Below are 230,686 nucleotides of genomic sequence, written 5' to 3' on the forward strand. Positions count from 1 at the left end.
CTTAATTGCATAATTGAGGCTAAAAAATAACACCGCCATAACGTCAACTCTTACTAAAAATGATTGATTATTGTAGTCTTATCAAATATTACTGTCACTTTATTGATTAATAATCATAATATGCGCCATATTAATCAACTGTTAAGACTTCTTTAGACTGAAAATCTAATTTTATAATGAATCCTAATACATCACTCTAATTATTATATGAAATGAATTTATTTTTTCAGGAATTAAAAAACTACTTACTAAGTGTTTTTGTAGTATTCATTATCTGCTATCCTATAGAGGGCTACTCTCAAGGAAGTAATTTGGTCATTGAAGCTACATTACATAATAATTTAGACAATAAAAGTCTTCAACCTGTAAAAGGACCTCATGAGGTTGCTTCCATAAAAGGCAAAGGTGCATGGAAGATTAACAAGGAAGAAAATAAATCTTTAGCTCATTTATATTTTGATGTCAATGAGAAGCAATTCAATTTAAAAGGACAGACACTAACTATTACTTTAGAGTATCTTTCTAAAGGACCCGGGTTTGTTCAATTTAAATATGATAGCTATGACCAAAAGGTCAAAGTAAACAACCAAGCGAAAGGTGCTTGGAAATTAGGAAAACAGTTCAACTTCCAAAAAAATAATAAATGGATCACCACAACCTTTACTATTAACGATGCCCGTTTCAATAAGAAATGTGACAATCATGATATTGCAATCCTTATAGGTTCAGATGAAGAAGTTTATGTTAGGTCATTAAAAATTTCTCGCGATCCTAATTCTGCTCCAAAGGTGATTAAATCTATTTCCGCTACTTTGGGAAGCAACCCAACATTTAATAAAGTAATCGCAGTAAGAGGAAATGGAGAAACAGCTACTCAACCGATCAACATTGATGGTATCGATGCTTGGGAGGTAAAATCAAAAGGCAATAAAAATGTCAAGATGATTTATTTTGATGTGAATGCTAAAGAATTTATTGCCGAGAGTGACAAACTTTATGCTTATTTAGAATACCTTGATAAAGGTAACGGTAATATTATCATCACCTATGATAGTAAAGATGTAGGTGTTCAAGTAAACCCTAAAGCAAAACCAGGCTCTTGGAAAAAAGCACATGCATGTAAACTGACAAATTCCGGAAAGTGGAAGAAAGCCTATTTCGAAATCGATGATGCCCGTTTCCAGAAGAATTGTAATGGACATGACATTAGAATCAATTTCAATACAGGTGAACAAGCCATCGTCAAAAAACTGAAATTTGCTAAAAGTAAAGAAGAACTTAATAAAGATAGTGAGACAGGTGCTAGCGCTGGTGCAAGTAACTCTATCTCTGCTTCTTTAGGTAAAAGCCCATCATTTAATAGTCTTGTAGCTATTAAAGCAAACAGTGAAACTGCCAATAAACCTATTGAATTGGACGGAAAGGCTGCCTGGGAAGTTCAACCAGTGAAAAATGAAGGTGTTAAGATGATCTATTTCGATGTGAAGTCGAAAGAATACATCAATTCAGATGATCAGATTTTTGGTTATATCGAATACCTAGACAAAGGCAATGGTAGTGTAACCATTTTCTATGATAGTAAAGACGAAAGTTTTCAAAAAAATCCAAAAGCAAAACCTGGTGCTTGGAAAAAAGCGCATGCTTTTAAACTGACAAATTCTGGAAAATGGAAGAAAGTCTATTTCGAAATCGATGATGCCCGTTTCCAAAAAAACTGTAATGGACATGATTTAAGAATCAATTTCAATACAGGTGAAAATCCTATTATCAGCAAACTGAAATTTGCTAAAAGTAAAGAAGATTTAAATAAAGAAAAAGAGACGAATGCTGTAACAATTGCAAGTAATACTATCTCAGCTTCTTTAGGTAAAAGCCCATCATTTAATAGTCTTGTAGCTATTAAAGCAAACAGTGAAACTGCCAATAAGCCTATTGAATTGGATGGCAGAACTGCTTGGGAAGTTCAAGCTGTGAAGAATGAAGATGTTAAGATGATCTATTTCGATGTGAAGTCGAAAGAATACATTAATTCAAACGATCAGATTTTTGGTTACATCGAATACCTAGACAAAGGCAATGGTAATGTGACCGTTTTCTATGATAGTAAAGACGAAAGCTTTCAGAAAAATCCAAAAGCAAAACCTGGTGCTTGGAAAAAAGCACATTCATTTAAACTGACAAATTCTGGAAAGTGGAAGAAAGCCTATTTCGAAATCGCAGATGCCCGTTTCCAAAAAAACTGTAATGGACATGATTTAAGAATCAATTTCAATACGGGTGAAAATCCTATTATCAGTAAACTGAAATTTGCCAAAAGTAAAGCGGCTTTAAACCAAGGTGATGCAGTAACAAATTCTATTGTAATTGCTTCTCGTTTAGAGAAAAAGCCAACTTTTGTAGGTATAGTTGCCATTAAAGGTGGTAAAGAAACGTTAAATGAAACGGTGACTATTGATGGAGTGGAAGCTTGGGATATCAAGTCTAAAGCGAACAATAATGTCAAAATGCTTTACTTTGATATTCTATCTAAAGAAATTGTTTCAGAAAGTCCTAAGATTTTTGGTTACCTAGAATACCTTGACAAGGGAACAGGTAATGCTGCAATTTTCTATGATAGTAAAGACAAAAATTTCAAGAAAAATCCAAAAACAACGCCTGGTGCTTGGAAAACAGCACATGCTTTTAAATTAAAGGATTCTGGAAAATGGAAGAAAGCTTATTTTGAAATTGCTGATGCTCGTTTCGAGAAAAATTGTAATGGACATGATATAAGAGTTAATATTAATTCGAATGATAAAGCGATAATCAGAGAACTTAAATTGGCAAACACCAAAGAAGGGTTAGAGAAAGAAGTAAAGAGGGCGGCTGTTTATGTCAAGAAGAATGTAAAAATGAACACCAAACACAGTAAAACATTCAAGTTCTCTACTGCAGATATGAAGGTTTATACTGGGTACCAAGGTTGGTTTAACGCACCAAAAGACGGTTCTGGTTTACATTGGAAACACTACCAAAAGAACTTTATTAAAAAGCAGCCTTTATCAGTTGACAATATTCGAGTAGATGCATGGCCTGACCTAAGTGAATTCCCTGAATCTGCAAAATATGATACTCCTTTTAAACACAAGGATGGTTCAACGGCACAGCTATTCTCTTCTGTAAATCCAGTGACACAGGATATTCATTTCCGTTGGATGAAAGAGTATAATATTGATGCTGCCTTTGTACAGCGTTTTGTAACTTCAGCTGCTTCTCCATTGATCAATCCAAATTTAAATAAGGTATTGGTTAATAGCCTTGAGGCTGCGAAAAAGCACAACAGAGGTGTGGCCATTATGTATGACTTGTCTGGTATGAAAGGCGATAAAGGTGTTGAAGATTTTATTAAAGACTGGAAAGAGTTAGTGGATAAAATCAAGCTAACTACTAAATATAAAGATGTCTATTTATCGACGAACGGCAAGCCATTAGTAGCGATATGGGGTGTCGGTTTCGACCCCAAGAAAAAGACAAGAAAATATTACCTAGAGCACTGTGAGAAGATCATCGATTTTCTTCAAAATGATCCCGATTATGGTGGTTGCTCTATTCTTTTGGGCGTTCCTACGCGTTGGAGAGATGGTGTCTTTGATGCCACAAATGATCCTCTATTCCATGATTTGGTACGCAGAAGTGATATTGTTTTACCTTGGTACACAGGTAGAATCAAAGAAGGAAAATACCCTGACTTCTACCCTATCATTGAAGACGATATTGTTTGGTGTAAGGAAGAAAAGCTTGATTTTATGCCTGTACTATTCCCTGGTTTCAGTTGGTACAATATGCACAGAGATTCTAAATTAAATCAGATTCCAAGGCTGAAAGGAGAATTCTTCTGGGAGCAAATGCATGGTGCTGCAAAAGCTGGTGCAAAGATGGTATATATCGGCATGTTTGATGAAATTGATGAAGCTACTTGTTTCTTCAAAATCACCAATGACATTCCAATGGGATTACAAATGGTAGACAATGAGGGGTTACCTACTGACCACTATTTATGGTTAGTTAAAGAAGGAAGAAAAATGTTAGACAATCCTTCAAAATTAAGAAAGGAAATTCCTACTCGAAAAATGGAAAAATAATCTAATACTACATCACCACTGCAAGGTATTTAATCAATATCTTACAGTGGTGAATTCTTTTTTATTTTATTACTAACCAAGCTCATCAACAAACCCTATTTCCTGATGACATAATATTTTTTAATCATGAAGTTAAATAAGGAAATTATATTTGTATTATTTTTTATAATTACAAAATCAACCTCTGTTTTTAGTCAAGATACATGGCAATCTGATCTAGTTAATATCGATGATGATGGAAATTTGACCTACTTCGTTGATCCTACATCTGGTATTAAACTTCCAGATTTTTCAAGTGCAGGATATAAAAGTGGTAATGAAGAAATTCCTGATGTCCCAGTAAAATTAACCATTGATCCTATTGATGGTGATAATACAGCCCATATTCAGGCAGCGATCGATCAAGTAGGACAAATGGAAGCTGACGAAAATGGAATTAGAGGGGCAGTATTACTCAATCCAGGTCAATATGATGTCCATGGTATTATCAGGTTAAAATATTCTGGAGTGATATTAAAAGGTTCTGGCGATAAAGAGGACGTTACAGAAAATACAATTCTATATGGTGTTGGAAACGATCCCTCTGGCAGACCTGTTATCCACATTGGAGGTGGTCAAAACACTGTATTCAGTACGGAAATTGCCAATACAAGATCAAATATAGTAGATGATACAGTAAAAGTTGGGCAAAAGCACTTTCAGGTAGAAGATGCAAGTAAATATAAGATAGGTGATGAAATTATTATTTACCATCCTTGTACTGCAGAATGGATAGAAAGTGTTGACTACGGCGGGACTGCTGGAGATGCCCCTTGGGTTGTAGATGAACAACCAATTATTTATCACACAACTATTACAGCTATAAATTGTAATACAATATATACCAACAGCCCTGTTTTTAATGATCTAGTTCGTAGCTTATCACAATCCTACATTTATGTGCATGACAATACTGGATTTATAGAAAATGCTGGACTAGAAGATTTACGTATTGATATTGAATACGACACTTCAAACCCAGATGATAAAGACCATGCTAGTTCGGCAGTTAAGTGTACACAATTGCAGGATTCATGGATTAAAAATTGTGAGTTCTTACACTTTTATTATGCTGGTGTTGATATATATTCATCAAGAAACCTAACCATTTCAGATTGTGAAGCAAATGATCCTATTGGTCCATCTAGTGGTGGTTATAAGTATAACTATTGTACAAATACCGCTACTCAGAATGTATTATTCACAAATTGTATAGCAAGGAAAGGTCGCCATAATTTTGTATCGAATGGTACGAGTTCTGTAGCTGGAATTGTATTTTATAATTGTACTTCTATAGATCCTCTTACAGCCTCTGAAGGGCATAGGAGATGGACAACAGGTATGTTGTTTGATAATTTTAGAGATTATGGTGAAAATCCTGGTCGAGTACTCGGTCTTTTTAATAGAGGAAATTGGGGTACAGGTCATGGATGGTCATCAGCAAATTCTGTAGCATGGAATTGTGATGTTACAAGAGAAGGTGCAGATGATGGACAAATTGTAATTCAGAAACCACCAACAGGACAAAATTTTGCCATTGGATGTAAAGGTATCGTCGATAACCTTGGACCTTTTTCAAATCCTGAAGGGTACATTGAAGGAACCAATAACGAGGCCCAACTTATTCCCTCATCATTATATGAAGCACAACTAAATAGTCGTTTAGAGAAACTTAACGATGATGTCTTAGTGACTATAGATGAGCAAAATTCTTGTGAAGGATTTACTTGGATAGATGGAAACACCTATTATGAAAGTACAAATGAACCAACATTTACACTTCAGAACATACACGGATGTGATTCTGTAGTTCAATTGAATCTTACAATAACAAATACTGTTGCTGTGAGAAAGGTATCCGTAAATGGCAACGTTCTTACAGCCAACAACCCAAATGCCACTTATGTTTGGGTAGATTGTGATAATGACTACAGTATTATTGAAGGGGAAACTGATCAATCTTTTGTGGTTACAGAAAAAGGAAATTATGCTGTAATGTTAACTGAAGAAGGTTGCACAGTAATTTCTGATTGTATTAATATGACCACGGTTGGCATTATTGATAATCAATTGGGTGTTCAGGTGAAAGTTTTCCCGAATCCTATCGCACAAAATTTTAAAGTTGATTTGGGTAAACAATTCAATCAAGCTAGAATAGAACTACGCAATGTTAACGGTAGATTAGTATTTTCAAATGAATACAATCACCAACAAATTCTTGATATTGAAGTTGATCAACCTAAAGGTGTATACTTTCTTACTATTTACGGAGATGGTAAAAAGGCTTCGATACGAATAGTCAAAAATTAATAAAAATGCCGTTTTAATATATAGTTTAAGACGGCATTTTTGTTTCTATCTATCAAGTAGATATTCCTTATTTGAATTCTGTAATTATACCGGGCCAAATTTCAATATTTCCTTCCCATTTGATAGTGCAAACAAGGGTGTTATCTTTAAAATTGACCACTTGGGTAATAGGTCCCATTTCTTCGTCTTCCCAAGCAATAACATATATACTATCGGGGTATTCCTTAATTGTCACCTTTTCTCTTAAAGTACCCCTCGCTCCAACATCTGATATTCTGATCTCTCCATCAAAATAGTTTGTGAAGCTCCAATCATTATTGGTATAAGTGTAACTAAAAGTCTTTTTATCAAATTTTGATAATGCATCTTTCATAGATATAAGTTTTATTTAGGGTTATTGATTTCCTACAATTTGATAATTAATCATTTGAAGTCTTTAACTTAAAAAACAAGTTTCTGTAAGTAGGAATAAATAGAAGTATTAGAAATATAAAATCTAAAACAGTTTGAATTATGGGAACCAACAATGGATCCATTCCTTCCTCAACTATCGAAGGTGGACCAACAAAAGTAGTCGTTGTAAAATTCCCAAAGTGATCTACTATTGAAATTGATAAATATATAATAGACATGGACCACACAGAAAGTCCTCTATTTATACAGAGGGCAGCGATCAATGGAAAAGCAAGGACTGCTGCAAAAATATCTAGAAAAGCAGGGTACATCCAGGCTAAAGATTCCCCACCATTATTAATTTCATCTATTAATGAAAATGCAATAAAACGAGTGGTTTGAAGAAAGATCCAAATAATTAAACCAATAAAAAATGCCTTTTCATGTGTTTTAAAATCTTTATACTTAATCGAATTCATTATAAAAGTTATTACTTTAATTTTTACATATGAAGTTACTATAAAACAGAAAAATTAGTTCATTTTGAGTGAACATCAACAGTATTTTAGACAAAAAACTAGTTACTTTTAGGTAACCTTTAAACTACTATGAGCGAAAAAAATCATCAAAACTGTCCTTTAACACAAGCATTAGTTGTAGTCGGAGGAAAATGGAAGCCCATTATTATTTCACACCTTAAAAATTCTCCTAAGAGATTTGGTCAACTTCATGTATTAATCCCTAATATATCCAGAAAAGTTCTAACCACTCAATTACAAGAACTTGTCAGAGATAAACTGATTACGAGACATGAATATGCTGAATCTCCACCGAAAGTAGAATATAGACTCACAAAAAAAACTGAAGAACTTGTGCCTATTTTTAGATCATTAGCAGAATGGGGTATGTACCTTGTTGAGGATGAAAATAAACATGATTCCTAGCTCCAAGCAGTTATTCTATACAATACAAGTAGCCATTTTTGCATTGTATAAACGCATTGCTACCATATATTGCTGGAACAACTTCCAACATGGTTCCTCCAAGTAGTAATCTCCATTTTACTGATCCATCTTCGGGATTAAGACATGTAACAAAAGCATCTCCTGATGAACCAAAGATCAGTTTTTCTTTAGTAAGAGCTGCAGCTGTCAAACCTCCCCCACCTCGGTATTGCCATAGTTCGTTTCCACCATTTTCAAAATCATTAAAAGCAATAATTCTGGTATCATATGGAAGGGTGGTCACCTCTCGAATGATGGAAGCATAAATCTTATTTTCAGCTACTGTAATGGTTCCGTTTTGGAGATACCCTGGTGGAGCTGTCCATACCCATTCAATATCTCCATTGTATTTATTAAGTGCTGCTAATTGATACCCTCCTTTCTGCACATAAAGATGGTTTTTGTATAGGACAGGTGCCGCAGAATCAGGTAGTCCACCATCATGATGATCTGTACTAGTTTTTGTTCTCCATTTCAATTGACCTGTTTCTGCATTAATGGCAAAATAGTAACCAGACCATGAACCAGTATAAATCACACCTTCTGAAATTACGGGATTACAATAAACTCCAGGGGGAAACCCATGACGAGGTTTTACATCTAATGGTAGGGTTTCGAAAGGCATATTTTTCGATGTGTTATAACTCCATATTTTCTTTCCATTTTCAGCATCAATACAATAAATATATCCATCCATATTGCCCAAGTAAAGATAACCTTTATCAAACGTTGCATTGACCCAAGCAGCTCCGTATTCTTTAGTAGACCAAATCAATTTTCCTGTTTTGGCATTTACAGCGTAATAGGTGTTTGTTCCTTCATATGCTTCCCCAAAATATACCTTACCATAAGCTACAGTAGGTGAGGATGCCATTACTCCCACTGTTTCAAATTTCCATATCGCATGTGCTGTCTGCGTATCTATTGCATTAACAATACCATCAGTGCCTCCAATATACAACGTATTATCAACTACAACAGGGGAGCTTTGTTGCCCTCCTTTCTCTTCAGAAGTATATAATCGGTCACCAATAAAAATCCCATCCAATAAACTATGTTTCCATTCTTCATCTCCATTACTATTTATTTTATACAAAATAAAATTTTTGGAAACAGCATATACTCCATTATTCATTGCTTTTAGATCGGCCTCAAAACCATGATCAGAAATTTTTCTTTTCCACTTTAGTACTGCTTTATGTTTACTTGTTTTTAAAGCATACAAAACACCATCTAAAGTAGCTATATATAGCATGTTTTTATGGAACATAGGTTTCGACCGAACCCAATCAGTTGTTTTATATTTCCATAGTAGATTGCCAGTATTTTTGTTTAGGCAATAAATATTCTTATTACTTGAACCAACAAATAACTGGTTATTGTGAACTTCAATTTTTGAGAAAAGTTGTCTTGAGCGTTCCTCTGAGTGCTTCACTTTAAATTCCCACAATTGTTTCTGGACGTAGGGATCGTATGCAATTATGGCTCCTGAATTACTAGAGATATAGAGCACCCCACTATCATATATGGGTGAACCGTAAAGTTGGTTATCTTCAAAAGGTAATGATCTTTTTGATCCATCATCTAAATTTACCACTTTTAGGTGCCCTTTGTGGGATATGTAATAAAGTTGATTTTTGACTATTTTGGCCTGTCCTGTTATTCCGTCTTTTTCTGTAAAATAGTTTAATACATTTCCATTACCATCAATAATCACTAGGGTTTTAAGGTCAATTTTTCTACAAATCAATTTCTGCTTTTTGCCACCAGAATGTTCTTTTTTCTTCAGCAGCTGAAAACCATCTTTTTTATTGAATTTGTAGGTTTTATGTCCTGCTATAAACTGAACAGAATTTTCCAATACAATGGCATCTTGTCTTCTATCTGAATTGGAATAGTAATTCGCTTTGTTGATCATTGCTTTCCACTCTACTTTTCCACTTTCTTCATCTAAACAATAACCAATAATATCGCTCCCTTCTCCTGTAATATATATCTTCCCATTTTCTATTATTGGGGAAATTTGACAACCATATGATTTCGGAAATTTCCAAGCGATGTTACCCCTATAGGGACCAACATCAGGCGAAAATCCTGTTTGTAAAGTATTTGTCCCATGATATTGTGGCCAATTCGTATTACTGGTGTGGATTAATGAATCTACTTGTTCAATAGCGATTTCATTTACTCTTTTTTTATTATTAAAAATTCCTTCTAAACATTGAAATCCTTCATCGATCGTTTTACTTGCTTCTTGGTGATGGTTTGAATAAATAACAAGGTTATTCCCGAGGGAATCAAAATCTGATAATTCATACCCTTGTTTCATTAATAATCTCCACCATCTATATAAAGTAGCTCTACGTTTCTCGATATTTTCTGACGATGTTTTAGTTATCCTTACTTCTTTTCTTACCCGGTCAATATCAGATAAACCAGAGGGTAAAAAAAGTTTATCCTTTTGCGAATAACTATAATTAGCAAACAATAATAGTAAAAGACATAATTGGAAATTTTTCATCAATTCTGGTCAGTTTTAAAACAAAAAAGCATCAACTTATATTTATTGATGCTTTTTCAGTCGTCCTTATTAAATTGTCATTACTAAATCACAAAAAGTAAGTGTCTATGAAATAGTACTCTATGAAGAAATTTGTTTCCTTCAGATTATTTAAAGAAGAGAATGCATTCTTAAAAATGAGCATCCTTCCTCTTCAGTTGATAAACAGAATTTATCAAAGTCTTTATTTTACGGACTTACATCCGAATAAATTTTAAACTGGTTAGAAAAGAGAGAGTAGAACACACGTTCCACCCTCACACACAATGATAATTTGAAATTATCCGTTATTCGCATATTTTGATTCAAGATACATCTTCAATAATCTTTGATCTATCTCTGAATTGTCTTTATATTTTACTCTTAGATCAGCAAGATCTTTTTTCATTTTAGCTACCACCTCTTTGTATTCTGGATCATTGTAAACATTTTTCATCTCATGTGGATCCTTTTTTCTGTCGAATAATTCCCACTCATCTACATCATAGTAATAATGAATAAGTTTGTATTCTTTTGTGATGATAGCATAATGACGTTTTACCATATGAATAGATGGATATTCATAATAATGGTAATACACTGCTTCTCTATCCCACTCCGCATCATTTCCAGTTAATAGAGGCATTAAGCTTTCTCCTTGCATATCTGATGGTGCTTCTATACCTGCAGCCGCTAAGAAAGTTTGTGCAAAGTCCAGGTTCTGTACCATCTCTTCATTGGTCATTCCTCCCTTAATTTTATTTGGCCAACGGATTAATAATGGTGTTTTAAAAGATTCATTATAGGCAAATCTTTTATCGAACCAACCATGTTCTCCCAAATAGAAACCTTGATCAGAAGTATAAACCACTAGCGTATTATCTGCTAATTTATTTTCATCAAGGTAATCTAATACTCTACCTACGTTGTCATCTACTGAAGCAATTGTCCCTAGATAATCTTGCATATACCTTTGGTATCTCCATTGCATCAATTCTTTTTCATTCATTGATGCAAATTTTTTGGCAAAATCTTCATTTACTGGTTTATACACTTTATCCCATGCTTCTCTTTGCTCATTGGTCATTCTGTCTCTTTCTTTATTAAAAGCTTCGTAATCCCAATGTGACCCCTCTTTTATACCTAAAGCTTCCATCGTTGCAGGATATAATTTAGAATCACCTGCCCAATTCATGTGCTTAAGAATATTCATTTCTGCAGTGTGGGCAGCAGTAGCTCTACCTGCATAGTCATCGAATAAAGTTTCTGGTTCTTTGAAAGTCTTTGTAGTAAATTCTTTGTAATGTTTTTCATCTGGCAACCACTCTCTATGAGGTGCTTTATGCAAATACATCAACATAAATGGTTTTTCTTTATCTCTTTCTTTATCTAACCAGTCTAAAGTCATGTCCGTTACAATATCTGTCACATAACCTTTGTAATCTTTCTTACCTTCTTCTTTGGTAATAAAAGTAGGATTATAATAATGTCCCTGTCCTATTAAGATTTTAAACTGATCGAATCCTTTTGGGTTGTTTCCAAAGTGGAGCTTACCAAACATTGCTGTTTGATATCCTGCCTCTTGAAAGATCTGAGGAAAAGTGACATTATCTTTATTGAATGGAAAATGATTATCTGTTTTACCATTAATATGTGAATGTTTACCTGTTAAAATCACTGCTCTAGATGGTGAACAAATAGAATTCGTGACACAAGCATTATTAAACTTCATTCCTTCATCGGCAATTCTATCAATGTTCGGAGTAGAAGTTAAGGTCTTATCATATGCACTGATCGCTTGGTAAGCATGATCGTCAGACATAATAAATAAGATATTAGGTCGCTTAGCTGTTTCTTTAGCTTGTTGTTGTGGCTGAACAACACAACTGAAAAATGTACCTGTAAAAAGGAAGATAAGTAAATTCGTAAATTTCATACTAAAAAATGCTGCTCGTCTTTTCTTAAAATAAAAGTCAGTTTACACATATCTAAAATATGTACTAATCAAATATCAGAAATTAGGTTAATTGATTTCTAACGCCCGATTAATGGACCATTAATAACACAAAAAGGCCTCTTTTTAATCAGAAAAAGGCATAAATAAATTCCATTGTTGTTCTGCTTACTTTCTATTCTATATCATAATATCTTCTATTAATAGAATTTTAATACCCCATTATTCTCTTGATTCTAAATTGAAATTATACCATACATAATTAAAATTTGAAATGAAGAAAATCTACTATCAAACAGTTACTTTAGCATTCTGTTGTTTTTTTATATCGCTGTCTCTATTCGCACAAGAAGATAAAGAGAAAACAAACCTACTCTTTATCATGACAGATCAACAACGATTCGATGCATTAGGTAAAGCCGGGAAATTTGATTTCTTAAAAACACCAACTCTCGATAAACTTGCGGACGAAGGTGCTTATTTTACAAATGCCTACACACCATGTTCTGTATGCGGACCCGCTAGAACGGTAATTCTTACTGGTCAAACCGTAGAGAATAACGGTGTAAGAAGAAATGATGATGCATATACTAACCCTAATGAGGGGAACTATTGTGATTTACCTTCTTTCGATCAAGTACTTATTGATAATGGTTATTATGGAGAATATATTGGTAAGTATCACTCTCCAATTCACTTATCAGAAGGATATTCAGAATTTAAATATTCCACCAACACTCAAAATGTTTATACTCTTCAGGATAAAAAGGAGTACAATGATTTGCTTAAGCAATATGCTAATGATCATGGAATAAAAATCAACGAAGATGATTTGATGAGTAGTTTCTTTAAAAACTTCTATACCCCTGACCCAATTGATTCAAGATATAAAAAAGGTGAAGATTATCTAAGACCTGATTTAAATGGAAATCCGATGCCTAAAACTCAACCGGATGAACATGGTAAGCTAAATTTACCTCAAGAAATGAGTTTAACTTATCACCAAACTCAGAAAGTTAAAGAGGCATTGGCTAGAGCGTCAAAACAAGAGAAACCTTTTAATATTACCATTTCTTATTTCTTTCCACATGCTCCGATGTTACCAACTGATCCTTGGTACCAAATGTACCCTCTTGAAGACATGCCTATATCGGAAAGTATCAACGACAACATGGAAAACTCTCCGTATATCAAATCAAATAAGAGATTGAATATGCCTGAGTATTCCGATCCAGAAATGGTTAAATATATGATGTCGAACTACTTTGGTCTGATTACAGAAGTGGATTATTTCATTAATGAAATCCTAAAAGACTTAGAAGAATATGGTATGGATGAAAACACATTAATTATTTTCACTAGTGATCATGGGGAGATGTTGGGAAGCCATGGTATGAGGGAGAAAAATGTGTTTTATGAAGAGTCTGCTCATATTCCACTAATTATTTGGTATCCAAATAAGATAAAACCTACAAAAATTGATAGCCCTGTTTCTTTAATTGATCTCTATCCAACGATCATGGATTACTTAAAAGTGGATGATGAACTAAGAGATGGTGCATCTCTTAAGGATGTCATCGAGGAAAAAGAAAAAAGAACATATGCTGTAACAGAATGGGATTACCATGGTGATACACAACCAAATTATATGGTAATTACCGACGACGGTTGGAAATTGATCACTTCATATGCAGCAAACAAGCCTGAACTTAATGCTTTATACAATCTAAATGATGACCCACTAGAAATGAAAAACTTGTTGGGTACTAACCCGAATCGTTTTTCGTATAAATCACAAGTGGACAGGTTACAAGGATATCTAGTCGAATGGTTAGAAAATACAGGTTCTTCTAGAGCGAATATTATCAAAAATAAAGAAATACTATCTTCTAATTCGGCTACTTTTATTTCACAGTCTGTACCGCATACACTGTCATTAGATACTACATTAAACGTTCATATCTCTTTTCAAAATAATACAGGGCAGACTTGGAAGAAAGGTAATGAAATTCAGCTGAAAAACATGACTAATACCTATTGGACAGACCTTACTTCCATCCAATTAGAAGAAGACGTTGAACCATTGCAGGGGTATACCTTTACTTTAGAAATAACTACTCCAACTAAAAGTGGCGAATATGATTTCCAATGGAAGTTAACGAATAAAACATCGAATTGGAATGATGTTTTAACACCAAAAATGAAACTTTCGGTTGGTGAAAATACGATAGATGAAAATCAACTGACCTATAAAATGATGATGGGTTATCAAGGTTGGTTTTTGGCTAAAGAAGATAACTCTGGGTTCAATAAGTGGAAGCATTGGTTTACTTCAAATGAACTGAGCTCTGCCGATCATCTAGGTTTTGATTACTATCCAGACATGTCAGAGTATACAGATACTTATGAAGTGGACATGACTATGAAAAATGGAGAAAGTGCTACTTTATTTTCATCACATGATTTGAGTACTACCATGAAACATTTTGAGTGGATGAAAACATACGATATTTATGGTGTTTACCTTCAACGTTTTCTCAATCCATTGTCAGATCCCAAAATGTTTAAAGTAAGGAATGATATTTTAGAAAATGTAAAAGAGGCTTCTAAGACACATCAGAGACATTTCGCTGTAATGTACGATATTTCAGGAACGGCAGATGACGGTCAATTATTTGACAAGCTGATTGCCGATTGGGAATATATTGTGGACCAACACGAAATTTTAGAACAAGAATCATATGTACGACAAGAAGGAAAACCAGTCATCGGTATTTGGGGAATTGGTTTTAAAGATAGAGGCTTAAAAGTAGAAACCTTCCAGAAAATCATTGATTACTTCCATAAAGATGCAGATCCAAAATATCAGGCCTATATACTAGGTGGTGTTCCAGATGGTTGGAGAAACTTATCCCGTTCTTCAGCTCAAGAAGAAGGATGGGCAGATATTTATAGACAGTTAGATATGATTTCTCCTTGGTCAGTTGGACGTTATAATAATGACGCAAGTATAGACAAATGGAATACAGAGTATATTCAGCCAGATCTAACTGAATGTAACAAAGAAGAAATAGACTATATGCCTGTAGTGTGGCCAGGGTTCTCTTGGCTAAATATAAAGCAGGGTGAACTGAATCAAATTCCTAGAAATGGCGGTCAATTTTATTGGAAACAAGTATATAATGCTTTAAACTCTGGTAGTAGATTTTTATATGTTGCAATGTTTGATGAGGTAGATGAAGGTACTGCAATGTTTAAAATGGTGACCAATCGTGAGGACCTTCCTGTTGAAGCAAAAGACCGTATAGTTACTCTCGATATGGATGGTTATCCTTGTGAGAATGATTGGTATCTAAGGTTAGCAGGAGCTTCGCAAGATATGTTAGAAGGTAAAGTTGGACTTTCCGAAAATATCCCCATTTCATTTGCTTCTCCTTATTATCAAGCTGAATTTATTAGCCAAGATGTAAATTCGACAATTCAAATTGGGAAAAGTAATGCTATACAAGTCAAGATGAAAAATACTGGAACTACTACTTGGACCTCTGGAGAAGTACACCTTGGCAATGTCGGAGATCATTTCTGGACAGAGAATAAGGTATATCTTAAAGAAGGAGAAGTTGTTGCTCCCAATCAGGTTCAAAGCTTTGAGTTCGACTTAGAAGTTTCAGAAGGAATAAAAGAAGGAGAGGCTAATTTTCAATGGCAAATGTACCAAAGTGATTCTGCTTTTGGTGATTTAAGTGAAAATATCATTGTGAATTTACAACACAGTGACCTTCTAAGTATTGATGAGGACCATACTATTCATTTGAACGCGTACCCTAATCCTACCAATGGTAATGTACTCTATATTGAGCACAATATTACCTCATCAGAAAAACAACTTCCGATAGCTATATATAATACCCAAGGCAAGTTGCTTTATCATTCAAGTATAGCCAATACTTCTAAGATTACACTTCCAATTCCTTCAACTCTACCGCATGGTATGTATCTTTTAAGAATTAAAGGGTTAATTATTAGATTCGTTTATTCATAATTGATAGTAAGGTGCTTTATATAGCATAGAATACAAAAGAGAAGATCAAGTTTTACCTATGATCTTCTCTTTTTTTTATACTATTCCTAAATATACACCACTTATAGCTGGCTTCTTTTTAAAAGTATATTTTAATTCTTGATTAACTTTCTTTGGATAAAGTCACCATTACCATGTTTTACATAAAGAAAATATATCCCTTTCTTTAATTCACTTAGGTTTAGAGTCATTGAATTTTCTCCTACCCCAAAGCTTTCAATTTGTTTTCTACCTAGCTGATCACAAATTTGGATACTATATATTGCACCTGATGAAATAATATTCACTTGATCTCTAACAGGGTTTGGATATACCTTCACAGAAGCATTAATATTATTGACAAATACCTGAATTGGGGAAATAATACTGTATAATCCATCAAGATCATATTGAAGTAAACGGTAAAAAGAAGCCATATTTAGACTAGGTGCTTCGTCTATGAATAAATAACTATTTGTTACTAATGAGTTCCCTTGACCTTTCTTTTTTCCTAGCGTTTTCCACTGGCGACCATCTGTAGAGCTCTGAACTTCGAAGTAGTCATTATTTAATTCACTTGCTGTAGTCCAATTTAATTCTACTGTATTCGAAGTAGTTTTTGCTGTAAAACTAACTAACTCTACAGGCAAATCACTTCCAGTGGCTAAAACCGTAGAAACATTAACTTGTACTGGAGCAGGCATACTAGAACAAATACCGTCCAAAATCACCAGCTGCCAAGTGCCATTTTTGTCACTTACCAACTCCGTTGTCCAAACAGGGTCTGTATTCATAAGCATTTGACTACCATTAGGTTCAATCCAGTAATAATCATTTGACAAGCCCTCTTTTGGCATAAGTTTAAGTTCCTGTTTTTCCGTCACTTCAATATCATTACCTTCTTGGTTGTGATCACTGTTAATAGAATAGTTTACGGTAGAAAATTTATCTTCAAATAGATCTGGTGCTATTAATTCTATTGTAATCGGATTAAGTCTTCCAAAATCTGGTGTAAAAATCATATCTCCATAATCTTCATCCTTTGTGATTTGAAAATCGAAGCTGATTTTTTTACTATTTAGTGTATTGGTTTCACCATTAGGATATTGGATATCAAAGGCTAGTGGTGAATCATACAAGAACGGACTTGTAGAAGAAAGGATATCTTTCATTCCCCATTTATGGGCTAAATACCCTTCAATAATTATCTGTTCTTCATCAGAAATTTTTCTATCAAAAATGATTACCTCAGCAATCATCCCTTTATGATGTCTCGTTTGGCTATTATAACCAAATTGGCCCAATGTAAGGTCATTATCATTTGTCAAAACAGCGTCTTCTGGAAGAGTCAATTCAAAATCTAAATCTCCATTATGAAAAGTCTCTACCAATTGGTCGTCTCTTCTTATCATATTAACCGCAGTTAATGGTATACCATGAGCTGACCCTGAACCATTTTGGTCGTCGCAAGAAATAGACACTTTTCCTGTTGTTGAAACCCTAAAAAACATCCCATCTTCACTTAAACCATTTTTATTGGCGATGGTATTTGTTTGGGCAGTTACAGGATCTAATTGATGTACAATAAATAAGGTAAAATCATCATCCAGAATATTTGTCTTATCCTGTTCCAGTAACCTTAATGCCGAACTATTACTTTCTCCAAAGACTAATGCTGGCATTCCATTAAATCCGTCACTGGTAAATGTAGGTGCGTAATCCTCATTGGATGTAATCGCATCATAACCATTGCCAGAAACGTCTGCCCAAGTGGTCACTTTATCATTATCTTCGTATTCTTCACTACTCGCCAATTCATATGCATCCAACCAGACCATAGGGTCAATATCTAAACCTAACTTTACAGAGATATTATCGTCCATACAGGCTACAATCGCTTCAGTATCTTGCCATGTCCCATCATTTAACTTCATCAGAAATTTAAGGTCTGTAGGTATCCCAATTGTATCTATAGCAACATTGGTATCATAACAGCTATCATCCAAGTTTACTTGGCAGGTCACCTCATCCCCAGGTTCAAGTGCCCCTGTAGATAATTTATTTTCAGTAACATCTGATACTACACCATTAATTGTCCATTCGTAAGTTGGGTTTTCTCCTGGAGAACTAATAATAGCTTCTATATATTCTAAATCTCTGTATAAATTGGCATTATCATTAAATTTAAGATTTACTTTTGGAGTAATATCAAACGACCAATCAATATTAGGCCACGCCTCATCACTCCAGGTAATAAGTTCATTAATCACCTCACAATCGAGACCAAAATCTATCGCCTGTTCGATAACCCAATACATATGGTCTGCCCAAAGTGGTTCAAAATCATCACCATCTGTATTCTGATCTGAAACACTAGAAGTGGTCACATCTATCACTGAAGACTTACTAACAGGGTCTAGAAAATTAGATGCCGATAATCCCGATGACCATCTCGTCCAATCGTCAATTTCATGTTTTCTAACTGCTTTAATAAATTCTCGACATTGTGCTTCTAACACCAATTTGGTCATTCCAGGTTGAATTTTATCCAATAAACTTGGCCAATATCCTGGTTCAAAACCATGTAATTTTGTTGCTAATCCTTCTCCTTCTTTACCAAAAAAATACCAAGGGCCTTGTACTCTGATTCTAAAACCCATACCATCATTTGTCGTTAAATCACCAGACCATGTTTTGGTCTTATACATTGTACTCAACGAATGATAGTATCGTAATGGTTGGTACAGACCTGAATACCTAGAACTTTTTAATATATAAGCTGGCTGATAATTATAATCCACAGGGCCATTCCACCATTGGTACCCTTCTCCTCCGGCTAAAATGGTTTGAAGTTGGTACCAAAGTGAAGATTCAAATGTACCTAAAGCATCTGACTGACCATCAAATGATAAACAATTATCATCCTGACAACCTGTAAAATGAGGTGGTACTTCAAAAACATGCATTGATAAACCATGAAACCATTGGCGATTTGTTGGGTGGTCTTGCTCATGGTCAGGAATATAATCCAAAGCTTGATCCTGAAGATTAAATTCTTGCATAATCTCAAAGTTCTTTACTGCCATTAGTCTAGCCAAACTGGTATTGGCAAACTCTAGAGGTACATCATCTGCTAAAGCCTCTAAACCTCTACCAGACCTTGCTCTCCAATGTTGTTTATCAGAACTACCTTGTGCTAAAAACCACCTGAAATTATATCTAAATTCTTCGTGTGCTTCTCTAAATTCAGCCAACATGGTTGGATCTGCAGCCACTTGTACCATATCAACAGTTACACCATCACTCTTTTTTGGTAGACTTTCAAGCTCTTCTCTGATTATCTCGATCCCTTTTTCAGGGTTTAGTTTACTGTTTTCTGGATTTGTCCAAGACACTCTATCATTATAAGTCTCTTCGTAAATACCATCCTTTGTAAATGCATCTTTTGGATGAATCATAGGAAGCCAATGTTTCCAATCTGGAAACTGTAAAGGCATGGGTATGATTGTTCTGTCCTCACCTCCATCTTGATTAAAAAGGTTCGCTACAGATTCCTCATTGACACCGCCTGGAAATAAATAAGGAAGTAAGTCTTCGTCTTTCTCCAGTACTGCATCAAGACCTGCTCCAGCTGCCCAGTAGTCGATTGATTTCCCTTCTAACTCTGGACCCGGTTGATATGGAGGGTTCCATGGTCTTCCATGACGGTTTACATTATCATGAGTATCTTTTAATGAACGAATATAAGAGGCTATTTTTCTACCTTCGTCTTCTGTAAGTTGGTGAAATTTAGCTCTTTCGATAATTGATTTATTGGAGTAAGAAAATAACTCTAGGTCTCTGCCATCTTGGGTATGACAATCAGAACATTTTGCCTGAATGTTTACATTGGAAACTATTTCATGATTATACCAAAATCCATTATCTCCATCCGCTAAATAATTTGACCATAAATCTCCATTTCTCCACAAGTCCTCTCCTTCGTTAATCGATGTATTATCTGTATATGGTCCTATCCATAGATCAGGATCTTCTTCATAAAAAAACGTATCTGGAAGAATATTTTCATCATATTCATCTAATAGGTTAAAACGAACAACTCTAAAGCCATTTGAAATTCCATCAGAGTCATTAAACCTAAAATAAACCGTATTTTCACCTTCAATAAAATCATCAGAGTTATAACTCAATCTTATTGTATTATATCCTCCATGAGCCATTCCTCCTCTATTTTCTTCTTGTATTGGTATATCTACAGACTCATGGTTTAAGTTGTACCACTCTCCTTCATTGACCTTAACTGATGCTTTATTTTCATAACTCAAGTTATTTATTTGCATCCATATTTTTTTTGTAGCATTTGCCTCCTCCTCAGTAAGTGTCAGAGTTCTTGGTTCAATGACACCCTCTTCTCCTAATACCTCTACAGGAAGCATAAATTTCAACCAGTTATCTCTCATCTTACTACATTCATAGAAAAACTCTTCATCGGATAACACTTGGTTAAATACTTTCACTTCTCCCACCATTCCGTCTAAATAATTTGAACCATTCGAAGTGGAACCAATACGAAATTTAAAATAATTGAAATTTGCTTTAGGAACATTTATGGTATGAGTTAAAGCATTCTGAGAGTCCCAAAATGTAAAATCGCCTGTACTTGCATTATAATTACAAGCCATTACTATAGAATGATCTTGGGTTGTTTTAGCTCCTGGTACTGAAAGTGATTGCCCTCCTAAATAAAACTGATATTGTCCATCAGAAAGGTGTTTCATTCCAAACCCAGAGTTAGATGTTGCCGATGTATTTCCAACAATATCGCCTCTATTCCCTTGAAAATTATCTATTTGAAAAGCTATTAATACACTGAAACCTGTATTACTTGCGGCATCTCCTGTAAAATCGAAGATAGAAGCTGCATCAGCTTGGTTCATTAGTAGTAGACTGTTTCGGGATGTTCCCATATCTACCCCATTAATACCAGAAAATGAAGTGGATGATGAAGGGTATTCAACGGTTCCCAAATCAGAAGTGGCATGATGGTTATTTCCGGAAATATCGTTCCAACTCAATACCTTACCGTCACTATTGGTAGTGATATTAGAAGGATCATAAGCAGATAGATGTATATAAGGTTCCTGTGCATAAGTATCAAATATAATGCAGAGGAAAACGGGTAACATTATTTTTGGTAGAAAGTGCCCGAGAGTGGTAAAAATTCTTTTCATACTTTGTGCAGTTCTTGATGTATCGCTGGTAATAATTCATTCATAATGATTGTAATCCTAAAGTATGCTTTGATTATTAATGGCATATTAATCAGACATTAAAGCAATTAATAGAAACTTAACAGGAACTACTTTTCATAGCAAAAAGAGTATAAAAATGGGTAAAATGGGCTGTTTTTATCCTTTTCTTGGTCTAGTATTGACTAATTTTTTTTCGTTGATTTCTCAATTACACTTAACCATTGAGTATTATACTATTTTAAGTATTCTTTACAACTAAGGGTAAAACAAAAAAATACCTCTAAAAAATTAATTAAAGAGGTATTAATTAGAACTGTTAAATTGGATGAACTAGAGCCATTTCTAATTTTCACTTAACATTATCATCAACAAATATTTAAACTCTCCATCAATATCTTCTATAGTAAATGGATATTGATGGAAAGTTCTATAATTATTTTCCTTCGACTTCAATAAGTGCCGCTTCTTTGATCTTCTTTTGATAGATTGATCTCATTTCTTTGAGCACTTCAGAATATAATGGATCATAAATAAGATTTTTATATTCCTTCGGGTCTTTTTTATAATCATAAAGTTCTGATACTTTCTCATCTTCTCCCCACTGCGTATATCTGTAACGATCTGTTCGTACTGATTTACCTGTTAATTCTCCTCTTCTTGCATAAGTCAGAGCCACTTTTTCGAAGTTTTTATCTTTTGTGTTTTTCAGTAATGGTGCAAGGCTTTTTCCTTGAACAGTTTCTGGAGTTGATAGACCTACTAAATCTGTTACAGTAGGGAAAACATCCAATAACTCCACTGTTTTGCTTACTTCTTCACCATTATTCTTATTACCTGGTACTCTTATTATAAGCGGTGATTTAGCACTTTCTTCATACAACGATACTTTACCATAAAGAAAATGATTACCCATATGGTATCCATGATCACTGAAGAAAACGATAATCGTGTCTTCGTATAAGTTTTTCTCCTTCAGTTTAGAAATTAATTGACCTAATAAATCGTCGATGTAAGTAATACAAGCATAGTATCCTTGCATATACCTTTTTCTAGCATCCATCTGAGATAATCCAAAATATACATCCTCAAATGCTTCATACCTTTTCCAATTGGCAATCAATGGTTTTTCATTCCAATCATCAAAAGGAACTTTCTCTGGTTTAATATCTTCTAAAGGATACATATCAAAGAAACGTTGAGGAGCAGTATACTGAACGTGGGGTTTATGAAACCCATAAGCAATAAAGAAAGGCTTATCACCATATGCTGCATTATCGATCCACTCATTAAAAGTAGTTACATTTAAATCGTCTTCTAAAGGCACACCATCCTTTATCGGTAAAGGAAGAGCATGTTCTCCCTGACGGTCATCATTTTTATATTGAGCCCTTAACACTTCCCAAGCTTTTTGCTTTTCTGGTGTATCAATTGGACCATATTGTGCTTCAAATTTCCCTTTTAAATGAAGAACTAAATCATTATCCTTCATTTTTAATTTTCGAGTAGCATCCCATTTAAAATCTTCTGATCTTGGGTGATACACTTTACCTGTATTGGCTACCCAATAATCATTGTCCTTAAATACTTTACCAATACTTACAGCATCAGGTCTTGTATCTATTACATGTGGACCGTTAGTGAAAATCTTAGTTTGGTCAGGGTACATACCTGTTAAAAAAGATGCTCTTGATGGGCCACATACTGGATACTGACAAAACGCTTGTCTAAATAATACACCATCACCTGCCAGTTTATCTATATTTGGCGTCATTACATCTTTATAACCAAAAAGTGGTATATGAGTATTTAAATCATCTACTGTAATGAATAATACATTTGGCTTTTTCTTATTCTTTGGTTTTTTATCACCATATGCCAATGCTGTAGAGAATAGTGCTATTAGTAATATTAATCTTTTCATTGTTGAGTTTTTCAAAATCTTTAATGTAAGTCACTTGTTGGTGTATGAAATGAATAGATACTTTCTGAAAAAAGTTTTCAAATACAGCGTTCTTGTTGGGGATACCTTCAACGCTTTTCAAAATTCATTTCATACTATTTAAGCTTGATTAAATTCTTCCTTTACTATTTGATCACTACAATTTTAATAGAGACCAATTAATGTAGGTATCAACGGTGGATTAATAGATTCTTAATTTAGAGATACATATAAAAAATACACAAACAACACAATCGTAAATCACTGTATTACTGTTATTTAACATAAATCGAAATCATACATAAAAATACCTAGAAAGGATTCGATAATCTTGCATTATACACCAACGAAAGTTTATGTAAGAGTAAGGTTTAATACATAAAAGCAAAAAATTAAGACTTTTCTAATGCAATCATCCACAAAATAATTACTTAAAAAGGTCTTTTTTGAAGTGGAGGTTTTTTAATGATATGCTTTTATTCGTTCCCCCCATGAATGAGTCAAAAAACAAAAAAGCTTTAAGTATTACTTAAAGCTTTTCTTTTAGATTTCATCATAAATACAACTTGAATTGGTCTGTTTATCCAGCTTTTCACTTCGCTTCTTTTTAATATTTTAAAACAAGGAGCATCTCCAACATGGATATACCAAATAGTTGAAATCCTGTTTATTCTGATTTAGGATCAATACCTAAACGTTGATATACTTTACCTCCTCTTCCAAGGTGTTGTCCTATACCAAAATAACCACTCCCTTGCCCTGTCATGACAGGTCTTAATTTATAGATATCGACTAAATTCTTATTGTCTGCTTTTAATATTGCCGTGTCTACTTTAACGTCCATAATTTCTCCAACAAAATGAGTGTGTTTTCCTAAGTTTGTTATTTCTACTACTTTACATTCCAATACAACAGGAAACTCATGAACATAAGGAGCATCGACTAGTTTCGATCTAACGGGAGTTAAAGACAATTCTTCAAACTTATTCATTTCTTTACCCGTATAATGTCCAACCCAATCGACGTAAGAAATGAGTTTTTCGTTTGCTATATTAACAGTAAACGATTTTGTTCTCATCACATTTTTATAGGTGTAGGTAGCAGGTCGTAAAGAAACACCTATGCTTAATGGCTTTGAGTTAACAATACCAACCCAAGATGCGGCCATAACGTTGGGAGTTCCACTACTATCATATGAACCAATAATCCCAATGGGCATAGGAAAAAGAAAAGGTCTTTTACCCACTGATTTCTTTACATGTAGAGAATCCATAACAGCTTCTGATGTAATTAAATCATTAGCAATTTTCTTCTCTTTACTTTCATCGTAATTAAACTTAATAATTACACCAATCAGTATTAATACTAATACAATATTTAATAGTTCACTAAGTTTCATAATACTTTATATTCTTTAGTATCTCTAGAGTTTTTCTTTTTAAAATTATCGATCACAAAACCTGTTGGGCATACTTTACACCACGGCTTTGAGTAGAATAATGAAAGGCCAATAAATAAAGCACCGAAACCTAACATCCAACCAGATACAACTCGTACAGAAAATGAGGGAAAGGGTTCAACATAGGATAATTCGGGATAATAGCCAATGAGTATACTACCAATGAGGAGTATAGAAACCACCGTTTGTAAGGGTAGGCTTCTTACTTTAAGCCAATTCATATTTCTCTTTTGAAAGGGAGAAACTTTTCCTGCTAACTCTTGAGCCGCTCCAAAAGGACACATATAATGACAATAGAATTGTTTTTTCGTTGTTAACGGTAATACCAATGACAAGACGATCAATACTAATGAAATAAAATTTGAACTTATAGAGATACCATGAATCACCCAACCATGTAATAATGATATTGAGATCATCTTTTGATACATAAAACCAAGAACTATTACTACCATGACCAATAATGTCGTACGGTAACTTTTCATTGGTTTATAATAACACACAATCAGCCCAAAGATGATCGTAGCCATTGATAAGACAAATTGAGTGATTTCTAACCAAGACATCTCTTTTTTATGGAGTTTTTTACCAGTCAATTCAGATAGAGTTACCTGCACTGTTTCTATGATTCCATCACTGGTTTCTGTTGCTGAAGTTATGCCATCTACATCCAGATACATTGCTCTGTCAAAAGGCAAACCGTTCCAGGAATCTAATAATTTATCATCAACGATATACTCCATATATTCGTCAGATTCATTGTGCTGTAACAATGTCATTCTATGAATGATAGAATCATTATTGTAACTAATCAACAATGGAACTTCTCCTGCAAACCCTTTTACATCACTAGCATAACTATGTGTAGAAAGTGCATATCCGATGATATCTTTATGTTTATTGTAAATGATAAGCTTACCCTCATTTTCACTGGTAAAATACCTTGCATCAGCATACAAATTCGTTACATCTTGCATACTGATTGTGATTTCTTTTTTAGGAGTATTGTCCAATAATTCAGAAATATTCCAACCTCCTGAAAAACCTACCGCTACAACTAATAGCATAATCAATGTCACTCTATAGATGTTATAAACTTTCAGGGTTGGTTTCTTTTTCTTTGCAGTAATCTTTTTACGACTGCTTTTATTCGCAACCCTTTTTGGTACTTTCTTTACTTCTACTTTATTCATCATTTATTGTTTTCCAAAATCAAGTCAAATAGCTAATAGTTGAATTAAAAAAGTACATTCACTATAGAATAATGAATGTACCTGACTACATTTTTCAATTACTGTTTGATTTCGTCACACGTTATAACTTTATTACTATGAAAGTTATATATATACTTATTTTTCTTACTATATAATTGATATACTTAGCTTTAGCATCGTACTTTAGGTGAACATATTTTATTAACGTATTGACGTTGCCTGTTTAATTTTTCTACTTGCCTGTCCAATTATCTTTAAGTAATGGTCAGAAGGTAACCCTTCGTAATCAGCAAATACACCATTTACTGGAGGCTTATTGGTTACTTTCATGATTGCTGTTCCTTCATCTATTTCATCAAACATTGCTACATATAACATCTCAGATCCTTTATTGATCGTTATATCTATTTGTTTGTTCAGAAATTCTCCTTTTAACCTTGGAATAGCATTTAATGATGCATTTATACCATAGCCTCTATCCCCTTTCACATTTTGAAGGTTATACCAACTAAAACCTGGATAAATGGTAGGTACATAATCTACTCCCATTTGCTTACACCATGCGATATCTTTTGAAACCTGTTCTTTATAGACATCATTTTGTAGATGTTTCATTTTAAAACGACCAACAAACCATGGCTGAACAATGTCTACCTTTTTAATAACATCATGTAGAGCAGGATCAGGAAGACAATCTCCTTCTAGGCTTCTAAATTTAGTAGGTACACCCAGCATTACTGAGAAACCACCATATTTAGGATCATTTTTTAAGAAATTGATAAATCTTTCAATCTCACTACTTTGTATTGAGTATTTTCTATCTACAAAACCAACCCCCCAAATAGAAACCAAAGGTTTTCCATTATGATGTAAGTAGTTCTTTTTATTTTTCCCTTTATTAAAGTGGAATTCACCAATTAAAGATTTCCAATCAGCTACTAACGTTTCATAACAGCTTTCTTCTTTCTTTAATCCCGAAAGGTCATACATCACAGCTATTGCTCTGTCATATTTGTTGGCTGCATCAAAAGCATTAGAAAGAATTTGTGTTATTTCTTTCCTTTTCTCTTTATGATTAGTGTTTTGGTAAAAACGTTGCATAAATACACCATCAATACCATACTCTTTCATCCACTTAAAATGTAAGTCTACTGTTGAAGCATCTAATGAACTAAATACTTTAGCTTTAGAACCATCTTCATTTTTAAACTTAGTAGAGTATTGCTTTTTATATTCCCTCATATCTGGCCACATATCGATGGTGATTTGATCAGGCCCAAATTTATTGCCTCGACCAAAGTGCCCCCAGCCCTGATGTCCACCATCGCCAGGGGCTCTAAACCATCCTTGATAACCACACATCACAAGACCCTTGTAAGAAGGGTAGTTTAATTTCTCTTTTTTCTCCTTATTAAAACTGAATAATAATGTAAGACAAGTAATACTTATTATTAGAATAGAAGAGAGTTTATATAATTTCATTTCATCTATAATTTATATACAAAATATGTTTCTGTAGAAATAGATGTTTATTTTTCATTTCTATGCTTACAAACTTAGGCTAGATAACAAATGATAAATTAATCAATACTTAATTAAATTTTTTTGTAAGACAAAACAGTACAAAAAACTACCGTAATCGGCGAAAAAAAAAATTACAGGTACAAGAGCAAATACTTGATTAATCACTTAATAAGGTATTAATGTGGTTTTAATAAGTAACAAACTCGCTTTTTTAGCTAAAATCAACACCAAAATTCATCTACCCTCTATATGCTTCTCAAAAAACTTAAGATTGAATTTAAAATAACAGAAAATTGTAAAATTTGGGTGTTTTGTCTTTCAAATCTACCTTTTTCCACGGATAAAAGAATACTGATTTCCTCAAGAATTGATGAAAAGTAGTTTCATAGATAGAACGCTAATAACATAAAAACAAAGGAAACAAGCAGCAATTAACACTGAATAACAACGACTTACATTTCATTATTAATTCATTATATGATAATTAATCTTCAATTAATACCAAGAAATAACTTTGAGATGTAATATTTAACAATGATGACATGAAAAGAATTATAACTGTACTTGCACTCTTATTTGTTTCTGCAAATGTTTTTTGTGCTAATCCGCCTAAGAAAAGTAAGAAGACTAACCTCTTATTTATTGTTACTGATCAACAACAGTATAAAGCTCTTGGCTTAGCGGGTAATAAAGTATTAAAAACTCCAAACCTTGATAGGTTAGGAGAAAGTGGTGCTTACTTTGTTAATGCATATTCTTCATGTGCAGTATGTGGTCCTGCTCGATCTTCCATCTTAACGGGTAGAACAGTAGAAAATACTGGGGTAAATACCAATGACAAAACCTATTTTTATACTAAAGAAAAGGTGATGCAATACCCTACGTTTGATGAGATCTTAAAGGCCAATGGTTATACTTGTGAATATTATGGCAAGTGGCATGCTATGTCAAACAAGGCAAAAATATATAGCAACCCTGAAAAGTATGCTAAAAATGGAAAGTACGCTTTTGATCATGGAGGACAAAGTTTCTTTTACCAAGATTGGTTAAAAGCAAGTCTAAAGAAAAGAGCTTTAGAAAATGGAGAACATCTAGATAAATTTACTAAAAGACCCTATACTCCCGATCCAATAGATACATTCTTTGGTCAGGAATATAAAGATATCAAGCATATCAAGAAGTCTCAGCCAAACTTTCATGGACGATTAAATATTCCAAAAGAATATACAATGACTGCCTTCCAAGCTCAACAAACTATAGATGCTTTGAAGAGGTTAAAAAATAAACCATTCAGTTTAACATGTTCTTTCCATTATCCTCATGCACCAATGATTGTTCCTGAACCTTTCTACAGCATGTACAAGCCAGAAGACATGACTCCTCCTGAAAGTATTAGTGACGATATGCTGAATTCACCATATATTAGAGCCAATGGTCGTAAGGCATTACCTGAATATTCAGACCCTGAAAAGATTAAATACATGATCTCAAATTACTATGGTCTTATTACTGAAGTGGATTATTGGATTGGTGAAATTATAGATACTGTAGATAAATTAGGTCTTACAGAAAATACTTTAATCGTATTCACAAGTGACCATGGTGAAATGTTGGGTGCACATGGCTTAAGAGAAAAGAATGTATTCTACGAAGAATCTGCTCATATTCCATTACTAATGAAATTACCTAACGTAATAGAAGAAAAATCTACAGTTGATGGTTATGTTTCACATATTGACATCTTCCCTACTATCTTGGATTATTTAGGTGTAAAAGCACCAGAAAGTGATGGTAAGAGTTTAAGAGACATGATTAACGGTGACGAACATGAGTACGGTGAGTATGTAGTAACAGAATGGAACTATAGAGGAGATGTTTCTCCTAACTATATGATCGTAAAAGATGGATGGAAACTTATGGTCCCTTATTCTGTTGAGTCAAAGGTTATCAATGTACTTTATAACTTAAATGAAGATCCACATGAAATGAATAACCTTTTAGGAACGAATCCTGAACAAGCAAAATATGCCGATAAAGCAGAGGAACTAAGAGCAACTCTCCTAGAATGGCTTCAAAAAAATAATTCACAGTTTTATGAGGGAGTTAAAAACAGAACTCTTGTAAAAAATATGTAAGCTATTCATCTCTATAAAGGATAGTTTTAAAGATAAATCTCATACTTCTCTTTTCATGTCAAACACTATTATTGGGCAAAACAATCTTTGTATTGTCTTTATAATAGTGGGTGATATGGAGTCAAAAAATAGAGTAGTTAAAATACTGACCTTTTGGTTTATGTAGTGAATTTCATGCCTTTACCCCTATTGTAGAAAAGCTTGCTACCAACGGGGATGGTTAAAAACTATACATATGTTTCTTCTTGAGGAATATACTTGAATTATAGAATTAACTCCCGTTGGTACATCTACTTGTTTATATCTACAAATATGAAGGGTATTAGAATGAACTACAAAAAAAGAAAATAATCAGATACATATAATTGTTATCACATTATTGAAATAATAAAAATGAATTGACAGATAGGTAACATTAGATTAGACATTAGGGTATTACTCTTGCTCAAGAACTCCCAATACATTAAAAAGAGCAACTCTTTAATTTAGTAATAAATCTGCAACAAGGATGAAATACATATCCAATGAACCAGCTATTGCAGAAGAAACTTTCAACGAAATAGATTTCTTATTACAACGCAATAAACAAATAATATTATGAAACAATTACTATTACGATCATTATTCATGGTACACATGATAATGCTTGGCATAGCATGGAATACTTATGCCTCGACAGACAAATACCGTCTGACTTTTAGGGATGATCCAGCAACTACCATCAATATTATTTGGAATCAAATTTCGGGTGAGAATCCTGTTGTACACTATGGTGTGGTAGATCATGGAACAAATGCCGATGCATATGCTATGACAAAAAACGTAGACCGTTCTGTAGAATATAAAGGAATGAGCAATCAAATTGTTCGATTAACTGGTTTACAACCCAATACCGCCTATTATTTCGTAATCAAAGATAGTGAAGGAACAAGCCAACGTTTTTGGTTTAAAACAGCTCCTTCTTCTTCTTCAGAGCGTCTATCATTTATTGCTGGTGGCGATTCTCGTAACAACAGAGAACCTCGTCAGAACGGTAACCGTATCGTGGCAAGACTTCGTCCACATGCTGTATTTTTTGGTGGCGACATGACTTCATCAGGTACTGACGAACAGTGGCAAAATTGGTTTGACGATTGGCAATTGACAATTGGTGAAGATGGCCGTATGATTCCGATTGTTGCCGCAAGAGGTAACCATGAAAGTTCAAATGGAATGATCTATGACCTGTTTGATACGCCTTCTACTGATGTTTATTACGGAATTACTTTTGGTACAGATCTACTGAGAGTATATACACTTAATACAGAGATGTCTATCACAGGTGATCAAACAACTTGGTTGGCAAACGATTTAGCAGCGAATGCAAATGTTCATTGGAAATCTGCTCAATACCATAAGCCTATGCGACCACATGTAAGTAGTAAGTCAGAAGGAAATACACATTACAGCAGTTGGGCAGACCTTTTCTACCAAAATAATGTCAAGTTGGTTGTAGAATGTGATGCACACACAGTAAAAACAACTTGGCCAGTAAGACCTTCTACCAATACAGGACATGATGAAGGTTTTGTTAGAGATGATATTAGTGGAACAGTATATACTGGTGAAGGTTGTTGGGGAGCTCCATTACGTTCTAACAATGACAATAAAGAATGGACAAGAGACAGCGGAATGTTCAACCAAGTTAAATGGATTTTCGTTGATCAATCAAAAATTGAACTAAGAACAATTAAAGTAGATAATGCAGAAAGTGTTGGTACAGTCGATGATAGCAATATTTTCTCTACTCCTGCTAACTTAGATATATGGACTCCTACAAACGGTGCTGTGGTAACGATCCATAACCAAGAAGGTATTCCAGAAGTGTCGTTAGTTTCTCCAGAAAACGACCAATTCTATAGTGAACCAACAACTATTACATTAAGTGCTTCTGCTACTGATTCAGACGGAAGCGTAAAAGATGTTGAGTTCTTCGTTAATGGTGCTTCTGTAGGTACAGATGATACTGCTCCGTATGAAGTAGAGTACACTATTCCTGAAATTGGGGAGTATTCTTTCTCTGCTTTGGTAGAAGATAATGAGGGCAATACGATGGCAACTTCAACAAGAAATTTCAAAGTTGGTATTGTTAAAAACTTTATCGATGTACGCGTAATTACTGATGAAGATGATGCGGAAGAAGCCGAGGACGGGTCTGTAGATCTTAGCAGTTCGGATTTGGAATTAGTTTACGATCCTCATGAAGATGCAGGGAATCAAATCGTAGGTATACGTTTCCAAGCATTGGATATTCCTAAGGGTGCAATAATTAAAGAGGCCTATATACAATTTACGGCAGATGAAGATAAAAATGATGAAGGTTCGATGAATATCTACGCTCAAAACGATAATTCTCCAGTAGCCTTTACTACAACTATCAATGATATATCATCAAGACCTAAAACCACTGCATTTGTAGTATGGACTCCTGTAGATTGGGATGTTGTTGGAGACGCAGGTGATACTCAGAAAACGCCGGATTTAAGTACACTTGTTCAAGAAGTAATCGATAGAGATGGATGGACTTCAGGAAATAATATGGCATTTATCATCGAAGGTACAGGCCGAAGAGTTGCAGAGTCTTACAAAGGTTCAAGTACAGAAGCACCACAACTTATCATTGAGTTTAAAAACACTTATACTTTATCATTTGAGGCGACCAACGGTACTATTACCTCTTCTGCTCCTGATCAGGAATTATTTGAGGAAGGTCAAGAAGTAACATTAACAGCCAACCCTACTTCTGGCTATGAATTTAACGGATGGTCTGGCGACATCACAAGCGATGAAAACCCTGTGACAGTACTTATGGATCAGAACAAAAACATTACTGCCAATTTCGTTGTGGAAGGTACAAGCAATGAAAATGAAGAGGAAGGTACTGACGATGAAGATACCGGAAATGAAACAGAGGAAGAAGATCCATCTGATAATGATGATGAAGATGATACTTCAAATCCAGTATTAGGAGTTGACTTTGAAAAAACCAATCCATTTAAAGTGTACCCCAACCCTATTACAGATATTGTAAATCTAGAATTTAACGCAAGTTCAACTCAACAAATTAGTATTACTTTCTATGATATTTCAGGGAAGATAGTGTTAACTAAAAATGTTCGAGCAAACAGCGGAAGCAATAAAATTGAAATAAAAACATCAACATTACTTCCAGGTAAATATGCTGTTAGAATTATGGGAGAAAACCTATATAAAACAGTAAACCTTCTGAAGTAAACGTTGGAAATTCCCCTTAAACTATCATCTACTTCAAGTAAGCCAAGGCTTACTTGAAGTTTACAGAAAATAAGAATAAGAAACGTATTAACAGAAAAGAAAGATGAAATCGAAATTATACTTATTACTTGCTACAAGTACATTTTGTGTTTTTATAGGTAGAGCAATTCAACATTTAGTTTGGGATGCTCCATTTAGAACTTTATTATGGGACGAAGGGCTACTAAGAGGCTTTGTCGAAAACGTATTAGGTTATAATTGGTTTGATTACGTAACTAGTCCTACTACAGACAAAATGATCAATCTTAGCATCGATCTATTTGGTGTTTTATATCTATTAGCGGCTATCTCGGTTTTCTTTTTAAACAAAGAAGGTATCCTAAAGAAAATTGGTATGAAGCTTCAGATCATTGGCGCATTAGGATTGATGTTTTTGGCTTTCCTCTATTCAAAAGAAAAATTTATGCAGTTGGGCCAATTTTTAGAATATTCAGCTCAATTCTCTGCACCCTTTCTATTATGGTATGTGGTTACTTATAAAGAAGAAAAATTTCCAATACTTTTTGCAAAATGTGTGATCGCCCTAACATTTATCTGCCATGGTTTATATGCAGTAGGTTTCTACCCTGTACCTGGTAAGTTTGTAGACATGACAATTTCTACGTTGGGCGTTACTGAAAGCGTTGCGAAAGATTTATTACTAACTGCTGGTATTCTGGACTTTATTGTTGCCGTTGGTATTTTTATCCCAAGAATTCAAAAGCCAATGTTGGCTTACATGGTACTTTGGGGAACGCTTACATCAATGGCTAGATTAACAGGACATTTCCACATTGATTTCTTAGGAAATACATTATTACAATGGTTACCTGCCGTAATTTATAGAGCACCACATGCTTTACTTCCATTAATCATCCTGACACAGATTAATAATGCTAAGGATACTGCAAAAATGGAATCGCCAAACTTCTCTCAGAAATTATTGAGTAATATCGGTTTAGCTAATTAATATAAATCACATGATATGCTACTGCACATTCCATTAAGATGTCGGTAGCATATCTTTTTTATACTGATATGTATTGCTCCTCAAATTACAGATAATTTGGGGAATTTTTTCAATAAGAAATTTAAATACTTTCAACGAATCAGATTTCTTATAACTACTATTTTTAACAAGTGAAATGATGAAACAATTACTATTACGATCATTATTCATGGTACACATGATAATGCTTGGAATGGCATGGAATACCTATGCCTCAACAGACAAATATCGTCTTACGTTCAGAGATGATCCAGCAACTACCATCAATATTATTTGGAACCAAATTTCGGGTGTGAATCCTGTTGTACACTATGATGTGGTAGATCATGGTACGAATGCCAATGCGTACGCTTTCACTAAAAGCGTAGACCGTTCTGTAGAGTACAAAGGAATGAGCAACCAGATTGCTCGATTGACAGGCTTACAACCGAATACTGCTTATTATTTTGTGATCAAAGATAGCGACGGAACAAGCCAACGTTTCTGGTTTAAGACCGCTCCTTCTTCTTCTTCAGAACGTCTATCATTTATTTCAGGTGGCGATTCTCGTAACAACAGAGAACCTCGTCAGAACGGTAACCGTATCGTGGCGAGACTTCGTCCACATGCTGTATTTTTTGGTGGCGACATGACCTCTGCAGGTACAGACGAACAATGGCAAAACTGGTTTGACGATTGGCAATTGACAATAGGTACAGACGGCCGTATGATTCCGATTGTTGCCGCAAGAGGTAACCATGAAAGTTCTAACGGAATGATCTATGATCTGTTTGATACACCCTCTACTGATGTGTACTACGGAATTACTTTTGGTACAGATTTACTGAGAGTATATACACTTAATACAGAGATGTCTATCACAGGTGATCAAACAACTTGGTTGGCCAATGATTTGGCTGCCAATGCAAATGTATATTGGAAATCTGCTCAATACCATAAACCTATGCGACCACATGTAAGTGGCAAAACGGAAGGAAACACACATTACAGCAGTTGGGCAGACCTTTTCTACCAAAATAATGTCAAGTTAGTTGTAGAATGTGATGCACATACAGTAAAAACGACTTGGCCAGTAAGACCTTCTACCGATACTGGAAATGAAGAAGGTTTTGTCAGAGATGATGTAAGTGGAACAGTATATACTGGTGAAGGTTGTTGGGGAGCTCCATTACGTTCTAACAACGACAATAAATCTTGGACAAGAGATAGCGGAATGTTCAACCAAGTAAAATGGATTTTCGTTGATCGATCTAAAGTTGAGCTTAGAACAATTAAGGTAGATAATGCAGAAAGTGTTGGTACTGTTAATGATAGCAATATTTTCTCTGCTCCTGCAAACTTAGATATCTGGGCTCCTTCAAACGGTGCAGTGGTTACCATCCAAAACCAAGGAGGTATTCCAGAAGTGTCGCTAGTTTCTCCAGAAAACGACCAATTCTACAGTGAACCAACAACAATCACATTAAGTGCTTCTGCTACTGATTCAGACGGAAGTGTAAAAGATGTTGAGTTTTTTGTTAATGGTGTTTCAGTAGGTTCAGATAATACGGCTCCGTATGAAGTAGAATACACAATTCCTGCAAATGGTCAATATTCTTACTCTGCATTGGTGGAAGATAACGATGGTAATACGATGTCATCATCATCGAGAAATTTCAAAGTGGGTATTACACAAAATTCTATCAATGTACGCGTAAGTACTGATGAAGATGATGCGGAAGAAGCCGAGGACGGGTCTATAGATCTTAGTAGTTCTGATTTAGAATTAGTTTACGATCCTCATGAGGCTGCAGGTAATCAGTCAGTTGGTATTCGTTTCCAAGCATTGGATATTCCACAAGGTGCAATAATCACAGAAGCCTATATTCAATTTACGGCAGATGAAGATAAGAATAATGAAGGTTCGATGAACATCTACGCTCAGGACGTTAATTCTGCAGCAGCCTTTTCTTCAACTGTTAATGATATTTCATCAAGAGCTAAAACCAATGCATCTGTAGCATGGACACCAACTACATGGAGTACTATTGGTGAGGCAGGTGATGCTCAGAAAACTCCTAACTTAAGTGCACTTGTTCAGGAAGTGATTGATAGAGATGGATGGACTTCAGGAAATAATATGGCATTTATCATTGAAGGAACAGGCCGTAGAGTTGCAGAGTCTTACAAAGGTTCAAGTACAGCCGCGCCACAACTTATCGTTGAGTATAAGAATACCTATTCTTTATCATTAGCAGCAACCAATGGTACTATCACTTCTTCAGTTCCTAATCAGAATAGTATTGAAGAAGGTCAAGAAGTAACATTAACAGCTAACCCTGCTTCTGGCTATGAATTTAGTGGTTGGTCTGGCGACATCACAAGTAATGAAAACCCTGTGACGGTGCTTATGGATCAGAACAAAAACATCACTGCGAATTTTACAGAGAAACCATCTGGTACTACAATTACAGTTAGTGTGATTAAAGGAAATGATGATGCCGAAGAAGCAGAAAGCGGGTTGGTAAGCACAAGTAGCACTGATCTTGAATTGGTATACGATGATCTTGAAAATGCTGGCAATCAAATGGTCGGTATTCGTTTTAGAGATATTAATATACCGCAAGGGGCTACAATCACCAATGCCTTTATACAGTTTACAGCAGATGAAAATAAAAATGATAATGGTTCTTTGACTATACATGCACAGTTTGCGAATAGACCAAGTACGTTTACTACAAATACAAATGATATCTCTTTACGACCAAAAACCACTGCATCTGTAGCATGGACTCCAGCAGCTTGGAATACAGTGGGTGAAGCAGGTAGTGCACAAAGAACTCCTGATCTTAAAAATATTGTTCAGGAAATTGTAAACAGATCTGGCTGGGCTCAAGGGCATTTAGTATTTATTATTCAAGGTACAGGCAGAAGAGTGGCGAAAGCTTACACTAATTCTTCTCCAGCAGATGCTCCAAAACTTACTATTACTTATGAAGATAATGGCTCAAGTAGTAGAACAATGAGTACTGAATCTGTATTTGGAGGTAGCTATGATGAAATAAATCAATTTAAAGTCTACCCGAATCCGATCACAGACATCGTAAACCTAGAATTTGAAGCGAGTACATCTGAACAAATCGGTATCACTTTCTATGATATTTTAGGTAAGGTAGTCTTAACTACAAACGCTGTCACAAACAGTGGGCGAAATAAGATTGAAATCAAAACATCGTCCCTACTTCCGGGTAAATATACGGTTAGAATCGTAGGACAAAACCTACAGAAAACTGTCAATCTAGTGAAGTAATTATCATAATAACTTCAGATTATTGGCACTTATTAATATTAAGTTAGCCAATTAATATAAACCCATGATATGCTACCGTACATGCTATTAATGATGTCGGTAGCATATTTTTTTAAATATTTTTTGACTGAGTTCTGAAAAGAAGCCCACATTAATTATTCATTAATATCGCATTAAGCGTTCTAAATACATTTGATGATCATAAAGTCGAAGTGAAAATTTTTAGATTAATCAGCTATTAGAATAAGTTTCTACTCATTGAACTCAAATTTCACTCTATTATAATTTAACTTTTTAAGTATTACGAAATGAATTTTACAAAACTATCATTATTATTTTCTTCTCTAATTGTGCTTTTTTCAGCTTGTAACAAGGAAGTACTTCCTGAAGTCGAATCAAGTCAAACTGAAAGCTCTTCAGCAAGAACACTTGCTGCAGGAGAAGTGGTTGCAATTGCAAACCCTTTGAACGGATCGAATGTGATTCTAGGGTCAACAATCAGTGTCGAAACAATCACTGATACAAATGTTGATCTTATTGCTTGTCGTTTATGGATCGATGATGTTTTTCACAGTGTGGTAAAAACGGCTCCTTATAATTTTGATGTAAGTGGACTTGCCTTAGGTACGCATACTTTAATGGTTAGGGCCAATGGAGCAGACGGTGTAAACCATGACAGTGAAATTATATCAATCACAGTAGTTGATGGTAACTTACCAGGTTCTGTTGAAATTACTTCTTTATCTAATGGAGATACTTTCACAGAAGGAGAAGATATCCTTATCACTTCTGCTAGCTCTGATGGAGATGGCGTGAAGAATATGAGACTTTGGATTGATAACACTTACATTGATTTAGATCAAGAGGCTCCTTTCCAATTTACGGTAAATAACCTTACTCCAGGATCACATACTATTGTTTTAAAGATGAAAGATCAAAAAGACAATGTAACATCAAGTGCTCCTGTAACCATCGAAGTAGAAGCAGCACAGTCTCAAGATATTGTTTGGGATGATTTCAGTTTAAACATCCTTCCATACACGCGTATGAGTGGATACCAAGACATTATTTTCAATAATAGTGTTGTTGGAACTACAGAATTCCTAATTCTTTCAGCAAGTCATGGTAACCCTGATCCAGGTCAGTATCAAAAAGAATCAAAAGTAGAAGGTGGTGATTGGACGAAAATTGGTTACGGTGGTGATGACGATAAGAGTGCTGAAGTATGGGTACGCCAAGTAACATCTAGTAATAAAGATGATCATGGTCAAATCAATACAAAAAATGCAGCAGCTAAATTGACTATCCTTTCTTATGATGGTTTGATTAGTACTGGTGCAACTCAAGATTTATACTTCTTCAATAAAAAAGCAAGTATTGATCACAAAGGTGCTAAAGGTCCTTTCTTAGTAGTGATTGCTACAGATAATGGTAAAGAATCTACTATGTCTGACTTAAACTACGGATATAATTCTAACGGTACAGCTGGTGATGATATGACAATGTTATATCTAACTCATGATGATCAATTCTACGATAACACTTTCACTGTAAGAGGTGGTGCGGTAAGTATACAACTATTACCATAATAATTTAGATGATGAAGAATTGGCTTCCTTTGAGTTTCTCGAAGGGGGCCATACTTTATATAAAATGGTTAATTTTATTAATCCTAAACACCAACAAACAAAATAATAGACTATAAAAGCTTATGAATGTTCTTGTTAATTATCAGGTGAAAATGTGTAGCCTTGTGTTGTTCTTCCTTAGTTTATCGGGATCAGCACAAACCTTTGACATTAATTATAATAGCCCAACCACTTTAGGGACGATAACAGACCCTTTGATTGATGAGGCGAGTGGACTTGCAGCCTCATACAATACTGAAAATGCATTTTGGCTACACAATGATTCTGGCGATGGCCCCAACCTTTGGCTTATTGACAAATCTGGTGCTGTATTGACTCATGGTATTGTAAAAAATAAGAATGGAAGTAATGCTAGTTCAAGAGACTGGGAAGACATCTCTTCTTTTGTGATGAACGGAACTTCTTACTTGATTATTGGTAATTTTGGCGACAACCCAATCAATAAATCAGAATATTATTTATATATCATTGAAGAGCCAGAGTATGATCCTCAAAGTACTTCCAATAATAGCTATGAAATTCTAAAAACTATTACCTATCAATATGAAAATGGATCACAGAATTGTGAATCAATTGGTGTTGATGTCGAAAACGAAAAAATTATATTAGTGAGTAAATCTAGTGTCGGTGGAAATAAAATTGCTTATGAAATTCCCCTATCGATTACATCAGAAGATATTACTACTACAGCAAAAATTATTGGACAATTTCCAATGGATGGTACAACGGCTATGGACATTTCTAACGATGGTCAACATGCAATTGTATTAACTTATACGGATGCTTACGAGTTTACTCGATATGATGGTACGTCATGGGAAGATGCTTTTGGAATAGCTCCAAGAAAAATAACTATGCCACAAAGAAATGGTGGAGAGGCCATTGCCTATGGGGTAAATGGTATTGATCTATATCTTGTTAGAGAGGGTAAATCATCTCCAGTTTGGGAATTAAAAGGAAACATCGAAACTGGTACATTGTTCCAAGTTGATATGGCTGAAAAAAATGATATTTACAATAAGCAGGTTTGGGTAAATATACAAGGTCAAGGTCAACCAATATTAATGACAGATACTGATGAAGACGGCATTTATGCTTGCAAAGTCGATTTAGCAGTAGATAAAAATTATCAATATTCTTTCAGCTATCAAAACGGAACGGATGCAACAAATGATATAATCTACGAGTCTACAGGAGCTACTTGTATTAATGATGACGGTAACCGTGAAGTCTTCGTTTCCAAACAAAATCTCCTACTCAGAAAGGTGCTATTTAGCAATTGCGAAGAACGTCCTAATTATTATATTATTGATGAATGTGAATCATTAACAGGATGGAATACAAATGGGTTGAGTTTAAAAAATACTGATCAGAAGCAAGGTTTAAGTTGTATCGAATTTAAGGGATCATCGAACGTTGAATTTGAGAAAATATTAACAACTCCAACACATGCCAATGGTACAGAAGAAGGAACTGTATTGGAATTTTGGTACTATGTATCTGACCCTTCTTTGTTTGAAGATAGTAATCAAGTTGAAATTACTAGTTCGGGCACATCTGATGTCGATGAATATAGTTGGAGTCTCGATAAAGCCAATCTAGTATCGGGGTGGAATTTCTTACAATTATCAACGAAAGACGCTAATAAAAGAGGAAATCCTGACTTAACTGCCATCAATTACTTTAGACTTTACAGAAGCAAAACTTCAGAAGTAACTACTCGTATTGATGATATTCAACTTATTGGTGAAAATAACTCGTTTGCAAGCGATGCCAGTCTTTCTTTATTAACTATAGAAGCCGGCACTTTAGATCCTTCGTTTAGTCCTGGAATTTTGGAATATTCCGTAGAACTACCCTTTGGTTTTAACACAATCCCATCAGTAACAGCAACAGCTAATCAAGATGGAAAAGCTACAGTTACTATTACAGAAGCAGAGACAATGGATGAGACAACTACGGTTGTGGTTACCGCTGAGGACGGGGTAACTCAACGTACTTATACCATAAGTTTTTATGCAGCTTTAGGGAAATATTTAGATGAATGTGAAGTGAAGGATGGATGGAATCCGAGCATATTAGCCATAAACACTGTTGATCAGAAACAAGGAGAAGGTTGTTTAGAATTTTCAGGGACAGACGACGTAGAATTTGTAAAAAATTTCACTGAAGCTTTCGATTCCAATGGTTCAGAATCTAATGTGAAATTGTCTTTTTGGTATTACGTTTCTAACGTTACTGCATTAGAAGACAAGAACCAAGTAGAAATTAGTAGTTCTGGACAAGCTGATGTGGATGAATACAGTTGGAGTCTTGATAAAAACAATTTAAAAGTAGGTTGGAACTACATCGAACTGGAAACTAGTTTAGCAGCGAAAAGAGGCACACCTGATTTAAGTGCTATTAACTTCTTCAGACTATATCGTGGGAAAACAACAAACATTACAACTCGTATAGATGCAATAAACCTGTACGGCGGTATTGCATTATCTACAGATAACAGTTTATCATCTTTAACGGTTGATAATGGTACCTTATCTCCTACTTTCTCCGCTGAGGAACTTAATTATACTGTAATTTTACCATCTGGTACTTCTGATATTCCACAAGTTTCTGCAACAGCAACAGATCAAAATTCTTCTGTTCAAATCACTCAAGCTGCTACATTGGATGATTTAGCATCAGTGACTGTTTCTGCAGAAGATGGGTCTGTTAGAACCTACAGAATCAGTTTTGAAATAGGTGATCCTACTTCAATTGATGACAAAGACATGTCTATTCAGATTTTTCCAAACCCTGTAACAGACCTCTTATCCATTCAATCGAATACGGTGATACAGTCTATTTTAGTACTGAATGTCAATGGTTATCTAAAGTATTCTCAAGAGATCTACGATCAAGCAATTCAAATCAATACAGATCAATGGGAAAAGGGTCTTTATTGCTTAAAAGTTACATTACAAAATGGACAAACCATTGTGAGAAAAATTATCAAATAGTAAAGCCATTTCTATCGGATTTTAGGTTCTCACTTCTCAGTAAGAAATATATTTAAAAGAGTTAGAAAGGAATGAAAACTTTCAACTTCTTTATCACAAAAAGGGTCAAACTTCGAAAAGTCTGACCCTTTTATTTCACTTATATAATTCTACTAAAATGTTTCTTATTCGACAATTACTTTTATCGGCAGATGATTATTGATGGATAATAAGTATAACCCATTTTCAAGATGATGTACATCGATCGCACCATTTGTAGTTTCAGACTGAATCAATCTACCTTGGAAATCATAAAGTTGATAAGGTACTGATTTATCTAACCCATTAATATAGAATTTATCATTAGATGGATTGGGATAGACGACAAACTGAATAGGAAGTTCGTCTGTACTTGTAACCACCTTTTCTTTTAACAGAATACTAAATACAGCATGATCTAAATCGTTTGTATAAATTTTTAAAGTGCCATCTGCAGCGTTTTTATCTGCTACATTATAGTTCACTTTCACTTCTACTGTTTCATCCGGACGTAAGAAAGTGACATCCGTATCAAAGGTTAATGTAAATTCACTGTTGTCTTCGATCTCTAATTTATCTAATTCAAGGATTTCAGTTCCTGTATTCTTTAGCTCAATCGTATATTCATTGGTAGCTCCGAAATCCAATACTCCCCCATTCTCTATACTCTGACCAAATACCACTTCTAACTGTGGTACCTTATTATCAAAAGCCAAATCGAAAGCAAATATGTTAGCATTGGTTTCGTCAGAATTAATAATAAATTTTGATTGGAAAGTCCCAGGTTGGATCGCTTCAACTTCCAAAACTAAAGTCGCAGAAGTATTGGGTTGTAATGTGATCGGGAAGTTAACTCCAGAAAAACTCACTTTATGTCCTTCGGCACTTTCTGCAGTCAAAGAATTTAGCGTTAATGGTGCTCTACCTGTATTTTTTAATGTATAATCACTAGAAAACTTATTATCGTAAGTTAAACTACCCTGATCAATAACTGCTCCGTCCCAAACACTGAACCTGTCATTATAGTACGTTACAACTAAATCTCCTTTAATCATCGATACCTCAATTTGTACTTTCTGTACTGGAGTATCATGATCATTCGTCGTCACTACAAGTGTTTCTTGGATAAAGTGTGCTTTCTCTTTTTCTTTCACATAAATCTTTACCTTACCACTAGTGCTCGGTAGGATTTTATCTTTAGGTGAAGAAATAATTTCAAACGTAGTCTGGTCTACATTTTCGAATTTCAAGTCTTGCACAGTGATTGGAAGATTACCCGTATTTTTTACTTCCATATCAAACTCAAGACCGTCATTCATAATTACTTCTCCCAGGATAATTGGGAAAGACTCCGTAACATGCTTCCGTTTGTACACCAACTGAGACTCATTGAAGAAATGTTGCGTATGAATTTGTAAAAGAATGTCCTTATTCTCTCTATTGTTGGATTTGATTTCAACAGGAAACTGAGTTTGTGATACTCTATTTACTTTTGGAGTATAGGTCACTTCTATCTTTTGTTGCTCATTAGGTCGGATTACACCACCAGCATAACTTAGTTCTAATTCATGGTTAGAATCATAAACCTCCGTAAAAGAAGTAATATCTAAATCCATATTGCCAATGTTTTCAATATAGAGTTCATCATTTACTACTTCCCCATTGTAGTTTTTCTTTAGAAAGAAGCCCGCTGAATTAGATACTTCATTGTTATCTTTATTGACTAACCTTAGAATAGCCGCTTCAACCACTGTTGATAATTTCACCTTAACATGGTTTAAAGGTGAACCATCTGTATAAAAATTAAGTGTTACATCTTTCTGACCAATGCTTTGTGGTGATAAACGTACTTTGAATGTTTTTGACGCTGCAGGTTGTAATGTTTCATGATTTCCACCATTAAGTAGTGAAAATGCACCATTCAGCTCCGTTATATTAACACTTGTGATTTTTAACGGTGCATTACCTGTATTCACTAAATCAAATTCAAACTCTGTAGTTGCATAGCTTATTCTGCCTGCATCTATCGTAGCATTATTTGCAACAACTACATCATTATACTTTACCTCTGCTTTCCCGGACACCACTCTACCTATAATGGTATATTTAATTATGTCTTTATTGGCATTTTCTAATTTTTGTTCAAAGGTCGTATTGATGTCTCCTAATGTCGTTGCTTTAAAAGTTAGGTTATCATTAAACGAGTATCCATTACCGTAAATATGTTTTTTAGTAATCGATGCACTGATTTCATTGTTTGTAGAGAAATTAGACAAAGGAGATACGTACATAAACCCTTTTCCAATGTTTTCATTCTTTAACGTAAAGTATATAGTCTCCCCAAGCTTTACGTCGCCTAAATCGATAGTGTAATTTGTAATGACATAATCATCAGAAGTAACTTCTAATTCCCCTTTATCTTGGTTTGCCTCTGCATTAATAGTGAATGAAGGAACATTGGTATCTGATGTATTAAATGTCATCGTTCCTCTTTGAGCACTGATATCCTCACTTGGCGAGTAATAAATAGCTAAATCTGCCTCATCATTAGCTGGGATCGTAAAATCATCCGCATTTGGATAGAAGAAAAAGGAAGAACTGCCACTTGTTGCCAATGATGATATTGTCAATGTTTCAGTTGTTGATGTATTTCTTAGTTTGATGATTTTGAAAACAAAAGACCCTGAGTTTCCAAAATTTCCAAATGGTATCGTTTCATTGTTAGATAAAGGAGTTGAACTTCCATCGTCATTAGAAAGTGCAATAGACAAAGCTCCCTGACCAAAAGTATAGGATACAATAAGTAGGTTCAAAAGTAATATCCTAATGAGAGATAATGAGTATTTTTTCGACATAGCAGGTTAATGATTATTTAAGTCTGATTGATGATATAGATTTTGAAATAATATGTTCGAGTATTCAAAAGTATGTGGAATGTTATCATAATAAAAATCATACTTCAACCGATTGCATTCAAAATAATTCTACCATTCAACTTAATTCACTTCATTAATTTTTACTATTTAGATTACCACAGAATATTATTTCACAGATACTCAATTTATATAGTTGATTGTGTTTTTTAGAATTTTTCACAATGTTAGGGTACGTTAACTTAATGGATTTATATACACCAATCAGTTGAAAATATTCAAAATCTATTTTTTTAGTGGTCATTGAAAAAACCATGGTTTGTGAAGAATAATGCTATAAATAGTGCTTTTTTGGCGGCTAATTATGGATTTTAATTCAAATTAATCCGTTATTAACCCTAAACTATTCTTAAATTAAGAGTTGTTCCTACGTTTGTTATCAGTTACAACGGCACTACTATCAATATTTTTTAGTGGAACAAAAGTGACGATTTACTCAGTTTTCTATTTTTTAAAAATTTCAATTAAATGAAATATACCAACTTATTATACCTTCTATTTTTTGGAACATTATTCAGTTGTGGTACAAAACCTCAATCGAACCAAGCAAAGGTAAACGAGCGCCCTAATATTTTATTTATTATGTCTGATGATCATGCTTACCAAGCCATCAGTGCATACGACAAGACCCTAACAACAACTCCTAACATTGACCGTATAGCCAATGAAGGAATAAAATTTAATAATGCATGTGTAACCAATTCAATTTGCTCTCCTTCTAGAGCAGTGATTTTAACGGGTAAACACTCACATATTAACGGTAAAACAGATAACAACTTCCCGTTTAATCGAGATAATGTTACCTTCCCACAGATATTTCAAAAAGAAGGATATCAAACGGCAATGTTTGGTAAACTACACTTTGGAAATAATCCAAAAGGCTTCGACCAATTTAAAATCTTAATTGGGCAGGGACATTATTACAACCCGACATTTATTACTAAGGAAGAAGGTAAGAAAACATACCCAGGTTATGTCACTGATATTGTTACTGATATGACACTGGATTGGTTGGAGAAAGAAAGAGATAAAGAAAAGCCATTTATGTTGATGTATCTTCATAAAGCACCTCATAGAGAATGGTTACCAAAAGCAAAACACTACCAAGAATATACAAAGAAGACTTTCAAAGAACCTTCTACTTTATTTGATGATTACGCTGGAAGAGGTACTGCTGCCCATACTGCAGAAATGAATATCCTTAAGCACATGAACTGGGCCGGAGATTCTAAATTATATCCAGAAACAATGGAAGCTTTGGGTATTCCTGAAGGGTCACATTGGGATTATGATGCTTTCAACAAAGAAAGAGATCGTATGACCGAAGAGCAAAAGAAACAATGGGATGCCGTTTATCAACCTGTTAATGAAGAGTTCAAAAAGAACTACGCATCAATGGACAAAAAGGATTTGATGAAATGGAGATACCAACGATATATGCAAGATTACCTAGGTACAATTGCTTCTGTAGATGAAAATGTAGGTAGAGTATTAGACTATTTAGATGACAATGATTTATCAGACAACACTTTAGTGGTGTATACTTCTGATCAAGGGTTCTATCTTGGTGAACATGGTTGGTTTGACAAGCGTTTTGCTTACAACGAGTCGTTTAAAACACCATTATTAATCCGTTGGCCAAATAAAATTAAAGCCGGAATTACCAACGAAGAAATGGTTCAAAACCTAGATTTCGCACAAACATTTTTAGCTGCAGCAGGTATTGCTGCTCCAAATGATATGCAAGGTGAAAGCTTAATGCCATTATTAACTGGAAATGATGCGGAGTGGGATAGAGATGCTGTATACTATCACTATTACGAATACCCATCAATCCATATGGTAAAACGTCACTATGCAATAATTACTAAGGAGTACAAGCTAATCCACTATTATTATGATGTAGACGAGTGGGAATTATTCGATAGAAAGAAAGATCCTAATGAGTTAAGAAATGTCTATGATGATCCTGCTTATGCAGCTACAGTTACACAACTGAAAAAAGATCTAGCCGACCTTAGAGTAAAATACAAAGACAGTTCAGAAATTGATCAAAGATTATTGAACATGTACTTAGAATCAAAATATGCGAAAAACAGATAAATAAGTGAATTTCTATATAATAGCTTAGAATTAGATGATGGAAGATAAGGCTCAATTTTTGAGCCTTATTTTTTTAGATGATTATCAAACCCAACCTTTTATTTTATTGATTATTAATCAATTGAAGAAGAAAGTTGGAAGAATGAATTATAATAATACTCCTTACCGTTATTATCTATATCATAAAGTTCTATTAGTTTAGATTCTGGAACAATTGAATTAATTATTTCAATCAATTCACCCTCATCGGATGTGGAGTATAAATCAGTATTATAATCTAATATATATCCATTTTCTTTCGACCAATTTAAAAATATAAACCCACATTCTGCATAGACTTCTACTCTCATATTTGTGAACCTCGAAGATTTAGATTTATTGTCTTGAATCAAGTTAACTAAATCTAATAATGCTTCTCTTGAATTTGAATTAGTATCATATTTACCTCTTACAACTTTATAGAAAAAATCTCCTTGTAAGTTCGTAACTTCATATTTATTAGGAATGACATTTAACTCCTCATACTCTATAAAGAAATTATTAGTATTGTGTTCTCTTTTAAGGACAATATTAAATAATCCATTATGGTTCTTTTTTAATCTAATAGCCCAAGTTTCTTCATCATTATAATGACCATTTAAATCAAGTTTTAGCTGAGAGCCAGATTCTGTAATTACAGTTTCATCACCAGTTCCTAAAATATTTGATTCCCAGTTATATCCATCATAAATTTTAAAATACACATCATCATATTGTAAGTCCTGAAAAGTATAATCGATATAATCATAGTTTTTATCAGAGTAATTTGAATGACTAAGAAGTTTATGATCAAAACTCCAGCCATTAAAATCTCCTACAATTCCCCATTCTCCAAAATTAACTGGTATTTCAGGGTTCAACTCAATTGGATCGGAATGAAATCCAGGATTTATATCAAGATGAATTCCTTTACTTGGCTCATTTGGATCATTACCTTCTTTTACTGTATATGTATAAGTGTAGTTTGTATTTAGATCGTTAACATTTAAATATTGATCGCCATCTACAGTTTCGATAGTGATATTGTAATTATTATAAGAATATAGAAATGCATAAAATGATTGTCCATTTTCGCATTTTTCAAAATCCACTCCATTCGAGTGTACATTTTTTATATAATTTTCAACAACGCTGTCTCCACTTATTTTTAGGTAAGTAAATTCTATGTTATGCATAGGAATAGAGATATCATTATCTGATGCTCCCCCTGTTCCATGTCCTTGTAATGTATAGTAAGAATTTACATAATTTGAATAATTTTGATATATATCAATTGTGAAATCTCCGGAAACACTGTCAATTAATAATTCTTCTCTGATATCAAAATTGTCTGAAATAAGCTTTGAACCATTAAAATCATTTAAAAAAACAGAGTATCCTGTATATTTTAATTCATCTTGTGGGTTATGTTTAGCGTTCATTGGAGATATATCCATGTCATAAGATGTACTGACAAGTAAAGTCCTCAACTCTTCATGAGGAACAAGATTTTCATCTTGGTTCGTACATGAAAAAATAAACAAAGCAGGAATTATTAAAAGTATAAAATGTTTCATTAGCTATTTTTGTAATTAGAATTACACACAATGTAACGATGTTTCTTTTTAGATGTTCTAATAGTATTGATAACGAATCATAAGTAACTTTTCACCTATTTTGTTACCACAAAAAAAGAGGCTACCTCCAATAAAAGGTAGCCTCAATGCTCTCTGTAATATAAACTTACTTTTTCTAATCGAATATTATCTTCTTTGAAATACTATGCTCTCCAGAAGTGATCTGAATAATATATAGACCTTGTGGTAGGGACAATTCAAATGTATTTCCAAAAACTTCACTTTTTGCCACAACAGTTCCTGTTAAGTCGTACACAACATACTCCGATTGAGAGGCATTCACCTCAAAGTTCATAGTATGTGATGTAGGATTAGGGAAAGCGTTAAGTTGGATTGCATGATTACCTAATGAAAGAACCTCATCGCCAGTAGTGAAACTAAATAACTCACTATACTCTGATAGTTGATTACTTTCTTTTGTTCTTGTTCTAATGACAACGATATATTCCTTGTTTGGAATCAGGTCTGTTAATTCAAAAGATAGATCTTCTGTTTCATACCAACGTCCATACACATCTAACTCATAGATAAGCCCTTTATGTCTTTCGACCTCCCAAGTAATTGTTGCTGAATTGCCTGAGACCTCAACAGCTGCGAGGTTATATGGAATTAGTGGAACAATCGGCTTATCAGTAAATTGATAGAATTCTAATGGTTCCGATGATTTTCCTGAGAAATCGTAAGCTACTATGGTAAACTTATATTCAGTATCCATATCCAATTCAGTATATCTCATCGACATTTCATTCGTGATCACTGGATCTTCATCATTAATAGCTATTGTATAATATTCTGTAGCTACATCATCAATAGCTTCATCCCATTCTAATTCTAAAGCAGTATCTAATATTTCTGTAAAATTCACATTTTCTGGTTGTTCAGGTGCAGTTTCATCTTGTATTAGATCTTCAACGGCTACCCTACCATTTCTTTGATAAGCACCAACATCAATAGATCCTGATAGTTTTGATCGAATCATTCCTAACTGATCTACTAAATAAGGATGATCGTTATCTGCTTTGACAATTGAAGGATCACCATAATTAGCTGCCACACTATGATCTGGGAAAGATACGATACCATTGTCATCAATAGGCAACAGCTCAATCACTGGTCTAGTCTCCTCGTTACCAAATAAAACTCTTCCATCGTTCACTATATCTTCTGTTAATCCACTAACAAAATTTCCAATAATTGATGAATTAATCTCTATTGATTTATACTCTACAAAATTGACATCTGATGGATCTCCAGTACCATCATTTTGAACTTTACTTAAGTTTCCATGAATAATGGAGTTATTAATGATGAATTCGTGATTGGCATTACTACTTCTAAGCCCTCCACAGTTTTTCACACTATTAGCATTACCATTAAAAGTCATCGTCACATTATCAAAACGTGTGGATGCCTCAGAGTTAGATACAACGTTGATGGTTCCTCCTTGAGTGCTTGATCTATTTCCGTAGAAAGTACTATTTCTAATATGAGTAAATACTGCACCGTAAATGTACATCGCCCCACCTTGACGGTTCGACTTATTATCTTGTACTAACGTTTCATATATATTTAAATTGACAGTATTTCCACCTATCCCTGCAACGATTGCTCCTCCGTTTCCTAATGCATCATCAACGAAAGTAGTATTATTCGTAATTTTACATGATAAAAGATTCAAAGTTCCTTCAATTTCTGCAGCAATCGCTCCACCGTCATGGACAGTAGAGTTATTTGTGAAATTACATTTTTGAAAAGTCACTTCACCACTACCGCTTACCCAAATAGCTCCACCTGTTTCTTGAGTGGTATTAAACATTCCATTACCATTGGTAAACGTCACATTTTTAACGATTAAGTAAGCACCATCTTGAATGTTGGTGTAGTTAAAAAACTTAGTCGCACTACCTCCATCCAAGGTCGCATTATTTTGACCTATGATTGTAATATTTTTTTCTACAGAAAAAGCTTGAGCGTGTGTGATTGTTCCATTCAGATAAATCACATCTCCATTTTCTGCTAACGTGTATGCTGTGTTTAGAGTAGCAACTGCCGTATTAGAAGTTAAGCCATCATTGGAATTATTTCCGCTATTACTTACGTAAATATCTTTTGCAAATAGACTTGAGATTGAAAGGCAGCTCAAGAAAAGTAATAGTACATTTCGTTTCATATAGCAAAATTTGTTTTTAAAGTTCATTCATTTCGGATAAAGCAAATATGGGTGTAAGTCCAAAATTTTTGCTAATTAGACATTAATTTGGAATTAATTTGCTGGTTAATCGGGATAATAACGTAAAAAATACATTTAAATTTATCGAATATTTTTCATAACTACTCAATACTTAAATACAATTCTTACTCTTAATGTAGCGTAAGCGTACGGCTCCCATCAGTTCCCCATTCCTTGTTCGGTAATTCGCCCATAATTAATTCGAGTTTTCCACCTTTCATAATATCATCATGTTTAATAAAAGGTTCATTAATTTCCTCCCCATTTAAGAAGGCTTGTTGAATATATTTTTTCTCTTTTGATGATCCCTTTGCATGGATTTCAAAAATTCTACCATTCTGCAATTCAATAGAAGATTTTTCAAAAATTGGGCTAGTGATATCATAATAAGGTAGACCAGGAGTTACCGGATAAATACCTAAAGAAGTCATCACCACAAAGGCAGTCATTCCCCCACCATCTTCATCTCCAGGGATACCAAAAATATTGTCTTTAAACCAAGTGTCTAACAAAAATCTTGTTCTCTTTTGCGTCTTCCATGGAGCACCAAAATGATTGTATAAGTATGGGATGTGAAATGAAGGTTCATTACCCATAGAAAATTGACCTACCATTCCTGTAGAATTTGCACCATTTACATAAAATGCTGCTTTTCTCATTCCTAACGGTTCTCTAAAAAGTTGGTCCAAGCGTTGTTCTGCTTTTTCTTTACCTCCTAACAATTGTATAAGTCCTGAAATATCTTGTTGAACATCCCAAGCATACGTCCAAGCGTTATTTTCATCAAAGTAATTTCTATATCCAAGGCCTCCCCCATTTTTAGGGTCGATATTAATCCAGTTCCCTTCACTATCCTTCGGCATAAATAATTGTAGTTTATCATTCCAAAGGTTTTTGTAATTCTTTGAGTAAACGTAATATTCCTTGCTATTCTTTATATCTCCAAGAGATTCTGCAATTCCACCTAACGCCCAAAAATCAAATGAGATCCCTAAAGTCACGGCAACAGGTTGTCTCCTTTCGAAGTTGTCCACATTCTTAATGGTATCTTTCTCTCCAAGTTTTAGTGCTGGATAGTAACCTTCTTTAAGGAAAAAGTCATCGATATATCCTTTTTTGTGACCTTGTCTCCAAGGTAAGAACGTTCCTTCTGTAAGGTTTTTCTGAATACCTTCGTAAGCAAGTTGATGATCAAAATTTGTGATGCCTTTATTTAATGCATCTAGAATAATTGAAGAAGTATGGTATGAATTCATACACATATGGTTACCAAACACTTGAGGGAATGTCGGCATCCATCCACTGTGTTGATACATTTGAACATAAGACTGCACCATGTCTCCTTGTTGTTCAGGATTTAAGATCGTTCTGAGAGGATGAGTAGCTCTATAGGTATCCCAAACCCAATCATCTACATAATAAGGTCGGTCGGATGAATATACTTTTCCATCATAGATATTATAATATTTCCCATATTCATTGATATCTACCATTCTTTCATAAGTACGGTATAAAGAAGTATAGAAAGTTCTCTTTTGTGCGGTAGAGCCACCTTCCACTTTTACTTGGTTAATTGCCTTTTGCCAAGCTTTCTTCGCCTGTGAACGTACAATATCAAAGGTCTTACCTTTTAGCTCTCTCTTAAAGTTGTCACGCGCTTGCTCTTTACTCACATAAGAAACTGCATATTTTACATAAACAGTTTCAGGAGCTTCATTAGTTGATGAAAGAGAAAGAACAGGTGTATTTTTTGAGTTTTGCTTTAGCTTTACTGGTTGAGCATCCTCATCTACTAATTCCATATAAGCATAGACTTCCATAGAAAGAGTATCAGCGTCCACTCCTCGTTCTTCGTTATAGATGGTTTCAGTGAAAACAAATGTATTGGCATTGATTACCTCTACATCCATTTTGCCTTTACCCCTCACCATTAATTCGCTTTCTCCTTTTGGGAACTCTATTTTATAAATACCACTCTTATCTGAAGGAGTAAAACTGACTCTGATATTGTCTTCGATAAGAAAAGTAGTAAAATGCCAAGGTTGATATTTTTCTAGATCATGATCTATAATCATCGACTGATTATGTAATGAAGCTTTATTATTTGCTGCCACTTTTAAATGAAACAATCCTGTATTACGGTGCATGTAAACATGTAGTGGGAAAGCTTTAATTTCATCAGATAAGTAATCTTTTCTAACGGGAAAAGTTCTTAACATCTGATTTGGCAAATGCGTTGTTGGATAAGTGGGTACAAGAAATGGAGCAACATTACCTATTGTTGGATCTATATAATCTACAAAGTCTACTTCTTCATCTGGTTGAATCTGCAAACTCAACAAACTTAATAATGACAATATTGCTATTCCTGATATTATAATTTTTTTATCGATTCTCATTCTTAGTTTTTCTTTCATCACACATTGTTTACTTCAAAGGTATCTTGTGATGCAAATAGATGATTAATGCATCGTTAAATAGTACTTAATTAATGGTATCTGCTTTCCTATCATTAATTTTTAGTCGTTACAGCAGTTGGTATAATAGTGTAGATAAGCCACTACTCTAATCATAGAATAGCAGCTTATCGTACCTATTGTTAAAGAGTGAAAGTTTTCTATTGGAAGCTGATTTTCTTCACAATAGCCTTTTCATTTGTGATAATGTTCAAGATGTACATACCACTAGGTAATGATAAATTGAATTGGTTAGTATCTAAATTTCCTACTTCAACTTTACGGCCATTAAGATCACTCACATAGTAAGTTCCTTGTAAATGAGAAGGAAGTTGAATAGTCATTTTTGATACAGAAGGATTCGGGAATGCCTTCACAAGAGCACTTAAATCATCTACTAAACTTAAAGGTTCAGCAGATAAAGTAGAGAATGTTACGGCATCGCTATTTTCTGATGCTTCCTCTTTTTCGTTCACCGTTTTAATTGTAAATGAATAATCTGTTGCTTCAGTTAGTTCTTCAAAAGTAAATGACGTTGCTGAAGTTTCGTACTCTTGCTCTCCCATTGTAATCACATAAGAGATTTCAAAAGCATGTAGTGGTGCAGTCCAAGAAATTGTAGCTGAATTTACTTTAATCTCTGTTACTTTAATTTCCGATGGACTTACCGGAGCAAAGTAAGTAGTTAACACACTTTGTACTTCGCTTACCTCAGACTTGAAGTTATATTCATCTTCAACATGTAATGTGAAGTCATAAGATGTATTTTCATCCAAATCAGTTACTGTATATGATGTTCCTTCTACCGTCATTTCTGTCTCACCAAACGTCAGAACATAATCAAAATCTGAAGAGTGAGTGATGGCATCCCAAGAGATAGTCACTGAAGTCTCGTTTACTTCAGAAACAGTAATATTCGCTGGTGTAGAAGGGTAATCAATCATCGTTGTGAAAGCTACTGATGCACTTGTCTCAGAAACAATATCGTTTCCATCAACAGCTTGTACCGTTACATCATATTCTGTTCCTTGTGCTAATCCTGTAACATCCAATGACGTCTCAGCTGTAGTATATTCCATTTCGCCTACTGTCACCGTATAAGTAACATCTAGGATATGAGTTGAAGCTGTCCAGGATACTGAAGCAGTTGTATAAGATACATTCGAAACAGCTACGTCTGCTGGAGTAGTTGGTGCAGAATATAATGTTGTGAAAGATACTGATTCGCTAAATTCAGAACTTACATCATTTGTGTCTACTGCTTTTACTTTTACAGTATACTCTGTATTTTCTGTTAATTCAGTTAGTGAAAGAGACGTTTCTGACGTTTCCACTTCTTCTCCATCGATATCGACTACATAAGTTACATCCATGATGTGTGTTGAAGCACTCCAAGAAATCTCAGCCGTTGTTTTATCAGCTACTATTGTAAGGTCTTCTGGCACTGTTGGAATAGGAATAATAGTTTGGAATGATAGTTCCTCACTTTCCTCCGATACGTTACCTACTGCATCTACAGCCACGATAGTTACTGTATAATCCGTTGAATGCGTTAATTCCTCTAAAGTATATTCCGTTACTGCCGTCATTGTGTTCAATTCAACATCACCTACTTTTAGGATATAGTGATCTACTACATCATTATCCGTTGAAGCCGTCCATTTGATTACTGCAGAATAAGATTGAACATCTGAAGCTGATAAACTTGTCGGTGCTGTTGGCGCCGTTTCGTCTTTAGTTGTCACATCAATCGAAGAGAAATCTGTAGCATTATCAGCATTATCTACCGCTTTAATTGCTATTGCATATTCTGTGTTGGTTGTTAATTCTGAGAAATCATAAGAAGTGACCTCTGCACCAATTTCCATTTCTTCATCATCGATCGATAGAATATATCCTTTTAACCCCGATTCATCGTCTGTAGCAGCTGACCAAGTTACAGTAAAACCTGTTTCAGTAATAGCTGATGATGTTAACGCTGGCGTAAAAGAAGGTAAGGTTTCATCTAAAGTCATAATGCTTGATGTTCCTTGACTTGATTTACCAAATACATCATAAGCAATTACCTTAACATCATACGAAGTATATTCTTCTAATGAAGTTAATTGATAAGTAAGTGATGTTGTTTCATCGATCAATTCCTCATCTACATAAATCTCATATTTCGAGACGAATGCATTTGCTGCTGTCCATGACAAATCAGCTGTAGTACCTGTTACATTTGAAGCTGTAATTGTTGGTGATACCGGATCTGTTACTTCTTGAGCATCCATTTGGTAAGCACCAGCATCGATCATACCATTTGTATTTGGTCTAATATTTCCCAGCTGATCAAATACAAAGTCATTCGGTTCATCTTGTAAGTACTCTCCTTTACCTAGACCAACAGCTACTGCATCACCAGAAAATGTCATCACTTCTTTTTCTGCATCTAAAGTAAGTGTAAGTTCAGCCTTGTCAATAATATTATTTCCACTATTATTTTTTCCTACAAGAGAGAATTCATCGATGGTAAACAACCCTTCTGTTTCTACTTCACTCTTATCAGCAGCACCAATAATTGAAGTATAAACATTTACTGGAGAAGTTACCTGAAGATCTGATTCAACTATTGTTTCACCTGATGAGTATACATTTTCAAAAAGAATCGTATTGTATAGGTTCGTAATGTAGTTGGCATTATTTACTCTTAAACCACCTGCTTGTCCAAAACTATTTGTTGTAATGTTTCCGTAAACAGTTGCGTTGATTAGCTCTAATGAACCTGTGCCTGTAGAAGCAATACTTACAGCACCACCGTTATTATCTGCGCTATTGTTATACAATGTTGAATTTATAATCTTAACAGATGATGGATTTTTTTTGTTTGCAATTACACCAATCGCACCACCGTTATTTACCGCAGTATTTGAAGCAAAATAAGATTGAGAGATCGTAAGTTTTATCTCACCGTTATTAGAGTTAAAGAAGATAGCACCACCATCGTAAGAACTTGTATTACTTACAAATCTTGAGTTTTTGATCACCACCTGGGCATCCTGGCTTAACGCCATTGCACCACCCATATTACTGTCTTCTGCAGGACCCGTCGTAGAGTTATTGGTAAATGTACAACCATCAAAAGATACCATACCACCATCAACTGCTACTGCACCACCGTTGTTGGCCGTTGTATTTTGATCAAAAGTACAATTGATCACTTCAATAACTGGACTTGCACTACCAGCGAAAGTTACGGCTCCACCGATGTTATACGATCCTTCTGTGTTGTACTCCCCATTACCATTTCTTAATGTAAGATCAATCAGTTTGAAGTAAGGCATTTCATCCTCTTCAGATAAACTTACATTGAAAAATTTAGTTACACCACCTGCATCCAAAGTACCATTGTTTATGCCTTGTACAGTGATACTTTTGGCAATGGCTAAAGATGCTGTAAAATCAACTGTTCCGTTGATGTAAATAATATCACCAGATTCAGCCAGTGAATAGGCTTTGTTAAATGTCTTGAATGATGTTTCTGGAGTTACTCCGTCATTTAAATCATCATCGCCTGCACTACTAACATAAATGTCTTTTGCCCATAATGAACTTGTTATGGCAAAGAAAATAAAAATTAGTGTATTGAGTTTTTTCATAACTTTTATTATTTGCTTGCTATCGGATTGTCTTTGTTAGCTTTTAAAATTGTTATCCCTATTGTGTCTTGATGTCGGTCATTTCACTCATTTCTACCAATTTTTGGGCATAACAAAGAGGCAATACAGTAGCATGTATTTTAAATAGTTGAAGAAAAATAAAGGGAGTAGTAGAAGTAGTTTTCTACTACCCCCTTTCTAAAAATATATCGTTTGATTTTTTATTGAATAGAGCCTAATTCAACAGATTGTACCTGTACCGTTTTAAAGATATTCTCCTTACGGTTCTTCATAAACGGTTTCTCTTTATATCTTTTGATGGTATCTTTTCCACTAGACCATAAGGTAATTACTGTACCATCGGCCTTTCGAGCAATCAGATTATCAATATAGAAGTGATACGTTCCTGGCTTTCTAGATTGGAATGACATCATATTGTAAGAAAGTTTTTGTGGAGTTGCTTCTCCAATACCAATCACCCTATGTTCCCATTTGCCTTTACCTGCTTTTACTCCAGGACCTTTTTTCTGATATCTTCCGTATTGGTCATAACCAGACTTAGCAAACAATACTTTCCATGTACTAGTTGGAGAATAAAAGAAGCCTTCATTCATACCATCTTCAGCCACCATGATATCGTATTCCACAACATCGCCAGGTTCGATAGTATATTTCATTTTATCGTATCCTTCTGCAAAAGCAAACCTCATAATATCTTTTCCACTTTTAACGGCAGCAGTTTGTTCGATAAAAAATTCTAAGACTTCACCATCAGGCTTTGCCTCGGCCGTTGCACTTGGTAAATGATCCGTCGGTAAATAAGAAGGGTTAATGGTATTTGCTCTAAGGAAATCGATATGCAATTTTTTCATTGCTTCTACCTTTTCAGGATATTGACTTGCTAAGTTATTTTCTTCTTTTAAATCTTTACTAAGATCGTAAAGTTGAATTTCCTGTGGATTATAGATCAATTTCCAATTTCCCTCTTTTACTGCACCTTCACCAGTCCAAACCCATTGTTGAACTGTAGCTGCATTTTCTGTATTTGAAAGAATCGATTTTGATAAATCTCTACCATCTATTGCAATTGTTTCATCTCTTTTTGCACCAACCATTGATGTTAATGTTGGATAGATATCTAAGAAATTGAAGTCTCCTTCATATTTATTTCCTTTATTCAATCCTCCATTTTTCCACATCATCGCCATAGGAACATGTATACCGCCTTCATAGATAGTATGTTTATGTCCTTTAAATGGTAAGTTGTTTCCTTCTGGAGTAGCACCATTGTCTGATGTGAACATCACAATGGTATTATCTAACAGATTTTCTTTCTTTAGGTATTCCAATACTTCTCCTACGGCATCATCCAAACTTAAAAGCATCGCTGAGCGTACAATTTGCTTTTGTTCTTCAGACATTTTCATCCATGCCTTATTCCCTTTAAAGTACTTTTTATATTCTTCTTCTGATAATATTTCTGTACCCTGCTTTACCGCCTCAGGAACTCTCTGAATATCCTTATATTTTGCTTGAAGAGGATTGTGCATCGCTTCATGTGGAATGTAAGCTAGGAACCTCTCCTCTTTATTTTTCTCAATAAATTCTAGTGCATACTTTGTGATTAAATCTGTCGTGTACCCTTTTTCATTTGGCTTATTGGTTTTGTCATGATACCATGATACTTGACCATAAACATTAGAATAACGAGTGAAATAATTTCCGCCACCACCATAGTAGCCCACAAATCGATCAAAGCCATGTGCGTTTACACCTGCACCTAATTGATACCTTTTGCTATTCTTCTTTTCATTTTCTCCATAAGAAGTGGGAGCTCCATTATGCCATTTACCAAATGCACCCGTTACAAATCCATTCTCTTGTAAAGTCTCTGGAAATGTCTTTTCATCTGTCGATAGTTCACCGCCAGTTTTCGGCCCTGAGTTGGTTTTCACATAATGCTTACCTGTTAACATTCCTGCTCTAGAAGGAGAACATACACAGTGTGTATTATAATTATTAAAAGTAAGGCCCGTTGTAAATATTTTATCAATGTTAGGTGTAGGCGTTAATCCACCATTTACTGATAGGTCACCGTATCCTAAATCGTCTGTATAAAAAATGACAATATTGGGTTTACCTTTCTTTCCTTTATTCGGATCATCCCCTGTTCCTGATGTTGCATTTACAGTGGTAATACCTGCTAGGTAAATGAATAATGTTATGAATAAGTTTCTTTTCATCAGTAATAATTCTATTAAAAAATCTAGATGGTTGATCATTGACTTACACAAAATTGTACAGACTACACTAATTATACATTAATTAATCCTTAACTCCTTGACAATTAAGTGATTTTTTTATCAAAAATTCAACTATTAACTACTGTATATCAATACTTTACATCATTAATACTTAATGATTTTCCTGTAAATTATATCGTTATTATCACACTGAATTTTTAGTAAATAAACCCCTGGATTTAGTGTTTGTATATCCAATAATATTGATTTTTTATCAACATAAATACTTTTCAAGGGTAAACCTAAATAATTACTGATGACAATAGTTGAAATACTATTGGAATTGCATGATACTCTGAACTTTCCATGAGATGGATTCGGATAAATCTTAACGTAATTCTCTTCTGTATCTAAAGCGGTTACATCACCATCTTTTGGGTCTTCAGGGTCCGGATCTTTATCGTCATCATCACCATCTCCAGGTGTTGGTTCTTCAGGATCTTTGTCTTCATCCTCATCAGGGTTTGGTTCCTTATCCTCCTCTTCATCATCTACTATCTTTTCTATTGCTTTTACTTCAAATGAAATTGATTGAGAGGCTTCAAAACAATTCTCATCTTCAATGTTTAGCACCCAAATCCCCTCTTCTTCATCATTAAAAGAAGAGGTCCAAGAAGGATTCTCATTTCGTGAATATTCTTTACCGCTTGGTGAGGTCCAATAGAAAGCATTAGGGAAATCTATATCTGATCTAAAGGTGATGATATCTCCTTCTTCTACTTCAACATCATTCCCTTTTAAGTATTCCCCATGATTCACTTGATATGACAACTGTTCAAAGGTTTCATAAAAAGCATTGGGATCAATCACTTGCATACGAATATCTGATGAAGTACTGAATTGAGGAGATATAATTAACTCTCCATATTTTTCTTCTGCATCAACGATATAACTAAAACTCCTTTTGGAATTATTCATGTTATACTTTTCTGTAGTCGGTAATGTAATTTCAATATCTAAAGGATCATGGAATTTATATCTGTTGGTTGAACTTAATGAATAATCCAAATTCCATTTATGTGCCAAATACCCTTCGATCATTTCTTGTTCTGAGGTTGTTAGTTTACGATCGAAAATCAATACCTCAGCTATATATCCTTTGTGATGTCTTGATTGATTCGATGAACTTCCAAATTGACCCAGATACAATGCATCGTTATTACTCAATTTATCATTCTCGTCGATATCAATCATTACATCTCTAAAGCCATTGGTATATAAAGACATTTCCTGACCTTCTCTTGTAATCGTATTGATGCTTTGAGTAGGCAATCCATAAGCACTACTTGAGTAGTTTACATTACCACCACCAATTGACATTTTACCAGAGTCTGAAGTTCTAAAAAACATTCCATCATCCTCCGTTGAATTTTTATTACATAGCGTATTGCTCCACACATCTATGGGATCTATCTGTTGAACTAAGAAAATGGTAAAGTTACCATCCAAGAAGTCGGTTTCATTTGCCCCAAAAACTGTCAAACTATTGCTTTCTGTTGCTCCAAAAGAAAGAGCTGGCAATCCATTAAAACCGCTCGATGAATACTTAGGTGCAATAGAGGTATTCCAAGCGACTAAATCATTATTATTTTCGGATTGATCCTCCCATTGAGTAACTCTTGTACCGTCTTCGATTCCATTAATTGTGGATGCATCAACCCATAAAAGGGGCTCAATGTCAAATCCAACTCGAATATCAATTTGATCGTCGATACATGCATTAATATTATTAATATTCTCCCAATCTCCTTGATTTACACTCATCTGAATATTTAAATCTCCAGGTACTCCAATCGTATCCTTTGCACTATAAAGATCAAGGCAACTAGAAGTGGAAGTAGCATGACAAACAATAATATCTCCAGATGTGAAATCCGATACTAACAATCTATTGCCATCAGCTTCTATTTCTTGCCCATTCACATACCACACATATTCAGGATTATTCCCTTCGTCCGATAACATAGCTTCTACATACCTAACATCTCTAAAATATTCGGCATTATTACTTAATTTCAACTGCAATCTTGGTTGTATTTCGAAAGACCAATCAATATTAGGCCAAGCCTCTTCACTCCAGTCTATTAACTCTCGGATAATTTCACAATCCACTCCAAACTTAATTGCTTCTCCTATTACCCAATACATATGATCGGCCCATAGAGGTTCTCCAATTTCATCTTCATCTCCTTCGGGAAACTCATCGTTAGATAGTGTTACATCAATCACAGAAGACTTTTCGATGGGGTCTAATACATTCGATCCGTTCATACCAGGTTCCCATCGTTGCCAATTGGCAATATCATGTTTTCTCACTGCTTTGAGAAACTCTCGAAGTTGAGCATCCAATACCCATTTTGCTAAGCCTGGCTCAATCTCATCTAATAAACTTGGCCAGAACCCAGGTTCAAATCCATGTAAATTGTTTTTTCCACCATCGCCTTCTTTTCCAAAGAAATACCAAGGGCCTTGTACTCTAATTCTAAAGCCCATACCATCATTTGGTGTAAGGTCTCCCGACCAAGTTTTGGTTTTATATAATGTCCCCAAAGAATGGTAATACCTTAACGGTTGGAATAAATTAGATGATCTCGAACTCCTTAGAATAAACATCGGCTGATAATTGTAATCCACAGGTCCATTCCACCATTGGTAACCTTCACCACCTGCTAAAATTGCTTGAAGATGATACCATGAAGTAGACTCAAATTGTCCAGTTTCTTCTGGCTGTGTACCGAAAGTCTGACAATCACCATCCAAGCATCCTGTAATATGGGCTGGAACTTCAAAAACATGCTTCGACAATCCATGAAACCACTGACGTTGATTAGGGTTATCTTCTGATAAAATATAATCTTGTGCCTGATCTTGAAGATTGAATTCTTGCATAATCTCAAAGTTTTTAACGGCCATAAGCCTTGCCATACTTGTCGCAGCAAACTCCTGTGGAACATTATCATCCAAAGCATCTAGTCCATTTCCTTTTTTTGAACGCCAATGATTGGTCTCTCCTCCACCCTGAGATTGGAAGAACCTAAAATTATACCTGAATACTTCATGAGCCTCTCTAAATTCAGCTAATTGGTTGTCTGTTAAAGCAGACATATCTACGGTTTTCTCATCACCTTTCTTTGGTAGAGATTCTATCATTTCTCGGATAATCTCTATCCCCTTTTCTGGGTTTAGAAGACTTTCTTGTGAGTTTTTATATTCGTCTCGGTTCTTATAAGTATCCTCATAAAAAGTGCCTTTTGTGAAGGCATCTTTGGGATGGATCATAGGTAACCAATGTTTCCAATCGGGGAATTGAAGTGCTAACGGTAAGGTGGTTCTATCTTCTCCTGTATCCTGATTAAAATATTCTTGAACACTGTTTTTATTTACTCCATTTGGGAACATATATGGGAGCATGTCTTCATCTTTCTCCAACACTGCTTCTAAACCTGCACCTGCAGCCCAATATTCGATTGATTTCCCTTTTAACTGAGGTCCTGGTTGATAAGGTGGATTCCAAGGTCTACCATGACGATTAATATTATCACTTTTATCTTTTAGAGATCGGATATATGAAGCGATCTTTCTTCCCTCATCTTCTGTAAGGTTATGAAATACCGAACGTTCAATAATCGATTTATTCGAATAAGAGAAAAGTTCAAGGTCTCTACCATCTTGAGTATGACAATCAGCACAAGTAGCTTGAATAGGAGCATGAGGTAATAACTCATATCCATACCAGAATCCTTTAGTATCCTCTTTCAAATAATTAGACCATAATGCCCCTTCTCTCCATAGTTCTTCACCTTCTTTTATAGATTTATCATCTGTATATGGACCGACCCAAAACTCAGGGTCGTCATCATAGAAAAAGTCTTCTAGTAATAGATTTTCTTTGTTTGCATCTTGAAGGTTAAATTTCACTACTCTAAACCCATTTGAGATAGCATCCGATCTATTAAATCTAAAGTAAACAGTGTTAAGACCTTCCATGAAACCATTGGCCGGAATTGTAAGATGGATCGTGTTGTATCCTCCATGCTGCATACCACCTCTTGCTTTTGCCTGCAGTGCCATATCCACAGAAGAGTGGTTTAGATCGTACCAACTACCATCGTTTACTTTTACGGACACCTTATTTTCATAACTCAAATTATTAATCTGCAACCAGATCTTTTTTGCTTCTTGAACCTCCGTTGATGATAGATGAAAAGACCTGTGTTCTACTAATTGCTCAGCACCTATCACCTCAATCGGTAAGATAAACTTATGCCAAACATCTCGCATTTTGCTGTATTCCAATTTAAAATCGGCATCCGCTAATACTTCATTGTATATTTTCACCTCACCAACCATGCCTTTCACTTGTCGATTCCCATTCGTAAAAGAACCTAGATAAAGTTGATCAAAGTTAAAATCAGCTTTTGGTACATTTACCTGATGAGTTAATAAGTTTTGAGAGTCCCAGAATGTTAATTCTCCCGTCGTTGCATCATAATTACATGCCACTACAATAGAATGATTTAATCGAGCTTTTGCCCCAGGAATATTGACTACTTGTCCTCCTAAGAAAATTTGAAATTCTCCATCCGTACCATAACGAATACCAAACCCTGCATTAGCATTATTAGACGTATTACCGATCAGATCACTCCAGTTATTGTGGTATTCCTCAATCTGAAAAGCGACCATAACACTAAACCCTGAATTGGTACTTGCTGCTCCATCAAAATCGAATACGTTGGCAGCCTCCTCTTTTGATAAGAGTGTGAGTCCGGAACGTTCCAACCCAAAATCTACTCCTGTAACACCAGAATAAGATGACATAAGTGAAGGGTAAACTGCTTGACCAAAATATGTGGTCGCATGGAAATCATTTCCTGAAATATCTTTCCATTCTGTAACATTATTGAGTTCATCGACAACAATAGTTGATGGATCATATGAAGAAAGATGTTGAAAGACGTTTTGTGAGTAAGCACCTGTAGATCCCAAAAGACAAATGGTTATTGAAATCAATAAAAAATAGGAGTGCTTGATTGGTAATTTTTGTAGTATATAATTCATACAAATTCGTATTGTAACGTGAATTGTTTGTTCAATCCAGTAGTGTTTTCATTTCTATACTAACAAATCTATCCCACGAAGTTAATTTTACATTAATAAGCAATTAAGTACATTCAAATGGGTAAATGAGACAAAAATTAATTTCCATTATAAAAGAAAAACACCCACTTCTTAGAAAAAAGTGAGTGTTTTATTCCTACTATATTCGCTACTTGATACTTTATTTTTTCAATACTTTCTCATTTAAGATTTCACCGTTATCCAAATGTATTCTTAATAGATACATATCTGTGGCCAGTGTATGTAAATTGATGGTCTCCGAAGAGTGCCCTGCCTTTTTACAATACATCTTTCTTCCTAGGTTATCAAAAATTTCAATTCTTCTGATGTCTCTTTTCGCTTCGATAAAGAGATTACAGCTGGTCGGGTTCGGGTATACTCTTAAAGTTACCTCGTTAAGGTCTTCCTCAAGATTATTGGAAAGTTGTCTTGCATTACTATTCATGCCTGCATTCATATTTTCCATTCTTAGATACCCTACTTCCTCAAAAGGATGGTCCACTTCTTCATCTTTGGATTGTTCTTCCTCTACCATAAAATCCACTCTATTATAGGTGAGGTTTCTATACCTTAAGCCTGATGTATTACTTCCATTTCTTGTCTGCATATTGGCTAATACTCCAACATTTTGAAGATCCGAAGTGAAGTCCATCTGATACCATTCATCATCCACAATATTTTCAGTAGCTCCTACTTCAATTGTTTCTCCATTAATAGTACCAGTACCTTTAGATAACACAATGTAATGTATCACTTCAGCCGCATGTACTTGGTCTGCATTTTCTTCTTCTCGCATTCTTATGGTAAAACCTGTTGTCGTTACATCTTTAATCTGAAGTGTCGTAGCGTTGGCTTCATTATCAGAAACTTGTACTGCTAAAACTACAGGCGCTTCCGTATATGCATTGATAAATGATTTATTTACCCAAGTCATTTTACCTGTAAGGCTACCCGCTTCGGCTATAACACCTCCAAAATCGTATGTTCCTTCCTCAAGGGCTAAGTAATAAAGCTCTTCTGTTTTATTATGGACTCCATCCAAATAATCCCATTCATCTACTTGTATTTCAAAACCATCAGTAGTGATATTTTTTACTCTAGGGATAGCTGGAGCGGAACCGAAATTACTTACAGGTCCAGTGATTACAATTGGAGAACTTGCCATTGGGTATCCAAAATTGACCGAGGTCCAATCACTTGCATTGGCTTGAGTGATATCGACTCTACCAAAGTATGGTCCTGAATTATTCAACTCATCTACAGTGACATTTACTTCTATTTCTGGGAAGGTACTTAGGCATCTATCTTCCAAGATTCTAAGCTTCCATACACCATTATAGGTATCTTCTAATGCTGCAGTCCATGTAGGGTTAGTATTCTGAGTCAGACTAATTCCTTCTGGAGTTACCCATTCATAATCAACACCTATTCCCTCAAATGGTAAGAGAGTCACACTTTCTCCATCGTACAAGTTGACAATATTTCCTTGTTGTGAAGTGCCTCCATCAATACTATACAAAACAACCGCTTGATTATAGTAATCTTCATATGAGGATAATGGAAGGGTAAAATTATTTTGCTCAGATTGTGTAGGAATAAAGTTAAATTCACCTAAGTCATGCTGATCACTTACAGTGTAGGAGAATGTGTTCGATAACTTTGTAAACTGATAGTTGTCTCCACTTGGTGCTTCTACGAGCATTTCTAAAGGAGAATGATCTCTGAACTTATTGTAGACCGTTAGATCACTTGTTAATCCCCATTTGTGTGCTAAGTAACCTTCCACCAATTGTGTTTCCGCTGTATTAAGTTTGCGGTCTAAAATAATGACCTCAGCGATATACCCTTGATGGTATCTACTCTGACTTGTAGAATAACTGATCTGTCCCAATAAAAGGTCCTCACCATTATCAAACTTATCTCCTTCAGTAATAGTTAATGTGGTTTCTTGAGTACCATTGACAAACAAACTCATTACATCATCACCTTTTGATATCGTATTGATTGCGAGTAATGGTAAGTCGTAGGCATCACCAGAAATATCCTTTTTACCTCCAGAAATGGCCATTTTACCATTATCTGAAATTCTAAAGAACATACCATCATCTGTTGTTGTGTTTTTGTTGCCTAGAGTATTACTCCAAACATCAATAGGATTAAGTTGATGTACCATAAAAATCGTCCAGTCTTCTTCCAAAAACTCTGTTTCTGTTCCCTCAAACAACGTCAATAAAGAACCTCTTGTTCTACCAAATTCTAAAGCAGGTTTACCATTAAATCCATCTACTGAATAATAAGGTGCTAATGTCGAATTTGATACTTCTGCATTGGCATTATTTCCACTGATATCTTCCCAAACCATCACTTGGTCTCCATCATTATATGTAGCAGTTGTTGAAACAGACTGTGCGTCTAACCATAATATAGGTTGAATATCTACGTCTGCTCTAAATGTGATTTCATCACCAAAACAAGCTTGTAGAGCCGTTGCCTTTTGCCAATCCTCTGTATTGATTTTTGTGTTTATAATAATGTCGCCAGGTACATCAATGGTAGTTGAAGCTATATTGCTATCGACACAATCAGAGCTACTAGTCATGGTACAACTAACAATATCCCCTGCTTCAAAATCTGTAGTATAAAGTTTATTGCTATTATTATTTACCATTACTCCATTTACTGTCCATGAGTAAGAAGGATGTCCTCCTCCACTTGCAGGAATAGCCTCTATGAATTCCACATTTCTATACAATTGGGCGTTTGGACTTAATCGCAATTTCACACTTGGAGAAATATTAAAGTCCCAATTGATATTTGGCCATGCCTCTTTACTCCATGCGATCAACTCCTCAATCGTTTCGCATTTTACACCAAACTTAATGGATTCTTGAATCACCCAATACATATGATCTGCCCATAGCGGTTCACCTAATGTATCTTCATCACCAGAAGATGTCGCACTAATTTCATCGTTGGAAAGCGTTACATCTACAACTGACGATTTCTCGATCGGGTCTAACATATTGGAACCATTTTCTCCTGGTGTCCAACGTTCCCATTCTGAAATATCATGCTTTCTCACTGCTTTTAAGAACTCTTGCAATAAGGCATCCAATACCCATTTTGACATCCCTGGTTCAATATCATCGAGTAGTTGAGGCCAAACACCCGGCTCAAAACCTAAGAAATTGTTTTTGCCACCATCTCCTTCTTTACCAAAGAAATACCAAGGGCCTTGCACTCTAATTCTAAAGCCCATACCATCATTTGGATTATCATCACCCGACCAAGTTTTCGTTTTATACATGGTACCGATACTGTGATAATATCTTAATGGATGGAAAATATTTGATGAGTAAGAACTCGCCAATATAAACTGTGGATGGTAATTGTAATCTACCGGACCATTCCACCATTGGTACCCTTCTCCACCTGCTAATATGCCTTGTAAGTGATACCAAACAGAAGATTCATATTGTCCTGTAGTTAACGGTTGTCCATCAAATGTCTGACAGTCTCCATCTAAACAGCCCGTAATGTGTGCGGGAACTTCAAATACGTGTTTTGATAAGCCATGAAACCACTGTCTTCCTGAAGGTTGATCCACTGCATCGATATAATTTGGAGCTTGATCTTGAAGATTAAATTCCAACATAAACTCAAAGTTTTTGACAGCCATTAGTCTTGCCATACTTGTTGCTGCAAACTCTTGTGGTACATCGGGAGATAACGCATCTAAACCATTACCTGTTGTAGACCTCCAGTGTCTAGTATCTCCTCCTCCTTGTGCTTGGAAAAAACGATAGTTGTATCTAAATATCTCATGTTGTAAACGAAATTCTGCCAACTGATTTTCCGATAAGGCATTCATATTTACTGTTACACCATCTCCGTTAGTAGGTAGAGTAAGAATGTATTCTCTCAACACCTCATACCCTTTCTCTGGATTTAATAAACTTACTTGATTATTAACATAAGGTGTTCTGTCTTGATATGAAGTTTCATATAAATTTCCTTCTGTAAACGCATCTTTAGGATGAATCATTGGCAACCAATGTTTCCAATCTGGAAATTGAATGGCTAATGGTAAAGTTGTTCTGTCTTCTCCTTGATCTTGATCAAAGTAATCTTTCACAGTTTCTTCATTGACTCCATTAGGGAACATGTAAGGAAGCATTTCTTCATCCTTTTCTAATACTGCGTCTAACCCAGCTCCCGCAGCCCAATAGTCAATCGACTTTCCTTCTAATTCTGGACCTGGTTGGTATGGAGGATTCCATGGACGACCATGTCGGTTGACATTTTCATGTTTTCCTGATAAGGAACGGATATAACTCGCAATTTTTCTCGCTTGCTCATCATTAAGATCATGAAACTTTGCTCTTTCAATAATGGATTTATTTGAGTAAGAAAAAATCTCTAAATCCCTTCCATCTTGTGTATGGCAATCTGCACATTTCGCATTCATAGGAATATGTGCTTTTAAAGAATATCCATACCAGAATCCTTCTGTACCTTCTTCTAAATAGTTAGACCATAAACCTGCATTTCTCCATAAGTCTTCCCCTTCTGCTATAGAAGTATTGTCCGTATATGGAGAGACCCATAGATTCGGATCATCATTGTAGAAAAAATTATCTGGTAAAAGTGGTTCATCATTTTCATTTAATAAATTAAACTTTACCACTCTAAAACCATTGGAAATTCCATCTGAATGGTTAAACCTAAAGGATACTGTATTGGTACCTGTTTGTAGGTCTTTTGTTGGATAAGTAAAACGGATGGTGTTATAACCTCCATGTTGCATGCCACCTCGAGCTTTTTCTTGCTCATACATTTCGACACTACTATGATTAATATCTATCCAGCTTCCGTTATTTATTTTCACTGAAGCCTTATTCTCATAACTTAGGTTATTGATTTGCAACCATACTTTCTGTGTGTTATTGGCTTTTGTTTCTCCCAACTCAAATGTTCTTGTTTCTACTAAACCTTCTCCTCCTAATACTTCAACAGGTAGGGTAAATCCCTGCCATAAATCATACAACTGAGAGTATTCTGTTTTAAATTTTGAGTTGGACAAAGCTTCATTATAGATTTTTACATCTCCAACTATCCCTTTGAAATAACGGTTACCATTTGAGTTAGAACCTAAAAATAAATCGCCAATGTTGAAATTTGCTGCAGTCACATCATAAGTCTGCTTTAATTTATTTTGGGAGTCCCAAAAGGTTAATTCCCCTTTTGTCGCATCATAATTTACAGCAACAACGATAGATTGACCTGGAATCGCTTTCGCCCCTGGAATCTTGGCATTTAAACTACCAAGATATACTTGGTATTCTCCATCGTCTGCATAACGGATACCGAAACCACCGTTATCAGTATTGGAATTATTGCCTATGATATCACTCCAGTTATTATGAAGTGATTCCATCTGAAAAGATAATAGAACAGCAAAACCTGAATTACTTGCTGCATCGCCTGTAAAGTCGAAAACCTGTGCTGCATCTGTCGACGACAACAGTTTTAAACTATTTCTATCTGCACCAAAATCAAGTCCTTCTTGACCAGAAAATGATGTGATAGTAGATGGAAATGTTACACTACCAATTTTAGAAGTAGCATGTTGTTCATTCCCTGAAATATCAAGCCATTTAGAAACTCCTCCCTCTGCATTTAATTCTATAGAAGTACTATTTTTAGAAGTTAAATGTTGAATTGGTGTTTGTGCTTGTGTGGGTGTAGTGAATAACAGACAGCACAACACGGCAATAAATGTTGCACTGCAGTCAAATAGTAAATTATTCTTCATTTCAATTCTTTAAGGTAATTACATTAAGCTGGTCTAAGAACCATGATTGTTTTATTTATCTGTAATAATCACACTTAAAGGTAGGGGGATGCATTAATTTGACATTAATTTTCCGCTAATTGCCAAGAAGAACTCACTATTTTGATTCAATTAATGGATTAATACCTAATCTTTGGTAGACTTTGCCGCCTCTTCCTAGGTTTTCACCAATCCCAAAATATCCAGAACCGTTCCCCATCATAATAGGTCGAAGCTTATTTATATCAACAAATTTTTGGTTCTTTTTTAGAATTGCCGTATCCACTTTTACATCCATAATCTCCCCAACAAAATGAGTATGTTTTCCCAATTCCGTAGAACGAACAACTCTACATTCGAGTACAACTGGAAATTCATGCACATAAGGAGCGTTAACCAGTTTTGAACGCACCGGAGTTAAAGGCAGTACATCAAATTTATCGATATCTTTTCCTGAATAATGGCCCACCCAATCGACGTATTCCACAAGCTTTTCGTTAGCAATATTTACAGTGAAAGCTTGTGTTCTCATTACATTATTGTATGTTTTTGTTGAAGGACGTAACGAGACACCAATACTCATTGGTTTAGAATTCACAATACCGATCCAAGATGCAGCCATGATATTTGGTGTTCCAACACTATCATAAGAACCAATAATACCAACAGGCATTGGGAATAAAAACGGTCTTTTACCTACCGATTTCTTGGTATGTAAAGAATCCATAACCGCTGTTGAGTTCACAACTGTCGTCTGGCTAATCTCGTCAGTAGTTCCGTTGACATTGTATCTAACCAATACGAAAATTAGGATGACCGTTAATACAATATTTAAGAGTTCGCTTGATTTCATAACACATTATATTTTTTGTTGTCTCTAGCAGTCTTCTTCTTACAATTATCTAAAAGGAAGCCTGTTGGACAGATCTTACACCAAGGTTTAGAGTAGAAAAATGATAGCCCAATAAACAGTAGACCAAAACCAATCATCCACCATGAGACGATTCGAAAAGAGAAAGAGGGAAAAGGTTCTACATAGGATAACTCAGGATACTTTCCTATCAGAATACAACTGATAAGGATGATAGTAGCAATGGTTTGTAATGGAATAGAACGTAACTTCATCCAATTCATGTTCTTCTTTTTTAATGGAGACACTTTACCCACTAATTCTTGAGCTGCACCAAAAGGACACATATAGTGACAGTAAAACTGTTTCTTTGTTGTCAAAGGAAGCACCACCGATAAAACCAGAAGAACAATTGATACTAAATTCGATTCAAGAGAAATTCCATGAACAATCCAGCCATGTAAAAAGGATACCGAGATCATTTTCTGATAAACGAACCCCATCACTATAGTGACCATAATGAGCATGGGTGTTCTATAGTTTTTCATTGGTTTATAAAAACACACCAATAATCCGAAAATGATGGTGAATGACGTTAGTACCCATTGTAAAATCAAAGACCATGAATACTCTTGATGTACCAATTCTTTTCCTGTTATTTCAGATAACGTAACATGTATCGTTTTTATAATTGCTTCGCTCGTTTCTGTGGCAGAGGTAATCCCATCGACCTCATGGTACAAGGCTCTATCGAAGGTGAGCCCATTCCATTTGTCTAATAATCGATCATCAAGTATAAATTCAATATATTCTCCAGATTCATTATGTTGAAGCATTTCCATTCCTTGAATAGTGGAGTCGTTATCAAACCCTATCAGTACCGGAACTTCACCTGCAAAACCTCTCACATGACTTGCATAATCATGCGTAGAAATCGCATAACCAATGATATCTTTAAATTGATTGTAAACAGTATATTTCTTCTGCTCATCTACAGTAAAGTATTTCGCTTCTTTAAAAATACTTTCCAGGTGAGGTTGCGTCACTATTATTTTCTTTGGATGTGTATCTTCTTCTAGAAATGGTATTTTCCATCCTCCAGATATACCTACAGCTACTACTAATAAGGATATTAATACTATTCTATAAAGATTATATGCCTGTAAAGAACTAAGGCCTTTACTTTTTTCCTTTTTAACTACCTTTTTTACAGGACGCTTTGGAGCAGGGCGTTTCCTTACTTTCTTTACTTCAGTTGTCATTTGCTTTTCCTTTTATTTTTCTTTCCCTCTCCTTTTATGTATGAAGTTGGCAATGTTGAATTCCATTGCTTCGCTTTATCTATTAATTCTTTAGTGACCTCAGGATGTTGTAAAGAAATATCTTTCGTTTCTCCTTTATCTTTTTCAAGATCATAAAGCACATATTTTTGCTCCTTCTTGATGTAATGTAACTTCCAGTTATTTTTTAGAACGGATACACTTCCGTTAGGAGAATTTGTCTTCCAATATAGATAGCGTTCAGGATTGGATTCTTCGCCAAACCAAACCTTTGATACATCCTTCCCTTCAAATTCCTTAACCGAATAAGGTGTTTTAGTGATAGCACATAAAGAAGGCAACCAATCTAAACCAGAAAGTACTGATGTTGTATTTACTTTCCCTTCAGGTACATGATTTGGATATCGAATGATAAATGGAATACGGACACCTCCTTCAAATTGCTCATGTTTTCCTCCTCTTAGGCCTCCTGCCCATCCCAACATATTTGCTACTAATTTTGGGTCTTTTTTTGGTTTCATGCGTACAGGAGCAGGGCCTTGATCACTTGAAAAAACAACAATGGTGTTATCGGCTAATCCTAGTTCATCTAACTTTTTTAATAACCGACCAACTGCTAAGTCTAAAGAGTAAACATCTCCCAAATAGTTTCTAAAAGATTGATCAATATCTTGGTTCAATTCAATTGATTTTTTTAGCTTCTTCTGATAGTATTTATCAAAACGACTAGCATCTAACTTTACACCCTCAAATTCTTTTGGAAATTGATCACTAGGGTCAACTGCATAATGTGAAATATGTCCCCAAACATTTAAATAAAAAGGTTGATCTGATTTACTTCTTTTTTCAAGAAACTTTTCTGCTTCAGTGAAAATATCATCATCTCTACCTATATCATCGTCTTCGGCATTTCCCATGATTTTAATATAATCCATCCCATATGTACCTATTGGAGGATTTTCATTACCACTGATATGCCACTTGCCAATGTGGCCTACATAATAACCGTTATTGTGTAATAATTCTGTGATTGTAGTTCTCCCCGAAAAGCCATGAAATGCCATATACTTTTGGAAAGAGGCCGGGTGTTTACTCGTTAAAAAACCAGTTCTACTAGGGCTACATGTAACACCCGTTGCGTAAAATCGAGTAAACTTTGTTCCTTCACTCGCCAAACGATCAATATTAGGTGTTTTCATATATGGATGACCATAGGTACCCAAATCACCATAGCCTAAATCATCGGCGAAAATAAAAATAACATTTGGTGGTTGTTCAGTATTTAATGCCCTTGAGCTTGCCTTCTGAGATAGAATAAGGCATAGTATCCCCAACAAGATATTGAGTTTATACTTGTAGATTGAATTCATTTCAATGATATGTCTTAAAGGAAAAATGGTGTTAGTTCTAGGATAAAAGAATACCCAATAGCAGTTTCAGAAGTATTGCTACTATTGGGTATTGAATATTAATGTATCGGTTTCTTATGGATTTCTTTTTTCCATGCTCTAAGCAGCTTTCCATATTTGCTAACTAACTCGGGATGCTCTGAAGCAACATCAGTTGTTTCTCCCAAATCTGCTTCTAAATCATATAAAGTGATTTTGTTTAAATGAAGATGTGCTTTCCATTTACCATCTCTTAGCACTTGCCAATTGGGCTTATCACTCCAATATTGAATCTTGTTTCTTTTCTGAGGTGTTCCCAAGACAGAAGTACTTAAATCTTCTCCGTCTAATTGCATTTCAGGAACTTCCACACCCGTTAATCCTGCTACCGTTGGTAAAAAGTCTACACCAGTAAAAATAGTTTCTTCATCTGTTGTCCCTCCTTTAATCTTCTTCGGCCATTTAATAATCCAAGGTGCTCTAATTCCACCTTCGTACATACTGCCTTTTCTTTGTCTAAAAGGACCTGCAGAACCTACTGAATTGACTAATGTCGGTTTTTTAGTATAGCGTTCTCTTAATTTTTTCATGTTGTTAAGGATCGGCCCCGGACCATTATCACTTGAGAAAATAATGATGGTATTATCATCCAACCCCATCTCTTCGATTGCAGCTAACAGACGGCCAATTTCATCATCTAGGTTAGAAACATCTGCACAATAAGCTCTCATTGCATCATTGATATCATGAGTCTCACTGACAAAGTTTAAAAAGTCTCTTTGGTATTCTGATTCAAAATCATCAATATTCACTTCTAAGTCTTTAAAGCGATCTAAATATTTTGGAAGTGGATCGATGTAAGAATGTGTAGGATACAACCAAAGGTTAATAAAGAATGGATCTTTTTTATGACTTTTTGCAAAGTCGATCGCCATGTCAATATAGTGCGTCGTTGTATGCTCTCTGTAGTGTGGTTTCTTTTTATCTTTTGATGTAAAACCAGGTCCAGTACTCTGAGTGGTAAAACTTAGATCAATACCATAGTCTGCAGGAGGCGGAGCATTTTCTCCTCTTTTGTTATCTCCAATATGCCATTTACCAATATGAGCAGTCTTATATCCTGCATCACTCATAATACTCGTAACGGATGGTTTTTCAACGTCAATAACAAATGTCGTTAGAAATTCTCTTGATGGAAATAAGCTCGTCATCAATGCCGCCCTAGCTGGCATACACCAAGAACCTGACATATACCCTTGAGTAAAACGTTTTCCCTCATCAGCTAACTTATCTAAATGAGGTGTTTTTGTGTAGGGGTGTCCATATTTTGGAAGATCACCATACCCTAAGTCATCTGCTAAAATGAAAATGACGTTCGGCTTATCTTGTGCTGATGATGTGATATTTATTCCTGCAAATAAAATGAGGAGGAATAAATTCACTATTAATTTCTTATCGTTCATTTTATGTTATGTTTATTTACTTTTGATATCAATAATATTTGCCTCTGTGACCTTGTCCTTATAGATCTTTCTCATTTGTTTAAGAACATCAGTGTAATCTGGATCATTCACTTTATTCATATATTCTTTTGGATCTATTTCGTAGTCATACAATTCCGATTGGTCTTCATCCTCTCCCCACTGTGTGTATCGATATCTGTCTGTTCTAATCGACTTACCCATTAATTTACCTCTTTTTGCATAAGTAAGTGCAACTTTCTGGAAATTTTTATCCTCAGGGTTTTTCAATAGAGATACTAAACTTGTTCCCTCTACAGTCGTCGGATTAGACAGTCCAATCAGTTCCGTTACCGTTGGGTAGACATCGATTAACTCTACCGTTTTCTTTACAGATGTACCATTATTCTTGTTATCAGGCACTCTAATGATCAGTGGTGATTTTGCACTTTCTTCATATAAAGACACTTTACCGTATAAATAATGATTACCCATATGATAGCCATGATCACTAAAGAATACTATAATTGTATTATCCCATAAATCTTTCTCTTTCAGTTTATTTACCATCTGACCAAGAATGTCATCGATATATGAAATACAAGCATAATACCCTTGCATATACCTTTTTCTCGCTTCCATAGAAGACAATCCGAAATAGATATCTTCAAAAGCTTCATATCTCTTCCAAGAGGCAATTAATGGCTTGTTGTTCCAGTCATCAATTGGCACTTCTTCTGGATGGATTTTGTCTAACGGATACATATCAAAAAAACGTTGTGGTGCTGTATACTGCACATGCGGTTTATGAAATCCGTAGGCGATAAAGAAAGGTTTATCTCCATAAGATGCCTCGTCGATCCACTCTGAGAAAGTGGCTAAATTCAGATCATCCTCTAAAGGTATTCCATCTTTTATAGGTAACGGCAAAGCATGTTTTCCTTGGCGATCATCATCTTGATATTGTTTTTTGATCACTTCCCATGCTTTTCGTTTTTCTTCGTTATCAATGGGGCCATATTCTTTTTCAAACTTTCCTTTTAGATGAAGTACCAAATCATTGTCCTTCATTTTTAATGTTCTTTTGGCATCCCACTCAAAATCTTCTGCATTCGGATGATATACTTTACCAGTGTTTGCTACCCAATAACCATTTTCTTGGAAAACTTTGCCAATACTTACCGCATCCGGTCTGGTATCTGTAACATGAGGTCCGTTTGAAAAAATTTTAGTTTGAGGAGGATACATACTCGTCAAGAAAGAGGCTCTTGATGGACCACAAACTGGATATTGGCAATAGGCCTGTTGAAACAATACACCTTGATCTTTTAACTTCTCAATATTAGGAGCACTTACACTTGTATATCCAAAGGATGGTAAGTGAATATTTAAATCATCTACAGAGATAAAAAGAACGTTCATTTTTTTTGGTTTCTTTTTATCGCCAGCGACTGCGATGGAACAGTAACTGAATGCAAGTAATAGTAATAAAAGATTTTTCATACTTTATATAAGATTTTGAATCTAGCTTAAAAGCTTTCACAATATCATTTTCGAAGGCAAATAATTCATTAAAATCAAATTAATGAAGACTTAAAAAATGGCCTTAATGGATATATTTTCGACATTAATGCTACTTTAATGTATTTTTTGTGTTCATATTTGATGATTTGAAACCCAGTTCCTCATGAATCATCCTTTGCCCAATAAACCATCGAATTATTGTACTTTTCTAACCTCTGAAATGCTTATAAAGAAACAGAGCCCTTACGAAATAAGAGCTCTGATTTACAAGAAATATAAGTTGAATAGTAAAGTAGTCACTATTAATAATCGTATTGTCTGTTATTGTTAGTTCTTTTATAAACTAATCTTCATTCGCTTGTCTTTGAAACTTGTCACACACACTATTGAATCACTATTTTATGTTTTGAAATACCCAAAGATGTGGTGAGTGTAAGTACATAAATACCGGCCTCCATATTGTGCACATCTATTGAAATATTCTTTTGATCTATTTTAGATTTCGTACCGATAGACTTTCCATTGATTCCATGTATAGTATAATCGGTAACCGTTCCTTCTCGCATTTGAATAAATAATCGATCCGATGATGGAACAGGGTAGATACTTAATTGGTCGAGTACTTCAACATCAGATGATAAAACCTCGTCGTCATTATCTTGGTCGTCATCAGTGTTATCAGTATCATCTTGATCTCCATCATTAGGCGTTTCATCCTCATCGGGATCCTCCGGTGTTGTAGGTGTTTCTTCCTCTACTTCAACCTTATTCCCTCTCAAAATAAACATTGGGTGATTTGTTCCTTCTCTAACGATATGGATATCAAGTCCATTTAAAGCGTAGCAAACCGCTTCTGTACGTCCAGTACTTGGCCTTACTATTCTTTTTGCTTCTTTGGCAAACGCTTCTTCCCAAGTTTCGCCATCATTACGGGTGTATTCAATCAAATCTTCCACACTAATGATAATGGCTCTATGATTATCATAAGAGATATCCATTCCTGTAGCAGCATCAATATCTGCTCTTCCAATTTCTTCAGGTTCATGAATGGTATTATCATTATCTATCATTAATGGAATTGTATAAATAGTCGTATTCTTTGCACTACCTCTTTTGGTCACAAAAAAGATTCTATTGTTTGCTAAATCAACGGCCAGAGATTCATGATTATAAGAAGTCTCACCTCCATTATAAGCGTATTTTATTTCCTTGATAATATCATGATTCCATTGAGTATCGGATTCAAGATCAACTTCTGGCTCTTCCATTAATACCAATTGATACTGTGTTCTTTTAGTATTATTATCACCAAATGCAGCGACTATCAGATAGTTTTTTCCGTCTTTTTCAAAAGCGACTATATCTTCCCAATCTTTGTTGTTTACATCGTTGATTAGGCCATGTGATACAACATTGCCTAGTGTATCAATTAAATACAATAATGGATCATCTCCTGAATCATTGTGCACCCAAAAATGTCCTGGATATCTTCTTGAGGCACAAATTCCACTCATCTCTTCCAATAATGTACTTCCATACACAGGAGTTTCGACTATGTTTTCATCATATTCCACATAGTAATTTCCATTTTGAGCATACAGTGTTTGGGTACTCCAAATGAGGAGTAAAAATAATAGTAATTTTTTCATGGATTGACTGCTAAGTGTTATTGTTGCTTTTTTAACCTTTCTCCTGCCTGACCTGTTAGCTTCAGATAGTGATCCGATGGAAGCCCTTCGTAATCAGAAAATGTTCCATTAATTGGAGGTGTATTTGTTGCTTTAAAAATAGCTGTTCCTTCATCAATCTCATCAAACATTGCCACATATAACATTTCGGCTCCATGTTCGATGGCCAAGTCTACCTGTTTATTAAAGAACTTGCCTTTTAACCTTGGTATAGCATTCAATGAATTATCTTTTCCCTCCTCGCCTTTCATTCGTTTTAAATTATACCAGCTAAACCCAGGATAGATAGTAGGAACATAGTCCACAGCATTCTCCTGACACCATGCCACATCTTTAGCAATCTGAGTTTTGTAAACTTTGTTTTCTAAATGCTGCATTCTGAATCTACCTACAAACCAAGGTTGAACAATATCAGCTTTTCTAATTATTTCATGTACATAGTTATCAGGCTCACAATCACCATCCAAGGTTCTAAACTTTGTAGGTACGCCTAGCATAATAGAGAAATTACCGTACTCGGGATCATTTTTCACAAAATCCATAAAACGTTCAATTTCACTACTCTTTGCTGTGTAAGGTCTTTCTTGAAAACCAACCCCCCAAATCGCTACCAAAGGTTTACCATTATGGTGTAGGTAATTTTCTTTATTGACGCCTTTATTAAATTTTAATTCATCAATTAATCGTTGCCAATCGCTTACTAACGTTTCATAGCAACTCTCTTCTTTTTTTAAACCAGATAGATCATACATTACTGCAATAGCTCTTTGGTGCTTATTCGCAGCCTTAAAAGCATTTTTCAATACCTGAGTTGCCTCTTTTCTTCTTGGACCTTTTTTAGAGTTGTTGTAAAAACGTTGTACAAAAACACCATCTATTCCATACTCTTTCATCCATTTAAAATGAAGATCTACAGTAGATGCATCCAAAGAGCTAAATACAGTTGCAGGAGAACCATCTTTGTTTAAAAAATCTGTTGAATATGTCTTTTTATATTCAGACATATCTGGCCATAAGTCGACCGTTACATTATCAGGATTGAAACTTTTTGTTCCGTAATGTACCCAACCTCGGGCACCACCATCGCCTGGTGTTCGAAACCAACCTTGATAACCACACATCACTAATCCTTTATAGGAAGGATAATTAATTTTTTCTTTCTTCTTTTTGAAGGCCAATAACATTAGTAAGCTAAAAAATGCTACCAATCCTATTGTATATATTTTTTGTAATCTCATTTCACTCAAATCTTAATAATCCGTTCAATAGTTATCCTTGTGGATAATGTAAAAGTAGAAAAGCACTCAAATATTAGATTAATTGAGCATTAATATCCAGTTGGTCAATACAAAATATTTGTCCCCTCAAAGTGATCGATAAAGTCTACTGAATTTTTGGCCAATTAACGTTTAATTAATGGCCGATGCTACTTTTATGCAAAATTTAAACGACCACCTGAATTAGTTAATGAAATGAACAACTCTTTTAGTTAAATCGATTAACTCCTTTTTGATATTAATACCAAATAATTGGTGTGAAAAAGCTAAACGCACCTCATCAAGAAGATACTTCATTGCGACACTACTCTACTAACAAAAAAATCCAATTACAATTCTAAAAACATAGCCAGCGAACACTAGAACAGATGTAATTCATGATTCAAAATCATCATTTACATCCATACTAGCTCTTTTTACAATTTTTATTTAAACAAGCATGATAATGAAATGTAAACAACTATCAGTATTATTACTTATTTCAAACATGGTACTTTTTGGAGCATGTACCAAAGATGTTCTTCCTGAAACAACAATGGAGGAAGGTCTTGAATTGACGTCTTCAGCAAGAAATACCCTTTCTGAGGGTGAAGTAGTTGCGATACAAACTCCTCTTGAGGGATCCACTATCTCAGAAGGTTCCATTTTTATAGTGGAAGGATTGACAGATGAAAATGTTGACCTTGTTGCCTGTAGGTTGTGGATCGATGGAGTATTCCACAGCTACGACAAAGAAGCTCCTTATGTATTTACCGTTGAAGAATTGCCTTTAGGTGAGCATACCTTAATGGTAAGAGCTAATGGTGCAGATGGAGTAAACCACGATAGCGAAGTGATTACGATTACAATCGTTGAAGCCAACGCTCCCGGTTCTATTACCATCAATTCTATTTCTAATGGAGATACTTTTGAAGAAGGGGAATCTATTCATATCACTTCTACTAGTTCGGATGGTGACGGTATAAAAAGTGTAAGGCTTTGGATTGATGGAAATTACTATGATATCAATAAAGAAGCCCCTTATGATTTTACCATTGACCATCTCACGCCAGGAACATATGAGATTGTTCTAAAAATGAAAGATGAAAAGGACAACAACACTACTAGTGTACCTGTAAAGATTGAAGTAGAAGCACCCAAAGCCAAGGAAATTGTTTGGGAGGACTTTTCATTGGCTATTCTTCCTTATGTCAGAATGAGTGGCAACCAAGACATTATTATCGACAAAAGTGTGGTGGGTACTACCGAATTCTTAATCCTTTCTGCAAGTCATGGTAATCCTCCTGCTGGAAGTTATGAAAAAGAATCTACAGTAGAAGGAGGTGAATGGACAAAAGTAGCATACGGAGGCGATGATGATAAAAGTGCTGAAGTTTGGGTTCGTCAAGTCAATAATGATAATAAAAATGTGCATGGACAAATCAATACTAAAAATGCTGCTGCAAAATTATCTGTACTTACCTATGATGGGTTAATTAGTACAGGAGAAACACAAAACCTGCAATTTCATAATACTAAAGCTAGTATTGACCATAACGGTGAAGAAGGACCTTTCTTAGTGGTTATCGCTACTGATAATGGAAAAGAATCTAGTAATTCTGACTTAAACTATGGTTATAAAGATAATGGAAACGTTGGTGATGATATGACAATGTTGTACCTCACTCATGAAGATCAGTTTTACGATAATTCTTTCTCTGTTAGAGGAGGAGCTGTAAGTATTCAATTGATCCCTTAATGAATTGATATAGCATAATATCCAATGTTTTCAATTTAGGATATTGTTCATAAAAAAAGATGTTGAATCGATTCATTGATTCAACATCTTTTTTATGCTCTGATGAGTATGAATTATCTTTTAATAGGTATTTCCCATTTCTCTCAAGAACTCATTGTAATGCATATCGAATTTTTCATCGTAAATCGATTCATATTCATCCTTGAACTTATTGAAGATATCTTTTGCTACGCTATGCATTCCTTGTGAAGAAAGCAATTGACATTTAATCAAAGTAGCTTCTTCATGGATATGGTCATATTGTAAAATAGTATCACTAATTTTTAGTTTTTCCTGATTAGATAGTTTCACTTCTGATGAAGTAAGGTATCCGTACAACGTTTCGATTAGATGATTGACGATTTCAGCCTTCATCTCTTCCATCCACTCGTAATCTGTACCTAATAATAACTTTCCTGTATCAAGAATCTCTAATATTTTCAATAACGTTTCTCGTGATTGAGGTTTCACTAATAATTCTTTCAATTCGAAGAAAGGAATATTCACTTCCTCTCCAATTTCTAACTTCCAGAAATCAGCATCTTTCAAAAACTTAACTTCGCCTATGGTTTTACATAACCTTCTTAATTTGGTAAGGTTTACTCCTCTATTGTTTCTTGCCTTACTCAATGGCATATCATACCAAAACAGTTTTATCATTTTATCTGCCGACACACCTCTACCATTAATATATTGTGAGATGGTAATCAAGATAAACAACTGCTTAATTAGTGGAGTAAATTCATTAGAGATGTCTTTTCCACTACTATCAAAGATTCTAAACCCTCCAAAGAAGTTAATAGTTGATTTCTTTACTTTCGGTGGTTGGGCTTTAACAGGCTCCTCAATAGTAACGGTTTCTACAACAGGCTCAGACTTTGGTTTTGGTTCTTCTTTGGTTGCTAAAACATCCGAAGATACCGACTCCGTTTTTTCAATCACCGTTGTAGTTTGAGGCGACTCTTCAGTCTTATCCTCAATAGTTTTTCTAGATTTTCTCCAGATAACAACACCTACCATTAGAAGAGAGAAGGTCGCCATAAATAGAACTAGGTTCCATGATGCAGGCTCATCCTCAACAGCCACAATTTCTGCAGTCTCTTTTGGTAGTTCTGGAATATAAAATCCTCCCATTAAATTTAATGAGAACACTTTTATCTGTGATTCTACCCCTACTTTCTCAATCAAGATAGCATATAGCTTCTGGTATTGAGTATCAAAAGTAAGATCCACAACCGTTTTTAAATCACTGAAATTAAAAGGAATAGCTACGGGGAATACTTTCATTTCTCCAGAAGCTAGATCATAATTTCTTAGGGTAATTTCGTTTTTAAACTTATGGTTATCAAAAGTCAGAGCATACAATTGATTATCAGTAGTATCAACAACTACTGACCTTGCAGAAACAAAAGAATCTGATGGAGTATCCCAAGTAAATACTTTCTTTAATGTTGATGTATTTTCATTGAACTCATACAGGTCATAGAAGTTTTCAGGATTAATAATTTGCTGTCCTGATACACTTCCATATCCACCAAATAAATATACATGCCCTTTTTTGCCATAGCCGACACCGGTGTAATACCTCGGGGTGATTTTATCACCTGTTACATTGATATCGGTATAATTATTTTTCTCTATATCGTATTTTGTAAAATGGCTATTGAATTCATGATTGCCATAACCACCAAAAATCATAATTGATTTATTGTCCTTATCAAACCACTGAGCATGGTGTGTTGCTGTTTGACTTATTGGATAATCTGCACTAAACTTTTCAAACTTTTGGCTTTTAATATCATAAGAATAAACAAAATCTTTTTTGAGATTATACACCAATAGTTTATTCCCATTCTTTACTAAACGATTACGCACATCTGATTTTAGGTCGATTGCGAAAGGACCTACCTTCTTTGTTTCTGAGGTTTGAAAGTCATGTCGATATAAGTTTTTATCCTTAACAAAGTACATACCTGACCCGTTCTCTAAGAAAGAGTATAAACCTGATTGAATTGTTTCATTAAAAGAAGCATCCCATTTTGAATGCGTCTGCTTTACCCAAATTGGGTGCATCACTTTACCATTGTACTCAGGATTCTCTTTACAATGTGCCACTTCACCTTCTTTCTCATCTAGAGGCCAAGTGTACCCAGTGTTATCAGAAGTAATTTGAAGATTTTTCAGGGTCATTGGAGGCACATCATGGGCCTTAAAATAAGGGTTATTATTGGCACCAAAATAAAACTTCAGTCCTTTCATTGGAGAAATTCCATTCTCTACTTTGTAAGAATAAGTTCTATCGTCAAGGCTCAAAGAAATTTCATTGTTCTTGACGTCTAGTTTAAACTTAAGTTTCCTCCACTTTTTATTTAATGCGTTTCTTCTGTCTTTGTAGTTAAATTTTATAGGCGTTAATTGATGGTCGTAGATAATACTGAAATCATTAAACCTTTTCGACTTGTAATTATATACAATATCGATGTTCCGATGACTATCATCTATTATTCTTAAGATATAACCAAAGTAGTGTTTCGGTGATCTATTAAAAAATACATCGACAGTCAGTTCTAATTCCTCATTTACATTTAATTTCTTACCATCCATTAATTTTAGACCAGTACGTTGATCAATTAATGATTCGTGGCTACCAAATTGTAAACCAGCGGGTTGACTGACAACAGAATGGAAGGCAAAAACTAGTAAAGTGAGTAAAAAGTAAAAATACTTTTTCATATAAATGCAACCTGTTTAGTAAAGATTAAAAAATAAGTAACTCAATGAAGTGGTCAGTGCGTAGATAGATTTTTATTCAACTAATATTCTTTCTTTCAGAAAAGTAGTCATTTGAAATGTAAATTCATAATGAATTTAAAAAACCATTAACAATTTTCTTTTGTTTAAACAAATTATCTCATTGAGAGGCTATTTCACCTTATTTATCATGCTCTTTTTGGTTGAAAACAGTAATCTCAAATGCATGTGATTTTCTTTCCAAATTCGGTATTATAGCATTAGTAATAGTGTTACGATACATGGTATTTATATTTAAGTCAAAGTGATATTCACTTCCATCCATTGCTACTAACTAATGGGTGGAAGTGAATAATTTATTATTTACATAAAGATATTTTCTGTCATAGGTTCATCAGTCATCGTTACTTCTAGTGTCTTCCCTTCCATGATATCACTATGATCTATAAAAGGCTTTTTCAAATCCACCCCATCAAGTGTGATTTTCTTGATGTACTTATTTTCAATTTTATTGTTGATCGTCTTTACAGTGAAGTTTTTACCGTTTTCTAATTGAATACTAACGCTATCAAACAATGGTCTACCGATAGCATATGTAGTTTCACTTGGACATACTGGATAAAAACCGATACTACTTAAAATGTACCAAGCAGACATCTGACCACAATCTTCATTACCAATTATTCCTTCTGGTGTAGCAGAATAATGATTTTGAAGTAAGTAGTCTGCCATATACTGCGTTTTATGAGGTTCATTAATGTAGTTATACATGTAAGCAATATGATGACTTGGTTCATTACCATGAGCATACTGACCAACCATACCTGTTATATCTGCACTCGCATGTTCACCTGCTAATTGTGAACTTGTAGTAAATAAAGAGTCTAATTTTTCTTCGAAATAAGTCTCCCCTCCCATTAGGTCTTTTAATCCTTCTACATCATGCGGTACAAACCAACTCCATTGGTAAGCGTTACCTTCCGTATAATCATCTTTTCTATGTTGACTAAACTTCGGATCAAATGGCTCTCTCCAGCCTCCGGAACTTAATTTGCCACGCATAAAACCTGTTTTTGGATCATAGTATTTTTGGTATCTTTTCGAACGTTCCATGTATTTCTTATGGATCTCCATTTTACCAAGTTCTTTGGCCATAACGGCAATACAGTAATCATTGTAAGCATACTCTAATGCTTTAGAAACAGATTCATTTTCTTTGTCTGCAGGAATATAACCTAAGGTTTGGTTATAATATTTTCCCATAGGCATCATTTTTTCCTTTACGACAGGATCATAAGCAACAAACTCTTTGTCTTCGTTGTACTGACTTGCTTCTAGCATCGCTTGAAAAGCTTTTTCAACATCAAAGTCTCTAGCCCCTTTCATATATGCATCTACAATAACGGGTACCGCATGATATCCAATCATTGTTCCGGTATAATTTCCCATTAGTTCCCACTTTGGAAGCAATCCACCTTCATCATATTTTTTTAATAACGAACGGATGTATCCTTGGTTTTGTGAAGGCTGAATGATTGTCATTAATGGGTGAAGACCTCTAAAAGTGTCCCAAAGAGAAAATACAGTGTAAGCAGTATTCTGAGTATCTTTTTTAATTTGTTGGTCAATAGTTCTGTATCGTCCATCTACATCTGAAAACGTCATCGGAGCGATAAATGAATGATACATTGAAGAATAAAATATCTTCAAGTTTTCTTCATTTTTACTATTTGCATCTATCAGAGCAATTTTTTCTGACCATCTTCCTGATGCTTCTGTTTTTACTTGAGCGAAATCCCAATGGTTTATTTCCTTTTCTAAGTTGTTTTTTGCACCATCGATATCTACACTACTAATACCTACTTTCACTTGTACTTTTTCTGCCTCTGAAGTAGCAAATTGTAGTACTGCTTTTCCGTGTTTACCTGTATATGTTTTTCCTTCTACAACTTTATCATTACCGTAAATAGTATATCTAAATGGCTTATTGAATTTAGCATAGAAATAAACATGTTGTTTTCTTGCCCAACCTTTTGTGCTTTTTACACCAACAATCTCAGTATCACTAATGATTTTAATTGTATTCTCTAAGTTCTTATTGTTCGCAATACCCGTTGTCAAGTCAAGAATCATCCCTGCATTGTCTGATGCAGGATATGTATATTGATGAAAGCCCACTCTTGTTGAAGCCGTCAGTTCTGCTTTAATTTTATAGTCCTTCAAAAGAACGCTATAGTATCCCGGTTCAGCTGATTCATTATCATGATCAAAACGCGATCTATATCCCGAATCTGGATTTTCTGCATCACCATATTGTGTGTGTACCTCACCTGTAAACGGCATAATAAGCACATCCCCTAAATCACCAATACCTGTTCCTGAAAGATGAGTGTGTGAAAATCCGATAATTGAAGAATCAGAATAATGGTATCCTCCACATGCATCCCAACCAATAAAACGCGTATCAGGGCTTAGTTGTACCATTCCGTTTGGTGTTGTTGCTCCTGGAAAAGTATGCCCATGGTATCCCGTTCCTACAAAAGGATCGACATAAGAAAGCTTATCTGATAGTTCTTCTTTACCAACAGTACTATATTTCTGACACCCCATACAAAGGAGTGCCAGAACCAATAAATTCGTTATTTTCATTTTAATATTTTGATTTCAGATTGAAGTTTTAGTTGACCTTAGTTTGTTGTCTAAGTATTTCTAAAGAAGTCGTTCCATAACTCTCTCCAGGCTCTAATTGAGTATCATCTTCCCAATCATTGAATGAGTTGATAATCATTAAGCGAGAGGAGCCAATATTTTTCTTTGCCACATTCAATACATCTTTAAAGTATTGATCCTTTCTTTCATGTTTGTAAGAAGTACTCGTCGGCTTAGCAATTAATGGGTCGAAAGATGGTGCTACCGTAGGTACCCATTCTATTCCACCTTTTTCATTCATGTAATAGTCTTTACTATAATCCCAATGCAAGTCCAAGTATTGTGGAAATGCAGAATAACGGTCATAATAGTTGTCGTTGAACATGGTCGTGAATGAAACTGCGTCTAGAGCATTTTCATAAAACATCGAAAATCTAGCTGGAGGCACCCAACCATTTCCTTGTTCACCTAAAAGATACAGTTCATATCCTTCAGCACTCATTGTTTCTCTGATCTGACGGTATACATCCTGTAGATCATTACAATGTACGTTATGTGCTCCAATGATACTTACTAAGTATTTACCATCGATTTTCTGGTAAGTAGAATCTTGGAAGTAAGGAATCATTTGTTGGAAAATCTCTATCAAATCATCTACTCTACCAATATCTTCCAAAGTATTGTCTTCATCCAGATTGAAAGGTCCGATATTTAAACGGATAGAGAAGTTCATTGTTTTCTCAGTATTCTGCTCTCTAAAAGCTTCGATCATACTTACATCCAAAGAGTTAGAAGACTCTCTAAAACTAAACATAAAGAAATCTACACCTCCTGTTGTGGCCCATTCTATATGCTGTTTCATTGCCGTAGCATCTCCGTTTTCATATTGCCCTGCCAATGGCACTTCTTCTATAGCTGGGTTCCATTTATTTTGAGTATAAAGTGCCCCAACCAAGTAATCTTGCGTCACTGGAATTTCTTCAATTTCCTGACTTAGAGGATGCTCTTCGATTGTTTCATTTTCTGGTTCACATGATATTCCAAAAAATGCAAAAACACAGATAAGGCTAAGTTTATATATATTTTTCATAAGTCAGATGTTATAGTCTCTCGATAATTTCAAAATCAATTCCAGCCGCTTCGTATTCTTCTAGCGTCGTACCATAATAGTATCTCAATACATCGGTATTCATGATAGGGTTCATCGCTCCCCAATCTTTATAATTTTTTGGAACTGATAATTTCAATCTTGTATTTAAGAAATCAGCACCACCAAGATGAGCCAATCCTTGATAATATCCATTCGTGTTTAATCTTTGCTCCTTTGTAGGGAATAAGATTCTCTCCGGAAGATTCGTTGCTTGTCCTACACCATTTTGATCTGAATTGAAATGAGGAGGCAAATCAAATATTCCATTTGTTCTTCGAATTAAACACCAAGCATCAAAACCTTGGAAGAAACCTGCAATCCATCGTTGAACTAATACTTGTTCGATTGGACCATTTTCGACTTTTGCAGTAACAATAGATCTATAATCTCTAACTCCTTCAGACTTTGTTCCCCATTTCACTCCATCATTCTCTAGATAAGTATCTACACTCTCAGAGATTTCATGCTGAGCAAATGAAGCTCTAATCCCTTCGTTATAGTAGGCCTCGGCAGATTGTCCACCACCCCAGTGTAGTAGTTTTGCTTCTGCTTTCATAAAACAAGTTTCAGCATAGCCTAAGATAGTTGGAGCATAGTCCTTGGCGTAATACTTCTCTGAAATATCAGAAAAACTATCATCTCCTAAACCACTATATGGATTTTGTTGATCCGTCAATGCCCAATTATCATGTGGTGTAGTTGATTTTGGTTTACCGACAAAAGGTGCATTGTATTCAACCACTACTCTCTCATCTGTTTGAGTAGTTAGAGTATCTCTTAATGTATACCCCAAAACAGGAGCCTGTGCATATACTTCAACTCTTGGATCTTTAAGGTCTCTTAGTTGTGTATAGAAAACGTGACTGAATCGTTGTAATTGACTGCTACTATTTTGGTGTCTGAATTCTCTGTAGAAGTAATTCCAGTTTTCTTCCAGAGTACCCCATGCAGCAACTACTGCTTCAGATTCCATACCGATCAAATCAGCTTCTCTCTCCATTGCTAACTTACCAAAATCGGTAATGTTCGCTCCCATATTTTGGTAACGTAAGGCTAATTTTAACGATAATGTATTCGCAAATTTTCTCCACTTGTCGATATCTCCATGGAAAATAGGATCATCCATTGTGTCCTCTCCTGTTTCCATTACTTCATACGTTTCTGAAAGTGTCGTTAATAAGCTTTCTAGAACTTCTTCTTCACTATCAAAACCAATGCTTAGTTTTTGTTGCCATGCTTCAGAGTAAGGCATTGGCCCCCAAGTTCCTAAAATCACAGAAGCCAAGTATGACTTATAAATTTTGGCCATACCCACTTGGTTGACATATCTTGGGTTATCACCATAAAGGTCAATGATAGACTGAAGATCCATAATCAATTGAGTATAAAAATCTTCCCACCAGCTTTCTCCTAGAGGATCAGAATACCAATAAGTATTGTAAGGACCTCCACCTGCAGTAGTATAATGTGAGTATTGTAAATACATTTTATTGGCAGGATCACCTTTCACCACATCCAACGATTTTTTTACAACACCCGGGAACAATACATCCGGTGTAGCAGTCTGAAACTCATGAGGGTTGGTATTTAACTCCTCAAAGTCTTGTGTACAACTCGATGCACTACATAGAATTGCACTTGCGATAATGATATTGTTGATATATTTCTTAAACATGCTCTTCTAATTAAAATGATACTCTGAAATCAAGACCTAACGAAGATGTTGGTGGTAAAGAACCTAGCTCAATACCTTGACCATTTCCTGAATATGATGCTGCTTCTGGGTCTAAACCATGCGGTGTGTTTTGATAGATAATCCATAAGTTTCTACCAACTGCAGAGACCTTTGCTGCTTCAATTTTCAATCGTTTTAAGAAGCTCTTAGGAATATTATAACCAATCGAAACTTGTCTTAATTTCACATAGGAAGCATCATATAAGTTAAACTCTTTGGCGTTGGATGTACCTGTTTGGAAAAAGTTCTGAGGTGAAACATAAGTCGTATTTTTTCCTACCTTTTCCCATTCTCCTGTTTCTGGATTTTGTACAGCTTCATACGCATCTAGTAATATACCTTTCGACCTTTCGCTATCATCGTATTCTGTTCCGTATAAACCATCACCATTTCTTTCACTGGCATTTTCACCAAGAACTATACTACTGAACCAATAATCCTCACGTCCTTCAACAGTATTTGCTGTATTACCCCAAGTTTCCGCTTTTGATCTTGATACGCTATATAAATCGCCTCCCATTTTCACATCAATCAAGAAGCTAAGATCAAAGTTTTTAAATCGGAAAGAGTTGTTAATCGAACCTAGCCAATCTGGTTGAGCATTTCCAAGAATCTGATTTGGATTCGCAATCGGTAAACCATCAGGGCTTACTAATTTATTCCCTTCATCATCCGTCAACCATTTTTCTCCTCTGATCACACCAAATGGATAACCTACTTCAGCGTTTACTGAAACAGTCGAATAACCTCTGTATTCTATTCTATCCAATTCTGCTCCCGACGCTGGGTCTTTGTACAATGAATTTACCTTTGAAATATTCTTCGACCAGTTCACCATCATATCCCATTGGAAATTATTTGTTTGAACTGGAGATACGCCTAAAGTTAATTCTACCCCTCGGTTTTGAATTTCACCTGCATTGATCATTTTTGTTTGATAACCGGCTCCACTTGGCAAGTCAATTCTAATAATCTGATCGTAAGTTCTGTTATTGTAGTACGTGGCATCCAAGCTGATTCTATTGTTGAAGAATTTTAACTCAGAACCTATTTCCCAAGAATTAGTTGTTTCAGGTCTAAGGTCAGGATTTCTCAACATGGTCTGGTTAGTAACCCAAGCCATACCATTATAGTTTCCACCATAATTGAATGTGTTGTTCAATTCGTTAAAACCAGTATCGTTACCCACCTGTGCTATGGATCCTCTAATCTTACCAAACGATAGTACCGAGCTACCAATATCTAAAGCATTGGTAAACACAAATGAAGTACCTAAGCTTGGATAGAAATATGAATTATGTCCTTCTGGTAAAGATGAACTCCAGTCATTTCTCGCTGAAAGGTCAAGGTAAATCACATTATTATATCCTATAGATGATGTTGCAAAAACAGAGTGTATTCTCTTATTGTCAACGCCTTGTGTTACTATTGGCAATGTTGCTGCATTCGATGCACTTGGAACATCAGGAACAATTAATGTATTGATCACTGAGTTAGTAAAGTCGATGCTCTTATCAAATCTACTGGCACCAGCCGTTGCAAAAAAGTCGATCTTACCGAAACGTTTCTTATAGTTGATAAAGCCTTCGTAGTTCCAAACTTGTGTATTTCTATTGATCATCTGATACATGCCATCAGGGTCTAAAGCTGCCCCCATATTACTAAACACATATCCTTTTCTCATTCTTACATCTCCACCTACTCTTACGCGAACATTTAAGTCTTTTGAAATTTTTGATTTCAAAGAAACTACCGGTAAAAATCGCTCTTGAGTATCTTCGTTCTTATTCTCGTTCATTGCCCAATAAGGATTAAAGAAATCCTCGACCTGACCAATTTCGTTTCCAAACTCATCTTTCCAAGGAGACAACTCTTCTAACTTCACATTTCTATGCATGTAGATAAAAGAATTGTAAGGGTTCTTCTCACTACCATTCTTTTGAATACGGTTGGTTGTTTTCTCAGAAACATAAGTCACTTTTACATCTGCTTCTAAATATTTTGTGAACTTTCTTGTGGTTCTAACATTAAAGGTATTTCTCACTTGTAGGTTCGAACCTTCAATGATATCTGTTGCATCCATGTTCGAATAAGAAAGATAAAGAGATCCTTTCTCCCCTTTCTTCTGTAGGGTTAAACTATTTGTAATGTTTCTACCTCTTTGGAAAAAGTCTTTGATATTATTTGGTTGAGCATCATAAGTACCCACTTGACCGTTATAGCTTAGTACCTCTTGACCGACCATCGGTGCACCCCAAGATCTTCTGAAATTGTATAAATCAGGAAGCCCCGTTTCGTAGTCGAAGTGATTTTGTGATGAGCCAACTCTTGTATTACTACCAGCTCCGTATACATTTTGGAAATCCGGGTATTGCGTAATCTCTCTGATTTGGTAGTTCAATCCATAAGTAACTCCCCAACTCTCATTTGCTGAAGAACTTTTCTTAGTAGTGATCATAATTACACCATTCGCAGCTCTTGAACCATATAGGGCAGCAGCGTTGGCTCCTTTTAGTACCTGGATATCAGCAATATCTTCAGGATTAATAAAGCTTGTTGCTCCACCGTAATCAATGTTATCGGAACCTCCTGCTAATGAAACACCGGTGTCACCACCTTCACTATCAATCGGCACACCGTCTACAACATATAACGGTTGGTTGTCTTTAGTAAGTGAAGTAGCTCCTCTAATCACTACTCTACTCGTTCCTGTAGGTGAGTCAGCTCCTGTGATCTGTACACCTGCCACTCTACCTGCAAGGTTAGTGATGACATCAGCCTGTTTTACCTCTGTTAAAGATTCCCCTTCAACGCCCTGTGTAGCATAACTTAGGCTTTCTTTCTCTCTACTAATACCGAGAGCGGTGACCACCACCTCTTTTAAGTGTTCCACTTCTACCTCTAAAGACACATCAACAACTTTTTGATTCGCTATTGAGATTTCTTTAGAAACCATACCGATATAAGAAAATACTAGGGTATCTCCTGTATCAACATTCAGTGAATAGTTTCCTGTTATATCTGTGATAGTACCATAATTAGTACCTTTCACTCTAACATTTACACCGGGCAAGGAGATATTATCTTCTTCTGAAAAAACTTGTCCAGTAATAATTCGTTTTTCTACTTCTACTTGTGCAGTTAGAATGCCAGATGAACATAATGACATAAGTAGTAAAAAGAGTAACTTTAGTTTCATTCTTCTCTACGCTAGTTTTTTAACATTCATTTCATCAGTGATAATTACTTTATCTGCGGTCGATAAAAAATCATTTTATTTTTCTGATATTCAAGTTTAGGATAGTGCCATTAATTTTTTCCAATTAATGCATTAATCAAGCCTTAATCGACTATTTTAAGTGTAATTAAACCCATTATTAATAAAAAAATACCGCTTAATAGGGTCAGTTAACGTCAGATTTTAAAAGTTTAAATAATTATTTCAATTCTCTTCATCATAGCCAATTAATCAGAATTAAGTCCGTATTAATTTAATTTTAGCCTCACAGAATAGGTTTGTATCAATCATGTTTTTAAACACAAACTTTAAAGAAATGAATATGAAGTTGAAGTGCTTATTACTTATACAAATCCTTACTACATTAATTACACCAATTCTATCTTTTGGTGGAGACGGCGAAAAAACTAATGTGTTATTCATTATAACTGATCAACAAAGGTTCGATGCCTTAGGCAAAGCCAATGTTTTTAAATTCTTAAAAACGCCTACCTTAGATAAATTAGCAGACGAAGGGGCCTACTTTACTAATGCCTATACTCCATGTGCCGTATGTGCACCCGCAAGAACATCAATACTCACCGGACAGACTGTCGAAAACCATGGAGTCCGAAAAAATCAATACGCCTATAAAAACCCTGAAGAAGGAGCTTATTGTGATCTGCCATCATTCGATCAGATATTAGTTGAAAATGGATATTATACAGAGTACCTAGGAAAATACCATTCGCCCATCCATTTATCGGAAGGGTATTCTGAATTTTCCTATACAGTAAATAATCAAAATGTTTATACTCTTAAAAATAAGAAAATTTATCAAGAAAAGGTAAAAGAATATATGATTGCTCAGGGACATAAGGAAACAGAGTACGATTTAAGAGATAAATACTTCAGAAACTTCTATACTCCTGATCCTATTGATCTTAGATATAAAAAAGATGAAGATTACCGCAGACATCATGTTGATAATGACAGGGAACTAAAAATTACACAACCCGATGGACATGGGCAATTACACCTTCCTAAGAAACTGAGTCTTACTTATTATCAAACCTCGACACTAAGAGAAGCCTTAAAAAGGGCCTCTAAACAAGAGAAACCTTTTAGTATCACTCTCTCTTATTTCTTTCCTCATGCACCGATGTTACCTACAGAACCTTGGTATGGTATGTACAAAACAGAAGATATGCCCATGCCAAAGAGTTTAAGAGATACTATGGATAATGTTCCTTATAAAAATGGAAATAATAGAAGATCGATGCCAGAATATAGTGACCCTGATAAAGTAAAATTTATGATGTCAAATTATTTTGGTCTAGTCAGTGAAATTGATCACTACTTAGGAACAATCATGAAGGACCTTAAGAAATACAATATGGATAAAAATACGCTTGTGATTTTCACTAGTGATCATGGTGAAATGTTAGGATCACATGGCATGAGAGAAAAAAATGTATTTTACGAGGAGTCAGCACATGTTCCACTGATTATGTGGTACCCAGGTAAAATACAACCGACTCAGGTGACAAGTCCGGTTTCACTTATCGATATTTATCCTACTATTATGGAATACCTCAACGTTAATGGAGGAAAAAGAGACGGGCAATCATTAAAAGCACTAATAGAGGGAAGTGATAACAGAAGGTTTACGGTAACAGAATGGGATTACAATGGTCCAAAACAACCGAACTATATGGTTGTTACCAACGATGGGTGGAAATTGCTAACTTCGTATGCTACCAAAAAGCCAGAATTGGATGTTTTGTTCAATCTTAATGATGATCCTCATGAGATGAATAATTTGATTGGTAAAAACCCCGAGGCTTATAAATACAAAGAAAAAGTGGAGGAGTTGAAAGGTTATTTAATTGAATGGCTTACAAATAGTAATTCAAAACGAGTAGAGCTTATTAAAAATAGAAATATATCTGGAGTTGTTAAACTTTAGAACATAGCCTATCATTGATCATGAAAAAGACACTTCAAATTATAATTCTACTGGGCCTTAGCATGGTAAATCTTGCTGTTGCTCAAGATAAAAAGCCAAATATCATTGTTTTTTTAGCTGATGATTTCGGCTTTGGTTCTACCAATGTTTACGGAGCCTCTGAAGCTTTAATACAGACCCCTAACATTAATCAATTGGCGAAAGAAGGCGTCCAATTTAATAATGCTTTTACAACTGGATCGGTATGTTCTCCTACCCGTTATGGTTTACTCACAGGTGAGTATTCCTGGAGAAGTCGATTACAAAAAGGTGTAGTTAGTCCATCTGCACCAGCTTTAATCCGCCAAGAGACAAAGACACTTCCAGAATATCTTAACTCTATTGGATATACCACTGCAGCCATTGGAAAATGGCATTTAGGTTACAATGAAAAGGAATTCAGGAACTTACTGGGTACTATTAAAAATGGTCCAAATAGCCACGGATTTAATTATAGTTTTACTGTTCCGAATAACTTGGACGATGTCCATAAAATTTATGTAGAGAATGATAAAGTTTATGGCCTTCGCTCAGAGAAACTTTCACCTTATGGCAGATCATTTTATGGAAAACAATACAAAGGGTATGATGCTCCACAAAGAGTGACAGAGCAAGTAATGAATGACTTGACTGAAAAATCTATACAATGGTTAGATACTTTGGACAAAGAGCAGCCCTTTTTCTTATATTTCTCCTCCGTAGCTGTTCATCACCCTATCACTCCTAGTCCTGAAATGAGAGGAAAAAGTAATGCAGGTGCTTACGGTGATTTTATCCAAGACATTGATCGATGCTTGGGAATATTAATAGACTACCTAGAAAAGAATAATCTGAGAGAAAATACCGTTATTATCTTTACAAGTGATAACGGAGGGGATATCCCTCATAAAAAAGATATCATGCCGGAGAATTTTGCGATAAATAAAGGGCTTCAAATTAACGGTAATTACAGGGAAGATAAACATACCATATGGGATGGTGGATTAAGAGTTCCTTTTATTATTAATCATCCTGATGGTATTAAAAAAGGAAATACATCGGAAAGTATTGTTAGTACCGTTGATATTTATGCTTTTCTTGCAGATTATATCAATGTAAAAGAACTTGATAAAAATGATGCGGTTGATAGTTTTAGTTTTAAAAAGGCAATCAATACATCTAAGGCAAAATATCAAAGAGCTCCATTAATACATCGAGATGCAAAAGGTAGAAAAGCGGTACGCGATCTAGAATGGAAATTTATCGAAGCCAAAGACAGTAACGCAAAAGATAAGTCTTTGCATGCTCAACTTTATCATTACAAAAAGGATCCTTCTGAACAGGAAAATCTAATTCTTGAGTATCCTAAAAAAGCAGAGGAATTAAAACAGTATTTGGAAACAGCTAAAAAAGTTGGAACGAAGATGAATACGCCATTGAAGTAAATAAAGTAATACTACCCATTTTTTTAAAATTAGATGAAATGAAACATATATTATTTTCTATCATTGTCTTCAGTTTATGTGGGCATATCTGGGCTTCTAACCCACCAAAGAAAAGGAAAACCAATCTAGTATTTATCATCACTGACCAGCAACAATACAAGGCCTTAGGGCTAGCTGGTAATAAAGTATTGAAAACTCCAAACCTTGACCGATTAGGAGAAAGCGGAGCCTACTTTGTTAATGCTTATTCTGCTTGTGCAGTTTGTGGCCCTGCCCGTTCCTCTATTCTTACAGGGTTAACAGTGGAAAACACTGGAGTAAATACCAACGATAAAACGTATTACTACAGAAAAGAGAAGGTGATGCAAACTCCTACTTTTGATGAAATTCTAAAGGAAAATGGCTACACCTGTGAATACTATGGTAAGTGGCATGTCATGTCCAATAAGGCAAAAGTCTATTCTAACCCTAAATTGAATGCTAAAAGTGGTAAATCAGCATTTGATCATGGTGGACAAAATTTTATGTATCAGGATTGGCTCAATGGACATTTATCAAAAAGACCTCTAAAAGATGGAGAGCATCTGGATCGTTTTACCAAAAGGCCCTATTCGCCAGACCCAATTGACAAGTTTTACGGAAAGGATTATCAAGAAATAAAAAAACAAAAAGCTTCTCAGCCTAACTTTCATGGTCGATTAAACATCCCTCAGGAATATTCGATTACTGCTTTCCAAGCACAAGAAACCATGGATGCCATTGAACGCCTAAAAGATCAGCCATTTAGTATTACTTGTTCTTTTCATTCACCACATGCACCCATGATTGTGCCCGAACCTTTTTACAGCATGTATGATCCTAAGAAAATGACTCCTCCAGCGAGTATTGGAGACGATATGAAAAATTCTCCCTATAAATTCTCGAATGGAAAGAAGAATTTACCGGAATATTCAGATCCAGAGAAAATCAAATATATGATTTCAAACTACTATGGATTAATCTCTGAAATTGATCATTGGGTAGGACAAATAATTGATAAAATTGATGAGTTAGGGCTTTCTGACAACACTTTAATTGTATTTACCAGCGACCATGGTGAAATGTTGGGAGCACACGGATTAAGAGAAAAAAATATCTTCTACGAAGAATCTGCTCATATTCCCTTGTTACTAAAATTACCAGAGCAAATTGATAAGAATACAACAGTTGAAGGGTATGTTTCACACATCGATATCTTCCCTACTATTTTAGACTACCTCAATATTAAAGGGCATGATGCAGATGGGCAAAGTTTACGAGACCTTGTGGATGGAAAAGATACCGATTATGGTCAATTTGTAGTCACTGAGTGGAATTACAGAGGAGACACCTCACCCAATTACATGATTGTAAAAGATGGTTGGAAAATGATGGTTCCTTACTCAGTAGAATCGAAAGTATTGGATGTCCTCTATAACCTCAATGAGGATCCCAACGAAGTGAATAACCTATTAGGTAAAAATCCAGAGCAAGCGAAATATTCTGACAAGGTTGAAGAACTTCGAGCAGATTTACTGAGCTGGTTAAAGAAGAATAATTCAAAACACTATAATGGAGTAAGAGATAGAGTTATCGTAAAAAACATTTAGTACAACGATCTTCAGTACCATAAAAAAGGCCGATCTCATCGTATTGAGATCGGCTTTTATTTTGTTGAAGAGTGGATAAGAATCTCTACTTTGAAGTTTTCTAATATATTACTTGTATAATTGGGCCTCACAATATCTTGTAGAGGCCCTTGCTCTTTACTTTATAAGCAGTTCACACTTCTTTGAACACATAAATCTGTTACTTATATATCAATCACTATTAATTTGCTGGTAAGACATTGTACGAGTTCTCAAACTCATGAATATCGTAATCTGCTAACGGTTTCAAGTACTCCATTTTCTCATTGATAATTTCATCCCAAATAGAATAATTGAACTCCGATAATAATGCTTTAATTTTTGCCTTATATTTTTTGTGATACTTATCCATCTTACCAATAGCATCATCAGATTTTTCTATGCTGCTTAATAAAGTAGATGTATAGTACGTCATCTTTTCTTTTTCAATTGAAATCCACTGATTGTACAGCTCCCTAGGAAGTAAGAATCTATTGTTGAAGAAATCCACTTCTTTTTTGGCTAACATGGTCACCATTTCATCATATAACTCAGGGTCTTTGGAAGAGACGTATGCTTTTGATGGGTTATTTCGGTACAATGAATAAGAGATCTTTTTGGTTGAATAAATTTCTAATACCTTTAAACCATCTCTTTTTACAAATGCTTTTACCTCTCCTTCACTCCAAGGTACTGTCGTTACAAACCTTCCTGCAGGAATCGTTTTTACTAACTTATTTCTAAAGTACAAATCGCCTGGCTTATCCAAGTTGGTAACAATTTCAATATTTTTTCTTTCGTAAGTATCGTCCTTATAAGAATGGTTTTTTCTAGGCTTATAGGCTAAGAAACCTTTGCCATCTGTATTTTGATATGGTAAGAAGCTCATCACTAATGACTCTTCATTAGGCTTACCTTGATACTCATTGATGTAACTTTTTAATAATACAGAAAGTCCCCAACCATTATTATAACTAGGTCTAAAATGAGATTGCTCAATAAAGATGTTCCAAGAATCTAATATGATTAATTCTGCATTATTCTTCTTTGCACTTTTAAATCCATCTCTAATACTTCGAGTATAATGTAGATTATCGTACTCTTTGTAACAGTCATCAATGGCTATTTTTGATTGCATCACAAAGCGTTGAGGCTTCTTCTTATTCTTATCTTTCATTACGTAGTAACTTGAGATACCACTATGAAATACAGTCTGTACAAATGGTCTATTTTTAGATTTTATGATCCTTGCAAGAATATCAATTTTACCTTGGCGTAACATTCTTGATTTTTCAAAAAATACAGTTTCAAATCGATCTAATGCCAACTCAATTTCTTTCTTTCTTCCAGGCCATAGAGCATTATAAATGATCGATACATCTGTACTTAAATAAGACGTGATTTCCGAAAAGCGGTCAAAGTAAGCACTCATATCTAATTCAGGGTCTTTACTTTTTTCCCAAGACTTCAATTCATCTGCCGACATTAGCCCCTTAGACTTATAAAACATCAAGGCTTTTTTCCCTTTCATTTTATACCATATATTAGAATTTTTCGTCGATCCATAAATCTTAGAAAGGTGAGTTCCACAATCGTAAATACCTTCATTGACTTTAACCCCTCTCTCAAATTTTATGGCCATCATTAATTTAAAATCATAGCCTTTTTTCTTGATGACTTCAACGTAAGCATTTACAATTTCATCATAGGTATCTAAGATCTTTCTATTTCTAGAAATAGTATATAACAAGGCAAAACCATTGATTCCATTTTTCATGGCCATTTGAAGCTCTAGGTCTACAGCATCTTCAAGAGTTAATGGAGATACCAAGTCAGTATCTGTTGGGTAGAATAATTCATTATTTTTCACCCAGTTTTTTTTACTCTCATCAAAAAAGTAGTTCCCTGCATTAATATGTGAAAGAATACCTTTTTGAGGAGTATTTATAAAACGAAGACTATTAACAGCAAAGACGTATTTGTTATCATTAGCCATTAAGTCAGAAATTCCCAGCAATAGTAAAATACTTATTAGGGTAGTAAATCGAATACATTTCATAATGATAGCTTTTTATTTATGTAGTTTTAGGCAATTCCTTTTTCCTATTGTTTGGCGACGATTATTAATATTTTTCAAAAAAGAGTAACAATAAGGAATAAGTTTTCAGAATTGATATTCAAATGTACCTGAGGTACTTAATCTTCGTTTACTTTCACATTAATTCTGCATTAACCGACTAAAAAAGTGAGAATTAATATTGATTAATGTAGTATTAAGGAGGAATTAAGTAGCTCATCTAAATTTGGGTATTGTACGTAATTGACGTTTCTTCTTTACTTAAAGAAACTTCAACGATAAATTTAATTACAGACCATCGTGACTAAATTTTTTGGTCTATTATAGAATAGAAGCTGAAATGAAATTAATATCAAGAATCTTATTTACTCTTTGTCTATTACTACTTTTCAATGTGGAAGGTATTTCACAACAGAAGCCTAACATTGTATTTATAGTTGTGGATGATATGAGTCCTTTTCCAATTGAAAAACAAGAAAATGGTGAGACTAGAGCCTTTGGTTTTAGTGGCGAAAAATATGTAAAAACTCCTTTTATCGATAGTCTAGCGGCAGATGGCATTATTTATAAGAATGCCTACGTTTCGTCCTCTGTTTGTTCTCCAAGTAGATATACGTCTCTTACAGGAAGGTATGCAGGAAGGTGTTCTGGCACTCAATTTATGAGAATGCATCCACCAGGAAACATGACAAGAGTAGAAAATAATACAGAGTTAGAAAAAAACCGATGGAATGTAGCAAAGGTGCTTAAGAAGCATGGTTATACCACCGGGTTTGTTGGTAAAAGTCATATTGTTGAAAACGATAAGTTAAGAAGAGACAAATATGAAGAAAACGGTTTCGAGGAGTTTCCATTGTCAGCAGATATCAAAGATCAGAAGATTTCTAATGCAATGTCTCATAACCATAATAAGTGGTCTCAGATGATCAAGGAAAATGGTTTTGATTATGCTAATGCTGTATACGGTGCAAACCTGAAAGAACTCTATTCTAAAGAAGCCAATGCTCATAACATTGAATGGACTACTTCTGCCGTTCTAGATTTTATCGATCAGAATGCGAAGAAAAAAGATCCATTCTTTTTATACTATGCAACAACGGTACCTCATGGACCTGAACCTTGGAGAAGAGTAAAGGGAGAATATAAGTATAGTTTAGATGCTGACCCTAACATTACAGGAGAAGGATATATAGAAAAAGACTACAGTTTTATGCCGAATAGAACTGATATCAAAAACGAAATTACCACTGATAAAAGTCTTAGAAAGGATCAAGCATGGATCACATGGTTTGATAAAAGTATTCAAGCTATTGTCGATAAACTGAAAAAAGATGGCATGTATGAGAATACCTTAATTGTTATCTCATCTGACCATGGATCATATCATTTTGGAAAAACTACACTCTACGAAACAGGAGTAAAAATTCCGTTAATGATGCACTGGCCAAAAGGAATAGAAAAAGGAAAAACTTACAATGGCTTAGTACAGAACATAGACTTTGCTCCTACTTTCTTAGATATTGCTGGAATCAAGCAGAAAAAATCATTAGAGATGGATGGTAAAAGTCTTCTGCCAACATTTAAAGATCAAGAGACCAAAATACATGACTACCTTTTCTTTGAGTTAGGTTTCGCTAGAGGTATACTTGCTGACAATTGGAAATATATTGCCGTAAGGTACCCCAATAATATTAAGGCTAAAATTGCAAAAGGCGGTACGTTTAAAGGGTATCATGATGTAGAAATCAAAGAACCATATTATACAAGAAACCAACACCTAGGAAATTTAGCTAGTAAAGCCAATCCTCATTATTTTGAAAAAGATCAGTTGTTTGATCTCACAAATGATCCAACAGAAGAGGTCAATCTGTTTGAACAACAACCTGAGAAAGCAAAAGAATTAAAGGAGATCTTACAAAAGAAACTGCATACTTTTGAGGATCGACCATTCGATGAATTTACAAAGAATAATTTTCCACAGTAACCCGCTCAAAAGCTATACAGCAGGATCATGTATTTTACATATTCTGCTGTTTTTATTTATATACTTTCGAAAGGAATAACTATTTAATAAAATTACCCACACAAAATATCGTCATAGTACACAAAAATTACATTTTAAGTCACAAAGTTAAATTGCACTAAACAGCTAAGATCAAGTACCTTTGTAAGGTAAATTATTCATGAAATAAATAGAATGAGTTAATAATAGTAAACGAGAAGATTGTGTACAGAAACGATAAATAATCAAATGACTTTATGATTCTTACTTCTGTACTGTTGGGGAGTGATACCGTACTTCTTTTTAAAAATTCGAAAGAAGTAGCTATGGTTCTCGAAACCTGCATTGGTATAAATACTCTTAATAGGAGCATTGGTCATCGCAAGCTGATTAGCGGTATAAAGTAATCGCTCATCATTCACCAATTCTGTCAACGTTTTCTGCATACTTTTTTTCACCACTCTATTGACATGATCTCCCGATCGTTGGGATAGTGCGATAAAGCCATTGATTCCGGTTTTCAGATATTGTGGGGATCTAAATTCTTTCAAAGAATAATTTAACCAAGACGGTAAATGACCATCTTGAATCGAATAATCTTTCAATAAGGAAAAGAGATGAAGTACAAAAGTATCTAGTGTTAGAAGGTTATTTTCTTTCGACACCATTTGATCCAAGTAACCTAAAATAGACTGAAGTTCATCATCTGTAAATACTACATGCAATGGTATCTGTTCATCATTCCAATAACACAATTGAGGTGATGTAAAGTATCGTTCCTTGTAAAAAGGTAAAAGGTCTGCTTTGATGGCCAAGTTTGTAATCACTAATTCCTCCTTAGATGTCTTCTTAAATGTATGTACATCATGCGGTCGAATAAAACAAGCTTCCCCTTTCTGAATAGATAATTCTTTGTTATTGATTTTATGAATTCCCTCCCCATCCGAGACGATAAAAAATTCAAAATAATCGTGGTCATGTGGATTTAAATCATCATGATTATTAATACTCGTACTGGCAAGGTGAAATACATCTGTAGAAGATAAAGCAAAAGTTTCGAATAAAAATTTTCTCACAGACATATGATTAAATCAATAACGGTGATTAGGTTAAATAAATAGGGGTTACTCCCATACATGTAATCATAAATTAAATCTACAATTAATAATTAACCAAAGAAATGAATAGAAACTTATCCTTCACTCAATGTCTAGCAACTAGCTTGGCTACTGCTATACTATTTACCTGTTTACTACTACCACAAGTTAGCTTAGCCAAAGATAAAATCAGCAAAAAAGAAAAAAAGGAATATCAAGAAAGAGTCAAAACAGCTTTTATTAAAGGTTGGGATGCTTATATGAAATATTCGAAAGGATTAGACGCTGTTAATCCTATTTCTGAAAAAGGACACAATTGGTATGCAGAATCCTTATTGATGACACCTGTTGATGCTTTTTCTACCATGTATCTTATGGGACTTGAAAAAGAAATGTCAGAAGCAAAAGAACTTATATTTAGCGAATTAAATTTTGATAAAGACTTAGAAGTACAGCAATTCGAGATTGCTATCAGGATCTTAGGAGGTTTAATCTCTGCCTATCAACTAGATGGTGATCAAAGGTTCTTAGATTTAGCTGTAAATCTTGCTGATAGAATGTTACCAGTATTCGAATCTCCAACAGGTATTCCTTACCGCTTGGTTAACCTTCGTACTGGAGCAACTAGCGGACAAGGTACTAACCCTTGTGAAATAGGATCCATGATGTTGGAATACGGCATGTTATCAAAACTAACAGGCGATTCAAAATATTACGACTTATGTAAAAGAGGTATTGTAGCTTCTTTTGAAAGAAGAGGTAAAACAGGATTACAAGGTTCGTGGATCGATCAGGATACCGGTGAATGGGCCGACACTAGAGCACATATTTCTGGTGGAATTGATGCTTACTATGAATACCTACTAAAAGGATATTTGTTATTTGGTGATAAAGATTTCTTAGAGATGTACGAGGTCTCTAGAGATGCTGTAAATAAATACCTTGTTGATGAAACTTCTGTGGAAGGTGAATTCTGGATTGGATGGGCAGATATGAATACAGGCGAAAGAATCAGTACTCGTTTTGGTGCATTGGACTGTTTCTGGAATGGATGTTATGTTTTAGAAGGTGATATCGAAAGAGCAGAGAAACTACAAGCTTCGATTAATAAAATGTGGTTTTTAAATGATATTGAACCTGAAGCTATAGATTATACCACCATGCAACCTTTCTACAAAGGAGCTGAGTATTACATGATGCGTCCGGAAGCTATCGAATCTACCTATTATGTTTGGAAAGCAACTGGTAATAAAACGTATTATGAGCAGGGAAAAAAGATGTTTGAAAGCATTGAAAAGTATTGTCAAGTGGATAATGGTTATGTTCAATTAAAGGACGTAAGAACAAAAGAGAAATGGGATACATTAGAAAGTTTCTTCTTTGCGGAAACTATGAAATATTGTTTCTTATTCTTTGCTGACGACGATGTTTTTGATTTTGAAAAATATGTTTTAAACACCGAAGCTCACCCACTATTTAATACATGGGATAAAGGTTGGAAAGGCAACCACCATGGAATAAAATAATCTAAAATAACAAAGGCTTGGATATTAAAATCAATACCAAGCCTTTGTTATCTATAAATCTTCCTATTGTATTTCTAGTGTTCCATTCGTTCTGATATAAAGTACTGCTTCTTGACTTTCGGTATTTTCAATAGTGTGAATTGCCTTACTGCTTGCAGAAAAACAACTTCCTTCATCAAGCTTTTCTACTTTATTATTCTGAGGTAAAGTATAGGCTATTCCTCCATCAATTACTACAGAATACATCACCTCGCCGGTACTTTTTATAGTTCCTTTATATCCAACAGGAAGTTTAACAAAAAGTCCCTTTAAGTCCTTTTCATTTTTACTTTCCCACAGATAACTCAATTGAACTTTACTGTCTTTGGCTATCCATTTTGATTTATCACTCCCTAGCCATACAATATTAGAAACATCGACATTTATTGGTCGCTCTCCGTTGTCATATGCCTGATCAGTAGGTTTTACCAAATAAGGTCCTTGGTCGATTTCTATATAAGCAATATTCTCTTCACCTTTTGCTGCTGTGATATGTGCTTCACCTTTAGGTTGTGTCCAGAAACTACCCGGTTTCATCCACATTTTTTCTGCATTAGGATCATCATTATGAATGCTCCCTTTTATTACAATTGCTCGATATGTCACATTATGAATGTGTGGTGGTGATGAAAAACCATCGACAAATTTGCCTAAATATCCAGTAGCAACATCCGCTTTTCTATCTCCCCAAAGTGTTCCGGCCAATGGACTTTTATCTCCTCTTGCTGGATTCAATTGCTCCCATTGCACATCTTTTGTGAGCATCACTTTATTTGTTGGATTCTTGATATCCCAATCATCAATTGCTTTATCGGTGGTCTGTTGACAAGCAAAGAAAAATAATATTGGAAGTATAGCGACAGATAATGTTTTCTTCATTGAGTTAATAAATAAGTTTCTATGAAATAGTTAACAGCAAATTTGTGAATTAAAATGATAATGATTCACCCAATTCACAAAAATTTGCTGTTTTATTAAGTTTATATTCTATGTCTAACAGGCACACTATTTAATCTTGCAGCATCTGTTGTATTCAGTACATAATTTAATTTATTGATGGCTGCATTCTTATCTTGTGGTAGCTTAGCATCAAAACTTACTGAGTTGATCGCATGTATTCCCATATAATAAGTTGCTGTTTCAATCAATTCTATTGTTTTGATTTGTTCTTCAAGTACCTCCTTCTCAGTCGCCATTTCATAATCTCCATTCATTACATCAAACGATAATTTAGTACCTTCATTAGCATTTAATGTTGTTGGAACTATACCCAAAGGTTTCACTTTATTGATTAACCTAGCATTGGCCTCCGCATTTTCTATCCCGCGACCCTTACCTGCTGCACCAAACATAAATCCGTAGAAGAAAGTCATGCCCGCCTTATTTAAGCGTTCTAATTGTTCTTCAGTATCGGCCAAAGAGGCACCTTTATTCATATAATCAAGGGCATCCTCCAAACCTGTTTCCACTCCTATCCAAAGATCACCGATACCTATTTCAGCCAACTCTTTTAACTCTTCGTCTGTTTTATGCATGATGTTATTGATAGAAGCATACATTGTGATAACCTCTACCTCTGGTAAGTAATGATGTATTCTTTCTGCAATAGCTTTTAATCTTTTTGCAGACAAAACAAAAGCATCACCATTTACTAAAAATATTCTTTTAACATGTGGATATAAACGTTGAGCTTCTTGTAAATCACTTTCTATATCCTCTGTTTTTGCGACAGAAAATTTTACATCTCTATACATTGTACAAAAAGAACAGTCGTTATGAGCACAACCTACTGTTACTTGTAGTAATAATGTATTGCCTTCGTAAGGCGGTCTATATACAGGTCCAGTGTAGTTCATTAATGTAGTATTTTATTTGTAACATCTATAAGCTGTTTAACAGCGCTTTCATTATACGTATCTGGATGTGCTTTAGCGTATCTTCCAGCATCATTATCAAAATAGTCACCATTATGAGCAGCATGATTTTCTGATAAGGCTAAATCATATAGAATGTTTGCCCCTTTATCTACAGGTGACCAATGCTGACCATAAGCTTCCAAAGCCATTTTTGTGTTTAATAATGATCCTGGGTTAACAGAAATTACAGTTATTCCTTCCAATTGGTGAGCTAAATAATAGCTCCACATCGTTAAAGCCAATTTACTCTGAGCGTAAGATGCATTTGCATTTGAAGGCTGTTTCCCCATCATCACATCATAAGAAACTTCCGATTGTGCTGCAGAACTTAAGTTGATTATTCTTGATTGATGTCCTAAATTAAGCAGTGGTAATAATTCTCTTGTCAATAAATAAGGAGCTAGATAATTAACCGCATATCTAATGTCATATCCTTGTTTCGAATAAGAAATAGGACTATTAAATACTCCCGCATTATTGATAAGTACATCCAAATATTTCACCTCTTTTTGTACTTCATCAGACATTCTTTTTACATCACTTAAATCTGCAAAGTCAGCAACAAATCCATATATATTATTATTGTTTGTCTCTTCTTTTATAGTATCAATAAGTTGATTTAATCTATTACTATTTCTTCCATGTAAATATAACGTATGCCCTTCCTTGGCTAATTTGAAAGCGGTGCTTTTACCAATGCCATCTGTACTACCTGTAATTAGAATATTTTTTTTCATGATTGATATGGATAATGGGTGATGAGAAACCGAGTGATTGGTCTCCCATCAATAAAAATTTTATTTAAGCAAGATCATCTTGTGCGGCAATTAAATAGTGATGGCTTATTGAACCTGCTGTTCTTTCTTTTAAATGGGGAACATAGCCTGGATCTGCCATAAAATTTTCTGCTGCTTCTTTTGAAGGCCATTCAATAATAATTCGTAATCCTGCATTTTGCTTTTCACCTTCAATCTGCTCATGTGTTGCTGTTCTTGCAAGGTATTTTCCACCGTGCTTAGCAACCAATCTATTTGCAGGTTCTAAATAATCTGCAATCCATTTTTCTGTTGTTGGAGTAACATCTAAAACTGAGTAGTAAGACATAGTAATTAAAGTTGAAGTGATTAAAATGATTTCCCTTTCGTTGATATTACAAAATTAGTATACCTATCTATCAGATCTATTGTACCAATGTTGGAATGAATTGTATCAATATTGGTTTATTTGTAAAAAAAGAAGTAAAACAAGGTAGTTAACTTCATCAAACCATATATTTGTAATGTATAACAAACAAAAATACCTATATATATACCATGAGAACAGAATCAATCAATAAGTTATTAGAAATCCATATTGAGGAAATGGATAACTGGACGAAACGACCTTATAAGAATAATTTCTTTGAAATTGTATATGTAGAAAAAGGTACCGGAAGACAGTGTATCAATGAACATGAATTTGAATATAAAGAAGGAAATATCTTTTTCTTACCTCCTCTAGATTGTCATTCATTTAAAATACATACACCAACAAAGTTTTATTTTATCAGATTTACAGATCACTATTTTATACAAAAAGACAACCTTACCAATTACAATGCTTGGTTTGATAAAATTGCCTACGTAATAGCGAATTACAATAAAATACCGGGAGATATTATTGCCACTGAAAACGAAAGACAGTTCATTATCAATAATATAAAGTGTATCTATCAAGAATACCTTAGAGCAGACAATTATTCTGATTCAATAATTACAGGAGCTATTGCTTCTATATTAAATATTTTAGCCAGAAGTATTGAAAATCGATATGTAAATAAAGCCAATGAAACGGACAGTCGTTTTGGTGAAATACTTCGATACATCAATACCAATTTATTGGATCAAGATTCAATAAAACTAACAGCATTAAGTGAGAAATTTGGCATCTCAAAATCGTATTTCTCTGAATATTTCAAGAAGCAGGCAGGTGTGAGTTTGGTGGATTATATCTTGAAATCTAAACTAAGAATTGTAGAAACCAAGGTACTTCATACTGATTTAAGCCTAAAAGAAATTGCCTGGCAATTAAACTTTACGGATAGTAGCCACCTTTCTAAGGCATTTAAAAAAACGTATGGAATGACGGTTAAAGAGTTCAAACACTCTGGAAGAGTAGCTTGTGATATATAATACCCACGATAGAAGTAATTTCACTCTATCGCAGGATTTATTGATTAATTGATAACATCGGTTTCTAATGAGTAGGTACTGATATACGGGACGACATCTCCTCCTATATACAACTTACCTTGATGTTCTTTTACAGCTCCAGCTTCTGGTATCGTTTCTCCTGTTGTATCAAATAAAGAAGATAAGATCTCTCCTTGATCATTAATATTTAGGACCATTCCAAATTTCTCTTGCTTCGGTTGCATCATTTCAGGTAAACCGTAGACTACTTTTTTAAGAAAGGGTTTCGGGTGAATATCATCTAATGCATCATTTCTTCTTGTGGAGAACCCTAACCAGAAGGTACCATCCTTCCGGATAGATATTCCATTGGGAAAGCCGGGTAAATTTTCCATTAAAACCTCAGTACTTCCTTTTTTATCACCTTTTAGCCAATAGCGTAATACTCTGTATTTCGTAGTTTCCGTCATGAGCAGAAAGTCTTCGTTTTGAGATAATACGACCCCATTGCCAAAAAAAGTCCCATCTATTAATGTGGTCACTTCTTCTGTTTCAGGATTGTATTCATATAATCCGCCATTAGGGTTTAACTCCATAATTAATTTCCTTCCATACTGAATATCATATTTCTGATCGTAGGAGGTATTTGAAAAATAGATTTTACCATTCGATGCTATATCCAACCCATTCGGAATCAGAAAAGGCCTTCCCTTTTCATCTTTTTTTGCCAAAACTTTCACTTGTTGATCAGGTGAAATACTGATTAATCCCTGACGATGAGAAAGAGCAATTAGATTTCCATTTGTATCAAAATGAAGCCCAGCGACCCAAGAACCTGCTTCATAAAACGTTTCTACCTTTCCCTTGGGAGAGATTTTTAAAATCTTACCGTCACTAAAATCTTTCGCTCCTTTATGCACACCACAATACATATTACCTATTGAATCAAAAGTGATGTCTTCGGGGCCAAACCCACCTTTTAATTCTAATTTATTAGAAGTCTGAAGTTTGTCGTTAAAAGCCAATTCATCAATCATGGTTGGCTTCTCTGGAGGTGTCCAAGCCACTGGCTTTAAACTGCAAGAAGAAAGAAACGAAAAGGATAGATTAGTAAGGATTAAAAGAACGAGATGGTATTGATTAAACTTTGTCATAGTGTTTTTAATATTGTTTATAACAAAGGTCCAAAGCAGATCACCAAATCTCGTTTACATAGGTAAATAAAGTATTATCTCTCCAGGTTTTGAAGTTTACTTCTTAGTCGGCTCAATTGTGTTGCGGAAACTCCAAGGTAAGAAGCGATGTGGTATTGTGGGATGAGTTGCTCAAGATTTGGAAATCGTTTTCTAAAGAGAAGGTACCTTTCTGTCGCATTCATCAATGCCATCTCTAATTCTTTTTCTTCTTTCTCTAAGAAATAGTGCTCGGCAATTTTTCTTCCTAAACGTTCAAAATCATGATACTTAGCAAATAGGCGTTCCAAATCTGAAAACTTAGCTGTCCATATGACACAGTTTGTCAATGCTTGTTGAGGTATTCGGTTTCTTTTACCGGTTAATAAAGAGGTGTAGGCGCCAATAATACTTGGGCCTACAAAAAACTGCTTATTGTACTCTTTTGCTTCACTATTGGTAAAGAAAGCTCTCACTACTCCTGTTTCTAAAAAGGCAATCTCTTTGGCTAACTTATCTTCTTCCACAAAAAAATCATGGTCTTCCAAACGCTTTTGTTTGAAAAGTGGAGCCAATTCTTTCCATGTATTTTCTGACAATGGAGAAATTTTATTAAAGTATTGTTTTAGAAGTTCCATAGTGAAAAAAATAGCTTAAATGGAGATCTTACAAAACTAACTTTTTATCTGAAAATTCTCCGATTTCTTCCATAGAATTAATGCACTCAATCCAATGGCAATTTCTCCTATCATAGCATAAAACAACCCTTCAGCAGGCATTCCATCTAGAAATAAACTTAGCAAACGTCCAAGCCCATACGATAAAAAAAAGAGAGTAGTTAAGCCCAATGCTAATTTTCTATATTCATTTTTGAAAACAGCTACAAGAATAAAAATAGAGGCAGAAAGTATCGCTGTTCCAGGTGCTCGGGTCTCACTAAAATGACTTGGGTTATTATCTAGAAAAATACCTGATTGTACTTGTAACCATTCAGGAAAAAATACAAGACTTCCCCCTACATATAAACCAATGATACCAGATAGAAATAATAAGATTGAAGATGATTTTGAGATGTTCATAGTAAATTACTTTTTTAGTTTAATGATACTTCAAAGGTACTTTACTAGGCTTCCTACTAGTTGTCTCAAAAGGTTTTTGATTTGTTGCAAAAGAATTATTTCGAAAATTTTGATGGACGAAAACCATATTGCTTGAAGAACGTATGAGAGAATGAACTTATACTTTCATAACCAACCTGCCAGGCTGCTTCTTGTACTGTTGACTCCTGATTCTGAAGTAATTGATAAGCTTTTTGTAATCTTTGAATTTGAAGGTACTTAAAGACAGGCATTCCAAAAATTTGCTTAAAGTTCTTTTTCAGTTTATTATTATTCATACCTATCAATTTCGACAATTCATTTAATGTCGGTGGCGTATGAATATTATTCTCCATGATCTCCTTCGCTTTGTAGAGTTTCTGTAACTCATGCTCATCCATAACAGTATTCTCTGTTTGTTCTAGCTTTGAGAAATAATGTGATAGCAATTCAAGCACCTGACTTTTCATGAAAAGTAAACGACTATATCCTTGAAATGAATTAGAAAATATCTTTGATATCGTTAATTGCATTTCTGGTGTAAGCCTTACTTCTGGTCCACTTTTAAACCAATCGGACGTTTGTAATAGCTCACTTAAATGGAGTTCATACAAGGCTTTCTCATTATTTGATAGCTTCAGTAAGTTGTCTTTCGTCGAAAAAATACTAACACTCTGTAATGGTTCTTTTTGAGATATATTATGTGAAAACTTTACTCCTTGTTGACCATAAAAAGAAATGCACTTTCCTTTCCTACTCTTCAATATTGTACTGTTTTTGTTTTCCCTATCATCAAAAGCATGTATATCAACATGCCCTGAATTATAGAATGTAATACCTATTATATCATCCTCAAACTGACAGTTAAATAGTTCTGCTTCCTTACTATCAGTACTGTCAATCATTACAATAAAATCATTTACTTCAATAATATCAGTGGTCATTCCTATATATATATTTTGGAGTATATGCTAATATAATGGTATCAGAGTATTAGAAAATAAAAAAGAGGTAGTATTATTTCCACCTCTTTTTTTATTTGAAATTTAATTCACTACTTCTTCTTTTTGGAAGGGAGTGATTAATGGATATTTTTCAGCTTTAAGTTTAGCACTGCTTGGACCTCCTTTATATTTTAAGATCCAACCACTTTCTCTTGATTTCAACTCATAATATTCAGGATATAATTTTGAAACACTTAGGAAATATTTATTGGTTCCCACTGTCAAGATTGATGTATAATCATTTGGTACCCTTAACTCCAGTCTAAATGATTTATCGACTTTTACCTCTTCTCCATTAAATGTGATTTTACATTCTCCGTTTACCTTCTTTGCAAAAACAGTTATTAAAGCTTCCTTTTTTGCCGTCTTTAACTCTGGCGCAGGGTTTCTTTCCATATAAGACATAATGATTTGTTTCACACTAGAATGCCAAGAACGGGTGAAACCTGGAGCATTTAGCTCACTTACAGATATAGGATCATCGCCTAAATACTTTTCGAATAAATCTATCGTTTTTTGCTTATCACCAAATTGGAGGCCTGTTGAAGAAATAGCTTCTGCTTCTACATCATCACCAATATAATAATATGTAGTAGTGTATGAATTTTGACCATTAACATGTGTACTTATAGTATAGTAAATATTGAATTTACTTTTATACAATAGATACACTTTTTTGACTTTGTCTTTAATACTTACAAAATGATAGTTTCTATTACTACTAGATGAAAAATAATAATCTACCTCTTTGTAATTGATAAATTTTCGTTCTCCACCAATGGTTGTGAAATTTACTGTACCATCCTTTTTTACATTACAAGTTGAAATTGCAATGAAATTACCGCTTTTTAATGCTAAAATATCATTTGCTAAAGTACTAACTGTAGTCACAAAGAATAAGATCACCAGTAGGTATAGTGATCTGGATAAATAGAAGTTCATAATAAAAAAATATAGTTTGCTATATACAAGTATACCCAAAACACTACTACAAACAAAAAAACCGTTGAAATAACATTCTTGACAATGAATTTCAACGGTTTATCTATTTTTAAAAGTAATTCCTATTGGTAAATTACCTTCTTTCTTGTCTTATCGCCCATTGGTACATTTTCCCAAACAAAGTGTCCATTTACTAATGGATAACCTGCTCTAACGATGTCACTATTACCATTACTTTGAATAGTATCCACAGTAAAGAAACCTAACTTCTTAGCAAACAAGATATGGTATTCTTCTACCTCTCCTAAAGGTTTAAAAGTTCTATCTTTAACCTCTAACTGTTTCCACTCCAAGTACTGCGGTAATGTATATTCATGGAACATAGTACATTCTCTAACAATACTAGGGTTAAGGTTTTTCACTGTTTGAGTATAAGACAACACTTGTGTCATAATATCACCGTAGTCATCCGCCTCATCGCCAAGTTCTAAACTTTGAAGTAAGTTTAAAACTAATGTATTTTTATACGTTCTTTCTTTTGGTAACCAACTTACATTAAATACAAAGAACATTACTCTTGCAAAGAATTGTTTCTTGTACTCAAATAACTTAGCATCTAATTCTGTATTATCATATTCAATGATATTGTTGTTAGCCAACACTAAGAATTTACCAATTGTTTTTACTAAGAAATTCTTAATACCAAATGGCTTCTGATCAATCTTTCCGTCCAAAAAGATCTTCTTAGAAATGTTATCACTTTCGTCTAGTTCTTCAATGTCGTGGTGCATTAAAAGAACATCCATTAAAATAAGTAGATTCGTAATATCTTGGATTACCATCTTCTTATCTTGGTCGCTTGTGATTGATTTTTTCTTGAAGTAAGGATTTAATGTCAAATCGTATTGCTTATTAATCCTATCACTTATTTTTTGTAGTAAAGTAAGTACGTTACTGCCGATCACTCCGTCTTCCTCGTTACCCTCCTGAACTGGCTTTGCAGCAACTTTACGAATAAACTCAAGAATTTGATCGTTTGCAGTTTCTAATACTGTAGATTCTTCTTTATCTTGACCTTGGAAGTCTGTCCACCCAGATACCATATATTCTAGCATCTTGCTAACACCCTCTCTAGATTCGAATTCGACAGCTATATATTTAGATAATTGACTAACTTTTCCCATTAAATTAACTTTACCAATATTTTTAAGACTGCAAATCTACTAAAGATATTGTGGATAATAAATTTTGCTCCTACTTTTCTCTTTGAGGTAAAGACTTATTAAAAAAGATTTAAAATAGACTATAAAATTAATACAATTGGGAAGTAATCGATTGTATACACCAATATCTAATTTCCTGTGATGGTCGACTTGCCACTTTTACTGATCCTATTCGTTTGTACTTCCTCACTACGATCAATCAAAGCGATGAGTCCAAGTACAGGCCCAATTACTAAACCTATTAAGTATTGCATTGAATCTGTATTTTCACTTAAATATTGAATACATTGGATACTAATAATGGTAATCAAAAAGCCAATACAGTTGACGATCGTTAAAGCAGTACCTTTTAATGCAGGTGGTGCCGTTTGGGCTACAATAGTAGAGAATAAAGGAGAATCTGCAATTACAGTCATCCCCCAAAACAATAAAAATAAAAAGAAGGTCAGAAAAGATCCTACGGTAAACATCATTGGAGAAATCAGACAACAAAACCCTGAAAATAACAATGCCAGTAGTGCCACTTTTCTCACCTTAAAACGTAAGGATAAATACCCAGATAAAATGCAGGCTAAACTACCAATTCCAATAACTAAAAATGAATAAACAGGTATATTGATAGTCACCTGAGGGTGCATCAAATTATAGGCTTGAAGCATAGCAGGAACCAAAGCCCAGAACGTATATAATTCCCACATATGTCCAAAATATCCAAAAGCAGACTTTCTGAATTCTTTATTCTTAAATACTTGAGAAATTGCACTTAATTGTAACTTTTGGCTTGATGTCCTATACGGACCATCTCCTACAAAAAGATACATAGAACCTCCCCCTATGACTGCCAATAAGGAAGTCGTCATAATCACGAATTCCCAAGGTAGATCTCCTTTAGCTCCTTTAAGCAAATGAGGTAATGCCGTTCCTAACACCAAAGCCCCTACCAAAAAACCTAATGATTTTCCTAGCCCCTGTTTATAATAGTCCGCCGCGATTTTCATCCCTACAGGATATATTCCTGCAAGAAAAAATCCAGTCAGAAACCTTAATACAACTAGCGTTTCTAAGGTATTTCCAGCCCATGTCATGCCTCCATTAAACACTGCTCCGAGTACCCCACAGGCAAAAAATACCTGGACAGGAGAAAAACGATCGGCAATTGAAAGAAGTGCAAATACAAGTGTTCCAATGATAAAACCAAGTTGAACAGAGGAAGTGAGATAACTCAAAACATTATTCTCCAATGAAAAACTATTGATCAATTCAGGCATCACAGCATTACTTGCAAACCATAATGATGTGCATAAAAACTGAGCAATAACAATAATGTGAAGAATGTATTTTTTAGAGTTCATAAGTTATAGTTCTTGAATGAGTACAGTTAATGTAAACTAATTGGATAGTATTTCTGTTTTCTTTTCTTGTTGTTTTCTAAGTGTTTTAGCCCTTTTATCTTCCCCATCATGGCTCCACCCAGGTGATTTGAACAGATATTTAAGTTTATCTGACCATTTATCGGCTCTTTGAATATCTTTCCATATTGCCGCATATTCATGAGTAGCGACCTCAAGTGGTTGATAGGTTTCTATATTCACAGTTAATCCATAAACAGGCTTTTCGACCTCTTTTTGTTCTTCTGCAAAAGTACCAAAAAGTCTATCCCAAATAATTAGTATACCGGCATGATTACAATCTAAATAGCGAATATTTGATGCATGATGTACTCGATGATGTGAAGGCGTATTAAAAAGAAATTCAAACCATTGAGGTAACTTATCTACCATTTCGGTATGTACCCAAAACTGATAAATCAAACTGATTCCCATCATGGTAAATATCATCAAAGGATCGAACCCTAACAATGGAATCCAAACCCAAAAGAAGAATTTATGTACCCTTTCTCCTACACCTTGTCTTAATGCAGTTCCAAAATTCATGTATTCTGACGAATGATGAGTGACATGCCCTGCCCAAAAAATTCGCAATTCATGATTAAGACGGTGAAACCAATAATAGGAGAAATCATCAGCAAAGAATAAAATTACCCAAGCCCACCATTGTCGTTGTACAATGTCTTTCAATGGACTTAGCTGATATAAATAAACAAAAGCGATAAATGCGATTACTTTAGGTACAAATTCTACAATTGCAGAAAATACCATCATTGTTAAAGACACATAAGTATCTTTTTTCAGATAGTGTTCTTTCGCAATTTGATATTCTACGATTATTGCAAAAATAAAAATTGGTAATGCAAAATATAATAATTTGTCCTGAGAGAGTTGTTGGATGTATTCTAATGTCGTCATGGTTTAGGTCGAATTGGCTAAATACTTTATAGCAAAATTTGTACAAAATATTTAAAACCAAGAAAATAACTCATTCAATTACCTTCTATGTTGAATAGTAATTCCTTTAGCTATAAAACCATTATTGTATTATAATGTTATTTCGAGTGTAAACGACTCACCTTCTTAAAACCATCTAAATAGTGTTTCAATTGAATCGGATGGTTTGTCTTTGACCATTGATATACCGTTTTATATTGATATTCTTGGTCATTAAAACCGACAATGGGGACATACTTAAACCCTTTAATATTAGGTGTGTAAATAAAAATTCTATCCGTTAACTCTTTTGTATGCTGTTTGTAAAAAGTGGTCATTTTTTCTTTTAGAACATCCTTTTTATCCATATTATAGTGCATGCCTTCCAACATATTCTTTAGGACATCAGCTTCTAACCCTCTCATTTCTAGAAGGTCCATTTCCGTTTCCCAATTTGTCGTCTTATTTCTTTGTATGCCAATCACTATAATTTTTTCGAAATCTTGATTCCTAAAACGTTCGTACTCTAACACTGCTTCAATTGGAATATCTTCTTTCGTTCCTCCATCAATATACTTTCTATCATTAATAATAGTATGAGGAAAAACATGAGGCATCGCACTTGTTGCCTTCAATGCTTCCACCAAGTTAGTAGTGACCTGATCATTCATTCTAAAGCCATCAATATTTGTGATTCTGACGAGTTGCCCCCTTTTTTTATCCACAGTAGAAATAATAGTCGGTAACTGAATCTCCTTTATTGAAGAATAACCCATAGTCTCTACATATACTGCTCTGAGAGTAGAATCAAATGGTGATAAATCAACAGGAAGGTGATGATCAGGATTGATAAAAATATCATCTTCTTTTAGTTGGAATAAAATAGACCTCACTTCTTTAAATGATATACGTCCTTCTTTCACTCCATCTATAATTACTGCATTTAATGCTCCAGCACTAACACCTGCTACAAGTTGAAGGTTATCTAACTCTCCTTCTTCATAAAGACGCTCAATTAATGCTGTTTCTTGTGATATTCTGGATGCTGCACCGATCACTACCAAAGCAGTTCCTTCTGGATTCTTTTCCTCTGTTACCACTAATTTTTGGCTACAAGAGATAAAAGCTACTAGTGGTAGAATAACACTTATTACGTATTGAATAGATTTAAACATGATAATGAGATGTAATGTGATAAATAGGTAAATGTGTGTTGTTTATTGATTGATGTTACAAAAGTCGGCAATGTTGAATTAAATGATTGGTGAAAAAAGTAAAAGAATTAGTAAAAAATACTTTAATAACTCTATTTTAATTATCAGACAAACAGCCTATTAGATTATCATGTAAGAATCCTTTGTCAAAGTCATTTATTGCTATCGTCTTCTCTATTATTTTTGTAGAAACTTTACTTAAGCACTCTATGTACACTAAATTAATAGCAACTATTGCTGTAAGCTTGCTTACATGTAATCTATTTGCTCAAACCGACTACACTTTAAATGATGACGACGTAATCGTATATAATGGTTACATTCAATTATGTTCCTATTCTTTTGAGAATCCGAATATCATCATCCCATCTACCTTAGACGGACAAGAAGTTATAGGCATTGAATCTTATAACACTCCTAATCAAGGAGTTTTCTATAACAAAGGAATTCAAAAGGTTACACTTCCTGCATCATTAAAAGATATTGGTAATTATGCCTTTATGCAGAATCAACTTTCAAGCATTCAATTGCCTGAGTCTGTAGAAAAAATTGGAATTGGAGCATTCAGAGATAATCAACTCGAAGAAATTTCATTAGAAGATCATATTACCGCTATAGGTACATCCTCTTTTAATAATAATGCCATTTCTAAAGTCACATTAGGCTACTCTACTATTGATGTAGGTGATTCTGTTTTTGCAAAAAATGAGATCGAAACACTCGAAATACAAGAAAAAGTTAGAGTGATTTCTACTCATATGTTTGCTGAAAATCAGTTATCGGTAATTCAGCTTCCAAGTACAATTCAATACCTTAAACAAGGGGCTTTTTCGGATAATGAACATGCTTCTGTTATCCTTCCAGAAAATTCTGACCCTGCCTATACACATTGGTTATCTTCTGCTACAGAAGAAATAGACTCAGGATACAAAATTATTGATTTTGACAAAGGGTATACTGCTATCTTAAAATATACACTACAAGACCAAGATGTGACAGTAGAACAAGGTAGTATCACTTCAGTTCAATACGACGAAAAATACAATGACATTACTATTCCTTCTCAATTGGATGGTCAAGATATTATTGAATTACAAGGTGCTGAAAGTTCTAAGAATGGCTTATTTTATAAGAAAAACATCCACTATTTACAGTTCTCGCCCACATTACAAAAGATTGGTGACTACAGTTTTTATAACAATTGCATACATCAACTTTCATTGGCAAATGGCATTGAGGAGGTAGGTAAATCTGCTTTCTATGAAAATCAGCTTCAACAATTAGACCTAGGAGAGATAAAGGCAATTGGTAGACATAGTTTCAGTAATAACCAACTAAAGAGTATTTCGATTCCCGGTAGTCTGAAAGTGATAGGTTATGGATCATTTTCTAGAAATAGTATGGAGCAACTGACTATCCAAGAAGGCGTTGAAGTAATTCTTGAAAGTGCTTTTAATAGTAATAAGCTCAAACAAATTTCAATACCTTCTTCTGTAAAACGAATAGATGACTTGGCTTTCATCCATAATGATATTGAAAGTGTCACCTTTAATGAAGGTTTAGAATCGATTCATTATGAAGCATTTGCTTATAATAATATCAGAGAAGTTCAGCTACCTTCCACATTAGATACTTTAGTCAATGATGCTTTTGAAGGGAATTATATAAAAGAAATCACTTTACCTCAGCCAGATAATTTAGAAGATTTCCTCTATTGGGATGATCCTGCAGGTGATGAATTCAACGCTCCTGGAGATGTCATCAGTACAACGGGTGAGTCACGATATACCCAATATTATAAATCTATTTTAGATGACTTTTTTATCGTAAGAGATGGGGTAATTACAGGTACAAATTTCTATCTCAGTGAAATAAAAACCTATCACATAAAATTACCTTCTGTGATAAGAGGTCAAACGATCATTGGCATTGGAAAAGATGGTCTAAGACATAAAAACATCAGGGCAATCAAACTACCTGAAACCTTAGAATTTATAGATGAATATGGTTTAGGATTCAACTACATCAAAAAGATTGAAATACCAAAAAATATTAAAAGAGTTGGAAAAGGATTTTTAAAAGGAAATAGGATCTCTGATTTATCCATTAAAACAAACTCATTCACTGAAATTCCTTCTGAAGCTTTCTATGGTAATCAATTAACACAATTGCATTTACCTTCTTCAGTGAAGTCGATTCAAAGTGAAGCTTATAAAGGTAATAATCTAGTAGAAATCGATCTATCTAATATCGATGAATTAGGAGAAGACGCATTTTCTTATAATGATCTTACTACTGTTACACTATCAGATCAATTGGAAGTTATTCCAACTAAGTGCTTTGAGGGGAATAACCTCACCACGGTAAATTTTGGTAAGAATATTACAGAAATAGGCTATTATGCTTTTGAAGATAATGCACTCCAAAATGTCAACTTACCATCTAGTATACGGTATATCAATCATTCTGCCTTCCGTGGTAATGAATTAACATCGATAAAACTACCAGCAATATCTGAGGAAGATTTTATGAATTGGCACCATGGTAATGAAGAAGCCTTAAAAGATAATATCTTACGTTTAGATGATTATGGATCTCACCAAGAAGTATTTGCTGCTTATATATACACTTTAAAAGAGAGTGATGTACAATTAAATAATAATCAACTGATTAGAATAACAAGTGATTTAAAAGACAAACTTTACATCAAATTCCCATTTAAAATAGGTAATAAAAGTATTTACCAAATCGGAAGTAATGATGGTAGATCTATCATGAATGGGGCAAAACCCTATAAAATTATTATCGAGGAAGGCATAACAAAAATTGGGAAGTATGCCTTTGAATATGCCAACACTTATGAGGTTGAACTACCGTCTTCTTTAATTACCATTGATAATAATGCATTTAAACACTCGAAATTAACGACACTTGTTATTCCTGAAAGTGTAAAAACAATTGGGAACAATGCCTTCGAATATGGAGATATCGCTTCGATTACTATTCCAAAAAGTATAAATGAAATTGGAAGTTATGCATTTGAAAATAATGAGATATCAGCAATACATTTCCCGAAAGAAAACGCCCAATTAAAGACTTTGGGATATCATGCATTTCATCGAAATCAAATTAATCAATTAGAACTACCTAGTTCTTTAGAATATATAGGTGTAGGATGTTTTACAGAAAATAATATCTCATCATTTAAATTACCTAATATTCAAAAAGATGGTTTTGTAGAATGGTATTCTTCAGGCCAATTTTATGCTAACAATGCTGTTGTTAATAATGAAGACGTATCTTTTGAAGCCTTATTTTTAGATACTTTAAGTGGCAATGATGCTACCTTAGAAGATGGAATTATCACACATGTTAGCTCTTACAGCAATTCAAATTTCTGGCATTTATATATTCCTAAACAATTAAATAATAGAAATGTAATAGGTATAGGTTCAGATGTCTTAGATAAAGCCGGTATTAGAACCCTAATTCTAGAAGAAGGAATTATATCAATTGGTGATAATGCCTTTAAGGATAATTATATCAATACACTAGAATTACCTCAATCATTATTATCTATTGGTGCCGGTGCTTTCCAAAATAGTGGATTGAAGAACGTACACCTTCCAAACAATATCCAACTAATAGAGGCGGGAGCATTTTATGGAAATAAAGAGTTAACCTCTTTTAAACTTCCTATGTCAAAAGATAGCGATTTTGATTATTGGCTGAGTGGAGATAATGTTAAATACAACAATGGCGAAGAGGTGAATAACTTTTTTGTCAGTTACTTAGCGGTATATAAAGGCGACAGGCCACAAGGAAAGCCCGAGAAACCCACCGATTTACCTGATGTAGAACAACCACAACTTTCAGTTTTTCCAAACCCTACAAACAATGCCGTTTATATTAGAAATCTTGAACAAGAAGCAAAAGGCAGAGTACTCAATGTAGAAGGAAAAGTAGTGGATGAAATTACGATCACTCCAATAAATAATAAGATCGATTTAAACTACAAAAAAGGGGTATATATTATTGAATTAATCCTTGATCAGAATATTGAGGTTTTCAAAGTAATCAAGAATTAATAAAGCAAACGAACTAAATATTACTAGAATGGTAATCACAAAATATTTCAATAGAATAAGTAGCATTTTGGGGATGGTCCTACTGATGACTACCTCAATACAAGCACAGGACGATACATTTACTTTAACAAGCAATTCTACCTATGTTGTCGATGGTGTGATTAAAAGTGTCGTCATTGATGATAAATACAAAAAGATAATAATACCTGAGTTTCTAGATGGGCAATATGTAACTGGAATTGACGATGATGTATTTGAAAATAGAGGCTTAGAAGAAGTCCAATTTCCATCTACGCTCAAGATGATTTACAATCATGCATTCATCAATAATAACCTTAAAACAGTCGTTTTACCTGAGAGTTTAGAATATATTGGTAGGTATGCATTTGTCAACAATCCTGATTTTGAGGCCGTATATCCCACTTCAGATAGTCCAGATTTTATTGGATGGTACGATTCGTACACTGGCATTACTCATGTTGGCGAGGAGAAAATAGAAAACCTCACTAGTACCAAATACAAACGATCATATTATACCCTTACAGATGACGATGTTATCATGGAAGAAGATACCTTGGTAGGGCTCACAATTACTCCCAATTTTAAGGATATTATCATTCCTGAATACTTACAAAATCATCCAGTAAAAAGTATTAAAGCCTATAATAGTGGAAATACTGGTTTTTATGATAAAGACATCTTTTCTATACAATTTCCAAAACAGTTAGAAGTGATTGGTAGGTATGAGTTTGCCAAAAATCTCATCTCAGAAGTTAAGCTTCCAAAAAATGTTATTGCTATCGAGTTCTCCTCTTTTTATACCAACAAACTCGTCACCTTTGAATTCAATGATGGTTTACAAGTGATTGGAGAAAGTTGCCTTAGTAATAACCCCAACTTACAAAAGATGGATATTCCCAACTCTGTCATCCGAATCGAGAAAAAGGCATTTTGGGGTGCAGAATTCAAAGAAATCACTTTACCTATAGTTGATGATGAAAATTTTATTGATTGGGGAGAATATAAAGGAGGAGAAACAGTACATTATACCAACTACAATGATACTTACATTGCAAAGTTCAAGTATACTCCAACCGACGATGATGTGATTGTTCGTAATGATACTTTAATATCAATTAGTTATCCTGATAATGTCTCTCAAATTATTTTAAATGAAAATTTAGACGGGCAAACTCTACGTTATATTGAAACAAAAAAATCGAATCAACGATTTTATCATCTAAAAAAGATACAACTCCCTGCAACTTTAGAATATATTGGAGATAATGCTTTTTCAGGGAATCAATTGGAAGAAATTACTATTCCTGACCAAGTACATTATATTGGTCGTGAGGCATTTTATAGTAATCAACTGACGAGCATAAAGCTACCATCACAAGTAGACACTATATATGCTAAAACATTTGCCTTTAACGAATTGACATCTTTAACACTACCAGGTAACATAAAGTATATTGATGAGGAAGCGTTCTATTCTAACAATATCCAAGACATCACATTTTCAGATGGATTGGAATACATTGGTTATAGATCATTTATGTATAATAAATTGAACACAGTAACATTTCCAAATAGCCTTAGAACTGTTAGAGAATATGCATTTACGGAAAACCCAGATGTCACACTTACTTTCCCTAAAATAGATGACCCTAATTTTATTGGGTGGTTCAATGAAAGTACAAAAAGCCAATTGACTTCAAATACCACAAAAGAAACCAACGATAAATACTCAGTGATATTCAAAAAGATCATCGATGAAGATGAAATCATTACCGATGAGGAGATGAATATTATTGATGTAAAACTCGATTTCTCAAAATACAAACACCTAGAATTCCCAAATAAAATTGATAACAAATCCATTAAAGGAATACGTTGTGATTTATCTTCTAAAGGATTAGTTGGTGTAACGTTACCTTCTGATTTAGAATATATTGGACATGGTGTTTTTACAAATAATGCAATTCAGAACTTAACACTTCCTTCAAAAGTAAAAGTGATTGGCACTTCTGCCTTTATGAATAATAGAATTGCAGAAATTACTTTGCCGGATGAATTGGACTCTTTGCATAATAGTGCATTTCAAGAAAATGATTTATCATCTATAGAAATACCTTCAGGCATAATGTATATTGGAGAAAGAGCCTTCTCAAGTAATCAATTCTCTTATTATACTGTTCCCAAAAATTCTAATCCTGGATTTAAATATTGGTATTCACAAACTTCAACAGCAATTGAAGAAGGTGCTCAAGTGTATACCTACTATCCACTTTATGCAAAAATTGCCTATCAACTAACAAGTAATGATATCACTGTAAAAGATGGGTATATCACAGCTTGTTCTTATAATGGAGATTTAAAAATTATTGATATTCCTGCTCAGATTAATGGCGAAGTAATCAAAGGAATTGCAGACAAGCCTTACGAATCAGGTGTCTTTGGTCAACTTGATCTTCAAGAAGTGTTCTTCGATTCCAATCTAAAATATATTGGAGATTTTGCATTTGAAAACAATAAGATCGACCATCTGAACTTTCAAGAAGGCTTACATCATATTGGAAAAGGTGCATTTATTGAAAATCAGCTCAATCCATTTTATCTAAAGCTTCCTTTTTCAATTAGAATGATACAAGCTTCGGCCTTTGCAGGAAATTCAGACCTTACTTACTTCAACCTACCACGAGATCCTGATGATTATTATAATAGTGTGGAGTGGAAAGATAAGAGTGATCAAAGGTTCTATTCTGGATACCAAGTCTATAATCTTTTCTCTTATTACACTACAGATCTAAGCTATTCGGAAAAAGATAAAGACGAGGTGATTACTTCTACAGATGAACTTGATCAAATGCTCGTTTTCCCTACCCTTTTTCAAGAGACCGTACAAGTCATCAACTACCCTCCTAATGCAAAGTATTTCTTATTTACCACAGATGGTAAATTGATTCAACAGGGTAATGTTTCTCCATCTATCAATATACAAAGTTCAAAAGGTATGTATATTCTGAAGATTGGTTCTGGAGAAGACGAAAAAAGCTTTAAGCTAATAAAACAATAACTTTATAAATGTCCATTTTGTAAAAGGCTGCCAAACAATAATACATACTATTATTTGGTAGCCTTTTTTATGTTCCTAATTTTTAAAGCTCCGACGTATCTATTAAGTTCGTTATATATACCTATCTCTTTTTCATGTACCCGACGATTATATGATGATCTACTTCCGACTTTTTATTATTTCGCTTCTTCTTATCTCTTCTAGTATCCATGCCCAACAATATAAAGGGATGGTCAATGATCTACTGATTTCAAAAAGTAATCATCTGATCTGGATCAGTGATAATGTACATTCTGATGTACGAGGAGTTTCAATGATTAATGGTAAAGAAATCGCTTTTCTGCCTCACCAATTTTATGTGAAAAGGATTTTCGAAACATCGGATCATATCATCACAGTCAATGACCAAATCAGATTCTGGAATAAAAAGAATTATGCATTAGAAGATTCAATATTTATCGGTCATGGTAATGATATCGCTCTATCCAATGAGAACACCTTAGCTATCGTAGCCTATCCTGGAATCCGTTTCGTCAACCTTAAAACAAAAGAAATTAATGATTATCAAAGTCAGACTACAAATGTGTCTTTAGCTAAAATTAAGTTTAGTAAGGATGGAAAAAGGACATTTATTGTGGATGCTGTAAATGTTTTCGAATTAATAGGAGATCAATTGGTGGACGTCTTCACTTCGAAAGAATATATAAAAGGTTGTCAGATTAATGAAACGGGAATTCACTTACTACTTTCACCCAATCAATTCACATCAAATGAAAATACATCGATTAAACATATCAGCTTTAACGGTGAAGAAATAAATCATATATATCTAGATAAAATTCCACACCTCAAGATAGGTTTTGGAGAACTTTACCCTTATAATACTAGCAATTACCCTCTATTTGAAATGATCGGTTCGATGTACCTTGTACAAACGACCAATGGTATTATTGGAGTATCTGAAACTTGGAAACAATACCTGATCTCGGGGTATTGGGACTTACCTTATGAGAATATTAAGTTCAAACAATTTGGTAATCTATTTGCCAGAACTGATGGGAGTAAAATCACTGTATTAGACCTTTTTGGAAGTGTGCTATACGAGGAAAATATAGAAAGTTTATATACTTCTTTCAATACAAATAAATTAGATAAGGTAAGTTTACTATACAATCTATACCTTATTGGTAATGATGGAAATAAAAACATCAAACATGAGTTTACTTGGTCAGATTATTTACTCCCTTTGGCTGTTACTAACGAGAAAAATTTTGTAACCTTCCATAAAAATGGGGAGGTTAATGTCTGGGACTTTAATGATTTATCTAAAAAATACTCTTGGTCAATACCCGGAAATATGCGTCCTTTATCTGCTATTTACCATCAGACAAAACCTCATATTTACTGTATTTTCCCAGATTTAAAAACTGTAAGAGTATACGATAACCAAGGAAAAGTTATCCTAGACAAAGAACTAGAAATTGAGTCTTTTCCAACGTCTATCCTTTCGTATAAGGACGGTATAATTATAGGTACGTCGAATGGGTCTGTATATAAATTTAATGATAACCTTGAATTACTTTCTACTCATAAAAATCTATTTGGAGAAGCTGTTTCATCAATTGCATTTATAGAAGATAGCCAAGAATTACTGTTAGGCTCAAGAGGTAGATTAATCCGTTGCCCGCTATCCATTGGAGAAATTACAGATGAGCAAGTAACAAAAGTACATACAGGTTATATTACAGATTTAAGTACTCAACACTTCAATGGCCATGATTTCTTGTTGACGAATTCATTTTTTGACCCTACGGCACTTCTATGGGACCTCAACACAAAGAGCTTAATCAAATCATACCATCAGGATAAGAATATTCAATATGCACAACTTATCGATAGTCTTAATGTTCCGATGAGTGTAGATAGCATCGGTTTCACATACGATGGAAATACCCAACTCGTAGAACAACTTGATAGTCATAAACCTGAAGTTTACCTTCAATCCACAATTTCGTCAGGAATAAAGAAGATTTTGTTTAGTAAAGATCAGAATCTAATACTAGCTCTATCAAAGAATATTGTGTACATATTGGACATGAAAACCAGAAAAATCATTACACAGATTCAAGGGAAGGAAGATCTAATTAATGATGCTTTTCTAGATAAAAACTCAAGAGATGTAATTATCACTAATGGGAAAAACCTAGTCACTTACGATATTGCCTCTGGGAAGAAAATTAGAGAAATCGACTTCAATCATGTAGGAAATTTAAGTATTCATAAGATCAAAAAAGTACCAAATACTCCCTATATTTTTGGTATCAACATGCATGGATGGAGCGACCCTTATGTTATCCATGGCAACTCAGGCAAGGTACTCACGACATTCAGTATCCCAGTGAAAGGAAATAGAATTTTTGATATACAATTTTCCAAATCAGGAGCATTAATGGCTGTATATACAAATAAAGAAGTGGCTGTATTTAAAGATTACTTCACCAAAAACCCAGTTACAGTTTTTAATTATGAGCGGAATTCAGAAGTCTCATTTTCTACAATGAATCTGGTCAACCTAGATGAGGAGAAACACCTTGTAATGTTTGTAGGAAAGGTTGATGGACGTACCTGTACTTTAGTCTACGATTATGAAAACAAGCAGGAATTGAAAATTATAAAAGATAATTTCTTGGCCGAAATTGTTGAAGGAACGATTACGTATGGATATGATAATGGAATTCATCAAGTAAATATTGTTAATGACGATATCACTAAATTCTATCACAATAAAAAATTCATAGGAGAGTTGTCTGCCTTAGGATATAACAGTAAATACGACATTGTAGTTGGCGGCGATACTTTTGGAAATATCAAGCTGTTTGATAATAAAACGAAGAATGAATTATCCTCTCTTGAACGTTTTAAAAACGATATTTATAATTTCAGAAAATACAATAATCACATTGTTTATAATCACAAGCAAGGATTATTTTACATTGATAATAAACAGCTTAAAAACATTAAGATCGACAAGGCTTCCAACTATCCTTTCAATGTAGATCTATCTGAGGATGAAAACCAAATGATTTATCTAGGACATTCAGATTTAACATCAAAACCCTATGTCTATATCGAAAATTTATCAACGGGTCATTCTGAAAAGCTATTTAGACTTCCTGTAGAAAAAATTCAATTAGGGAAATTTTTATTAAGAGGTAATCATATTATCTACACCTATAACTTAAATGAAAAAAGATACTTCGCTGGGTATGATATCGCATTAAAGAAAAACTATGAGATTTTTAGTACTGAAGTAATCACCAATTTAGATGATCAATCGGATCAAAATACCTTTTTTTTAATGGAATTAACCAAGGATCAAAAGGCAAATAAAATCGAAACTAAGCTTGTAAAGTATGATGTGAAAAGTGGAAAACGCACTAAACTAAATGCTATTGATTACCCTTTGTCTGAATATCAGGAATTTAATAAGAAGGACTTACAGAAATACTTTAAAAACTACCAACTGCTGGTCGATAAAGGATATCAAATATACCAGACAAATAATGGTATTAATATCTATGATTTTAAGAACAAACAATTTGTACTGAAGAATTTTAAAAAGATTAAGAATAAACTCTTTAAATACCATATACCTACAAATACATTGTTTATCATTAGCACTAAAAATGAAGTTATCAGCTATGCTATTCATGATAAACAACAGGAAGTACTTTTTACCATCGATAGTAATATTGAGAATTTAGAATTGTCTGAGGATGAACTCTATATTTTAAGTTCTGATGAAAAAATTAGCGTATATTCTTTAAAAGACCATGTTTTAAATTATCAACTTCAATCTTCGGGAAATGACGGTTTGAGTATTATTAATAATGAAGGGTATTATATGTCGGACAAAGGTGCCGTAGATAATGTTCTATTTAAAAAAGGGCTAAATGTTTATCCGTATGATCAATTTGATGTATGGTTTAATCGACCTGACTTGGTTTTAGAAGGCATTGAAGGTACTGATAAGAATTATATTCATCAGGCACAGCTTGCTTTTCAGAAACGCTTAGAAAAACTAAAGCTGAGTGATCAATTTCCAAAAATCGATGCCCTGCCTACGGTTGCTATTCATAAAGATAAAATCCCTGTTAGTGTTGACAGCAAACCATTCTCTTTCACAATAGAGGCAAAAACAATCGACCAGTCGAACATTACAACAGTAGATGTTTGGGTAAATAACGTCGCAATCTATGGAAAAAAAGGTCTTCAATTAACAGCCCCTTCTTCCAATATCAGCAAAGAAATAACTCTTACATTAAATGATGGGAAAAATAAGGTAGAAGTTGCAGTACGTTCAGATAATCAAAATACATCCTTAAAAGATGAGTTTTTTATCGATTGTGAATCACAAACTTCGAGTACTTTTTATGTTGTTAGTATTGGTATTTCACACTACAAAGACAGCACCATGAACTTACAATACGCAGATAAAGATGCTAGAGATATCGTCAGTGATTTAAAAGAAAAAGGGCATCATATTACTCCTATCTTGTTGACCAACGAGGAAGTGACGAAAGAAAAAATACTTGCTATCAAGGAACAATTGCAGGGTACTCAGGTCGATGATAAAATTCTCCTTTATTATGCTGGACATGGTATGTTGGATCTGAATTATGAATACTATTTAACCACACATGATATTAACTTTAGACAACCTCAGAAGTTGGGACTGAAATATGAGGATTTTATTGATATTCTGGACGGTATTCCTGCAAGGAAAAAGCTAGTGATTATCGATGCTTGTCATTCTGGTGAATTGGATACATCTCCTACCTCACCTCTTGCTGAAAATAATGAAGTGAAAATTGTCTCTTCTTATGCCAGAGGGCTTGTTCCCAAACTCCCTCTACCCACTACTTCTTCTTTTGAATTTATGCAGAATATTTTCACAGATTTAAGAAGAGATACAGGAGCAACAATTATTTCAAGTGCAGGCGGAAATGAATATGCATCGGAAGGTGAAGAATATAACAACGGTCTATTTACTTATTACCTTAGACAGGCTATTTCTAAAACAGTAGCAGACGATGATAAAGACAATAAAGTAACTGTGGAGGAACTTTTAAATTATGTATCAAAAGAGGTAAAAGAGCAATCAGATGGAAGTCAGCAGCCCAATGCAAGGCGAATTAATCATGAAGAGAACTTTATGTTGTGGTCGACTCCAATGCAGTAAACAAAAATCCCGAATAGAAATAATCTATTCGGGATTTTTGTTTAGTCCTCATCAGTGAATTCAAACTTTTCGCGAATCAACTGAATATTTTCTTCATCAGGTACTTTACTCTCGAAGGTATATTCATAGACACCTACTCTAGACAGCTGTCCTTTTCCTTCGGATGTTTTATAATGATAATCCAGTTCCAAATAATGACTCAGGTAATGGCCGATATTAGGTCCTCCATTAGCATTGATCATGGAAATGATTTTTTTGATAGCCACTTCTTCTTGTTCTTTAGTAGGTTCCTGCATTGTATAATTGGTTTTTAGGTTCTTTATATCATTTTAATAAAATACCCATTCAATCACAAATACTGCATACCACTAGACATTCTTTTCCTCTAAAAACAAAACGAAGGCTTGCTTAGATGATATTTACCAAAATTTAGGATCATCTAAAGCTGGAGCACAAGTATTTTTTCCTACCATGGGTGTAATCTGATCCGATTGTAAAGGGGCAGCTATCCAACCAATAGGAAAACTTAGATGATGAGGGGAAGTAATTACCTCTTCTGTAATTTGCTGGAAACCTACTCTCGAATAAAAGTTAGGATCACCATAAGAAACCACTGTTTCTACTCCATCAACCTTTAACAGTGAAAATGCAAAATTGATCAATTGCTGACCTATTTTCTTTCCTTGATGTTTTGTACTAACAGCAACAGGAGACAATAAATAGGCATTAATATTTTGCTCGTTACCAAACTTTGTAAGTAAAATACTACCTATAAATTCTTGATCATCTTTAGCTACAAAAACTCGGATTTCGTCTTTAGGAGTGGTCGTTAACAATCCATGGACCAATTGCCCAATATTTTTACCTTCTGCTGCTCCTTCAGCATCTCCAAAAGTTTGCTGAAATAGTGTTTCAAGATTTTTGATTTCAGCTTCGTATGAGGTTAATTCTAAATATTCCATGGATTAATAATTGGTGTTTTATAATGAAATAAAGATAACAATGATGTCATCAAAATCAATACGTATGAGGTCACTTTATCTCAACAATAAACCTTAATACAACGTTCTTTCTTGTGGGTTAAATCTATAACAGATGTGATTTATTCGGAGATTTTTCATCGGATATTACTTCAATCAAAATATATATAAGTTATTTCCTACCTTTGGTGACATATTTTTATTGAAGGAAAGAAAAATGCAGGAAGAAGAGAAAAAAAATATTAACGAAGCTGATATTGAAAAGTGTACTTCTATCTTGGAAGATATACTTGAGAATACCAATATATTATTCGAAATACCTGAGGAGAAACGTATTGCTTTAATGAAGGCGGCAGGGAAACTTACAAGACCCAACCGTGATGAATTTGAAAGTAGACGTAAGGATAAAAAGAAGGCGGCCAAAAGAAAACAACAAGAAAAAGACCGTCATGCTCGTAAATTCACAGGGATTAGAAGTGCTAGAGAAAATCATATTTTCATTGCTCCAAAAATTCTTGAAGAACATAACATTCCTGTTGATATGCCACAATTGGAATCTCCGAGAAACTGTTATGTATGTAAAAAGGAATACACTCAATTGCATCATTTTTATGATCAGATGTGTCCTGAGTGTGGAGACTTTAACTATGCAAAACGCTTCCAAGAGGCTGACCTCACAGGGCAAATTGCCGTAGTAACAGGTTCGAGATTAAAGATTGGTTATCATATCACACTCATTCTACTTCGTTCAGGAGCAACTGTTGTCGCTACAACTCGTTTCCCTGTGGATTCTGCAAAAAGGTTCTCGAAAGAAGAGGATTACCATGTTTGGAAAGACCGCTTAAAAATTCATGGACTTGACTTAAGACATATCCCAAGTGTAGAAATATTCTGTAATTATATAGAGCAAAAGTACGGTCGTTTGGATATTCTTATCAATAACGCTGCACAAACAGTAAGAAGACCTTCTGGTTTCTATGCTCATATGATGGACGATGAGGAAAAGCCTTTCGCATTATTAGCTCCAGAGACACAACACTTGTTATCTGAACATCAATATTGTTTAGAACAGCTACAAGATTTATCTGAAGATAGCTCTAGTGCAAAAAATAGACGCTTACCTGTAAAATGGAGTACTACAGAAGCAGGTATCGGTATCCGAGCTTCCGCAAAACTTTCACAGATTCCATATAGTTTTGATAACTCCATTCAAACAAAAGAAGTCTTCCCTGAAGGTAAATTAGATGTTGATTTACAACAGGTAGACCTTAGAAAAACCAATAGCTGGAGGTTAAGAATCGGAGAAATTGAAACACCAGAAATGGTAGAAGTTCAATTGGTTAACTCTATTGCACCATTTGTATTATGTAACCGTTTATCTAAGTTAATGCAAGCTGATAATACGGGTAAAAAACATATTATTAACGTATCTGCAATGGAGGGTAAATTCCACCGTTTCCATAAAGAAGACCGTCATCCACATACCAATATGGCAAAAGCTGCATTGAACATGTTAACGCATACTTCAGCTGCTACTTTAGCCAAAGAAGGTATTTACATGAATGCGGTTGATACGGGATGGGTAACAGATGAAGATCCTGCTCATATCTCTAAGAAAAAAGAAGAAGTACATGATTTCCAACCGCCATTAGATATTGTGGATGGTGCTGCCAGAGTACTTGATCCACTGATCGACGGTATCAATTCTGGAAAACATTGGTCTGGAAAATTCTTAAAAGATTATTTCCCAATTGATTGGTAGAATCATATTGTAATACAAAAAGCACCATCGATGTAATATCATCGGTGGTGCTTTTTTATTTTAGTGAAATCTTGATTTATCCTCCCATTTAAAACATTATCTTATTCTTGTGATTATTAAGAATAGAAACCTGCTTTAATATCATGATTAAAATCGTTACCACTACCCTATTGATTATGCTAACTTCATTAATACTAAGTGCTCAAGATCTTAAAAAGTATCGATGGGATAATAGAATAATTATTGTAAAATCAATCAGTTCAACTAATCACCAGTTTCAAAAACAGTTGAAAGAATTTCAAGGAAATGAAGATGGATTAGCAGAAAGGAAAATCGTACTTTTTGAAATAGTTGGAGGTAAATATAGGACCACAGATTATACTTCAGATTGCCATTTATCAGAATGGAAAACGCTCTCAAATCCACAACTAAAGCTAACTTCTAAATCCGACTTTGAAGTAGTCTTAATAGGTTTGGATAACGGAGTAAAATTAATGCAAAATGATCTATTCACTTACGAGGACCTTTGCCGAAAAATAGATAGCATGCCCATGAGAATGGCGGAAATAAGAGGAGCAGAATAAAACTTAAGAAAATGATTCCTACTTGAAAAATGAACCATTTTCTTAAGCCGTAAAGTTTATTGAACTATATCTTTTTCAACTCATCGATTAGTACATCCGAGTTAGGTCTTTTAGTATAATCCACTGAAAATTCAGCATAAACGATAATTCCATCTTGGTTGACAATAAATCGAGCAGGTACCGGTAATGACCAAGAGTCTTCACCATTATAAGTAGGTAGATTTATATTGAATTGATCATTATACAAAGACTTTAATGGTTCTTGTAATTCCCATCTTAGCCCAAACTGTTCTGCCACCTCATTCCCCTTATCGCTTAGTAGATCATAGTTTAAATGTTGTCTTTCTACTATTAATTTATTGTTATCAGCAATCTGAGGAGAGATGCTAACAATTGTTCCTTTCAGTTCAGAGATTTCCTTAGAAAATTTATTAAGGTAGGCCAAGTCTGTGTTACAATAAGGACACCACACTCCTCTATAAAAGGTTAATACTAGTGGTCCATTCTTTAATAATTCTTCGCTTGAAACAAGCTCGCCTTCTTGATTAGGTAAAGAAAATATTGGAGCTTTTTCTCCTACTTTTAAAATTCCTTCACCAATGCCTGAATCTTCAAGGCCCTTTGTCGCTTGGTGCATAATTTTGACATACTCTTCTGGCATGCCTCCTTCTATTTTCGCTTTTAAACGGTCTAAGCTTTTTTGAAGTTCCATAATACTCTTTTACTTTGATTTATTGATTAATTCTTCTTTAATATGATTTTCGAAACGTATAAAATCATTTTCAACTTCAGGGTTTTTCATCACATCATAAGAAAAGAAAGTGGCAAGGGGTTCTAGTCCAAACCATTTAAAATTCAAATGCATAGGAAGTAATAAATCATCCTCTGAGATTCCATTAAAGAATTTCTCATCAGGGTTATTAAAGGCTTCTTTTGGAGCATTTGCTGTGACAGAAAACATATATTTACCTTTCAATAACCCACCAAGGCCATAATTTTTCTTAGGGTTCTCCGAAGTTCTACCATCACCTTTCGACATACTACCCATCATTCCTAGTGTAAGAACATCATCCAAGTATTTCTTAAAACTCCATGATACACTCATCCAATTTAAAGGGGTTTGTACAAAGACAATATCCGCCCAGATAAATTTCTCAACCTCCTCTTTTACATCATATTTTTCTGATGCAGCTGTTTCTTTTATTTCGAAGTTTTCTTCGTTTAAAATCGTTTTTGCCTTTTCAATAAAAGATGCATTCAACTTTCCCTCAGAGAATTCGTAGTACTGATGTCCGTTAATTATTAATATTTTCTTCATGTCTTTAAAATTGTTTTGTACATTAGTTTCACAAAGAAACCATCAATAGTTTATATTTGAAACTATAGAAGTTGAATTCTAAAAAAAAAGTGGTAACCAAAATGTAACCTATGGGAAGAAAAGTGATTGACAATCCAAATATGTGTTCATTAGTCTATGCAATGAACGTTATTGGAGGGAAGTGGAAACCAATAATTCTTTATTTATTAGCAAATGGAAGTATGCGATTTGGTAAACTTTTGATGTTTACCCCTACTATATCTAAAAAGGTATTGACTGAACAATTAAAAGAGCTGGAGGAAGACGGGTTAATCATTAGAACTAAATACCCTGAGGTACCACCTAGAGTAGAATATTCGCTATCTGAAAAAGGGAAAGGTTTGTTACCTGTATTAAAAGCTTTAAGTGATTGGACTTTCGATACGTTTGAAGAGGAGAATTTTGAACAATGTAGAATTGTAACATTATAGCACTGTAGATCTACTTTGTATTAAACAAACGACACCACTCTAGATCATAGAGATTAGATAATCTATTAGTTATCTCTTTTTAATTAAAAAACTAATAGTGAAATTAGAATACTTAATACTAATTAGAAATAAATTACAAAGTCCCTGAAATGAACATATCTGATAAAGCCCCTGTTGCTCCATACTTTCCCAATGAAAACCGATACGAGAAAATGGAGTATCAACGTTGTGGAAACAGTGGTATTTTATTGCCAAAGATCTCTTTAGGCTTGTGGCACAACTTCGGTTATAATGACCACTTTGGTAATGCAAGAAACATTCTTAGAAAAGCATTCGATCTAGGTATCACACATTTAGACCTAGCCAATAACTATGGGCCTCCTTATGGATCTGCTGAAGAAAACTTTGGTAGGATTCTCAATATAGATTTCAAAAGTTATAGAGATGAACTATTTATTGCCACAAAAGCAGGGTATGATATGTGGCCTGGCCCTTATGGCAATTGGGGATCTAAGAAGTACCTGATAGCTAGTTTGGATCAAAGCTTAAAAAGGATGGGATTGGAGTATGTAGATGTATTTTATCATCATAGACCAGATCCAGAAACCCCTTTAGAAGAAACGATGAGTGCTTTATCACAAATTGTAAAACAAGGAAAGGCACTATATATAGGTTTATCTCGCTATAGTCCAGAAGACACAGAAAAGGCAGCAAACATGTTGCGAGAGATGGGTACTCCTCTATTAATTCATCAATCAAAATATTCTATGTTTGAAAGAGAAGTTGAATCTGCCTTAATGCCAAAATTAAGTGAATTAAATGTGGGGTCGATTGTCTTTTCTCCTTTGGCTCAAGGCATGCTAACAAACAAGTATGTCAATGGTATTCCAGATGATTCAAGAGCGAAGAAAAACAATACATATCTCAACTTAGAAGCAGTAGAAGATAAACTGGATCAAATTAAAGCATTACACCAAATCACATTGGAAAGGGGTCAAAAGCTATCACAAATGGCTATTGCCTGGTTACTCAATAATCCGTCTGTGACGACCGTTCTTGTAGGTGCCAGTTCACCACATCAGTTGGAAGAAAATATTGGAAGTCTATCACAACTTCAATTTTCGGACGAAGAATTGGAAAAGATTGAAGCTATCTTGAAATAAAAAAACTCCCTGATTTCCATAAGTAGAGATCAGGGAGTTTTTATTTATTCTATTGAGAATATTAGAAACCAGGGGTTGGTTCAACATTTGGATTTCTTTGTACTTCCTCTAAAGGGATTGGAAAGAAATTATGTTTTTCCTCATGGTTTTGTGCATAAGGTTGTTGAGCCATTTCTAATTGCTCTTTAACGATTCCCCAACGTACCAGATCATAATATCTCGAATTTTCACCAATGAGCTCAATCATTCTTTGCTTTCTGATTTCATCTCTCAAATCAGTACCTGATGCATTTGAATTTGCTAATCCAGCTCTATTTCTAATTCTATTGACTAAGTTTAAAGCTACTCCTTCATTACCTAATTCGTAATTTGCTTCGGCCTGCATTAAAAGAACATCAGCATAACGCATTAGAATAATATCAACTACAGAACGGTTAATAGAAATCGATTCTAGAGACTCCACATATTTAATGCTCATCTTAAATTCAGGGTTTAAAAATTCAATAGTTTGCCCATCAAATTCTTCACCATGCTCTAATACAGATGCCGCTTTTCTTACATCACCAGCCTCTAACTGATTCATAAAATAATTTGATACACTTGCCATATTCCAGCCCCCTTGAAGATCGCCAGGAGCCATTGCTACACCAATTTGATGATACAATCCTAATGCATCCATTTGCTCCTCAGTATAGCCTCTAGAGAATAATACCTCAATATTTTGCTCCAATGTCCCATCAAACATTCCTCTATATTGATCACCATCCACTAGGTCATGCCCTGAAATTTTATTGAAAGCTTCCACTGCATTTTGGTAATCACCCATATAAAGGTGTGCCTTACCTAAAAATGCATTTGCAGCATGTTTTGTAGCTCTTCCCCATTGGTCTGCATCCCAATCTGAAGGTAAGTGTTGAGCAGCAAAAGCAAGGTCCTCTACTACTTGATCAAATACCTGTTGCTTTGTAGATGTCCCTAACTGAAGATCTTCAGAACTTTCTGCTACAGTTACAGGCATAATGATCGCATGGAAATTCATCTGTAAATTCAAGAAGTAGAAGCCTCTTAGGTATTTTGCTTCAGCAACTAATTCGTTCTTTTCGTCTTCGGAAAGCATTTCCATTTCTGGAACATTGGCGATAACATCATTCGCTAACTTCACCCCTTTGTACCAATTCGTCCACAACTCAGAAGGTACACCGTCCGAAGCTGTATTATTAAAGCCTACAATTCTAGCTAAGTAAGACCATGCTGTTGTTCCATTTTCAGGAAATAGGTCGTCCGCTCTAAAGTTTTGTGGTAGGTAATAGTACTCATGGTATCTCCAGCCATTGGCTGAAATGTATGAGTAAGCTGAAGCCAAGTATTTTTCCGCTGCCTCATAGCTTTGCCATACCTGATCCGTTGTAGGTTGATCCGGTGATTCTTGATCTAAGTAATTATCGCAGGCACCTAATGAAAATAGTGCTACAAAAGCGAATATATATATTGATAATTTTTTCATTGTCTGTTCGTATTTAGTGATTAGAAAGTAACTTGTACACCCGCTGTAAAGGTCTGATACATTGGATAGTTTCCGTAGTCTACACCTTGTGTTAGTGCATCAGTAGGAACGATTTCTGGATCATACCCTGAATAATCTGTGATCGTAAACAAGTTATCCGCATTTACATAGATTCTTAATTTCTCCACCTTCATTTTAGCTAAAGTAGATTTTGGTAAAGAGTACCCAATTTGGATGTTCTTTAAACGGAAGTAAGAACCGTCTTCTAAGAATCTATCTGACATCATATAGTTATTATTATTGTCTACCTGAACGTTTCTTGGAATATCTGTATTTGTGTTTGTTGGTGTCCAAGCGTTCATTAGGTCAGAAGATACGTTAAAGCCATTGTTGGCCGCTTCCATTTCATATCTATTGACGTTAAGAATCTTATTTCCAGATACCCCTTGGAAGAACATCGACATGTCCCAACCTTTATAAGAGAATCCTAGATTTAAGCCATATTCTAAAGTAGGTAATGGCGATCCAACATCTGTGATATCTTGTGAATCGATCATGCCGTCTCCGTTAACGTCTACATAGATAACATCACCTGGTTGAGCATTAGGTTGAATTGGAGTACCCTCAGGTCCAACATAGTTATCAATTTGCTCTTGAGTTTGGAAGATTCCATTTGTTTTATACATATAGAATTGAGAAGCGGATGCGCCTACTGCAGAAAACGTCTGTGCACCTGTGTAGGCAATATCATTACCCGGAAGCATTGCATCTGAACCACCTAACGATACTACTTCATTTTTGATCGTTGTGATGTTACCCTTTACATCATATTTAAAATCACCAACTGCTCCTCTGTACCCTAACTCAATCTCAATACCTCTGTTAGAAATTGTGCCTAGATTGACAATTGGAGGTTCAACACCAGAAGAAGGAGGTGTGTTTGGTTCTTCCATTAATAATGATTCCGAGTTATTTTCATAGTAGTTGAATGTACCGTAGATCTTATCCTCTAATAAACCAAAGTCTAAACCAATATTCATCGTTTTTGATTGTTCCCAAGCTAAGTCTGGATTGGCCATTTCAAAAGAACCGATACCACCTACAGGCTGACCACCCCAAACATACCAGAAGCCATTCTCTACTAAAGCCTGACGAGAGTAAGCATCCAATGTAGTTTCTCTACCTAAGATACCATATGAACCTCTAAGTTTTAGTTCAGAGAAGATGTCTGTCATACCACCGAAGAACTCTTCGTTATGGATTTTCCAAGCCGCTGAAACGGATGGGAAAGTACCCCAACGGTTGTTGTCTCCAAACTTAGACGAACCATCTGTTCTTACTGTCGCTTGTACTAAATAACGATCATCATAGCTATAGTTTAACCTTGTCATGTAACTGAAACGAGTAACTGTTTGGAATCCACCTGCACCAATGAAATCACCAGAAGCCATACCTCCAAAAGATGGATTTAATCCACCAAAGTCAGGGAACATCGCTCCTCCTGTTACATTCATATCAATATTTTGATAGTCGTACTTGTATCCAACAATACCGGCCATGGCTGATATACTGTGCTTACCAAAAGTATTCATATAGTTCAATGTGAAGTCATAGTTTAAATCACTCCAGTTTGAACGGTATTCGCTTAAGTAAGGGTCTTGTCTTTGCGTATCTGAAGCAAGAACATATGCAGGAGCATAATATCTATTTTGGAAGAAATTCTTAGTGTAACCTAAATTACCCATTGCAAAGAAATGATCGCTAAACTGATAGTTTAATCCCAAATTCGCTTGCAACTGATCTTTTGTGTCTTGTGAATTGATGATTTCCGATTGGCCTACAGGATTAGCTCCACTACGAATATCATACTCATTAATATAACCGTAACCAGACTCTTTTGATGGATCATTTACAGCAACCAATGGTAATGCCTTTTGCATATTTGACATACTCATTGTGTTGTTATCCGTTACCGTATGCGTATAAATAATATTTGGTGAAATCTTCAAATTACCTTTTTCAAAAGTCGATTTATATCTGAAGTTATATCTTTCGGTGCCTGTATTGATCACTACCCCATCTTGATTAAAGTAGTTCATCGAGAAGTTATAATTTGATGACTCTCCACCACCAGACATTCCTAATGAATAATTTTGGATAATACCTGTTTGTAAAGTCTCATTTTGCCAATCGGTGTTCGCGTAGTTATTTAAATCAAATCCAGAACCTGCCTGTAAATAAGCAGGCTTTGCTGACTCCGCTAATGATCCATCTGCAATAGAATTATTGTAAGATTGGTTCATAATAGAATACCATTCTTCAGAGTTAGCCATTGGTAACTGATTGGTTGCTTTTTGGATACCAGAATACATATTGAAATCGATCTTCATCTTCTGGTTTTTCTTTCCTGATTTTGTAGTAACTAATACTACCCCGTTTGCTGCTAACGAACCGTAGATTGCTGCAGCAGCTCCATCTTTAAGAATTTCAAAAGATGCAATATCATCGGGGTTAATCATAGAAATATCACCGCCAGGAATTCCGTCAATCACAAATAAAGGTTGCACATCACCAAAAGAGGACATCCCTCTAATTTTGATATATGGTGTAGTACCTGGAGCTCCGCCATTGATGACGGATACACCAGAAGTTCTACCTTGTAACATAGAAGCAGAAGAGGCTGCTGCAATCTTGTTTGCTTCATCGGCTTTTACTGTAGAAACCGCACTGGATAAATCACTCTTCTTTTGGACACCGTAACCAACGACTACAATTTCCTCCAATTCTTGAGCATCCACTTGTAACTGAACATTGTATTCATCTCTTGAAGCTACAACTTCTAGTGCCTGAGTAACATAACCAATGTATCGGAATTCAATGGTGTTTCCATTGGCCACTTCCAAAGCAAAATTACCACTAATGTCTGTTACAGTACCTATTGTTGTTCCCGTAATAACAATGTTAACGCCTGGTGTGCCACTCCCTGTTTCATCAGTAACATGACCTTTGATGATTCTATTTTGTGCATATGAACTCAATGAGCACATAAACAACCCAATAACCATCAATAAGCGCAATGACTTATTGGAGAGGTGTGTAAAGTTTAATTTCATTTCTTTTTTGTTAATGTGTGACAAATATTGAATTGTTGTTTGTTTGGTGAGGATCAAAAAGTTTAGCGAGGTGTAAGTTTCATTTCAAATAGTATGTGTATGTGTTTACCCCAACAATCACCTGATTTTGATGCTCTTCATTTAATTATGAACAGTTTAGTTTTATAATATTATTGGTAATAATATGGGTACCATAATGGTAAGGACGATCCCACTAAATAATGATACCAATGCATATTCTTTTCCTGAAAATTGAGTGATAACTGGTAAAGTGGTATCCATTGACGTCGCTCCTGCACTAGCAATTGGCGACATTTTACCAAAACGTTTCACTAAAATTGGTGTAATTAGTAATGTCAATAATTCTCTAGAAATATTCGACAATAAAGCAATTACTCCCAAGGTGGTATCATAAGTGTTGGAGATATAAATACTCGACAAACTGTAGTACCCAAAGCCTGCTCCTACTGCCATTCCTTCTCTAAACGATTCAGCAATTAAAGTGTAAGCCAAACCTGCTCCGATGATACTTCCGAAACCTATCGATACTGGTACCAATACCAATCCTAAGTTTGCTTTTTTAAGGATATCAATTGATGATTCATCCAACCCTAAACTTACGCCTACCAATGCCATCAAAATATAGAGGGCGTAGGTACTAAGATCGTTTTCGATAAAAAAATCTGGTGTGATACCCAATAAGGACAATATGCATCCTCCGACAAAAAAAGCTAGTGTAATGAGTGTTCCTTTCATGATTTAAAAAATTTCAGATACACTAAATATGAACAGGCAATGCTTCCTGCAATTCCGCCGATCGTTAGGATAAATGCCTTCCAACCAATGATGTGAATACTCTCAATTACTTCTTGATTTGCTCCAATAGAGATACCCAAAAAGAAAAGCAATACCCATATCATTACTGAAATTCCTTTCTCTACTTTTTCCTGTAGAGAAGCTCTTTTTCTGAAGAGGTACCCAACGAGTACCCCTCCACCTAAAAACAAAAGTGTTTCCATGTTATTTACTGTTTGAAGCTTCCGAAGAATAGCTCACTTTTTTGTAAACATCTTGTCCGTTTTGGATTGGTGTCATTCTAAATCCAAACGAGTAATCTTGAGATTTTACTCTGAATTCAGGATGTGCCTGTGCTCTCCAACCCCAACTTGTATCACCACCTAATCCCATGTGTTTGTGATCTATACAAATCGAGATTTCATCCGTAGGTGCTAAGTCTGTACCATGTGCCATTTCTCTTTGACCTCTGTGCTCTAATGAAGAGAAATCAAATTGTTGAGCATTGACAGACATTTCATTGTCGGCTACAATCAATAGACCGTTTCCTTTTTCATTTCTAAAAGTGACCCATTGCGTATCTTCTTTTAGTCCTGTTTCTTGTGGTCTTACATATGGGTAATATTGATCCCAAACTTTACCCTCGTAAACCCCTAGCTTCATACCCGATTTTCTATCAATGTAGCTTTCCAAAGGACCTCTACCGTACCATTTCATAGTATCGAAAGTCTTGTCCATTTTAAACTGCATACCCAATCTTGGTAAGTCGGCTAATTCTTCATTTAAATGATAGTCCACTTGTACATGGATATCATCATTATATATTGAATATGTTGTTGTTACTGATGATCCTTCAAGTGACAATTCTTCTTTTACAGTCACTTTCACTTGGTCTTCAAGAACTTCGTTGGTTACCGTTGTGTTTGTGATCGTAACGTTTCTCCACATGTCTAATTTCTTAGGCATCTCCCAAGCCAAATCGTTTTCAGTAGGTGCTCTCCAGAAGTTCGGCTGAGGTCCTTCATTCATCAATGCAACCTTGTTTGCTACCCATTCTTGAATTGTCCCTGTTTCTTTGTTGAATACAATCTTTACTGAAGTGTTCTCTACCACTATTTCTGCTTCTCCGTCAGTTACTTTGAAATCAATTTTCTTTGTCGAAGCCATTGGCTTTTCAAAAGACTTGATCACATATTGATCCCAAGCGATTTCATGATTTGCCTCTACCAATGCCGAAGAATTTTTACTTCTGATAGAAATTGTAATCACATATTCACCACCAAACTTGTTCTCTAATGCTGGGTAAGTGATGTTGAAATCTACTGTATCCTGAGCGGCCACGATCGGCATCTCGATATCTTGTTCTGCCACTACCTCATCATAATATTTGATTTGGTAAGACATCACATAATCTTCTGTATTAATAAAGTTGAAACGGTTCCAAAGTTTAAAATTGCCTTTGGCTGCATCTGCACTTAGAATTTTGAAAGGTTGGTATACCTTTTTCACTTCCCAGATATGAGGATTTAATTTTCTATCACTAGTCACCAAACCATTCGCACAGAACGATGAATCGTTATGAATACCTACAAATCCCATATCACCACCGTATGCGTAGAAAGGCTTTCCGTCTCTATCTACCTGAGTGAAAGTTTGGTCTGCCCAATCCCAGATAAATCCACCTTGTAAACTTGGTTCCGAGTAAATTAAGTCCCAATATCCCTGTAAGTTTCCTACCGAATTACCCATTGCATGAGCATACTCACATAGGATATATGGTTTCTCATAATCTCCTTCAATGTACTCTCTCATCCAATCGATTGTCGCATACATTGGTACTGTAATATCCGTATGAGGTCTAGATTTTGCTTGCTCGTATTGTACGGGTCTAGAAAGATCTCTGCTCTTAATCCAAGCTGAAGTCTTCTCAAAGTTGATACCATCACCAGCTTCATTTCCTAAAGACCACACAATAATAGAAGGATGGTTTTTAGTTCTTTCCACCATTCTTTGCGTTCTGTTCAAGTGCGTCGCCAACCAAGTCGTATCTTTTGCTAGAGACTCCTCTCCGTAACCCATACCATGCGATTCAATATTGGCTTCATCAACGATATACATTCCGTAACGGTCACATAGCTCGTACCATTTTGCCATGTTTGGATAATGAGAAGCTCTTACCGCATTGATGTTGAATTGTTGCATCAATTGGATGTCTCTGATCATTTCCTTTTCTGAGATAATGTTGCCATTTTCTGCAGAATGCTCATGTCTGTTGACGCCTCTGATTGTTACAGGAGCACCGTTTACCAACAATTGCTTGTTCTTAATTTCAGAAGTTCTGAAACCAATTGTTCTTACAGTTGATTCTAGAACCTCTTTTTTCGCATTGTATAAAGTGATTCTGATATCGTATAAATTCGGTGTTTCAGCCGTCCATTTTCTTACATTTCTGATTGGATTTTTGAAGTTCACCGTCAATTGTTTGTCCAGTTTACTGATACCTTTTGCAGAAGCTACCACTTTACCTTCATCCAATAACTCTACCTCAATAGTCAGCTTTTCTTTACCCTCCTTTACGATATCAAAGTCAACGCTAAGTGTTCCATCCGTATAGTTATTGGTTAAAGAAGGATGAATGAAAAAGTCGCGGATATGGTTTTTTGTACGCGTATATAAATACACATCTCTTTCGATGCCACTCATTTTCCACATGTCTTGATCTTCTAAGTAAGAACCATCCGAAAAACGGTACAATTCAACGGCTAGATCATTATCACCTTCTTTTAAGTAGCTTGTGATGTCAAATTCCATTGGAGTTTTTGATCCTTCACCATAGCCTACTTTCTCTCCGTTTACCCATAAATACATAGCAGAATTCACTGCACCAAAATGGATAATAATTTGCTCACCATTCCAGTCTGAAGGTATTGTAAATTTTCTCTTGTACGACCCAACTGGGTTATGATCTACAGGAACAAACGGAGGGTTTGGTTCGAAAGCATAAGGTACATCTGTGTAGATTGGAGCTGAATACCCTTGTAACTCAATGTTTGCTGGCACTTTGATCTCATTCCAATTACTCACATTGTAATCTACTTTGTAAAAATCTTTTGGACGTTTTGTCGGGGCGACCGACCAATTGAACTTCCAAGTGCCATTCAAAGACTTATAGTTGCTTGAATGATTCCAATCTTTTTTCAATGCCTCTTCTTTGTTATCAAAAACATAAAAAATGGCATGTGGTTCCATCATATTGATGGCAAAAATGTTCGGATCCTCCCAGTCTTCCAACTGTTGCCCAAGACAAAATTGGGTGTACAGTGCCAGGAATATAATTGCTATATATTTCATTGAGGAGTTGGTCTTAATATCTTATATAATCTCTATTTGCTTACTAAAACATCATCAGAATATGGGCTGCACTCCAACTGAAATGTTCTGCATTTAATCCTTGTTTTGTCATCGGGTGGTAATTCTCTCTGATAGGCTTATCTGAATTCACTAACCCTTCTGCACTATTGACTAGTTTCTCAGCCATTTCTTTTGCTTCGTTTTTATAACCGTAGTTATATAATCCCATTATTCCGAAGTAGGCTTGATCCAACCACACAGGGCCTCTCCAATACCCTTTTTCTGGATTAAACTGTTCGTTGGCAGCACTTAATGTCGGGAAAGGCATAGGTGTGTTGAACTTTGTATCATCCAGCATCACTTTCATTACACTCGCTGCCTGTTCTTTTGTAGCAATTTCATTGTATAATGGCGACCAACCTTCTGGACCTTGTATCGCTACTACATTCTGATTGCCTAAAGTAACATCATAAAAGAAGCCATCCTCTTCAGAATACATGATTTCCTGTATCATCTTCTTTAACTTCAATGCTTCTTGGTTATACTTTTCAGCATCCTCTTGTTTATTGATTCGATCAGCAATCAGACTTAAGAAAAGCTTTTCTTGGTACAGATACGCATTTAAATCTACAGATTCTTGATTGATAGAAAATGCACCTTTAGTATTTTCCATTATAGTTGCTTTATCGAACCTAACGGCATTATCCATACCACTTTCCCATGCTGCAGCAATTCTAGTTCCGTCTGTTGATCCGTACTCACATAGGCCATTGTTGTCATGGTCTCTATTTATGTACCACCACTCATGATATTTCTTTAGTTTCGGATACATCTCAACTAAAAAGTCCTTATCTTTTGTTGCTTCAAAAACTTTATAAATTGACCATCCCGATAAAGGTGCTTTTGTATTTCTCCAGTTCACACCTTCAATTTGAAGATCTCTAAAGAAACAATCTGCAATCATCCCCTCTTGGTTTTGGTAGTCATACATCGCTCTGATCTGATCCTTTGCCAACTCTCCCTCAAAAGGTGCAATTGCTACTGCATGTTTCCATGAGTCCCACGCCCAAAGTCCTTGGAAATACGTTGCCGCATACGAAGGAACAATACCTTGATGTTTGATATCGCCTGCTTCAGATCTCCAATTATGCATTAGGGTAAGCAAAGATTTAACTGCCAATCTATCATATTTTTCGATCGCTAAAATTCTATCCGTATCACCTTGATTTAGTGTATTGATATATCCATTCCAACGGTGTTCATTGTCTGATAATAATTGCTTTGCTTGTTTTAACCCTGCTATATTTTTCTTGTTAAACTCTTGTTCTTCTTGAGTCGAAAAAGTATAACTCATTGCCATTGAGATAGATGTTTCGCCCTTTGCAGGAAGTAGTTTTGCATTTTCTAGGTATACATAATCACTATCTCCAAGGTGAATGTTTTTCTCCTGGAATACTAAGTTTACTTTCTCATCATTGACAACGTCTATTTCTAAACCATGTGCTGTTTTTCTTAAACCCTCAGAGAAGTTATTAAATACTGACCCTGAGAAACCCAATTGAAATTCTTTTGCTTTTCCGTTGTTGGTAATTTCTGCTGTAATCATCGATGAACGTTGATTGATATTGAATAAGTACAATACAATATCCAACTTGTCGATAGCAAACGACTGCTTTAATACTCCTGGGTAAAATGTATTTTCTTTTAAGCTTGCTTTAGAAAGGTCCAACAATTGATCTGCCTGTACATCTTTGATCGTAAGTCCTACTAAAGATGGGCTCAACCAGATACTTTCTTGTTGTCTCATTAAGAAAGGTCCTACAAAAGCTCCTTTTTTTGTAGATGTTTTTTCATCTACTAAACTAAATGAATGCCAAGTACCAAGATCAGAAAAAGAAGAAACTCCTTCCTGATTGGGGTTAATAATATTCCCTTTTAAATTAAGAACATTAGGATAGCTGAATCGTGTTTTATTCCTCTTAGAAATATCTTTATTAGTATGGCACCCTAGAAGAATACCACCTAATGATAAGAAGAATAATATGTGTAATTTTTTGATCATAATGTAAAATAAACTCTTGTTGTTTGTTCACATGGGCAAAGTAAGGGTGTTGTTTTTACATTTAAAATTTTTCAACCTATACTCAATCTATACAACGATTAAAAGACTATTATTTTAATTATTATTCACCTGATTTATTGATACTTAAATAAAAACTATACAACTCATTTTTTTCATCGTAGAGTTCGAATGTAGAGGTCAACCTCTACAATAATTTATCAGATTTCCATAATAAAATCCTTTAAATGGGTCCCTTTTTCGATATTCAGTTTTTTACGCAATCTATACCTGCTCATTTCAACAGATTTTACAGCAACATGATATTTGTCTGCTATCTCTTTTGATGATAGATTATTTCTAATATCCATGACTAATTGCTGATCTTTTTCGGTTAGACTAGGAAACTTCTCTTGCAATCTATATCTAAAACTCTGTACTACTTTATCTGATATCTCATGAGTCTTATGAGATTGTTGGATGACATTCATAAAATTATTCCATCCCTCTCGAACTTCTTTTGAAGAGTTTTCTTTGATTTGCTCGGATAAGGCATCAATCAACTCATTTCTTTGGTTGAGGTTCAGTGCCAATGTTTCTAGCTTTTCATTCTTAAAAGCTAACTCATTGTTCAATTCTTCCTTTTCCTTTTGTTTAGCAGCTAATTCTTTTTGCAAAAGCTCTTGCTTTAAAACTTCTCTTTCTGCTCTAGAACGGAATACATAATAGAATATACCTACTATTAATATCATTAATAATACGCCTACTACTGCCAATTGATATCTTTTCCCTTCGATAGTTTTCGCCTGTTCTATCAATAATTGATCTTGGGCTAATTTCTGCTCTTGGACATTAAGAAGGTAATTCATCACTTCTTGCACTCCCTCATTGTCTACCTTATTATGCAAAGTCAAATATTTCTTTTGAAATAGGTAGGCTTCTTTGTAATAACCGATTAATTCTTCATAGTCAATTCTTACCTTGTAGTATTCCAAAAGACTAAAACTATAAGTGGTTTTATGGGATAGTTCTTCACAAAGATCCAAGAGCTTTTTAGTTTCTTCCAGTTGCTTTTTATTGAGCGTCACTTGTGCTAATAAGGCGTAGGATTCCAACAAGGAAGTCGCCTTACCAGTACTATTTTTAATAGAGTTTCTTAAGCTTGCTTCTGCCTTATCCCAATTTTCATACTCGATATAAATCATTCCAATATTATTATCTAACATGGATTGTAATCGAAGGTGTGGCTTTCCAGATTGTTCAATTAAGAATTTGGCCTTCATAAAGTAATTTAACCCTTTGTCAAAAAGCTTTGCGGCTGATGCATCAAGTCCTAAGGCATTGGTATAACGGATTTCACTTTCAAAATCATTCCTTCGTTGGGCAGCCTCCAATGCTTTTCTATGATATGGGATAGCTTGAGCTGGATTGCCAATATCATAATATACCCAACCTAACGTAGCCATGATGTCTTGGTAAATGAATGATTCATTATCGTTTTTCAATAACTCCTCTCCCTTTAGTCCATAAAATAGTGCGGTATGGTACTGATGTTTATATAAATAACCTTGTGCTAAGTTCCAATAAACTTGAGCTTTCTCTTTTACCTGTTCGTCTGTTAATTGCGTTAGAATTTTCTGAGACAAATCGATACAGCTGTCTGGAGAAGACTCTTGTTTTTGCGTTGCTTTTCTTATCGCATCATTAATACTGTTGGCGTATGTTAGCTGAAATGAAAGTAAAACTAATAATAGGATATTTAAAGTCTGCTGTTTCATATTTAGTAATTTGCCCAAATATAAATATGAAATTCTTTAATAACACACAATAACCGTTAATACAACACTTGCAAAAAAATAGAGACACAGCAATGCCATGTCTCTAAATATTTAGTTTTGAAATTGATCACATTATTCGTTCTACTAGAGCTACCAATAAAAACACATCTATTAAACACTCAAATTTCTGTTTTTTACTCTAGCATTACTCCTAACATGAATGGTTTATGCGTTGTCCATTTGAGAACTAAAATCGCACACACATTAAAGTGAAATTAGATATATATTCGTCCGTTTTCCGTTAATGCTTAACTTTTAAGTAACTGATAGATACCAAGCCATAATCGCTAGTATCCAATGACTTACCTTTCATCGATTGCATATAATTTCCTGCCTTAAAGTAGTTAGAATCACTATTACAACCATTAAATCTGTAAATCTCTGTTCTTGATCCACTTGATGAAATTGAATAAAGAACAACATTGCTATTCTCAAAAATCAATTCCAGGTGCATCTCTTGGTCAAGGGCCCAATTACCATCAATAAAGTCGCCTGACTTATCACCGTTCTCTTCTGTTACCCATCCCATGATCTTCATTCTCGCTGATCCTGAAGATTGGTTCGGGTCCCCTTCAAACTGAACACGGATTACATCGTCATAAGAGTTAGAAGGCCCGTGAATTTGTCCGAAGCAAAGCTTTCCTGAACTTGGTAATTGGTTAACAGTAACTTTCCATTCCATACGGTTAGTTCCGCTACCACCGTCCCAATAAATATTTGAAGATCCATTAGCAGTTAATTCTCTTAATTCCGTTCTAGGATTTCCTGATCCAGAAGATGTAGGATAACCTGCATAACATTTAAAGAATACTTTCGAACCATCTGTATAGAACCAATTATCGTTTTCGTAAGTGTCTAAGTTTGGAATCTGATCAACAAAAGTAGGGTTGTTTAATGATCCAGAGAATGCATTTAACTTCCAATTTTGTAATCCAAGTACATCATATGGGTATCCACCAGGAGTTGGATCAACTGGGTCTACTGGATCTGTAGGATCAACGCCGTTCCCATCACCATCAGTCCCTGCAAATTCAACCTCTGTAATACTATTCCATGAGTTTGAAGTATTACCATAGCCAACGATTTGTACATAACGACCAGAGAATGTAGATACATTTACATCTTCTAATTCTACTGTGCTACCTGAAGCAACTCCAGAATACACAACCGATAAATCGTTTGTAGCATCTCCAGCTAAGATTTCAAAAGTACTTGATCTTTGATCACCCTTAAACCATGCAATTTTTACTGAAGAAACATTTTTTACTGATCCAAAATCATAACGAACCCATTGTCCATTACCATTTGCAGACCAACGAGTACCAATGTTTCCATCAATAGTATTCGATGCAACGTTTCCGTCATCCGATGATGAAGCCACGCCAGAAACTGAAAGTGGTCCTTCATTAGATGGAGGAGGAGTTGTACCACCATTGTCAGCAGTAGCTAATTCAAAATCATCATATCTTCCTTCTCCGCTGTTGTATTCTCCTTTAATCGTTACAGTAGATCCTGAACCTGAATTAAAAGATACTGTTTCCAATTTCCAATCAGAAGTATTACCGCTTCTTGATTTTCTTGTTCCATTTACTGTAGCCGAAATTCTCCAGCTACCTTTTACATACACAGAAAGTTCATAGTCAGTGTTTGATGAAATAGCTACATCTTGAGAAAACTCACCACCTGCTCCGGTGATTTTTGCCGCTTTAGATCCTGTATTTGCATCTCCAGAAACTGCAGAAGGATCGACATCATTCCATCCACTCCAGCTACTTTCGAAGCTACTGTTAGTTAAACCAACCACAGTTCTAGCATTACTGCTTTGAGCAGCATCTTCCTCAATACTCACTTCTTGTTGGTTGTTTGTACAGCTCATTGCACCTGCAAAAAGCATTGTTCCCATTATTACGTTCGAAAACTTCTTTCCAATTAAAATCAACTGGTTGTTCATGATTAATTATTTAATGTGTGCTAAAAAAGAAGCGTTTGTGTTGATTGTAAATTAAAGTGGTTTGCTTCCTACGAAGCCTTGAAACATTGCACACTTGCTAATTGTTAGTTAGGATCCTATAAATTGTTGTAGTTGTTAATTGTCGATAATAAAAAATTTAATGTTAGACATATATTTTTAAAGGATAAGGCGATGACGCCCTAACCCAACAAAGGTTGTTTGACACCTCTTGCCTCTTGTGCCATTACAAATACCTTTTGTATATGTTGGGTTAAAGCTTCATAATCACCAAATTCAATCATACTCTTGTCGAGAAGTTGAGAGCCTAGACCTACACAATGTACTCCTGCTTTAAACCACTCTTGTAGTTCATCAAACTTAGGTTGTACACCTCCTGTAGGCATAATACTAGACCAAGGCATAGGTGCTTTTACTGCTTTCACAAACTCAGGACCACCCACTTGTAACCCTGGGAATATTTTCACTACCTCTGCACCTAACTCTTCTGCATAAGATATTTCAGATGCGGACCCACAGCCCGGCATCCAAGCCACCTTTCTACGATTACAGCGCTTTGCTATTTCTGCATTCAAGATTGGAGAAACGATAAAGTCCGCTCCATTCTGAATATATAAACTTGCTGTATAATCGTCGACAACAGACCCAACACCCATTTTCATATCAGGAGCTAACGATATTACATTCTCCATTACTTTATCGAAAACCTTGTGAGCATTGTCTCCTCGATTCGTAAATTCGAAAACTCTTACTCCTGCTTTATAGCATGCATATACTACCTCCCAGCACACTTCTGGATTGGGATGATAGAATACTGGAACGATTCCACATTCCTTCATGCTTAAAACAACTTCAATTCTTGTAAATCTTGCCATGAATTATCGGTCGATTTTTTTAATGCTATTTTTATCCATAATCTGGAAAACTTCTTCTTCTGTTGCGATGTTGTAATCTCCAGGAATAGATAGTTTGTATGCAGAAGCAGCCAATGCAAAGTCTAATGCTTCTTTGTCTACTACAAATTTTCTTTTCCCGTGGATATAAGCGGCCATAAATGAATCGCCACCGCCTACTCTATCAATAATTGAAGGGATTTCATGAACATCACCCATCACAAACTCTTCTCCGTTGTAGATCACTCCTGACCATCTATTGTGTGAAGCATTAATTGTTTGTCTTAAAGTGGTGATCACATAATCAAGGTTAGGAAAAGCCTTCATTACTTCTTTACTGATAAACTTATAACAACGTTTATCAAATCCATCTACAATTTCGTAATCAGATTCCTGTGGTTGAATACCCAAGTACTTGGCTACATCCTCTTCGTTAGCTAAACAAATTGTTGTATTCTCCAGTAACTTAGGCATGATGTGTTTTGGATCCACACCATACTTCCATAGCTTACTTCTATAGTTCAAGTCACAAGAAACAGGAATTCCTTTTCTATAAGCGGCTTCTACTGCGGCTAAATTGGCTGCAGCAGCACCCTTCGATAAAGCCGGTGTGATACCTGACCAGTGGAACCAATCTGCATCTTCTAAGATGGCATCCCAATCAAATGTATTCGCATCTACATGGGTGATACTTGCTCCTGCTCTATCGTAGATGACATTACCACCTCTTAATGAACCTCCTTTTTCGAGGAAGTACATCCCCATTTTCTCTCCTCCGAATTGGACACCTTCTACTCCAGCTCCCCATTTCTTAACTTCTCTAACAGCAAATTGACCTAATGCATTATCAGGAACGATACTTACATATTCAACGTCATCACCGTATTGAGCTAAAGAGATTGCAATGTTGGCTTCTGCTCCACCTACAGTTGCTTCGTATTGGTTGGCTTGTGAGAAACGAAGGTTGCCCACTGGCGAAAAACGATAAAGTAATTCGCCAAATGTTACTACCTTTTTCATGTTATGAGAACATTAAACCTCCGTTGATATCAATATTGGTACCCGTCACAAATGATGATTGTGGCGAGGCGATACAAGCAACAAAGTCTGCTACTTCCTCTGCTTTACCTTCTCTTCCTAATGGAGTAGAAACAGCTACTTTCTCACGTACTGCCGTAGTTGTAAATGTATCGTGGAAAGTTGTTGCTATCATACCTGGACATAAAGAATTAACACGAATGTTTTTCGGCCCTAACTCTTTAGCCATTGAACGAGTAAATGTCATCACTGCACCTTTTGCTGTAGCATAAGCACTTGCTCCTGGTCCACCACCATCTTTACCTGCTTGTGAAGCAAAGTTGACAATAGATCCGCCCGATGGCATATGAGGTACTACCGCTTGCGTCATTAACATGACAGTATTTAAGTTTAATTGAATCACGAAGTTGAAGAAATCAACATCCATTTCATCCAATTTTTTTCTTGCTACTAATCCACCAGCTACGTTAACTAAAATGTCAATTTTACCGCCATAAGCTTGTAACGCTTGCTCAACAACATTATCCACATCCTCTTTCTTGGTCATATCACCTTGAACTAGAATTGCGTCTCCTCCTAATGCTTTTATTTCTATTAAAGTTTGAGTTGCTTGTACTTCATTATCGAAATAGTTAATCACAACTTTTGCCCCTTCCTTAGCTAATTTCATAGACACCGCTTTACCGATATCTCTAGCTCCACCTGTTACAATGGCTACTTTGTTTTCTAATAACATAATAAATTGAAGTTGTACTTCTTTCACTTGTGAAATAAATCAGCTATCTCTCAAAAACTGCTTTAGTGAAAGAAGAGAGATTAAAAATTTATTTTATTGATTTGATTTCTTTAGCGAATAAATAAATCGAGCCTACTCCTAATGGGACGAACACTGCAATCATCACGAAGATGGGTACATAAGAGTAGCTAGAGATAATTGGAACTAAGAAATTCATAATAATTACTGAGAATACACCCACAGTACCACCTAGTCCTGCTAGTGAACCTACCGACTTTCCTGTAAATAAATCACTTGGTATCGTTTGGATATTACTGATCACAAACTGGAAACCATATAATACTAAGGCTACGATAATCACGAATTTTAAAGCACTATCCGCTAAGAAAATTGTGGCTAATAAACCTGTAAACATGATGATACCACCAATAGAGATTGTTCTTTTTCTTGCTTGATCAACAGACGCTCCTGCCAACATCAACTTACCAGAAAAATATCCTCCCGATAAACTACCTAATGCAGCACCTACATATGGTACCCAAGCGAAGTAACCGATTTCTTTTACATTGAATCCATATGTATCAGATAAGTATAATGGCATCCAACCTACGAATAACCACCAGATCGGTTCGATGAAAAATCTTGACATTAACACTGACCATGACGCCTTGTACGATAAAATTTCTTTCATACTTAGACCTGGAGCAGCATCTTTTTTCTCTTCCTGATCAGCAAGAATATATTCCTTTTCTGCTTTAGTAATCCAAGGGTGTTTCGCTGGAATTCCTTTATTAATAATTACCCAAGGAATAACCCAAAGTAGACCCAAGACACCTACAATCATAAAGGTTTTTTCCCATCCAAAAGTGGCCCAAAGAATGGCAATAAGCGGAGGGGCAACAACAGAACCTAATGCTGCTCCTGAGTTAAAAATACCTTGAGCTAAAGCTCTTTCTTTAACTGGAAACCACTCTGCATTATTCTTTACAGCTCCTGGCCAGTTACCGGCTTCACCCATACCTAGCATAATTCTGAAACCTGCAAATGAGAACACTCCTTTTGCGACTGCATGAAGCATAGTTGCTACACCCCAAACAGAGATTGAAATCACAAAACCAAGCTTTGTTCCGATCTTATCAAACATTTTTCCTGATACTGACTGCCCTACAGCGTAAGCAATCATGAAAACATTTAAGATCATTGCATAATCATTCTTACTCATATTAAGATCCTCGGCGATACTTGGCCACATAATGGCCATTGCAGACCTATCGATGTAGTTAATAATTGTCGCCAGACAGACCAATCCAATAATCCACCATCTAAGTCCTTTAACTTGAAAAGTAGATGATGAAGTTGCTTTTTCTAAGCGTTCTTCTTCTGTTACTTTAAATTCTGTTGCCATATTAGCTTTATTGTATTGTTTTACTGATCAATTTCATTTTTAAACAGGACGAATGGACCGTCCCATTTAATCACTCTATCCTTCAAAGAAAGTTGATGTTCTTTAACATCTGAATTGTCCACAGTTGAAAGTATGAAGGTCCATTCTTCATTTTGTTTGTTAGTGAAGTTAACTGTTATATATTCGTTATTTTGAAATGAAATGAATACATCTTTGATTGTACTGTAAGTGTTTTTCGACGCTTCAGTAACGGTAGAATAACTACCATGTGTTTCCAAAATTGAGACCATCCAGTTGTCTCCCTTTTGACCTTGTTTATTAAGGATTATAGAAGGGTCTCTTCTCAAATTAAAGTGAGGATCATTGGCTCCAAGTTCGGCCAAAGTGATACTTTCCCCTTCTGTAGTTGCCATATTTAGTGTGTAAAATCTATGTTTATCAAACCAATTGATCTGATTAAACGCTCCTTTTACCTCTCCTTCAGCAACATTCCATAAATGCTGATACCCATCTTTTTCACCCAAAGGTTTTAAAGTAGTTGCTCTCTGTAAATCAACTGATGAAAACATAAGTTGACCGTGGTAATGATAAGGTAATTGTAAGAGCTGTGCAGTATCTAATTGTACATTGAATAAATCTAACACCAATGGATTCTCAAAGCTTGAGTCTTTTATTAAAACCAATGTTCTATGTAAGTCTACTCCTTGGTAAGCGTTGCTTTCTTTAGCACTTACTACTTGTACATTCTCCTTATCAGTAGAGAAAATATATTCGTCTGGAGAAATACTGTCAGCTTTTTTGACGTTGCCTTTAAATTGTGATCTTTTACCTACGACCACAGTATTGTGAGCAATAGTTTGTTTTGCCCATGTTTTATTTTCTTTCAAATATCCACCACCATCTTTTTGATGGATATTGACATATCTTGCAGCACCATAATCCTGTAAGACTTCTTCCTTACCAAAATTTAGACTGTATGATAATCTATCGAAATGACCATGTCCCATTCCATGTTGAGAGAATTTCATAATCAACTCCACCTCATCACTTCTTAGTACACCAATTCCTCCTTTATCCCCTTTCGGTCCATCACTGAAATAAATACTGTGCTTTTTGAATGGTTGTGCAAGACCTTTATTTATATCTCTAGCTACAATGTACCCTGCATAATTTAGAGGTACTCTTTGTTGTTCTTTGATTAGACCAAGTAATCCCTTGTCTTGTTTGCCATAGTAATACCCTAATGCCAGCGATAGTTGTAATTCTCTAGAGTAATACGACATCCCTTTTTGGGCATCATTTAACGGGAAAAACTCTCCAGAAGCATTCGTTTGTTGTAAAAGTGCATCTACTGCCTTTAATAATACTCCATCTCTATATTTAAAAATTTCTAATGATGGTTGCTGATTTTCCAACGCTAAAGCGAAGATTAAAAATGGATACATCGCATAACGTTGGTAATACGGTCCTTCCGTATAGTATCCGTCAGGAGAGAATGAGTGATCTATTTGAGCAAGAAAACCCGCTTCTTTTTGTCCTTCCTTTGTGATACTTCCACCATCATTATCTTTTACCTTTTCGTCAGTGATCGGTAAACCATACAAGGCCTTTTGTACTAAGTCCTCGTCTTCCATCACAAGGCCAATCATACCTACACCTGCATTAGCCCAAGTACTGTGATTATGTAGGCGATTAAAAAATCGAGGTGTTTCTACGGATAAGAAATCAGCCATTGGTCTAAATAACTCATTGTTTAGCTTCTTTCTTTCTTTTGGACTTAACCAAGAGTAGATACTTCCATAGGCCTGTGATGTATATACTAACCAATTGGCATCATTTAAACATTGCCAGAATATTTTCCCTCTTGCATATGATTTCTTCGAAGGGTGTCTGTCCCAGTTTTTATATTGGGCACTGTACTTCTCCAAAGTATTTTTAATGAATTCTGCGTACGCTTCGTCTCCAGTAATTTGAAACAATACCCCTGCCTTCTGCATTAGAAAATAGTTCTTCTTATGCTGACTATGTGTGTATCCACCCGCCAAATCTTTTGGAGTTGGAACGTCTACACCTTTCTCTAGATAAGGAGCCAATTTTTTCTCAGCTGCTTTTACAGAATTACTAAATAGTTCTACCGTTTCTCCTTGCTTAATTTCCTTTTCCTCCTCATTGGTCAACGTCAATTGATGCTGACCAAAAAGAGGTGAAAAACTAACTATTAGTAAATAAACAAGTATCGTATATTTTCTTATCAACATTATTTATTGATCATTTTAATGTTTTCGAAACTGTATTTATCAGAGTTTGCTACTACTTTGTCCGTCTCTTGAAAAGTACAATTTTTAATTTCTGATATTGGCTCACCATTCGTTAGGAATAACTTTAATGGAGCACTTTTTATCCAATGACATTCATCGATTTCCAGCTTCTGAACACCATGAAATGTCAGTGAAGATTGTTCTTTATTTCTTTTACTATGACCTACATTTTCAAAAGTGCAATCGAGTACTTCAACGTTAGGGCCAAATGTACTTTCATCAGTACCACCTCTATAAACGTCGGCAATTGTGTTGTCTATATTCTTGAATGAAGATTGTTGAATGATCACATATTCTGCGTTGTACATTCCTAGATCATCTACCTCTTTATCTAATGCAAGAATCGAACCTGTTACTTGACCAAATTGTGAATTTTCAATCAAAACAGTATCAGCCATTGTCGATGGATATATTTTCAAAAAATTGAAAGTGTGATTAATGTTAAGGTTACGAATTTCACAGTCCAAAGTCTTAAAGATATAATTGTCGTTCATCGAATACCTGCTTGTACTAACAATACAATTTCCAGATTGGTCTGGTGCATTTTTAGCATCAATCACTAAATGATTAAGCTCTAAATCTGCCTCATTCTCTAATTGAAAAGCTACAGATTTTTCTGATAAGATTGTTGCCTTGCCTTCACCTTTTAATGTCACAGGAAAATGTATATAGGCTGTCTTCGTTAAAACATATTCCTTATTCCCTTCTAATAAAAGGATATCTCCAGGATTAGCCATTTTAAGTGCCTCAATAATTGTATTGATTCCAGGTTGAACATGGATTTCCTTTCCTTCGTTTAAACCTATCACTTTAGTATCTTTGTCGTAAAACGCTGGCCCTACTTCCTCCCTTGACACTGGTAGTGCAACATCACCTTTAAACCCTATTTTCTTGAGTAATTTTTTACTTGGTGAAAGTAAACCATTACTGTTTTTTGTCAACTGATAATCTATACTTTTAAACCCATTTTCTACAGGAACATTTTCTTCTTTATTTACAAAATTCCCTTCAAATTGAATTCCCGAAATATCATCATAAACCGTAAATAAGCTAGGGTTTGTATTTGTCATGAAAATATTATCGGACATCGTAGAGTTAATCGGCGTTGCAGATCTTTCTACATCACTTCCTGCACATAATTGAACGTGGTCGCTATTAAGAATCAAGTTATTGCTAATTACAGCTCCATCTACCTGATTATATCTATTGAGCGGAGAATTCGGTACACCATTCATCACCACTAAAGCCCCTCTAAATCGGTATCCTGTTAGTCCGCTGATATAGTTATTATTGACCGTTTGTCTTTCATTGATTACTCGAATACCTCCAGTATTGTGCTTTCTTTTTCCTAAGAAGTAGTTGTTTTCTACTAAAGTTCGTTCTCCATGTCTCATGGTTAAAGTCCCCTTACAAGCATCAAATACATTGTCTTGGTATGTATTACCACATGATTTATTAGAGATGATTTCTAACTCTCCATCGCAAGACTCAAAATAATTTTTTCTAACGATTGAGTTGGAATTTGTTCTCGAATAATGGCTAGTGCCTATTCTTAATGTTTCTCCACCATTTGAGCCAAGGTTTTGGCGTTTACCAAAGTAGTTATATTCAATAATGTGATTGTTCTCTCTACTTTCTTCATTATTTAATCGAACCGTAAACGTTACTCCTTTATTTCTTTTATCGATAAGAGCATTATGATCAAAACGATTATCCTTACCGTACATTTCTACCCACTTGTCTGCCTCGTATCGTTCTGGATTACTGAAGTTTTCAATAAGGCATTGTGTTACTCTACAGTGGTAAGCAAAATCTTTACTGCTTGTTCTATAACTAATTACGGCATTCGTAGGTGTATATCCATTCTTAAATGTAAGACCTTCTACAACAAGATATTTTCCTGAAATTCCGATGTAAGACTGTCCTTCTATAATTACTTTTCCGTTTGTTTGTGCTTTTAGAATAATAGGTTTTTCTACCGTCCCCTCTCCTGTAAATTTCACTTCTAGGTCCTTCCAAATACCATTTTTCATCAGGATAGTATCACCGGCAGTGGCCGACGCAATTTGCTCTTCCAATGTAGCGGCATCACTTACGATCACTTGTCCAAGTGATTTAGATGAATACACTACAAAAGACAGTGCTATTATGTTTTTGATCCATATAAAATAGATGTTTTTCATAACTATCTTTTCAAAGGTTGATGTGAGTGAATAAGTTGTTTGTTTGTCAGTTTGTCTAAGACACCCGACCAAAAGCCGGGTGTAATTAGTGTTAGTCTACTTTTTTGATTTCTACAAGATCATATCTTGTTTCAACATCACCGAAGTTCATGCTGAAACGCAATTGAGTAGTATTACTAGCTGTTTCGATCACATAGCTTGTATATACATATTCTGATGAATTTTCTGTTAGAGGAAGCGACTCGTCCACAAACGTAATTCCGTTGTCTGGATCCTCCATTAATAATTCACCTGCACTTGTTCCACCTGCCTTACTTACATAATGGAAACTTACATTGTATGTAACACCTCCAGTTACTTTGATAGTCTGATCTAAATACTGACCATCATTACCTATTTTCGCTCCAGTGTCCTGATCTGGAGGAGTTGGTGACCCTGATCCTGAGAAACTGCCCCACACACTGCGGTCGTCACACTCAAAACTGTTACATTGAAATTCAGGTACAAACTCATCTACAATTGCTACTGTGATCGTTGTATCTGAAGATAAATCATTGCCATCTTTTACTTTAAGCACCACATCATATTCGCCTTCTCCTGGGAACATATGTACTGGATCTTTTTCATCGGATGTACCTCCGTCGCCAAAATTCCATTCGAAAATACCCGCAGAGATAGATGTATTTGTAAATGCTACTTCTCTATAATCTTCTTGAGTAGCTTTATAAGAAAAGTCTGCAGATGGTGGTGTTAAATCTGGAATAGAACCCACACCTGGTAATTCTTCTGTACAAGCAAACAAGGTCATACTTAGTGCACTTGCCATTCCAATATATTTCAAAAATGATTTCATGTCTTTATTGTTGTCGATTGAAAGAAAAGTTTAATAGTTGGAGTAGGCATGGAAGATAATCTTACCCGTGCATCAAATAAACTTAAGTTCCAATGCACTACTCCATCAGGTAAATTAGTACCCAGGGTTTTGTGTCAACAAGCCATAGCTTGTATCAATTTCTCTCTGAGGGATTGGTAATAAAAGCTTCGTAGCGTTGAATGTAAACCCATTCTCTTCTGCAAAATCTCCCATTACGTTTTCTGCCTCACCAAATCGAACTAAATCGAATAATCTATGATTTTCAAAGGCTAATTCAACTCTTCTTTCTGCTAATAAAGCATCTTTAGTTAGTGTCTCTCCAACAGCTAAAGTTGATAAACCTACTCTTGCTCTAATCATGTTGTAAGCATTCACAGCATCTGCATTTGTTGTCGATGACTCTCCTGCAAGAATTGCTTCAGCATACATTAAGTAAACATCAGCCATTCTTAAAACGATCCAGTCATTACCACATAATCTGTTATCAGCAGATGATGTTAAGAACTTACCATTTTCTTGCTGATCTTCAGGATTATAAAGAACAGCCATTCTTTCTGTATCCGTTGGATCTACATTGGCTTTAAAATCAGCCGTCACATAGTTAAGACCACTACTTCTACCCAATTTTGTAAACTCATAAGAGAAGTCTTGTGATTCTACAGCATTGTCATTAATAAACTGAATAGCAAAGATAATCTCTGTGTTTAACTCGCTATAGAAAACATCTGAGTAGTTCTCTACTAAAGCATAGTCACCGCTGTTCATTACTGTTTCTAACAACGTTTTTGCACCAGCATAATCTCCAGTAGTTAATTTTACTTTTGCTAAGAGTGCTTGTGCTGCACCTTTAGTCGCTCTACCTTCGTTAGTGTCTCCTCTGCTTGGTAATACTTCGATAGCGTCCATCAAATCTTGTTCAATTTGTTGGTAAACAGTATTTGTAGCAGTTTTTGTTGTTGCTTCCTCTTCACCTGGAACAATTACTCTTGTTACCAAAGGAACTTCACCGTATGCTCTTGTCAAATTGAAGTACATCAATGCTCTCGCAAATTTAGCTTCACTTTCGAATTGTGCCTTTGTAGCTTCTTCAGTGACAACATCCAAAGATGCTATTACTTTGTTCGCTCTGAATACAACATTGTATAAATCTGTCCAATATTCAGATAATGTACCATTTGTCGGCGATACATCCATCTTCTCGAACTGTGCCCATTCCCCTTCACTGTTTTTTGTCTTTGTATTATCAGACCTCATTTCAGTTAGAGCAAATTCTCTTTGAACTGTATTTTGTAATCCATCATAGATAGCAAATACAGCAGCTTCTACTTCATCAGTGTTGGTGTAAAAACCGTTATCACCGATGGCTGAAACTGGTTTTAAATCCAATTGACTCTCGCAGGCAGTAAATGTCCATGCTCCAAAAACTATTGCTGCGACCTTTAATATATTTTTTGTTTTCATGTTGTTCCTAGAATGAAAGATTTAAACCTGCTGAGAATGTTCTGTGAATTGGTGCTGCACCTCTTTGATAACCATAAGTTAATGGTGAATCTAATCCTTGGTTGATACCTTCTGGGTTGTAACCTCTGTAGTCTTTACCCATAATGTAGATCAAGTTTTGTGCAGCTACATATACTCTCAATGAGTTAATTCCTACCTTTTTCAATGGCTCAGTTGGTAAAGTATAACCAACATTTAAGTTTCTTAATGTGATATAAGAAGCATCCATTACGATATCGTCAGTAAAAATTCTTTGTTGAACTTTATCTGCGTCTTGGAAGAAGTTTGGATCTTCCTCGTCTGTGATATAATCTTGGTTCGAGCTAAACTGATTGTTTACATACTGAGGATCCATGTTTCTTACTTTCGCACCATGAGAACCTTGGAACATAAAGCTTAAATCGAAGCTCTTGTAGTTGATTGTGTTGTTTACTGACCAGATAAGTTTTGGATAAGGTGAACCTAAAATCGTTCTATCATCTGGATCAATAATACCATCACCATTTAAGTCTTTCACATATACATCTTGAGACTGACCATTGATTGGGTAGAATGGATTCTTGATATTCTCTAAAGGAATTTCTTTCTCCACTACATAACCATAGAATGATGATACAGGGTGGCCTTCTTTTGCAATCCACTCTGCCGGACGCTTAGGATCAACTGTTGAAATTAATCCATCTGCACCTGCCATGCTGATCAGCTTATTTTCGTTTAATGAAAGGTTAGCTGTTGTTTGCCATTTGAATCCTCCTGAAACTACGTTTGTTGTACGTACTTCCACTTCAACACCTCTGTTTTCTACCTCACCTAAGTTGACAATTGCATCGCTAAATCCTGTTGCTGAAGGAATCGGTCTATTCAATAATAGATCTTGGCTATTTCTCTTGTAGAAATCTACACTAAATCCGAAACGATCTTGTAAGAATCCTACATCAATACCTGGGTTAAATTCAACCGATTTTTCCCATCTTAATTGAGGGTTCGATAATGTCGATTGGTTAAATCCAGAGTAGATGTTTCCATCAAAAACAGCACCTACAGGTTCTACAAGACCAATTGCAGGATATCTACCGATGATTCTATCTTCACCATCATTACCAGTAACACCATAACTTGCTCTTACTTTCAAGTTACTGATTACTTTGCTGTCTTTTAAGAAGTTTTCTTGGTTGATTCTCCAACCCACTGAAGCTGCTGGGAATACACCAAATTTATTGTCTTCACCAAACTTAGAACTACCGTCTGTTCTGAAACTTACTGATACTAAATACTTATCAGCATATGCATAATTCACACGACCTAAATAAGATACTAATGACTTTTGGTTAGCATATGTTTCAGCACCCGTAACGTTCGTTGTTGGGATCGTTTTGATATAATCGAAGTTATAACCGTTGGCCTCTACCTCACTGTAGTTGTTATCCCAGAATTCAAAAGCGAAACCTGCTACAGCATTTAATGAGTGCTTCGTTCCAAATCTCTTATCGTAAGTTAACGTTTGCTCTGTTACAATATGGAATTGGTTACTTCTAGAATCGAAAGCTGAAGTACCACTCTCTGCGTTTCTACTTGCTTTTACACCTGTGTAACGTTGGTTTCTAGTATTTTTATAATCACCACCTACAGATGAACGGAAGTTTAAACCTTCAGCAATTTTGTATTTCAAATATAAGTTCGTGAATAATTTAGTTTGATACTTTCTGTACTCACGCTCTAAGATTTTAGAAATTGGAGATACATTTGATGTAGTACTGATATCCGTTCCACCAGTTTCGATTGGCATCCCGTTGTCTAAATCATAGTCATCAAACATTCTTTCCATTGCATAATCGCCCACTTTTGCATCTGCCCATCTACCTTCTTCTCTTAAACGGTTCACATATTTGATACTGTTTTCGTCTAAGTATTCAGGTAACCAAGGTGATTGTCTAATTGCATCATGAAGACCAATTGGGAAACGACGTTGGTTACTGTATGAAGGGTTTAAGTTCATACCGAATGATAAACGGTCATTTACTTTAGTATCTACTTTTAATCTGAAGTTGATTCTCTCATAGCTATCTGTAAGAAGAACACCTTCATCTTTTAAATAGTTACCTGAAGCTGAATACTTTGTTTTCTCAGAACCACCTCTTGCTGATAATGAGTGAGATTGAATTGTTCCTCCATCCATTACTACATCATCCCAAGCTGTTTCTGTACCTAACTGTTGAATATATTTCATTCTGTCTGTTAGTTCTCCTTCATTGTTTTCAGTAACAAATGAAGTCCACTCACCAACTGTTTTCAATACATCATTCTTAGGTACTGACTTAATTCCGAAGTAACCGTTATAGTTAAACTTCGCTTTTCCTTCTTTACCCGATTTGTTCGTAATAAGGATTACACCATTCGAACCTCTTGAACCATAGATCGCTGCAGATGAAGCATCTTTTAATACTTCGATTGACTCAACATCGTTCATATCCAAACTTGCTAAGTAATCCTGATCTACTACGATTCCGTCTACTACAATAAGTGGATTAGGGAATGAAGTAATTGAACCTACACCACGTACTCGGATAGTTGGAGCCTCACCAGCTGCAGGGTTAGTCATTTGAATGTTAACACCTGAAACTTGTCCCGCTAAAGCATCATCTACCCTAGCTAAAGGAATTTGATCTAAGTTATCGTTAGATACTTTTGATACGGCACCAGTTAAATGTGATTTTTGAACTGCACCATAACCTACCACTACAATTTCGTCTAATTGGCTTGCTTCTTCAAGTAAAGAAATATTTAGTTCCGTAGCATTATTTACTGAAACCTCTTGAGTTTTACAGCCAATAAAAGAGAAAACTAAAACGTCAGTGGGTTTTACCATTAATGAGAAATTTCCGTCAAAATCAGAAATTGTCCCTTTACTTCTTTCTGCATCTTTAATAACAATCGATACACCCGGTAATGGAAAATTATCCTGGTTTACGACCTTACCCTTTACCATATGGGTTTCTTGTGCATATGCATTTGGAATGCACAGAAAGAGTAATAGTGTGAAAGTTGATAGTAATAATTTTATGTTGTTCATTTTATTTCATAAAGAGAGAGCAATAGTACCTTTTCACTTTTGGATAACAAGATGATATATACATTCATGTTGTAGTACTAAAGCTTATTTAATAATAAAAAAATAGAATAGTATGCAGGCGTTAGTAGGAGCTGTGTTTGTGATTGCTCATTTCATCTGTTATATTTGACCTACTAAGGTTTTCTGTTTAGCGGATGATTTTGCCGATGACCCTGCTTAAGAAATCCTGCATGGATTAACAGCTTGTTAATCCATTTTTTGTTTATAAAGACCTTACTTCATAGGCATACTTGGTGTTTACTCAGTTATACATCAGTTTTAGTACCTAAAAAATATCTGTTTTCAAGATACCTCTCAAGTGATTATACATTGCCTGTTCTGCCTTTTCGGGATTACGGTTTGAGATGTGCTCCAAAATTTCATAGTGATCTTCTACGGCCTTATTGGGTTTATCTCCTGAACAGACATCATTTTCTTTAAAGAACGTGATAATATCTGGTGCGACGATTAGCATTAGTGATTTCAGAACTGTGTTCTTGCTCGCCTCTGCTATTTTCATATGAAACATTAAATCATGTTCTACAGTATCTCTACCATGTTTTAGAGCCTCCTCATATGCTGATAAAGCACTTGATATGGATACTATATCTTTTTCGTCTCTTCTTAATGCTGCAAACCTTGCGGTATTTCTTTCAAGTACAACTCTTGTTTCTACTAATGCAGTAAAATCATTCCCCTCTAAATCCAACACATCTGTGATTAAACCTTCTAATGCTGTAATTCCAAACCCTGCTACTACTGTTCCACTCTGAGGAAGTGTTTTTAAAATGCCATAAAATTCTAATTTTCTTATTGCATCTCGTACATGTGTTCTACCAATACCAAATAGATCGGAAAGCTTTCTCTCTGATGGAAGTTTATCCCCTGCTTTTAACTGCCCCGTAGAAATTAAAGCTTTTACCTGTTTGATAATCTTATCAACTGGTTTCTCAATTTCTATTTTTCTAAAAGTATTAAATACCGTTTGTTCCATTTTGTGCTCGCCTATTAATTGGTAGACCAATTTACAAACATTTAAACTTCACTTCCAAAACTTATATCAATTTTTACAGTAAAAATCTTTTTTTCAACTCAAAAAACTTGATAGAGAGTAGATTTAAAAAAGATTGATTCAAGAGTGTTCAATGTTCGTGTTGCTACCTTATATCCTTAATAATAATTCATTATTTCAATTTTATTCGCCAATTTGAATAACGCCCGGCTGGGTTACCATAAACTGGTTGACCAATTTTACGAGGATTAAATTTTAAATGCAAACTTTGTTATAATAAAATAGTGTCTCAACAACACTTTTTTCTCTTTTTCTTAGAATAAGTCAATATTTACACTTTAAATAGTACTATTTTTAATATTTATCACTAAAATTTTATTAAAAAATTAAAATTGAAATTCAGTACAAAAATTAGAAAAACAACTCCCTTATTCGCTTAAATATTTAATTGGTTTACCATTTACCATCAAATTATTATCCATTGGTTACCATTTTTACTTATTCACCCATTAATATTTTTGTAGCCCTTATTAATTGGAAGAAGATGACTCATTAATTCTTATCAAATTTCTTAATGCTTACTTTTTACTATCGAAACTTTAGAGCTTGAAAAAGCTCGTTTACACATCAAAACCCTATCTGTATATTTATTCTAATAATTGGTTGACCATTTATTCATCCTTCTAATATTAAAAAAAAGTGCCCTACCTGTTTTACTAAAGTTGTGATATATCTTAAATGATCGATTGTATATTTTTTTATTGTTTATGATTAATCAAAACAAGTAAAAACAAATACCAATAACAGTCTAAAATTTGTAACAAAATGAAGGAATAGTTACTTACCATTTATTAATATGAAACATTGTTACTTTATTAATTTAACCTAGTATAATTGTATTAGAAATTCAGCGTAGGAAATATATATAGATTCTTTACCCTCTTTTCTTATGTTGTCTAAAGGATAGTATTGTTAAATAATTGAATAGAATTAGACAATTATGTAATCTAATTACTAGAAACGTAGTGAAGTACATTTATCTTTTATCTAGTACAAGGTAGCTTAAGTCTTAACTCCATTCAACATGAATAACATTTACTTTTATTGATAAAAAATATTGTTTGTAGTGCAACAACATTTTAATCACATCAGTATATATAAGTGAAGTTAGATGAATGCGCTTAGTAGATAAGTGAAAAAAATTGAGAGAGTTAAGTTCTTAAAACACCTCATTGGTATTGCCAGTGAGGTGTTTTCTTTTTTATAAACATCACACTCTATATCCTACCACTTTCAAAAAAACTGTATTAGGCATTAACGATATCGTTTGATATTCATCATATGGTATTAGTAGTAGATTTTCATTAAAAAGTCCCCTAGTAACGACTTGTAACTTCCCATTGTAACAGATTGTAACTTTAGAAATTGCCAAAAGTCAACTTTTTTTTAGTTATTGGAAGATCATCTACATACTCTTGCTAAATAAAATTTCATATTGTCGACATTAAAGAAGAGACGACAAACTATTTTTTGCTATTTATACTAATGAAAATACTTAACGCATTTTTTACTATACTACTCCTATTGTTTGCTTTAAATTGTACTGCTCAATATGCCACTAATGTTAAAGCTAAAACAGATAAGGAAAAGGTTACTTTAATTGCTAAACTTAAAAAAACAACAGATGCTGAAGTTGTTCAGAATTCTGTAGTGTTAAGCAATCCCATACAACATGGCAACCAGAGAACTTTTAAAGGTAAGTTACTTCGTCATAAATCATCCGCTCAAGGAAAGAAGGCCGAATTGGTGGTGCTTGAATTTGATAATGATGAAAATATTCAAGATAAGATTATGGACTTGTATGCATCAGGTCTGTATGAATTTATTGAAGAAGATCAACAAGGAGAAATTCTAGGTGAGGTAATTCCCAACGATCCTGGGTATTCTAATCAATGGTCTCTATCTAATGATGGCTCAATTAATAATAGTGTAGCAGGTATTGATATCAACATGCCTGAAGCATGGAGTATTACTAAAGGTAGTGGAACCATTACTGTAGCCACTTTAGACACCGGTCTTAAGCTAGATCACCCCGAATTTGATGGCCGATTATGGGTCAACGAAGATGAAATTCCCTACAATGGTATTGATGATGATAACAATGGGTTTATCGACGATATCTATGGCTATAATATGATTAACGTCGGTCACCAAGGAGATGCTGGAGATGCAGACCCAACAGACGACCACCGACATGGAACACATGTAACTAGTATCATTGGAGCCAATGGTAATAATAACAATATGATGGCAGGAGTTGACTGGAATTGTAAATTGATGACGCTTAAAGTACTTAACTCATCAGGTTCTGGTTGGTATTCTGATTGGATTCAAGCGATTTATTACGCAGTAGATAATGGTGCAGATGTCATTAATATGTCTTTAGGTGGTACAGGTTACTCTGCAGCTATGCAAGATGCGGTAGATTATGCAGTAGAAAATAACGTTATCATTGTTGCTTCTATGGGCAACTCCAACAATAGCACCACTTCCTACCCTGCCGGACTAAATAATGTTGTATCAGTAGGTGCTCTATCTTATGATGGAACAAGAGCAAGTCCTTTCTTGTGGGGAGGCGGTAGTAGTTATGGTAATCATATTGATATCTCAGCTCCGGGTAATGGAATAGTTGGTCTATCTCATACTTCGAATACCAGTTATGTTACCATGTCGGGTACTTCTCAAGCAGCACCAATAATTGCTGGAATCATTGCGTTAATGAAGGGTTTGGGAGATCCTGATTTCTCACTTTCCAAGGCACTCTATTATCTAGAAAAAAATGCTGTAGATGAGATTGGTAGAAGTAATGAGGATAGAGAAGGACATGATGCATTTCATGGTGCAGGTATGGCCGATGCTTATGCGACATTACTTGATTATTATAATGATATCAATAGTGCATCTTCTTGTGAAACAGCCACAACGTTAGATAATACTGGCTCGTTTACTATCAATCATATTGAAAGTAATGGAGACGCTTGGTATCAATATACAGCCACACAAGATGGTTTACTCAGAGTATCAACTTGTGGGTTAAATAATCAACTCGCTGTTGAAACTGCTTTTGAAGTGTATAAAAATAGCTGTGATGCTTTAGTCAATACTACTGAACAAAACTGTAGTTCTACTAAAAGTGAAGTTTTTATTGAAGCAGAAACAAATGATACCTTCTACATTAAGTTTATTAATGTAGAGAATAATTATGATGAATACACAGCACTAGTAGACGAATTAGACTTCACAGAAGGTTATTCATGTGATCAACCAATTGTTGGTATTGAAGGCGAAAATGCAGTTGATTTTTCAGCTTCTGAAGCACAATGGTATTCTTACACTTTCACAAAATATGGTGAGGTCACTGTTTCTTCATGTGATAATAATGTTGATACTGACCTTAATCTATATACAAGCTGCGAGGCTACCCCAGAAAATTATGATGACACCTGCGGATCTGCCTCTACATTCACACATTCAGGTGAACCGGGTGATGTCATCTTTTTCCAATGGGCCAATACATATGGTGGAGGAAACCACAACTTTGATATCTCTTTTGAAGAAATTATCACTTGTGATCAATTCGAAATTACAGCATTAACCTCAGCAGGGGTTTATATGGCAGACAATACTGAAGATACAGATTACTTCTCATATACTGCAGAAAGATCGGGTGAACTATTTATCAGTACTGCAGGTCATGCCGAAGGGATAGACACTTACATTGTTCTTGATAATGATTGTGATCCTAATGATGGAGCAATCAATTCATCAGACAATGACATGGGACTTCAATCAATTATTACAACAACAGTTACTGAAGGAGAAACCTATTATCTGAGATTTTTGAACGATAACAATAGCGAGAGCTATAACTTTGAGATAGGTTTTACAGATGATGCTGGCTTAAGTTGTGAATCTCTTGCTGAATTGACTTTGGATACTCAGGAATTGATCGTTTCCAACAATGCAAAGTTCTATGAATTTACCATTCCAAGTGATGGAGAACTTACGATAATTTCAGATACTGATATCTACATTGATGTATATTCTGAAAATAATTGTGATACAAATGAATATGGAGACTTAGGTTTTTACAATCCTGAAAGCTCTTCTTCTGATCAGGTTGAGCTAAACATAGATGGATTAACCGAAGGGCAAAAAGTATATGTAGTTATTACAGCTGATACAGATTATAAATTCAATATTGAAGCTACTTTTGATAGTGATTACTCGTACATTTCTGTATCCCTTCCTTTTGCAACAACATTGACAATTGATGGTAGTATTAATGAAGTGTTGGAGCAGAATACATCTTTTGAACTTCAAGTACTGAAAGGTAGTAGTATTACTATTACTCCATCACAAGATGATATGCCAGAGGGACATCAATTTACTTTTGAACAAAAGACATATAATAATTTACAGTACGATTATACATTAGCATTTAGAACAGAAGAGATTTTCTATCAAGTCGTTTTATATGACGAGATGACGTTTAATAAGTCAACTTATTATACGGTATCCAACCCTCTAGAAATTAATGAAACAACCATCGAAGGGTATACATTCGACGGTTGGTATACAGATGCTGATTTTACTACTTCCTTTGATATAGATAATCATCAACTGGGTGATTTATCTTTGTATGCCAAATGGAGTCTAACAGAATACTTGATCACCTACCATAATGGTTATGATCATGACAATCCTAATTCATTTACATTCCAAGAAGAGATCTACTTTGAAGATGCAGAAAGGGATGATTATACTTTTATGGGATGGTATAGTGATGAACAACTTTTGACTCCTATTGAAAGCATCGCAACTGGAACTACAGAAAATATAAACGTCTATGCAAAGTGGGAAGAAGCAACATCTGATGATAATGATATCATTAGTAGTATCGCTCCTACAGAGCAAATAGCATTTTATCCGAATCCTTCTAACCAATTCATTTCATTTACTAACAGCATTGATCATCTCGTTATTTACAACATGTCAGGACAACAAGTTTGTGAATTTTCAAGAGGTAATACTTTTGATATCTCGCAACTTCAAGTTGGTCTTTACATGGTCTACGTTTACGTAGATGATCAACCATCAATTGTTAAGTTGATAAAACAATAATTGATTAAAGTGGTGTTCTCTTGAGCATCACTTTTTATTTTGCAATTTATTAGTTGCAAGTTGCGACTTATGTTTATAATAAAAAACTGATCTTATTTTTTAAGATCAGTTCCTCATATAAAAATTATAGGTACAATGTAATTAATGTGTCCACATCGGAATAGTATTTCCTTTGTCATCTATTTTATAACCTTGAAATCTTCTATTAGTAATTAAATCACTAATAAACAGGTCTGTATCTTTCAACTTTATTTTTGTTTCCTTTATTTCCTGATAAGAAAAAACAGGACCATATACTTCTAAGCCCGTTTGAGAATATTCTGGAGCAATAATAAATTGAATATAAATTGGCTCAATTGTCTTGTCCAGCATCTTATTTGAATCATCGTACAGTAAGATGTAATCCTGATTAAAAAGATAAGCCATATCGTTTATCTCAGCATAAGGATCACAAATAGATTTTTGAGGGTTAGAATTGACATTCCCCCATCCTCTAAGTTGATACGACAAACTTCTAAAAGAAGTAGGCTTTGTTTTATTTAAGGGTAAGAATGCTTGAATATTTTTGGCCTTTAACTCTCCTAATAGCGTCTCTGCCAAAGATTTATAACATTCATTCCCTTTGAAAGTAGTATTGATATGTACTTCTTCCAAAGACTCCTGAGCAAACAATGAGAAAGAAAATATTATTTGAAATACTAATAATAAATACTTCATAATATTTTGGGTTTTATATTGATGAAAGACTTTGATCTAGGGTATTTTTATCTAACGAAATTGTTGAATATTTGAACTTTAATACATTTACTTTTTCCTTATCCAATTTTAAAGTTTCTTCTAAAGATACTTCACCCATTGTCGCCTGTGTATCATTTTTCTTCTTAAAAGTAAAAATCGTCACATTCGATAAGTCGGTATCTATTAACGCAAACTCTTGAACACTTCCTTGGTCGTTTACATCATAATATACAACCGTATTTAGATCCTGATAATGAACATATACTTTGTTAATTTCCTTATCCTCAACTTGTAATTGATAAGCAACTAGTTTCTCATTATCCACAAGGTAGTCGTAATTATAAAGTCCATTGGTAGTGATATTCATGGTCTTGTATAACCAATTATTCACTGCCGTATATTCAGTACTCCAACCATCGAAATCCATATCATCAGATCCCCAATCATCATCAGTAGTGTCTAAGTTTGGAGATAGTGCTCCCCAATCGTCATTAAGAGATTCTTCAGACGCATAATCCAAGATATCCTGTTCCAACTTGTTCCATGAATTCGATGTTTGATTAAAAGCATAACCATTAAACTTGTCTATACCATCTGATATATACGACACTTCAACGGGCTTAATATATTTCACTTTCTGATTTTTGTAAGATATTTCAATATCATACATACCTCCAGAAACATAAATCCCTTGGTCATCTTTCATAGGAATACCTCCTTCAAGCATATCAAAGTAATTAGCATAGAGTTTTACTCTAACATCTAACTCTCCTTTTATTGCACCTTCTTCTATTGCAAAGGCATTTTGAGGTATATGTAATAATAAGCTATCACTAAAGAAGCTTAAAGTGCCACAAGTATTATTATCCCATTGCTGAGATTGAGTTGATTGGGCAAATGAAGTAATTGATACTAAAAGCGTTAAAATTATTAATCGTAATGTTTTCATTGTCAGTGAAATTGTGGGTACACTAAACAAGAATCCAAAAACCCGACCAAATTTATCAATAGTTCAAAATACTCTGAATATTCATTCAATATTACTGAAAATTTATACTCCGATAATATTTAAATAATCTATGAAAAAAAGCGAGAAGGTAAGTGATATACTACCTTCTCGCTTTTTGATATTTCTTTGTATTAACTAATTGTTTATAAAATACTTAATGTTAGTTGACCACTAACTTCTTTGAAAAGACCATATCTCCCAATTTGACATACACCATGTAAACCCCAGTGGCCAAATCAGAAATATCATAGAAATCATTACCTGTAAACTCTTTCAATTTCAATCCCTGATAGGAGTAAATAGACACTTTATCAGCATGAATATTTAAAGAGAAATAGTTAGAGCTGGGGTTAGGATATAAATGAATATCTTGCGATATAAGTCCAGTGAGATCATTAATAATAGGGTTGATCTTGGCATAAAATACTAAATCACCATAAGTCCCTTTCATTACTTTGTCTACCTTATTCTGATACCCGGGGTCTGTATACCAACCATCAAATTCTCCTTCAATATTCTCCGGTATAGTTAGTGTAAACGTTTCCGATTCAATCGAATATGTGGTTACACCATTATAATTATCTACACCTTCGTAGGATATAGTATACTCAATCAATGACCATTTGGCATAGAGTGTTATATCTCCTAAACTGCCTGTAGGGATTGACGTCAGCTTATCTGTATAATTTTGGTCCACAAACCAACCCTCAAATTGATACCCATTTTTCGATGGATCCGACAGACTAATCGTAGGTGAATTAATAGTGTAGCTGTTTACACCCAAATAAGTATCGACATTTTGATATGTAATGAGATATTCAACTTCTTCCCACTTTGCATACAAATTAAGATCACCTGTAGAACCTTGTACAACTTCAGCTATGGCATTATTATATCCTTGATCCAAGTACCAACCAACGAAACTATAACCATCTCTAATTGGTGCTTCTAATTGGAATGTTTCTGTTGTATGACTATAACCACCTACACCATTAAAGTTATCAACGTCATGATAGTAAATACTATAATCTTGAAGTTTCCATTTTGCATACAAACTAAGGTTTCCAGTACTGCCTTTAGATATCTCTGTGATTTCGGACGTCAAAGATTCGTCCAAATACCATCCTTCAAAAGTGTACCCTTCCCTATATGCTTTTGTTAGTAAGTATGTATCTGACAACACCGTATAACTAGACAATCCATTATAGTTATCAATATTATTATAGATAATTGTATACTCCACAATCTCCCATTTTGAATACAAATCCAAGTCTCCTGTACTCCCTTTGGTAATCGTTGCTATCTTAGAGGTATAACTTTCATCTAAATACCAACCTTCAAAGGTGTAGCCTAGCTTTTCTGGGTGTTTTAATTGATAATCTTCTGATTCAATGGTGTAGACCTTCGGAAGGTCTGTGTCATCCACTCCATGATAATGAATAGTATACTCTTCAATATCCCATTTCGCATACAAGTCAATATTACCTAGTGTTCCTGTCTCAATTACTGAAATTGAAGTAGTGTAAGCATCATCAATAAACCAACCTATAAATGAATAACCTTCCTTAGAAGGATCTGATAATAGATAATTGTCTGACAATATTGTGTAAATGGATAACCCATCATAATCCTCCACATTATTGTAAGAAATGCTATACTCTATTACCTTCCATTTCGGGTATAAATCCAAGTCTCCTGTACTCCCTTTGGTAATCGTTTCTATCTTAGAGGTATAACTTTCATCAAGGTACCAGCCTTCAAAAGTATATCCTGGTTTAGTAGGTGTTATCAATGAATACTCATCGGTCTCTACTGTATATGTTTCAGAATCAGTGCTTCCATCATGATAATGAATAGAATACTCTATTAGTTCCCATTTTGAGTGTAATGCTATATCACCTGTAGAACCGCTAGGTATTTCAGTAATAGCTGTAGTAAACGATGGATCGGTATACCATCCATTAAACTCATATCCTTTTTTTGAAAGAGAAGTAGGTAAAACTATTACTTCTGAGTCTCTAAAAAATATTTCAGAATCTACTTCTTCCTCTCCATCCAAAAATGTGAGCTTATATTCCTTCTCCCATTTCGAATAGATGTTGATCTCCCCCATTGACCCTTCAGAAATTCCATGTATTTCATGTTGAAGATCTTCATCAGAAAACCAACCTCGGAAACCATATCCTTCCTTCTTAGGTGTTGAAAATGAAAAATCATCTAGAATAGTATAAGATGTTTTTCCATAATAATTTTCCACCCCATTAACTTGAATAGAATAGTCTATTGGTGTTTTTCTAATATGAAGATATTTTTTACCAGTAGTCCCTTTCTCAATTTTTGTAATCTCATGATTGAAGTAATAATCAGTATGCCAAGTTCCAAATGTATATCCTGCTTCTTGCTCTGGTAATTCTAGTTCAAAATCATCTTCTACGGTATAAGTCGTCTTCCAATGATGATTTTCAAACTTTTTAGTCCCTCCGTATCCATAACCAGTGATGACATATTTATACTCTATTTCATAATCGATAGTATTCTTGTGTATATAGTAAAACTCATCTTCCCCAGTTACTCGAATAGACGTAACCTGTTCATCATTTTTATCTAACCAATATTGTTCTTCGTACCCTAATTCATCATCACAGACAGTTAAACTGAATATATTATAACCTAGAGTTTCTACCTCTTGTGGAATGAAAATGGAATCAAGGCAATTATACATAAAAGCATAACTTTCTATCTGTTTAACACTTCTCGGAATTTCTACGTATTCCAAACTATTGTACTTAAAAGCTTCTTCTCCAATAAATGCTAAACTTTGAGGCAACTTGACAGAATCAATTCTGTTTCTGCCAAATGCATCACTCTCGATTGTTGTTAATGAAGATGGGAAAATCACTTCGCTTAATTCATTTTGATAGAAAGCATATTCCCCAATTGTTTCAATATTCTCGGGTATCTCTAATGAATCAATTTTATTACTACTGAAAGTATAATTCTTAATGGTGGTCAGTCCCGTTTTAGGAAACTGTACTTTTGTAATTTCATTACGTCTAAAAGCTTTCTCTCCAAGAAAGTCCAAGTGACTTGGTAATATGACTTCTTCAATATTATTCCAAGAAAAAGCATCATCACCGATATATTCAATATTCTCATGAAAAGGAATATTTTTCAGTTCATTTTGTTGAAAAGCATAGTTTCCAATATAAGTGACACTCTCTGGAATATTAGTTTTCTCAATTTCATTTGACTCAAAAGCTTGATGACCAATTTTTGTGATATAAGGGGGAAGGTTCACCTCTGTCAATTGGTTCTCCAAGAAAATTCCATCGGCAATCACTGTAATAGTTTCGGGTAGTTCGGTAGACTGTATCGAATTCCACGCAAATGCAAATTGTCCAATATTTTGGATCGAAGTAGGAAAAATCACTTCTCTAATCTTATTCGATCTAAATGCTCCATCAGCAATTAATTCTAGACCATTTGGTAAATTTATATTAGCAAGTGAATTTCCAGTAAACGCTTCTTCCCCAATAGATTTTATGCCCTTTGGTAGTATCAATGACGATATTTGGTTACTCGCAAAGGCCCTTTTATTGATATATTGAATATTGGATGGTAGAACCACAGATGTTAGTTTATTTTGATCGAAGATACCCTCTGGTACTGTCTCCATCGTTTCAGGTAGTACTATTTCGGTTATAGTATTATTTGCGAAAACGTAGGTACCTAGATCATTAAGGATATCATTGATATGAACTTCTGTGATTTCATTATACATAAAAGCTTTATCACCTACTTTAGCTAATTGTGATGGCAAAACTACATGCACAATATCGTTTACATAGAAAGATTGGATACCGATTTCTATAAGACTTTCTGGAAGATCAACTGTTACCAGCTTATTACGTTCAAAGGCATGATCTTCTATCTTTAAAAGACTTTCGGGTAATTCTAAATATTCTAGTTGATTAGAATAAAAGGCATGTTTTCCAATACTTTCTACTCCCTCAGGTATACTTACAGATGTTAAAGAATGATAGTAAAAAGAGTGGTCTCCAATGTGTTTTATTTCTACACCATCCAAAATTGGTGGAATAATCACAGTACCTCCATCCTCATAAGAACAACTTACTAAAACTCCATCTTCATTTACAACAACATCTTTATCCTGAAGAGCATAGGCTTCTAACCATTTAGGAAAAACTTCTATGTTTTCAGCCATTCCTTGCTGAATTTTAGTGATTTGTTGCGTTAAACTTTCATCTAAAAACCAACCATTAAAGATAAATCCTTTTCGTGTAGGTATTTGTAATTTCTGACCAACTGATGCAACAGTATAAATTTCTGTCTCTAGGTCTGGGTAATGGTAAGTAATCGTATATTCATTGATACTCCATTTTGCATATATATTTTGATCATTGATAAAGTCTGTAGGATCTACTTCATTGATCAGTTCATCACTGTTATACCAACCATTAAACTCGTACCCCGTTTTCTCTAGAGTCTGCAAAATAATATCATCTCCCACAACGTATTCTAAAGCGTCTACCTCCTCACCAAAACTATAAAGTGTGATGGTTACCTTAGGAATATATTGACCATAGATATCAATATCTTGAAAAGGATCATTAGGAAGGGTAGTAATTAGTTCGGTAAAATTAGCATCAGTATACCACCCCCTAAATTCATGATTTTCTATAGCAATAGGTTCGATAGAAAATTGATCTTCAGCTGAAAACAACTGTTCATTAATCTTCTCTTCACCGAAATAATAGTTCAGCGTATAGAACTTTTCAAATTTAGCATAAAGGTCAATTTCACCGACCATACCTTTCTCAATAGATGCTATCGGATAGTTGAACTCAGCATCTGAATACCAACCTACGAAAGTTAAAGTCGGGTGATCAGGTTCAAGGAGAGACATTCCTAAAGCAGGATCATATACTGTCTCACCATTGTAGTTTTCAACATTATGGTAAGTGATAGTATTTTCTGGATACGTCATCTCTCTCCAAAAAAATTGATCTTCATCAGAAATAGATACCGTTTCTAATGGTGCATCATTTTTATCGAACCAATTATCATTTCCATTGTAGTAATAATCAAAAGAGTTAAACTCAATATATTTCATGCCTTTAGGAAAACTGATATATGACAATTCTCTATTTAACCCGAATGCATTCTTATAGATATATTCCAATCCTTGAGGGAGTTCTACTCGTCTAAGGTTATTTTCTGAAAAAGCATTGTTTCTTAATGTTTTGAGAAACTTAGGAAGCTTTAGACTAGTAATTTGATTCCCTGAAAAAGCATAATATTGAATAGATTCTAAAGAATCTGGTAATTCTAAGTACCTTAAATCATTGACACAAAAAGCATGATGTCCTATTGATTTTAGTGTAGAAGGGAATTGGATATCTTTTAGATTTGAACCAAAAAAGCAGTTTTCTCCAATAGATACTACTCCCTCAGGAAACTGAACTGATTCAATATCCAAGTGATCGAAAACACTGCTCCCTATCTTAGTTATTTTCTTTCCATCTAATACTGAAGGTATAATTATATGTTTACCTTCAACATGAGTACAACCTATTAAAACTCCGTCTCGATCTAGATATACATCATCATCTTTAAGGGTATACTTCCCTGTAATGTACTTGGAATTGATGGTTTTTCCTCGAAGATTATTTACTGTAAGATCTATTCTTTTCTCCGGAGCATCTTCAGTATACCACCCTTCTAAAGAATGGATATCATTTTGTTGTTGCTGATTGTATAAGAAAGTAGGATCAATCTTCTCAATAGCCAAAGGAAAGCTGATGCTTTCTATTTTATTGTGTTGAAATGAAAAGCCGTTGATAGTTACTAAACCTTCATTAAAAGTCACAGATTCTATATGATTATCTGCAAAAGCATAAGCCCCAATCTCCTCAAAAGCATCATTAAAAAGGATATTGGTCAATTGATTATTCCTAAATGCAGAAGAACCAATATTTTGTAATTTTTCATTTAGATCTAGATGCGAAATTTTATTCCCCTCGAAAGCTTCATCTCGAATGGAAATCACATTTAGAGGTAAATGAACTTTGGTAATTCCTAGTTCTTTAAACGACTTACTCCCAATACTGGTAATCGTCATCCCATCTAATTGATCAGGAATAATGATTTCGCCTCCATCCATATAAGAACAATATACAATTGCTCCATGCTCGTTCACTATAACATCATCATCCGTTAAGGTATACTGAGCTTGGGACACAGAGAAACTAAGGATAAATAGAAAGGTAAGAATTAGTCTACACATTAGTTTGTTAATTAAAAAATAAGAGCTTTAAGTTTATGTCACTAAAGTATATAAGTTTAATGAAATACAAAAATTGGTTGAGTATTTTTAGGTATATCAGTCAAAATTAGGTGGTTAGTTGGTCTTTGCTTTCTTATATTTATCTATCCTTTCCATTGCTGCTTTTTCATATTTTCGTTGTAGTTGCCATCTAGGTCTGGATAGGGTGGTTTCCCAATTAAAAAGCATTTGATACATCTCTTTTACCTTTTCAGGATAAATAGCAGCTAGATTATTCGTTTCTCCAATATCTTTTGATAAATCATATAACTCGGCAGGTCGATCTGGAAATCTGAGAAATTTCCAATTTCCTGATCGAACGGCTCCTCTATTTTCTTTCTTCCAGTAAAGTTCTTTATGAGGTATCTCAGAGTTTGCGTTTTGTAAATAGGGTAAAAGATTTACACCATCTATTGTTTCTAAAATTTTATCCTCTCCACCGCCTAAAGCAAAACAGGTGGGTAAAATATCTAAAGTACTTATTGGTTGTTGATATATATCTTGACTTGATCCATTTGGTAATTTCATCAGAAAAGGAACTCGAATTCCACCTTCATAATGGCTTGCTTTTGTACCACTTAGCGGAGAATTATCAGAAGAGTTGGCATCTGTTGGACCACCATTATCATTGGTGTAAATGATTACTGTATTCTTCTCAATACCTAATTTCTTTAGGTGATCAAAAATTTTCTGAAACCCTCTATCCATCCCATAAGTCATTGCCGCCAATTTCTTTCTATTACCCTCAAGAGTAGGAAACTGAGCTAAATCTTCCTTTTTCGCATCCATTGGTGTATGCACTGCATTAAAGGATAAGAAAAGAAAAAAAGGAGTATCTAAATTATCGTCTATAAACTGTATGGTTTCTTCTGTAAAAGCATCTGTGAGATATTGGTCAGGTTCTTCAAAATTTCGGAACCCCCTTTCCATGTAATCCTCTTCTCTTGAATTCTTATTTTCCTCTGAAAAAGGCCAATAACTTCTAGCACCTCCTCTAAAACCATAGAAAAAATCAAACCCTCTTTTTAATGGATGGAATACATCATCATTTCCCATATGCCACTTACCGATAATCCCAGTTGTATAACCCAAAGACTGCATGTAGTTACCAATGGTTCTTTCTTCCAATGGCAATCCCATCTGATCATCCTCGATACAATAATTTTGCATATAGCCCGGAACATTGTTTTCTTCAAAACCAAAGCGTTGCTGATATCTACCAGTTAACAAAGCAGCTCTTGAAGGTCCACATACTGCTCCGGCTACATATGCTTGGGGGAAAGAAACACTTTCTTTTGCTAGTTGATCCAATGCAGGAGTACACATGACCCGACTCCCTTGGAATCCAAAATCAGCATACCCTGCATCATCAGATAATATAAGAATGATATTCGGTGTAGTATGCTGTGCATTGATTTCTACACCAGAAAAAGAAAAAAGTAGTAATAATATTTTTAGTCTCTTCAATACCATTTAAACAGCACTTAATTCATTCGTTAAATCATCAACATAACCTCTTAATTCGATGACCTTTTCTTTAATACTTTTCAAATCAAAGTTGCCATCTGCATCCTTGATAAACAATTGAGCTCCAATTCCTACACAATAAGCTCCTGCATTGAACCATTCCTGCAGGTTCTCAAATGTAGTTTTTACTCCTCCTGTAGGCATAATGTTTGTCCAAGGTTGAGGTGCTTTTACTGCCTTAATAAAACTTGGACCACCCACTTGTGTAGCTGGAAATACTTTTACCACTTCTGCACCCAATTCTTCCGCAAATGAAATTTCAGATACAGAACCACACCCTGGGCACCAAGCCACTTTTCTACGGTTACATAGCTTTGCCATATCTTCATTCACCACTGGTGAAACAATAAAATCAGCACCCATTTGAATATATAGTGCAGTTGTAGGTGCATCAACCAAAGAACCAATACCTAAAGCTAATTCAGGTAAAAATTGATTTCTATATTCGATTAAATGTCTAAAGATCTCATGAGCATTATCTCCTCTGTTAGTAAACTCAAATACTCTCACTCCTCCTTCGTAACAGGCTTTTAATACATTGATACTTACTTCAACATCTTGATGATAAAACACAGGAACAATGCCTGTCTGCTTCATCTTTAAAGCTACTTCGATTCTTGAAAATTTCATTATCTAACTATTTTTCCTGTTCCGTTTGTTTTCATAAAATGATAGACTTCTTCTTTAGAGCATACATTCTGATCGCCTTCAATTGTGTGTTTTATAGCTGATGCTGCTACTGCAAAGTCTATCGTTTCTTGGTGATTCTTCAGGTTTCTAAGACCATAGATCAAAGCAGCCATAAATGAGTCACCACCACCTACTCGGTCTACAATATGTGTAATATCATACTTTTGACTTCTGTACACCTTTTCACCATCATACAATGCACCACTCCAAGTATTATGACTTGCAGATACTACTCCCCTAGAGGTGAACACTACAATTTTACAATTGGGGTATTGTGCCATAATCTTATCCCCTTCAACTTTAAAAAGGTAATCATCTATATCTCCTGCCAATACATCAACATCTGGATGAGTCCCAGACATTACATGATTAAACTGCATGAGTTCGGGCATTACTTCATCAGCAGTTTTTCCCCACTTCCAAAGATTCCCTCTAAAGTTATAATCCATTGATATGGTTAAGCCTTTCGCTTGGGCAAACTCTAACCCTTCTAGAAGAGCATCTGTTGCTCCTTCTGAAATTGCTGGAGTAATTCCAGACCAATGAAACCAATCGGATCCTTCATATACCTTTTCCCAATTGATCATTCCTCTTCGAAGTGTAGCTGTAGATGAAAACTGACGATCATAAACAACCTTACTTGCTCGTCCATTGGAACCATTTTCATAGAAATAAAGTCCCATTCTATCCCCTCCTAATAAAACATCTTGGGTAGATACTCCGTAACTATTTAAGTGTCGTAATGCACTCACCGTCATGTCATTGTCAGGTACTCTCGTTACATAAGAAACTTGATCACCAAACTGTGCTAATGAAACGGCAACATTTGCTTCAGCTCCACCAAAATCTATGTTCAGTTGTTTTGCTTGCTGTAAACGCTGATAACCAGGTGATGAAAGTCGGATTAATAATTCCCCAAAGCTGACAATCTTCTTCATAATATTTTCTGAAAATAGTTTATTCAATGATCAATTTCTTATTGATAAATTGATCTCCAAATTGAAGTCTTACAATATAAATACCTGATTTCAAATCAACTGTAGAAATCGAAAATTGTGAGGCTGATACCACTTCATTTTTAATCACTCTACCGTTAATATCTAAAAGAGTAAATGTATTTGGTAGTTGTTGATTGTTTACCAATATGTTCACTTCCTTACCATTACTTGGGTTAGGATATAGCTTGATTTCATCAGCTAATTTAATATCATTAACAGATGTAGGAGGCGTAGTATCGAATGTTCTCGTCACTTCTTGACTAAAATTGTACACTCTCATGTTTACACTACTGATATGTCCTCCACTTTCAGGAAACTGTATTGATATAGAGTTATTTACCTCAAGTAATTCATATGGTACAGGTATCTCTACTACACCAAAAAATGAGTCTCTTTGCTCTTGTAAATCACCTCTAATGTTGGTTGGAACGACAACGTTAGTACCATTAACTTTTACTGTAGGCTGCTTTGATAAAGCATGTGATCTACCCATACCAATTCTCAAGACTGCTTCACCATACTCATCTACCTCAAGGCCCGAAATTTTAAAAGATTGTTCAGTGCCATCAATTGGTTGATAATAAACATCTGAAAAATACTTGGTCTCTCCTGCTGTTTCTTCAATTGCAATATCTTCAGCAAAAGTATAAGTTAAAATCATAGTAGATTCAGCTTGCAATGTCACTTGTTCTGTATCTTCCGAAAGTACTTCTTCTTTTAAGAATGCACCATTATTGATACCATATAAATGTTTACTTTGAATGCTTTCAATTGTATTATCTCCCTGCCCTAAAATACTTAGTTCAATAGTCTCTGCATTTTGATTTAGGTTACTTAAAATCAAATGCAACTGATTTCCATCTACAAAGGCATTAGTTTGTATATCTACGTTTTGAGATAAATTTTCAACTCGTGTTCCTTTTACGTCCTTCCAAAGATCATAAAAGAGAATCAAATCTGTATACACCCAATCTCCAGTTAAGCTATTGGGCTCATCTTCCTGTCTTAGAAGTCTCCAATTGTAAGGCACTCCATCTACAGTACCCCATGTTGCTTTTAAAACAATAAAAGGAAGTGCTTTAGCGATATTATCTGCTCTATCCATAAAAGTAAGCATCATAGAGTTGGTTGATTTTAAATAATACCAATCTCTTTCTGACGACCATTGATCCTGAAGCATTGAGTGTACTTGTGCTCCATATTCTGAAACCAAAGTAGGTTTTACTTCACCAAACTTATCAAAACTAGCATGGTCCATCATATCTAGTGTAGCTTCCAGATTACTTCCTTTTCTCATTCTTCTTTCTCCGCGGAAAGTCGGCCAATCATAAAGGTGGATAGACCAGAAATCCATGTTTTCACCACAAGTATCCATAAACTTGTTCCATCGTTTTTCCCAACGTTGGAAGTTATCATATTCGAAGTTAGGAAAGGCTGTCGTAAAACCACCCACTTTCATATCGGGATTGACCTTCTTTACTTCTTTTGCTACAGTATTATGGTACTTGAAAATTTGTTCAATGCCTTCATCCGTTTCACCACAATCCTCACAGCCAAACATTTCATAAATAGGCTCATTGATTACCTCAAAATAGGCTGGTCTTTTTTCGGAACCTTGCTCATAATATTCTTTGATAAAATGTGCGCAATATTCTCCGGAAGCAGTACCAAAAGGCTCCTCATCAGTATCAGCTTGTGAAAATGACCACCCTTTACTTGTTTCCTTACCATCAGGCCAAAACGGATGAAATTGAGTAGCTAGGATATGAGAATTATTTCTCTCACCATAACTATTAAAATCTGTTCGATTAATGTAGTTTTCTCTATGTTTTTCTCCTTCTTCTTTCAATTGGTCTAAATCCACAAAACCGGGTCTTTGTGGATCTTCATTTAGAACACCGTTGATATTCCAAGTGATTTCTCCAGTATTTCTACCAAAGTAAACATCCTTTTGGTTCATAAGGTCATCCTTAATATTGGATGGGTCTGTGCTTCCATATTGTGTCCAATCATTTTCTCTGATCCCTGCATGTACAGTAATAAATTTCTCTCTTTCGAAAGTAGACACATCACCTACTGTATGCTTCATGTTAATGTTTACATCCACTCCAATATTCTGTGCAAACAATGGCACATTAATGAAGAGAATAGAAACCAATACTAGATATTTCATTTCGTAATTTACTTGTTAGTATAATTGATCTATTGGAAGTGTTGTCAGTGTTAGATGAAATATAGCAAATAAAAAAATCTATAAAACTAACTATGCTGAGAGCCACTTTGTGATAAGGTAAACTTACACTGTTCACCTCTTAATTTGGATGTTTTCACACTCGATTTTAACTGAACAATGATGAAAAAGGGCGAATTTCTTCGCCCTAATCAAGTTTTTTTATCGAGTCGCCTTCTTATTGGCCGCCTTCTCGTTTTTTGCAGTATGTGCTGTTTTTCTTCTTCCTTGGAACCTTTGAATGTGCTGATAATCGTAATTATGATATTTATGTGTTAAACCCCATCCAAAGATGGCAAACCCTTCATTTGTATTTAAACTTCTGTTCAATCCCATGGCATGTGGTGCTCCAGGAATCGACGCTTGAATATTGAAGTTAATACCATCGGCAGCAAATTGTACTGTTCCTTTTTCTGGACCGTCAGTTGTGATCAATGACATAATACCATCTTTATGTTTCCAAACACAAATCTCATGACCAGAGTTTGAAATAGGATTGTATGGCGATTTCACATAGGGTCCTAACGGATTATCAGCGATAGCTACACCATGTCTAATCTGACGACCACCAAATGTAATTGCTTCACCCATTTGCTCGCCTTTATAATACAGGTAGAACTTTCCTTTGTAAGGGATGATACATGGATCATGTACTTTATGGCTATCAAAATCTCCTTTTTTCTCTACTAGGAATCTATTTTGTTCTTCCCCTTTCCAAACACCGTTATCTGCAGGACTTAAGATCGGTTCTGATAATTTCTTCCAAGGTCCTCGTGGAGAATCTGCATAAGCTAAACCAACTTGATTTTTAGTTCTTACATTGTAAGGTGACTTAATTGTTTGGTAGCATAAGTAATACTTTCCATCATATTCCATTACTTCTGGAGTAAATACCGAACGATCATCAAAAGTACCTTTGTCACCTCTTTCTACGGCAACACCTTCTTCTTTCCATGTCCATCCATCATGAGAGGTAGCGTACCAAATATCACATCTATCCCAAGGGAAAACTTTTTCGTTTTCAATGTCTCCACCAAAACCATCAGTTTTACCTACCGATTTTGAATAGAATACATAATATAAACCATCAATAAATAATAAGGCAGACGGATCTCTTCTTACTACTCCTTCTTCGTAAGCCAAATCTCCCTTTAGGTTATGTACAGAAAACTCCCCAAACCAATCATTATTTAAAGAATCTGGCCAATCTAGTGCTCTCTTTGATGCCGCACTTAAATGATTAATGTCTGTAATCCCCAAGAAGTCTAGCTTCTCTTTTGAAACATTAGAATAATCACCTTTCACCTCTGCCTGAGGAGCTGTTGGCTTTGTACAAGCAGAAAAAATACTTGTGCCTAGTAAAAATAGTCCTGTTAGTATACTTAAGTTTTTCATAATGATATCTTGAATTCGAATAGATCATTGTCCATTCATTACATACTCTTTTTTGTTTGTTAGATTAAACTATTACCAAATGCAATTACTGTGATGCCTACAATCATACAAGAGAGTCCTACATACAAAGATTGTTTGGCTTGCTTTGGTGCCTCTATCCATTCTTTTGTGATCAACCCACCTATAATAGCCACACCAACAGATACGGTATTAAAAATAGCGTAACCTACTGTACCTCCATTTTGACCTAACTTAAATGCTGCATAGGCAAAAAGTGCGGATGCTGAGAAGTTAAAAATTCCCATTAGCGTTGTTAAAAGGGTGTTCTTCGGGAAAGAAGGAGTAATAAAATTATGCCATAGTTTCTTTGCCGATAATTGATAGATAAAATACGAAGCGATAGACAAACCACCAAAAATGTATATAATATACATCACAACAATGGCACTCACCCACTCCGGATTACCATTTGCTACACAAGCTTCGTAGATCACTCCGCCTCCAACTGTATTCGCATAATTAAAACCTGTTGCGAGAAGACCACCTACCACAGCAATTGCAATTCCTGTTACCATCGAATCACTTTTTACTTCTGATTCTTTTTCAGATTCTTTTTGCTTTAATAAACCTGCTCTACCATTGCTCATCACACCTATTAAAACAATCATAATACCTAGCATGATTGTACCAAATACATGTACTTCAGGAATTCCATCAATCATAAATGGAATCAGAGAGCCTATTAAAATAATTGTGCCTATAAATAGTGAGAACCCTAACGATAATCCAATATAATTAATGGCTTTACCCCACATCATTACACCAATACCCCATAAGAAACTAGCGATTCCCATTCCCACTAATACATTTGTAGGAATAGATAACAGGATATCTCCAAAGTTGTCGACCATTAAGTAGGCTGCGATATTGGGGATAATAAATGTATTGATCATGAAGAACAAGCCCCATGTATTCTCAAACTCAAACTCTTTGGTGAATTTTTCAGGTAATGCATATAACCCTAGCATCAAACCTGCAAAAACTGACCATAATATTCCTTCGATCATGATTATTTTTTAGTTAAATGAAAAGACTGTTGTACTAGTATATGGTTGATCTGGAGTAGTGAATACCCGTGGAGCATCCGCGATGTTAGGGCCATTAGGAAAACGATGTGTTTCACAACAAAAGGCCTTATATCGTCCATATTGATCACCACTTTCTCTTTTTAAAGCATCAGAAGTAAAATAGCCAGTGTAAAACAACATACCTGGTTCTGTTGTCGATACTTCTAAAGAAATATCCGACGCTAAATGTTTAAATTCCGCTACTTTTTTTAATGATTCTGAGGGATCAAATAAGAAATAATGTTCACACCCCGTTGCTAACTCTGCAAGTACTTCATTGAGTAGCTTTCCTTTTTTAAGGTCTAAAATAGAGCCATCAACTGCCACTTTCTCACCCACAGGAACATTCGTCGGATCTGCCTTTAGAAATTCATCTGCTAAAATCTTTACCTGATGATTTCCAATCTGTTCTTTAAATCCTGACAAGTTGAAATACGTATGATTCGTCAACGAAATTGGCGTTTTCTTGTCTGTGGTAGCATGGTAAACGATCTCAATGGCATTGTTATTCATTAAAGTAAAAGTCACTTCAATCACTACATTACCAGGAAAACCTTCTTCCATGTCATTACTTTTGCGTTGGAAAGTAATACTATCCCCTACTTCTGAACTGACTTCATTAACACATTGCCATAACTGCTTATCTAACCCTTTTATTCCTCCATGTAAATGATTGGGGCCATCATTAGTTGCAACACTATACTTTTCACCATCAATAGAGAATTGGCCATCTTTTATTCTTGATGCAAAGCGACCTACTGTACAACCAAAATAAGGTGCATTGGCTTTATATTCTTCTGAAAAATACCCAGACAACTGATCAAAACCGCAGGCTACTTCTGTTACATTGCCTTTTTTATTTGGCACTTGAATAGACGTAATTGTAGCTCCCAAAGTCATAATTTTCACTATCATTCCTTTGGTATTTTTTAATTCATACTGAAAGACTTTATAGCCTTCATGTACTCCAAATAAGTTGCTTTTGATCATGATGTTGTTTGGTTATTTATTGATGTATTGATGATGTGTGACAGCTATACCAATTCTGTTGATTTAATTTCGAAAGGGCTCAGTTTTTCCCAATCAAATACAACACCAGTACCTGGAGCATCTGAAGCTACTGCTCTAAAGTTCTCCACTACTAATGGTCTTGTTGTATATTCGTCGATAGGGAAACTATGTACCTCTAACCAACCCGAATTTTCTTGTGAAGAGACCAAGCTTACATGTAATTCTTGCATACCATGTGAACAAACAGGAATACCGTTTTCTTTGGCAAGCTTAGCCGCTTTTAACCACCCTGTTACACCTCCACAGTTAGATGCATCTGGCTGTACAAAAGAAAGTTTAGATTGTTCCATTGCATATTCAAATTCATGAATGGTATGCAAGTTCTCTCCCATAGCCACTGGTACACCCGTTTTCTCTGTAATTTCTGCGTAACCCTTATAATTGTCTGGAATAATCGGCTCCTCAAACCATGTGATATTATAAGGCTTGAAACGATTCGCACATTCAATTGCTTTTTCTACAGTCATAGAGTAATTGGCGTCTACCATAAAGGTTACATCATCGCCTATATATTCTCTTACTGCTTTGATACGTTCGATATCTTCGTCCAGGTTTTCTCTACCTATCTTTATTTTCACCGCATTGAACCCTCTATCCATATAAGATTGCATATTGTTCAAAAGCTTTTCTATTGGAAACATCAAATCGATACCTCCACAATATGCCTTACATGTATTTCCTTGACCACCTGCCATTTTCCAAAGTGGTTGGTCAGCCATTTTACATTTGATATCCCATAGAGCAATATCTACTGCAGAGATGGCAAAAGAAGCAATACCTCCTCTACCTACATAATGGATATGCCATTCCATGAAGTCATAAATGCCATCAATATCAGCTCCATTTTGTGATAAAAGTGCAGGTGCTAAATCATGATCCAACATAGCTTTTATTGCCTTTCCTCCTTTACCTCCCGTATAGGTATATCCTGTTCCAGACACGCCATTTTCAAGAGTAATCGTTGTTGTTATCAACTCAAAGTGATAGTGATCCCCATGCTTTGCATCAGATAATACTTCTGGCAAAGGAACCTCAAATAACCTTGTTTTTATATCTTTAATTGCTGTTTTCATATCTATAAAGGAAAAGTAAGGAGCTAAGTAAAAGTCTTACTCCTTACTTAATCCTGTTTAGTATTTTACATAAAATGTTTTCTTCTCCATGTATTGCTCAAAGCCATACTTTCCGTCTTCTCCACCTGTTCCACTAAGCTTGTATCCATTATGGAATCCTTGATGTTGCTCGCCATGACCTCTGTTGACATAAATCTCACCAAATTCAAGGTCATCATTTAGTTGCATGATCGTATTAATGTCTCTAGTGAAAACCATCGCTGCTAGACCAAACTCACAATCATTTGCGTATTTAACTACTTCATCAAATTCTTTGAACTTTAATACAGGTAGTATTGGACCAAAAGCTTCTTCATGTACAATGGTCATGTCTTGAGTTACATCTGTAATTACAGTAGGCTCAAACCAGAAACCTTTATCAAATTCTTTTCCTGCAGGTTTACCACCACCATGAGCAATAGTAGCTCCTTCTTCTATGGATTTAGCCACTAAGTGTTCCATGTTCTTGATCTCAGAAGCATTCACTTTAGGTCCCATAGTCGTTGACGATTCTAATGGGTTTCCAACCTTAATGGCCTTCACTTTTTCCATAAAACGCTCCATGAATACATCATAAATCGCTTCATGAACATACATTCTTTCATTACAAGTACATACCTGACCACAGTTATCAAATCGAGAACTGAAACAGGCATCTACAGCTAAATCGATGTCCGCATCAGGAAATACGATTGCTGGTGCTTTTCCTCCAAGCTCTAACTGAACATGAGCTAAATGCTCTGATGCAGTTTTAAAGATTTGTTGTCCAGCAGGTGTTGAACCAGTCATTGTGACCATTTTAGTAATTGGATTCGCCACTAATGCATTACCCAATACTCTACCTTTACCCGTTACGATATTGATAAGTCCCTTAGGAATACCCACTTTCTCAGCAATGTATCCTAATTCTAAAGTCGCTAATGGTGTTTCCTGAGTTGGTTTGACAACAATGGCATTTCCCGCTACTAGCGCTGGACCGATTTTTCTACCAGCCAACGCCAACGGGAAGTTCCATGCTGTTATCGCCACAATCACACCACGAGGTATTTTTTGAATCCAGATTTGTTCTCCTGGATTGCTAGAGGGCATAATGTCCCCCTCAATATGTCTTGCCCAGTCGCAGGCATATTCGATAAAAGTAGCTGTTACTTCTACCTCCATTTCTGCTACTGATAATAGTTTGCCTTGTTCTCTTGTCAGTAAGTTGGATAGGAATGGTTTGTTTGCTCTAATTTCTGCAGCAAACTTTCTCATTAGATTCGCTCTTTCAATAGAAGGTAGCTTCTTCCATTCCTTCTGTGCTTTCTCTGCAGCACTAAGTGCCAAATTCGCCTCGTGTTCGTCTCCTACTTGGACAACACCAACGATATCTTCGTTAATTGGGCTTATTACATTTTCTGTAACTCCTGAAGAGGCTTTGATCCATTCTCCATCAATAAATAAGTCATATTCTTTGACTTCTGCTGCTGCTAATACTTCAGACATAATCGATTAGTTTTCTGGTTTAAGAAAAAAGAGGACTGCATCATCTAGTGCGTATGAAATTGATATCGGCAGTCCCCATTTTCAATCATTCAAATTATATATATTCATTGTTTAGCGTCCCATCCATCCGCCATCTACAAGCATTACGCTGCCATGCATATAGGCAGCAGCCTGTGAGGCTAAGAAGACTACTGGTCCTGCAAAATCTACTGGGTCACCCCATCTTCCTGCAGGAATTCTTGAAAGTATAGATTGTGCTCTTTCAGGATCATTTCTTAATGCCTCAGTATTATCTGTGCTGATATACCCTGGAGCGATAGCGTTTACATTTACACCTTTCCCAGCCCATTCATTTGCAAAAGCCATTGTTAATTGTCCAATCGCTCCTTTACTTGCTGCATAACCTGGAACGGTAATACCTCCTTGGAAAGTTAATAATGAAGCAGTGAAGATCACTTTACCTTCTCCTCTTGCCACCATTTCTTTTCCTATTTCTCTTGTTAAGATGAACTGTGCATTTTGGTTTACCTCAACTACTTTATCCCACATTTCGTCGGGATGTTCTGCCGCTGGGGCTCTTAAAATCGTACCCGCGTTATTGACTAAAATATCAATTTTAGGATGGTTTCCTTTTACTGTTAAAATGAAGTCATACAATGATTTTCTATCAGAAAAGTCACATTGGTAAGCTTTAAACTTTCTACCTCTTGCTTCTACTTCTTTCTGTACATCACTTCCTTCTAATTCTAGTGATGCCGAGACGCCAATAACATCTGCACCTGCCTCAGCCAAACCAATTGCCATGGCTTTACCAATACCTCTTTTACAACCTGTAACTAATGCGACTTTATCTTTTAATTGGAAGTTATCTAAAATGCTCATTGTTTCTCTATTTAATATAAAATGTGAAGATTGAATCTTAGTTTTTGAATAGGATTTATAATTAGTTGTCCAGATTTAAATCATTGCATCTAATTAAGTATTTCATCCCTTCTGGATTGTTATCAATTTCATCGAATACAGATTGGATATTATCCAGATCATCTACTTTTGTGATGAGTTTTTCAAAAGGAACAAAACCAGAATCGGCAATACGAATTGCTTCTTCATAGTCATCTTCTTCATAAAGTCTAGCACCTAATAGTTCGATTTCCGACCAGAAGAATTTAAATAAATCTACCTTCTTTTGCTCACCTCCATGGATCGCAACCATCACAATTCTTCCTCTTACATTAACCACCTCAGTCATCGTCTGAACACCTGGAGCTGAACCTGATACTTCAAAAGCACAGTCAATCATTTTCTCATCTGTCAATTCAGAAATTCTTTCTGTTAGGTTTTCTTTGGCAGGATTGATTGTTGTAAAACCTAAATCGTTTAGCATTTTCAACCTGACCTCATTCACTTCTGAAATCAATACATTGGCTCCTTTCTCTTTTAGAACATAACCGATTAATGTACCAATTGGGCCTCCGCCAATAACCAAACAATTTTCGCCTTTTGTGACTCTACCAATTTTAACATCATGACATGCCACAGCTAATGGCTCAACAAATGCACCATGCATTAAGCTTAACTGTTCTGGAAGTTTATGTAATGTATAAGCAGGTACGGTCCAAGAATTCTGAAATGCTCCACTTGAATCTATACCAATGAATTTCAAATTCTTACCCACATGTTTGAATCCTTTATCAAACGGGTGTTCATCTCCAAAATTTAATGGGCGTACAGCAACTTTATCACCTACTTTTACATTCGTTACGCCTTCACCTACTTCTGCTACAACAGCAGAAGCTTCATGACCAACTGTTTGTGGAGGACTTACTCTCTGGTCCATCACTCCATGAAAAATATGTACATCTGTGCCACATACTCCACAGTAAGCCACATCCAATCTCACCTCACCTTTTCCAGGTTTAATTGATTGTCCTTCACCTACTGAAATTTTTCCTTTCGATTCATAAAATGCTGCTTTCATCGTCTTATCCTTTTGTTTAGTTCAATTCTGCAAATACGTCTTCTTGGTCTTCCTTATCATCGCCAATAGTTAGAAGAATCTTATCTTCTGAAAGTCCATCAACTGTTGCTTTAACTTCTACATCTACTGCATCTTTTGTAGATTGAAGTACCAGTAATGCTCTTCCTTTATCTGTCTCTATTTTTCTTAATGTATGATTCTGAATATTAGTTACAGCGCCATTATCAACGCCCAATACCCTTAAGTACTGTGGGATATCGAAATTGATAATTCTCTCCTCATGACGTACCGGATTTCCTTGTCCATCCACTAATTGAGCAACTACATGTGCTACTTCATAACGGTCATTTTCCAATCTCCTTTTATCAAGGGTTAGCTTCACTTTTTCAGGTTCCCCTGCCGTAACTAATTTCGTTTCTGTAGTGATACCGCCTTTTTTACCAATAGCTGATAGTTCCCCTTTTTCAAATGGAACGGCCCACTTGTAAATGTGATCTTCAAACTGATCTAATGTTTTCACACCTAAGCTTTTACCATTTAAAAACAGTTCAATTTCTTCAGAATTAGAGTACAGTTCTACGCTAATCATCTGTCCTTTGCTATAATTCCAATGGTTGTTTACATCATGCCATTCCCATAATGCCGTTTTCCAGGCCTCAGGATTTTTTGCTACTAACTCTCCTTTTTTGTTGAGTTTATTAATTGATTTTTCTATCGATTGAGTAGCAATAAAAGTATGAGGTTTATCAGACCACAATGTCTTTATCATATGATAAGAAGGCTTAGGAAAACCTGCAAAATCAACCATACCCGCATCATTACCTTTAGCTGGCCAATTCGCTCTGATTTCACCTAAATAGTTTATACCTGTCCAGAAGAAAGTACCAGCAATAAATGGTCGATCCATAATGGCTTTCCATTCATGATATTGAGCTAAGTTTTCTGTACCCATGATTACTTTATCTGGATAGTTTTCATGACCGTAATCGTATAAAACTCTTCGGTAACTATACCCTACAATATCTAAAGATTGACCGTATTTTGTTTCATGTGATGCTGAAGGAAGAATACAGTTTGCCGTAACAGGTCTAGTTAGATCCATCTCTTTAGTCCACTTCACTAGCATTTCTGCTGTATTTCCGATTGTATGTTCCTGTTTTGGTAAACGGTCTAATTCATTCTTAATCTCTTCTCTTGAATATGGAGATTTTGACCAAAAATAATTACCATTCCAATTCATATTCCCAAAGAAACCTGTGGCCTTCGAAATACGCGGATAAGTCCACTCGATTTCGTTACCAATACTCCATTGAAATACCGAAGGGTGATTTCTGTGTGATAAGATCACTGATTTTAAATCACTTTCAGCATATTCTTGGAAGTAATTTGTATATCCTTCTGTCTCAAAGTTTTGCGACTGTTCTTTTTGGTTCCATCTTTTGTCTTTAGGGTAATCCCATTCGTCAAAAAATTCGTCTTGAACTAAGAAACCTAACTCATCACATAAATCTAAAAACTCGTTTGAAGCTGGGTTATGTGCCACTCTAATTGCATTACAACCACCTTCCTTTAATACCTCTAATCGTCTGCGCCAAACATCTTTTGGTACAGCAGTACCCACTAAACCTGCATCATGGTGTAGGCAGACTCCTTTAATTTTCATGTTCTGTCCATTCAAGAAAAAACCGGAGTCTGCATCGAATCGTATGTTTCGTACACCGAAATTGGTAACTAGTTCATCAACTTGTCCATTATCAACAACCAGTTTTGTTTTCGCCAAGTATAACTTTGGATTGTCCACGTCCCAAAGTTCTGGATCAGTCAAGTTTACTTGTTGGTTTAGCTTAATTGTACTATTCGCTTTTATCAGTTTGTTGTCAGAAGTTTTAGTTATAAATTTTCCGTCTTGATTATAAATTTCTGTTACTATTTCAATATTTTTATCTATTGAATAACCATTATTAATGTCTGTCTTAAGTTGTACTAAAGCTTTCTCTTTAGAAACTTCAGGAGTAGTAATAAATGATCCCCAAACAGGAATATGTAGTTTGTCAGTTACTATTAACTCTACATTTCTGTAGATACCTGCACCAGTATACCATCTACTGTCTGCATAATTGCGATGGTCTACCTTTACAGCAATTGTATTTTCTTTATTTGATTGAAGATATGGAGTTAAATCATAATAAAATGGAGAATATCCATAAGGGTGAAAACCTAGTTTTTTACCATTTAGATATACCTCAGACTTATTATAGACACCATCAAATAGGATAAATGCCTTTTGATTTTTCGTTAGTGATAGGTGAAAGTTCTTTTTGTACCAACCAATTCCTCCACCATAGATATATCCCGTGGCTGGAGCAAATTCTGCATTGGCCGAATCGTAATCGTGTTCAATGACCCAATCATGTGGAAGTCGCACCTCTTCCCATTTTGTTTTAGGAACTTCATTAAGTTGTAGATCTGCCTGATCTACATTTAATAAAGCGAATTCCCAATCAAAATTGAAGTCGTTATTTCTTTGAGGTAGGTTTGCCTTTTTCTCTTGGCATCCTATCAGCCCAATACATATCAATATACTTATTAAATAAAATCTCATTGTCCTGTCCTTTCAAGTTGTTGCTAATTTTCTCCCTTCATTAAATTGGTTTACACTCTATATAATATGACATTTATGATACCTCAAACATTAGATTTATTAATGTTAGGAGTAAGAAAGGGCTGCTGTAATTTTTGAAAATTACAGAAAAAAACAGCAGCCCAAAATTTTAAATATTTACTTTACCCATAAGGGGTTTTATGGTCTTAAGCTTACCTCTACGATACTGAAATCATCCACATAGTAAGTTAATGGAACACCACCACCATATTCGTTAAACGCTCTTAGTGTTGGCACTTTGCTTTCACCATCTCTACAAGTATAGATTCCGAAACTAGCTTCGTACCACTCATTTTGTGGACTACCTCCAGATAACTCAGCTCTGTTTGTCCATGTTGCATTAAAGTCAACTTCAAAACCAGCCCATGCTGTATAGTTATCAATATAGATCATGGCAGTAATTAGGTAAGTTTTACCCGCTTCTGTTGGCACTTCATGACCGCTTCCGCTATCATCAACATGAACCATTGCCATGTTTGCTGATGCATCTGCCATATGAATTTTCAAACTTTTTGATCCTGAGTACGCTTTCTCTGAAGTAACTTCAGCAGTGTAATTGTCCCAAGAACCACCCCAGCCTGCTGCTGCATAGTTAGAATTTAAAGAGTTCTCAATTCCTTGATCAAAAGTTGACGACTCAAGGATATTTACTAATCCGCCAATAGAAATTAACTGATCACTAAATGCATCCACTTCCTTACCATCTAATGAAGTAAGGTTGCCTGGTGTATAGGTTACAGTAGCTACATCATCGTAGTAGATCACTTCATCTTCCAATTCAAGTAAAACGATGTTTGCCGCATCTTCATCCAAAGAAGCAGAAGTTACAGTTACAGATTTGTCAATTCCTTTGTCCGTATTTACTAAGTGAATTGTAAATGTTGCTGCATCTACAGTTTCTGGATTGATCTCTCTACTGAAATCTAGTGCTACTTTCTCTCCAACTGTATAAACTCCTGTCAATTCAACAGGGTGAGTTGAAGGTACCACTTTAATTAAGTTCAGCAAGCTTAAAGTATCTGCTCCAAATGGTCTATCTCTACTTGCTACAACTGAAGTAGAAAATTCACCTAACCTTTTATATTGTACAAAAGTTTCTGCAGCTGTACCTTCAAGAATCTGAGTTTCATCGTATGCCATAGTTGCTGGATCACCACCCTCAAATTCATAATTTACATTTTCAGGAGAACCTTTCGAATCAAATACATACTTAACATAAAGACCTGCAAGGATTTCATTTGTTACACCACTTGTTAAGTCCAACTCTGTTTCTGTACCATCAATATCAATTACATAGGCTTTTAAAGAAACGTCTACCGGTTCTAATACTGTGACAGTATAAGCCGTATCAATTTGGCTTCCCATTAAAACCGTATCTACATAAGCAGAACTACTAAAAGTTTGCGCCAACTCTACTTTATGTTCTCCTACTTCATTAAATGTAACATGAATTACATCTTCCGAAGAAGTTGAGGAAGTTGAACCGTCCATAATTGCACCACTTGGAATTGTCCATGTTCTAGAAGTTACACCTCTAGATACATCACCAAATGAGATCTTTCCTCCAACTTCAACTTTATTGTCGTAGTCAGCTTCCGATGTATACACTACATGGTGGTTTGGTTCTTCTGAAGGAGCCTCCCATTCATTGGCGTTACAGCCAATCAGCATGGCAATCATTGAGAAGAATACTATATAATTTAGTTTTTTCATTTCAATTTCAGTGTTTAGTTTAGAAAATTACTGAGATAAACCTGTGTTGATTTGTGTTTCACCCGTTGGAATCGGGAAGTAATCATGAGTATTCGAGTCGTAGATATCTGCCGCTACTTGGTAGTCTGGTCTCACTCTTTCAACAATGAAAAGTGGTGCTGCATTTTCAATCGACTCAAAGTTGTTTAATCTCCAATCTTCATCTGCCTTATTCTGAGTTAATACCTCCTGAACATTACCCCAACGTACTAGGTCTCTCCATCTATGCCCTTCAAAACATAACTCTAATGGTCTTTCTACCATTCTTAAGTGAGTTCTTACAGTTTCAACAGAAGGAGTAACTAATTCATGTGTGCCATGAACTTGTACTGATCGATGTAATGCCGGGAATTGACCCGCATTTTCTAAAGTATAAGTTTCCAATGTTTTTACACCTGCTCTAGAACGAATCATATCGATGTAAGTCATTGCTGTTTGGAAGTCGCCAGTAGATTCAAGAACTGCTTCAGCATACATTAGTAATACATCTGCATAACGGATATGTCTCCAGTTAATACCTGAACGTTCTTGAGAATCTTCGTATTGAGTTTGATACCAATTCGAATGTTTCTTCACATAAGCAGATTGCCCATATGCCCATCCAGTTTTTGTACCTGACTCTTCTTCAAAATATAGATCATCATAGTTAACAGGAACAATAGAAGCATTCATACGGATCGAATGTTCTTTACCTTCGTTTGCTGAATTTGTAGGATCTAACTCATCATAAACCATTAATTCATGCAAATAGTAAGATGTCAACACCGTGTTGTAACCGCCAGCACTTAAAGGTGCTGTTTGCCATGCTAATCCTGTAGCTTCACCAGAAGTTTCATTAGGATTATCATCAACTGTTTGACCAGGAGCACCCGGTTTTAACACATCTGAGTATGTTGTTTCGAAGATAGACTCAGCATTAAATTCATTAAGGTCTGTATGGTTATCAATAAGTTCTGACGTTAATGAATATACTCTGCTATCAATTACTTCTTTGAATGTTTCTGCAGCACCTGCAAAATCCTGATTGTAAAGTTTTGCTTTACCAATTAATGAAGTAGCGGCACCCCAAGTTGCTCTACCAATATCTCCTTTGTCTGTCCATTCTTGAGGTAAATTTGCTTGTGCAAACTCTAAATCTGGCATAATAACAGATTCATATACCTCTGCCATAGTAGAAGTAGGACGGTTGAACTCTTCTTGGCTTTTAACAACAGAAGTGTGTACAACTGCTTTTCCGTATGTATTGACTAATTCGAAGTAGTAAAAAGCTCTAAGGAATCTTACTTGTGCTTCGAACGATACTTTTTCATCATCTGTTAATTCAGTATCTTCATTACCAAGGTTTTCTAAAACTTGGTTTGCTCTGAAGATACCAATGTACAACTCATTCCATCTGTTTTGTACATACTCTGATGCGTCATTTACAGTCAGTTCTGCAAAAGGATATTGAGGGTACCAGTTTTCAGTACCGGCTAAATCACCTCTTACCATATCGTACGATCTGTTAGAACCACTTACAGAACCAAACTGAAGTGCTGCATAAACAGTATTCGTCGCTTTATTAAAATCCTCATTTGTTTTCCAGAAAAATGCTGGAGTAATACTATTCGGATTATCTTGAGTTAAAAATTCATCTTCGCTACAGCCCATCATCACAAAAGCTGCAAGAACACCACCGGCGATATATTTTTTAATATTTTTCATCTATTACGTCTTTTGTCTGATTAGAAGTTTAATTTCATACCTGCTAATAATCTTCTTGTTACAGGGTAGTTACCCGCATCTACACCTCTCATGTATAGACCATCTCCACCAATTTCTGGATCGTAACCTTTGTACTTTGTGAAAGTGAAAGGATTTTGAGCTGTAACATAGAATCTTAACTGATTGATCTTGTCTTTAAACAATTTCTTAGGTACAGTATATCCTAAAGTGATATTTCTTATTCTTAGGTATGAACCATCTTCTAAGAAGTAATCAGAACGCGCTCTAGTGTTTTCATGCTCTTGGTTGTTTCTTGCTGAAGGTACATCAGAATTAGGATTCTGAGGTGTCCACATATACACTTGATCTTTGTGACGAGATCCACCATAAGCATATAAAGCTGATCCGTTGTAAATTTTAGATCCATGTGAGTAATACAATTGCATGTAGAAGTCAAAACCTTTATAAGAAGCATTGATACCCATACCCATATTGAACTTCGCTTGTCCAGAACCTGCATACACTCTATCGTTATCATCAATTACACCATCATCATTTTGATCTTTGTACATGATGTCACCAAGCATTGCTGATCCATTCAATTCTCTATATTCTTCTAATTGTTCTTGTGTTTTAATCACACCTTCATTTTCAAGTAAGAAGAATGCACCTGCTTCGTATCCTTTAATTAAGAAAGTTGTAGGGTCTGTTCTTTCTCCTCTTGTCAATACAGGAACACCACCGCTAAGAGCAAAACCTTCTAAACCATTAAGGTCAGTTACTTTGTTTCTATTTTGTGCATAAGTACCTGTAACACTCCAATTGAAGCCATTTTCATATGCTTGCTTGTACGTTAATGAGAACTCCATACCCTTATTGTACATGTCACCTGCATTAACAACAATATTATTATAATGGTTAACTGCTCTTGTTACCCAAGTACCTGAAGAAGGTGCTAAACGTTGGTTCAACAACATATCCTCTTTATCGTTCTTATAGAAATCAGCAGTAAACTGTAATCTATCGTTGAACATACTCAAGTCTAAACCAATATTCTTTGCAATAGTAGTTTCCCACTTAATGCCTTCATTAGAATATTGTCTTTGAATAGCACCAATACCTAACTCTTCGCTTCCTTCTGGTCCGAATGGATAATCAACACCTGCCTCAATTACTGGCATCCACATGTATGGATCAATGTTTTGGTTACCTACCTCACCATATGATGCTCTAACTTTTAAGTTTTCAATAAATGATAAACCTGATGCATTTTTGAAGAATTGTTCTTCTGAGATATTCCAACCTGCTGATCCACCAAAGAAAGTACCGTAACGATTCTCTGGAGAGAAGTTCGACGATCCATCATTTCTTACTGAGAATGAAACTAAGTAACGATTATCATAGTTATACTGAGCTCTAAACATTTTACCTGTTAGTGTCTGCGTATTTTCATAACCGTATGGTTTTGTGGCTGTTTGACCTGCACTTAATACTGGTGTATCGTTAGATAATAAACCTACTACACCTACACCTGTTTGCTTACTGTGGTATTCTTCCCACGAGTATACTGCTGTAAGACCAATTGTATGTTTACCAAACTGTCTGTTGTACTTTAAGATGTTTTCTAAAGTAGTACCTGTATTTAAGGTATTTTCTTGATTTAACATCGCATCTACATTTGAACCTGCAGGTACTAGACCGTTTTCATTGTAAACTAAAAACTCTGGTCTGAAGAAGTTTCTCTCGTAATCCCAAGTATTTCTACCCAAGTTTACTTGATACGATAATCCTTTTACAATCTCATACTCCATTGATAAGGCCATATTTGTCGACATTACATCTCTAACATCAGAGTTTTGTAACTGACGTGCTAACCAACCAAATTGTAAAGCGTTTTGTGATTCAACAAATACTGAATTGCCACCTACTAATTCCAAATCTCCTAACGGTTGTTCGTAAGGCTTTTGAATTACAGCATATTCGTATAAGCCCCAAGGCTCTTGATTTGTCTTCTCATCTGTAATAGCTACTGAAGCAAAAGCTCTAAATTTGTTCTTCTTAAATTCACCATTTAAACGAGTGGAGAATCTTTCGAATCCAGAATTTGCCATTACACCATCTTGGTTAAAGTAGTTAGTAGAAACATTGAATTTTACGTTTCTAGAACCACCTGAAATACCCAAGTTATACGATTGCATCCCTGCATTATCATTCTGTACATCACCCACGAAATCGCTATTGTTGTACAATGCATTAGGATTAAATACAAAGTGAATAGGTTTTTGACCAATTGCAGCTAACCTAGTCTCCTCTACGTACATTTGTTCTGTCGTATTCATTAATGGAGTACCAGAAGTAATGTTTTGAATACCAGCATAAGCGGAGAAATCTACATTAAAAGAATCCTCTTTACCTCTTTTCGTAGTAATCAAAATAACACCACCTGCAGCTCTTGTACCGTAAATCGATGCTGCTGCACCATCTTTCAGTACCTCAATACTTTCAATTTGTTCAGGTGCAATATTTGGATTCCCTTGAAAAGGAATACCATCTACTACATAAAGTGGAGCTCCTGCTGAAGTTGCCGAAACAATACCACGAATTTGGATGTTGGATTCAGCACCCGGTCTACCCGAACTTGCCTGAACATCAACACCTGCAATTTGACCTTGAAGAGATTCTCCTAAGTCTGATGTCGGTACTTTTAAGATCGCTTCTGATTTAAGAGACCCTACGGCACCTGTAATTTCTTTCTTTTTCTGCGTACCATATCCAATAACTACTACCTCGTCTAGAGCTTCAGTATCCATACTAAGTTGGATATTCAACTCTGTTTGTGTTGTAATATTTACAACTTGTTCCTGATATCCGATGTATGTGATAACTACATTCGAACCAGGTTTTACTTCCAGTGAATATTCACCTTCAAAGTTAGTTGTTGTTCCCTGTGTTGTTTTTTGAATAAAAATATTCACACCAGGTAACGGCTCATTTGTTTCAGCGTCTGTCACTCGCCCTCTTAAAATATTCTGTGCGTAACTATCTACAGTAATGATAGAGAGCATTATGAAAGTCAGAATAATTTTAAAAAAATCATAAGCTTTACTCATACTCATAATAAGTTAGATTAAAAAAGAGCAGCCTGCTAATCATTTCATTTCAAAGTTAAGTATTTAAAAAATCAGCGGACAACTAGTTAGAATTAATAAGTGTTCGCGAAACCCTTAACAAAGATGTGAAAAAGAAATTTATTTCTCATATATTTGACTAGATCAAAACTCAACAGAATGATTTTTTGGTCAAAATACCAATAAATTCAACTAGACACGTTATTTGTAATCATCTACAAACCAACTATTTAAATTTTACAAAAACCATATTTTTTGAAAAAATGACTAGACATCTAACTCTGATTTTTCTCTGTATTTTTGCTCTTAAATCGAGTTGTTTTTCCAAAGAAAAAATCTCTTCAAACTCTGGAAATTCAATAAAAAATGAAAAAAAATCTCTTGTTCAGAAAAAATTGAGTGTAAAAAGTACACAAAATTTATTAGAACAAGCCGACGCAATTAAATTTAGTTATCCCGATAGTGCGATATCCATGTATCAGTACTCTATTTCGGAATCTATTAAGTTAAAAGATAGCTTAACTTGGATACAATCCTTAATTGGACTTTCCAATTTATATGCTCATAATGGTCACTTTGGTCACTCTTATGATGGCTATTGGGAAGCTTTAGGAATTGCTGAAAAAATTGATGACGATTTATCAAAGGTAAATATCTACAATGGCTTAGGTTGGCTCTATAGTTTCTACGAAAGAGACAACCTTTCTAATGACTACTTCAACAAAGCATTAGAAATCACAAAAGCGAATGGGAAAATTAGTCCAAAAGTATTAGTAGATAATTATTATGCCATCGCAACTCTGGCTAGAAAACGTAATGAATACGAAAAAGCCAGAGCCTATTTAGATAGTTGTTTAATTACAAAAGAACTTCACCCCGACTTATTACAAGAAGGAAATGCTTTTATCGATGCTGAATATGGTTATATCTATTATGAGGATGAAGAATATGAAGCCGCTTTAAAGACTCTCCTTCCATTAAACAAATACTTTACAGAAAAGCAACATAGTTATTTGGTGATCTTCCACTACTTTATTGGAAACATTTACCAAGAATTACATCAGAATAAAGAAGCTGAAAAATACTACCGTAGTGCAATCAGTGCCGGTCTTAAACATAAAAGTCACTCCGATTTGTTTCCTCTTATTTATGAAGAACTCTCTAAAGTGCTGACTAAATCAAACAGGTACAAAGAGGCTTACAAGATGTTGAAAATTTCTAAAGACCTTAATGAAAAGCAATTTGGTAGTAGAAATATTTCCAACAAACGCTTTATGGAAATCAAGGATCAGTTTAGGAAAAAACAACAACAACAAAAAGAACTACTACAACAACAAGAGTTACAACGTCTAAAACAAGAAAGTAAAATCAATTACTTAAGAAATTTAATTTTCTATGTGACTATAGGCGGTTTGGTATTGGTTGTATTTTTTGTATACCGTAACCTTCGCAATAAATACAAGGCAAAGCAATTACTATTTATTGAGAAGCAACGTTTCGAAAAAGAGAAGATCAAGGAAGTTCTTGAAATCAAGAATAAAGAGTTGACTTCCTCTGTTTTACAAATTATTCAGCATGAAGAAACACTTGCTGAAATTAAGAAAGAGTTAGTAGAACAAAAGAAAAACCCTGATCCTAACCAGATCAATAAGCTTGCAAAAAAGATTAACCTTAATACCAATAATAATTGGAAAGAGTTTGAAGCAAGATTTGTTGAGGTAAATGAAAACTTCTATAAAGAGTTAAATGAGCGTTTTCCTAAACTTACTCAAGGTGATCAAAAAATATGTGCATTGATTAAATTAAACTTTGATAGTAAAGGAATGTCTAAATTATTGGGTATTTCAACAGAGTCTGTACATACAACGAGATATCGATTAAGGAAAAAATTAGGGTTGTCAAGACAAGATAATCTAGAAGAGTTTATTTCACAGATAGGATAAAAAAGGACCCTCATTGGATGCAATATCTAATGAGGGCTTTTTTGTTAGATGAAACCAAATTAGAGGTTTTGAAATTCACTGGGTGATTTTCCGAATTTCTTTTTGAAAGCAAATGAGAATTTAGAAATTGATTTATACCCGTACATTCTTGATATCTCTGTAATGGTCATATTTTTAGTCGACAAACTTATTTTTGCCTGTTCTAATCGATAATTTTGATGAAAACGATGCAGTGAAGTTCCAAAGACATTTTTAAAATCCCTTCTTAGTTTTGATACAGAGAATCCATATTCTTGTGCCAATTCTTCCAAAGAAGGGGGATGTTCGAAAGTACTTAATATATCGTCTTTAATTTGTAGCAATGCCTCTAAATCATTTTGATGAATAAACTTTTCATTGGTTACTTCTCTGCTTAGAATCCTTTCATAGAATAACCCAATAGCTTCACTTGATCGAGCAATAATCAAGGAATTTACCACTGGTGCGGGCTTATCTAACTCTTTTAAGTGGAATAATTCTTTTAGCAACAAATGTATTTCAAGGGATATGTGATCATATATCATCCAAGTTTTATCGGTATTAAAAACATCGCCAAAATAATCAGCAAAAATTAGAAAGTTACTCTTTAACACTTCACTGGATGCCCTCACACCTAACCACTGATGAACCTGATCCTTACGCATCAATACATCAAAAGTAAGTGCCGTATCAAAAATAGCCATCCCCTCAGTCAACTGAGTTTCTTGGTGATCAAAAGGATGTCCTCTCATAAAGTCCCCTTTGTAGGAAAAACGGAAACATAGGTGTCTGTTTTCTTTTTTATTACCAATAAAAGTTACTCGATGGTCTTGCTTAAATGAAATCGTATTTAAAGAGATCTCAATTCCTTCACTTAGTCTAAAATACCTGATTTCAATATCAAACAGTTCATCAGAAACCTTATATATCTGATCCTTTATACTACCACCATATAGGGATTGTAATTGAAGTATGAGATCATAATTACTTCCTTCCTTTATTTTTATATGGGGTATTTCCATCTTATACTATTTGATATTTATTTGATTGAGCACCTACTACCCTATTGAATAGTAGGCACTCCTAATTTAATTAATTATGCTTATTTCTTATCGAATTGACTTTTCATCTCCTCTAAATCAGACATAAATTTCTTCATTCTGAATGTTTCATAGCCAATATCTGACATATTAACTTGGAAGCCCATTTGGAAAGGATATTGATCCATAGTGCCTAAGAACTCCTTCACTTTTGCTCCTGCCGGTACCATTACCCACATTTGATCTACCAACCAGCGGAAGTACATTTCCGATTCAAACTTGGCTGTCTCAAATGGATCAGACTTAAGGTTTGTTACTGTTGGCCAAGCAGTACTTTGTCTTACTGCTGTTCTGAAGTTACCTTCTAATTGAGTAAATGAGATTTTCAAATCATCGATTCTTAAAGCATCAAATTTACCATTTTGGGCAAAGTAATAGATTTCATGTCTAGGTCCTTCTTCTTCTTTTCCTTGGAAATAAGGCAAGAAGTTATACCCATCAAGATGTACTCTCCATTCCTTTCCGTTCGCTTCGAAACCATTTTTTGCATCGGCAACAATATCATCGTACCCCGCAGCGGCAGCTAATGTAGGCAACCAATCTTCATGAGACATAATATCGTTAATTTCTGCTCCAGCCTCGATCACACCAGGCCATTTTACTAATTGAGGCACTCTCATACCTCCTTCGTATGTTGTTCCTTTTTCACCATGAAAAGGTGTAGTACCACCATCAGGCCATGTGAACTTTTCAGCTCCATTATCAGTCGAATAAATAACGATAGTATTATCATCTACTCCTAATTCTTCAATTAGATCTAACAATGTACCTACCTGATTATCATGCTCAACCATGCCATCAGGGTACAATCCTTTACCGGTAACTCCAATCGATTCCTCTTTCAATCTAGTATGAATATGCATTCTAGAAGAGTTAAACCATACAAAGAAAGGTTGGTCACTTTTCACTGCATTCTCGATAAACTGAGTCGATGCCGCCAAGAATTCATCATCAACCGTTTCCATACGTTTACGTGTTAATGGTCCTGTATCAGAAATTCTACCATCAGCATAAGTATGTAGAACACCTCTAGGGCCATATTTTTTTCTGAATTCAGGGTCCTTAGGGTAAGTCTCTGTCTCAGGTTCTTCTTCTGCGTTTAAGTGATATAAATTTCCAAAGAACTCATCAAAACCATGATTTGTTGGAAGGTGCTTATCTTGATCACCTAAATGATTTTTACCAAATTGAGCCGTAGTATATCCTTTCTCTTTTAGCACATCTCCAATAGTCGGAGCCCAATCTGGAATACCATGATCGGCTCCCGGCATACCAATGGTTAACAAACCTGTTCTAAAAGGATGCTCTCCTAATGCAAAAGCTGAACGTCCTGCCGTACAAGATTGCTGTGCATAATGATCGGTAAAAATCGCACCTTCTTTTGCGATTCTATCGATATTGGGTGTTCTATACCCCATCATACCTCTATTATAAGCTGAGATATTCCAAAAACCAATGTCATCACCCCAAATCACCAAGATATTGGGTTGTTTCTGTTTCGATTTTTTTTTCTGAGCAAAGGTCCCAAACGATATGATGGTCACTAAAATTAGTAAGGATATTTTCTTCATCAATTCTACTATTTGTAATTCAATACTGTATCAGTTTATCTGATTTATGATGATATAAACGACAAGAAAATATTCTCGATTTTACTTTCATGTTCTCTGATTTTACCCTTATGTTCTTTATTAATTTCTACTTCTAATAACACTATGAAAAAGATCTCCTCATGGAATCATAAGGAGATTTCAGTATTATTTTCTATTTTAGAAATTGTATCATGACAACAACAATTAGGTATTGATTTACTCAGAGAAATCCCTTTCATCAATTTGTTCGGGTGATTTTTAAGAAAGATGAAACTAGAAAAAAACTGAACAATGGCCCTTTTAAGGCCATAGGAGATAGATTCTACCTCGACAAGGTTACAAACTGATGTGATGACATTCGATTATAAAGTACATTTATTACTGCTTGGGTATCGCTTACTTAACACTACGAAGGAATCTATTCTTTCAAATTAAATTTCAAAATCATTAATGAATGCTTTAAAACCTTTTTTTACATTATTTATAGGATGTATATGCTTCTATCAATCTGTAATAGCACAAACTTCTACCGTAAATATTTATCCACAACAACGATATTCTATTGGCTCTATTCAAGAGTTCGATAGGAGTAAATACATCGTTTTACATGCTACCCAAATGGAACATGACTTTATAGGTAGTGAAAAACTCATGGATTATGTCATCAATGATTTGGATGTTTATTTAGGGCGTAATAATGGAATTATGGGAGGTGTTATCCATCGTTCAAAAGAAAACCCTAAACAAACAGGTTTTGTAGATCCAAACTTCATGGAAACAGCAGGTAAACGGTTTAGGGAAGTAGAATATGCAAAAAAATGGAAGCATACACATCAGTATGAGTCTCATAATTTTGAAATGGTAGGTGGACAAGTACAATTCTTCTGGACAGGTCATTCTACTAATATTAACCACCCCGAAAAAGGTTGGACAATCAGTGGCCCAGAAGCAATTGGTGATTTTATGGGACAATTTATTAACGAATTCTACAGAGACAAAGGCGCTCCAATTTCAGACGGGCCAATTCGTCCTGAATACGTTGAAGTTATTAATGAACCTCTTTGGGAACTCATCGATGGTGTTGCGGACCTTTCTGAACGAAAAGAACCAAAAGAAATTTTCGAATTTCATAACAAAGCATCTCAGGCTTTCAAAAAGCATAATACAGAAGTAAAAATAGGTGGATATACTGCCGCTTTTCCATTTTTCGATGATGCCGACTTTGAACAATGGAACAGTAGAATGAAGCTCTTCTATGACATGTCTGGGGAATATATGGATTTTGTCTCTATTCACCTTTACGATTTTAACCATCATCACCTTGGAGATAATGACCCTACAACCTTTGATGGTCCCATCAATTTTACTGGTGGAAGAATTGAAGCTACGCTAGATTTGATGGAATCGTATAGTATGAAAAAATACGGCAGAGTCATTCCAATTCTTATTTCGGAATATGGTGGAAGAGACCATGCTACAGAAGGTAAACCTTGGTATGCCGAGCGTGATTGGGATTACATGAAATCAATGAGCCCAATGATGATGCAGTTTATGCAGCGACCTGATCATATAGTTAAAGCTATTCCTTTTATGATTGGTAAAGCCGAATGGGGAAGAAAGGAAAATCCTTACCCTTGGCGTTTATTAAGACAAGAGTTTGAATTAGAAGGAAAAAGCAAGAAGTGGGTATTCACAGAGCAAATAAAGTTCTATGAGTTATGGTCTGAGGTGAAAGGATCCAAAATTAATATTACTTCTCAAGACCCTACATTATTGGTGGATGCCTATAAAGACGGTAATCACATTTATGTAGCACTAAGTAATCTCACAAGAGCACCTAAAAATGTGTCTCTAAACCTATTGGACCTTCCAAAGGAAAGCCTTCTAAAAGTAGAGGGTAAACAATTGACTTTGAAAGATCATCAGCCTGTTCTTGTCAATGCGCAGTTGGGTGATACATACCAATTAGATAGTGAAGGGACAGCAATTATTACATATACCCTCAAAGAAGAAATCACCTCTTTAGTCAACATCAAAGAAACTAAACATTATTCAGATCTTATACTCCAAGAAATTCAAGCTTCAAAAGCTACAACTTATACTTTTGATAAACTGAATACCACAAATTTATCTTCCGCTAAAATAAGAATTGGCTATAGCAGACCTCATGGTCAAAAAGTGTTTCCCACTGTAAGTGTGAATGGTAAAGAAGTGCAAGTACCTCAACAATTAATGGGGCTATCACAACATTTAAGACCTCAATTGTTTACTTCTATTGAAGTTGACGTACCAAAAGAATATTTATTAGAAAGTAATACTGTTGAAATAACGTTCCCAGATGAAGGAGGACATATTAGCAGTGTGATATTAAAAGAACTTACTAAGAATAACATTTCAGAATAAGTAATTTCATCATTTAAAAGAAAAAAGAAGCCGAAATTTTCAGCTTCTTTTTTTATCACATTTGTTTTCTATTCATTAAGAATAGTAGTTAAAGATGTAGCAGCAAATTATCTCATTAATGCTATTCTAACTTTTCTTATTGTCTGATGATCTACAATACTAATAAAGTAGATCCCATTGGGTAAAGCTGAAAGATCCAATTGATGTTTATATCTATAGGCAATGGTAGAAGCATGAACTTGCTGACCATTCAGATTGTATACTAACACTTCATAATCTTGATTGGCTAATCCATTTACCTTAACAATGCGTGTTGTTGGATTAGGATAAGCGTATACTTCTGGAGCTAAAGACAAGGTATTTTCAGCCATTTCTCTCATATTGCTTCCTGTTGAGAAGTTAATTTTATCCAAGTTCCATTGCCAATCATTAGATCCTAACGCATTTACTCTAAAAGTGTGTACTCCTGCAGAAAGACTCACTGTATTCCCTGCCGATAAAGACTGGTAATCATCCCACAGTCCGTTATTTGGTACTGCGTCTGTAGAAGCTACCGTTCCATCCACAACCAATTGAATTTGTGTACCGCCATTCATTGGTGTAGAAACCAAATATTCAATAGAGTAAACACCATTTTCAGGTACATTTACACTATATTGAGCCCAGTCTCCAGAGTTAACCCAATTCACACCAACACCTGCCATAATGTTCATACCGTAAGGAACTTGACCATCATTAAATGTACCGCCAGTTGTAGTAAAATTTTCTGCCTCGATGGTAAATGAAGCAACTCCTGTTACAGGTTGGTTCGTCACAGTAATTACTGCTGTAGCAGAATGATTACCATCAGCAGTTGTCACACTGATATTAGCCGTCCCTGCTCCATTGGCACTAATAAACCCATTATTTACAGAAGCCACATTCGTATTACTACTCGACCAAGTTATGGTCTGATTTGTTGCATTTAAAGGAGTCACAACTGCAGTTAATTGTGCAGTTTCAGATACTTGTAAACTCACATTATTCTGGTCTAATGATACACCTGTTACTGAAACATTAGATGACACAGGAGTTAAAGTAATTTTATCTAAGTTCCATTGCCAATCGTTATTTCCGTTGGCAATAATTCTTATGGTATGAACACCGCTTAAAGTCACTTGTGATGAAGAAGATAGATTTGAATAACTATCCCATCCGCCATTATTTGGCACTGCATCATTGGCTTTTGAAACACCGTCTACTAACAACTCTATGTTTGTACCGTTAGTTATTGGTGTGGAAATCGAGTAATCAATATCGAATGTGCCTGAAGCATTTACAGTATATTCTGTCCAATCTCCACTGTTTACATAATTAATTCCAACACCCGATGTACTTACTCCATAAGGTACAAAACCATCATTGAATGTACCACCTGTTGTAGTAAAGTTTTCAGCTTCGATCACTAAAGGTTGGCCAACTACAGGAGCATCATCAGAAACAACTATAATAGAAGTTGCAGTATATCCGCCGTCTGTAGTTGTAGCTGTTATTGTTGCATTTCCTTCGCTAACTGCAGTTACTACACCCGATTGGGTAACAGTGGCCACTGATTCATTATTTGAAGTAAATACCATCGTCTGATCTGTCGCATTTGCAGGAACCACCTGTCCTGTTAAGTTTCCTGTTTCTCCTGTAGATAGGTTTAATGTTGATGGAGATAAGTTCACTCCAATCACATTGATATCGCTTCCTCCTGATGAGTTAACTGGTTTATATACTCTCACCCAATCAATTTCCATTTGGTTTTTTGATGGATCAGCTAGATCTGAATCACTTGGCGTCTCGCCTCTTGATACTAACCATGATTGAGACTCAACATTGATAATAATGTCCATCTCTTTTGTAAAACCTGTTCCTCCTTGGTACTCTCCCGGATCAATCACATTAATACCATTAGAAGCATTACTTGCTGACTGTAATGTCGTAAACGAGAACGATGAACCCGTAGCATAAGTAATTACTTCAGAATATCCATTTGATCCATTTGTTGGCATTCCTCCAACATTATTGCCCCAGGCATCTGTAGTATTTGCAGGATTTTTTTCTTTGTAGTAAGTATACTCCCATGTACCATTCATTAATGTAGCGATTGCATTATGATACATTACTCTCACTAGCTCACCATCGATATAGTATTCAAAGTGATTGGGCGTTTTCCAATATACCCCCAATCGTAGGTATCTTCTGTTTCCATTATTCCAAGCCCAATCACCCCATCCGTAAGAAGTGCTTACTCGGCTGTCTGGCCACCAACTGTTCCAATCTCTTGGTTGGTAATCGTGGAAAGGGCTTCTAATAAACGAGTGGTGACTAATATGCGTTAGATGTTTGAAACCATTTACCCCACCATAGTTTTCAATAATATCAATTTCTTGAGTATCATCAGGGCTCAATAACCAGAAACATGAAGCCAAACCGATATTGGCAACACTAATCGATGATTCAACATATACTGGATATTGAACTCTACTGTTGGAAGTCACACAACCAGAGTTAACACCATTGTTTGGTAACCCCATTTTTGCACTATTTCCATTCCAAGGGTTAGATTGATTGCCTTGATCCCATCTTGATGCATTGATCAATAATCGGCCATTTTGTACACTAACATTTTGATACTTCCAATAAGTAGTACCTGGCCCGTCCCATGTATTGTGATAAAAATTATACCACTTGCCATTACCAAAATTAGACTTTGAATTTACAGGATTAAAAGTGTAGTTGAAATCGTCTGAAACATTTTCTTGTAATTCCCATTCTTTACCACTCCCCGCATCAGCAGGAACAGGAATACTGCTCCAATCCTGAGAGAATGTTGTTAGAGAAAGTAATAAGGCTACTGCCAAAATCAGTAGTTTTTTCATTTCAATAAGATTAAAAGTTAAGATTTGATAGTATTATTCACAGAAATCTGTGCTATTGAAGAAGAGGTGCCTATTGTGTAATAGACACCTCCATGATTAAATTATTTGCTTACAGCAATTCTTACTTTGCGGTCAATACCTTCTCCAACAATTCTCAATAAATACACGCCAGTTGTTAGTGTACTTACATCCAATTGATGTACATATCTATAATCGATTGCAGAATGATGAACGATTTGTCCATTCATATTATACAAGGCAATTTGATACGATCCATTAGGTAAACCTTTAACATTTACGACCTGATTTGCAGGGTTTGGATAAATATCTAAAGTAGAGGCTGTCAATTGTTCTTCTGAAAGTGTTCTAGCTGAAGAACCAGTTGAGAATGTCACTTTATCTAAATTCCATTGCCATGCATCACTTCCTGATGCGACGATGCGAACCGTATGAGCACCCGTAGTTAATGCAGCCTGAGAAGATGCAACCAATGACTGATAGTCATCCCACTGTCCATTGTTAGGTACTGCATCCGTAGTCACTACACTACCGTCAACAAGTACTTGAATAGCTACATCTCCACTCATTGGTGTTGAAATCATATACTCGATATCATAATTTCCAGCAGAAGGAACATCAATTGTATACTCTGACCAATCGCCAGTATTTACCCAATTAATACCTAAACCTGCCACTTGATTAACACCTAGTGGCACAAAACCATCATTGTATGTACCTCCAGTTGAAGTAAAGTCTTCTGCTTCAATTACTAAAGATGCTGGTCCTGTACTTGGTTTTGATACACTTACATTTGCTGTTGCTGTATAACTACCATCAGTAGTAGTAACTGTAACTACAGCACTACCTTCTGCAATAGCTGTGACGGTTCCATTATTAACAGCCACTGCATTAGTATTAGAAGTAGACCAAGACACCGACTGTTCTGATGCATTGGAAGGAGCAATACTTGCCACAAGTTGATGTGTTTCTCCTTCTATTAAACTGATGCTTGTAGCATTTAGTGATACTCCTGTTACAGGAATCACAGTGGTTTCAATTGGTGTTAGAATCACTTTATCTAAATTGAACTGCCAATCGTTACTTCCCACACCGGCTACTCTCAATTGATGCTCTCCATTTAATGTCAATTGATGTACTGATTTTAGAGAGATATAATCATCCCATTGTCCGTTGTTTACAACATTATCGTTACCAACTACATTTCCATCTAATTGAATTTGAACTGTCGCGTTTTCCATTGGAGTAGAAATCATGTACTCCACTTCGAATGTACCTACTGCATTCACAGTATATTCTGCCCAGTCGCCAGCATTAACCCAATTGATACCAATACCTGCCACTCTATTTACTCCAAATGGAACATTACCATCATTGAAAGTACCACCTGTAGTTTCAAAGTCCTCTGCTTCAATCACAATTGTTCCAGAAGGTGGAGGTGTAACTGTTACTTCGTTGACTGTGATATCAGATGAGGCTACAAACGTTCCATCTACAGTGGTTGCTGAAATCACTGATGATCCCTCTGAAATAGCAATCACTCGACCACTGGCATCTACTGTGGCAACAGATTGGTTAGAAGAACTCCACACTACTGTCTTATTGGTTGCATTAGCAGGAGCAACTGTTGCCGTTAATAGTTGATCTTCTCCAACATTAAGTATTAATGATGCTGGACTAATACTTACACCAGTTACTGGAACATTTGGAGCATTTTCTACAATTATATCTTTAGTCGCTGTGAATCCACCGTTTTGAGTGGTTGCTGTAATTGTTGCTGTTCCTGTTCCAACTCCTGTTACAGTACCACTCTGATTAACAGTAGCAATATTAGTATTGCTAGACGTCCAAGAGATATTTGTTGTACAAGCTGATTGTGGTATTAAAGACGCTGAGAACGTGGTAGACTGTCCTAATGGAATCGACGTTTCTGTTGATGAGATTGTCACTCCAGTCAATGGGTCACAAGTAATTTCTCCTTGGAAAGACAACTCGAATTTATCTAAATTCCATTGCCATTGAGAAGTACCCGAGCCAACGAGACCAATTTTTACTTGACCTTGACTTAGATTTACATTTTGACCTAAGGGAACATTAGCAAAGGCATCCCAATCGTTCATTGGAACTTGTTTACTGCCCACACTATTACCGTCCACAAACATCTCAATCACACCATCCTCTACAGCAGTTCCTGCTAAGAAAGATACACTATATTCTCCACCTTGTGGAATAAATACATCAAATTCAACATAATCACCAGACTGAACATTATTAATACCCTGGCCACCTGTTGGTATATCATATATGGCAATTTCTCCAACTGGTCCTCCCATTCCTGAGAACGATTCCGCTTGAATAATCAATGTCGTACCTACAGTTACATTACTTACACCTTGTACAGAAGGGTTAGATGTTGATGTAGCAGTTAAAGTCAAAGTGCCTGTTGTTCCTCCAGCAGAAATATTACCATTTCCATCTACTGTAGCCAGAGCTGTATTACTTGAAGCCCAAGTAATGCTCTTTTCTGTTGTCCATTCTGGCTCGAAAACCGGAGATACTGATAATGATCCATTTGGAAAAACTGTAACATCCGATGGTATAATAATCACCGTAGGCTGTACCACCACCTGAGACTTTACTTCAATTGTAGTTTGAGCAACTAGACCTCCATCCTGTGTTGTTGCCCTTATTGTAGTCGTTCCAAGACTAACACCTGTTACAATACCTTCATTATTTACGGTTGCTACTGATGAATTCGAAGATGTCCAATTGATAGATTTATTATATGCATTTTCCGGTAATACATTTGCTGTTACTGGTACCGTTTCTCCTATTTCTACTTCCCTCAACCAATCTGTAAGTGCAATTGATTCAGGGCGAATTCTATCTAAAATACTCAAGTTAGAAGAGCATTGGTCTATTACTTGGTTGCCATTACTTAACGCCGTTACTCTTAGAGTATAATTACCAATAGTTGGTACAGTATTCAGTGAAACATCCACAGAGACTACATCTTTTCCAGCCACTGTTGCAGCAGTTGATCCCGTTCCCAAGACAGTGTTCCCTTGTAATAATTCTACCTTTACCTCTCTTTCACCTAACAAATTGACGAATACGTCAAAAGTGTAATCCGTATTTCCGGTAACTTCTGTGATCATCGCATCACAATACACCTTTTCTTCTCCAACAATACCAACAGTAACAGTTGTAGATGCTGTGATTATATTTCCATTATCGTTGATGGTAGCTGTAACAATTGCAGATTCACCAATGGCTTTACCAGTAACTCTTCCTGTTTTTGGATCAACAGAAACAATTTCATCATTAGAACTTGACCAAACTACTTCTTGATTTGTTGCATCCTCTGGTGAGATCGTTAACGTTAATGGAGAAGTAACATAAAACTGAACGTTTGTAGTTGCCCCTTCATCAATAGTAATATTGTTAACAGGAGTATCTGCATATGGAATAGCGGCAACTGTATGCGTAGCCACAATTGTTCCATCTATATTTGCAGCTGTAATCGTTGCATTTCCTGAGTTCGTCATAGCTTTAATCACACCAAATTCATCTACTGTAATGATTGATGGTGCGCTTGAAGACCACACTAGTTGCTTGTTTGTCGCGTTAGCTGGCTCTAGGTTTGCTGTTAACCCTACTTCTTTTCCTGCCATTAACTCTTGTGTTCCTTCAATAGATAAGCCTGTTAAAGCAACTCCATTTTCTCCAGAACGCCCCGGAGCTTTACTAAAGTCCCAAACTTGAATTTGAGTTGTAGCCCAATCAGTTGGAGCATTGGTCTTACATTCAATAGTATTTGATGCTTGAAGTACTCCTGGAGGAATATCCACCTCAAGAACACCTAACCATTGGTTTCGTAAATCTTCTAATGAACCTCTCCAATTGCTATTATGCTCAAGAACTACCCCATTCAGCTTTACTTCAACAGAAGATAAATGTGCTTTAAAAAATGCTCCTGATATTCTCAATGTTGCTTCATACTCACCATTTGGCACCACAACATTGTTGACTGATGTAGAAAGATTCTGACTTGTTGCATGAATAAGTTCACTACCAAACTCATGGTAGCCAGACCCAATCTTTTCACCCATAAACTTCGTTTCTTCAGAGCTTTGATCTACAGTTACGGCATTGGCAAATGTATACTCTAAAATCATCGTTGCATTATTACTCAGTTGCACAGATCCAGGTGCAGAATTTACCGTAAACTCATCTAAAGCAGGTTTACCGTATGTACCTTGATTCATATCTAAGTAAAGGTTTTTGATCAACACACTTTCTACAGGATTTTCATAATCATCGTAGAAGGATAAGTCTACTGTCTTTGTATCATCTTCTAAGTTATTGATGATTAGGTAGGTTTTATTACCTTCTACATAAGCATCTACCTGAAGGTCTCTATTCGATGATTTTGTATCAATTCGAGTACCTTTTACATTACTCCATAATTGGAAAAACTTGATATATTCTGACCATTCCCATTCACCATCTCCGTTTTCATCGCGCATCATAGCATACGGATAACGTAGGTCTTGATCAGGAATATCACCCCAAATCGCCTTAATTGGTGTAAAAGGCATTGATTTAGTGATATAATCCGGACGCTCAAGGAATTGCATAAACATAGCATTGAATGGTTTGATGTTCTCCCAATCCATTCTTTGTTGATCATAAACACCTGGTCTATTGTTCTCATTATAAAGCCCATTTACCGCTCCAAATTCAGAAACGATCAATTCTTTTCTTTCACCGTTTTTATATAAATCATACCATTCGATGATATCCAACATAGCTTCTGTATGACCACCTGAACGAGTAGCTGCTGGAGCATCATTTGCATTGAGATTCCATCCTGGCCAATCATAAATATGAATGGAATAAAAGTCCATATTATCTCCACAGGTATCCATAAAACCCTGCCACATAATATCCCATTGATACCAAGGGTTTGTTCTATAGTTGTTCGCTTCAGAATCCATCATGTTGTGATAAGTGATATAGCCATCACCATCTAACCATTGGTCTAAATAATCTTCATCATAACGAGAAATACCATCAGGTAAGTGGAAATCATGAAGTCCCCAAGTCATCCCGCCAATTTTAGGACGATTGGGATTATTTGCACCAAAACGTTCTCGTACTCCCAATGCAACAAGATTATGGTACTCCCATATCTTTTCTTGAGAAGTACAAGTCATATGGCCTGTCATCATCGGCATATCTGGCTCATTAATCACCTCCCAATAATGTGGAAGGGGTTCTCCTGGAGCACCATCAGATTTACGAAAGAAGCCGTCAAGGTAATTCACTACCCATTCTGCAGATACATCTACATCCATAGGTTGCCACCCCGTCCAAGTTTCACCATCACCATTCCAACTTAACGTTGGGTATGTTGGGTGAGGATTTGTTCCTCCAATCATATCTCGACTTCTTGCCTCATACTGATGAGAAAGGTAATCCTTACTGTACTCCCCTTTTAACCATGTTCCCAACTCATCCATGTGTTCTAAACTTGGACGATTTGGTCGGTTGGGGTCTTCTTCTGTTGCATTAAATTTCCATGTTGCGGAACCCGTATCTCTACCAAAGTAGGTATCGAGTGTATTTAAAAGGTAGTCGAGCTTATCTTCTTCACCATCCCAATCAGTTTCAAAGGAGGTTCCATGAAGTGTCATATATTTTTCCCTTTCAAATTCAGACACCCCATTTACGGAGTGCTTGATGTTAAGGTTAACATCTACATTTACATCTTGTGCATATGTCGTCAGGGCACAAGAAGTCATTAATAGTAAGCCGAGCAGCCTACTACGTAAGTTGTAATAGTTCATTTCATTAATTCATTACATTTAAAAAGTGAAAGTACTCTAAGAGGTGAGCTCAAAAATTAATAATTTAGTACTTTCATAACGCGTTGCTTCTGAGTGAGTTCATAGCCGTAGTTTTCAGAAGTTGGTGGGAAGGTTAATTTTCTTCCCTCTTAATAGCAGTTTTTTCTATTTAATCATACATATTTGAGGATTAGAAGTTGAACATTAATTTCTAATAGAGTCTGCCATGCTTAAGATTCCCGTCTTTATGGTAGGCTCTTTTTTGTTTACAAGAGTGTAAATAAACACTTGTGGTATTTGGGGTTTCGCTTACACTACAATAGTGCTAAACCACAAGTGTAATATCTACATCACTAATTTGAAGCAACAAAATCGAGATATCAATTTTAGTGACTAGACAAAAACTGTATAAGAATTTTTTAATACTTTATTTGAGTTTTCGCGAATAGAAAGTTTTGAAGTATTTGACAAAAAAATAACTAGACAAAAACTGTATACATTCTCATTTTCATACTAAAAACAGTCTTTTTACATAGATTTTTACTTGATATACGCAAAAGAGTATTGTTCAGTAGTCCATTTAGAAAAACAATATTTTTCTCCCCAATTCATGAAGAAATTTTTCTGTAACTACTTGTAACAACTAAAGATTAATAAAATAACAATCACTTTTCGCCAATAAAAAAGCAATTCATAGTTGAAAGGTAAGTAGGAACCGTCGTTAGATATAATCAATAATAAAAACTAAATGAATTATTATGAACGACAACAACCTAACCAATAAGATCATTCAAGGAACTATGATTATGAAAGATGTATCATTACAAGAAATGACCAAATCATTTGGTTTGTCTGCTACATCGTATGATTTATTGAACATTACCCAAGAATTAGAACGTAAGGGTATTGTAGAAAACTCAATAAATGATCATCAAGAAATTTATATTAAACTAAGTCCTCTAGGTGAAGTAATCGCCTGTGACTTATTAGATCAATGTAATAGTTAACACATTCAGAAAGACTTTATTTTAGCGATAAAGTCTTTTTTTATATTTCAAAAATTGCTTTTCGATTAGGATATAACATTGTTAAACATCATTGTGTATACAACCTTAACGTTTTACTTTTGGGTTGAATAGAAAACCTATATAAATACAAACCTCTTGAAAAGCGTAATTTTTTTATCCCTACTTCTGATCTCAATTTGTTCCAATGCCACAAATATTACTTTTAGGGTCGATCTAGAAGGAATTGAGGTGCACCCAAAAGGTATCTATATTTCAGGGGAAATCAACGGGTGGAAATTTGATCAAAACCCTTTATCGAAGACCACTAACAATATTTATGAAATAACATTAGACTTAGACGAAGGACAAACTTATGAGTATAAATTCTTCAATGGTCCCCTATGGGAAGGCGGGGAGTTTGCTTTTGGTCCTTGTGCTAACGGTGGCTTCAGGTCTGTAACAGTAGATCAAGAAAAAATATTACCGACTGTACCATTTGGTCTTTGCAATAGCGATTTTCCAAAAGATAAGATAAAAGTAGCTTGTGTAGGCAATAGTATTACATACGGTCATGGTTTGGGAAGTGAAAGAGCAGAAGTTTGCTACCCTTCTCAATTGCAAAAGATTTTAGGAGAGGAATATATAACCTACAACTTTGGTAATCCAGGAAAAACAATGTCAAAAGACATCAATGATTCTTATTGGAAAACCTCAGAATTCAACTATTCCCATCAACCTTTTCTCCCAAATGTTGTAATGATAATGTTGGGAACTAATGACTCTAAACCTTTTATTTGGGATAAAAGAAAAGAGCACTTGAAACGAGACCTCATTGAGTTTTATAACTCATTTGATACACTATCTACTTCACCTACAATTTATTTAGCCACTCCTGCTTTTGCCTACAATCATAATTTTGATGTAAGTAACACAAATATTGAAAAAGGAATTATTCCAATTATAAATGAGGTCTCAGAAGAAATGGGGATCAACCTGATTGATATTCATGAAGCAACTCAGAATAAACAAAAGTTATTTCCTGATGGCGTACACCCCGATAAAGAAGGGGCGCTAATTATTGCTCAAAAGATTGGAAGCGTCCTAAAAGAGGAATCACCAAAGATGATCATTAAAAAGAAAAAACTATCGACCAATAAAATTGGAGTAAAATACAGATGGTATAAGAATGGTCAACTGATTGAGGAAACATCACAAGCATCTTTAAAACTTACTGCAATAGATAAAAATGCTCACTATAAGGTCGCTGTAAAGTTACTTAAGGAGACTGAGGATTGGGTGGTCAGTAAAAATTAACCCTTTATCATTATCAATATTGAATCGAAATTAACCACCTCTACATCACAAAATTTTTCCACTCATTATTAACTGAACATTGACTTTACCCCCTATATTTCAACAATTTATCTTAAAGCTTGGATAGAGGCAATTGTAAATTTGGCTTGATAGTATGAAATGAATTAATCAATAAAAACTTATTTGATAATGAACTACAAGCCTATAACCACTATTATTCTAACTCTATCTTGTATTACATTATTTGGGCAAGATACACTTGATGTTAACCTCAATATGAAACATGTTGTTGGCAACAGTGCAGAGTTTGACAGATCCAAGTTTATGGTATTCCATGAAAATATTGTTGGAAATGAATGGGATAGTGATGAACAACGTGACTCCTTTTTGAATGATTATGATATATACCTCGGTAGAAACAATGGGTCTATCGTTTGGGAGTTTAATCAGGTGAGAGAAGATCCAAACAAACCGGGTTGGCCGGATATTTCTCATATGCAAGAGAAAGGACAACAAGCAAAAAGTAATTATGCCTCTAAAACCAGTGCACATGCATTAGAAAATAGAGAAATTTACATGATGGAGGGAGGGCAAATGTGGCCAATGTATCCCAATGGTCAACTTACCAGCCCTAGTTCTTGCTGTAGTGATGCATCACCATGGGCTTATGATGGTAATGATGCTGTTGCTGAATTTTTTAGTAATTACCTCACGCACTATTTTGGAGAAGGGGGCACTACTGGTAAACAGAAACCAAGATTGGTAGAGGTCTTAAATGAGCCTTTTGTAAAAGCCTATCAATACAATACTTCCCATGAAGATATTGCGAAAATGCATAATGTAGTAGCCAAAAGAATCAAAAAAGACCATCCAGATGTTTTAGTTGGTGGCTATACTGCAGCCCATCCCGCCTATGAAGACCATGATTTTGGGCATTGGGAGAAAAACTGGAAACTATTTATTGATGTTGCTGGTGAAGAAATGGATTTTTTCTCTTTTCACTTATATGATTTTGTTGGAGACCAGACTGACATGCTAGAAAAGCAACGAAAAGGAAGCAATATCGAGGCCATCATGGATATGATCAATCATTATAGTATGCTCCAATTAGGTGAGGTAAAACCTTGGTCTATTTCTGAATACGGATGGTTTTGCCCAAGTTGTGATGGACCTTATTATGCAGAAAGAGATTGGTACAATGTCCGTTCTTTCTCTTCTATGATGATTCAACTAATGGAACGTCAGGACCAAATCATCAATGCTATTCCTTTTGTTTTAACCAAAGCTTCATGGGCACACAATAAAGCTGAAGATGAATACAATACCTACGGACCTCGCCTTATGAGAGAGATTGGAGAAGTTGAAGGAGAAGATCCTCATTCTGGTTATGTTTATACTGATCTATTGAAGTTTTTTGAATTATGGGCGAATGTTAAGGGGACAAGAATAGACACAAAACCTACTGACTTCGATCTACTTTCTGATGCCTATATAGATGGAAATAAGCTGTACTTGATACTAAGTAACTTAGACCAAGAAGTGAAAGATATTCAGCTCAATATCAGTAATATTACAGCCTACCCAATAAGCGACTTAATGGTAAAACATGCTTATGAAAACAACCTTATCACGCAATTAGATACTACTTACTACACAGAACATGTATCAGAAGTAACCATTGGTTCTGAAGGTACGATGATATTAGAATACACATTTACCGATGATGTTACTATCGACGAGATGAAGAAGGAGCAATTATTCTATGCTGATACTTATTTACAGCCGATCACTGCAAATAAAGAAGTCTCTTTTCAGATCAATAAGGTACACATTGATAAAAATGGAGAGGCAATATTAAGAATTGGTTTAGGTAGAGATCTAGGGAAATCGCTTACTCCAAAAGTAAAGGTAAATGGCAAACAAATTCAGGTACCCAACAATTGGAAAGGTAATCATCAAGAAAATCGTGACCGCTTCTTTGGTGTTATAGAAGTTCCAGTAGAATATGACCATCTATCTGAAAATAACACAATCACTGTATCTTTTGATGATGACGGTGGGCATATCTCAACTATGATTCTTAAAACTTATGAATTATCAGTACCCGTTCAACGATCTACGTTCAATATGAGTAATGAAAATGATCAACCTTTAGGATTAGAACAAAAAATCGATCAATTGAATATATGCCCTATTCCAAGTGATAGTATTATTCATCTAAGAGGTATAGAAGGGAATATTAAAAGTGATATTATTTCCCTATCAGGACAGGTTGTATTGACCACAAAGCAAAAAGAGATAGATATATCCACACTTAAAGTGGGTGTTTATATCATAAATATTGAAACGGAAAGTGGTATTATTTCAAAGAAAATTGTAAAAAAATAAACTCACTTACCTCTATTTATACTTCTATAGCAGCAAGTTTACTCTTGCTGCTTTTTTGTTTTTTTAATTTGTAATATAAATAATAAATGACAGCCTATTCTTTGAGTTATTAATTACTCTTTAAATCATCAAATTTGTAGGTTCAGACGATCAAATTGTAAGAATTAATATTAACGAAACGCTTTTTACGAAAAATATTAGTAATATTATACTAATTATCTAATCTGTTCTCAAGCTTTCTTAACAATGACAAGTAATTTTTTTGACGCAAACTATGCTACTATTGAATTTAAAGTATCACGACTTATTGACACTATTAAAGACCATCCTGAACGACGATTAAAAGCTAGAAAAGACTTTTATATTAAATATGGTTTTTCTAAGAAGTCAGATTACGGTTTTGGTAAATCTGAAATCGACTTTTTAGAGTGGGAAATTAAAAGAGGAGTACTTGACAAAAAGTATAATAATCATTGGTGGTACAACACCAATTTAAAGTACATCTATCTCTCTACTTTGGCTTCATATTATTATGAAAATGGACAAACGGATACTTCAAATTTAATTCCAGTACAAAAATGGATAGACTATTTTAATGCACCCAGTGCAATCACATGGTATCGAGCACATAATTCAACGATTTTGTTCGCATGTGATACCTATTCATCATTAATAGACAAAGAACCTTATCATGAACAAGTATTTATACAAGAGGTAATTAATAGGGTTTTATATATGGAGAAGGTAGTAGAAGGAAAATGCAAATACCTAGGATTTATTGGTAGATTTATTGCTGATCCTAAGTTCTCTGTGGTAGATAAACTTACAAAAGTAAAACAACTCTACCCTACTGCTTACCCTTTACATCAATCAAAACTAAACTTTAGCATTACAAACTTAATTTAGCAAATGAAAAAAATTGCAATATTCGGAGGTGGAATCGCCGGATTAACTACCGCATGGGAATTAACTAATCAGAAAGATTGGGAAAAAAAATACGATATAACGATTTACCAACAAGGATGGAGATGTGGTGGTAAAGCCTCTACTGGTATCAATGAACAAGGCAGAATTGAAGAAATTGGAATCCATATGTTCCAAGGTTGGTACCATAATGCTTTCCGTTTGGTTAAGGAAGTATATTCTTATATCGAAGAAAATAAAATAAATGAGGATGGAGCATTTAAAAGTTGGAAAGATGCCTTTAAAGCCAATCCCGTTACCTCTTTGGTTGAGCCTAGAAAAGACGAAAAATGGTTAGATTGGCCATTTGTCTTACCAGAAAATAACTTAGAGCCTGGGTCCCTCGAAGATAAAGATATTTCGGTTTCTATTCAAGAATTTATTGCATTGGGTTTAGAAACACTTTTGGGGTCTCCATATCAGAAAAATAAAGCCGGAAAAGTCGCGTTCAAAAATCGAATGCTGAATAAACTTTTCTTTAAGCAGCATATCTCTAAAAGTGATGCTTGGTGGATGAAAAGTATCATATCGATCTTCGAAAGTTTATCGAATGATATCACATCTAACCCAGATAATAAATCTGTAAAAAGGATCATAGCCACTTCCGAAAGAGTCATTAAGTTATTAAAAAGTAATGTCATTGCTAATGCTCTGGATAAAAGTAATGCTTTAAGACGAATTCGAGAGTTATTAATTTTAGTATTAGTTTCCCTAAAAGGCGTTTTCTCTGATGTATATGAGGAGACAGAATTCAATTGGAGTAATATTAACCATTACGACTTTTCTGAATGGTTAAGCAAGCACGGAGCTGACGATCAGATTATCAATTCATCCATTGTAAGGTTTCTTTATAAAGGAACATTCTCTAACATGTTAAATGGTGAAAGGGGTAAAGTGGCAGCAGATATTGCTATCAATATGATGCTTATGATCCCTAGCTATAAAGGCAGCTTTGTATGGAACTTAGTCGGTGGAACAGGCGGGTCGTTTATTGCACCTTTGTTTGTTGCACTTAGACATAAAGGAATCAAGTTTAAATTCTTCCATCAATTGAATCAAGTGAATTATTCTGATGGAAAAGAAATTGAATCGATCAAGCTAGATAGACAAGTTGATCTTCAAGAAAATATTAAAGAATATAACCCTATTGTCAAACAAAAAGGTGTTTTTCAATGGAGAACTACTCCCGATTTAAACCAAATTAATCCAATACAAGCGAAGCAAATTGAAGAAGGAAAAGTAAACCTTGAATCGCATTGGTCTGAATGGAAAAATGTAGATTCCTTACAACTTTCTAAAGGTGTTGATTTTGACATCGCTGTGTTGGCCACTTCCATTAAGCCACTGAAATATCTATGTAAAGATATAGTAGAAAGTAAGCAAGAGTGGAAAGATATGGTAGAAAATGTGGAAGCATCTGCTACTGCAAATGTTCAATTCTGGTTGAAAAAAGACGATCAAGAATTGGGTATGGATCTAGGTGAATGGGGCATGAAAGAAAAGTCTTATGCGAATACTGTCATCTATGATGATCCTTTGTATTCATGGACAACAATGACCTTCGTTTCTCCTTATGAAAAATGGCAAAAAGGAAACGAGGCGAAGCAAATTAGCTATTGGTGTGGTACTTGGCCGAACCATCTGACTGATTTTGATAAAAGTAAAACGTCCTACCCTGCTGATCAGATCACATTATTAAAAAAGGTTGCAAAGGAGTACATGAATAAAAACATGGGTTGGATATGGCCAAATGCAGTCAAAGACAATCAATTTGATTATGCTCTACTTTGTGACTCACAAGAAGAAGAAACCTTGGAGGAAAAATTCAACAATCAGTTTTTCCTTACAAATATAGACCCTTCAATGCATTATGTAATTGCAAGGCCAGGAAGTAATAAATACCGTTTAAAAGCAGATGAAACTGGTTATGATAACCTTTATTTCTCTGGTGATTGGATTAATTTTGGTCTCAATGTAGGATATATGGAAGGGACCGTAATTGCTGGAAAACAGGCAGCTAAATGTATTTCAAATGCTATTTCAGTGTCTAAAGATACTGTTGAGAAATAGGTGACATAGCTTTGATAAAAACTCAGCTCTAAACCTGATTTATATCAAGAAATATTGCTATATGTGGTCTTAACTTTGTAAAAACAAAGAGAACGAAAATGAAAAAATCTAACATTTATCAAGACCTACAATACAGTGATGTCAAACCTATGATCTCTGTACTTTTCGAAACAGAATTTACAAAAGAGATTAGAATAGCCATGAAAGAAGGAACGGTGATGAAAGAACATAAAGCACCTACTCCTATCGTTATCGAAATGGTAAAAGGTAATATCGACTTTGGAGTAAATAATGAAATTCTTCATCTAGTCGAAGGAGATTTACTTACTTTAGATGGTCATGTTCCACATGATTTAAAAGCAACAAAAGATAGTATCGTAAGGCTAACACTCACAAAATACGACGATAGTAATAGAGTCAAGAATGTAGCTAAGTAACAGCAATTAAATGCCGCTAATGTCAATCATTAGTGGCATTTTTTTTATATATACTTATGTGTATCAAATAAATACAAGAACCCACCTTCTATTTAAGTAATCTTCCAATTTCTTTGAAAGTATTCTATAGTTTATGTAATTTTCTATGATGAATTATTACAAATTAGACTATTTTTTATGAATGAACTAAAAGAAGAAATGATTCCAACAAATGAAAACAAAGAGACTAACATTGCTCGTAAAAAGTACTGGAAAACTAACTTAAAATACCTCGGTGCTTTGTTGAGTATATGGTTTCTCTGTTCATTCGGAGCTGGAATACTATTTCGAGACACATTGAATGAAATCCGAATCGGCGGATTTAAACTCGGTTTCTGGTTTGCTCAACAAGGAGCTATTTACATTTTCACCATTCTCATTATAGCTTACATCTTTTTAATGAATAAGCTAGACAAAAAATATGATGTAGAAGACGACAACTAAAACACTTAAAACTTAACTAAATTCTCTCTCATGAATGTTCAAACTTGGACTTACCTCATTGTAGGTATTACCTTCTTAATATATATCGGCATTGCTATCTGGTCTAGAGCCGGATCTACTAAAGAATTTTATGTAGCCGGTGGCGGAGTATCTCCGTTCGCTAATGGTATGGCTACTGCTGCAGATTGGATGTCTGCTGCATCATTTATCTCCATGGCTGGCCTTATCTCGTTTATGGGGTATGATGGTGGGGTTTATCTAATGGGATGGACAGGAGGATATGTTCTTCTTGCTCTACTATTGGCTCCTTACTTAAGGAAGTTCGGGAAGTTTACCGTTCCTGATTTTATTGGTGATCGATACTATTCCCAAACAGCAAGAACAGTCGCCATATTTGCTGCCTTAATCGTTTCCTTCACATATGTTGCAGGTCAAATGAGAGGTGTAGGTGTCGTCTTTTCCCGCTTTTTAGAAGTAGACATTAATACAGGTGTTATTATTGGAATGGCACTGGTCTTTATCTATGCTGTTTTAGGTGGTATGAAAGGGATCACTTATACACAAGTAGCACAGTACTGTATTCTGATTTTTGCCTTTATGGTACCTGCAATTTTTATCTCAATTCAACTAACAGGAAATCCTATTCCTCAATTAGGTTTTGGGGATACCCTAGCCAACTCTGATACTTACCTATTAGACAAACTCGATCAGCTTTCTGTTGATTTAGGTTTTAGTACCTATACCGAAGGTCAAAAGTCTATGATTGATGTCTTCTGTATTACTGCTGCTTTGATGTTAGGAACTGCAGGTCTTCCCCATGTAATTGTTCGCTTTTTTACTGTTCCAAAAGTAAAAGATGCTCGGTCTTCAGCTGGTTATGCTTTAGCGTTTATTGCTATTTTATATACAACTGCTCCAGCAATCTCTGCTTTTGCAAGAGTAAATTTAATTGAAACAGTAAGCGAAAAGAGGTATGATGCTATGCCCGAATGGTTTAACAAATGGGAAACCACCGGATTAATTGCCTTCAATGATAAAAATAACGACGGTAAAATTCAGTATGTAAGTGATGTGGCTACAAATGAATTACAAATAGATCGAGATATTATTGTATTGGCCAATCCAGAAATTGCCAACCTTCCCAACTGGGTCATTGCTTTAGTCGCTGCAGGAGCATTAGCTGCAGCATTATCTACCGCTGCAGGTTTATTATTAGTCATTTCAGCATCTGTATCACATGATTTACTAAAGAAACAACTGATGCCAAATATATCCGAAAAAGGAGAACTGATCGCTGCAAGAACGGCGGCGGCATGTGCAGTGGTTGTTGCGGGGTACTTTGGTATTAACCCTCCTGGTTTTGTCGCGGCAGTTGTTGCATTGGCATTTGGACTAGCGGCTGCATCATTTTTCCCTGCTATTATCCTTGGAATTTTCTACAAAAGGATGAACAAGGAAGGTGCAATCAGTGGAATGATAGCCGGTCTAGGAAGTATGATCTTCTATATTTTACGTTTTAAATTCAATACATTTGGAGACACAACTCCTGAAGATTGGTGGTTCGGTATTTCACCCGAAGGTTTTGGTACAATTGCAATGATCATCAATGTGATTGTTTCAGTCGTTGTTGCTCAGTTTACAGCAACACCACCTGAAGAAGTCACAGATATGGTAGAGGAAATACGCTACCCTAAAGGGGCTTCTAAAGAAGTAGTGATGCATTAATAGAATTTAGTGTATATGATAAACGCCCATGTTTTATTCATGGGCGTTTTTTATGCTATATATCTTTCATCATTTATCTAAGTAATTCGCTATTTTCTGAGCTGTATCTCTGGCTGTTTTCCCCACACCATAAATTGTAGCCGATGCATAGCCAGTCCAGTTTCCTAAACCGACTAAGTATAAACCTTTTTGTTTTATTGATTCTGTCTCATTTGTCGCTATTTTATTATCCTCAATGACATCTAATGAAGATAATAAGCTTAGGTCAGGTCTAAATCCAGTGGAATAAATAACAGCATCAAATTTTTCTTCTTCACCATTTCCCCAGATCACACCATCCTCAGTAAATTCGAAATCAGATTTTCTTGCGTGTAATACATCTCGTTCCCTTGCTTCCTTTACAGGGGCAACCATTACTATCTTACCCAAATCATCCTTTAAACTAACATCCATTTTACCGTTTAGATAAGCTTCATTAGAACGAGTAAATAAATATCTCCCATCTTGATCATCTGGTAAGAATTGAGGCTCTTGTAATGTTGCCCAAACTGTTTCCGTATGTTCAGATACCTCTGCTAAAATCTGTGCACCCGAGTTACCTCCACCGAGAATTAATGTTTTCTTTCCTACAAAATCATTTGGGGTTCTATAGTCTAAAGAGTGCATTTGAATGCCTTTATATTGGTCCTTACTTTTAATATTAGGTATCACTGGTATATTGTTAGCACCTGTAGCCACCACAACAGCCTTTGCCATAAAATCACCTTTATTTGAAGATATCTTATATATACCATCTTCAAACTTTACTTTGTCAACCTCAACAGGCCTTTCAACATTTAATTCATAACGAGATTCATACTTTGTGTAATAATCAATCACCTCATCTTTAGGAGCGTACACTTCTTTATTTTTAGGAAATTGCCACCCCGATAATGATGAATATTCTCTTGGAGAAAATAAATGCAGAGAATCCCATACTTGGTTCCATCTACCTCCTGGAGTTTCCTGGCTATCGAGAATTAAGTAATCAAGTTTATATCTTCTTAAAAAATAAGCTACTGATATTCCCGCTTGGCCTCCACCAATAATTATTACATCGTATGTTTTCATTCTTTTATGTCTAAAGGTTATTGAAGTGTATCACTATTAATGTGTCAACTAAGCTAGTTAAAGTCACATTTTATGGGATGTATTTTTGCATAACGATAATCCTTCTTAGAAGTTAATAAAATCAAGTGTATAAACATTCAAAATAAGACTAAAAAAGCTCCTATTATACTGGTTTAGTACAATAGGAGCTTTATTATAAAACGGTAGGTTGATTATAATTCTTTGGCTTTTTTAATCACAAAATCTTTCAGGTGAATTCCCCCTTTTTTGATTTTAAATACGAGTTCATTGTTTCCTTCTGAGAGACTGATATTCTTCATTTCAACTGTTCTCCAATCAAATGGTTTTCCATTCTTAGGTAAGATAGCCTCACCTAATACTATATGATTCTTAGTCAACTCTAAAGCTCCATCATGTTCTTCTGCTGAATAATTAACCTCTATCGAATAAACCCCTGAAGATGTTATTTGAATCGTATATTTTAACCACTCTCCATCTTCTGTCCAACCAACATAAGGGGCATCATTCTCTATTCCAATGTCTACACCGTCATTTCTGTAAGAGTACCCGCTATTCCAAACTGCTCGTTCCTTGTGAGTATCTACATGGTAGTCTGCTGAAACATGATCAAAATAGGCATATCGATTTCTCCCCATATCATAATCAGCGAACAAAATTGGTGTATTGATTTTATGTGAGGTATAAGGTGATGTTAAGTT

Annotated in this window: 126 protein-coding genes (1 of these 126 only partly in view); 36 read left to right on the forward strand and 90 right to left on the reverse strand. The window is 35.1% G+C overall.

What is annotated here, in order from left to right:
- Positions 1-212 precede the first annotated feature (212 nt).
- Positions 213-4,121 carry a glycoside hydrolase family 71/99-like protein gene (locus QL232_RS16465; protein WP_281614954.1) on the forward strand — a complete coding sequence of 1,303 codons (3,909 nt, stop codon included), beginning with the start codon at positions 213-215 and terminating at the stop codon, positions 4,119-4,121.
- 126 nt (positions 4,122-4,247) lie between these two features.
- Positions 4,248-6,470, forward strand: a complete 2,223-nt coding sequence (locus tag QL232_RS16470) for a T9SS type A sorting domain-containing protein (protein WP_281614955.1) — start codon at positions 4,248-4,250, stop codon at positions 6,468-6,470.
- 67 nt (positions 6,471-6,537) lie between these two features.
- On the opposite strand, the gene QL232_RS16475 is transcribed toward QL232_RS16470, so the two are convergent.
- The gene (locus QL232_RS16475) at positions 6,538-6,843 is read right to left on the reverse strand and encodes a hypothetical protein (RefSeq protein WP_281614956.1); all 306 of its coding nucleotides are present in this window, start codon (positions 6,841-6,843) and stop codon (positions 6,538-6,540) included.
- Positions 6,844-6,889: 46 nt separating this feature from the next.
- The gene (locus QL232_RS16480) at positions 6,890-7,342 is read right to left on the reverse strand and encodes a hypothetical protein (protein WP_281614957.1); all 453 of its coding nucleotides are present in this window, start codon (positions 7,340-7,342) and stop codon (positions 6,890-6,892) included.
- Between the two features lie 129 nt (positions 7,343-7,471).
- Between QL232_RS16480 and QL232_RS16485 the strand changes: the two genes are divergently transcribed.
- Positions 7,472-7,807: a helix-turn-helix domain-containing protein gene (locus QL232_RS16485; protein ID WP_281614958.1), complete on the forward strand. Its 336-nt coding sequence runs from the start codon at positions 7,472-7,474 to the stop codon at positions 7,805-7,807.
- A gap of 10 nt (positions 7,808-7,817) precedes the next feature.
- Here QL232_RS16485 and QL232_RS16490 read toward each other — a convergent pair whose 3' ends face one another.
- Together QL232_RS16490 and QL232_RS16495 are read right to left on the reverse strand one after the other, a co-directional pair.
- Positions 7,818-10,388: a PQQ-binding-like beta-propeller repeat protein gene (locus tag QL232_RS16490; RefSeq protein WP_281614959.1), complete on the reverse strand. Its 2,571-nt coding sequence runs from the start codon at positions 10,386-10,388 to the stop codon at positions 7,818-7,820.
- 319 nt (positions 10,389-10,707) lie between these two features.
- A complete protein-coding gene (locus QL232_RS16495) occupies positions 10,708-12,342 on the reverse strand; it encodes a sulfatase (RefSeq protein ID WP_281614960.1) in 1,635 nt (544 codons plus the stop codon).
- 292 nt (positions 12,343-12,634) lie between these two features.
- Here QL232_RS16495 and QL232_RS16500 point away from each other — a divergent pair, with 292 nt between their 5' ends.
- The gene (locus tag QL232_RS16500) at positions 12,635-16,402 is read left to right on the forward strand and encodes a sulfatase-like hydrolase/transferase (protein WP_281614961.1); all 3,768 of its coding nucleotides are present in this window, start codon (positions 12,635-12,637) and stop codon (positions 16,400-16,402) included.
- Between the two features lie 131 nt (positions 16,403-16,533).
- Here the strand turns inward: QL232_RS16500 and QL232_RS16505 are convergent, their stop codons facing one another.
- The 5 genes from QL232_RS16505 to QL232_RS16525 all read right to left on the reverse strand — a co-directional run bounded on the left by QL232_RS16505 (position 16,534) and on the right by QL232_RS16525 (position 27,766).
- Entirely contained in the window at positions 16,534-21,651 is a 5,118-nt protein-coding gene (locus tag QL232_RS16505) for a T9SS type A sorting domain-containing protein (RefSeq protein WP_281614962.1), read from the reverse strand.
- A gap of 454 nt (positions 21,652-22,105) precedes the next feature.
- Positions 22,106-23,593 (reverse strand): sulfatase, encoded by a 1,488-nt coding sequence (locus QL232_RS16510; RefSeq protein ID WP_281614963.1) that lies wholly within the window; start codon positions 23,591-23,593, stop codon positions 22,106-22,108.
- A 685-nt stretch (positions 23,594-24,278) separates the two neighbouring features.
- Positions 24,279-25,010 carry a flavin reductase family protein gene (locus QL232_RS16515; RefSeq protein ID WP_281614964.1) on the reverse strand — a complete coding sequence of 244 codons (732 nt, stop codon included), beginning with the start codon at positions 25,008-25,010 and terminating at the stop codon, positions 24,279-24,281.
- Positions 25,007-26,266: a 4Fe-4S binding protein gene (locus tag QL232_RS16520; protein ID WP_281614965.1), complete on the reverse strand. Its 1,260-nt coding sequence runs from the start codon at positions 26,264-26,266 to the stop codon at positions 25,007-25,009. The genes QL232_RS16515 and QL232_RS16520 overlap by 4 nt, the downstream gene beginning before the upstream one ends.
- A gap of 219 nt (positions 26,267-26,485) precedes the next feature.
- Complete coding sequence (locus QL232_RS16525; RefSeq protein ID WP_281614966.1) at positions 26,486-27,766, reverse strand: glycoside hydrolase family 71/99-like protein; 1,281 nt, start codon at positions 27,764-27,766, stop codon at positions 26,486-26,488.
- Positions 27,767-28,350: 584 nt separating this feature from the next.
- Between QL232_RS16525 and QL232_RS16530 the strand changes: the two genes are divergently transcribed.
- The 6 genes from QL232_RS16530 (at position 28,351) to QL232_RS16555 (ending at position 42,201) form a co-directional block, all read left to right on the forward strand.
- A complete protein-coding gene (locus QL232_RS16530; protein WP_168884226.1) occupies positions 28,351-29,943 on the forward strand; it encodes a sulfatase-like hydrolase/transferase in 1,593 nt (530 codons plus the stop codon).
- Between the two features lie 597 nt (positions 29,944-30,540).
- A complete protein-coding gene (locus QL232_RS16535) occupies positions 30,541-33,216 on the forward strand; it encodes an Ig-like domain-containing protein (protein ID WP_281614967.1) in 2,676 nt (891 codons plus the stop codon).
- Between the two features lie 103 nt (positions 33,217-33,319).
- Complete coding sequence (locus QL232_RS16540) at positions 33,320-34,225, forward strand: hypothetical protein (RefSeq protein WP_281614968.1); 906 nt, start codon at positions 33,320-33,322, stop codon at positions 34,223-34,225.
- A 175-nt stretch (positions 34,226-34,400) separates the two neighbouring features.
- On the forward strand, positions 34,401-37,553 hold the full coding sequence (locus QL232_RS16545; protein WP_281614969.1) for an Ig-like domain-containing protein: 3,153 nt from the start codon (positions 34,401-34,403) through the stop codon (positions 37,551-37,553).
- 308 nt (positions 37,554-37,861) lie between these two features.
- Positions 37,862-39,142 carry an Ig-like domain-containing protein gene (locus QL232_RS16550; protein ID WP_281614970.1) on the forward strand — a complete coding sequence of 427 codons (1,281 nt, stop codon included), beginning with the start codon at positions 37,862-37,864 and terminating at the stop codon, positions 39,140-39,142.
- Between the two features lie 122 nt (positions 39,143-39,264).
- The gene (locus QL232_RS16555; RefSeq protein WP_281614971.1) at positions 39,265-42,201 is read left to right on the forward strand and encodes a T9SS type A sorting domain-containing protein; all 2,937 of its coding nucleotides are present in this window, start codon (positions 39,265-39,267) and stop codon (positions 42,199-42,201) included.
- A 164-nt stretch (positions 42,202-42,365) separates the two neighbouring features.
- Here the strand turns inward: QL232_RS16555 and QL232_RS16560 are convergent, their stop codons facing one another.
- Positions 42,366-45,074, reverse strand: a complete 2,709-nt coding sequence (locus QL232_RS16560; protein WP_281614972.1) for a choice-of-anchor D domain-containing protein — start codon at positions 45,072-45,074, stop codon at positions 42,366-42,368.
- Between the two features lie 546 nt (positions 45,075-45,620).
- On the opposite strand from QL232_RS16560, the gene QL232_RS16565 reads away from it, so the two are divergent.
- Positions 45,621-47,255: a sulfatase gene (locus tag QL232_RS16565; RefSeq protein ID WP_281614973.1), complete on the forward strand. Its 1,635-nt coding sequence runs from the start codon at positions 45,621-45,623 to the stop codon at positions 47,253-47,255.
- 113 nt (positions 47,256-47,368) lie between these two features.
- Here the strand turns inward: QL232_RS16565 and QL232_RS16570 are convergent, their stop codons facing one another.
- From QL232_RS16570 to QL232_RS16635, 14 genes are all read right to left on the reverse strand, one after another.
- Positions 47,369-48,850, reverse strand: a complete 1,482-nt coding sequence (locus tag QL232_RS16570) for a hypothetical protein (RefSeq protein WP_281614974.1) — start codon at positions 48,848-48,850, stop codon at positions 47,369-47,371.
- A 175-nt stretch (positions 48,851-49,025) separates the two neighbouring features.
- Complete coding sequence (locus QL232_RS16575) at positions 49,026-51,080, reverse strand: T9SS type A sorting domain-containing protein (RefSeq protein WP_281614975.1); 2,055 nt, start codon at positions 51,078-51,080, stop codon at positions 49,026-49,028.
- Between the two features lie 191 nt (positions 51,081-51,271).
- Entirely contained in the window at positions 51,272-53,557 is a 2,286-nt protein-coding gene (locus QL232_RS16580; RefSeq protein WP_281614976.1) for a GH92 family glycosyl hydrolase, read from the reverse strand.
- A 200-nt stretch (positions 53,558-53,757) separates the two neighbouring features.
- Positions 53,758-57,234, reverse strand: coding sequence for a fibronectin type III domain-containing protein (locus tag QL232_RS16585; RefSeq protein ID WP_281614977.1), 3,477 nt, complete (start codon positions 57,232-57,234; stop codon positions 53,758-53,760).
- Between the two features lie 221 nt (positions 57,235-57,455).
- A complete protein-coding gene (locus QL232_RS16590) occupies positions 57,456-59,477 on the reverse strand; it encodes a sulfatase-like hydrolase/transferase (RefSeq protein ID WP_281614978.1) in 2,022 nt (673 codons plus the stop codon).
- A gap of 165 nt (positions 59,478-59,642) precedes the next feature.
- Complete coding sequence (locus QL232_RS16595; protein ID WP_281614979.1) at positions 59,643-64,598, reverse strand: T9SS type A sorting domain-containing protein; 4,956 nt, start codon at positions 64,596-64,598, stop codon at positions 59,643-59,645.
- Between the two features lie 220 nt (positions 64,599-64,818).
- Entirely contained in the window at positions 64,819-70,473 is a 5,655-nt protein-coding gene (locus QL232_RS16600; protein ID WP_281614980.1) for a LamG-like jellyroll fold domain-containing protein, read from the reverse strand.
- Positions 70,474-70,609: 136 nt separating this feature from the next.
- Positions 70,610-71,344: a flavin reductase family protein gene (locus QL232_RS16605; protein WP_281614981.1), complete on the reverse strand. Its 735-nt coding sequence runs from the start codon at positions 71,342-71,344 to the stop codon at positions 70,610-70,612.
- The gene (locus QL232_RS16610) at positions 71,341-72,603 is read right to left on the reverse strand and encodes a 4Fe-4S binding protein (protein ID WP_281614982.1); all 1,263 of its coding nucleotides are present in this window, start codon (positions 72,601-72,603) and stop codon (positions 71,341-71,343) included. The genes QL232_RS16605 and QL232_RS16610 overlap by 4 nt, the downstream gene beginning before the upstream one ends.
- The gene (locus QL232_RS16615) at positions 72,600-73,991 is read right to left on the reverse strand and encodes a sulfatase-like hydrolase/transferase (RefSeq protein WP_281614983.1); all 1,392 of its coding nucleotides are present in this window, start codon (positions 73,989-73,991) and stop codon (positions 72,600-72,602) included. The genes QL232_RS16610 and QL232_RS16615 overlap by 4 nt, the downstream gene beginning before the upstream one ends.
- 98 nt (positions 73,992-74,089) lie before the next feature.
- Entirely contained in the window at positions 74,090-75,472 is a 1,383-nt protein-coding gene (locus tag QL232_RS16620; RefSeq protein ID WP_281614984.1) for a sulfatase-like hydrolase/transferase, read from the reverse strand.
- 12 nt (positions 75,473-75,484) lie between these two features.
- The gene (locus tag QL232_RS16625) at positions 75,485-76,972 is read right to left on the reverse strand and encodes a sulfatase (protein WP_281614985.1); all 1,488 of its coding nucleotides are present in this window, start codon (positions 76,970-76,972) and stop codon (positions 75,485-75,487) included.
- A 404-nt stretch (positions 76,973-77,376) separates the two neighbouring features.
- Positions 77,377-78,642, reverse strand: coding sequence for a T9SS type A sorting domain-containing protein (locus QL232_RS16630; protein ID WP_281614986.1), 1,266 nt, complete (start codon positions 78,640-78,642; stop codon positions 77,377-77,379).
- A 17-nt stretch (positions 78,643-78,659) separates the two neighbouring features.
- Positions 78,660-79,919 carry a glycoside hydrolase family 71/99-like protein gene (locus QL232_RS16635; protein ID WP_281614987.1) on the reverse strand — a complete coding sequence of 420 codons (1,260 nt, stop codon included), beginning with the start codon at positions 79,917-79,919 and terminating at the stop codon, positions 78,660-78,662.
- 484 nt (positions 79,920-80,403) lie between these two features.
- Between QL232_RS16635 and QL232_RS16640 the strand changes: the two genes are divergently transcribed.
- A complete protein-coding gene (locus QL232_RS16640) occupies positions 80,404-81,696 on the forward strand; it encodes an Ig-like domain-containing protein (RefSeq protein ID WP_281614988.1) in 1,293 nt (430 codons plus the stop codon).
- A 120-nt stretch (positions 81,697-81,816) separates the two neighbouring features.
- Here QL232_RS16640 and QL232_RS16645 read toward each other — a convergent pair whose 3' ends face one another.
- The 5 genes from QL232_RS16645 to QL232_RS16665 form a co-directional block, all read right to left on the reverse strand.
- Positions 81,817-84,468, reverse strand: coding sequence for a hypothetical protein (locus tag QL232_RS16645; protein WP_281614989.1), 2,652 nt, complete (start codon positions 84,466-84,468; stop codon positions 81,817-81,819).
- Between the two features lie 381 nt (positions 84,469-84,849).
- The gene (locus tag QL232_RS16650) at positions 84,850-87,135 is read right to left on the reverse strand and encodes a GH92 family glycosyl hydrolase (RefSeq protein WP_281614990.1); all 2,286 of its coding nucleotides are present in this window, start codon (positions 87,133-87,135) and stop codon (positions 84,850-84,852) included.
- A 28-nt stretch (positions 87,136-87,163) separates the two neighbouring features.
- Positions 87,164-88,225 carry a glycoside hydrolase family 99-like domain-containing protein gene (locus tag QL232_RS16655; protein ID WP_168885079.1) on the reverse strand — a complete coding sequence of 354 codons (1,062 nt, stop codon included), beginning with the start codon at positions 88,223-88,225 and terminating at the stop codon, positions 87,164-87,166.
- 10 nt (positions 88,226-88,235) lie between these two features.
- Positions 88,236-89,960 (reverse strand): SusD/RagB family nutrient-binding outer membrane lipoprotein, encoded by a 1,725-nt coding sequence (locus QL232_RS16660; protein WP_281614991.1) that lies wholly within the window; start codon positions 89,958-89,960, stop codon positions 88,236-88,238.
- Between the two features lie 10 nt (positions 89,961-89,970).
- Entirely contained in the window at positions 89,971-93,219 is a 3,249-nt protein-coding gene (locus QL232_RS16665; protein ID WP_281614992.1) for a SusC/RagA family TonB-linked outer membrane protein, read from the reverse strand.
- A 361-nt stretch (positions 93,220-93,580) separates the two neighbouring features.
- Here QL232_RS16665 and QL232_RS16670 point away from each other — a divergent pair, with 361 nt between their 5' ends.
- From QL232_RS16670 to QL232_RS16680, 3 genes are read left to right on the forward strand one after another with little or no spacing between them, the layout of a single operon-like run.
- Positions 93,581-95,206 (forward strand): sulfatase-like hydrolase/transferase, encoded by a 1,626-nt coding sequence (locus QL232_RS16670; protein WP_281614993.1) that lies wholly within the window; start codon positions 93,581-93,583, stop codon positions 95,204-95,206.
- A gap of 20 nt (positions 95,207-95,226) precedes the next feature.
- Entirely contained in the window at positions 95,227-96,669 is a 1,443-nt protein-coding gene (locus QL232_RS16675; RefSeq protein WP_281614994.1) for an arylsulfatase, read from the forward strand.
- Positions 96,670-96,707: 38 nt separating this feature from the next.
- Entirely contained in the window at positions 96,708-98,297 is a 1,590-nt protein-coding gene (locus tag QL232_RS16680; protein WP_281614995.1) for a sulfatase-like hydrolase/transferase, read from the forward strand.
- Positions 98,298-98,517: 220 nt separating this feature from the next.
- On the opposite strand, the gene QL232_RS16685 is transcribed toward QL232_RS16680, so the two are convergent.
- A complete protein-coding gene (locus QL232_RS16685; protein ID WP_281614996.1) occupies positions 98,518-100,374 on the reverse strand; it encodes a hypothetical protein in 1,857 nt (618 codons plus the stop codon).
- A 358-nt stretch (positions 100,375-100,732) separates the two neighbouring features.
- Between QL232_RS16685 and QL232_RS16690 the strand changes: the two genes are divergently transcribed.
- Positions 100,733-102,376: a sulfatase-like hydrolase/transferase gene (locus tag QL232_RS16690; protein WP_281614997.1), complete on the forward strand. Its 1,644-nt coding sequence runs from the start codon at positions 100,733-100,735 to the stop codon at positions 102,374-102,376.
- 263 nt (positions 102,377-102,639) lie between these two features.
- Here the strand turns inward: QL232_RS16690 and QL232_RS16695 are convergent, their stop codons facing one another.
- Complete coding sequence (locus tag QL232_RS16695) at positions 102,640-103,470, reverse strand: AraC family transcriptional regulator (protein WP_281614998.1); 831 nt, start codon at positions 103,468-103,470, stop codon at positions 102,640-102,642.
- A 104-nt stretch (positions 103,471-103,574) separates the two neighbouring features.
- Between QL232_RS16695 and QL232_RS16700 the strand changes: the two genes are divergently transcribed.
- On the forward strand, positions 103,575-105,017 hold the full coding sequence (locus tag QL232_RS16700) for a glycoside hydrolase family 47 protein (protein ID WP_281614999.1): 1,443 nt from the start codon (positions 103,575-103,577) through the stop codon (positions 105,015-105,017).
- A 63-nt stretch (positions 105,018-105,080) separates the two neighbouring features.
- Here QL232_RS16700 and QL232_RS16705 read toward each other — a convergent pair whose 3' ends face one another.
- The 4 genes from QL232_RS16705 to QL232_RS16720 all read right to left on the reverse strand — a co-directional run bounded on the left by QL232_RS16705 (position 105,081) and on the right by QL232_RS16720 (position 108,076).
- On the reverse strand, positions 105,081-105,935 hold the full coding sequence (locus tag QL232_RS16705) for a DUF4437 domain-containing protein (protein WP_281615000.1): 855 nt from the start codon (positions 105,933-105,935) through the stop codon (positions 105,081-105,083).
- Between the two features lie 101 nt (positions 105,936-106,036).
- Positions 106,037-106,912, reverse strand: coding sequence for a radical SAM protein (locus QL232_RS16710; RefSeq protein WP_281615001.1), 876 nt, complete (start codon positions 106,910-106,912; stop codon positions 106,037-106,039).
- Positions 106,912-107,709 carry an SDR family NAD(P)-dependent oxidoreductase gene (locus QL232_RS16715; protein ID WP_281615002.1) on the reverse strand — a complete coding sequence of 266 codons (798 nt, stop codon included), beginning with the start codon at positions 107,707-107,709 and terminating at the stop codon, positions 106,912-106,914. Before QL232_RS16715 ends, QL232_RS16710 begins: the two co-directional genes overlap by 1 nt.
- A gap of 64 nt (positions 107,710-107,773) precedes the next feature.
- Positions 107,774-108,076, reverse strand: coding sequence for a DUF1330 domain-containing protein (locus QL232_RS16720; RefSeq protein ID WP_168885066.1), 303 nt, complete (start codon positions 108,074-108,076; stop codon positions 107,774-107,776).
- 209 nt (positions 108,077-108,285) lie between these two features.
- On the opposite strand from QL232_RS16720, the gene QL232_RS16725 reads away from it, so the two are divergent.
- A complete protein-coding gene (locus tag QL232_RS16725; protein WP_281615003.1) occupies positions 108,286-109,143 on the forward strand; it encodes an AraC family transcriptional regulator in 858 nt (285 codons plus the stop codon).
- 44 nt (positions 109,144-109,187) lie between these two features.
- Here the strand turns inward: QL232_RS16725 and QL232_RS16730 are convergent, their stop codons facing one another.
- From QL232_RS16730 to QL232_RS16770, 9 genes are all read right to left on the reverse strand, one after another.
- Entirely contained in the window at positions 109,188-110,297 is a 1,110-nt protein-coding gene (locus QL232_RS16730) for an SMP-30/gluconolactonase/LRE family protein (RefSeq protein WP_281615004.1), read from the reverse strand.
- Positions 110,298-110,371: 74 nt separating this feature from the next.
- Positions 110,372-110,953, reverse strand: a complete 582-nt coding sequence (locus QL232_RS16735) for a Crp/Fnr family transcriptional regulator (protein WP_281615005.1) — start codon at positions 110,951-110,953, stop codon at positions 110,372-110,374.
- A 36-nt stretch (positions 110,954-110,989) separates the two neighbouring features.
- Positions 110,990-111,394: a DUF4345 domain-containing protein gene (locus QL232_RS16740; RefSeq protein WP_281615006.1), complete on the reverse strand. Its 405-nt coding sequence runs from the start codon at positions 111,392-111,394 to the stop codon at positions 110,990-110,992.
- 95 nt (positions 111,395-111,489) lie between these two features.
- Complete coding sequence (locus QL232_RS16745; protein ID WP_281615007.1) at positions 111,490-112,356, reverse strand: AraC family transcriptional regulator; 867 nt, start codon at positions 112,354-112,356, stop codon at positions 111,490-111,492.
- Between the two features lie 102 nt (positions 112,357-112,458).
- The gene (locus QL232_RS16750; RefSeq protein ID WP_281615008.1) at positions 112,459-113,358 is read right to left on the reverse strand and encodes a hypothetical protein; all 900 of its coding nucleotides are present in this window, start codon (positions 113,356-113,358) and stop codon (positions 112,459-112,461) included.
- 122 nt (positions 113,359-113,480) lie between these two features.
- The gene (locus QL232_RS16755; protein ID WP_281615009.1) at positions 113,481-114,542 is read right to left on the reverse strand and encodes a hypothetical protein; all 1,062 of its coding nucleotides are present in this window, start codon (positions 114,540-114,542) and stop codon (positions 113,481-113,483) included.
- 167 nt (positions 114,543-114,709) lie between these two features.
- Complete coding sequence (locus tag QL232_RS16760; protein ID WP_281615010.1) at positions 114,710-115,933, reverse strand: MFS transporter; 1,224 nt, start codon at positions 115,931-115,933, stop codon at positions 114,710-114,712.
- A 36-nt stretch (positions 115,934-115,969) separates the two neighbouring features.
- Complete coding sequence (locus tag QL232_RS16765; protein ID WP_281615011.1) at positions 115,970-116,887, reverse strand: sterol desaturase family protein; 918 nt, start codon at positions 116,885-116,887, stop codon at positions 115,970-115,972.
- Between the two features lie 137 nt (positions 116,888-117,024).
- On the reverse strand, positions 117,025-118,080 hold the full coding sequence (locus QL232_RS16770; RefSeq protein ID WP_281615012.1) for a patatin-like phospholipase family protein: 1,056 nt from the start codon (positions 118,078-118,080) through the stop codon (positions 117,025-117,027).
- Positions 118,081-118,328: 248 nt separating this feature from the next.
- On the opposite strand from QL232_RS16770, the gene QL232_RS16775 reads away from it, so the two are divergent.
- The 3 genes from QL232_RS16775 (at position 118,329) to QL232_RS16785 (ending at position 130,528) form a co-directional block, all read left to right on the forward strand.
- The gene (locus QL232_RS16775) at positions 118,329-122,207 is read left to right on the forward strand and encodes a leucine-rich repeat protein (protein ID WP_281615013.1); all 3,879 of its coding nucleotides are present in this window, start codon (positions 118,329-118,331) and stop codon (positions 122,205-122,207) included.
- Positions 122,208-122,235: 28 nt separating this feature from the next.
- A complete protein-coding gene (locus QL232_RS16780; RefSeq protein ID WP_281615014.1) occupies positions 122,236-125,286 on the forward strand; it encodes a leucine-rich repeat protein in 3,051 nt (1,016 codons plus the stop codon).
- Positions 125,287-125,437: 151 nt separating this feature from the next.
- The gene (locus tag QL232_RS16785; RefSeq protein ID WP_281615015.1) at positions 125,438-130,528 is read left to right on the forward strand and encodes a caspase family protein; all 5,091 of its coding nucleotides are present in this window, start codon (positions 125,438-125,440) and stop codon (positions 130,526-130,528) included.
- Positions 130,529-130,569: 41 nt separating this feature from the next.
- Here the strand turns inward: QL232_RS16785 and QL232_RS16790 are convergent, their stop codons facing one another.
- Positions 130,570-130,824, reverse strand: coding sequence for a hypothetical protein (locus tag QL232_RS16790; protein WP_168885052.1), 255 nt, complete (start codon positions 130,822-130,824; stop codon positions 130,570-130,572).
- A 123-nt stretch (positions 130,825-130,947) separates the two neighbouring features.
- Positions 130,948-131,490, reverse strand: a complete 543-nt coding sequence (locus QL232_RS16795; RefSeq protein ID WP_281615016.1) for an N-acetyltransferase — start codon at positions 131,488-131,490, stop codon at positions 130,948-130,950.
- A 235-nt stretch (positions 131,491-131,725) separates the two neighbouring features.
- On the opposite strand from QL232_RS16795, the gene QL232_RS16800 reads away from it, so the two are divergent.
- Together QL232_RS16800 and QL232_RS16805 are read left to right on the forward strand one after the other, a co-directional pair.
- A complete protein-coding gene (locus QL232_RS16800; protein ID WP_281615017.1) occupies positions 131,726-133,270 on the forward strand; it encodes an SDR family oxidoreductase in 1,545 nt (514 codons plus the stop codon).
- 143 nt (positions 133,271-133,413) lie between these two features.
- A complete protein-coding gene (locus tag QL232_RS16805; RefSeq protein ID WP_281615018.1) occupies positions 133,414-133,854 on the forward strand; it encodes a DUF4174 domain-containing protein in 441 nt (146 codons plus the stop codon).
- 64 nt (positions 133,855-133,918) lie between these two features.
- Here QL232_RS16805 and QL232_RS16810 read toward each other — a convergent pair whose 3' ends face one another.
- Together QL232_RS16810 and QL232_RS16815 are read right to left on the reverse strand one after the other, a co-directional pair.
- On the reverse strand, positions 133,919-134,566 hold the full coding sequence (locus QL232_RS16810; RefSeq protein ID WP_281615019.1) for a peroxiredoxin-like family protein: 648 nt from the start codon (positions 134,564-134,566) through the stop codon (positions 133,919-133,921).
- Positions 134,567-134,575: 9 nt separating this feature from the next.
- Entirely contained in the window at positions 134,576-135,172 is a 597-nt protein-coding gene (locus QL232_RS16815) for an NAD(P)H-dependent oxidoreductase (protein ID WP_281615020.1), read from the reverse strand.
- 110 nt (positions 135,173-135,282) lie between these two features.
- Here QL232_RS16815 and QL232_RS16820 point away from each other — a divergent pair, with 110 nt between their 5' ends.
- On the forward strand, positions 135,283-135,642 hold the full coding sequence (locus QL232_RS16820) for a helix-turn-helix domain-containing protein (protein ID WP_168885046.1): 360 nt from the start codon (positions 135,283-135,285) through the stop codon (positions 135,640-135,642).
- Between the two features lie 149 nt (positions 135,643-135,791).
- Positions 135,792-136,805: an aldo/keto reductase gene (locus QL232_RS16825; protein WP_281615021.1), complete on the forward strand. Its 1,014-nt coding sequence runs from the start codon at positions 135,792-135,794 to the stop codon at positions 136,803-136,805.
- Positions 136,806-136,866: 61 nt separating this feature from the next.
- Here the strand turns inward: QL232_RS16825 and QL232_RS16830 are convergent, their stop codons facing one another.
- The 18 genes from QL232_RS16830 to QL232_RS16915 form a co-directional block, all read right to left on the reverse strand.
- Positions 136,867-138,309, reverse strand: a complete 1,443-nt coding sequence (locus QL232_RS16830) for a RagB/SusD family nutrient uptake outer membrane protein (RefSeq protein ID WP_281615022.1) — start codon at positions 138,307-138,309, stop codon at positions 136,867-136,869.
- A gap of 20 nt (positions 138,310-138,329) precedes the next feature.
- Positions 138,330-141,422, reverse strand: coding sequence for a TonB-dependent receptor (locus tag QL232_RS16835; RefSeq protein ID WP_281615023.1), 3,093 nt, complete (start codon positions 141,420-141,422; stop codon positions 138,330-138,332).
- 162 nt (positions 141,423-141,584) lie between these two features.
- The gene (locus QL232_RS16840; protein ID WP_168885042.1) at positions 141,585-142,178 is read right to left on the reverse strand and encodes a lysine exporter LysO family protein; all 594 of its coding nucleotides are present in this window, start codon (positions 142,176-142,178) and stop codon (positions 141,585-141,587) included.
- Positions 142,175-142,441, reverse strand: a complete 267-nt coding sequence (locus QL232_RS16845) for a LysO family transporter (RefSeq protein ID WP_168885041.1) — start codon at positions 142,439-142,441, stop codon at positions 142,175-142,177. Before QL232_RS16845 ends, QL232_RS16840 begins: the two co-directional genes overlap by 4 nt.
- Position 142,442: 1 nt before the next feature.
- Entirely contained in the window at positions 142,443-145,568 is a 3,126-nt protein-coding gene (locus QL232_RS16850; RefSeq protein WP_281615024.1) for a glycoside hydrolase family 2 TIM barrel-domain containing protein, read from the reverse strand.
- A gap of 43 nt (positions 145,569-145,611) precedes the next feature.
- Positions 145,612-147,630 (reverse strand): trehalase family glycosidase, encoded by a 2,019-nt coding sequence (locus QL232_RS16855; RefSeq protein ID WP_281615025.1) that lies wholly within the window; start codon positions 147,628-147,630, stop codon positions 145,612-145,614.
- Between the two features lie 218 nt (positions 147,631-147,848).
- On the reverse strand, positions 147,849-149,405 hold the full coding sequence (locus tag QL232_RS16860) for a LuxR C-terminal-related transcriptional regulator (RefSeq protein ID WP_281615026.1): 1,557 nt from the start codon (positions 149,403-149,405) through the stop codon (positions 147,849-147,851).
- Between the two features lie 301 nt (positions 149,406-149,706).
- On the reverse strand, positions 149,707-151,416 hold the full coding sequence (locus tag QL232_RS16865; RefSeq protein WP_281615027.1) for a polysaccharide lyase family 7 protein: 1,710 nt from the start codon (positions 151,414-151,416) through the stop codon (positions 149,707-149,709).
- A 200-nt stretch (positions 151,417-151,616) separates the two neighbouring features.
- Positions 151,617-152,309 carry a bifunctional 4-hydroxy-2-oxoglutarate aldolase/2-dehydro-3-deoxy-phosphogluconate aldolase gene (locus QL232_RS16870; RefSeq protein WP_168885036.1) on the reverse strand — a complete coding sequence of 231 codons (693 nt, stop codon included), beginning with the start codon at positions 152,307-152,309 and terminating at the stop codon, positions 151,617-151,619.
- A 3-nt stretch (positions 152,310-152,312) separates the two neighbouring features.
- Positions 152,313-153,347 (reverse strand): sugar kinase, encoded by a 1,035-nt coding sequence (locus QL232_RS16875; RefSeq protein WP_168885035.1) that lies wholly within the window; start codon positions 153,345-153,347, stop codon positions 152,313-152,315.
- A 1-nt stretch (position 153,348) separates the two neighbouring features.
- Positions 153,349-154,101 carry a glucose 1-dehydrogenase gene (locus QL232_RS16880; RefSeq protein WP_168885101.1) on the reverse strand — a complete coding sequence of 251 codons (753 nt, stop codon included), beginning with the start codon at positions 154,099-154,101 and terminating at the stop codon, positions 153,349-153,351.
- Positions 154,102-154,189: 88 nt separating this feature from the next.
- The gene (locus QL232_RS16885) at positions 154,190-155,506 is read right to left on the reverse strand and encodes an MFS transporter (RefSeq protein WP_281615028.1); all 1,317 of its coding nucleotides are present in this window, start codon (positions 155,504-155,506) and stop codon (positions 154,190-154,192) included.
- A gap of 20 nt (positions 155,507-155,526) precedes the next feature.
- Entirely contained in the window at positions 155,527-157,764 is a 2,238-nt protein-coding gene (locus tag QL232_RS16890; RefSeq protein ID WP_281615029.1) for an alginate lyase family protein, read from the reverse strand.
- The gene (locus QL232_RS16895; RefSeq protein WP_281615030.1) at positions 157,764-160,007 is read right to left on the reverse strand and encodes a polysaccharide lyase 6 family protein; all 2,244 of its coding nucleotides are present in this window, start codon (positions 160,005-160,007) and stop codon (positions 157,764-157,766) included. Before QL232_RS16895 ends, QL232_RS16890 begins: the two co-directional genes overlap by 1 nt.
- Positions 160,008-160,098: 91 nt before the next feature.
- On the reverse strand, positions 160,099-160,860 hold the full coding sequence (locus QL232_RS16900; RefSeq protein WP_281615031.1) for a PKD domain-containing protein: 762 nt from the start codon (positions 160,858-160,860) through the stop codon (positions 160,099-160,101).
- 114 nt (positions 160,861-160,974) lie between these two features.
- Positions 160,975-162,342, reverse strand: a complete 1,368-nt coding sequence (locus tag QL232_RS16905) for a RagB/SusD family nutrient uptake outer membrane protein (RefSeq protein WP_281615032.1) — start codon at positions 162,340-162,342, stop codon at positions 160,975-160,977.
- Between the two features lie 7 nt (positions 162,343-162,349).
- Positions 162,350-165,451: a TonB-dependent receptor gene (locus tag QL232_RS16910; RefSeq protein ID WP_281615033.1), complete on the reverse strand. Its 3,102-nt coding sequence runs from the start codon at positions 165,449-165,451 to the stop codon at positions 162,350-162,352.
- Between the two features lie 325 nt (positions 165,452-165,776).
- Positions 165,777-166,484, reverse strand: a complete 708-nt coding sequence (locus QL232_RS16915; protein ID WP_168885028.1) for a FadR/GntR family transcriptional regulator — start codon at positions 166,482-166,484, stop codon at positions 165,777-165,779.
- 1,563 nt (positions 166,485-168,047) lie between these two features.
- Between QL232_RS16915 and QL232_RS16920 the strand changes: the two genes are divergently transcribed.
- On the forward strand, positions 168,048-171,686 hold the full coding sequence (locus QL232_RS16920) for a S8 family serine peptidase (protein ID WP_281615034.1): 3,639 nt from the start codon (positions 168,048-168,050) through the stop codon (positions 171,684-171,686).
- A gap of 141 nt (positions 171,687-171,827) precedes the next feature.
- On the opposite strand, the gene QL232_RS16925 is transcribed toward QL232_RS16920, so the two are convergent.
- The 18 genes from QL232_RS16925 to QL232_RS17010 form a co-directional block, all read right to left on the reverse strand.
- Entirely contained in the window at positions 171,828-172,403 is a 576-nt protein-coding gene (locus QL232_RS16925; protein ID WP_281615035.1) for a hypothetical protein, read from the reverse strand.
- Between the two features lie 13 nt (positions 172,404-172,416).
- The gene (locus QL232_RS16930) at positions 172,417-173,373 is read right to left on the reverse strand and encodes a hypothetical protein (protein ID WP_281615036.1); all 957 of its coding nucleotides are present in this window, start codon (positions 173,371-173,373) and stop codon (positions 172,417-172,419) included.
- Between the two features lie 220 nt (positions 173,374-173,593).
- The gene (locus QL232_RS16935; RefSeq protein WP_281615037.1) at positions 173,594-179,740 is read right to left on the reverse strand and encodes a leucine-rich repeat protein; all 6,147 of its coding nucleotides are present in this window, start codon (positions 179,738-179,740) and stop codon (positions 173,594-173,596) included.
- A gap of 114 nt (positions 179,741-179,854) precedes the next feature.
- Positions 179,855-181,252 (reverse strand): sulfatase-like hydrolase/transferase, encoded by a 1,398-nt coding sequence (locus tag QL232_RS16940; protein ID WP_281615038.1) that lies wholly within the window; start codon positions 181,250-181,252, stop codon positions 179,855-179,857.
- Complete coding sequence (locus QL232_RS16945) at positions 181,253-181,936, reverse strand: bifunctional 4-hydroxy-2-oxoglutarate aldolase/2-dehydro-3-deoxy-phosphogluconate aldolase (RefSeq protein ID WP_281615039.1); 684 nt, start codon at positions 181,934-181,936, stop codon at positions 181,253-181,255.
- Positions 181,936-182,934 carry a sugar kinase gene (locus QL232_RS16950; RefSeq protein ID WP_281615040.1) on the reverse strand — a complete coding sequence of 333 codons (999 nt, stop codon included), beginning with the start codon at positions 182,932-182,934 and terminating at the stop codon, positions 181,936-181,938. Before QL232_RS16950 ends, QL232_RS16945 begins: the two co-directional genes overlap by 1 nt.
- 19 nt (positions 182,935-182,953) lie before the next feature.
- Positions 182,954-185,167 carry a T9SS type A sorting domain-containing protein gene (locus tag QL232_RS16955; protein ID WP_281615041.1) on the reverse strand — a complete coding sequence of 738 codons (2,214 nt, stop codon included), beginning with the start codon at positions 185,165-185,167 and terminating at the stop codon, positions 182,954-182,956.
- Positions 185,168-185,386: 219 nt separating this feature from the next.
- Positions 185,387-186,619 carry a family 43 glycosylhydrolase gene (locus QL232_RS16960; RefSeq protein WP_168885020.1) on the reverse strand — a complete coding sequence of 411 codons (1,233 nt, stop codon included), beginning with the start codon at positions 186,617-186,619 and terminating at the stop codon, positions 185,387-185,389.
- A 59-nt stretch (positions 186,620-186,678) separates the two neighbouring features.
- Positions 186,679-187,686, reverse strand: coding sequence for an L-rhamnose/proton symporter RhaT (locus QL232_RS16965; RefSeq protein WP_168885019.1), 1,008 nt, complete (start codon positions 187,684-187,686; stop codon positions 186,679-186,681).
- A 9-nt stretch (positions 187,687-187,695) separates the two neighbouring features.
- A complete protein-coding gene (locus tag QL232_RS16970) occupies positions 187,696-188,736 on the reverse strand; it encodes an aldose epimerase family protein (protein ID WP_281615042.1) in 1,041 nt (346 codons plus the stop codon).
- A 44-nt stretch (positions 188,737-188,780) separates the two neighbouring features.
- Positions 188,781-189,890 (reverse strand): mandelate racemase/muconate lactonizing enzyme family protein, encoded by a 1,110-nt coding sequence (locus QL232_RS16975; protein ID WP_281615043.1) that lies wholly within the window; start codon positions 189,888-189,890, stop codon positions 188,781-188,783.
- Between the two features lie 57 nt (positions 189,891-189,947).
- Positions 189,948-191,414 (reverse strand): aldehyde dehydrogenase, encoded by a 1,467-nt coding sequence (gene aldA / locus QL232_RS16980; protein WP_281615044.1) that lies wholly within the window; start codon positions 191,412-191,414, stop codon positions 189,948-189,950.
- Between the two features lie 111 nt (positions 191,415-191,525).
- The gene (locus QL232_RS16985) at positions 191,526-192,290 is read right to left on the reverse strand and encodes an SDR family NAD(P)-dependent oxidoreductase (RefSeq protein ID WP_281615068.1); all 765 of its coding nucleotides are present in this window, start codon (positions 192,288-192,290) and stop codon (positions 191,526-191,528) included.
- A gap of 67 nt (positions 192,291-192,357) precedes the next feature.
- The gene (locus QL232_RS16990) at positions 192,358-193,392 is read right to left on the reverse strand and encodes an alcohol dehydrogenase catalytic domain-containing protein (protein ID WP_281615045.1); all 1,035 of its coding nucleotides are present in this window, start codon (positions 193,390-193,392) and stop codon (positions 192,358-192,360) included.
- A gap of 16 nt (positions 193,393-193,408) precedes the next feature.
- A complete protein-coding gene (locus QL232_RS16995) occupies positions 193,409-195,994 on the reverse strand; it encodes a glycoside hydrolase family 2 TIM barrel-domain containing protein (protein WP_281615046.1) in 2,586 nt (861 codons plus the stop codon).
- Between the two features lie 198 nt (positions 195,995-196,192).
- A complete protein-coding gene (locus QL232_RS17000) occupies positions 196,193-197,767 on the reverse strand; it encodes a hypothetical protein (RefSeq protein WP_281615047.1) in 1,575 nt (524 codons plus the stop codon).
- Between the two features lie 27 nt (positions 197,768-197,794).
- The gene (locus QL232_RS17005) at positions 197,795-199,510 is read right to left on the reverse strand and encodes a RagB/SusD family nutrient uptake outer membrane protein (RefSeq protein ID WP_168885011.1); all 1,716 of its coding nucleotides are present in this window, start codon (positions 199,508-199,510) and stop codon (positions 197,795-197,797) included.
- 20 nt (positions 199,511-199,530) lie between these two features.
- Complete coding sequence (locus QL232_RS17010; protein ID WP_281615048.1) at positions 199,531-202,575, reverse strand: TonB-dependent receptor; 3,045 nt, start codon at positions 202,573-202,575, stop codon at positions 199,531-199,533.
- A 536-nt stretch (positions 202,576-203,111) separates the two neighbouring features.
- Between QL232_RS17010 and QL232_RS17015 the strand changes: the two genes are divergently transcribed.
- On the forward strand, positions 203,112-204,581 hold the full coding sequence (locus QL232_RS17015; RefSeq protein ID WP_281615049.1) for a hypothetical protein: 1,470 nt from the start codon (positions 203,112-203,114) through the stop codon (positions 204,579-204,581).
- 59 nt (positions 204,582-204,640) lie between these two features.
- Here QL232_RS17015 and QL232_RS17020 read toward each other — a convergent pair whose 3' ends face one another.
- Entirely contained in the window at positions 204,641-205,621 is a 981-nt protein-coding gene (locus QL232_RS17020; protein WP_281615050.1) for an AraC family transcriptional regulator, read from the reverse strand.
- Between the two features lie 80 nt (positions 205,622-205,701).
- Complete coding sequence (locus tag QL232_RS17025) at positions 205,702-207,270, reverse strand: arylsulfatase (protein WP_281615051.1); 1,569 nt, start codon at positions 207,268-207,270, stop codon at positions 205,702-205,704.
- Between the two features lie 471 nt (positions 207,271-207,741).
- Between QL232_RS17025 and QL232_RS17030 the strand changes: the two genes are divergently transcribed.
- A complete protein-coding gene (locus QL232_RS17030; RefSeq protein ID WP_281615052.1) occupies positions 207,742-209,694 on the forward strand; it encodes a hypothetical protein in 1,953 nt (650 codons plus the stop codon).
- A 107-nt stretch (positions 209,695-209,801) separates the two neighbouring features.
- Here QL232_RS17030 and QL232_RS17035 read toward each other — a convergent pair whose 3' ends face one another.
- Positions 209,802-212,600: a carbohydrate-binding protein gene (locus QL232_RS17035; RefSeq protein WP_281615053.1), complete on the reverse strand. Its 2,799-nt coding sequence runs from the start codon at positions 212,598-212,600 to the stop codon at positions 209,802-209,804.
- A 101-nt stretch (positions 212,601-212,701) separates the two neighbouring features.
- The gene (locus tag QL232_RS17040) at positions 212,702-218,425 is read right to left on the reverse strand and encodes an Ig-like domain-containing protein (RefSeq protein WP_281615054.1); all 5,724 of its coding nucleotides are present in this window, start codon (positions 218,423-218,425) and stop codon (positions 212,702-212,704) included.
- A gap of 803 nt (positions 218,426-219,228) precedes the next feature.
- On the opposite strand from QL232_RS17040, the gene QL232_RS17045 reads away from it, so the two are divergent.
- The 8 genes from QL232_RS17045 to QL232_RS17080 all read left to right on the forward strand — a co-directional run bounded on the left by QL232_RS17045 (position 219,229) and on the right by QL232_RS17080 (position 228,857).
- Positions 219,229-219,477 (forward strand): hypothetical protein, encoded by a 249-nt coding sequence (locus QL232_RS17045; protein WP_281615055.1) that lies wholly within the window; start codon positions 219,229-219,231, stop codon positions 219,475-219,477.
- Positions 219,478-219,633: 156 nt separating this feature from the next.
- Positions 219,634-220,791, forward strand: a complete 1,158-nt coding sequence (locus tag QL232_RS17050; RefSeq protein WP_281615056.1) for a GDSL-type esterase/lipase family protein — start codon at positions 219,634-219,636, stop codon at positions 220,789-220,791.
- A gap of 189 nt (positions 220,792-220,980) precedes the next feature.
- The gene (locus QL232_RS17055; RefSeq protein WP_281615057.1) at positions 220,981-223,179 is read left to right on the forward strand and encodes a T9SS type A sorting domain-containing protein; all 2,199 of its coding nucleotides are present in this window, start codon (positions 220,981-220,983) and stop codon (positions 223,177-223,179) included.
- A 246-nt stretch (positions 223,180-223,425) separates the two neighbouring features.
- Positions 223,426-224,085, forward strand: coding sequence for a hypothetical protein (locus tag QL232_RS17060; RefSeq protein ID WP_281615058.1), 660 nt, complete (start codon positions 223,426-223,428; stop codon positions 224,083-224,085).
- 3 nt (positions 224,086-224,088) lie between these two features.
- Complete coding sequence (locus tag QL232_RS17065) at positions 224,089-226,212, forward strand: NAD(P)-binding protein (RefSeq protein WP_281615059.1); 2,124 nt, start codon at positions 224,089-224,091, stop codon at positions 226,210-226,212.
- Between the two features lie 98 nt (positions 226,213-226,310).
- Positions 226,311-226,649, forward strand: coding sequence for a cupin (locus tag QL232_RS17070; RefSeq protein ID WP_281615060.1), 339 nt, complete (start codon positions 226,311-226,313; stop codon positions 226,647-226,649).
- Positions 226,650-226,847: 198 nt separating this feature from the next.
- A complete protein-coding gene (locus tag QL232_RS17075) occupies positions 226,848-227,132 on the forward strand; it encodes a DUF4212 domain-containing protein (RefSeq protein ID WP_281615069.1) in 285 nt (94 codons plus the stop codon).
- Between the two features lie 30 nt (positions 227,133-227,162).
- Positions 227,163-228,857, forward strand: a complete 1,695-nt coding sequence (locus QL232_RS17080; protein ID WP_281615061.1) for a sodium:solute symporter family protein — start codon at positions 227,163-227,165, stop codon at positions 228,855-228,857.
- A gap of 69 nt (positions 228,858-228,926) precedes the next feature.
- On the opposite strand, the gene QL232_RS17085 is transcribed toward QL232_RS17080, so the two are convergent.
- Together QL232_RS17085 and QL232_RS17090 are read right to left on the reverse strand one after the other, a co-directional pair.
- Positions 228,927-229,967 carry an ArsO family NAD(P)H-dependent flavin-containing monooxygenase gene (locus QL232_RS17085; RefSeq protein WP_281615062.1) on the reverse strand — a complete coding sequence of 347 codons (1,041 nt, stop codon included), beginning with the start codon at positions 229,965-229,967 and terminating at the stop codon, positions 228,927-228,929.
- Between the two features lie 212 nt (positions 229,968-230,179).
- Positions 230,180-230,686 carry the final stretch of a cellulase family glycosylhydrolase gene (locus QL232_RS17090; protein WP_281615063.1) on the reverse strand. It continues 1,251 nt past the right edge of the window, so 507 of the gene's 1,758 nt are visible here — the last part of the coding sequence; its start codon lies off the right edge, out of view; it ends in the stop codon at positions 230,180-230,182.

Source organism: Flammeovirga sp. SubArs3, from assembly GCF_947387565.1.
In the GTDB taxonomy this organism is placed as follows: Bacteria; Bacteroidota; Bacteroidia; order Cytophagales; family Flammeovirgaceae; genus Flammeovirga; species Flammeovirga agarivorans.

Excerpts from the sequence above, each read along its gene's own strand:
- QL232_RS16465 (WP_281614954.1), top strand. The coding sequence starts at position 213 with ATGAATTTATTTTTTCAGGAATTAAAAAACTACTTACTAAGTGTTTTT.
- QL232_RS16470 (WP_281614955.1), top strand. The coding sequence starts at position 4,248 with ATGAAGTTAAATAAGGAAATTATATTTGTATTATTTTTTATAATTACA.
- QL232_RS16475 (WP_281614956.1), bottom strand. The coding sequence starts at position 6,843 with ATGAAAGATGCATTATCAAAATTTGATAAAAAGACTTTTAGTTACACT.
- QL232_RS16480 (WP_281614957.1), bottom strand. The coding sequence starts at position 7,342 with ATGAATTCGATTAAGTATAAAGATTTTAAAACACATGAAAAGGCATTT.
- QL232_RS16485 (WP_281614958.1), top strand. The coding sequence starts at position 7,472 with ATGAGCGAAAAAAATCATCAAAACTGTCCTTTAACACAAGCATTAGTT.
- QL232_RS16490 (WP_281614959.1), bottom strand. The coding sequence starts at position 10,388 with ATGAAAAATTTCCAATTATGTCTTTTACTATTATTGTTTGCTAATTAT.
- QL232_RS16495 (WP_281614960.1), bottom strand. The coding sequence starts at position 12,342 with ATGAAATTTACGAATTTACTTATCTTCCTTTTTACAGGTACATTTTTC.
- QL232_RS16500 (WP_281614961.1), top strand. The coding sequence starts at position 12,635 with ATGAAGAAAATCTACTATCAAACAGTTACTTTAGCATTCTGTTGTTTT.
- QL232_RS16505 (WP_281614962.1), bottom strand. The coding sequence starts at position 21,651 with ATGAAAAGAATTTTTACCACTCTCGGGCACTTTCTACCAAAAATAATG.
- QL232_RS16510 (WP_281614963.1), bottom strand. The coding sequence starts at position 23,593 with ATGAAAAGATTAATATTACTAATAGCACTATTCTCTACAGCATTGGCA.
- QL232_RS16515 (WP_281614964.1), bottom strand. The coding sequence starts at position 25,010 with ATGAAACTTAGTGAACTATTAAATATTGTATTAGTATTAATACTGATT.
- QL232_RS16520 (WP_281614965.1), bottom strand. The coding sequence starts at position 26,266 with ATGATGAATAAAGTAGAAGTAAAGAAAGTACCAAAAAGGGTTGCGAAT.
- QL232_RS16525 (WP_281614966.1), bottom strand. The coding sequence starts at position 27,766 with ATGAAATTATATAAACTCTCTTCTATTCTAATAATAAGTATTACTTGT.
- QL232_RS16530 (WP_168884226.1), top strand. The coding sequence starts at position 28,351 with ATGAAAAGAATTATAACTGTACTTGCACTCTTATTTGTTTCTGCAAAT.
- QL232_RS16535 (WP_281614967.1), top strand. The coding sequence starts at position 30,541 with ATGAAACAATTACTATTACGATCATTATTCATGGTACACATGATAATG.
- QL232_RS16540 (WP_281614968.1), top strand. The coding sequence starts at position 33,320 with ATGAAATCGAAATTATACTTATTACTTGCTACAAGTACATTTTGTGTT.
- QL232_RS16545 (WP_281614969.1), top strand. The coding sequence starts at position 34,401 with ATGATGAAACAATTACTATTACGATCATTATTCATGGTACACATGATA.
- QL232_RS16550 (WP_281614970.1), top strand. The coding sequence starts at position 37,862 with ATGAATTTTACAAAACTATCATTATTATTTTCTTCTCTAATTGTGCTT.
- QL232_RS16555 (WP_281614971.1), top strand. The coding sequence starts at position 39,265 with ATGAATGTTCTTGTTAATTATCAGGTGAAAATGTGTAGCCTTGTGTTG.
- QL232_RS16560 (WP_281614972.1), bottom strand. The coding sequence starts at position 45,074 with ATGTCGAAAAAATACTCATTATCTCTCATTAGGATATTACTTTTGAAC.
- QL232_RS16565 (WP_281614973.1), top strand. The coding sequence starts at position 45,621 with ATGAAATATACCAACTTATTATACCTTCTATTTTTTGGAACATTATTC.
- QL232_RS16570 (WP_281614974.1), bottom strand. The coding sequence starts at position 48,850 with ATGAAACATTTTATACTTTTAATAATTCCTGCTTTGTTTATTTTTTCA.
- QL232_RS16575 (WP_281614975.1), bottom strand. The coding sequence starts at position 51,080 with ATGAAACGAAATGTACTATTACTTTTCTTGAGCTGCCTTTCAATCTCA.
- QL232_RS16580 (WP_281614976.1), bottom strand. The coding sequence starts at position 53,557 with ATGAAAGAAAAACTAAGAATGAGAATCGATAAAAAAATTATAATATCA.
- QL232_RS16585 (WP_281614977.1), bottom strand. The coding sequence starts at position 57,234 with ATGAAAAAACTCAATACACTAATTTTTATTTTCTTTGCCATAACAAGT.
- QL232_RS16590 (WP_281614978.1), bottom strand. The coding sequence starts at position 59,477 with ATGAAAAGAAACTTATTCATAACATTATTCATTTACCTAGCAGGTATT.
- QL232_RS16595 (WP_281614979.1), bottom strand. The coding sequence starts at position 64,598 with ATGAATTATATACTACAAAAATTACCAATCAAGCACTCCTATTTTTTA.
- QL232_RS16600 (WP_281614980.1), bottom strand. The coding sequence starts at position 70,473 with ATGAAGAATAATTTACTATTTGACTGCAGTGCAACATTTATTGCCGTG.
- QL232_RS16605 (WP_281614981.1), bottom strand. The coding sequence starts at position 71,344 with ATGAAATCAAGCGAACTCTTAAATATTGTATTAACGGTCATCCTAATT.
- QL232_RS16610 (WP_281614982.1), bottom strand. The coding sequence starts at position 72,603 with ATGACAACTGAAGTAAAGAAAGTAAGGAAACGCCCTGCTCCAAAGCGT.
- QL232_RS16615 (WP_281614983.1), bottom strand. The coding sequence starts at position 73,991 with ATGAATTCAATCTACAAGTATAAACTCAATATCTTGTTGGGGATACTA.
- QL232_RS16620 (WP_281614984.1), bottom strand. The coding sequence starts at position 75,472 with ATGAACGATAAGAAATTAATAGTGAATTTATTCCTCCTCATTTTATTT.
- QL232_RS16625 (WP_281614985.1), bottom strand. The coding sequence starts at position 76,972 with ATGAAAAATCTTTTATTACTATTACTTGCATTCAGTTACTGTTCCATC.
- QL232_RS16630 (WP_281614986.1), bottom strand. The coding sequence starts at position 78,642 with ATGAAAAAATTACTATTATTTTTACTCCTCATTTGGAGTACCCAAACA.
- QL232_RS16635 (WP_281614987.1), bottom strand. The coding sequence starts at position 79,919 with ATGAGATTACAAAAAATATATACAATAGGATTGGTAGCATTTTTTAGC.
- QL232_RS16640 (WP_281614988.1), top strand. The coding sequence starts at position 80,404 with ATGAAATGTAAACAACTATCAGTATTATTACTTATTTCAAACATGGTA.
- QL232_RS16645 (WP_281614989.1), bottom strand. The coding sequence starts at position 84,468 with ATGAAAAAGTATTTTTACTTTTTACTCACTTTACTAGTTTTTGCCTTC.
- QL232_RS16650 (WP_281614990.1), bottom strand. The coding sequence starts at position 87,135 with ATGAAAATAACGAATTTATTGGTTCTGGCACTCCTTTGTATGGGGTGT.
- QL232_RS16655 (WP_168885079.1), bottom strand. The coding sequence starts at position 88,225 with ATGAAAAATATATATAAACTTAGCCTTATCTGTGTTTTTGCATTTTTT.
- QL232_RS16660 (WP_281614991.1), bottom strand. The coding sequence starts at position 89,960 with ATGTTTAAGAAATATATCAACAATATCATTATCGCAAGTGCAATTCTA.
- QL232_RS16665 (WP_281614992.1), bottom strand. The coding sequence starts at position 93,219 with ATGAAACTAAAGTTACTCTTTTTACTACTTATGTCATTATGTTCATCT.
- QL232_RS16670 (WP_281614993.1), top strand. The coding sequence starts at position 93,581 with ATGAAGTTGAAGTGCTTATTACTTATACAAATCCTTACTACATTAATT.
- QL232_RS16675 (WP_281614994.1), top strand. The coding sequence starts at position 95,227 with ATGAAAAAGACACTTCAAATTATAATTCTACTGGGCCTTAGCATGGTA.
- QL232_RS16680 (WP_281614995.1), top strand. The coding sequence starts at position 96,708 with ATGAAACATATATTATTTTCTATCATTGTCTTCAGTTTATGTGGGCAT.
- QL232_RS16685 (WP_281614996.1), bottom strand. The coding sequence starts at position 100,374 with ATGAAATGTATTCGATTTACTACCCTAATAAGTATTTTACTATTGCTG.
- QL232_RS16690 (WP_281614997.1), top strand. The coding sequence starts at position 100,733 with ATGAAATTAATATCAAGAATCTTATTTACTCTTTGTCTATTACTACTT.
- QL232_RS16700 (WP_281614999.1), top strand. The coding sequence starts at position 103,575 with ATGAATAGAAACTTATCCTTCACTCAATGTCTAGCAACTAGCTTGGCT.
- QL232_RS16705 (WP_281615000.1), bottom strand. The coding sequence starts at position 105,935 with ATGAAGAAAACATTATCTGTCGCTATACTTCCAATATTATTTTTCTTT.
- QL232_RS16710 (WP_281615001.1), bottom strand. The coding sequence starts at position 106,912 with ATGAACTACACTGGACCTGTATATAGACCGCCTTACGAAGGCAATACA.
- QL232_RS16715 (WP_281615002.1), bottom strand. The coding sequence starts at position 107,709 with ATGAAAAAAAATATTCTAATTACAGGTAGTACAGATGGCATTGGTAAA.
- QL232_RS16720 (WP_168885066.1), bottom strand. The coding sequence starts at position 108,076 with ATGTCTTACTACTCAGTTTTAGATGTTACTCCAACAACAGAAAAATGG.
- QL232_RS16725 (WP_281615003.1), top strand. The coding sequence starts at position 108,286 with ATGAGAACAGAATCAATCAATAAGTTATTAGAAATCCATATTGAGGAA.
- QL232_RS16730 (WP_281615004.1), bottom strand. The coding sequence starts at position 110,297 with ATGACAAAGTTTAATCAATACCATCTCGTTCTTTTAATCCTTACTAAT.
- QL232_RS16735 (WP_281615005.1), bottom strand. The coding sequence starts at position 110,953 with ATGGAACTTCTAAAACAATACTTTAATAAAATTTCTCCATTGTCAGAA.
- QL232_RS16740 (WP_281615006.1), bottom strand. The coding sequence starts at position 111,394 with ATGAACATCTCAAAATCATCTTCAATCTTATTATTTCTATCTGGTATC.
- QL232_RS16745 (WP_281615007.1), bottom strand. The coding sequence starts at position 112,356 with ATGACCACTGATATTATTGAAGTAAATGATTTTATTGTAATGATTGAC.
- QL232_RS16750 (WP_281615008.1), bottom strand. The coding sequence starts at position 113,358 with ATGAACTTCTATTTATCCAGATCACTATACCTACTGGTGATCTTATTC.
- QL232_RS16755 (WP_281615009.1), bottom strand. The coding sequence starts at position 114,542 with ATGGGAAAAGTTAGTCAATTATCTAAATATATAGCTGTCGAATTCGAA.
- QL232_RS16760 (WP_281615010.1), bottom strand. The coding sequence starts at position 115,933 with ATGAACTCTAAAAAATACATTCTTCACATTATTGTTATTGCTCAGTTT.
- QL232_RS16765 (WP_281615011.1), bottom strand. The coding sequence starts at position 116,887 with ATGACGACATTAGAATACATCCAACAACTCTCTCAGGACAAATTATTA.
- QL232_RS16770 (WP_281615012.1), bottom strand. The coding sequence starts at position 118,080 with ATGTTTAAATCTATTCAATACGTAATAAGTGTTATTCTACCACTAGTA.
- QL232_RS16775 (WP_281615013.1), top strand. The coding sequence starts at position 118,329 with ATGTACACTAAATTAATAGCAACTATTGCTGTAAGCTTGCTTACATGT.
- QL232_RS16780 (WP_281615014.1), top strand. The coding sequence starts at position 122,236 with ATGGTAATCACAAAATATTTCAATAGAATAAGTAGCATTTTGGGGATG.
- QL232_RS16785 (WP_281615015.1), top strand. The coding sequence starts at position 125,438 with ATGATGATCTACTTCCGACTTTTTATTATTTCGCTTCTTCTTATCTCT.
- QL232_RS16790 (WP_168885052.1), bottom strand. The coding sequence starts at position 130,824 with ATGCAGGAACCTACTAAAGAACAAGAAGAAGTGGCTATCAAAAAAATC.
- QL232_RS16795 (WP_281615016.1), bottom strand. The coding sequence starts at position 131,490 with ATGGAATATTTAGAATTAACCTCATACGAAGCTGAAATCAAAAATCTT.
- QL232_RS16800 (WP_281615017.1), top strand. The coding sequence starts at position 131,726 with ATGCAGGAAGAAGAGAAAAAAAATATTAACGAAGCTGATATTGAAAAG.
- QL232_RS16805 (WP_281615018.1), top strand. The coding sequence starts at position 133,414 with ATGATTAAAATCGTTACCACTACCCTATTGATTATGCTAACTTCATTA.
- QL232_RS16810 (WP_281615019.1), bottom strand. The coding sequence starts at position 134,566 with ATGGAACTTCAAAAAAGCTTAGACCGTTTAAAAGCGAAAATAGAAGGA.
- QL232_RS16815 (WP_281615020.1), bottom strand. The coding sequence starts at position 135,172 with ATGAAGAAAATATTAATAATTAACGGACATCAGTACTACGAATTCTCT.
- QL232_RS16820 (WP_168885046.1), top strand. The coding sequence starts at position 135,283 with ATGGGAAGAAAAGTGATTGACAATCCAAATATGTGTTCATTAGTCTAT.
- QL232_RS16825 (WP_281615021.1), top strand. The coding sequence starts at position 135,792 with ATGAACATATCTGATAAAGCCCCTGTTGCTCCATACTTTCCCAATGAA.
- QL232_RS16830 (WP_281615022.1), bottom strand. The coding sequence starts at position 138,309 with ATGAAAAAATTATCAATATATATATTCGCTTTTGTAGCACTATTTTCA.
- QL232_RS16835 (WP_281615023.1), bottom strand. The coding sequence starts at position 141,422 with ATGAAATTAAACTTTACACACCTCTCCAATAAGTCATTGCGCTTATTG.
- QL232_RS16840 (WP_168885042.1), bottom strand. The coding sequence starts at position 142,178 with ATGAAAGGAACACTCATTACACTAGCTTTTTTTGTCGGAGGATGCATA.
- QL232_RS16845 (WP_168885041.1), bottom strand. The coding sequence starts at position 142,441 with ATGGAAACACTTTTGTTTTTAGGTGGAGGGGTACTCGTTGGGTACCTC.
- QL232_RS16850 (WP_281615024.1), bottom strand. The coding sequence starts at position 145,568 with ATGAAATATATAGCAATTATATTCCTGGCACTGTACACCCAATTTTGT.
- QL232_RS16855 (WP_281615025.1), bottom strand. The coding sequence starts at position 147,630 with ATGATCAAAAAATTACACATATTATTCTTCTTATCATTAGGTGGTATT.
- QL232_RS16860 (WP_281615026.1), bottom strand. The coding sequence starts at position 149,405 with ATGAAACAGCAGACTTTAAATATCCTATTATTAGTTTTACTTTCATTT.
- QL232_RS16865 (WP_281615027.1), bottom strand. The coding sequence starts at position 151,416 with ATGAACAACCAGTTGATTTTAATTGGAAAGAAGTTTTCGAACGTAATA.
- QL232_RS16870 (WP_168885036.1), bottom strand. The coding sequence starts at position 152,309 with ATGGCAAGATTTACAAGAATTGAAGTTGTTTTAAGCATGAAGGAATGT.
- QL232_RS16875 (WP_168885035.1), bottom strand. The coding sequence starts at position 153,347 with ATGAAAAAGGTAGTAACATTTGGCGAATTACTTTATCGTTTTTCGCCA.
- QL232_RS16880 (WP_168885101.1), bottom strand. The coding sequence starts at position 154,101 with ATGTTATTAGAAAACAAAGTAGCCATTGTAACAGGTGGAGCTAGAGAT.
- QL232_RS16885 (WP_281615028.1), bottom strand. The coding sequence starts at position 155,506 with ATGGCAACAGAATTTAAAGTAACAGAAGAAGAACGCTTAGAAAAAGCA.
- QL232_RS16890 (WP_281615029.1), bottom strand. The coding sequence starts at position 157,764 with ATGTTGATAAGAAAATATACGATACTTGTTTATTTACTAATAGTTAGT.
- QL232_RS16895 (WP_281615030.1), bottom strand. The coding sequence starts at position 160,007 with ATGAAAAACATCTATTTTATATGGATCAAAAACATAATAGCACTGTCT.
- QL232_RS16900 (WP_281615031.1), bottom strand. The coding sequence starts at position 160,860 with ATGAAATCATTTTTGAAATATATTGGAATGGCAAGTGCACTAAGTATG.
- QL232_RS16905 (WP_281615032.1), bottom strand. The coding sequence starts at position 162,342 with ATGAAAACAAAAAATATATTAAAGGTCGCAGCAATAGTTTTTGGAGCA.
- QL232_RS16910 (WP_281615033.1), bottom strand. The coding sequence starts at position 165,451 with ATGAACAACATAAAATTATTACTATCAACTTTCACACTATTACTCTTT.
- QL232_RS16915 (WP_168885028.1), bottom strand. The coding sequence starts at position 166,484 with ATGGAACAAACGGTATTTAATACTTTTAGAAAAATAGAAATTGAGAAA.
- QL232_RS16920 (WP_281615034.1), top strand. The coding sequence starts at position 168,048 with ATGAAAATACTTAACGCATTTTTTACTATACTACTCCTATTGTTTGCT.
- QL232_RS16925 (WP_281615035.1), bottom strand. The coding sequence starts at position 172,403 with ATGAAGTATTTATTATTAGTATTTCAAATAATATTTTCTTTCTCATTG.
- QL232_RS16930 (WP_281615036.1), bottom strand. The coding sequence starts at position 173,373 with ATGAAAACATTACGATTAATAATTTTAACGCTTTTAGTATCAATTACT.
- QL232_RS16935 (WP_281615037.1), bottom strand. The coding sequence starts at position 179,740 with ATGTGTAGACTAATTCTTACCTTTCTATTTATCCTTAGTTTCTCTGTG.
- QL232_RS16940 (WP_281615038.1), bottom strand. The coding sequence starts at position 181,252 with ATGGTATTGAAGAGACTAAAAATATTATTACTACTTTTTTCTTTTTCT.
- QL232_RS16945 (WP_281615039.1), bottom strand. The coding sequence starts at position 181,936 with ATGAAATTTTCAAGAATCGAAGTAGCTTTAAAGATGAAGCAGACAGGC.
- QL232_RS16950 (WP_281615040.1), bottom strand. The coding sequence starts at position 182,934 with ATGAAGAAGATTGTCAGCTTTGGGGAATTATTAATCCGACTTTCATCA.
- QL232_RS16955 (WP_281615041.1), bottom strand. The coding sequence starts at position 185,167 with ATGAAATATCTAGTATTGGTTTCTATTCTCTTCATTAATGTGCCATTG.
- QL232_RS16960 (WP_168885020.1), bottom strand. The coding sequence starts at position 186,619 with ATGAAAAACTTAAGTATACTAACAGGACTATTTTTACTAGGCACAAGT.
- QL232_RS16965 (WP_168885019.1), bottom strand. The coding sequence starts at position 187,686 with ATGATCGAAGGAATATTATGGTCAGTTTTTGCAGGTTTGATGCTAGGG.
- QL232_RS16970 (WP_281615042.1), bottom strand. The coding sequence starts at position 188,736 with ATGATCAAAAGCAACTTATTTGGAGTACATGAAGGCTATAAAGTCTTT.
- QL232_RS16975 (WP_281615043.1), bottom strand. The coding sequence starts at position 189,890 with ATGAAAACAGCAATTAAAGATATAAAAACAAGGTTATTTGAGGTTCCT.
- aldA (WP_281615044.1), bottom strand. The coding sequence starts at position 191,414 with ATGTCTGAAGTATTAGCAGCAGCAGAAGTCAAAGAATATGACTTATTT.
- QL232_RS16990 (WP_281615045.1), bottom strand. The coding sequence starts at position 193,392 with ATGAAAGCAGCATTTTATGAATCGAAAGGAAAAATTTCAGTAGGTGAA.
- QL232_RS16995 (WP_281615046.1), bottom strand. The coding sequence starts at position 195,994 with ATGAGATTTTATTTAATAAGTATATTGATATGTATTGGGCTGATAGGA.
- QL232_RS17000 (WP_281615047.1), bottom strand. The coding sequence starts at position 197,767 with ATGAAAAAACTAAATTATATAGTATTCTTCTCAATGATTGCCATGCTG.
- QL232_RS17005 (WP_168885011.1), bottom strand. The coding sequence starts at position 199,510 with ATGAAAAATATTAAAAAATATATCGCCGGTGGTGTTCTTGCAGCTTTT.
- QL232_RS17010 (WP_281615048.1), bottom strand. The coding sequence starts at position 202,575 with ATGCTCTCTATCATTACTGTAGATAGTTACGCACAGAATATTTTAAGA.
- QL232_RS17015 (WP_281615049.1), top strand. The coding sequence starts at position 203,112 with ATGTATCAGTACTCTATTTCGGAATCTATTAAGTTAAAAGATAGCTTA.
- QL232_RS17020 (WP_281615050.1), bottom strand. The coding sequence starts at position 205,621 with ATGGAAATACCCCATATAAAAATAAAGGAAGGAAGTAATTATGATCTC.
- QL232_RS17025 (WP_281615051.1), bottom strand. The coding sequence starts at position 207,270 with ATGAAGAAAATATCCTTACTAATTTTAGTGACCATCATATCGTTTGGG.
- QL232_RS17030 (WP_281615052.1), top strand. The coding sequence starts at position 207,742 with ATGAATGCTTTAAAACCTTTTTTTACATTATTTATAGGATGTATATGC.
- QL232_RS17035 (WP_281615053.1), bottom strand. The coding sequence starts at position 212,600 with ATGAAAAAACTACTGATTTTGGCAGTAGCCTTATTACTTTCTCTAACA.
- QL232_RS17040 (WP_281615054.1), bottom strand. The coding sequence starts at position 218,425 with ATGACTTCTTGTGCCCTGACGACATATGCACAAGATGTAAATGTAGAT.
- QL232_RS17045 (WP_281615055.1), top strand. The coding sequence starts at position 219,229 with ATGAACGACAACAACCTAACCAATAAGATCATTCAAGGAACTATGATT.
- QL232_RS17055 (WP_281615057.1), top strand. The coding sequence starts at position 220,981 with ATGAACTACAAGCCTATAACCACTATTATTCTAACTCTATCTTGTATT.
- QL232_RS17060 (WP_281615058.1), top strand. The coding sequence starts at position 223,426 with ATGACAAGTAATTTTTTTGACGCAAACTATGCTACTATTGAATTTAAA.
- QL232_RS17065 (WP_281615059.1), top strand. The coding sequence starts at position 224,089 with ATGAAAAAAATTGCAATATTCGGAGGTGGAATCGCCGGATTAACTACC.
- QL232_RS17070 (WP_281615060.1), top strand. The coding sequence starts at position 226,311 with ATGAAAAAATCTAACATTTATCAAGACCTACAATACAGTGATGTCAAA.
- QL232_RS17075 (WP_281615069.1), top strand. The coding sequence starts at position 226,848 with ATGATTCCAACAAATGAAAACAAAGAGACTAACATTGCTCGTAAAAAG.
- QL232_RS17080 (WP_281615061.1), top strand. The coding sequence starts at position 227,163 with ATGAATGTTCAAACTTGGACTTACCTCATTGTAGGTATTACCTTCTTA.
- QL232_RS17085 (WP_281615062.1), bottom strand. The coding sequence starts at position 229,967 with ATGAAAACATACGATGTAATAATTATTGGTGGAGGCCAAGCGGGAATA.